This window comes from Aeromicrobium duanguangcaii, from assembly GCF_024508295.1.
Taxonomy (GTDB): Bacteria; Actinomycetota; Actinomycetes; order Propionibacteriales; family Nocardioidaceae; genus Aeromicrobium; species Aeromicrobium duanguangcaii.
Genome location: NZ_CP101990.1, coordinates 453,302 through 678,554, shown reverse-complemented (window position 1 = coordinate 678,554; position 225,253 = coordinate 453,302). Strand labels below are relative to the sequence as shown.

Annotated in this window: 228 protein-coding genes, 3 tRNA genes and 1 pseudogene (2 of these 232 cut by a window edge); 52 read left to right on the top strand and 180 right to left on the bottom strand. The window is 70.3% G+C overall.

Annotation, left to right across the window (positions count from 1 at the left end; genetic code table 11):
* The 4 genes in view from NP095_RS03415 to NP095_RS03400 are tightly spaced (at most 38 nt apart) and all read right to left on the bottom strand, a layout consistent with a single transcriptional unit that may run on beyond the window.
* Nucleotides 1-593, bottom strand: partial view of a hypothetical protein gene (locus tag NP095_RS03415; protein WP_232417367.1) — the 5' portion only. 892 nt of this gene lie to the left of the window's left edge; the window shows 593 of its 1,485 coding nt (coding positions 1-593); its start codon is at nt 591-593; its stop codon lies beyond the left edge, outside the window.
* A gap of 38 nt (nt 594-631) precedes the next feature.
* Nucleotides 632-1,189: a GNAT family N-acetyltransferase gene (locus NP095_RS03410; RefSeq protein WP_232417368.1), complete on the bottom strand. Its 558-nt coding sequence runs from the start codon at nt 1,187-1,189 to the stop codon at nt 632-634.
* 7 nt (nt 1,190-1,196) lie between these two features.
* The gene (locus NP095_RS03405) at nt 1,197-1,412 is read right to left on the bottom strand and encodes a hypothetical protein (protein WP_232417369.1); all 216 of its coding nucleotides are present in this window, start codon (nt 1,410-1,412) and stop codon (nt 1,197-1,199) included.
* 9 nt (nt 1,413-1,421) lie between these two features.
* A complete protein-coding gene (locus NP095_RS03400) occupies nt 1,422-1,544 on the bottom strand; it encodes a hypothetical protein (RefSeq protein ID WP_255668758.1) in 123 nt (40 codons plus the stop codon).
* A 114-nt stretch (nt 1,545-1,658) separates the two neighbouring features.
* Between NP095_RS03400 and NP095_RS03395 the strand changes: the two genes are divergently transcribed.
* Both NP095_RS03395 and NP095_RS03390 read left to right on the top strand, forming a co-directional pair.
* Nucleotides 1,659-2,105, top strand: coding sequence for an SRPBCC family protein (locus NP095_RS03395; RefSeq protein ID WP_232417370.1), 447 nt, complete (start codon nt 1,659-1,661; stop codon nt 2,103-2,105).
* A complete protein-coding gene (locus tag NP095_RS03390) occupies nt 2,102-3,739 on the top strand; it encodes a phytoene desaturase family protein (protein WP_232417371.1) in 1,638 nt (545 codons plus the stop codon). The genes NP095_RS03395 and NP095_RS03390 overlap by 4 nt, the downstream gene beginning before the upstream one ends.
* Before the next feature lie 12 nt (nt 3,740-3,751).
* On the opposite strand, the gene mca is transcribed toward NP095_RS03390, so the two are convergent.
* Complete coding sequence (gene mca / locus NP095_RS03385) at nt 3,752-4,603, bottom strand: mycothiol conjugate amidase Mca (protein ID WP_232417372.1); 852 nt, start codon at nt 4,601-4,603, stop codon at nt 3,752-3,754.
* 74 nt (nt 4,604-4,677) lie between these two features.
* Between mca and NP095_RS03380 the strand changes: the two genes are divergently transcribed.
* Nucleotides 4,678-5,061, top strand: a complete 384-nt coding sequence (locus NP095_RS03380) for a DUF4307 domain-containing protein (RefSeq protein ID WP_232417373.1) — start codon at nt 4,678-4,680, stop codon at nt 5,059-5,061.
* A gap of 65 nt (nt 5,062-5,126) precedes the next feature.
* Nucleotides 5,127-5,624, top strand: coding sequence for a transcription elongation factor GreA (greA, locus tag NP095_RS03375; RefSeq protein ID WP_232417374.1), 498 nt, complete (start codon nt 5,127-5,129; stop codon nt 5,622-5,624).
* 111 nt (nt 5,625-5,735) lie between these two features.
* Here the strand turns inward: greA and ilvA are convergent, their stop codons facing one another.
* Together ilvA and NP095_RS03365 are read right to left on the bottom strand one after the other, a co-directional pair.
* Nucleotides 5,736-6,926, bottom strand: coding sequence for a threonine ammonia-lyase (ilvA, locus tag NP095_RS03370; protein WP_232417375.1), 1,191 nt, complete (start codon nt 6,924-6,926; stop codon nt 5,736-5,738).
* 9 nt (nt 6,927-6,935) lie between these two features.
* Nucleotides 6,936-8,069, bottom strand: a complete 1,134-nt coding sequence (locus NP095_RS03365; protein ID WP_232417376.1) for an AI-2E family transporter — start codon at nt 8,067-8,069, stop codon at nt 6,936-6,938.
* Between the two features lie 49 nt (nt 8,070-8,118).
* Between NP095_RS03365 and msrA the strand changes: the two genes are divergently transcribed.
* The 4 genes from msrA to NP095_RS03345 all read left to right on the top strand — a co-directional run bounded on the left by msrA (nt 8,119) and on the right by NP095_RS03345 (nt 10,371).
* Nucleotides 8,119-8,754 carry a peptide-methionine (S)-S-oxide reductase MsrA gene (msrA, locus tag NP095_RS03360; RefSeq protein WP_232417377.1) on the top strand — a complete coding sequence of 212 codons (636 nt, stop codon included), beginning with the start codon at nt 8,119-8,121 and terminating at the stop codon, nt 8,752-8,754.
* A gap of 20 nt (nt 8,755-8,774) precedes the next feature.
* The gene (locus tag NP095_RS03355; RefSeq protein ID WP_232417378.1) at nt 8,775-9,320 is read left to right on the top strand and encodes a hypothetical protein; all 546 of its coding nucleotides are present in this window, start codon (nt 8,775-8,777) and stop codon (nt 9,318-9,320) included.
* 132 nt (nt 9,321-9,452) lie between these two features.
* The gene (locus NP095_RS03350) at nt 9,453-10,007 is read left to right on the top strand and encodes a mismatch-specific DNA-glycosylase (protein ID WP_232417379.1); all 555 of its coding nucleotides are present in this window, start codon (nt 9,453-9,455) and stop codon (nt 10,005-10,007) included.
* A gap of 97 nt (nt 10,008-10,104) precedes the next feature.
* Nucleotides 10,105-10,371 (top strand): hypothetical protein, encoded by a 267-nt coding sequence (locus NP095_RS03345; protein ID WP_256766115.1) that lies wholly within the window; start codon nt 10,105-10,107, stop codon nt 10,369-10,371.
* Between the two features lie 46 nt (nt 10,372-10,417).
* Here the strand turns inward: NP095_RS03345 and NP095_RS03340 are convergent, their stop codons facing one another.
* The 4 genes from NP095_RS03340 to NP095_RS03325 all read right to left on the bottom strand — a co-directional run bounded on the left by NP095_RS03340 (nt 10,418) and on the right by NP095_RS03325 (nt 14,388).
* Nucleotides 10,418-11,914: a cytochrome P450 gene (locus tag NP095_RS03340; RefSeq protein WP_232417381.1), complete on the bottom strand. Its 1,497-nt coding sequence runs from the start codon at nt 11,912-11,914 to the stop codon at nt 10,418-10,420.
* Complete coding sequence (locus NP095_RS03335) at nt 11,911-12,729, bottom strand: SDR family NAD(P)-dependent oxidoreductase (RefSeq protein WP_232417382.1); 819 nt, start codon at nt 12,727-12,729, stop codon at nt 11,911-11,913. Before NP095_RS03335 ends, NP095_RS03340 begins: the two co-directional genes overlap by 4 nt.
* Nucleotides 12,730-12,820: 91 nt before the next feature.
* Complete coding sequence (locus tag NP095_RS03330; RefSeq protein ID WP_232417383.1) at nt 12,821-13,708, bottom strand: pirin family protein; 888 nt, start codon at nt 13,706-13,708, stop codon at nt 12,821-12,823.
* Nucleotides 13,708-14,388 carry a tyrosine-protein phosphatase gene (locus NP095_RS03325; protein ID WP_232417384.1) on the bottom strand — a complete coding sequence of 227 codons (681 nt, stop codon included), beginning with the start codon at nt 14,386-14,388 and terminating at the stop codon, nt 13,708-13,710. Before NP095_RS03325 ends, NP095_RS03330 begins: the two co-directional genes overlap by 1 nt.
* Before the next feature lie 56 nt (nt 14,389-14,444).
* Between NP095_RS03325 and NP095_RS03320 the strand changes: the two genes are divergently transcribed.
* Nucleotides 14,445-15,359 carry an SGNH/GDSL hydrolase family protein gene (locus tag NP095_RS03320; RefSeq protein ID WP_232417385.1) on the top strand — a complete coding sequence of 305 codons (915 nt, stop codon included), beginning with the start codon at nt 14,445-14,447 and terminating at the stop codon, nt 15,357-15,359.
* A 67-nt stretch (nt 15,360-15,426) separates the two neighbouring features.
* Here NP095_RS03320 and NP095_RS03315 read toward each other — a convergent pair whose 3' ends face one another.
* The 5 genes from NP095_RS03315 to NP095_RS03295 form a co-directional block, all read right to left on the bottom strand.
* The gene (locus NP095_RS03315) at nt 15,427-16,296 is read right to left on the bottom strand and encodes a Bax inhibitor-1/YccA family protein (protein WP_232417386.1); all 870 of its coding nucleotides are present in this window, start codon (nt 16,294-16,296) and stop codon (nt 15,427-15,429) included.
* Nucleotides 16,297-16,390: 94 nt separating this feature from the next.
* Nucleotides 16,391-17,452 carry a hypothetical protein gene (locus NP095_RS03310; RefSeq protein ID WP_232417387.1) on the bottom strand — a complete coding sequence of 354 codons (1,062 nt, stop codon included), beginning with the start codon at nt 17,450-17,452 and terminating at the stop codon, nt 16,391-16,393.
* Nucleotides 17,449-17,775, bottom strand: coding sequence for a PadR family transcriptional regulator (locus NP095_RS03305; protein ID WP_154595681.1), 327 nt, complete (start codon nt 17,773-17,775; stop codon nt 17,449-17,451). Before NP095_RS03305 ends, NP095_RS03310 begins: the two co-directional genes overlap by 4 nt.
* A 76-nt stretch (nt 17,776-17,851) precedes the next feature.
* Entirely contained in the window at nt 17,852-18,949 is a 1,098-nt protein-coding gene (locus NP095_RS03300; RefSeq protein ID WP_232417388.1) for an NAD(P)/FAD-dependent oxidoreductase, read from the bottom strand.
* A gap of 28 nt (nt 18,950-18,977) precedes the next feature.
* Nucleotides 18,978-19,490 carry a DinB family protein gene (locus NP095_RS03295; protein WP_232417389.1) on the bottom strand — a complete coding sequence of 171 codons (513 nt, stop codon included), beginning with the start codon at nt 19,488-19,490 and terminating at the stop codon, nt 18,978-18,980.
* Between the two features lie 35 nt (nt 19,491-19,525).
* On the opposite strand from NP095_RS03295, the gene trmB reads away from it, so the two are divergent.
* Both trmB and NP095_RS03285 read left to right on the top strand, forming a co-directional pair.
* Nucleotides 19,526-20,269 carry a tRNA (guanosine(46)-N7)-methyltransferase TrmB gene (gene trmB / locus NP095_RS03290; protein WP_232417390.1) on the top strand — a complete coding sequence of 248 codons (744 nt, stop codon included), beginning with the start codon at nt 19,526-19,528 and terminating at the stop codon, nt 20,267-20,269.
* Nucleotides 20,266-20,718 (top strand): hypothetical protein, encoded by a 453-nt coding sequence (locus NP095_RS03285; protein WP_232417391.1) that lies wholly within the window; start codon nt 20,266-20,268, stop codon nt 20,716-20,718. The genes trmB and NP095_RS03285 overlap by 4 nt, the downstream gene beginning before the upstream one ends.
* Nucleotides 20,719-20,728: 10 nt before the next feature.
* On the opposite strand, the gene NP095_RS03280 is transcribed toward NP095_RS03285, so the two are convergent.
* The 6 genes from NP095_RS03280 to eno all read right to left on the bottom strand — a co-directional run bounded on the left by NP095_RS03280 (nt 20,729) and on the right by eno (nt 25,017).
* A tRNA-Leu gene (locus NP095_RS03280) sits at nt 20,729-20,801 on the bottom strand.
* A 9-nt stretch (nt 20,802-20,810) separates the two neighbouring features.
* Entirely contained in the window at nt 20,811-21,725 is a 915-nt protein-coding gene (locus tag NP095_RS03275; protein WP_232417392.1) for an NAD(P)-dependent oxidoreductase, read from the bottom strand.
* Nucleotides 21,722-22,645, bottom strand: coding sequence for a Ppx/GppA phosphatase family protein (locus tag NP095_RS03270; protein ID WP_232417393.1), 924 nt, complete (start codon nt 22,643-22,645; stop codon nt 21,722-21,724). The genes NP095_RS03275 and NP095_RS03270 overlap by 4 nt, the downstream gene beginning before the upstream one ends.
* A 43-nt stretch (nt 22,646-22,688) precedes the next feature.
* Nucleotides 22,689-23,192 carry a DUF501 domain-containing protein gene (locus tag NP095_RS03265; protein ID WP_232417394.1) on the bottom strand — a complete coding sequence of 168 codons (504 nt, stop codon included), beginning with the start codon at nt 23,190-23,192 and terminating at the stop codon, nt 22,689-22,691.
* The gene (locus NP095_RS03260) at nt 23,189-23,740 is read right to left on the bottom strand and encodes an FtsB family cell division protein (protein WP_232417395.1); all 552 of its coding nucleotides are present in this window, start codon (nt 23,738-23,740) and stop codon (nt 23,189-23,191) included. The genes NP095_RS03265 and NP095_RS03260 overlap by 4 nt, the downstream gene beginning before the upstream one ends.
* Nucleotides 23,741-23,742: 2 nt before the next feature.
* Nucleotides 23,743-25,017, bottom strand: coding sequence for a phosphopyruvate hydratase (gene eno / locus NP095_RS03255; protein WP_232417396.1), 1,275 nt, complete (start codon nt 25,015-25,017; stop codon nt 23,743-23,745).
* 189 nt (nt 25,018-25,206) lie between these two features.
* Between eno and NP095_RS03250 the strand changes: the two genes are divergently transcribed.
* Both NP095_RS03250 and NP095_RS03245 read left to right on the top strand, forming a co-directional pair.
* Nucleotides 25,207-26,703 carry a purine-cytosine permease family protein gene (locus tag NP095_RS03250; RefSeq protein ID WP_232417397.1) on the top strand — a complete coding sequence of 499 codons (1,497 nt, stop codon included), beginning with the start codon at nt 25,207-25,209 and terminating at the stop codon, nt 26,701-26,703.
* Nucleotides 26,700-27,218: a cysteine hydrolase family protein gene (locus NP095_RS03245; RefSeq protein WP_232417398.1), complete on the top strand. Its 519-nt coding sequence runs from the start codon at nt 26,700-26,702 to the stop codon at nt 27,216-27,218. The genes NP095_RS03250 and NP095_RS03245 overlap by 4 nt, the downstream gene beginning before the upstream one ends.
* A gap of 27 nt (nt 27,219-27,245) precedes the next feature.
* On the opposite strand, the gene NP095_RS03240 is transcribed toward NP095_RS03245, so the two are convergent.
* From NP095_RS03240 to NP095_RS03220, 5 genes are all read right to left on the bottom strand, one after another.
* Nucleotides 27,246-27,827 (bottom strand): MazG family protein, encoded by a 582-nt coding sequence (locus NP095_RS03240; RefSeq protein ID WP_232417399.1) that lies wholly within the window; start codon nt 27,825-27,827, stop codon nt 27,246-27,248.
* Nucleotide 27,828: 1 nt separating this feature from the next.
* Nucleotides 27,829-28,464: a hypothetical protein gene (locus NP095_RS03235; RefSeq protein WP_232417400.1), complete on the bottom strand. Its 636-nt coding sequence runs from the start codon at nt 28,462-28,464 to the stop codon at nt 27,829-27,831.
* A 22-nt stretch (nt 28,465-28,486) separates the two neighbouring features.
* Nucleotides 28,487-29,509 (bottom strand): LCP family protein, encoded by a 1,023-nt coding sequence (locus tag NP095_RS03230; RefSeq protein ID WP_232417401.1) that lies wholly within the window; start codon nt 29,507-29,509, stop codon nt 28,487-28,489.
* 75 nt (nt 29,510-29,584) lie between these two features.
* Nucleotides 29,585-33,064 (bottom strand): transcription-repair coupling factor, encoded by a 3,480-nt coding sequence (mfd, locus tag NP095_RS03225; RefSeq protein ID WP_232417402.1) that lies wholly within the window; start codon nt 33,062-33,064, stop codon nt 29,585-29,587.
* Between the two features lie 74 nt (nt 33,065-33,138).
* Nucleotides 33,139-34,176, bottom strand: coding sequence for a right-handed parallel beta-helix repeat-containing protein (locus NP095_RS03220; RefSeq protein ID WP_232417403.1), 1,038 nt, complete (start codon nt 34,174-34,176; stop codon nt 33,139-33,141).
* 164 nt (nt 34,177-34,340) lie between these two features.
* On the opposite strand from NP095_RS03220, the gene NP095_RS03215 reads away from it, so the two are divergent.
* Both NP095_RS03215 and NP095_RS03210 read left to right on the top strand, forming a co-directional pair.
* Nucleotides 34,341-35,081, top strand: coding sequence for a CDP-alcohol phosphatidyltransferase family protein (locus tag NP095_RS03215; RefSeq protein ID WP_232417404.1), 741 nt, complete (start codon nt 34,341-34,343; stop codon nt 35,079-35,081).
* 67 nt (nt 35,082-35,148) lie between these two features.
* The gene (locus NP095_RS03210) at nt 35,149-36,453 is read left to right on the top strand and encodes a lipopolysaccharide biosynthesis protein (RefSeq protein ID WP_232417405.1); all 1,305 of its coding nucleotides are present in this window, start codon (nt 35,149-35,151) and stop codon (nt 36,451-36,453) included.
* 9 nt (nt 36,454-36,462) lie between these two features.
* Here NP095_RS03210 and NP095_RS03205 read toward each other — a convergent pair whose 3' ends face one another.
* Together NP095_RS03205 and NP095_RS03200 are read right to left on the bottom strand one after the other, a co-directional pair.
* Nucleotides 36,463-37,152: an arsenate reductase/protein-tyrosine-phosphatase family protein gene (locus tag NP095_RS03205; protein WP_232417406.1), complete on the bottom strand. Its 690-nt coding sequence runs from the start codon at nt 37,150-37,152 to the stop codon at nt 36,463-36,465.
* A 67-nt stretch (nt 37,153-37,219) separates the two neighbouring features.
* Nucleotides 37,220-38,569, bottom strand: coding sequence for a polysaccharide biosynthesis tyrosine autokinase (locus NP095_RS03200; protein WP_232417407.1), 1,350 nt, complete (start codon nt 38,567-38,569; stop codon nt 37,220-37,222).
* A gap of 124 nt (nt 38,570-38,693) precedes the next feature.
* Between NP095_RS03200 and NP095_RS03195 the strand changes: the two genes are divergently transcribed.
* Both NP095_RS03195 and NP095_RS03190 read left to right on the top strand, forming a co-directional pair.
* Nucleotides 38,694-39,707, top strand: coding sequence for a DUF6492 family protein (locus NP095_RS03195; protein ID WP_232417408.1), 1,014 nt, complete (start codon nt 38,694-38,696; stop codon nt 39,705-39,707).
* Nucleotides 39,704-40,606 (top strand): glycosyltransferase family 2 protein, encoded by a 903-nt coding sequence (locus NP095_RS03190; protein WP_232417409.1) that lies wholly within the window; start codon nt 39,704-39,706, stop codon nt 40,604-40,606. The genes NP095_RS03195 and NP095_RS03190 overlap by 4 nt, the downstream gene beginning before the upstream one ends.
* An 18-nt stretch (nt 40,607-40,624) precedes the next feature.
* Here NP095_RS03190 and NP095_RS03185 read toward each other — a convergent pair whose 3' ends face one another.
* From NP095_RS03185 to NP095_RS03160, 6 genes are all read right to left on the bottom strand, one after another.
* Nucleotides 40,625-42,892, bottom strand: coding sequence for a right-handed parallel beta-helix repeat-containing protein (locus NP095_RS03185; protein WP_256766114.1), 2,268 nt, complete (start codon nt 42,890-42,892; stop codon nt 40,625-40,627).
* Nucleotides 42,893-43,114: 222 nt separating this feature from the next.
* Complete coding sequence (locus tag NP095_RS03180; RefSeq protein WP_232419599.1) at nt 43,115-45,589, bottom strand: right-handed parallel beta-helix repeat-containing protein; 2,475 nt, start codon at nt 45,587-45,589, stop codon at nt 43,115-43,117.
* Between the two features lie 309 nt (nt 45,590-45,898).
* On the bottom strand, nt 45,899-46,963 hold the full coding sequence (locus NP095_RS03175; protein ID WP_232419600.1) for a glycosyltransferase family 4 protein: 1,065 nt from the start codon (nt 46,961-46,963) through the stop codon (nt 45,899-45,901).
* Entirely contained in the window at nt 46,947-47,843 is an 897-nt protein-coding gene (locus NP095_RS03170) for a hypothetical protein (RefSeq protein WP_232419601.1), read from the bottom strand. The genes NP095_RS03175 and NP095_RS03170 overlap by 17 nt, the downstream gene beginning before the upstream one ends.
* Nucleotides 47,840-48,943, bottom strand: coding sequence for a Gfo/Idh/MocA family protein (locus NP095_RS03165; protein WP_232419602.1), 1,104 nt, complete (start codon nt 48,941-48,943; stop codon nt 47,840-47,842). Before NP095_RS03165 ends, NP095_RS03170 begins: the two co-directional genes overlap by 4 nt.
* Complete coding sequence (locus NP095_RS03160; protein WP_232419603.1) at nt 48,940-50,079, bottom strand: DUF1972 domain-containing protein; 1,140 nt, start codon at nt 50,077-50,079, stop codon at nt 48,940-48,942. The genes NP095_RS03165 and NP095_RS03160 overlap by 4 nt, the downstream gene beginning before the upstream one ends.
* A 215-nt stretch (nt 50,080-50,294) precedes the next feature.
* On the opposite strand from NP095_RS03160, the gene NP095_RS03155 reads away from it, so the two are divergent.
* Nucleotides 50,295-50,870, top strand: coding sequence for a DUF4352 domain-containing protein (locus NP095_RS03155; RefSeq protein ID WP_232419604.1), 576 nt, complete (start codon nt 50,295-50,297; stop codon nt 50,868-50,870).
* 18 nt (nt 50,871-50,888) lie between these two features.
* Here NP095_RS03155 and NP095_RS03150 read toward each other — a convergent pair whose 3' ends face one another.
* The 3 genes from NP095_RS03150 to NP095_RS03140 all read right to left on the bottom strand — a co-directional run bounded on the left by NP095_RS03150 (nt 50,889) and on the right by NP095_RS03140 (nt 58,071).
* Nucleotides 50,889-52,169, bottom strand: a complete 1,281-nt coding sequence (locus NP095_RS03150) for a hypothetical protein (RefSeq protein ID WP_232419605.1) — start codon at nt 52,167-52,169, stop codon at nt 50,889-50,891.
* 45 nt (nt 52,170-52,214) lie between these two features.
* Nucleotides 52,215-56,855 (bottom strand): PKD domain-containing protein, encoded by a 4,641-nt coding sequence (locus NP095_RS03145; protein ID WP_256766113.1) that lies wholly within the window; start codon nt 56,853-56,855, stop codon nt 52,215-52,217.
* A gap of 196 nt (nt 56,856-57,051) precedes the next feature.
* Entirely contained in the window at nt 57,052-58,071 is a 1,020-nt protein-coding gene (locus NP095_RS03140) for a glycosyltransferase (protein ID WP_232417445.1), read from the bottom strand.
* 85 nt (nt 58,072-58,156) lie between these two features.
* Between NP095_RS03140 and NP095_RS03135 the strand changes: the two genes are divergently transcribed.
* Entirely contained in the window at nt 58,157-59,356 is a 1,200-nt protein-coding gene (locus NP095_RS03135; RefSeq protein WP_232417446.1) for a glycosyltransferase, read from the top strand.
* 3 nt (nt 59,357-59,359) lie between these two features.
* Here the strand turns inward: NP095_RS03135 and pth are convergent, their stop codons facing one another.
* The 6 genes from pth to NP095_RS03105 all read right to left on the bottom strand — a co-directional run bounded on the left by pth (nt 59,360) and on the right by NP095_RS03105 (nt 63,650).
* Nucleotides 59,360-59,926: an aminoacyl-tRNA hydrolase gene (pth, locus tag NP095_RS03130; RefSeq protein ID WP_232417447.1), complete on the bottom strand. Its 567-nt coding sequence runs from the start codon at nt 59,924-59,926 to the stop codon at nt 59,360-59,362.
* Nucleotides 59,926-60,561: a 50S ribosomal protein L25/general stress protein Ctc gene (locus NP095_RS03125; protein WP_232417448.1), complete on the bottom strand. Its 636-nt coding sequence runs from the start codon at nt 60,559-60,561 to the stop codon at nt 59,926-59,928. Before NP095_RS03125 ends, pth begins: the two co-directional genes overlap by 1 nt.
* A 161-nt stretch (nt 60,562-60,722) precedes the next feature.
* Nucleotides 60,723-61,091 (bottom strand): hypothetical protein, encoded by a 369-nt coding sequence (locus NP095_RS03120; protein WP_232417449.1) that lies wholly within the window; start codon nt 61,089-61,091, stop codon nt 60,723-60,725.
* Between the two features lie 10 nt (nt 61,092-61,101).
* Nucleotides 61,102-62,040 (bottom strand): ribose-phosphate diphosphokinase, encoded by a 939-nt coding sequence (locus NP095_RS03115; protein WP_255668979.1) that lies wholly within the window; start codon nt 62,038-62,040, stop codon nt 61,102-61,104.
* A gap of 22 nt (nt 62,041-62,062) precedes the next feature.
* Nucleotides 62,063-63,514 carry a bifunctional UDP-N-acetylglucosamine diphosphorylase/glucosamine-1-phosphate N-acetyltransferase GlmU gene (glmU, locus tag NP095_RS03110; protein WP_232417452.1) on the bottom strand — a complete coding sequence of 484 codons (1,452 nt, stop codon included), beginning with the start codon at nt 63,512-63,514 and terminating at the stop codon, nt 62,063-62,065.
* Nucleotides 63,515-63,571: 57 nt separating this feature from the next.
* Nucleotides 63,572-63,650 (bottom strand) — tRNA-Gln (locus NP095_RS03105).
* Nucleotides 63,651-63,751: 101 nt separating this feature from the next.
* On the opposite strand from NP095_RS03105, the gene NP095_RS03100 reads away from it, so the two are divergent.
* A complete protein-coding gene (locus tag NP095_RS03100; RefSeq protein WP_232417454.1) occupies nt 63,752-64,237 on the top strand; it encodes a MarR family winged helix-turn-helix transcriptional regulator in 486 nt (161 codons plus the stop codon).
* 12 nt (nt 64,238-64,249) lie between these two features.
* On the opposite strand, the gene NP095_RS03095 is transcribed toward NP095_RS03100, so the two are convergent.
* The 8 genes from NP095_RS03095 to rsmI form a co-directional block, all read right to left on the bottom strand.
* A complete protein-coding gene (locus NP095_RS03095) occupies nt 64,250-66,028 on the bottom strand; it encodes an ABC-F family ATP-binding cassette domain-containing protein (RefSeq protein WP_232417456.1) in 1,779 nt (592 codons plus the stop codon).
* Nucleotides 66,028-66,945, bottom strand: a complete 918-nt coding sequence (locus tag NP095_RS03090) for a 4-(cytidine 5'-diphospho)-2-C-methyl-D-erythritol kinase (RefSeq protein WP_306173279.1) — start codon at nt 66,943-66,945, stop codon at nt 66,028-66,030. The genes NP095_RS03095 and NP095_RS03090 overlap by 1 nt, the downstream gene beginning before the upstream one ends.
* Before the next feature lie 48 nt (nt 66,946-66,993).
* Nucleotides 66,994-67,884 (bottom strand): 16S rRNA (adenine(1518)-N(6)/adenine(1519)-N(6))-dimethyltransferase RsmA, encoded by an 891-nt coding sequence (rsmA, locus tag NP095_RS03085; protein WP_232418543.1) that lies wholly within the window; start codon nt 67,882-67,884, stop codon nt 66,994-66,996.
* A complete protein-coding gene (locus NP095_RS03075) occupies nt 67,857-68,939 on the bottom strand; it encodes a resuscitation-promoting factor (protein ID WP_283251689.1) in 1,083 nt (360 codons plus the stop codon). Before NP095_RS03075 ends, rsmA begins: the two co-directional genes overlap by 28 nt.
* A 119-nt stretch (nt 68,940-69,058) precedes the next feature.
* Nucleotides 69,059-69,916 (bottom strand): TatD family hydrolase, encoded by an 858-nt coding sequence (locus tag NP095_RS03070; RefSeq protein WP_232417458.1) that lies wholly within the window; start codon nt 69,914-69,916, stop codon nt 69,059-69,061.
* A 3-nt stretch (nt 69,917-69,919) separates the two neighbouring features.
* Entirely contained in the window at nt 69,920-71,500 is a 1,581-nt protein-coding gene (metG, locus tag NP095_RS03065) for a methionine--tRNA ligase (protein WP_232417460.1), read from the bottom strand.
* Nucleotides 71,501-71,545: 45 nt separating this feature from the next.
* On the bottom strand, nt 71,546-72,568 hold the full coding sequence (gene fgd, locus NP095_RS03060; protein ID WP_232417464.1) for a glucose-6-phosphate dehydrogenase (coenzyme-F420): 1,023 nt from the start codon (nt 72,566-72,568) through the stop codon (nt 71,546-71,548).
* Entirely contained in the window at nt 72,565-73,407 is an 843-nt protein-coding gene (gene rsmI, locus NP095_RS03055; RefSeq protein WP_232417466.1) for a 16S rRNA (cytidine(1402)-2'-O)-methyltransferase, read from the bottom strand. Before rsmI ends, fgd begins: the two co-directional genes overlap by 4 nt.
* Before the next feature lie 103 nt (nt 73,408-73,510).
* On the opposite strand from rsmI, the gene NP095_RS03050 reads away from it, so the two are divergent.
* The 4 genes from NP095_RS03050 to NP095_RS03035 all read left to right on the top strand — a co-directional run bounded on the left by NP095_RS03050 (nt 73,511) and on the right by NP095_RS03035 (nt 78,784).
* Complete coding sequence (locus NP095_RS03050) at nt 73,511-75,031, top strand: dolichyl-phosphate-mannose--protein mannosyltransferase (protein WP_232417470.1); 1,521 nt, start codon at nt 73,511-73,513, stop codon at nt 75,029-75,031.
* A gap of 110 nt (nt 75,032-75,141) precedes the next feature.
* A complete protein-coding gene (locus tag NP095_RS03045; protein WP_232417472.1) occupies nt 75,142-76,182 on the top strand; it encodes an LLM class F420-dependent oxidoreductase in 1,041 nt (346 codons plus the stop codon).
* 92 nt (nt 76,183-76,274) lie between these two features.
* Nucleotides 76,275-76,889 carry an ATP-binding cassette domain-containing protein gene (locus NP095_RS03040; RefSeq protein WP_232417474.1) on the top strand — a complete coding sequence of 205 codons (615 nt, stop codon included), beginning with the start codon at nt 76,275-76,277 and terminating at the stop codon, nt 76,887-76,889.
* The gene (locus NP095_RS03035) at nt 76,889-78,784 is read left to right on the top strand and encodes a YhgE/Pip family protein (protein ID WP_232417476.1); all 1,896 of its coding nucleotides are present in this window, start codon (nt 76,889-76,891) and stop codon (nt 78,782-78,784) included. Before NP095_RS03040 ends, NP095_RS03035 begins: the two co-directional genes overlap by 1 nt.
* Nucleotides 78,785-78,796: 12 nt before the next feature.
* Here the strand turns inward: NP095_RS03035 and NP095_RS03030 are convergent, their stop codons facing one another.
* From NP095_RS03030 to NP095_RS02995, 8 genes are all read right to left on the bottom strand, one after another.
* The gene (locus tag NP095_RS03030) at nt 78,797-79,168 is read right to left on the bottom strand and encodes a fluoride efflux transporter FluC (RefSeq protein WP_232417478.1); all 372 of its coding nucleotides are present in this window, start codon (nt 79,166-79,168) and stop codon (nt 78,797-78,799) included.
* Nucleotides 79,165-79,617, bottom strand: coding sequence for a fluoride efflux transporter FluC (locus NP095_RS03025; RefSeq protein ID WP_232417480.1), 453 nt, complete (start codon nt 79,615-79,617; stop codon nt 79,165-79,167). Before NP095_RS03025 ends, NP095_RS03030 begins: the two co-directional genes overlap by 4 nt.
* A gap of 77 nt (nt 79,618-79,694) precedes the next feature.
* A complete protein-coding gene (locus NP095_RS03020) occupies nt 79,695-80,840 on the bottom strand; it encodes a hypothetical protein (protein WP_232417482.1) in 1,146 nt (381 codons plus the stop codon).
* 167 nt (nt 80,841-81,007) lie between these two features.
* Nucleotides 81,008-81,080: transfer RNA gene (locus NP095_RS03015), tRNA-Ala, on the bottom strand.
* Between the two features lie 69 nt (nt 81,081-81,149).
* Nucleotides 81,150-82,133, bottom strand: a complete 984-nt coding sequence (gene sepX / locus NP095_RS03010) for a divisome protein SepX/GlpR (RefSeq protein WP_232417484.1) — start codon at nt 82,131-82,133, stop codon at nt 81,150-81,152.
* 83 nt (nt 82,134-82,216) lie between these two features.
* On the bottom strand, nt 82,217-82,819 hold the full coding sequence (locus tag NP095_RS03005; protein WP_232417486.1) for a GNAT family N-acetyltransferase: 603 nt from the start codon (nt 82,817-82,819) through the stop codon (nt 82,217-82,219).
* A complete protein-coding gene (gene glp / locus NP095_RS03000) occupies nt 82,819-84,093 on the bottom strand; it encodes a molybdotransferase-like divisome protein Glp (protein ID WP_232417488.1) in 1,275 nt (424 codons plus the stop codon). Before glp ends, NP095_RS03005 begins: the two co-directional genes overlap by 1 nt.
* 27 nt (nt 84,094-84,120) lie before the next feature.
* Nucleotides 84,121-85,467, bottom strand: a complete 1,347-nt coding sequence (locus NP095_RS02995) for a UTP--glucose-1-phosphate uridylyltransferase (protein WP_232418544.1) — start codon at nt 85,465-85,467, stop codon at nt 84,121-84,123.
* Between the two features lie 48 nt (nt 85,468-85,515).
* Between NP095_RS02995 and NP095_RS02990 the strand changes: the two genes are divergently transcribed.
* Nucleotides 85,516-86,097 (top strand): 5-formyltetrahydrofolate cyclo-ligase, encoded by a 582-nt coding sequence (locus tag NP095_RS02990; protein ID WP_232417490.1) that lies wholly within the window; start codon nt 85,516-85,518, stop codon nt 86,095-86,097.
* 1 nt (nt 86,098) lies between these two features.
* On the opposite strand, the gene NP095_RS02985 is transcribed toward NP095_RS02990, so the two are convergent.
* The 8 genes from NP095_RS02985 to NP095_RS02950 are packed head-to-tail and all read right to left on the bottom strand — an operon-like array spanning nt 86,099 to nt 95,970.
* A complete protein-coding gene (locus NP095_RS02985; protein ID WP_232417492.1) occupies nt 86,099-87,799 on the bottom strand; it encodes a GMC family oxidoreductase in 1,701 nt (566 codons plus the stop codon).
* Between the two features lie 5 nt (nt 87,800-87,804).
* On the bottom strand, nt 87,805-89,364 hold the full coding sequence (locus NP095_RS02980; protein ID WP_232417494.1) for a succinic semialdehyde dehydrogenase: 1,560 nt from the start codon (nt 89,362-89,364) through the stop codon (nt 87,805-87,807).
* Between the two features lie 45 nt (nt 89,365-89,409).
* Nucleotides 89,410-89,898, bottom strand: a complete 489-nt coding sequence (locus tag NP095_RS02975) for a GNAT family N-acetyltransferase (protein ID WP_232417496.1) — start codon at nt 89,896-89,898, stop codon at nt 89,410-89,412.
* Nucleotides 89,895-90,668 carry a carbon-nitrogen hydrolase family protein gene (locus NP095_RS02970; protein ID WP_232417498.1) on the bottom strand — a complete coding sequence of 258 codons (774 nt, stop codon included), beginning with the start codon at nt 90,666-90,668 and terminating at the stop codon, nt 89,895-89,897. Before NP095_RS02970 ends, NP095_RS02975 begins: the two co-directional genes overlap by 4 nt.
* Entirely contained in the window at nt 90,665-91,762 is a 1,098-nt protein-coding gene (locus NP095_RS02965; protein WP_232418545.1) for a GuaB3 family IMP dehydrogenase-related protein, read from the bottom strand. The genes NP095_RS02970 and NP095_RS02965 overlap by 4 nt, the downstream gene beginning before the upstream one ends.
* 35 nt (nt 91,763-91,797) lie before the next feature.
* Nucleotides 91,798-93,303, bottom strand: a complete 1,506-nt coding sequence (gene guaB, locus NP095_RS02960; RefSeq protein ID WP_232417501.1) for an IMP dehydrogenase — start codon at nt 93,301-93,303, stop codon at nt 91,798-91,800.
* A 58-nt stretch (nt 93,304-93,361) separates the two neighbouring features.
* A complete protein-coding gene (locus tag NP095_RS02955) occupies nt 93,362-94,996 on the bottom strand; it encodes an FAD-dependent oxidoreductase (RefSeq protein ID WP_232417507.1) in 1,635 nt (544 codons plus the stop codon).
* A gap of 53 nt (nt 94,997-95,049) precedes the next feature.
* Nucleotides 95,050-95,970, bottom strand: a complete 921-nt coding sequence (locus NP095_RS02950; protein WP_232417509.1) for an AurF N-oxygenase family protein — start codon at nt 95,968-95,970, stop codon at nt 95,050-95,052.
* A 151-nt stretch (nt 95,971-96,121) separates the two neighbouring features.
* On the opposite strand from NP095_RS02950, the gene NP095_RS02945 reads away from it, so the two are divergent.
* Complete coding sequence (locus NP095_RS02945) at nt 96,122-96,415, top strand: helix-turn-helix transcriptional regulator (protein ID WP_232417511.1); 294 nt, start codon at nt 96,122-96,124, stop codon at nt 96,413-96,415.
* On the opposite strand, the gene NP095_RS02940 is transcribed toward NP095_RS02945, so the two are convergent.
* The 3 genes from NP095_RS02940 to groES all read right to left on the bottom strand — a co-directional run bounded on the left by NP095_RS02940 (nt 96,393) and on the right by groES (nt 98,781).
* Nucleotides 96,393-96,710 (bottom strand): hypothetical protein, encoded by a 318-nt coding sequence (locus NP095_RS02940; protein ID WP_232417513.1) that lies wholly within the window; start codon nt 96,708-96,710, stop codon nt 96,393-96,395. The two genes, NP095_RS02945 and NP095_RS02940, sit on opposite strands and share 23 nt — an antisense overlap.
* 144 nt (nt 96,711-96,854) lie before the next feature.
* A complete protein-coding gene (gene groL, locus NP095_RS02935) occupies nt 96,855-98,456 on the bottom strand; it encodes a chaperonin GroEL (RefSeq protein WP_232417516.1) in 1,602 nt (533 codons plus the stop codon).
* A gap of 31 nt (nt 98,457-98,487) precedes the next feature.
* Nucleotides 98,488-98,781 carry a co-chaperone GroES gene (gene groES, locus NP095_RS02930; protein WP_078698994.1) on the bottom strand — a complete coding sequence of 98 codons (294 nt, stop codon included), beginning with the start codon at nt 98,779-98,781 and terminating at the stop codon, nt 98,488-98,490.
* A 279-nt stretch (nt 98,782-99,060) separates the two neighbouring features.
* Here groES and NP095_RS02925 point away from each other — a divergent pair, with 279 nt between their 5' ends.
* From NP095_RS02925 to NP095_RS02905, 5 genes are read left to right on the top strand one after another with little or no spacing between them, the layout of a single operon-like run.
* Entirely contained in the window at nt 99,061-100,461 is a 1,401-nt protein-coding gene (locus NP095_RS02925) for an NAD(P)-binding domain-containing protein (protein ID WP_232417518.1), read from the top strand.
* A 27-nt stretch (nt 100,462-100,488) separates the two neighbouring features.
* Nucleotides 100,489-101,649 (top strand): class I SAM-dependent methyltransferase, encoded by a 1,161-nt coding sequence (locus NP095_RS02920; RefSeq protein WP_232417520.1) that lies wholly within the window; start codon nt 100,489-100,491, stop codon nt 101,647-101,649.
* Between the two features lie 16 nt (nt 101,650-101,665).
* The gene (locus tag NP095_RS02915; RefSeq protein WP_232417522.1) at nt 101,666-102,385 is read left to right on the top strand and encodes a 5-oxoprolinase subunit PxpA; all 720 of its coding nucleotides are present in this window, start codon (nt 101,666-101,668) and stop codon (nt 102,383-102,385) included.
* 1 nt (nt 102,386) lies between these two features.
* Nucleotides 102,387-102,968 carry a 5-oxoprolinase subunit B family protein gene (locus tag NP095_RS02910; protein ID WP_232417524.1) on the top strand — a complete coding sequence of 194 codons (582 nt, stop codon included), beginning with the start codon at nt 102,387-102,389 and terminating at the stop codon, nt 102,966-102,968.
* Nucleotides 102,965-103,813, top strand: a complete 849-nt coding sequence (locus NP095_RS02905) for a 5-oxoprolinase subunit C family protein (protein ID WP_232417526.1) — start codon at nt 102,965-102,967, stop codon at nt 103,811-103,813. Before NP095_RS02910 ends, NP095_RS02905 begins: the two co-directional genes overlap by 4 nt.
* A gap of 96 nt (nt 103,814-103,909) precedes the next feature.
* Here the strand turns inward: NP095_RS02905 and tsaD are convergent, their stop codons facing one another.
* The 11 genes from tsaD to glmS form a co-directional block, all read right to left on the bottom strand.
* Complete coding sequence (tsaD, locus tag NP095_RS02900; RefSeq protein ID WP_232417529.1) at nt 103,910-104,953, bottom strand: tRNA (adenosine(37)-N6)-threonylcarbamoyltransferase complex transferase subunit TsaD; 1,044 nt, start codon at nt 104,951-104,953, stop codon at nt 103,910-103,912.
* Nucleotides 104,954-104,981: 28 nt separating this feature from the next.
* Complete coding sequence (locus NP095_RS02895) at nt 104,982-105,737, bottom strand: lysophospholipid acyltransferase family protein (protein WP_232417531.1); 756 nt, start codon at nt 105,735-105,737, stop codon at nt 104,982-104,984.
* 43 nt (nt 105,738-105,780) lie between these two features.
* The gene (locus NP095_RS02890; RefSeq protein WP_232417533.1) at nt 105,781-106,194 is read right to left on the bottom strand and encodes a DUF5709 domain-containing protein; all 414 of its coding nucleotides are present in this window, start codon (nt 106,192-106,194) and stop codon (nt 105,781-105,783) included.
* Nucleotides 106,195-106,240: 46 nt separating this feature from the next.
* Nucleotides 106,241-106,723, bottom strand: coding sequence for a VTT domain-containing protein (locus tag NP095_RS02885; RefSeq protein WP_232417537.1), 483 nt, complete (start codon nt 106,721-106,723; stop codon nt 106,241-106,243).
* The gene (locus NP095_RS02880) at nt 106,720-107,151 is read right to left on the bottom strand and encodes a GNAT family N-acetyltransferase (RefSeq protein WP_232417543.1); all 432 of its coding nucleotides are present in this window, start codon (nt 107,149-107,151) and stop codon (nt 106,720-106,722) included. Before NP095_RS02880 ends, NP095_RS02885 begins: the two co-directional genes overlap by 4 nt.
* A complete protein-coding gene (gene tsaB / locus NP095_RS02875) occupies nt 107,148-107,786 on the bottom strand; it encodes a tRNA (adenosine(37)-N6)-threonylcarbamoyltransferase complex dimerization subunit type 1 TsaB (protein WP_232417547.1) in 639 nt (212 codons plus the stop codon). The genes NP095_RS02880 and tsaB overlap by 4 nt, the downstream gene beginning before the upstream one ends.
* 117 nt (nt 107,787-107,903) lie before the next feature.
* On the bottom strand, nt 107,904-108,866 hold the full coding sequence (gene tsaE, locus NP095_RS02870) for a tRNA (adenosine(37)-N6)-threonylcarbamoyltransferase complex ATPase subunit type 1 TsaE (RefSeq protein WP_306173278.1): 963 nt from the start codon (nt 108,864-108,866) through the stop codon (nt 107,904-107,906).
* A 25-nt stretch (nt 108,867-108,891) separates the two neighbouring features.
* A complete protein-coding gene (locus tag NP095_RS02865; RefSeq protein ID WP_232417549.1) occupies nt 108,892-109,875 on the bottom strand; it encodes an alpha/beta fold hydrolase in 984 nt (327 codons plus the stop codon).
* A complete protein-coding gene (alr, locus tag NP095_RS02860) occupies nt 109,872-110,975 on the bottom strand; it encodes an alanine racemase (RefSeq protein ID WP_232417550.1) in 1,104 nt (367 codons plus the stop codon). The genes NP095_RS02865 and alr overlap by 4 nt, the downstream gene beginning before the upstream one ends.
* Nucleotides 110,972-112,387: an NAD(P)H-hydrate epimerase gene (locus NP095_RS02855; protein WP_232417552.1), complete on the bottom strand. Its 1,416-nt coding sequence runs from the start codon at nt 112,385-112,387 to the stop codon at nt 110,972-110,974. The genes alr and NP095_RS02855 overlap by 4 nt, the downstream gene beginning before the upstream one ends.
* 4 nt (nt 112,388-112,391) lie before the next feature.
* Nucleotides 112,392-114,236 carry a glutamine--fructose-6-phosphate transaminase (isomerizing) gene (gene glmS, locus NP095_RS02850; RefSeq protein ID WP_232417554.1) on the bottom strand — a complete coding sequence of 615 codons (1,845 nt, stop codon included), beginning with the start codon at nt 114,234-114,236 and terminating at the stop codon, nt 112,392-112,394.
* Between the two features lie 45 nt (nt 114,237-114,281).
* On the opposite strand from glmS, the gene coaA reads away from it, so the two are divergent.
* Complete coding sequence (coaA, locus tag NP095_RS02845) at nt 114,282-115,232, top strand: type I pantothenate kinase (protein WP_232418546.1); 951 nt, start codon at nt 114,282-114,284, stop codon at nt 115,230-115,232.
* Between the two features lie 108 nt (nt 115,233-115,340).
* On the opposite strand, the gene NP095_RS02840 is transcribed toward coaA, so the two are convergent.
* The 5 genes from NP095_RS02840 to rplM are packed head-to-tail and all read right to left on the bottom strand — an operon-like array spanning nt 115,341 to nt 119,135.
* On the bottom strand, nt 115,341-116,312 hold the full coding sequence (locus NP095_RS02840; RefSeq protein ID WP_232417556.1) for a GNAT family N-acetyltransferase: 972 nt from the start codon (nt 116,310-116,312) through the stop codon (nt 115,341-115,343).
* 38 nt (nt 116,313-116,350) lie between these two features.
* A complete protein-coding gene (locus NP095_RS02835) occupies nt 116,351-116,812 on the bottom strand; it encodes a GNAT family N-acetyltransferase (protein WP_232417558.1) in 462 nt (153 codons plus the stop codon).
* Between the two features lies 1 nt (nt 116,813).
* Nucleotides 116,814-118,160, bottom strand: a complete 1,347-nt coding sequence (glmM, locus tag NP095_RS02830; protein ID WP_232417560.1) for a phosphoglucosamine mutase — start codon at nt 118,158-118,160, stop codon at nt 116,814-116,816.
* A gap of 13 nt (nt 118,161-118,173) precedes the next feature.
* Nucleotides 118,174-118,671, bottom strand: a complete 498-nt coding sequence (gene rpsI, locus NP095_RS02825; RefSeq protein ID WP_232417561.1) for a 30S ribosomal protein S9 — start codon at nt 118,669-118,671, stop codon at nt 118,174-118,176.
* A 20-nt stretch (nt 118,672-118,691) separates the two neighbouring features.
* The gene (rplM, locus tag NP095_RS02820; RefSeq protein ID WP_187411737.1) at nt 118,692-119,135 is read right to left on the bottom strand and encodes a 50S ribosomal protein L13; all 444 of its coding nucleotides are present in this window, start codon (nt 119,133-119,135) and stop codon (nt 118,692-118,694) included.
* Between the two features lie 239 nt (nt 119,136-119,374).
* Between rplM and NP095_RS02815 the strand changes: the two genes are divergently transcribed.
* Entirely contained in the window at nt 119,375-120,670 is a 1,296-nt protein-coding gene (locus NP095_RS02815; RefSeq protein ID WP_232417562.1) for a citrate synthase, read from the top strand.
* 189 nt (nt 120,671-120,859) lie between these two features.
* Here NP095_RS02815 and NP095_RS02810 read toward each other — a convergent pair whose 3' ends face one another.
* The 4 genes from NP095_RS02810 to NP095_RS02795 are packed head-to-tail and all read right to left on the bottom strand — an operon-like array spanning nt 120,860 to nt 124,297.
* Entirely contained in the window at nt 120,860-121,705 is an 846-nt protein-coding gene (locus NP095_RS02810; protein WP_232417563.1) for a thioesterase family protein, read from the bottom strand.
* Nucleotides 121,695-122,543 (bottom strand): acyl-CoA thioesterase, encoded by an 849-nt coding sequence (locus tag NP095_RS02805; RefSeq protein WP_232418547.1) that lies wholly within the window; start codon nt 122,541-122,543, stop codon nt 121,695-121,697. Before NP095_RS02805 ends, NP095_RS02810 begins: the two co-directional genes overlap by 11 nt.
* A 2-nt stretch (nt 122,544-122,545) precedes the next feature.
* The gene (locus NP095_RS02800; RefSeq protein ID WP_232417564.1) at nt 122,546-123,376 is read right to left on the bottom strand and encodes a DUF1295 domain-containing protein; all 831 of its coding nucleotides are present in this window, start codon (nt 123,374-123,376) and stop codon (nt 122,546-122,548) included.
* A 12-nt stretch (nt 123,377-123,388) separates the two neighbouring features.
* Nucleotides 123,389-124,297, bottom strand: a complete 909-nt coding sequence (locus NP095_RS02795) for an SDR family NAD(P)-dependent oxidoreductase (protein ID WP_232417565.1) — start codon at nt 124,295-124,297, stop codon at nt 123,389-123,391.
* A gap of 105 nt (nt 124,298-124,402) precedes the next feature.
* On the opposite strand from NP095_RS02795, the gene NP095_RS02790 reads away from it, so the two are divergent.
* The 3 genes from NP095_RS02790 to NP095_RS02780 are packed head-to-tail and all read left to right on the top strand — an operon-like array spanning nt 124,403 to nt 127,643.
* Entirely contained in the window at nt 124,403-125,368 is a 966-nt protein-coding gene (locus NP095_RS02790; RefSeq protein WP_232417566.1) for a winged helix-turn-helix transcriptional regulator, read from the top strand.
* Nucleotides 125,365-126,924, top strand: coding sequence for a long-chain-fatty-acid--CoA ligase (locus tag NP095_RS02785; protein ID WP_232417567.1), 1,560 nt, complete (start codon nt 125,365-125,367; stop codon nt 126,922-126,924). Before NP095_RS02790 ends, NP095_RS02785 begins: the two co-directional genes overlap by 4 nt.
* A complete protein-coding gene (locus NP095_RS02780) occupies nt 126,921-127,643 on the top strand; it encodes a VOC family protein (RefSeq protein WP_232417568.1) in 723 nt (240 codons plus the stop codon). The genes NP095_RS02785 and NP095_RS02780 overlap by 4 nt, the downstream gene beginning before the upstream one ends.
* A gap of 83 nt (nt 127,644-127,726) precedes the next feature.
* Here NP095_RS02780 and NP095_RS02775 read toward each other — a convergent pair whose 3' ends face one another.
* Nucleotides 127,727-129,319: an AMP-binding protein gene (locus NP095_RS02775; RefSeq protein ID WP_232417569.1), complete on the bottom strand. Its 1,593-nt coding sequence runs from the start codon at nt 129,317-129,319 to the stop codon at nt 127,727-127,729.
* Nucleotides 129,316-130,086: an SDR family oxidoreductase gene (locus NP095_RS02770; protein ID WP_232417570.1), complete on the bottom strand. Its 771-nt coding sequence runs from the start codon at nt 130,084-130,086 to the stop codon at nt 129,316-129,318. The genes NP095_RS02775 and NP095_RS02770 overlap by 4 nt, the downstream gene beginning before the upstream one ends.
* 87 nt (nt 130,087-130,173) lie before the next feature.
* Between NP095_RS02770 and NP095_RS02765 the strand changes: the two genes are divergently transcribed.
* Both NP095_RS02765 and NP095_RS02760 read left to right on the top strand, forming a co-directional pair.
* The gene (locus tag NP095_RS02765; RefSeq protein WP_232417571.1) at nt 130,174-131,895 is read left to right on the top strand and encodes a class I adenylate-forming enzyme family protein; all 1,722 of its coding nucleotides are present in this window, start codon (nt 130,174-130,176) and stop codon (nt 131,893-131,895) included.
* 8 nt (nt 131,896-131,903) lie between these two features.
* Complete coding sequence (locus tag NP095_RS02760; protein WP_232417572.1) at nt 131,904-132,290, top strand: nuclear transport factor 2 family protein; 387 nt, start codon at nt 131,904-131,906, stop codon at nt 132,288-132,290.
* Nucleotides 132,291-132,355: 65 nt separating this feature from the next.
* On the opposite strand, the gene NP095_RS02755 is transcribed toward NP095_RS02760, so the two are convergent.
* From NP095_RS02755 to NP095_RS02730, 6 genes are all read right to left on the bottom strand, one after another.
* Nucleotides 132,356-133,321, bottom strand: a complete 966-nt coding sequence (locus NP095_RS02755; RefSeq protein ID WP_232417573.1) for an SDR family NAD(P)-dependent oxidoreductase — start codon at nt 133,319-133,321, stop codon at nt 132,356-132,358.
* Nucleotides 133,322-133,467: 146 nt separating this feature from the next.
* Nucleotides 133,468-134,748: an ABC transporter substrate-binding protein gene (locus NP095_RS02750; RefSeq protein WP_232417574.1), complete on the bottom strand. Its 1,281-nt coding sequence runs from the start codon at nt 134,746-134,748 to the stop codon at nt 133,468-133,470.
* The gene (locus NP095_RS02745; RefSeq protein WP_232417575.1) at nt 134,745-135,857 is read right to left on the bottom strand and encodes a branched-chain amino acid ABC transporter permease; all 1,113 of its coding nucleotides are present in this window, start codon (nt 135,855-135,857) and stop codon (nt 134,745-134,747) included. The genes NP095_RS02750 and NP095_RS02745 overlap by 4 nt, the downstream gene beginning before the upstream one ends.
* Nucleotides 135,854-136,753, bottom strand: a complete 900-nt coding sequence (locus tag NP095_RS02740; RefSeq protein ID WP_232417576.1) for a branched-chain amino acid ABC transporter permease — start codon at nt 136,751-136,753, stop codon at nt 135,854-135,856. Before NP095_RS02740 ends, NP095_RS02745 begins: the two co-directional genes overlap by 4 nt.
* Before the next feature lie 9 nt (nt 136,754-136,762).
* Nucleotides 136,763-137,476: an ABC transporter ATP-binding protein gene (locus NP095_RS02735; protein ID WP_232417577.1), complete on the bottom strand. Its 714-nt coding sequence runs from the start codon at nt 137,474-137,476 to the stop codon at nt 136,763-136,765.
* Nucleotides 137,473-138,231 carry an ABC transporter ATP-binding protein gene (locus NP095_RS02730; protein ID WP_232417578.1) on the bottom strand — a complete coding sequence of 253 codons (759 nt, stop codon included), beginning with the start codon at nt 138,229-138,231 and terminating at the stop codon, nt 137,473-137,475. Before NP095_RS02730 ends, NP095_RS02735 begins: the two co-directional genes overlap by 4 nt.
* A gap of 390 nt (nt 138,232-138,621) precedes the next feature.
* Between NP095_RS02730 and NP095_RS02725 the strand changes: the two genes are divergently transcribed.
* Nucleotides 138,622-139,542, top strand: a complete 921-nt coding sequence (locus tag NP095_RS02725; protein ID WP_232417579.1) for a winged helix-turn-helix transcriptional regulator — start codon at nt 138,622-138,624, stop codon at nt 139,540-139,542.
* A gap of 30 nt (nt 139,543-139,572) precedes the next feature.
* Here NP095_RS02725 and NP095_RS02720 read toward each other — a convergent pair whose 3' ends face one another.
* From NP095_RS02720 to NP095_RS02710, 3 genes are read right to left on the bottom strand one after another with little or no spacing between them, the layout of a single operon-like run.
* On the bottom strand, nt 139,573-140,358 hold the full coding sequence (locus tag NP095_RS02720; protein ID WP_232417580.1) for an enoyl-CoA hydratase/isomerase family protein: 786 nt from the start codon (nt 140,356-140,358) through the stop codon (nt 139,573-139,575).
* Entirely contained in the window at nt 140,355-141,077 is a 723-nt protein-coding gene (locus NP095_RS02715) for a VOC family protein (RefSeq protein ID WP_232417581.1), read from the bottom strand. Before NP095_RS02715 ends, NP095_RS02720 begins: the two co-directional genes overlap by 4 nt.
* On the bottom strand, nt 141,077-142,774 hold the full coding sequence (locus NP095_RS02710; protein WP_232417582.1) for a class I adenylate-forming enzyme family protein: 1,698 nt from the start codon (nt 142,772-142,774) through the stop codon (nt 141,077-141,079). The genes NP095_RS02715 and NP095_RS02710 overlap by 1 nt, the downstream gene beginning before the upstream one ends.
* Nucleotides 142,775-143,055: 281 nt before the next feature.
* Here NP095_RS02710 and NP095_RS02705 point away from each other — a divergent pair, with 281 nt between their 5' ends.
* A complete protein-coding gene (locus NP095_RS02705; protein ID WP_232417583.1) occupies nt 143,056-144,003 on the top strand; it encodes an NAD(P)H-dependent flavin oxidoreductase in 948 nt (315 codons plus the stop codon).
* 160 nt (nt 144,004-144,163) lie between these two features.
* On the opposite strand, the gene NP095_RS02700 is transcribed toward NP095_RS02705, so the two are convergent.
* The 4 genes from NP095_RS02700 to NP095_RS02685 form a co-directional block, all read right to left on the bottom strand.
* A complete protein-coding gene (locus NP095_RS02700; protein WP_232417584.1) occupies nt 144,164-145,681 on the bottom strand; it encodes a carotenoid oxygenase family protein in 1,518 nt (505 codons plus the stop codon).
* 27 nt (nt 145,682-145,708) lie between these two features.
* On the bottom strand, nt 145,709-146,929 hold the full coding sequence (locus NP095_RS02695) for an acetyl-CoA acetyltransferase (RefSeq protein ID WP_232417585.1): 1,221 nt from the start codon (nt 146,927-146,929) through the stop codon (nt 145,709-145,711).
* 97 nt (nt 146,930-147,026) lie between these two features.
* On the bottom strand, nt 147,027-148,094 hold the full coding sequence (locus NP095_RS02690) for an NAD(P)H-dependent amine dehydrogenase family protein (RefSeq protein WP_232417586.1): 1,068 nt from the start codon (nt 148,092-148,094) through the stop codon (nt 147,027-147,029).
* Nucleotides 148,091-149,275 (bottom strand): thiolase family protein, encoded by a 1,185-nt coding sequence (locus tag NP095_RS02685; protein WP_232417587.1) that lies wholly within the window; start codon nt 149,273-149,275, stop codon nt 148,091-148,093. The genes NP095_RS02690 and NP095_RS02685 overlap by 4 nt, the downstream gene beginning before the upstream one ends.
* A gap of 121 nt (nt 149,276-149,396) precedes the next feature.
* Between NP095_RS02685 and NP095_RS02680 the strand changes: the two genes are divergently transcribed.
* Nucleotides 149,397-150,359: a winged helix-turn-helix transcriptional regulator gene (locus tag NP095_RS02680; protein ID WP_232417588.1), complete on the top strand. Its 963-nt coding sequence runs from the start codon at nt 149,397-149,399 to the stop codon at nt 150,357-150,359.
* A gap of 6 nt (nt 150,360-150,365) precedes the next feature.
* Here NP095_RS02680 and NP095_RS02675 read toward each other — a convergent pair whose 3' ends face one another.
* The gene (locus NP095_RS02675) at nt 150,366-151,583 is read right to left on the bottom strand and encodes a purple acid phosphatase family protein (protein WP_232417589.1); all 1,218 of its coding nucleotides are present in this window, start codon (nt 151,581-151,583) and stop codon (nt 150,366-150,368) included.
* 72 nt (nt 151,584-151,655) lie between these two features.
* Between NP095_RS02675 and truA the strand changes: the two genes are divergently transcribed.
* From truA to NP095_RS02650, 5 genes are all read left to right on the top strand, one after another.
* A complete protein-coding gene (truA, locus tag NP095_RS02670) occupies nt 151,656-152,438 on the top strand; it encodes a tRNA pseudouridine(38-40) synthase TruA (protein ID WP_255668999.1) in 783 nt (260 codons plus the stop codon).
* A complete protein-coding gene (locus NP095_RS02665; protein WP_232417591.1) occupies nt 152,438-152,899 on the top strand; it encodes an NUDIX domain-containing protein in 462 nt (153 codons plus the stop codon). The genes truA and NP095_RS02665 overlap by 1 nt, the downstream gene beginning before the upstream one ends.
* Before the next feature lie 4 nt (nt 152,900-152,903).
* Nucleotides 152,904-153,281 carry an MmcQ/YjbR family DNA-binding protein gene (locus tag NP095_RS02660; protein ID WP_232417592.1) on the top strand — a complete coding sequence of 126 codons (378 nt, stop codon included), beginning with the start codon at nt 152,904-152,906 and terminating at the stop codon, nt 153,279-153,281.
* On the top strand, nt 153,278-153,856 hold the full coding sequence (locus NP095_RS02655; protein WP_232417593.1) for a class I SAM-dependent methyltransferase: 579 nt from the start codon (nt 153,278-153,280) through the stop codon (nt 153,854-153,856). The genes NP095_RS02660 and NP095_RS02655 overlap by 4 nt, the downstream gene beginning before the upstream one ends.
* A gap of 86 nt (nt 153,857-153,942) precedes the next feature.
* On the top strand, nt 153,943-157,131 hold the full coding sequence (locus NP095_RS02650) for an acetyl-CoA carboxylase family protein (RefSeq protein WP_232417594.1): 3,189 nt from the start codon (nt 153,943-153,945) through the stop codon (nt 157,129-157,131).
* A 4-nt stretch (nt 157,132-157,135) separates the two neighbouring features.
* Here NP095_RS02650 and NP095_RS02645 read toward each other — a convergent pair whose 3' ends face one another.
* Nucleotides 157,136-157,753: a hypothetical protein gene (locus tag NP095_RS02645; RefSeq protein WP_232417595.1), complete on the bottom strand. Its 618-nt coding sequence runs from the start codon at nt 157,751-157,753 to the stop codon at nt 157,136-157,138.
* Between the two features lie 60 nt (nt 157,754-157,813).
* On the opposite strand from NP095_RS02645, the gene NP095_RS02640 reads away from it, so the two are divergent.
* Nucleotides 157,814-159,331 carry an ATP-dependent DNA ligase gene (locus tag NP095_RS02640; RefSeq protein WP_232417596.1) on the top strand — a complete coding sequence of 506 codons (1,518 nt, stop codon included), beginning with the start codon at nt 157,814-157,816 and terminating at the stop codon, nt 159,329-159,331.
* A gap of 57 nt (nt 159,332-159,388) precedes the next feature.
* Here the strand turns inward: NP095_RS02640 and NP095_RS02635 are convergent, their stop codons facing one another.
* From NP095_RS02635 to NP095_RS02595, 9 genes are all read right to left on the bottom strand, one after another.
* Complete coding sequence (locus tag NP095_RS02635) at nt 159,389-160,945, bottom strand: ABC transporter substrate-binding protein (RefSeq protein WP_232417597.1); 1,557 nt, start codon at nt 160,943-160,945, stop codon at nt 159,389-159,391.
* Nucleotides 160,946-161,094: 149 nt separating this feature from the next.
* The gene (locus tag NP095_RS02630; RefSeq protein ID WP_232417598.1) at nt 161,095-161,865 is read right to left on the bottom strand and encodes an SDR family oxidoreductase; all 771 of its coding nucleotides are present in this window, start codon (nt 161,863-161,865) and stop codon (nt 161,095-161,097) included.
* Nucleotides 161,866-161,906: 41 nt separating this feature from the next.
* Entirely contained in the window at nt 161,907-162,968 is a 1,062-nt protein-coding gene (locus tag NP095_RS02625; protein WP_232417599.1) for an acyl-CoA dehydrogenase family protein, read from the bottom strand.
* Entirely contained in the window at nt 162,965-164,134 is a 1,170-nt protein-coding gene (locus NP095_RS02620; protein ID WP_232417600.1) for an acyl-CoA dehydrogenase family protein, read from the bottom strand. Before NP095_RS02620 ends, NP095_RS02625 begins: the two co-directional genes overlap by 4 nt.
* On the bottom strand, nt 164,127-165,344 hold the full coding sequence (locus NP095_RS02615; RefSeq protein ID WP_232417601.1) for an acyl-CoA dehydrogenase family protein: 1,218 nt from the start codon (nt 165,342-165,344) through the stop codon (nt 164,127-164,129). The genes NP095_RS02620 and NP095_RS02615 overlap by 8 nt, the downstream gene beginning before the upstream one ends.
* Nucleotides 165,345-165,428: 84 nt before the next feature.
* Entirely contained in the window at nt 165,429-166,118 is a 690-nt protein-coding gene (locus NP095_RS02610; RefSeq protein WP_232417602.1) for a TetR/AcrR family transcriptional regulator, read from the bottom strand.
* Nucleotides 166,102-166,401 (bottom strand): putative quinol monooxygenase, encoded by a 300-nt coding sequence (locus NP095_RS02605; protein WP_232417603.1) that lies wholly within the window; start codon nt 166,399-166,401, stop codon nt 166,102-166,104. The genes NP095_RS02610 and NP095_RS02605 overlap by 17 nt, the downstream gene beginning before the upstream one ends.
* Nucleotides 166,402-166,423: 22 nt before the next feature.
* Complete coding sequence (locus NP095_RS02600) at nt 166,424-167,260, bottom strand: enoyl-CoA hydratase-related protein (RefSeq protein WP_232417604.1); 837 nt, start codon at nt 167,258-167,260, stop codon at nt 166,424-166,426.
* Nucleotides 167,260-168,459: an acetyl-CoA C-acyltransferase gene (locus NP095_RS02595; RefSeq protein ID WP_232417605.1), complete on the bottom strand. Its 1,200-nt coding sequence runs from the start codon at nt 168,457-168,459 to the stop codon at nt 167,260-167,262. The genes NP095_RS02600 and NP095_RS02595 overlap by 1 nt, the downstream gene beginning before the upstream one ends.
* Nucleotides 168,460-168,610: 151 nt before the next feature.
* On the opposite strand from NP095_RS02595, the gene NP095_RS02590 reads away from it, so the two are divergent.
* A complete protein-coding gene (locus NP095_RS02590) occupies nt 168,611-170,068 on the top strand; it encodes an MFS transporter (RefSeq protein WP_232417606.1) in 1,458 nt (485 codons plus the stop codon).
* A gap of 54 nt (nt 170,069-170,122) precedes the next feature.
* On the opposite strand, the gene NP095_RS02585 is transcribed toward NP095_RS02590, so the two are convergent.
* From NP095_RS02585 to NP095_RS02515, 15 genes are all read right to left on the bottom strand, one after another.
* Nucleotides 170,123-170,800: a TetR/AcrR family transcriptional regulator gene (locus NP095_RS02585; protein WP_232417607.1), complete on the bottom strand. Its 678-nt coding sequence runs from the start codon at nt 170,798-170,800 to the stop codon at nt 170,123-170,125.
* A gap of 40 nt (nt 170,801-170,840) precedes the next feature.
* Nucleotides 170,841-171,320, bottom strand: coding sequence for a MaoC family dehydratase (locus NP095_RS02580; protein WP_232417608.1), 480 nt, complete (start codon nt 171,318-171,320; stop codon nt 170,841-170,843).
* Between the two features lie 39 nt (nt 171,321-171,359).
* Entirely contained in the window at nt 171,360-172,127 is a 768-nt protein-coding gene (locus tag NP095_RS02575) for a crotonase/enoyl-CoA hydratase family protein (RefSeq protein WP_232417609.1), read from the bottom strand.
* An 81-nt stretch (nt 172,128-172,208) separates the two neighbouring features.
* Nucleotides 172,209-173,786 carry an ABC transporter substrate-binding protein gene (locus NP095_RS02570; protein WP_232417610.1) on the bottom strand — a complete coding sequence of 526 codons (1,578 nt, stop codon included), beginning with the start codon at nt 173,784-173,786 and terminating at the stop codon, nt 172,209-172,211.
* A gap of 167 nt (nt 173,787-173,953) precedes the next feature.
* Nucleotides 173,954-175,549, bottom strand: a complete 1,596-nt coding sequence (locus NP095_RS02565) for an ABC transporter substrate-binding protein (RefSeq protein WP_232417611.1) — start codon at nt 175,547-175,549, stop codon at nt 173,954-173,956.
* A 59-nt stretch (nt 175,550-175,608) separates the two neighbouring features.
* Entirely contained in the window at nt 175,609-176,631 is a 1,023-nt protein-coding gene (locus NP095_RS02560; protein WP_232417612.1) for a phosphotransferase family protein, read from the bottom strand.
* Nucleotides 176,628-178,154 carry an AMP-binding protein gene (locus NP095_RS02555; protein ID WP_232417613.1) on the bottom strand — a complete coding sequence of 509 codons (1,527 nt, stop codon included), beginning with the start codon at nt 178,152-178,154 and terminating at the stop codon, nt 176,628-176,630. Before NP095_RS02555 ends, NP095_RS02560 begins: the two co-directional genes overlap by 4 nt.
* A 45-nt stretch (nt 178,155-178,199) precedes the next feature.
* Nucleotides 178,200-179,000, bottom strand: coding sequence for an ABC transporter ATP-binding protein (locus NP095_RS02550; protein ID WP_232417614.1), 801 nt, complete (start codon nt 178,998-179,000; stop codon nt 178,200-178,202).
* Nucleotides 178,993-179,874 (bottom strand): ABC transporter ATP-binding protein, encoded by an 882-nt coding sequence (locus tag NP095_RS02545; protein ID WP_232417615.1) that lies wholly within the window; start codon nt 179,872-179,874, stop codon nt 178,993-178,995. Before NP095_RS02545 ends, NP095_RS02550 begins: the two co-directional genes overlap by 8 nt.
* Nucleotides 179,871-180,842, bottom strand: a complete 972-nt coding sequence (locus tag NP095_RS02540; RefSeq protein ID WP_232417616.1) for an ABC transporter permease — start codon at nt 180,840-180,842, stop codon at nt 179,871-179,873. The genes NP095_RS02545 and NP095_RS02540 overlap by 4 nt, the downstream gene beginning before the upstream one ends.
* A complete protein-coding gene (locus tag NP095_RS02535) occupies nt 180,839-181,780 on the bottom strand; it encodes an ABC transporter permease (RefSeq protein ID WP_232417617.1) in 942 nt (313 codons plus the stop codon). The genes NP095_RS02540 and NP095_RS02535 overlap by 4 nt, the downstream gene beginning before the upstream one ends.
* 121 nt (nt 181,781-181,901) lie before the next feature.
* Nucleotides 181,902-183,134, bottom strand: a complete 1,233-nt coding sequence (locus tag NP095_RS02530) for an acyl-CoA dehydrogenase family protein (protein WP_232417618.1) — start codon at nt 183,132-183,134, stop codon at nt 181,902-181,904.
* 46 nt (nt 183,135-183,180) lie between these two features.
* Nucleotides 183,181-183,990 carry an SDR family oxidoreductase gene (locus NP095_RS02525; protein WP_232417619.1) on the bottom strand — a complete coding sequence of 270 codons (810 nt, stop codon included), beginning with the start codon at nt 183,988-183,990 and terminating at the stop codon, nt 183,181-183,183.
* A 71-nt stretch (nt 183,991-184,061) separates the two neighbouring features.
* Nucleotides 184,062-184,757 (bottom strand): HAD family hydrolase, encoded by a 696-nt coding sequence (locus tag NP095_RS02520; RefSeq protein WP_232417620.1) that lies wholly within the window; start codon nt 184,755-184,757, stop codon nt 184,062-184,064.
* Nucleotides 184,754-186,265 (bottom strand): long-chain-fatty-acid--CoA ligase, encoded by a 1,512-nt coding sequence (locus NP095_RS02515; RefSeq protein ID WP_232417621.1) that lies wholly within the window; start codon nt 186,263-186,265, stop codon nt 184,754-184,756. Before NP095_RS02515 ends, NP095_RS02520 begins: the two co-directional genes overlap by 4 nt.
* Nucleotides 186,266-186,426: 161 nt before the next feature.
* Here NP095_RS02515 and NP095_RS02510 point away from each other — a divergent pair, with 161 nt between their 5' ends.
* Both NP095_RS02510 and NP095_RS15285 read left to right on the top strand, forming a co-directional pair.
* On the top strand, nt 186,427-186,930 hold the full coding sequence (locus tag NP095_RS02510) for a thioesterase family protein (RefSeq protein WP_232417622.1): 504 nt from the start codon (nt 186,427-186,429) through the stop codon (nt 186,928-186,930).
* 141 nt (nt 186,931-187,071) lie between these two features.
* Nucleotides 187,072-187,119 (top strand): annotated as a pseudogene (locus NP095_RS15285) (hypothetical protein); the annotation flags it as partial.
* A gap of 35 nt (nt 187,120-187,154) precedes the next feature.
* Here the strand turns inward: NP095_RS15285 and NP095_RS02505 are convergent.
* From NP095_RS02505 to NP095_RS02440, 14 genes are all read right to left on the bottom strand, one after another.
* Nucleotides 187,155-187,415, bottom strand: a complete 261-nt coding sequence (locus NP095_RS02505; RefSeq protein ID WP_232417623.1) for a hypothetical protein — start codon at nt 187,413-187,415, stop codon at nt 187,155-187,157.
* A gap of 98 nt (nt 187,416-187,513) precedes the next feature.
* Complete coding sequence (locus tag NP095_RS02500; RefSeq protein WP_232417624.1) at nt 187,514-189,688, bottom strand: S8 family serine peptidase; 2,175 nt, start codon at nt 189,686-189,688, stop codon at nt 187,514-187,516.
* A 119-nt stretch (nt 189,689-189,807) separates the two neighbouring features.
* Nucleotides 189,808-191,832, bottom strand: coding sequence for a S8 family serine peptidase (locus NP095_RS02495; protein ID WP_232417625.1), 2,025 nt, complete (start codon nt 191,830-191,832; stop codon nt 189,808-189,810).
* A gap of 148 nt (nt 191,833-191,980) precedes the next feature.
* Complete coding sequence (gene rplQ / locus NP095_RS02490; RefSeq protein WP_232417626.1) at nt 191,981-192,517, bottom strand: 50S ribosomal protein L17; 537 nt, start codon at nt 192,515-192,517, stop codon at nt 191,981-191,983.
* Nucleotides 192,518-192,551: 34 nt separating this feature from the next.
* Nucleotides 192,552-193,562: a DNA-directed RNA polymerase subunit alpha gene (locus NP095_RS02485; protein WP_232417627.1), complete on the bottom strand. Its 1,011-nt coding sequence runs from the start codon at nt 193,560-193,562 to the stop codon at nt 192,552-192,554.
* Between the two features lie 64 nt (nt 193,563-193,626).
* Nucleotides 193,627-194,235 carry a 30S ribosomal protein S4 gene (gene rpsD, locus NP095_RS02480; RefSeq protein ID WP_232417628.1) on the bottom strand — a complete coding sequence of 203 codons (609 nt, stop codon included), beginning with the start codon at nt 194,233-194,235 and terminating at the stop codon, nt 193,627-193,629.
* Nucleotides 194,236-194,270: 35 nt separating this feature from the next.
* Complete coding sequence (gene rpsK / locus NP095_RS02475; RefSeq protein WP_078699099.1) at nt 194,271-194,669, bottom strand: 30S ribosomal protein S11; 399 nt, start codon at nt 194,667-194,669, stop codon at nt 194,271-194,273.
* An 8-nt stretch (nt 194,670-194,677) separates the two neighbouring features.
* The gene (gene rpsM, locus NP095_RS02470; RefSeq protein WP_187769923.1) at nt 194,678-195,046 is read right to left on the bottom strand and encodes a 30S ribosomal protein S13; all 369 of its coding nucleotides are present in this window, start codon (nt 195,044-195,046) and stop codon (nt 194,678-194,680) included.
* Between the two features lie 172 nt (nt 195,047-195,218).
* Nucleotides 195,219-195,332 (bottom strand): 50S ribosomal protein L36, encoded by a 114-nt coding sequence (gene rpmJ, locus NP095_RS02465; RefSeq protein WP_008361054.1) that lies wholly within the window; start codon nt 195,330-195,332, stop codon nt 195,219-195,221.
* A 49-nt stretch (nt 195,333-195,381) separates the two neighbouring features.
* Nucleotides 195,382-195,603 carry a translation initiation factor IF-1 gene (gene infA, locus NP095_RS02460; RefSeq protein WP_007078610.1) on the bottom strand — a complete coding sequence of 74 codons (222 nt, stop codon included), beginning with the start codon at nt 195,601-195,603 and terminating at the stop codon, nt 195,382-195,384.
* A 161-nt stretch (nt 195,604-195,764) separates the two neighbouring features.
* Nucleotides 195,765-196,130, bottom strand: coding sequence for a DUF1330 domain-containing protein (locus NP095_RS02455; protein ID WP_232417629.1), 366 nt, complete (start codon nt 196,128-196,130; stop codon nt 195,765-195,767).
* Nucleotides 196,131-196,139: 9 nt separating this feature from the next.
* Nucleotides 196,140-197,456 (bottom strand): M20/M25/M40 family metallo-hydrolase, encoded by a 1,317-nt coding sequence (locus tag NP095_RS02450; RefSeq protein WP_232417630.1) that lies wholly within the window; start codon nt 197,454-197,456, stop codon nt 196,140-196,142.
* Entirely contained in the window at nt 197,453-198,892 is a 1,440-nt protein-coding gene (locus NP095_RS02445; RefSeq protein WP_232417631.1) for an MFS transporter, read from the bottom strand. Before NP095_RS02445 ends, NP095_RS02450 begins: the two co-directional genes overlap by 4 nt.
* A gap of 51 nt (nt 198,893-198,943) precedes the next feature.
* Nucleotides 198,944-199,399, bottom strand: coding sequence for an Lrp/AsnC family transcriptional regulator (locus NP095_RS02440; protein WP_232417632.1), 456 nt, complete (start codon nt 199,397-199,399; stop codon nt 198,944-198,946).
* Between the two features lie 123 nt (nt 199,400-199,522).
* Between NP095_RS02440 and ddaH the strand changes: the two genes are divergently transcribed.
* Nucleotides 199,523-200,380, top strand: coding sequence for a dimethylargininase (ddaH, locus tag NP095_RS02435; RefSeq protein ID WP_232417633.1), 858 nt, complete (start codon nt 199,523-199,525; stop codon nt 200,378-200,380).
* Nucleotides 200,381-200,386: 6 nt separating this feature from the next.
* On the opposite strand, the gene NP095_RS02430 is transcribed toward ddaH, so the two are convergent.
* The 34 genes from NP095_RS02430 to NP095_RS02265 all read right to left on the bottom strand — a co-directional run bounded on the left by NP095_RS02430 (nt 200,387) and on the right by NP095_RS02265 (nt 224,398).
* A complete protein-coding gene (locus NP095_RS02430; RefSeq protein WP_232417634.1) occupies nt 200,387-200,800 on the bottom strand; it encodes a hypothetical protein in 414 nt (137 codons plus the stop codon).
* Between the two features lie 32 nt (nt 200,801-200,832).
* Nucleotides 200,833-201,648 (bottom strand): type I methionyl aminopeptidase, encoded by an 816-nt coding sequence (gene map, locus NP095_RS02425; RefSeq protein WP_256766111.1) that lies wholly within the window; start codon nt 201,646-201,648, stop codon nt 200,833-200,835.
* Between the two features lie 19 nt (nt 201,649-201,667).
* On the bottom strand, nt 201,668-202,234 hold the full coding sequence (locus tag NP095_RS02420; protein ID WP_256766110.1) for an adenylate kinase: 567 nt from the start codon (nt 202,232-202,234) through the stop codon (nt 201,668-201,670).
* Nucleotides 202,231-203,535 (bottom strand): preprotein translocase subunit SecY, encoded by a 1,305-nt coding sequence (gene secY / locus NP095_RS02415; RefSeq protein WP_232417635.1) that lies wholly within the window; start codon nt 203,533-203,535, stop codon nt 202,231-202,233. The genes NP095_RS02420 and secY overlap by 4 nt, the downstream gene beginning before the upstream one ends.
* Nucleotides 203,536-203,653: 118 nt before the next feature.
* Nucleotides 203,654-204,094, bottom strand: coding sequence for a 50S ribosomal protein L15 (gene rplO, locus NP095_RS02410; protein ID WP_232417636.1), 441 nt, complete (start codon nt 204,092-204,094; stop codon nt 203,654-203,656).
* A gap of 2 nt (nt 204,095-204,096) precedes the next feature.
* Nucleotides 204,097-204,279, bottom strand: a complete 183-nt coding sequence (gene rpmD, locus NP095_RS02405) for a 50S ribosomal protein L30 (RefSeq protein ID WP_232417637.1) — start codon at nt 204,277-204,279, stop codon at nt 204,097-204,099.
* Entirely contained in the window at nt 204,279-204,872 is a 594-nt protein-coding gene (gene rpsE, locus NP095_RS02400; protein WP_232417638.1) for a 30S ribosomal protein S5, read from the bottom strand. The genes rpmD and rpsE overlap by 1 nt, the downstream gene beginning before the upstream one ends.
* Before the next feature lie 31 nt (nt 204,873-204,903).
* Nucleotides 204,904-205,287, bottom strand: coding sequence for a 50S ribosomal protein L18 (gene rplR, locus NP095_RS02395; protein WP_146825766.1), 384 nt, complete (start codon nt 205,285-205,287; stop codon nt 204,904-204,906).
* A 3-nt stretch (nt 205,288-205,290) separates the two neighbouring features.
* On the bottom strand, nt 205,291-205,833 hold the full coding sequence (gene rplF / locus NP095_RS02390; RefSeq protein WP_232417639.1) for a 50S ribosomal protein L6: 543 nt from the start codon (nt 205,831-205,833) through the stop codon (nt 205,291-205,293).
* Between the two features lie 16 nt (nt 205,834-205,849).
* Entirely contained in the window at nt 205,850-206,257 is a 408-nt protein-coding gene (gene rpsH / locus NP095_RS02385) for a 30S ribosomal protein S8 (protein WP_154595840.1), read from the bottom strand.
* Nucleotides 206,258-206,354: 97 nt separating this feature from the next.
* The gene (locus NP095_RS02380; protein WP_154595841.1) at nt 206,355-206,540 is read right to left on the bottom strand and encodes a type Z 30S ribosomal protein S14; all 186 of its coding nucleotides are present in this window, start codon (nt 206,538-206,540) and stop codon (nt 206,355-206,357) included.
* A gap of 1 nt (nt 206,541) precedes the next feature.
* A complete protein-coding gene (rplE, locus tag NP095_RS02375) occupies nt 206,542-207,105 on the bottom strand; it encodes a 50S ribosomal protein L5 (protein WP_232417640.1) in 564 nt (187 codons plus the stop codon).
* A gap of 2 nt (nt 207,106-207,107) precedes the next feature.
* Nucleotides 207,108-207,419 (bottom strand): 50S ribosomal protein L24, encoded by a 312-nt coding sequence (gene rplX, locus NP095_RS02370; protein ID WP_232417641.1) that lies wholly within the window; start codon nt 207,417-207,419, stop codon nt 207,108-207,110.
* 1 nt (nt 207,420) lies between these two features.
* Complete coding sequence (rplN, locus tag NP095_RS02365) at nt 207,421-207,789, bottom strand: 50S ribosomal protein L14 (protein WP_098484338.1); 369 nt, start codon at nt 207,787-207,789, stop codon at nt 207,421-207,423.
* 7 nt (nt 207,790-207,796) lie between these two features.
* Complete coding sequence (rpsQ, locus tag NP095_RS02360) at nt 207,797-208,078, bottom strand: 30S ribosomal protein S17 (RefSeq protein WP_232417642.1); 282 nt, start codon at nt 208,076-208,078, stop codon at nt 207,797-207,799.
* Nucleotides 208,075-208,308: a 50S ribosomal protein L29 gene (rpmC, locus tag NP095_RS02355; protein ID WP_154595845.1), complete on the bottom strand. Its 234-nt coding sequence runs from the start codon at nt 208,306-208,308 to the stop codon at nt 208,075-208,077. The genes rpsQ and rpmC overlap by 4 nt, the downstream gene beginning before the upstream one ends.
* Entirely contained in the window at nt 208,308-208,727 is a 420-nt protein-coding gene (gene rplP / locus NP095_RS02350; protein WP_154595846.1) for a 50S ribosomal protein L16, read from the bottom strand. The genes rpmC and rplP overlap by 1 nt, the downstream gene beginning before the upstream one ends.
* The gene (gene rpsC, locus NP095_RS02345; RefSeq protein WP_154595847.1) at nt 208,727-209,533 is read right to left on the bottom strand and encodes a 30S ribosomal protein S3; all 807 of its coding nucleotides are present in this window, start codon (nt 209,531-209,533) and stop codon (nt 208,727-208,729) included. The genes rplP and rpsC overlap by 1 nt, the downstream gene beginning before the upstream one ends.
* Nucleotide 209,534: 1 nt before the next feature.
* On the bottom strand, nt 209,535-209,951 hold the full coding sequence (rplV, locus tag NP095_RS02340) for a 50S ribosomal protein L22 (protein WP_232417643.1): 417 nt from the start codon (nt 209,949-209,951) through the stop codon (nt 209,535-209,537).
* The gene (gene rpsS / locus NP095_RS02335) at nt 209,948-210,229 is read right to left on the bottom strand and encodes a 30S ribosomal protein S19 (RefSeq protein ID WP_078699126.1); all 282 of its coding nucleotides are present in this window, start codon (nt 210,227-210,229) and stop codon (nt 209,948-209,950) included. The genes rplV and rpsS overlap by 4 nt, the downstream gene beginning before the upstream one ends.
* A gap of 20 nt (nt 210,230-210,249) precedes the next feature.
* Nucleotides 210,250-211,077 carry a 50S ribosomal protein L2 gene (gene rplB, locus NP095_RS02330; protein WP_232417644.1) on the bottom strand — a complete coding sequence of 276 codons (828 nt, stop codon included), beginning with the start codon at nt 211,075-211,077 and terminating at the stop codon, nt 210,250-210,252.
* A gap of 15 nt (nt 211,078-211,092) precedes the next feature.
* The gene (gene rplW / locus NP095_RS02325) at nt 211,093-211,395 is read right to left on the bottom strand and encodes a 50S ribosomal protein L23 (protein ID WP_154595850.1); all 303 of its coding nucleotides are present in this window, start codon (nt 211,393-211,395) and stop codon (nt 211,093-211,095) included.
* Nucleotides 211,395-212,369: a 50S ribosomal protein L4, sunset domain variant gene (gene rplD, locus NP095_RS02320; RefSeq protein WP_232417645.1), complete on the bottom strand. Its 975-nt coding sequence runs from the start codon at nt 212,367-212,369 to the stop codon at nt 211,395-211,397. The genes rplW and rplD overlap by 1 nt, the downstream gene beginning before the upstream one ends.
* Nucleotides 212,370-212,374: 5 nt before the next feature.
* Nucleotides 212,375-213,028, bottom strand: coding sequence for a 50S ribosomal protein L3 (rplC, locus tag NP095_RS02315; RefSeq protein WP_232417646.1), 654 nt, complete (start codon nt 213,026-213,028; stop codon nt 212,375-212,377).
* Between the two features lie 16 nt (nt 213,029-213,044).
* Nucleotides 213,045-213,353, bottom strand: coding sequence for a 30S ribosomal protein S10 (gene rpsJ / locus NP095_RS02310; RefSeq protein WP_078699131.1), 309 nt, complete (start codon nt 213,351-213,353; stop codon nt 213,045-213,047).
* A 352-nt stretch (nt 213,354-213,705) separates the two neighbouring features.
* Nucleotides 213,706-214,614: a cation diffusion facilitator family transporter gene (locus NP095_RS02305; RefSeq protein WP_232417647.1), complete on the bottom strand. Its 909-nt coding sequence runs from the start codon at nt 214,612-214,614 to the stop codon at nt 213,706-213,708.
* Between the two features lie 97 nt (nt 214,615-214,711).
* Nucleotides 214,712-215,905 carry an elongation factor Tu gene (gene tuf / locus NP095_RS02300; RefSeq protein ID WP_187411723.1) on the bottom strand — a complete coding sequence of 398 codons (1,194 nt, stop codon included), beginning with the start codon at nt 215,903-215,905 and terminating at the stop codon, nt 214,712-214,714.
* 103 nt (nt 215,906-216,008) lie between these two features.
* On the bottom strand, nt 216,009-218,120 hold the full coding sequence (gene fusA, locus NP095_RS02295) for an elongation factor G (protein WP_306173277.1): 2,112 nt from the start codon (nt 218,118-218,120) through the stop codon (nt 216,009-216,011).
* Between the two features lie 61 nt (nt 218,121-218,181).
* On the bottom strand, nt 218,182-218,652 hold the full coding sequence (gene rpsG, locus NP095_RS02290) for a 30S ribosomal protein S7 (RefSeq protein ID WP_232417648.1): 471 nt from the start codon (nt 218,650-218,652) through the stop codon (nt 218,182-218,184).
* Entirely contained in the window at nt 218,652-219,026 is a 375-nt protein-coding gene (gene rpsL, locus NP095_RS02285; RefSeq protein WP_019143662.1) for a 30S ribosomal protein S12, read from the bottom strand. Before rpsL ends, rpsG begins: the two co-directional genes overlap by 1 nt.
* 268 nt (nt 219,027-219,294) lie before the next feature.
* Nucleotides 219,295-219,474 (bottom strand): hypothetical protein, encoded by a 180-nt coding sequence (locus NP095_RS02280; protein ID WP_232417649.1) that lies wholly within the window; start codon nt 219,472-219,474, stop codon nt 219,295-219,297.
* 31 nt (nt 219,475-219,505) lie between these two features.
* Nucleotides 219,506-222,343, bottom strand: coding sequence for an FAD-binding and (Fe-S)-binding domain-containing protein (locus NP095_RS02275; protein WP_232417650.1), 2,838 nt, complete (start codon nt 222,341-222,343; stop codon nt 219,506-219,508).
* Complete coding sequence (locus tag NP095_RS02270; RefSeq protein ID WP_232417651.1) at nt 222,340-223,089, bottom strand: GntR family transcriptional regulator; 750 nt, start codon at nt 223,087-223,089, stop codon at nt 222,340-222,342. The genes NP095_RS02275 and NP095_RS02270 overlap by 4 nt, the downstream gene beginning before the upstream one ends.
* A gap of 10 nt (nt 223,090-223,099) precedes the next feature.
* Entirely contained in the window at nt 223,100-224,398 is a 1,299-nt protein-coding gene (locus tag NP095_RS02265; RefSeq protein WP_232417652.1) for a hydroxyacid-oxoacid transhydrogenase, read from the bottom strand.
* Nucleotides 224,399-224,460: 62 nt separating this feature from the next.
* Here NP095_RS02265 and NP095_RS02260 point away from each other — a divergent pair, with 62 nt between their 5' ends.
* A protein-coding gene (locus NP095_RS02260) for a hypothetical protein (protein WP_232417653.1) crosses the window boundary here: on the top strand, nt 224,461-225,253 show its 5' portion. Its footprint extends 308 nt past the window's final position; 793 of the gene's 1,101 nt are visible here — the first part of the coding sequence; the start codon lies at nt 224,461-224,463; its stop codon lies off the right edge, out of view.

Below are 225,253 nucleotides of genomic sequence, written 5' to 3'. Positions count from 1 at the left end.
GCGATCATGACGAGCGCCACGACCACGAAGACCGCCGCGTCCACGGTGGACTGCTTGACCAGGACCGCGAGGGTGGCCGCGGATCCGGCGACGACGGCCGCCTTCCAGCCCCCGCCACGGCGGACGATGAGGACGGTCGCGAGCAGCGCTGCAGCGGAGAACGGGGCGGCGAGGATCTCGCCGTTGACGCGCGCGGTCCCCAGCCACGGCTGCGAGGCGAGGAGTGCGGCCGCGGCGGCGGCCCAGACACCCGCTCGAGGGCCGGCTGCGACGCGGGCGGTCACGCCCACCAGCACCACGACTGCCGCGGCGGCGGCACAGCCGATCAACCGCAGCGTCGTCAGGTCGCCGGCGGCCTCGAAGATCCACACCAGCAAGGGCGGTCGGTCGACCCAGTACCTGCCGTAGAGATCGTCGCCGTGGCCCCAGCCCGCGCCGACCATGAGGTAGCCCGCCTCGTCGCGTCCGGGAGGCGCCCCGATGAAGGGCAACTGCAACAACACCGCGAGGACGGCGAAGCCGACGATCGCGACGCGCGATCGGTCAGGCAGGGGACGCCGATCCCGACCACCGGAGGCGAGGTCGGAAGGCACCCGAAGACCATAGTCGAGCCACCCGAGCGGCCCGGCCCTCAGGACGGCTCTCCCCCGCGCGAGAGGCGATAGAGGACGTGTGGGCGCAGCGGACTGTCCGGCGCCAGGGCGGGGTGGTCGAAGTCGTCGGCGGGATCGCGCGTCATCCCCAGTCGCTCCATCACGGCGCGGGAACGCAGGTTGGTCGCCGCGGTGAAGGAGACGATCTCGTCCAGGTCGAGGACGCCGAACCCGTGACGCAGCGCGGCAGTCGCGGCCTCGGTGGCGTAGCCGTGGCCCCAGGCCCATGGGGCCAGTCGCCAGCCGACCTCCATCGTCGGCTCACCGCGCACCAGCTCGGCGATCGCCGGTGGCACGGGGTTCAGACCGGTGAAGCCGGCGAACCGGCCGTCCGGGGTCTCGACGGCCCACAGACCCCAGCCGTGCTCATCGAGACGGGCGGAGATCCGGTCGGCGAGAGCATCGCTCTGGACCGCGTCGAGCGGTGCCGGGAAGTACTCCATGACCGCCGGATCCGCGTTCAACGCGGCAAACGGCTCGCGATCGGTTCGGCTCCAGTGCCGCAGCGTCAGCCGCGGGGTGCGCAAAACCGTCACGGCGGGGTCAGGAAGTGGAGTCGTCCTCGGGCTTGCGGGGAGTCTCGTCCTCGCCCTCCCACGGCTGGCGGGCCTTCTTGGCCATCTTGGTGAACGACCACAGCAACAGGCCGACGATGATGCACAGGCCGAGCACGTACAGGCCGGGGAGCCAGCCGATCGACTGGTTGCCCTTGGGGTCGATCTCCTGGGTGGCGAGCACCGCGAGATCCAGCATGTTCACAGGCACAGCCTAGTCCTGCTCGTGTCCGCACCACTGGTCGGCCGGGACAGCGGCCTTGACCTGGTCGATGTGCTCACCGCACCCGCGCCACGTCGTCTTGCCGCACTGCTTGCACGTCACCGGAGAGCACATGCGCCTCATCCTTCACTGTCGTTCGGCTGCCTACCCATCGAGACTAGGCGATCGGCTGAAACTCCAGACGTCGCGGGCGGTGTGACGGCCGGGTCGATGGGTACCCTCGCGGACATGAGCACCAACACCCGCCTCATCGAGACCACGCCCGAGCGAGTCTGGGACGTCCTGGCCGACGGCTGGCTGTACCCGCTGTGGGTCGTCGGTGCCTCGCGGATGCGCGACGTCGACGCCACGTGGCCCGAGGTCGGCGCCAGGCTGCACCACTCGGTGGGCGTGTGGCCGGCTCTGATCGACGACGACACCTCGGTCCTGGAGGTCGAGCCCGGGCGGCTGCTGAAGCTGCACGCCCGCGCGTGGCCGGCCGGGGCGGCCGAGGTCACCCTCACGCTGTCCCCGCAGGGCGCGGGGACCAACGTGACGATCGAGGAGGAGCCGGTGAGCGGCCCCGCCGTTCTGATGCCGGGCCCGCTGCGGGAGCCGTCGCTGCACTGGCGCAACACCGAGACGCTGCGCCGGCTCGCGTTCATCGCCGAACGCCGCGAGGCGCCCACCCCGTGAGCGCACCGGCCGGTCGCACGTTCGACGCCATCGTGATCGGTGCCGGACCGAACGGACTCGTGGCGGCGAACCACCTCGTCGACGCCGGCTGGTCGGTCCTCCTCCTGGAGGAGCAGCCCACCGTGGGCGGAGCGGTGCACAGCGACACCGACGTGCACCCCGGGTTCGTCCACGACACGTTCAGCACGTTCTATCCCTTGGCGGCCGCTTCCCGCACCATCCAGGACCTCCGCCTCGAGGAGTACGGACTGGTGTGGCGCCATGCGCCGGCCGTCCTGGGCCACCCGTTCGCCGACGGCCAGTGGGCCCTGCAGCACCGCGACCGTGAGATCACCGCTGCGCTGATGGATCGCCAGCACGCGGGCGACGGCGAGGCTTGGCTCGAACTGTGCCGCACCTGGGACGAGATCGGCGATGCCCTTATCACCGGCTTGCTGACCCCGTTCCCGCCGGTGCGCGGCGGCCTCTCCCTGCTGCGCCACCTGCCGAAGGCGGGCGGGCTCGACTTCGTCAAGATGCTGCTGAGTCCCGTCGTCCAGATGGCCGACACGAGGTTCGGCGGCCAGGCGCCGGGGATCCTGCTGGCCGGCAACGCCGGGCATGCCGACATCCCGCTGGACTCCCCCGGCTCCGGGCTGATGGGCCTGATGATGACGATGATGGGCCAGACCGTGGGCTTCCCCGTGCCCGAGGGCGGCGCCGGCAAGTTCGCCGAGGCTCTCGCCGCGCGGTTCGAGGCGCGCGGCGGACGAATCGAGACCTCCAGCCGAGTCGCGCACATCGACGTGTCGGGCGGGCGCGCGAGCGGCGTCCGCACCGCCGACGGCACGCCCTACGAGGCACGCCGCGCGGTCGTGGCCGACGTGGTGGCGTCGGCCCTCTACGGGGACCTGCTGGACCCCACCGACGTCCCGGCCAAGGTGCACCAGCGGATGCAGCACTTCCGCCTCGACCCCGGCACCGTCAAGGTCGACTGGGCGCTCGACGGACCGATCCCCTGGGCCTCACCGCCTCCGTACGCCCCCGGCACGTTCCACGTCGCCGACTCCCGCCACGAGATGAACCAGGCCCTGCAGCAGGTGCACGACGGCTACGTGCCGGCCTCGCCGTTCCTGCTGGCCGGGCAGATGACCACGACCGACCCCACCCGGTCGCCGGCGGGCACCGAGTCGGTGTGGGCCTACACCCACGTCCCGCAGCAGACGGTCGCCGACGCCGGCGACGGGACGATCCGCGGCACGTGGGACCGCGACGACGCCGAGCGCTTCGCCGACCGCATGCAGGATCGGATCGAGCGCCTCGCGCCGGGCTTCGGCTCGAGGATCATGACGCGCCGGGTGATGGGCCCGCGCGAGCTGCAGGCCCGGAATGCCAACCTGATCGGCGGCGCCATCAACGGCGGCACCGCCGCGATCGACCAGCAGCTGTTCTTCCGCCCGATCCCGGGCCTGGGTCGCGCCGAGACGCCGATCCCCGGCCTCTTCCTCGGGTCGGCCTCGGCCCATCCGGGCGGAGGCGTGCACGGAGCGCCCGGCATGAACGCCGCGCGCGCCGCCCTGGCCCACGGCCGGGTCGACCACGTGGTCTCGCCGGTCCGCGGCTGGGCGCGCTCGGTGCGAGCCCGGCTGGGCTGAGCCCCGAAGGACTCAGCGCAGGCCGGCGAAGAGGTCGTCCTCGGGCAGCTCGGTGTCGACGAAGGACTTCACCAGCTCCCAGTCCTCGGTGGGCCACGCCTCTTCCTGGACCTGGTGCGGCACCGCGAACCAGAACCCGTTGGGGTCGATCTGGGTCGCGTGCGCGATCAGGGCACGGTCGCGCACCTCGAAGTACTCGGCGCAGGGCACGCGGGTGGTCATGCGCTTCTCGTGCTCGGGGTCGATCTCGCGGCTCTCGAGCCAGTCCTTGTAGGGCGACTCCAGACCGTGCCGCTCCATCGCCGCGTTGATCGCCTCGATGCGCGCCCGCGACCAGCCGTGGTGGTAGTAGAGCTTCTTGACCTGCCACGGCTCGCCCAGCTCGGGGTAGCGCTCGGGATCGGCCGCGGCCTCGAAGGCGTACACGCTGACCTCGTGGCACTTGACGTGATCGGGGTGCGGGTAGCCGCCGTTCTCGTCGTACGTCGTCAGGACGTGCGGACGGAAGGAGCGGATCAGGCGGACCAGCGGCGCGGCGGCCTCCTCGATCGGCACGAGGGCGAAGCAGCCCTCGGGCAGCGGCGGCTTGGGGTTGCCCTCGGGCCAGCCCGAGTCGACGAACCCGAGCCAGTCCTGGCTGACGCCGAGGATCTCGCGGGCCTTGTCCATCTCCTCGCGGCGGATCTCGGCGATGAGCTCGGGGTTCTCGAGGATCCCCGGGTGCTCGAACGCGGGGTTCAGGATCGACCCCCGCTCGCCGCCGGTGCAGGTGACGACGTGCACGTCGACCCCCTCGGCCACGTACTTGGCGGTGGACGCCGCACCCTTGCTCGACTCGTCGTCAGGATGGGCGTGCACATGCATCAGGCGCAGTTTGGTGTCTGCCTCGTTCTCGACCACGTGCCCCAGTGTTTCACGCCCCTGAGACACTGGGAGGCGTGACCGATCTCGACGCGCGCTACGGACGCCATCGCCGCACCACCCCGCGGTGGTTGTGGCCCCTCGTCGCCGCCCTCGGCATCACGGCGGGCATCGCCTGGGCCGCGTGGGCGTCGTGGACCAACGTGCCGCCGTTCCAAGCACGGGTGCACTCCTTCGAGGTCATCGACGACCAGCGCACGAAGGTCGACCTGGAGATCTTCCGCGACGAGCCCGTCGCGCTCACCTGCCGCGTGTTCGCGCAGGCCCACGACAAGCACGTCGTCGGCGAGAGGAACATCGAGGTCCCCGCCTCGTCCCAGAGCCCCGTGCGCATCGTCTCGGAGATCCGCACCGAGCGTCGTGCGGTGACTGCGGTTTTGGACTCCTGCGAAGAGGGCTGATGCTGTAGACTCAACGTTTCACCCCGGGAGGTCCCGGGGTGTCGTACGTAGTGAGGAGAACAGCCATGTCGACCGAGACCGAGACCATCTGGGTGACCCAGGAGGCCTACGACCGACTCGTCGCCGAGCTCAACCGCCTCAAGAACGAGGTTCTTCCCGACATCACGCAGAAGATCGCCAATGCCCGCGAGGAGGGCGACCTGCGCGAGAACGGCGGGTACCACGCCGCTCGCGAGGAGCAGGGCAAGACCGACGCGCAGATCCGTCAGCTCGAGGACCGACTGCGTCGTGCCGAGGTCGGCGATGCGCCGGCCGACGACGGCAAGGTCGAGGCGGGCATGAAGGTCACGATCCGCTTCCAGGGCGACAGTGACACCGAGACGTTCCTGCTGGGATCGCGCGAGCTGCTGAGCATGGACTCCAGCGTCGATCTGGACATCTACTCCCCCACCTCGCCGCTCGGCGCCGCCATCATGGGCAAGTTCGCCGGGGCGACGGTCTCCTACGAGGCCCCCAACGGCAAGTCCATCACCGTCGAGATCGTCGAGGCCACGCCCTTCTGATCCGTCGGGGCCGTCGGTTTACCACGGTCCCATGGTGTTCCGTCGCCTCCCCGGGGAAGTTTCCCCGGGGAGGCGCTGGTTTACCACGGTCCCGTGGTAAACCGTCAGGGCTCAGCTTGGGTCGTAGCCCAGCTCGGTCAGGCGACGCCAGACCTCCTCGCGATGGTCGTTGCCGCGGGTCGCGACCTGCAGCGCCACCTCGACCTCGCGCACGCCCAGGGCCTCCGAGCCGCGATCGTGGTTGACGTTGAGGATGTTCACGTCCATCTGGGCCAGCTCGGTCAGCAGCCGCATGAGCTCGCCGGGGCGGTCCGAGATCCGCACGCGGAACATCAGGAACCGGCCGCCGGACGCCAGGCCGTGCCGGATCACCTCGAGCAGGAGCAACGCGTCGATGTTGCCACCCGACAGCACCGGCACCACGGGGCCCTCGAAGCGATCGGGGTACTCCAGCAGCGCCGCCACCCCGACCGCGCCCGCCGGCTCGACCAGCAGCTTGGCGCGCTCCAGCAGCCCGATCAGCGCCTGGCTCATCGACTCCTCGGAGACGGTGACGACCTCGTCCAGGTGCTGGCGGATCAGATCGAACGGCACCGCGCCCGGACGCGACACCGCGATGCCGTCGGCCATCGTCGAGCCCAGATCGGCCTCGACAGGGATCCCCTCGGCGAGCGATCCCGGGTAGGCCGCCGCAGCCTCGGCCTGCACGCCCACGACGGTGATGTCGGGGCGCTCGGACTTGAGCAGGGCGATGCCCGCCGCCAGGCCCCCGCCGCCCAGGGGGACGAGGATCGTCGAGACCTCCGGGAGCTGCTCGATGATCTCGAGCCCCACGGTCGCCTGACCCGCGACGATGTCGGGGTGGTCGAAGGGGTGGATGAGCGTCGCGCCGGTCTCGTCGGCGAACTCGGCGGCGGCCACGAGCGCCTCGGTCACGCCGAGCCCGTGGAACCGGACCTCGGCGCCGTAGCCGAGCGTGGCCTGGACCTTCGGCAGGGCGGCGCCGTGCGGCATGAAGATCGTGGCGCGGGCGCCCAGCTTGGCGGCCGCCAGCGCGACCCCCTGCGCGTGGTTGCCGGCGCTGGCCGCGACGACGCCGCGGGCACGCTCCTCGTCGGACAGCCGCGCGATGCGCGTGTAGGCGCCGCGGATCTTGAACGACCCGGCACGCTGCAGGTTCTCGCACTTGAGCCGGACGTCGCGACCGGTCAGCTCGTGCAGCCACCGCGAGTGCGGCAGGGGCGTGACTTCACTGACGCCCTGCAGGATCTCACGCGCCGCGCGCGCATCGTTCAGGTCCACCCGCCCAGCCTAGGCCGGGGCCGGAGGTGGGTCCCCGAGGTCCCTCGACTCCTCACCCAGGAGCCCGTCGGTGTCCGGTGAATCACCGGACGCCAGGTGCCGCACGATCGTGTTGACGCAGGCCGCGAGCGGCACTGCGAGCAGGGCGCCGACGATGCCGCCGGCGACCAGCCCCGTCGCGATCACGAGCAGGATGGCGAGCGGATGGAGAGCGACGATGTGGCCCATCAGGAAGGGCTGCAGGACGTGTGCCTCGATTTGTTGCACCGCGATGACGCCCGCCAGCATCACCAACGCCGCGACCGGACCCTGGGCGACGAGGGCCACCAGAACCGCCACCAGGCCCGAGAGGGTGGCACCGATGATCGGGATGAAGGCACCCAGGAACACCAGGACGCCGATCGCCGCCGCGAGGGGAACCTGCAGGATCAGGGCGACGCCCGCGATGCCGACGGCGTCCGCCAGGGCGACGAGGACGGTGGCGCGCACGAACGCGGTGAGCGACCCCCACGCCGCGTGGCCCGAGGAGTCCACGCGCTCACGGGCGACCCGTGGGAACAACCGCACGATCCAGCCCCAGATGCGAGCTCCCTCATAGAGGAAGAAGAACAGGGTGAAGAACGTGACGAGGAAGCCAGCCACGAAGTGGCCGATCTGGACGCCGACTTCGGTGGCTTGCGAGAAGATGGCGGAGTCACTGCTGGAGATCGCCTTCTCGAGTCGGTCGATCCAGTTGTCGAGCTGACGGTCGGAGAGATCGAGCGGCCCGGTGCGCGCCCAGTTCTGCACCTGGTCGATCCCCTGAATGACGCTGTCGCGCAGGTCGTCGAACTGCGTCGACAACTGCTGTCCCACCACGCCGATCAGGCCGATCACCGTGAGCAGCAGCCCCAGGACGACCGTCAGGGCCGCAGCGAGCCGGGGCACCCCGTGACGGGCGAGCCAGTCGACCGCTCCGACCGTGAGAGCCGCGAGCAGTGCGGCGATGGCGATCGGGACGGTGACCTCGGAGAAGTAGCCGAGCACCCGGATGAGCAGGTAGCCGGCGGCTCCGAGGAGCACGAGGCGCCAGGCCCACGCTGCAGCGATCTCCACGCCGATGGGGATCTCGTACCGGCCGGCCCCCCGGGATTCGCTGCTCACTCTCTAAGGCTATGGGAACATGCCGACACCGCTCGGCGTTGACGTTGGCATGCGATTCGGATTCGACAAGACGACGCTTCCCACGCCCGAGACTGCGCTCCCGGGCCGCGACACCCGCCCCTTCTCGGTCGGGGATCGACACCTGGTCACCGGCAACCCGATCGAGACCGACGGCCCCGAGGGCTTCGGGATCGCCATCTTCGGCCTCGGTTGCTTCTGGGGCGAGGAGAAGACGTTCTGGGAGCAGCCCGGTGTCTGGTCCACCTCCGTCGGCTACGCCGGCGGCGTCACGCCGAACCCGACGTACGAGGAGGTGTGCACCGGTCGCACCGGTCACGCCGAGGTCGTGCGCGTCATCTTCGATCCCTCGGTCATCAGCTACGCCGACCTGCTGAGGGTGTTCTGGGAGAACCACGACCCCACGCAGGGCATGCGCCAGGGCAACGACCGCGGCTCGAACTACCGGTCGATCATCCTGACGACGACGCCCGAGCAGCAGGCCGAGGCCGAGGCGTCCCGCGAGGCCTACCAGCAGCAGATGACCGCCCACGGCTACGGCCAGATCACGACGCAGATCCGCCCCCTCGACGCGTACTACTACGCCGAGGAGGCGCACCAGCAGTACCTCGTCAAGAACCCGTTCGGGTACTGCCCGCTGCACGCGACCGGCGTCTCCTACGCCTGAGCTTGTGCAACCATGACCCCGTGACAGTTCCCGCCCCGCGTCGCGTCGTCTTCGCGCGTGGCCAGTGGTGGGGCGGTGTTCCGTTCATCGTCGAACTCTGCATGGTCGGGACGATCATCGCGCTCGTCCTCATGGCTTCTCTCGGCGAGTTCGGCTGGTTCGTCCTCTTCCTCATCGGCCTGTGCGGGCCCATTGCCGCGGGAACGATCATCGCCGCCGACTGGGCGCTGCGAGCCGGCCGCGTCAGTTACGACGTGGAAGGACAACGCGTGTTCGCCCGACGGGGTCGACGGGTGCTGGCATCGTTCGACATCTCCGACTTCGACGAGGTAGCGATCCGGGAACGGCTCACGTGGGCGAACACCTTATGGAAGGGCTCGTCCTTCTCACCCTTCTTCTTCAATCTTCAGGGCTTGCCATATCTCGAAGCGACGAAGACCATCAATCGGTGGGAGCAGGAGCGCATTGTCTTCCCGCCCATCTTGATCTGGGGCAAGAAGTCGTGCGACGCCGCCGAGGCAACGCTTCGAGGCGAACTCAGCCGCAGCGGCGCCGAGCAGAACTAGCCAAGGCAGCATCTTCGACATTGCGTCATGCTTCAGGTATGCGTGAACGCCATTGTGGCCGGCAGTACCTCGTCAAGAACCCGTTCGGGTACTGCCCGCTGCACGCGACCGGCGTCTCCTACGCCTGATCGCATGGGCTGGAGTCGAGCCGAGCTGGAGTCCTTCGCCGGACGGACGATCCCGGACCTGATGCCCGACGACCTGCGGTTGCTGTTCGTCGGGATCAACCCCGGCCTCGTCAGCGCCGCGACGGGCCTGCACTTCGCCCGGCGCGGCAACCGCTTCTATCCGGCGCTCGTTCGAGCCGGCCTGGTCGACACCGACGACCCGGCCCTGGCGGCCGAGCAGCTGCGTGACCGCGGCGTCGGAATCACCAATCTCGTCGCCCGAGCATCCGCCCGGGCCGACGAGCTGGACCCGTCCGAGCTGGTGGAGGGTCGCGCCCGCTTGGTCGAGCTCGTCACCGAGCACCGGCCGCGCGTCGTCGCGGTCGCGGGCATCACGTCCTTTCGCACCGCGTTCGGCCACCGCGCCGCCCGCCCGGGACGCCAGCCCGAGGACCTCGCCGGAGCCGAGGTGTGGGTCGTGCCGAACCCGAGCGGACTCAACGCGCACGAGACGGTTGCGTCACTCGCCGAGGCCTACGCCGAAGTCGCCCGTGCGGCCGGCGTCCTGTCCTCGCTCTGAGCCCGCGCCCGGAGCCTTCTCGGGTTCGGCGAAAGCCGCCCGACGCCGTCATCGTCGGACCTATCCTCCAACTGTGAGGATGCTTCGGCGGTGCGCGATGGCACTGGTCACAGTCACCGTGCTCGCGGGCTTCGGCACGGGGATCATCGACGGCAGCACGTTCGACCCCCACGACGTCGACGAGCCGCCGTCGCTGACGGAGCCCGAGAGCTCAGAACCGGACGGTGTCGCCGAGCCCCGTGACGCGACGACGTGCGTCGACGTCACGTCGCAGGATCACAACTGGGACAACGACATGCTGTGCACCCGCCCGGACGGCTCGACCTTCCACACGTCGTACGAGGGCGCCGAGCAGTTCGGGTGAGTCCTCTCCCGACGCCATGCCGAGCCTGCTGACACACGGCGCTGACTCAGTGGGCGACCGGGCATCCGGAGGGCGCCTGCTCCGGCCCCTCGTCGACCGTCGGCGCCTCCGCGCTGCGTGCTGCGGGCGTGCGCGGCGTCAGAGTCAGCCGGAAGCCCTGCGGCACGATGGTCAGTCGCTCCTCGATCGCCAGCTCGTAGTCCGGCTCGCCGGTGATGTCGTAGCGGTGCAGCAGCCGAGCCAGCACGAGGAGCGCCTCGTGGATCGCGAACTGGCGGCCGATGCAGGCCCGCTCCCCCGTGCCGAACGGCTTGTAGATGTTCTTCATCCGCCCGCGCGAGTTCTCGGGCAGGAACCGGTCCGGATCGAACTCCTCGGCCGTCGGACCCCAGGCCTTCGGATCGCGGTGCGTCATCGGCAGGATGATCATCGCCCAGTCATCGGGCGTCATCACGACCTCATGCCCGGTTCCCGCTCCGACGGTCGTCGTCTCGCGCGGAGACCGTGCGAACGCCGGGGCGGTGGGCCACAGCCGCAGGGTCTCGTCGAGGCAGCGCCGCAGGTAGCGCAGTCGCGGGACCTGCTCGAAGGTCGGCTCGGTGTCGGGGTCCGGCCCCAGCAGGTCGTCGACCTCGGCGTGGGCCTTCGCGAGGATCTCAGGGTTCCGCGACAGGTAGTACAGCGCGAAGCTCAAGGCACCCGACGTCGTCTCGTGACCCGCCACCAGGAACGTGAGGATCTGCTCGCGGATGTTGCGGTCGTCGAGCTTCACACCGGTCTCGGGATGGGCCTCGTAGAGCATCCGGTCGAGCAGGTCGTCGTGCCGCTCACCGTTGTCGCGGCGCTCGCCCACCATCGTGTCGACGAGATCGTCGAGATACGCGCGCTGATCGGCGTTCCGCTCGTCGATGCGCCGCGCGATCCTGCCGCCCCCGGGCACCGCGTCGAGCGCACCCTTCTGCATCCCCGTCATGAGCGCCATCACCATCGCGTCGACGAACGGGTGACGCTCGCTGGAGGTGAACGATCCGAAGTCGCGGCTGAAGGCGCAGCGGCTGATCGTCTCGAGCGTCAGCCGGGTCATGTCGGCGGTCACGTCGATAGGCCCGCCCTGGCTGTCCCACACCCCGAACATCTCGGCTGCCGTCTCGAGCATCGTGTCGTGGTAGCCGCGCATCGCAGCCTTCGAGAAGGCCGGCATGAGCACGCCGTGGGCCGTGTGCCAGTTCTGCTCGCCCTCGAGCGCCGTGAACAAGCCGTCGCCGACGAAGTCGCGCAACTGCGCCACCGCGGGCGCCAGGACCTTGAAGAAGCGCGACTCGTCGCACAACTCGGCGGCCAGCGCGGCGTCGGAGACGAACACGTACTTCTGGTTGAAGACGCGCACCTCGAAGATCGGACCGAGGGACCCCCCGACCGTCATGACGTTCTTGACCGGAGTGTCGGTGTTCAACCGCATCGCGTCGTAGGCGATGGGGCGACGCCCGGGCGGATGGGGGAACTTGTGCCCGCTCCAGCTGTTCCGCACGGTCAACAGGCTCACAGTCCGGCCTTTCCTGCAAGGCGCCCCACCAGGCGCTGGTAGTGCGGCCCGGCCACCCGGGCGACCAGGTCGATCACCCGCGCGTCCGCGCCGATGAGCACCCTCGTTCTGCCCTTCTGGACGCCGTCGAGGATCACCTCGGCGGCCCGCGCGGGGCTGGTGCGGGCGATCCGGTCGAAGGTCGTCGCCAGTCCGTCGTGGTCGAGCCCGTCGACCTGGCCGGCGTTGCGCGCGACGTTGGTCTTGATCCCGCCCGGGTGCACGCACGTCACCTTCACGGGCCGACCGCGCGCGGCCATCTCCAGGCTCAGCGCCTCGGTGAACCCCCGGACAGCGAACTTCGCGGCGTTGTACGCCCCCTGCGTGGGCACCGAGATGATGCCGAAGACGCTCGAGATGTTGACGACATGGCCGTCCCCCGAGGCGATCAGGTGGGGCAGGAACGCCTTGGTGCCGTTGACGACGCCCCAGTAGTCGACGTCCATGACGCGCTCGAGGTGCTTGAAGTCCGTCGCCTCGATGTCGCCGGTGAAGGCGATGCCGGCATTGTTGTAGATCTGGTGCACCACACCGAAGTGCTCGGCGACCTCGGCGGCGTAGGCCAGCAGGCGCTCACGCTCGGTGACGTCGAGATGGTCCGCCCGCACCTCGCCGCCGGCCGCCCGGACCAGGCCCTCGGTCTCGGCCAGGCCGGCCGAGTCCACGTCGCAGATGGCGACCCGTGCCCCTCGGGCCACCAGCTCCAGCGCGAGTGCGCGACCGATGCCCGAACCTGCCCCCGTGACGACGGCGACCTTCTCTGTGAAGTACGTCATACCCACCTCCGGATACCGACAGTATCTGGAATCTTTCGCCGGTCAACTGTAACTCGCAGTTTCGTTGACAGTGTCGGTGTCACATTCGAGGTCAGGCCCGGCGAATCCGCGGCGTCAATCGCACCTGGGGCATCGGCGGCGCCGGGATGGTCTGGCCGTCGTGGCCCTCGACGTGGCCGTATCGGGCCTCCTGAGCCTCCCACTCCTCGCGGGCCCGGACGATCTCGTCATGGGAGCGGCCGATGAAGTTCCACCACATGACGATCTCCTCCTCGAACGGCTCTCCGCCGAGGAGCATGACGATCGTGGGCCGGTCGACCTCGAGGACCAGCGCGTCGCGGCCCGGTGCGAGGTACCTCATGGCGCGGTGCAGAACCGGCTCGCCCGCCACGGTCACGTCACCGTCGACGGCCAGCACGCCGTACTCGAAGGCGGGGTCCAGGTCGAACTCGTGGCGGCCCGGCTCCAGCCGCAGCTCGACGCCCACGAGCGGCGTGTGCACCGCGGCACGGGACTCCTGGCCGGCGAAGCGGCCGACGAGGACCACGCCCTCCCAGCCGTCGCCGCTCACCCGCGGGAGGGCGGGATGGTGCTCGAAGTCGGCCGCACCGTGGCGCCGGTGCTCGGGCAGCGCGACCCACAGCTGGATGCCGTGCATCGGACCCGGGTCGCTGAACTCCGAGTGGGACACGCCCGCCCCCGAGGTCATCAGGTTCAGCTCGCGGGGACGCAGCACGACGTCGCTGCCCAGACTGTCGCGATGACGGATCGATCCCTCGATCGGCCACGTGACGGTCTGCAGCCCGGTGTGCGGATGCGGCAGGACCTCCATCGGAGCCTCGGTCGGACCGAAGTGGTCGACGAAGCACCAGGCGCCGATGGTCGGCAGCGGCCGGCTCGGCAGCGTGCGGTGCACCCGCAGTCCGCGCAGCCCGCCGAGCGGGACGTCCCGCGGCTCGAGCGTGCGGTCGGCGATCATCAGCCGATCAGCGTCGACCGGAGGCGGTCGACCGTCTCGGGGCGGCCACCCCACTGCTGGAACCAGCCGAAGGCGCCGCCGGGGTGCTCGTCCCACGTGTCCAGGACGCCCGTGATGGCCTCGACCGGGGTCGCGAGGTACTGGTTGGGCAGCGCGGCGCGGCGCGGGCCGAAGAGGCGGCGGAACCGCGCCTCGATCTGCTCCTCGTGCTGCGCCGTGACGAGGTAGTCGTCGACGATGTCCTCGCGCTTGGCGCCCAGCAGCGCCAGGACCATGGCGATGGACACGCCCGTGCGGTCCTTGCCCGCCGCGCAGTGCACGAGCGTGGTGCCCGGTGCCGTCGCCACGGCACCGACGACGTCGACGAGATGATCGGCAGTGGTGCGCAGCATCAGCTGGTACAGCTCGGCCAGGCTCTCGGGCGGGGCGACGCCGGGTCGCAGCGCGCTCAGCAGCGGGAAGTTCAGCACGGTCGCCCCCGACCCCGACAGCGGGTGCTCGGGCTCGATCTCGGCCGCCGATCGCAGGTCGATGACGACCGACGGCGGCCAGACGATCTCCGGCGGCGCGGCGTCGTCCGCGAGAGGCAGGGCGCTGCGCAGCAGTCGCCCGGGCTGGACGGAGCCGCCCTCGACGGGCATCCCGCCGAGGTCGCGAAGGTTCGGGACGGTCTCGTTCACACCCCCATCCTAGGAACCCCGGCGCCACGGCTGGCGCACCTTCTTACACTGGAGGGGTGACCAGCCCCGGGAGAACGACGGCCAAGGCCGCCGTGCGGACCGCGGGGGTCAGCTTCGGCACCTACGTCGTGCTCATCGCGCAGGCGCTCCTGGCGCGCCGCCGGATCGGCACGACCACGGACCGTCCGCCCTCGGGCAACGGCGTCTACGGGCACGAGCTCGACGGCGATCCCATCCGCTGCCTGCTGCTCGGCGACTCGACGATGGTCGGCTACGGGATGAAGACCGTCGACCACACGCCCTCGGCGCTCGTGGGCATCGGGCTCTCGCACGTCCTGGGTGTCCCGGTCCAGATCCACAACGAGTCGCTCGTCGGCGCCCGGTCCAGCGACCTCCAGAGCCAGATCGATGCGGCGGTGGGCCTGAAGCCGCAGCTGACGATCATCCTGGTCGGCGCCAACGACATCACCCACCAGGTGCCCGCCAAGCGCTCCGCCCGCCGACTCGGCGCCGCGGTCCGGCGACTACGCGCCATGGGCTCGGAGGTGATCGTCGGGTCCGTCCCGGACTTCGGCACGATCAAGCCGCTGCCCGTCCCGCTGCGCACGGTGTGCCGGTACTGGAGCCGCCATCTGGCACGACGCCAGACGGTCGCCGCCGTCGAGGCGGGCGCGCGCGTCGTGTCTCTCTCGGACGTGCTGGAGCCGCTGCTGCTGCTCAAGGGCGACGCCCTGTTCGGCGACGACCGCTTCCACCCGAGCGCCCACGGCTACGCGACGGTGGCCAACTTCCTCGTCGACGCGGCCGTGACCCAGTGGCGCTCCAGCGCCGTCCGCCCGCTCGAGGCGGAGCCCATCGAGCAGATGACGCTCGAGGACGCCGCCGAGTGGGCCGTCGAGCACGGCGGCACCCAGGTCGCGCCCGCACCGCGCGGCCGCCGCTGGGCGGCCGTCCTGCGCTGGCGCCGCTGACCGGCTCAGGTCCCGGACACGCCGAAGGCCCGCCACCGTGAGGTGACGGGCCTTCGTACGGACTGGATCAGTTGTCTCCGCGCAAGATGGCGAGGACACGCAGGATCTCGAGGTACAGCCACACGAGGGTGACGGTCAGGCCGAAGGCCGCGCGCCAGGACTCGCGCTCGGGCAGACCGGCCGCGACGCCGCGCTCGACGAAGTCGAAGTCCATGATCAGGCACAGGACCGCCAGGCCGATCGCGAACAGCGAGACCAGGAGGCCCAGGAGGCCGAAGCTGCGCAGACCGCCCTGGTCGAGAACGCCGAAGATGCTCAGCAGGAAGTTCACGAGCATGACGCCCGCGAACGCGACCAGCGAGATCGTGACGACCTTGCGGAACTTGTCGGTGACGCGGATGTTGAAGAACTTGTACGCCGCCAGGGTCGCACCGGCCGCGACGAACGTGCCGAGCACGGCCTGGAAGACGATGGTCGAGTCGCCGACCCACGTCGAGACGATCTTGGAGAAGGCGCCGACGAAGACGCCCTCGGCTGCGGCGTAGGCCAGGACCAGCGCCGGGCTGATGACCTTCTTGAAGGAGTTGACCATCGCCAGCACGAAGCCGACGATCATGCCGCCCATGGCGAACATCCACGCGGTGTTGACCGCGGACTGGTCGACCGTGCCGAGCTGGTCGTCGAAGACGTTGCCGATGGTGAACCAGGCGATCGCCGCGAACAGCACGACCGTGCCGACCGTGATCGCGGTCTTCTCGACGACGGTGTCCAGGGTCATCCGCCCCGGCGAGGAGGGAGCCTGCAGCCCGGGTCCGGATGCGCCGCGTCCGTCACCGCCGGACAGGTCGATCTTCCACTGCGACGGGTCTGCGTACTGCGTGGTGCCGCGGCCGTTGAACTCCGCGTTCTTCGCAAAGACGGGGTTGCTGCTCCTCATGATCTCCTCCGGAGAATGTGGCCCCGCGCGCCGGTGGTGGCGGGGTCGGTGTGTTCACCTTATACAACGCCGCCACCACCGGGTTTTCTTCCGCTCAGCGGGGCTTCTTCGCGTCCTTGGCGTCCTTGGCTGCCTCGGCGTCCTGCTGCACGGCCGAGAACAGGCCGGGCACCTTGAGGAACGGCGCGGGGCGATCCTGCGGGACGGCGCCCTCGATCGGCTTGGTCGGCTCCTCGAAGGTGGACTCGGCCATCTGCATCGGGAACACGTTCCAAGCCTGCGCACCGGTCTCGAGCACGCTCGGCACCCAGGCGCCCGGCTTCGCGCACTCCTGCGTCTCGGGAATGAGCTGAAGGCACCCGTTGCCACCCGGCACCGAGGTCGTCAGCGGCTTGCCTTCCTGGTCGAACAGCTGCACGCCGGCCAGAGCCCGGCCCCGCGCGTCGTAGGCGAAGATGTTCGTCACCTCGTTGCCGTTGAGGTACACCCCGGTGCCGTCGCCCGACTCCATCTCGTTGTACATCCCGGAGTCGTACGCCGAGTCCGCGTTGTCCCAGGCGTAGCCGAGGTCCGCATGGGTGGGAACTTCGGGCAGCGCGAAGAGCAGGGTGACGACCGCGATGACGTTGCCGACCCCGATGAGGAATCGGGCCCACGTGGGCCACGTGCGCTGGCCGAGGAACACGCTGCCCGCGATCAGCACGAGCAGCAGCGCCCACTGGACGAGGTCCGCCGGGAGCAGATCGCCCTCGAACCCGAAGAACGCCCCGAAGCACTGGAAGGCGGCCCAGGCGCGCGCGATCCACCACGCGGGCCGCAGCGTGGCCAGGAAGTCCAGGGCCGCCGCCGTCGCCGGGTTGGCGCGCAGACTGCGGCGTAGGTCGGCACCGAGGCCGGCGACCTGGGCGCCGATCGAGGCGATGCGTCCGCGCCGGGGCTCCGGCGTCGGAAGGCCGGCCGCTCCCCGCAACTCGGCTGCGTAGGAAACCGGATCGGGCAGCTCGCGGGCCAGGTCCTCGGCGTATGCCTCGGCCAGGTCGGCCTCCAGGCCCTCGGTCAGCTCGTCGACCTCGTCGGCGGGCAGGTCGGCGAGGGCCGCTCGGACCTCGGCGGCGAACGCCGTGATCTGGGCGGGCAGGACGTGGGTGTCGTTCATGCGGCGTTCCCTTCGAGCAGGCGGTTCATCGTGTGGGCGAACTCCGCCCAGGTCTTGCGCTGGGTGGTGAGCATCGCCCGTCCCTGCGGGGTGATGCCGTAGTACTTGCGGTGCGGCCCCTCCTCGCTGGGGACGACGTACGAGGTCAGGGCGCCGGCCGAGTAGAGCCGGCGCAGCGTGCCGTACACCGAGGCGTCCCCGACCTCCTCGAGTCCGGCCGTGCGCAACCGGCGCACGACGTCGTAGCCGTAGCCGTCCTCGCCCTCGACAACGGCCAGCACGGCCACGTCGAGCACTCCCTTGAGCAATTGGGTCGCATCCATGGACCAGACAGTACCACGCAGTCCGCATTAGTGCGGACGAAACAGCACCGCTCGGGGCGTGTCGTGGCCTGCCGGCCTAGCCGCGGCCGAGGCGCGAGGAGGCCAGCAGCGACTCGGGCAGCGCTCCCCCGGTGGCCGCCGTGGCGAGAGCCTCACCCAGGGCAGGCGCCTGCTTGAACAGGTTGTTGCCGGCGACCAGCGAGACTCCGTCGTGCTGCCACACACCGACACCGTCCTCGCCCCACGGCAGTGAGGTGACCCAGCAGTGGATGTGCGCGACCGGCGTCGGATCGAGGCCGGGCAGGGCGCGGCGCACGTACGCGACCGCGCGGTCGGCCAGGGCGTCGAGCACCTCGGGATCGACCGACGAGCCGTCGTCGTTCACCGGGACCTCCTCGGCGATGCCCACGCCGTAGCGGGTCCGGTCGGCGCTGGCGGCGGCATAGACGCGCGGCTCGCCGAAGGCATTGCTCATGTCCTGCAGGGTGGCCAGGGTGGCCGGCGGCTCACCGGCGACCCTGAACGTCACGCGGACCTGCGCAGAGTTGTGCACCGGCAGCGAGAGACCGAGGCCGTGGGCGATGGCTGCTGTGCCTCGGCCGGCGGCGACGACCACGTGGTCGTGCTCGGTGCGCCCGGTGCCCGTGCGGACCTCGACCGTGCCGCTGGCGGTCGGCCGGACCGTGAGGACGTGGTCCTGGACGATCGCGTCGCCGAGTCGAGCCGAGATCCGCTCGACGGCGCCCGCGGCGTTGATCGAGCCACCGCCTGCGTCCAGGAGCGCCGGACCGTCGTAGTGCGCCAGCAACGGAAGACGCTCGGCCAACTCGGCCGCGTCGATGCGCCGGGCGTCGAGACCATCGACCTCCGCGAGTCCGCTCAGCTTCTGGTCGACATCAGGGCCCAGCGCCACGGCTCCCCCGGTCGAGACGAGCTCGAGACCGAGCTCATCGCCCCACTCGCGGTACAGGCGACGCGACCGCGTCGTGAACGCGGTCAGCCGCGGATCGAGGTGGGCGTGGCGGAAGATGCGCGAGTCGCCCGCCGACTGGGCGCCACCGGGGCGGCCGACCTCGTAGACCGTGACCGCGGCTCCCGCCTTCTGCAACGAGTAGGCCGTGGCCAACCCGACGATTCCTGCTCCGACCACCGCGACGTTCGCACCCACTGCCATGGGCCCACTCTAGGCGTCGCCGACCGGCTCAGGCGTCGACGTCCACCATGTGGTGCACGAGGTCGTGCAGGCCGTAGCGCGTGAGCGAGTCGGCGGTGAAGGCCGAGCCGTTGGAGCGCAACCCCGGACGCTCCCAGTCCTGCACTGCCGCGACCTCGGCGGCGAAGGCCTCGGCGGCGGGACCCAGCTCGACGGCGACGTCCGACGGGCGCTGCTGCGCGTACCCGGTCTGGACCGCCGTCGCGTCCTGGTCCCAGTTCGCGAACTCGGGCGCGTCCTGCTCACGGATGAGCCGTAGTCGTTCCGTGAACAGCAGGAACACGTCCCGCACGTGGCACGCGTACTCCAGCACCGACCACGTCGACGGGTCGGGACGCGCGGCGGCATCGGGCCGAGCCAGCGCCGCGCGCCACCGCGGCACCATCTCGAGCGCCTGCTGCCCGGCGCGTGTCACGTCGACATCGGAGGCGTCGAAGCCGCACTCCGGGCAGGATTCGGCCAGGACCCAGGTCCAGTCCTTCGAGTCGGGGATGATCGTCATGACCGACACGATGACAGGCTCGATAGATTCGAACCATGCCCCAGACCGCCGAAGACCGTCGAGATCGTGCCGAGGAGCCGTCCCGGCGCGAGATCGTCTCCTTCACCCGCCGCGGCGGCCGCCTCACGGAGCGGCTGCAGGGCGCGTGGGACGATCTCGCCGAGCGCTTCGTCGTCGACATCCCCCGCGGCCGCACCAGCACCTCGGTCGCCGAGGGATTCACCCTCGACCCGGCGACGCTGTTCGGACGCGAGGCCCCGCTGGTCCTGGAGATCGGCAGCGGCCGCGGCGAGTCGCTCGTGCACGCGGCCCGCGAGAACCCGGACACCGACTTCCTCGGCCTCGAGGTCTACGTGCCCGGCGTCGCCCAGACGCTGCTGTCGATGCGGCACCACGGCGTCGAGAACATCCGGCTCATCATCGTGGACGCGGTGCCCGCGCTGAGCCGCATGCTGCCGGCGGAGTGCCTCGACGAGCTGCGGATCTGGTTCCCCGATCCGTGGCACAAGACCCGGCACCACAAGCGCCGCCTGGTCTCGGACGAGTTCGTCCCGGTGGCCCGCCGGGCACTCAAGCCCGGGGGCGTCTGGCGCATGGCCACCGACTGGCAGGACTATGCCGACCAGATGCTCGACGTCGTCAATCGCGCGGAGGGTTTCACGACCTCGGGCGACTGGGCCGAGCGCTTCCCGGACCGGCCGGTCACGCGATTCGAGGCCAAGGGACTGGCGGTCGGTCGCACCATTCGGGACGTGAAGGCCATTAAGATGTCGGCATGACCCACGACCTCACCACGGCAGAGCTGCTGGGCATCACCCCGGGTTCGCTGGTGTGGATCGTGGGCGACTCGGTCGAGGAGACCGCCCTGCTCGACCCGCTCCCCGAGGGCGTCGAGACGTACGAGGACGAGGTCGTCGAGCAGCCGGACGACCGCTGGTTCGACGACACGTGGACGGGGGCCGAGAACCAGCTCGAGCCCACCGAGCCGGTCAAGCCCTCGGGCATCGACACCGCGGTGATCGCGGTGTCGAACAGCCAGGAGTTCCACATGCGGCTCGACGACGTCCTGCCTCGACTGGGCTCCGTCGGAAGCGTCTGGGTCCTCTTCCCGACGGGCTCGCTGCCGCTGCCGATCCTGCGCACCGGCGTCAACGAGTACGGCTGGGGCACCGCCGAGCCCACGTTCCTCGACGACACGTGGTCCGCGGTCCGGCTGTGGCAGTCCTGACCATCTGAGGTGCTCCCGGCGGGATTCGAACCCGCACTGGGACGGGTTTAAGCCGTCTGCCTCTGCCGTTGGGCTACGGGAGCGAGCACAGCCTACGAGCCGGCGCGGTGGTCGACGACGACGTGGGCCGGTTTCTCGCCCGCGGCGAGCCGCTCGATCTGGCCCCGCACCACGGCGTGGATCCGCGGTGCCATCGCCGAGGTCATGCCGCCCACGTGCGGCGTGATGATGACGCCCGGCGCCGACCACAGCGGGTGGTCCGGCGGAAGCGGCTCGGGATCGAAGACGTCGGCGGCGTACCGCAGCCGTCCCGCCTCGGCGAGCACCGCCTCGGTGTCGGCCGTGCGTCCTCGGGCCACGTTCACGACGATGGCGCCGTCGGGCAGCCGCGCCAAGAAGTCGGCGTCGATCATCCGCTCGGTCGCCGGGGTCAACGGCACGGCGACCACGACCGCGTCGACGGTCGGCAGCAGCTCGTCGAGCTCGTCGGTGCCGTGGACGTGGCCGGACTCATCGTCACGAGCACGCGAGCCGACCCGCACGAGCTCGCAGCCGAAGCCGTCGAGGCGGGTGGCGACGCGCGCCCCGATGCCGCCGACCCCGAGCAGCATGACCCGGCGGTCGAGCAGGCTCGAGGACCACTTCTTGCGCCAGAGGCCCTGGGTCTGGCGGGAGGCGAACACGTCGAGGTTGCGGGCGGCGGCGAGCAGCAGGGTGACCGCGAGCTCGGCGGTCGAGTCCTCGTGCACCCCAACGGCGTTCGCATACCGGCCACCGGCGGGGAGGAGATCGGCGACCCCGTCGTACCCGAGGGCCTGACCCTGGACCAACCCGATGCGCGAGGCGTCGATCGCGGCGAGGTCGGTGGGAGCCAGCGTGTACGGCCACACGACGAGGTCGAGCCGGCCCTCGGGTTGCTCGGAGGCCCCGTCCCAGACCACCACGTCGACGTCGAGGTCGGAAAGCGCGGCGAGCCAGGACTCGTCCGGCACGGAGATGCGCATCATGCTCCTTCCCGGGCCGCGGCCCATGCGATGCCGTCGAGAATGTCCTGCTCGCTGACCACGATCTCGTCGGTGGCACGGGGCAGGTGCTCGAGCACACGGTCCAGGATCAACGCTCCCCCGGCGATCACGTCGGCGCGACCCGGGTGCATGTACGGCAGGGCGCGACGGTCGACGACGGGCATCTGCATGAGCGAGCTGCACGCGGCGCGCAGGTCGTCGACGTGGATGCGGGCCAGGTGGATGAGCTCCCGGTCGTAGGACGGCAGCCCCAGGGCGTGGGCGGCGATCGTGGTGATCGTCCCCGCGACCCCGACGATCTCCTCGGTCGGCGGCAGGTCGGCCAGCTTCGGGGCGATCACCGCGTCCAGGTGCGCCATGCAGGCGGTGACCTCGGCGACGGACGGCGGGTCGGTCTGCAGGAAGCGCTCGGTCATCCGCACCGAGCCCAGGTCGAAGGAGTGCGCGAAGGTCGGGGCGCCGACGCCCTGCACGACCTCGGTGGACCCGCCGCCGAGGTCGATCACGGTGGTGAGGACGTCCGCGACGTCGCCCGTCGCCCCCTCGAAGGAGGCGCGCGCCTCCTCGTCACCGGTCAGGATCCGAGGCCGGACGCCGAGGACCGCCTCGACGGCGTCGGAGAACTCCTGCGCGTTGTCGGCGTCGCGGACGGCGGACGTCGCGGCGAAGGACACCACGTCGACGCCCATCGCCTCGATCGCCAGCGCGTACTCGCGGCAGGCGGCGATCGTGCGCTCGACGGCCTCGGGAGCCAGCGACCCGCTCTGGTCGACGCCCTGGCCGAGCCGGACGACGCGCATCTCGCGGGTCAGGTCGGTCTTCTCCGTGCCGTCGATCTGGGCGATCAGCAGTCGGATGGAGTTCGTCCCGCAGTCGATCGCAGCCACCGTCGTCCGAGCCATGCGTTCAGGCTATCGGGGGCGACTCCCCCGGCGACCGGCCCCGTCAGGCGGGGTCGGCCGGGGCGGCCGGGGCGCAGCTGGAGTGCCCCCAGTAGTCACCCAGCAGGCGGACGGCCTCGTCGCCGAGCGGGTTCACGCCCGGGCCCTTGGCCAGTGAGTGGGCGACGAGCACGTGGAGGCACTTCACCCGGTCGGGCATGCCACCGGCGCTGATCCCGTCGATCTCGTCGACGTGACCGATCGCCTCGCGCTCGACGAGGTAGGACTCGTGTGCGGCCCGGTAGGCGGCCGCCAGCTCGGGCTCGTGCTTGAGCCGCTCGGTCATCTCGGCCATCAGACCGGACGCCTCGAGGGTGCCGATCGCGCCGGTCAGCCGGGGACACGTCAGGTAGTACAGCGTCGGGAACGGCGTGCCGTCGGGCAGCCGCGGCTCGGTCTTGACGCCGTTCGGGTGACCCGAGGGGCAGCGCGAGGAGACCTCGATCATGCCTCGCGGGGGTCGTCCGAGCTGCTCGGTGATGGCCTCGATGTCGGCCGGGTCGATCATTCGTCGGGCTCCAGTGAAGGGTCGGTGGGTGTCTCGGGCGCTGCGTCCTGCGGCTGGCCGGCGGCCTCGACCGAGCCCCACAACCGCTCGACCCACGGCCGACGCGGTGCCGCCTCGGGGGCGTCGAGGGTCGAGGACTGGCCCTTCAGCTCGCCGTCGACGCCGATGACGCGGTAGCCGACCTCGCCGGGCATGACCCAGCCGAACCGCTCACGCGCCTGCTGGCGGATGTAGGCCGGGTCGTTCCAGCGCTTCTGCTGGTCCTTCAGGTCGTCGATCTCGGCCTCGGTGCGCCGGTTCTGCGACTCCAGCGCCACGATCTCGGAGCGCTGCTGCCACCAGGCGTGGACCGAGGCCGTGTAGGAGGCGATCAGCATGACCGCGACTCCCAGCAGGATCAGCGCCCGCGCCGTGAAGCGCGTGCCGGAGCCCGAGGGGCCGGCGGCCACCGGGGCGACCGAGGGACGCGAGGTCGTCCGCGGGGTCGACCGGCCGTCGCGCCGACCCGTGGGTCGACGCGACGACGGTGACGATCCGCGTCCAGCCATGCTCAGGCGAACCGGGGGAAGGCCCGCGCGCCGGCGTACGTGGCGGCCGAGCCGAGCAGCTCCTCGATGCGCAGGAGCTGGTTGTACTTGGCGACACGGTCGGAGCGAGCGGGCGCACCCGTCTTGATCTGGCCGCAGTTCGTCGCGACGGCCAGGTCGGCGATCGTGACGTCCTCGGTCTCGCCCGAGCGGTGGCTCATCATGTTGTGGAACCCCGCGCGGTGGGCCATGTCGACGGCGTCCAGGGTCTCGGACAGCGAGCCGATCTGGTTGACCTTCACCAGCATGGCGTTGCCGGCCTTCTCGGCGATGCCGCGGCTGAGGCGCTCGACGTTCGTGACGAACAGGTCGTCGCCCACCAGCTGCACCTTGTCGCCGAGGGCGGCGGTCATGGCGCTCCAGCCGGCCCAGTCCTCCTCGTCCAGCGGGTCCTCGATGGACACGATCGGGTAGGAGGCGACCAGCTCGGTGTAGTAGGTGATCATCTCGTCAGACGTCCGGGCGACACCCTCGAAGGTGTAGCCCTTGTCGTCGTGGAACTCGCTGGACGCGACGTCCATCGCCAGCGCGATGTCGGAGCCGACCTTGAGGCCGGCCTTCTCGATCGCGGTCGCGATGAGGTCGAGCGCGGCACGGTTGCTCTCGAGGTTGGGCGCGAAGCCGCCCTCGTCGCCCAGACCGGTCGACAGACCCTTCTCCTTCAGGACGGACTTGAGGGCGTGGTAGACCTCAGCGCCCCAGCGCAGCGACTCGGCGAAGGACTCGGCGCCGATCGGGGCGATCATGAACTCCTGGACGTCGACGTTGGAGTCGGCGTGCGCGCCACCGTTGAGGATGTTCATCATCGGGACGGGCAGGACGTGCGCGTTGGGGCCACCGACGTAGCGGAACAGCGGCAGGCCGGCGGACTCGGCGGCGGCGTGGGCGACCGCGAGCGAGATGCCGAGGATCGCGTTGGCGCCGTACTGGCCCTTGTTGGGCGTGCCGTCGAGGTCGATCATCATCTCGTCGATGGCGCGCTGGTCGTCGGCCTCGAGCCCGACGAGCGACTCCGCCAGCGGGCCGTTGACGGCCTCGACGGCCTTGAGCACGCCCTTGCCGAGGTAGCGGTCGCCACCGTCGCGCAGCTCGACGGCCTCGAACTGGCCGGTCGAGGCGCCGGAGGGAACCGCGGCGCGGCCGAAGGAGCCGTCGTCGAGGACGACCTCGACCTCGACCGTCGGGTTGCCACGGGAGTCCAGGATTTCGCGTGCGGCGACGTCGTCGATGATGGCCATGACAGGCTCCTCGGTCTGGGAACGGGGTGTGAGGTCGATCAACCTCAGCCTAGCGCCGTCAGCGCCCGAGACGTGGTGGGCCCGCGGGCGCCGGACGGGCCGTCGTCACCGCGGCGGGCACGCGCCGGGTCCGTCACCGACCACCTCGTACGTGGGAAGGTGGGACGACACTTCATCAGGAGGACGGACATGACGGTTCAGAACGACGGTTCCAGCGGCCTGGAGGCCGTGCGCCGCGCGGGCATCGAGACCACCGGAATCGAGATCATCGACGAGTCCGAGCGCACCGCGAAGCCCTCCGACCTGTTCTGGCCGTGGTTCGCCGCGAACGTGTCGGTCTTCGGCATCTCCTACGGCAGCTACCTGCTGTGGGCGGGCATCTCCTGGTGGCAGGCCTCCCTCGTGGCCGTCGTCGGCATCACCGTCTCCTTCGTCGCGTGCGGACTGATCGCGATCGCCGGCAAGCGCGGCTCGGCGCCGACGATGATCCTGTCGCGCGCCCCGTTCGGCGTCGTCGGCCAGAAGCTGCCGGGCGTCTTCAGCTGGATCATCTCGATCGGCTGGGAGACGTTCCTGGCGATCATGGCCACCCTGGCGACCGCCACCGTCTTCCGCGAGCTCGGCTGGAGCAGCGGCACGACCACCAAGATCCTGGCGATGACCGTGATCGCCGCGCTCATCGTCGCCGCCTCGGTGGCGGGCTATCACATCATCATCCGGTTCCAGTCGATCCTGACGTGGCTCACCGGCCTGGCGACGATCGTCTACATCGCACTGACGCTCGACCAGATCGACATCGACGCCCTGACCGCCGTGCCGAACGGCTCGATGCAGGCCGTCGTGGGCGCCTTCGTGATGGTGATGACCGCGTTCGGCTTCGGCTGGATCAACATCGCCGCCGACTGGTCGCGCTACCAGCGTCGCGGGACCTCGGGTGGGCGCATCGTCCTGTGGAACACCCTCGGCGGCGCGCTGGCGCCGGTCGTGCTCGTCCTCTACGGCATCATGCTCGCGGGCTCGCGGCCCGACCTGCAGGACGGCATCGCGAACGACCCGATCGGCACCCTCGCGACGATCCTGCCGACCTGGTTCCTCGTGCCGTTCCTGATCGCCTCGGTCCTGGCGCTGGTCAGCGGAGCGGTGCTCGGCATCTACTCCTCGGGGCTCACCCTGCTGAGCCTCGGCGTCAAGATCCCGCGCCCGGCCGCCGCGTTCGTCGACGGCGTCATCCTGACGCTCGGCACGATCTACGTCGTCTTCATCGCCGAGACGTTCCTGGCGCCCTTCCAGAGCTTCCTCATCACGCTCGGTGTCCCCATCGCGGCGTGGGCGGGCATCATGATCGCCGACATCGCCCTGCGCCGGCGCGACTACGACGAGGCCGCGCTCTTCGATCCGAACGGCCGGTACGGCGCCGTCAACTGGCCCGCCATCGCCACGCTCATCGGGGCCTCGGTCGTGGGCTGGGGGCTGGTCGTGAACGCCTTCCCCGCGGACGTCACCTGGAACAACTGGCAGGGCTACCTGCTGGAGCCGTTGAACCTCGCTGAATGGAACGCCACCAAGCTCGAGTGGATCGGTGCGTGGGCCTTCGCCAACCTCGGCGTGCTGTTCGCCTTCGCGATCGGCTTCGTGGTCACGCTGATCGCCCAGCGCGGGCGGGTCCGTCGCCAGGAGTCGGTGTGAGCGAGCCCTGGCTCGTCGTCGTCGACCCGCAGCGCGTGTTCGCCGCGGCGGACTCGCCGTGGGGGTCGCCGATGTTCGGTGCCATCGTCGATCCGATCCGCGAGCTCGCCGCCGCCCATCGCACGATCGTGACGCGCTGGGTGCCCTCCCCCGCCGCCGAGCGCACGGGCTCCTGGCGCGCCTACTTCGAGGCGTGGCCGTTCGCGGACCGCCCGGCGACGGACCCGCTCTTCGACCTCGTGCCCGAGGTGGCCGACCTGGCCGTCGGCGGAACGGTCGACGCGACGACCTTCGGCAAGTGGCCTGCCCTCGAGGCGGTCACCGGTCCGGCGCCCGAGCTGATCCTGACGGGAGTCGCGACCGACTGCTGCGTCATCTCGACGGCACTCGCCGCCGCCGACGCCGGCGCCACCGTGCGCGTCGTCGCGCAGGCATGCGGCGGCTCGACCCCCGAGAACCACGCCAAGGCACTCGACGTCATGGCGCTCTACGGGCCGCAGATCACCGTCGTCTGACGCAGACACGGCGTCGCGGACGGGCGCTCAGGAACTCGGCGCGTCGTCGGCGTGACGACGGATGGCCGCGCGGAGTTCCACCTCGGGATCGACTCCCGCGGAACGCGCCTCGGCGACGAGACGTAACAACCGAGCGCCGAGATCGTCACCCTCGACGGGCGCGTCGACCCGGCCCAGCACCTTGTCCGCCGCCATCAGCGCCGGCAGGTCGGCGGGGATGCCCTCGAGCGGGTGGGTGCGCTGCTTGCGCTCGGCCTTGAGCCGCTGCCAGATGGCGTCGACCTCGGCCGCCGACGAGACGGTGACGTCCCCGAAGACGTGAGGGCTGCGGTGGATCAGCTTGTCGGCGATCCCCCGCACGACGTCGTCGGTCGTCCAGCCCTCGTCGTCGGACTCGGCGATGGCGGCGTGGATCACGACCTGCATCAACAGGTCGCCCAGCTCCTCACGCAGATGGTCCGAGTCACGCAGGTCGATCGCCTCGGCCGTCTCGTAGGCCTCCTCGATCACGTAGCGACGCAAGGACTCGTGGGTCTGCTCGCGGGTCCACGGGCACTCGGCCCGCAACCGCCGCATGACCTCGACGAGGCGATCGAACTCCTGGCTCACGTCAGGCGCACTGCAGGGCCACGGGCCGGTCCTCGACCGCCGTGGCGTCCAGCTCGCCGCCCGGGACCGACAACGAGCCGGACTCCGCGACCTGCTGGACCGTCTCGTCGAGCCCGAAGCGAGGATCGACCGAGACGTCGAACTCGGGGATCTCCTGGGCGAGCAGCTGCTGGCCCGCCTGGACCAGCTGCTCGTCGTCGGTGCCCTCGGGGGCCTCCTCGCGGGCCAGCTCGATGGCGATCGCGCTGGTCCGCTGATTGCGCTCGACCAGCTTCATGGCCTCGTCGGCCTGGTCGCCGAACAGCTGCTCCAGCTGCGCCTTGTCCTGGGCCGTGAGCGCCGGGACCTTGATCGAGTAGCCACGCTCCTGCGCGATCTGGTCGGCGACCTCGCCGACGAGAAGATCCGCCAGCGCCTGGCGCCGCAGGGCCACGCTGTCCACGCCGCCGCCACCTTGCTGCTGGGCCTGCTCGGCCTGCTGCTGCGAGGCCGTGCAGTAGACGCTCGCGACGTCATCGACGTCGGTCATGGGAATCCGGGCGTCGCCGACGACGGCGGCAGCACCGGGATGGACGGGACCGCAGGCAGCCAACAGCAGCGCGGCGAGCCCGAGAACGGCCAAGCGGGTCTTCGACATGGCGCCACAGTACCGGCCCCGGTCAGTCGACCACATCAGCCAGACCCGTGCCGGTCTCGCCGATCCAACCGGCGAGCCGATCCTCGCGCACTGCCTGCCACAGCTCCTCGCCCTCAGGGCGGTCGAGATAGACCACGCTCTGGGCGCCCTCCATCCCCAGCGCCTTGAGCGGCACCACCGTGAACGAGATGTCCTTCGACCTGACCGATCGCAGCGACCAGGCGAGATTGCGCATGTCGGCGGTGCTCCACCCCTCGTCGATGCCGAGGTTGGCCGTCACGGCGTCGAGCACTCGATACAGGCGCCGAGGGTCGCTGAAGGTCGGACGCGACAGGGTCTTGCCCGCCAACGAGCGCAGGAACGCCTGCTGTCGCTTGATCCGATCCAGGTCTCCACCGGCCAGCCCGGCGCGCTGACGCACGTAGGACAGCGCCGTCTCGCCGTCCATCTCGTACGTGCCCGCTTCCCACGTCCGTCCGGAGTAGCCGTCCTTGACCGTCTTCGGGATGGTCACGCTGACGCCGCCGAGCAGGTCCGTCACCTGCTTGAAGCCCTCCCAGTCGATCACCGCCACGTGGTCCATGTGGACGTCGGTGAGCTTCTCGATCGTCTCCACCGCCAGGGCGGGACCGCCCCACGAGAACGCGGCGTTGATCTTCGCCGGGCCGTGCCCGGGCACCTGCACCCACGAGTCGCGCGGGATGCTGACCAGGCTGATCGACTTCCGGTCGGCCGGGACGTGAATGACCATCATCGTGTCGCTGCGCTGGCCCGCGACCGAGCCGTCCACCCTCTTGTCACTGCCGAGCAGCAGGATGTTCATCGACTCGTCCGGGGTGCTCGCAGGGCGCTCCCCCACCGGCATGGCCGCGGGCAGCTGGTGCACCTGGCCGCCGAGGTGACGCCGCAGCCAGAAGTCGGCTCCCAGCGCCGCGACCACGGCCAGCACCACCACGATCACCGTGACGGTCAGCAGACTCCGGACGGTACGCCGCCAGCGCGGCCGGTCCTCGGCCGGGGACGGCACCTCCTCGATGACACTCACCGGTCGACGGTAAACCAGAATCAGCCAGAGTTCGTGGGCTTTTCCGCATCGGTCGCCGCAGCCACGCGGCGGCGGTCAGCCGGTGATCGCGTCGACGACACGCCCGGCCCACTCGAGCAGCTCGCGCCCACGCAGGGGTGCGCCGCCGATGCCCTCCTTGCGAGGCGCCGGGACGAGCAGGACCTTGACGGCCTCCTTGTAGAGGCTCTTCGGGTAGATCCGGTTGATCCGCAGCTTCGCGGACTCCGACAGGGTGACCGGCGTGAACCGGATGTTGGACCCGGCGGACGTCACCTCGGTCAGGCCCGCCGCGCGGACCTTGACTCGCAGCGCCGCCACCTGCAGCAGCGTCTCGACCGGCTCGGGCGGCGGGCCGTAGCGGTCCGCCAGCTCGGTGCGCAGCTCCTCGATGTCGGCGGTCGCGCGCACGTCGGCCAGTCGCTTGTACATCTCGAGCCGCAGCCGCTCGCTGGGCACGTAGTCGTGCGGCAGGTGCGCCTCGATCGGCAGTTCGAGCTTGACCTCCTTCTCGGGGGCCGCGTCGCCGCGGAACTCCGCGACGGCCTCGCCCACGAGTCGGATGTACAGGTCGAAGCCGACGTCGGCGATGTGGCCGGACTGCTCACCGCCGAGCAGGTTGCCCGCACCGCGGATCTCGAGGTCCTTCATGGCCACGGCCATGCCGCCACCGAGCTCGGAGTGCTGCGCGATGGTGACCAGCCGGTCGTGCGCCGTCTCGGTGAGCGGCTTGTCCGGCGGGTAGAGGAAGTAGGCGTAGGCGCGATCGCGGCCTCGGCCGACGCGGCCACGCAGCTGGTGCAGCTGCGACAGGCCGAGGGTGTCCGCCCGCTCGATGATCATGGTGTTCGCGTTCGAGACGTCCAGGCCCGACTCGACGATCGTGGTGCACACCAGGACGTCGAACCGCTTCTCCCAGAAGTCGACCATGACCTCCTCGAGCTGGTGCTCGCCCATCTTGCCGTGGGCCACGGCCACGCGGGCCTCGGGCACGAGCTCGCGGATGCGCGCCGCGGTCTTCTCCATGCTCTGCACCCGGTTGTGCAGGTAGAAGACCTGGCCCTCGCGCAGCAGCTCGCGCCGAATCGCAGCGATGACCTGCTGGTCCTCGTACGGTCCGACGAAGGACAGGACGGGGTGGCGCTCCTCCGGCGGTGTCGCGATCGTGCTCATCTCGCGGATGCCCGTGACGGCCATCTCGAGCGTGCGCGGGATCGGCGTGGCGGACATGCTCAGGACGTCGACGGCGGCGCGCAGGTGCTTCAGCGCCTCCTTGTGCTCGACTCCGAACCGCTGCTCCTCGTCGATGATGACCAGCCCGAGGTCCTTGATCCTGACGCCCGGCTGCAGCAGCCGGTGCGTGCCGATGACCATGTCGATCGAGCCGTCGGCCAGTCCCTCGAGCGTGGCCTTGGACTCCTTCTCGGTCTGGAACCGCGACAGGGGGCGGATCGTGACGGGGAACTGTCCGAAGCGCTCCGCGAACGTCGCGTAGTGCTGCTGCACCAGCAGCGTCGTCGGGACCAACAGGATGACCTGCTTGCCGTCCTGGATCGCCTTGAACGCCGCGCGCACCGCGATCTCGGTCTTGCCATAACCGACGTCACCGCACACCAGGCGATCCATCGGGACGACGCGCTCCATGTCGCGCTTGACCTCGTCGATGGTGGACAGCTGGTCGGGAGTCTCGACGTGCGCGAACGCGTCCTCGAGCTCGGCCTGCCAGGGCGTGTCCGGGCCGAAGGCGTGGCCCTTGGTGGACTGCCGGGCCGCGTAGAGCTTGATCAGCTCGTCGGCGATCTGGCGCACGGCCTTGCGGGCGCGGCTCTTGCGGTTCTGCCAGTCGCCGCCGCCGAGGCGGTCGAGCGAGGGAGCCTCGCCGCCGACGTACCGACTGACCTGGTCGAGCTGGTCCATCGGCACGAACAGCCGGTCCGGCGGCTGCCCCCGCTTGCTGGGCGCATATTCCAGCACGAGGTACTCGCGGGCGGCGCCGTGCACGACGCGGTTCACCAGCTCGACGTAGCGCGCGACACCGTGCTGCTCGTGCACGACGGCGTCGCCGGGCTTGAGCTCGAGCGGGTCGATCTGGCGGCGGCGACGGGCGGGCATCGACCGCTGCGTGCGCTCGGGCGCGCGCTGGCCGACGAGGTCCTCGAGAGTCAGCAGCACGAGCCCGAGGGACTCGGACACGAAGCCGTGGCCCAGCTCGGCGCAGATGACCTGGACGACCTGCTGCTCGGCGCCGCCCGGACCGTCGGCGTGATCGACGATCGTGGCGGGGACGTCGTGCTCGGCGAGCCACTCCACGGCGCGCTGCGCCTGACCGTGAGCGGGCGCGACGATCACGATGTGCCGCTTCTGGCCGCGCCAGGCCAGCACGTCGGACAGGGCGGCGTCGATCTCGCCCCGGTACTGCGGCGCCGGCTCGGCGGCGACCGTGTGCGACTCGTCCAAAGCGAACGGCGAGACCTCGCCCCAACCGAGACCCAGCTTCGCCACGTGCTGACGGACGTCGTCGAGCTCGTGGAACGCGGCGGCGCCGACATCGATCGGGCTCTCGCCACCGTCCGCGGCCGTGGCCCACGAGGCGGCCAGGAACTCCTCGCTCGTCGCGAAGAGGTCAGCCGCCCGGGCGCGGATCCGCTCGGGGTCGTTCGTCACGACCGTCGAGCCAGGGGGCAGCAGGTCGACGAACAGCTCCATCTCGCCCGCCAGCACGGGCGCCAGGGACTCCATGCCCTCGACCGCGTGACCCTCGGCCAGCTTGGTGAAGAGCTCGGCCATCGAGGGGTGGGTCTGGGCGTAGCGCGCGGCCGTGGCGCGGACCTCGTCGGTCAGCAGCATCTCGCGGCACGGCGGCGCCCACAGCCGATCGACCGGCTCCAGGGTGCGCTGGTCGGCCACGGCGAATCGGCGGACCTCGTCGACGGTGTCGCCCCAGAACTCGACCCGCAGCGGGTGGTCCTCGGTGGGCGGGAAGACGTCGACGATGCCTCCGCGCACGGCGAACTCGCCGCGACGCTCGACCAGGTCGACGCGCGTGTAGGCCGCGGCGGCGAGCCGGCGGACAACGTCGTCGAGCTCGACGTCCTGGCCCGCGACGAGCTCGACGGGCTCGAGGTCGGCCAGCCCTTTCATCTGCGGCTGCAGGATCGAGCGGACGGGAGCGACGACGACCTTCGGACGATCCTCGCCGCCATGGACGACCCGGCGCAGCACGGCCAGACGGCGTCCGACGGTGTCCGACCGCGGCGACAGGCGCTCGTGCGGCAGGGTCTCCCAGGCCGGGAACGTCGCGACGGCTTCGGGCCCGATGAGGGCGGCGACGGCACGGGTGAGCTCGTCCGCCTCGCGCTCGGTGGCCGTGACGGCGACGGTCACGCCAGGGCCGTCGGCCAGCGCGGCGGCGACGAACGGATGCAGCGCGGGAGGCGCGGTCAGCTGCGATCCACCATCGCCGTCACGAAGGTCGGAGACGAAGGCGGCGAGGTGGGGTTCGGCAGCGACCGCAGCGGTCAGTTCAGGTTGGGCCATGACCTGTCAAGCCTACGGCGCGCGGTGTGATCGTCCCATCGGAGCCTGAACGCATCGGTCGCGACCGGCCCCGCTCAGCGGACGATGGAGTCGACGATCACCGGACGCGGGTGACGTCCGAGGTGATAGATGCCCGGGAAGCCCCGGCTGTGCGCCGGATCGGGGTTGTTCACCAGCGTCGACCGGCGCACCGCGAGGGAGCCGACGCGGTTGTTGCTCACGAAGAAGACCGCGCCCGAGGACGAGCGGCCCGAGTTCCTGCGCATGAGCGTCCCCGCGACCCGCAGCCGCTGGTCGAAGACGTCGGCGTAGATCGCACCCCCGCTGCCGCCGCCGGGCGTGCCCTTGCGGGCGGGATTGAGGCCGTGGCCGATGGCCTTGTTGTTCTCGAATCGGCTGTTGTACACGCGCAGCGACGCGTTCCACAGGCTGATCCCGCCACCGTTGCTGCAGCGACCACCGGTGAAGGTGCTGTTGACCACGTAGTTCGGACGATGTGCGTAGCCCGACCCGATTCGCAGGCCGGCGCCGCCGACGTCCGGGCCGACCTTGGCGCAGCGGTTGTTGCGGAAGGTGACGTTGACCGCCTTGAAGTGCCCGCCGCGCGCGAGGATCGCACCGCCGCCGTCCTGGTCGGTGCGGCCGGCCGCGTAGCCATTGCGCAGCGTGATGTTCTGGACCACGAGGCGCGGGAACGACTGGCGCTGGCAGTGCTCGGTCGCCCAGCGCTGGCGCTTGTCGCACGTGTGCATGTAGATGATGCGGCGCTTGCCTCGGCCGTCGAGCGTGACCTTGTTGCCGCCGTCGATGACAACCTTCTTACGGGTGTTCCACACCTTGGCGGTCTTGTTCATCTTGATGACCACCGGCTTGCGGCCGCAGTCGAAGGTGATGACGCCGCCCTTGTGCACGGCCTTGACGACCTTCGCGGAGGTGCAGCTGCGAGGCATGCCGCTGCCGATCACCGTCGTGGGTCGCTTCACGATCGCGGCGCGGGCAGCCTTCGGGACCGCGACCTCGCGCACCCCGTCCTGGGTCGCGCGAGCGGCCGAGGGGGTCATGGCGCCGGAACCGACCGCGAGGACGACCGCCGCTGCCGCGAGAGGTCTCATGCAAGAACCGTAAGTCCAGAGGCACATGTGTCTCAAGGGTTCTTTGGGACCCGAAGGCAGCGGTCACGCGCCACGATCTCCCAGGAACCCGAGCGGAAAGCAGCACGTGGCCCGGCCCGGGTCCACTACGCTGCTCCGTATCCCGGGGAGCAGACGGAGGCACCGTGACGTCCGAACGACAGAGTTTTCGCTTCGGTCTGGCCGACCTACGCGCCGCCCAGAAGCCCGCGCGCGGCACTCCCGCGTACTCGCGGCACGTCAACCGACCGCTGGGCCGCATCGTCGCCGCGTGGTGCAACTCCCACGGGATGCGCCCCAACCAGGCCACCGCCATCAGCGCCACCCTGTCGGCCAGCGCGATCACGCTGCTGGCCACGGTGCGGCCCACGTGGTGGCTGGGACTGCTGATCGCGTTCCTGCTGGCGGCGGGGTACGTCATGGACTCCGTCGACGGCCAGCTTGCTCGCCTGCGCGGCGGCGGATCGCTCGCGGGCGAGTGGCTCGACCACACCGTGGACTGCTTCAAGACCTTGACGCTGCACCTCGCCGTCGCGGTGTCCTGGTTCCGGTTCGCCGACCTGCCCCACGACGCGTGGCTGCTCGTCCCGCTCGGCTTCACCGTCGTCGCGGCCGCGATGTTCTTCGGGCTCATGCTCATCCCGACGCTGCGCCCCGCCGCCATCAGCGCCCCGACGGAGCCGGCGCCGCCTGAGGGGCCGTTGCGCCGGTTCCTGATCCTGCCGACCGACTACGGATTCCAGTGCTGGGCGTTCGCCCTCCTGGGGTGGACCGTCGGGTTCCGGGTCCTGTGGACGGTCACGTTCGTCGGCTGCGCCGCTCTCCTGGCCCTCGCACTGCGCAAGTGGTGGCGCGAGCTGCGCGCCCTGGACGCCGGGGTGGCCTGATGCGCCACGAGACGCTCCCGGCGAGTCCGCTGGCGGGGCGGCGGCGAGCGACGGCCTCCGCCCGCGGATGAACTCCCTGCTCGCACTGCTGGCCAAGGGCGCCACGACATTCACCTCGATGGTCTTCGGCATCTTGACCGCCCGACTCATCTTGGGCACGGTCGGGGTCGAGCACTACTCGCTGTATGCACTCCTCGTCGCGATCCCGGCCCTGCTGACGTTCTCGGATCTGGGCGCGGGCGCCGTGCTGGTCAACGGCGTCGCCACCAGCGATGACCCGCGGACCGATCCGCAGGTCCGTGCGCAGCTGACCTCCGTGGGACGCATCGTCGTGTGCTTCGCGGCCGCCATCCAGTGCCTGAACACGGTCCTGCTGCTGACGGGCGGTTGGGCCGCGCTGCTGGGTGACGCTGGGCAGATCCCGGGCGCGCCCTCGGCCGCCTTCGCGTGCCTGAGCGTCTTCGCCTGTGGCATCCCCCTCGGACTCTGGGTCCGCATCATGCTCGGGCTGCGCCGGAACCACCTCACGATCCTGCTCCAAGGACTCATCTCGCCGTTGAACTTCCTCCTGGTCCGGCTGCTCCTGGGCGGTGGCGAGGACCTGTCCTCGTATCTGGCGATGTCGTCCTACGTCGCGTCGTTCATCGTGGGCCTGATCGGCCTCATCGTGACCGCCCGGATGACCGCTCCCCTCGTGACGCGTGCACTGCGTGACATCCCCCGCCTGCGCGCGGTCGCGGGTGCCCGCGTGATGGACGTGGGCTGGCCGATGCTGGCGCACATGATCGCCGCGCCCATCGCCCTTTCGTCGCAGCGGTACGTCGTCGCCCAGTTCGGCACCACCGATGATGTTGCGCAGTACAGCGTGGCGGGGCAGGTCTTCTTCGCACTGATGGGCCTTGTGGTGGCCGCGGGCGCGGCGCTGTGGCCCCGCTACGCCCGCCAACGGGCCCACGGCGACCTCCGCCACGGACCCTGGAGTCTCTCCGCGGCCTTCGCCGCCGGAATGATCCTGGCGAGCGCGATGATCTGGCTGGTCCGCGACGACCTCTTCGGCTTCATCACGAGCGGGGAGGTGTCGGTGCCGAGCTCGACCATCGTCGCGTTCGGCGCGATGATCACCTGCTCGGCCGTCCTGTACCCGATGGGGATGTTCATCATGGACACGCCCGGGATCCGGTTCCAGGTCGTGCCTGCTCTGAGCATGGCCGCGCTCAGCTTCGGGCTCAGCATCGCGTTGACCCGCGCCATGGGGGTGGAGGGCCCGCCGCTGGCCTACGTCATCGCCACGGTCGTGTGCCAGATCATCCCCGTCGCGATCTACATCCGCCGCCACCGCGACCGGCTCTACCCGCTCGCGCCCGTGGCCTGACCAGCGCGGTCAGCGCACGGCGCGCGCCAACTCGAGCAGGGTGTCCCAGCCCGTGCGGGAGCTCGACGTGCCCGCCGTCAGGTCATGCGCGCGGGCATCGACCACCGCGAGGATCGACTCGGCCGCGGCAACGATCGTCCTGACGGCCTTGCGGTGCACACGGCGCGAGCCGGCGATCGGATCGGCCACGTCGTCGTCGTGGGGCCGCGACGGCAGGTCGAACCCGCGCATCTCTTGGACCTGCGACAGGACGCTGCGCAGCCGATCGGGAGCCGCGACGCCCTCGATCGAGTCGCTGGACAGCAACTCGCAGTAGCGCGCGAACTCTCGGATCGTGAACGTCCGGTCCCGTGCCTGCGGCATCATCCGCACGATCGTCGCCCGGTGTCGGCGCGATGCCGTCAGGATGAGGTCGGCGGAGGCCACCTGGTCGCGTTCCAACTGCGTGGCGACGGTCTCGGGCAACGCGAAGCCCGCCTGGGACAGCGCCTCGGCCGTCCGCGCGTCGATGGGAGCGCCCGTGGCGGCGGTGACTCCGGCACTCGTGACGTAGACCCCGGACCCGGCGAGACCTGCGTACGGCTCCATGGCGTGCGACAGGACGGTGGCCATGACCGGCGACCGGCACACGTTCGCCGTGCACACGGCCACCAGCGTGAACACGTCTGAAGACGCCGAGTCGCCCGAGATCAACTCCATGCGGTGAACTGTAGTTCGCCCTGCCGTTAACGGCCTCTCGTTCGGCGAACTGAGCGCAGCCGGCGTCTCAGTGCTCGGTCGCGTACCAGTACGTCGCGTGCTTCGCGCGACGGCGCGAGGCGCCCGGCGCTGCGTTGATCACGACGCCGAGCAGCCGTGCATCGACCTGGCGCAGGGTCTCCACGGCCGTCGCGAGCTGGGCGCGGGTGACCTTGCCGTACCGCGCCACCAGCAGCGTGCCGTCGACCTGGGTGGCCAGGACGGAGGCGTCGGTGACGGGAAGCACGGGAGGCGCGTCGATGACGATGTACTCGTACCGCATGCGCAGGCTGGCCAGCAAGGATCCCATCGCCTGACTGGCGAGCAGTTCGGCCGGGTTGGGAACGGCGCTGCCGCTGGTGAGCACCGACAACCCCGGCGTCAGGGCGCTCTGCGCGGCCTGCTCGACCGAGACCGAGCCGGCCAGCACGTCCGAGAGGCCGATGCCGCTGTCGACGCCGAGGCGCGACGCGATGCGAGGGCGCCGAAGGTCTGCCTCGATGAGCAGCACCGCGCCCGAGCCCTCCGAGAGGACGCGCGCGAACTGGATCGCGAGGCTGGTCTTGCCCTCGCCCGAGATGCTCGAACTCAGCGCGATGACACGGGCGGGCCGCTCGACGTCGATGAAGCGCAGGCTGGTCTTCACACGGCGCAGCGCCTCGTCGAGGATGAACTGGGCGTGGTTCTTGTGCGACTGATCGCCGCTGCCGGGCCGGATGACCCGTCCGCGCTCGACCTCCGCCAGAACCGGCAGGCCCTCGGGCAGGTCCTCGGCGGACCGGACACGGGTGTCCAGCAGCTCGCGGGCGAGCGCCAGCAGGACGCCCAGGAACAGGCCCACGAGGGCACCGGCGAGGATGTTCCGCTTGGTGTTGGGCGACGACGGCCCCTCCGGCGGCGTCGCTTTGGCGACCGTGGTGGCCGAGATGGCGGGCTTGCCGTTGCCCAGGCGGGGAGCCAGGGCGGCGGTGGCGGTGGCCAGTTCCTTCGTCACGCGGTTCGCGATCGCCGCGGCACGGTCGGGGTCCTCGTCCTCGACGGCGACCGTGATGAGGACCGAGTCGGGCACGACCGAGACCGTCATCCGGTTCTTGAGCATCCGCGGTGTGGTGTCGAGACCGAGGTCCTCGATCACGGGGTCCAAAATGAGCGGCGTCGAGGCCAGTTGCGCGTAAGAGCCGAGCTGCTGCTGGGTGTAGTTGGCTCCTTGGAACAGATCGGTGCCCGACTGACCGACCGGCAGCGTGAAGTAGCTGCTGGCCGAGGCCGTGTAGAGCGGCGTCGCCTGCTTGGAGAAGACGAACGTGCCCAGGACGCACAGCAGGAACGGGATCACGACCAGCGCCCAGTGCTTGACCAGGACGCGGAGGAACTGCATGAGACCCACGGTCCACTCCCTCTCCGGCCCGGCGGCGCGACTGTCACAGGGTACTTGAGATGGGCGCTGTCGTCGGCGTAAAAAACGAGTCCCCCGACCGGTCGCCGGACGCTACGCTTCGTCCATGGCGGCGGCGGGAGCGACCCTGAGCATGGTCACCGTCTTCTTCGAGGCCGAGATCGGCTTGCTCAAGCTGCAGGCTCGCTCACTGGTCAGGTACCACGCTCCGGGCGAGTTCGAGCGCATCGTCGTCATCGACAACACGCACCGCGGGGTCTCACGTCGCACGCAAGAACGATTGCTGCGCCAGTTCGGCCCGTGGCGCGATCGGGTCCGCTTCGTCCGCCCGCAGGACCTCACCGACCTGCCGACGCTGCCGGGCTGGGTTGGTCAGCAGGTCCTCAAGCTCATCGTCCATCGCGAGATCGACACGAGCCACTTCCTCGTCCTCGACGCCAAGAACCACTGGATCCAGCCGACGGACCGGAGCACGTTCCTCGCCGAGGACGGCCGCGCCCGCGGCGCCAGCCACACCTACCGGGGCCACGCGCTGGAACAGCGGGTGGCCGACGTCCTGCGGTACGTGGGCGTCGACCCGCAGGAGTGGCTCGATCACTTCATGGTCACCCACACGCCGGTCGTGGTGTCGCGGGACGTGTGCGCCGACCTCGTCTCCGACGTTGAACGGCGCAGCGGGCTTCCCTTCGCGCAGGAGTTCGCCCGGGCCGGCCTGCTCGAGTTCCCGCTCTACGCCGGCTGGATCATCGCCCGCGATGGCAGCCTGGACGCCGAGATCGACGGGTCCACCGTCCGCTCCACCACCATCTGGCCCAGCCGGACGCCGCGGGGGATCGCCGAGGACCTCGCGGCACTCGACCATCTCGACTCGCCGTTCCTGGGCATCCACCGCAAGGCGCTCGCCAAGGCGACGTTGACCTCGTCGCGGTCGTTCGCCCGCCTCTGGGCGGTACGCGGACTCTGGTCGTCCACCACCGCGGGACTGTGGTTCATCGTCCGGTTCAAGGGGGCATACCTGCGGACGATGACTGTCCGCAGGGTCCGCACCCGTCTGGCCGCGCGGCGGCGCACCGCCGTCACCGCGCCGACCGGCCGCGCCCGCTCGGGGGACCCGTCGTGAGCCTGGCCGTCGTCGTCGTCAACTACGGCTCCCACGAGCTGCTCGGCACCAACACGGCCGCGCTCGGGGAGGTGCCGGTCGTCGTGGTGGACAACCTCAAGTCCGCCGCCGACCGTGAGGCCGCGCGCGAGCTCGCGGCGACCCACGACTGGGCCTTCGTCGAGGCGCCGAGCAACCTCGGCTTCGGCGGTGGCGTGAACCTCGGCGTCCACACGGCCGCGGAGCTCGGCCACGAGGCCGTGATCCTGCTCAACCCGGACGCGCGACTGGGCGCCGAGGCGATCGAGGCGATCCGACGAGGCCTGGCCGACGACCCGCTCGCGCTGGTGTCCCCCGTCGTGGCGACGTCCACGGGCGACATCTACTTCTGGGGCTCGGCGGTGCGCCTCGACACCGGCCGGATGCTGCGCATCGACGACGTCACCAGCCCGCCGCCGCGCACGTGGCCGTGGATCAGCGGCGCCTGCATGGCGTTCACGGTTCGCCTGTTCGAGGCGGTGGGCGGCTTCGACGAGGACTACTTTCTCTATTGGGAGGACGTCGACTTCAGCGTCCGAGCCGCGCGCCACGGTGCCCACCTGGACGTGCTCAAGGACGTCCAGGCGATTCACGACGAGAACGGCACGCAGGAGAAGCTCACCTCGCGGGCGAAGTCGGACCTCTACTACCAGTACTGCGCGCGGAACCGGCTGCTGTTCGCCGCCCGTCACCTCGGGACACGCGACCTCCTCGTGTGGATCCTCAAGACACCACGCCAGAGCTGGCTCATCCTCATGCAGGGCGGGCGCCGTCAGCTCCTGCAGTCCCGCAGCGGGCTCCGAGCGGTCAGCCGTGGCACCACCGAGGGCCTCGCGCTGGCAGTGCGCGAGGTCGCTCGTCGGATGTTCCGGCGCGGGTGACCCGCGACGGGTGCGGGGTCAGTCGATCCGACCGACCCGGAGCGTGCCGCCAGCAACGCCGATCACCGACGCCACCGCGGACGGGATCGGCACCCCGGCATTCGGCAGCGACGCGGGCAGCCCACCAAGAAGCTCGGTGCCCGAGGTCTCCTGGCCGCCGACGGCGGTGCGGAACGCGGTGAGTGAGCCGTAGTTGGTCCTGACGCCCTTGCCGCCCGACCAGCGGATGAGCTCCTTGGGAGCCGTGGCGCTGGTGCGCTGGTAGATGTTGCCGTCGACCTTGGCCATCTGCGCCCCGGTGCGCGAGTCGGAGTCGTTCAGCAGGCAGAACACACCACACCAGCCACCCTTCTGCCCACCGATGACGTTGTTCTTCATCTCGATGTTGAAGACCTCCCACGTGACCGTCGGGTCCGGCTTCGGCTGACGCGGGTCATAGCCGTAGGGCGCCGAGTTCAGATCCTTCGCGTTGCGGGGGGTGTCGTGGATCCGGACCGGGTCGGTGCCGCCGATGATCGTGTTGTTCCAGATCTGCGCGTCGCCGGAGTCGAGCAGGAACAGACCCTGAACGCCGTTGCCGACGATGCGGTTGTTGATCACCTGCAGCTTCTGCGACAGCTCGAGGATCACTCCGTCGTCGGAGTTGCCCGAGACGTCGTTGTTCCAGATCTTGATGTCGTGGTTCGACACGTCGAACCAGATGCCGTTGGCGTGGTTGTTGCTGAACACGCTGTCCTTGATCACGCCGCCACGGGTGGTGTGAGCCTTGATGCCCGCGGCCACCGGCGCCGGATTGAACCGCTCACGGTTGTTGCGCTCCACCCGCACCCGATCGATCATCAGGTTGTTCGTCTTGGACGTCTCGATGCCGTTCAGGCCGTTGTCCGAGCTGGTCACCTTGCGCAGCGTGATGTTCGAGCCCAGCAGCGCAATGCCCTGCGTGGCGCTGTCACTGACGATCACGTTCTCCGCCGTCTGGTCCGAAGCCCACAAGCGCAGCACGCCCTTGTCCGACACCGAGTTCGCGAACCGGAACAAGCCGATCCCCTTGACCGACGAGCCCGGCGCGGTCGCCGTCAGGCCGAGGACCAGGTCACTGGCGCGGACGGTCCTGCCCGCAGGATCGGAACCGATGACCAGCTCGTCGCGGGCATAGTCGGCATAGAACGTGCCGGCCTTGACCAGATCACGTGACTTGACCTGCTGCAGCGGCTTGCCGTCGACGAACACCTGGTCCGGATGCGCGGCCATCGGATAGGCCGGGTTCACGAACTGCCACCCCGGCTCCGTGCCATCAGCCTTGCCACGGGTATAGGTGGGGCTCCTGTCGAACTCGGCGGTCCACCCCGAGCGCACCCACGTGCTGCCGGACTTCGCCCAGCCGGTCACGACCTGCGACCCGTCCAGCCACGCTGCCTCACCCGGGTAGTTCTGGATGTGCAGCGCCTTGTGCCCCGGCATCATCACCGACTCGCGGTACTCGCCACCACGCAGCACGATCGTGCCACCGGCCGGAGTCACCGAGGTGGCCCGCGTGATCGTCCTCAACGGAGCCGCCTGCGTGCCCTTGCCCGCATCCGAACCCGACGGCGACACGAACACCGCACCAGCCGGCACCGGATAGCTCGCCTCGCCCAACGCGACAGATCCCGCGTCACTCGACCCACCACTCGGCACAGGAACCGACGGCGACGGAGTCGGAGACGGGACGGCGGTCGGCTCGGGACCCGGCGCGGCCGACGGCTCAGGACCCGGAACAGCCGACGGCTCAGGACCCGGCGCCGGGGCTTCGGTGGGACGCGGTGCCGGCTGGGCGGGCTTGCGGGTCACGATGCCGCGCACTGAGACGACGCGGGAGCGAACGGCTCTGATCCGCGTGACCTTCGTGGCCGGACGGATCTTCGTCGTCGGTGCCACGGCGCGGTAGCGCCACGTGCCCTTCGGGACCCTGAGGGTGACCCGCGTGGTCCGCTTCACGGTACGGGTGGCGACCGTGCGCCAGACCCGCTTGCGCGGATCCCAGCGTTGGATGCGCACGGGCCGCTTGACGTTGGTGCCGTTGGTGACGCGGAAGGGGACGCGGGAGCCGGGCGAGACCTTCGAACGCGACACGGCGAGACGGAGCTTCGGAGCCTGGGCTTGCTTCACCGCAGCGGCGGGGGTCACCCCCGAGGCGATCTGGCCGCGGGCAGGGGCAGCCTGGGCCGACGGCGCTGCGAACGCGAGGAGGCACGCCACGAGGATGCTGACGCTGAAGAGACAGCCCGTGGTCCGGGGGGGACGCATGCGACGAGTGTGACATGTGTTAATGAGGGGATACAAGTGGTTTGCAGGACGCGTGCGGCGTCGAGATTGCTTCCGATTGCGGGCGAAATCCGATCGGGGCTCGGTGGTGGTGGTCGGCCGAACGACTGGCGGGCAGGCGGAACAGCGAGCGGCCTCGCGCTGGCAGTGCGCGAGGCCGCTCGTCGGAGGTTCCGGCGCGGGTGACCCGCGACGGGTGTGGGGTCAGTCGATCTGACCGACTCGTACGGTGCCGTGAGGGACACCGATCACCGAAGCGACCGATGCCGGGATCGGAACCCCCGCCTTGGGCAGCACCGACGTCAACATCGACGTCAGCGCCGACACCGTGGTGGCGACCTCGGTGCCCGAGGTCTCCTGGCCGCCGACGGCGGTGCGGAACGCGGTGAGTGAGCCGTAGTTGGTCCTGACGCCCTTGCCGCCCGACCAGCGGATGAGCTCCTTGGGAGCCGTGGCGCTGGTGCGCTGGTAGATGTTGCCGTCGACCTTGGCCATCTGCGCCCCGGTGCGCGAGTCGGAGTCGTTCAGCAGGCAGAACACACCACACCAGCCACCCTTCTGCCCACCGATGACGTTGTTCTTCATCTCGATGTTGAAGACCTCCCACGTGACCGTCGGGTCCGGCTTCGGCTGACGCGGGTCATAGCCGTAGGGCGCCGAGTTCAGATCCTTCGCGTTGCGGGGGGTGTCGTGGATCCGGACCGGGTCGGTGCCGCCGATGATCGTGTTGTTCCAGATCTGCGCGTCGCCGGAGTCGAGCAGGAACAGACCCTGAACGCCGTTGCCGACGATGCGGTTGTTGATCACCTGCAGCTTCTGCGACAGCTCGAGGATCACTCCGTCGTCGGAGTTGCCCGAGACGTCGTTGTTCCAGATCTTGATGTCGTGGTTCGACACGTCGAACCAGATGCCGTTGGCGTGGTTGTTGCTGAACACGCTGTCCTTGATCACGCCGCCACGGGTGGTGTGAGCCTTGATGCCCGCGGCCACCGGCGCCGGATTGAACCGCTCACGGTTGTTGCGCTCCACCCGCACCCGATCGATCATCAGGTTGTTCGTCTTGGACGTCTCGATGCCGTTCAGGCCGTTGTCCGAGCTGGTCACCTTGCGCAGCGTGATGTTCGAGCCCAGCAGCGCAATGCCCTGCGTGGCGCTGTCACTGACGATCACGTTCTCCACCGTCTGGTTCGCGGCGTAGAGACGCAGCACGCCCTTGTCCGGGACGGAGTTGGCATACCGGAAAACACCGATGCCACGCACGGTCGACCCCGGAGCAGTCGCCGTCAGGCCGAGGACCAGGTCACTGGCGCGGACGGTCCTGCCCGCAGGATCGGAACCGATGACCAGCTCGTCGCGGGCATAGTCGGCATAGAACGTGCCGGCCTTGACCAGATCACGTGACTTGACCTGCTGCAGCGGCTTGCCGTCGACGAACACCTGGTCCGGATGCGCGGCCATCGGATAGGCCGGGTTCACGAACTGCCACCCCGGCTCCGTGCCATCAGCCTTGCCACGGGTATAGGTGGGGCTCCTGTCGAACTCGGCGGTCCACCCCGAGCGCACCCACGTGCTGCCGGACTTCGCCCAGCCGGTCACGACCTGCGACCCGTCCAGCCACGCTGCCTCACCCGGGTAGTTCTGGATGTGCAGCGCCTTGTGCCCCGGCATCATCACCGACTCGCGGTACTCGCCACCACGCAGCACGATCGTGCCACCGGCCGGAGTCACCGAGGTGGCCCGCGTGATCGTCCTCAACGGAGCCGCCTGCGTGCCCTTGTTCGAGTCCGAACCCGACGGCGACACGAACACCGCACCAGCCGGCACCGGGTATCGGGCCTGGCCCAGCGGCACCGATCCGGCGTCCGACGCGCTCGAGCCGCTCTCCGTTGCCGGGACCGTCGGCGCGGGAGCCGGGGTCGGCGTGGGGGCGGGCGTCGACGCGGGAGCCGCAGTTGGCGTGGGTACGGGCGTCGGCCTGGGAGCCGCCGTCGGCGTGGGCGCCGGGCTGGGCGCAGGCGCGGTGGCGGCCTTGGCCGTCCAATCGTCCACCAGGAGCTTCGTCCGCGGCGAACCCGACGAGAGGTAGGTCTCGAGCCGGACCGGTCCGGCCGACTCGATGCGCGAGGCGCTGGCGTCCTGCTGCTTCAGCTGGACGGTCTGGCCGCCGGGAGCCGTGACCCGGCCCTCCAGCGTGACCGGGTCGGTGCCGGTCACCGTCAAGGTCGAGGTGACGCGCTCCCCGGCCGCCACGGTCCACGACGAGGACTGGGTGGCGAGCATGGAGACGGCGCGACCCGCCGTCATCCGGTCCAGCGACACCGCCACGCGACCGTTCGCGGCGAACCGCGTGACGAGCCGGTAGGCGCCGGACGAGCCGACGCGCGTGTGCAGAGTCGGGCCGATGCCGTTGCCCTTGGCCGGCATCGCTTCGACCGCGAACCTCGCCGACGTCGTGACGTCACGGAAGTCGACGCCCGCCTCGACGAGCGACCCGGTGCCGCTGGCGAGATCGACGACGCCCTGGCTGCCGTTGGTGCTCAGCACCCCGCGCGGGGTGCCCCACGGGTACTTGTAGTCCAAGCCCGAGGTCGATCGTCCCCAGCCGTTCGCGACGGTACGGGTGAAGTCGTCCTCCAACTCGGCCGTGGCGCTGGACGCCGAGACGACGACCGTGCTCACCAGCAAGGCCGTACCCGCCAGGACCACCCGCCTCACGACCCTGGTGCGGGGGCCTTCCCGCATTGGCTCCGGGGTCCGTCGGCGGTGACCGACTGAGCTGGCGGACGCGACCGCGTCCTGGGTGGGTCGGCGTGCAGGGATCGAGAAGCGCACTGAGTGCCTCCAGTGGTGTGAACCACGTTGTCGTGCGGCAACATCGGGGGACGCTACCGGGCAGCAACCGCCAGCCCCCGAATGGCAGGAGGATCACAAAACCTTCGCAAGAATATAGAACCGCGACGGGAACCCCAAACTACGGCGTGATGAAGATCATGTTTCGAGATTCTGTCGGGCTTTCCAGATCGATTCGCGCAGGTTGCGCGCACAGTTGTGCCACGTCGGGAACAAGCCGCGCACGTCGAGGCGGTCACGCGGCGCGGACCGCACCGCCTCGGCCACGGCCTCCACGTCGTGAGGGTCGACGTAGATCGCGTGGTCGCCCAGGTTCTCGCGGAACACCGCGATGTCGCTGACCACGACCGGGGTACCGAAATGGGCGGCCTCGACCGGGGGCAGCCCGAAGCCCTCGTCGAGCGCCAGGCAGACGAACAGGTCCGCGTTCGTGTAGAGCCAGGCCAGTTCGGCATCGGAGACTCGCGGCACGAAGCGGATGAGTCCCTGCTCGACCGCCCACGCGGTCCCGGCCGGCAGGTCGGCGGACCGGCCGTCCTCACCACCGACCACGACGAGGGGGCGCTGCGGGGTCAGTCGCCCGGACGCGAGAGCGCCCGACAGCGCGATTCCCAGGTTCTTGCGCACGTTGAGCCGGCCCACCGTGAGAACGAACCCGTCGAGACCGCGTGCGACCTCGGGCATCACCGGGTCAGCGTCGGTCAGGGCGCTGGCCACCGCGAGGCCGACGGGCTCCACCCGGCGCAGGCGCGGGTTGTGGTCGCGGATACGGCGCGCCTCGTTCTGCGAGGACGTCACGACCAGGTCGGCACCGCGGGCGAAGAACGGGATCAGCCAGAAGTACGCGCGCTCCGGTCGGGTGAACCACTCGGGGTTCGTCTGGTACATCACGTCGTGAACGAAGATCGCCGACCACACGCCCGGGGGCGCGAAGTTCTGCGTGTATGCGAGGTCCACGCCGTGCCGGCGGGCGTGGAAGGCGTACTGCGTCAGAGTCGCGATGCCGTGCGGCCGCCCGAAGATCCGCACCTGCCGGCACCCGGGGAACTCCGCCGCCACGGCCGCGCGATCGCGCGGCCGCACCGCCAGGACGAACTCGTCCTGGGGGAACTCGTCGCGCCAAGCCCGCAGGATCTCGCGGACGACCACCCGCCCTGAAATCGGCCCGGACGTCCACCAGTAGGTGTCATACAGGACGCGCATCGACCCGAGCGTCCCCCCAGAACGTGTCCACCAGCTCGCGGGTGGCACGGATGTTGGCCCGGCTCGAGGCGCCGAAGACGATCGACTCCACGCCCGGCTGGGTGCACACCCATTCGATGGCCTCGCGCGGCGCGATGGCTCCCGAGGCCAGGACCGACATCGCGACGAAGCGCACATCCCCGCTCTCGAGCATCGCTCGGTAGGCGTCCTGGCCCCCCGACATCCGAAAGCCGATCTTGTTGTAGTTGGCGCAGATGAGCGGCCGCTCGAGACCGAGTCCGGCCAGACGCGACGCCAGCAGGGGCGCGTTCATCGTGATGAACCCCGGCTCGGCCCCGTACTTCGACCGGACGTGATCGTGGAAGATGCGGAACGCCTCGTCGAAGTGCAGCCCGAGCAGCAGGTCGACCACCACGTTCTGCAGCCAGATGACCGGAGTGGACAACCCGGCGAACATCTTCATCTCCGCGTCCACCAGCAGCGTGATGATGCCCTCGATGTCCTTGCGTGCGAACGACTTCCCGCCCCGGAAGGCCGCGTCGAGGAACCCGTCATCGGGCAGAAAGCGCTTGATCGCGCCGATCATGCCGTCCTCGGTGACGGCGTTGGCGTACTTGTGCGCGTACGGCATGCAGGGGAAGAACCTGAAGTCGCCGTAGCGGTCGGGGTGCGCGCGCACATGGTCGGCGATCTGGGCCACCCGGTCGTGCGTGGTGCACATGAAGGTGTGGATGCCTTCGTCGTACGCCGCGTCGAGCACGGACTGCACCGCGCCGATGTCCTGGAAGCGCATCTGCTGTGCACGCGCCTTCTCCTCGGACATGTGGTTGACGCCGAAGAACTGGTTGTCCCCGAACAGGAGCCTGTCGATCGTGGTCATCGGATCGCCTTCCGTCGCCGCCACCGCGCCCACCATCGGGGTGCCGCGGCTCCGTTCACGGGTGCGAGGGCGGCGGCGTCGTCTCCGGCGCCCTCGGGTCGCAGCAGGGCCTGGATCGCCACGTCCGTCGCGGCAGCCGAGGCGAAGTCGTTCTCCCCCGCCACGGCTCCCTCTCCGATGCGCCGGACCCAGGCGTCGAGCTGGGCCGAGTACTCCTCGCCGCGCAGGTAGAACTCGACCGGCTCGCTGAGCTCGGTCGTGTACCTGACATTCCAGCCCTCCTGGTAGCCGCTGCCCGTAGGCGCCCCGGCCCGCAGGTACAGCTGGACCTCCTGGCGGTCGGCGTTGAGTCGTCCGCCGGTCCCCCAGATCGTGAACTTCGTGGTCATCTTGCGCTGCGACTCGTCGCTCCAGTTGACCGAGAGGTGCGCGGTGGTGCCGTCGCCGAACCACAGGTTGCTGTAGACCTCATCGTCGGTCTGGCGCGAGAAGACCTGGCCCAGCACCGAGCCCGCAGAGCGGGTCACATCGCCGAAGTACCAGTTGAGCAGGTTGAGCGGGTGCGCCGCGTAGTCGTAGAGGGCGCCACCGCCCTCGGACTTCTGCGTGCGCCACGTGGAGCCCTGCGGCTTGAGCACCACGGGCCCGTAGGACTCGGCCAGCACGTGCGTGACCCTGCCCAGCAGCCCCGCGTCCAAGATCGACTTGACCTCCTGGAACGCCGCCACGAAGCGGTTGTGGTACCCGACCTGGCCGACGAGTCCGCGCTCGCGGAAGAGCTCCGCCAACGCCAGCGACTCACTCGCCTCGGTCGTGAACGGCTTCTCGCAGAAGACGTGGAGCCCGGCCTCCGCGCACTGGCGCACGAGAGGCGCGTGCGAGCGGGTGGGCGTGGCCAACACGACCGCGTCCAGCTGCGCCGACTCGATCATCTCGTCCACGGTCGAATACGTCGGGAACCCCGAGTACTTGCCCAGGACCGAGAGCACGTAGCCCGACTGGTCGCACACGCCGGCGATCTCCACGTCGGGGTGCGCGCCGAGGATGGACAGATGGGAGATCCCCATCTTCCCCGCGCCGACGACTCCGATCCTTGTCATACTCCACTCCTCCCGAGCCGGCGTCGTCCCCCGACGCGCGGCAAGAACTGCTCCAGCAACGACTCGTACTGCCCGGCCACGTGCGCCCAGGTGAACTCCTGCCGGTGGCGGTCGCGGGCGTTCCTGGCGAGCTCGCCAGCCCGTTCCGGCGAGTCGAGTAGCGTCCCCAATGCTGCGTCGACGTCGTCGCCGGTGCGGAAGTACAGCGCGGCGTCCTGCGCCACCCAGCGGTTGTAGACGTTGTCGTGGGCCACGATCGGGTTGCCGCAGCCCATCGCCTCGACCAGCGAGGGATTGGTGCCGCCGACCGTGTGGCCGTGCAGGTAGCCGCGGCTGTGGAAGCGCAGCGCCTGCACCTGCTCAGGCGCATAGATCGGGCCCAGGAAGCGCACGCGCGGGCCGGCCGCGTCGAGCACCTGCGCATGATAGGGATCACTCCGGTCGTAGGCGCCCAGGATGGCCAGGTCCACACCGCGGTCGCGGCGCGAGAAGCCCTCGACCAGCTCGAGGATCGAGTTCTCCGGGATGGGCCGGGCGATGAGCGTGAGGTACGTGCCCGGCGTCAGGCCGTGCTCGGCCGGGATCGCCGGGTCGGCCTCGGTGACCGTGGCCGCGCCGTACGTGATGGTCGTGATCTTGCGGTCCTTGGCGCGCGTGCGCAGGTAGGTCGCGATCTCGGGGTGGTCCGCGATCAGGTGGTTCCCCACGTAGCAGGCGATCCGCTCGTTGATCCACAAGATGGCCTGCTTGGCCTTGCCCCAGCGCGAGCGCGACCACTCGATGCCGTCCATGTTGATGACGTTCGGGATGCCCTTGAGTCGCTGCCACGTGTTGAAGATGGCCGTGTTGTAGCCGAACGTGAGGCACAGGTCGTCGAAGCGGGCTGCGTGCCGGATCGAGATCAGGTCGAAGCGCGACGTGCCCTTCCAGCTGCGGTCCGGCAACGGGATCTTCACCCGCGTCATGCCGCGCCACGTGTCCTCGGTGATGCCGTCGCCCTCGTCGACCTGGCAGTAGACGATGACGTCCCAGCCTTGGTCGACGAGATGGAGGGCGACGTTCTCGGCCGCGGTCTCGAATCCGCCATAGTTGCCGGGTACTCCGTGGGTCCCCAAGATCCTGACGCTGCGGCGCATGAGTGGTGGAACCCCCTTGGGTACGGAGCCACGATCGTAGCGATCTGGTAGCCCCGCCCGGGGCCAAACGGCAAACCTGTGAAGCATGGGACCAATGGGGCTCGTTGGATCTGCTCAACTCCTCACGGATGCCCGCCACGCCTGACAGAATCGAGGCCGACGGATCCCGGCTGAGTACTCGCCCGGCGGTCCGGAACGGGTGAGGAGTCGAGCCGATGACACGTAAGCGCACCCTTCTGGTCACCGCCGTGGTGGCCGTGGTCGCCGTGGTGGCCGTGGTCGCCGCGATCCTGCTGGTCAGTCGCGGCGACGGCGACGCCGGCGGCACGCCCACCGATCGCGAGACGGTCGCCGCCCCCGGCGGGGGCCGGATCGACGAGACCGTGGAGCCCGCTCCCACGGCGTCGACCCGCACGGCCGCGCCGGACGAGTCGGTCACCCTGCCCGGCGGGCTCGAGGTCGAGATCGCGCGCACCAGCACGAAGAAGGTCAAGCCCGGCGGCCCCGGTGAGGTCGGCGGCAACGCGGTCATCGCCCGCGTCCGGATCACCAACGGAACCGACGAGGCCGTGAGCCTCGACGGCGTCACCGTGACCCTGATCTACGGCGCCAACCAAGTAGCCCAGCCCTTGACGTCGGACCCGTACTCCCCCTTCAGCCGCACCGTCGAGCCCGGCAAGAAGGCCGACGGGCTGTACGTGTTCCGGGTGCCGAAGAATCGCAGCTCCGACGTGACGATCACGGTGCAGCCGGAGCCGGGCGGCGACGTCGCCCGATTCGGCGACCGGTGACGCGCGCCGGCGCCCGACTCACGACCGTAGGACGGGCACCGGCTCCGCCACGCTCTCGTGACGGCGGAGCTGCTCCGCCGCACACGCCAGCCCGAACACGAACCAGACGAAGACCGCGTACTGCGTGATCAACGCGACCGTCAGGAGCGCGGGCACCTGCGCCACGAGAGCCGCGGTCGGCACGCTTCCGCGACCGGAGACCAGAGCGACAGCGCCCAGCGCGAACAGGCAGGTCACGAGGCCTACCGTCAGCCATCCGTAGCTGAGCCCGAACACCAGGAACTGGTTGTCGATCGACTGGAACCCGCCGACGCTGGCGGTACCGGTCGCGGACTCCTGGATGGCCGAGGACCGGCCCACCAGCTCGATCGAGCTGACCAAGCGCACGAGGTCTCCGCGGTACTCCGCGCTGGTGCTGGCCTCGTCGCCGGCCTCGGAGAAGACACCGAGGACGAACGGCGCCCCGGCCACGACGGCGACGACGAGGGCGGCCGCGAGGCCCGCGCGCAGCTGTTTGACCCGCGGCCGGCTGAGCATGACCACCGCCAGGATGAGGCCGACGAACAGGCTCACCAGCGCACCTCGGCTGAGCGTGACGGCGATGCCGGCCACCATGAGGGCGATGAGTCCCAGTCTCAGACGCCGGGACAGGTCGGCGTCCAACGTGAGCACCGCGGCCATCGCGAGCGAGTTGCCCAGTGCGATCGAGTGGCCGAAGGCACCCTCGGCGCGACTCAGCCCCGATCGCTCCTGGATGGGCGCCCAGGTCGCCCACGCCCCGTTCTGCGGACCCCAGGACGCCAACGCATGCCATCCGGTCTGGAACTCGACCACGGCCAGCAGCGCCACGACGCCGAAGATCACTGCGATCGCCGCATAGAGCCACCCAGGGTCGACGGCCAGCAGGGCGAGGCGCCCGGCAACGAAGGCGGTACACCAGATGACGAAGACGCCCAGGAAAGAGTTCAGCGTCAGGAAGCCGAAGAGCATGGGGCCGGCCGCCGCGACGACGAGGAAGCCGGCGAGCAGGTCGGGCAGTCCCCACTCCATGCGCGGGCGGCGGGCGGCCAAGCCGATCACGGTCAGACCCGCCACGGCGCTGGCCAGCGTCGGGCGGATGAAGCCCAGGGGTAACTCGATCCAGGTGGGCACGAACGCGATCACCAGCAAGAACGCCACGATCGCGGCGCGCGGCGCCTTCTGCACCAACAGCACCAAGCCGAGCCCGACGATGGCGGCCGCGCCGAGCGTGGCGAGGGTCGCAACGGGCAACGCGGGCACCCCCATCGACTCGTCCACGGGGTGCAGGCGTCGCCTGCACCCCGTCAGACTAGTCGCCGCAGGTCACTCAACGGCCAGATTGTCGACAGCCCACGTGAGCGGGCCGTTCGACACGGCGCCGTTGGCGTAGAAGGAGTAGCCGACCTGACCGGGAGCCTGCAACGCGGCGGTCGCGTCGTTGGTGGAGGCCCGCCACGCGGTCGGCTCGGCCGCACCAGCCGGCCACACCTTGGTCCGCAGCGTCGTCGAGCCGCCGCTGGTGACCGTCTCGACCCTCACCTTCAGCTCCGCACCCGCGGCTTGGGTGAAGCCAGCGAGGGTGCCACCATCGGCCAGCAGCGTCTCGGTCGTGCCGATGTTCTTCGTCAGCCACACCGTGACCGTGCCGTCCGCCAGGTAGCGCAGCTTCACCCGGTACTCACCGGTCGAGTTGCGGTGCACCCAGTAGTTGAACTGCGCCACGCCGCCGGCCACCGGCTTGTCCACCGCCACCGAGAAGGTCGACGCCGCATCGCCGACCCCGACGGGCAGCAGGGTCGATCGGGTCACCGTCGCCGGCACCGACACCTTGCCGACGCCGTCCGAAACCGAGAACCCGGCCGTCCCCGACCATGCTCCGCCCACGTCAGCCGCACCCCAGCCCGTGCCGACCGACCGGCCGAACGCGTCGGTCGCCTTCAGGCTGGTCGGCTTGACGAGGACCTGCCGGGTCGCCGTCGCCGTGCCGCCCAGGCTGTCGTTCACCGTCAGCGTCACCGTGTAGGTGCTGGCCGCCTCGTACGTGTGGTTCGCCGTGACGCCCGTGCTCGGTGCCGAACCGTCGCCCCAGTCCCAGGAATACGTCAGGGTCGCATCGTCGGTGGCGCTCGACGCCGTGGCATCCGCTGCCACGTTCATCTCCGCAGCCGTGACGTCGAATGCGGCTGTCGGGTTCGCATGGGCCACCGTGACCGACTTCGTGACCGGTTCAGACTGTGCACCCTCACTGTCAGTGACGACCAGCCGCACCTGATACGTGCCCGGCTCGTCGTAGCGATGCGTGGGCGTGCGTTCCGTCGACGTCGACCCGTCGCCGAAGTTCCAGGCGTAACTCGCGACCGTGGCGCCCTGCGACGTGTTCACCGACGGGTCCACCGCGAGGGTGAGCCCAGTCGACTCGTGCGTGAAGTTCGCGACCGGCGCCTCATGCACCGGCTTCTCGCCCCGCACGGCCAGATTGTCGACAGCCCACGTGAGCGGGCCGTTCGACACGGCGCCGTTGGCGTAGAAGGAGTAGCCGACCTGACCGGGAGCCTGCAACGCGGCGGTCGCGTCGTTGGTGGAGGCCCGCCACGCGGTCGGCTCGGCCGCACCAGCCGGCCACACCTTGGTCCGCAGCGTCGTCGAGCCGCCGCTGGTGACCGTCTCGACCCTCACCTTCAGCTCCGCACCCGCGGCTTGGGTGAAGCCAGCGAGGGTGCCACCATCGGCCAGCAGCGTCTCGGTCGTGCCGATGTTCTTCGTCAGCCACACCGTGACCGTGCCGTCCGCCAGGTAGCGCAGCTTCACCCGGTACTCACCGGTCGAGTTGCGGTGCACCCAGTAGTTGAACTGCGCCACGCCGCCCGCCACCGGCTTGTCCACCGCCACCGAGAAGGTCGACGCCGCATCGCCGACCCCGACGGGCAGCAGGGTCGATCGGGTCACCGTCGCCGGCACCGACACCTTGCCGACGCCGTCCGAAACCGAGAACCCGGCCGTCCCCGACCATGCTCCGCCCACGTCAGCCGCACCCCAGCCCGTGCCGACCGACCGGCCGAACGCGTCCGCGGCGAACGTTGCCGAGCCCTTGACGGTCACGTCGTGCTTCACCGGGGCCGAGACCGCACCGAGGCTGTCCGTCACCCGCAGGGTCACCTCGTACGTGCCGTCCTCGTCGTACTCGTGGACCGGCGTCGCCTGCGTCGACGTGGCGCCGTCACCGAAGTCCCACGCGTGGCCGACGATCGTGGCGCCGCTGCTCGTGGTCGTCGGCGACGGGTCGAAGCCGACCTCGAGGCCCGTGGCCGTGGCCGTGAAGTCGGCGACCGGCGCGCGGTGGACATTCACGTTCTGCGTGACCTGCGACGTCGAGTTGCCACTGTCGGTCACCGTCAGCGTCACGGCGTACGTACCGGCCTCGTCGTACGTGTGGGACGGGGTCGCCCCGGTGCCGGTGGTGCCGTCACCGAAGTCCCACGCGTAGCCGGTGATCGTCCGGTTGCCCGAGGCCGTGGAGCCCGAGGCGTCGAATGCGACCTGCGCGCCGTCGACCGACGAGGCGAATGCGGCGACCGGAGGCGTGGCTCCGACGCCGCGGTCGCGGTGGTCGGTCACCTGGGCCGGCGTGAGCGCGTACGGGTACAGCGCGAACTCATCGATCGAGCCGGTGAACCACTGGTTCGAGGGACGGTTCGGGAACCCGCTCGTGTTGTCGCCGCCGAGGCGGACGCGCGCGTTGAACGCGCGACGGCCGTACCGGTTGTTCTGGTCGGACGCGACCGTCCGGCCGTCGACGTAGATCCGCGTGCCGTCCAGACTCTGAGTCACCGCGACGTGGTGCCACTCGTTGTCGTTGAACGACTCCTCGGTGGAGGTCGTGCGCCACACGCCGAAGTAGCTGGCGAAGTTCAGCCGGCCGTTGTTACTCATGTAGAGCGACCGGTCGTAGGTGCTCGAACTGCCGCTGGCGCTGTTGCCGAGGCTCGCCAGGACACCGCCGTTGGTCGCGTTCGTGCGGAACCACATCTCGTAGCTCAGCTCGTTCGGCACCGGGATCGTCGAGCTGGAGGACGCCCGCGACAGCGAGGTGCCCGTGAAGCGCGTGCCGTTGTCGCCGTCGCCGGCCAGCGCGCCGGCCACGTTCGACATCGACCCGCCCGAGCCGTTGACCGTACCCATCACGTCGGTCAGCGAAGTACCGGTGCCCATCCGGTAGTAGACGAGTGGACGGGTGTCGGCGGTCGCGGCCGCGTAGCCCTCCAGGGTCGGCGAAGAGCGGGTCGTCACCGAGGCCTGGGCACTGTCGGCGACGTTGCCGTCGCTGTCGATCGTCCTGACCTGGTACGAGACGGACTGGCCCGGGGTGGCTTCGGGGTCCGTCGCCGAGACGACCGAGGGGCTCCAGAAGATCGCCTTCTGCTTGACCGTCGCGAACGGGCGGGACTGCCCGACGCGGCGGAACTCGTAGGTCAGCGACGAGTTGTCGCGGTCGTTGTTCGTCGGGATCGTGACGATGTTCGCGCCGCGGCGCACCGACTTGACGGTGGGCGTCCACGAGGAGCCGCTGAGCAGCGGACGGGTCTGGGACCCGCCGGCCGGCGCCTTCGCGAAGCGCACGAGGCCGTGGTTGGCGCGGTTGTTCACGCCGGTGAACTCGCCGCCGACCGCGATGAAGTCCTCGTTGCCGACGATCGACCAGCCGGCCTGGCCGCTGCCGGACGCTTTGCCGACCAGCCATTCCGGGAACCAGTCGTACTCTGCAGGGGCGGGCTTGCCCGACCAGTCGAGGTAGATGTCACTGACGGTCTCAGGCCGGATCACCTTGCCGACGGCCTCAGTGGTGTACGCCGAGGCGTGCCGTGTGTGGTCACCGTTGGACGGCCCGTTGCGAATGCCGCCGATCGAGTCGCACGAGTGCTCGTGGCTGGTGGTGTATACGGAGTCGCCGTCGCTGTGGATCGCGTAGTGGTCACCGTGGCAGTCGGCGATCCAGCGCACCGCGCCCGATCCGGCCTCGGCGGCGAACGTGCCCTCGAGGTTGCCCGTGGCGGTGTTGGCCGACACCCAGCCGGTGCCGTAGACGCCGTTCTCGTCGGCGCTCAGGCCCCAGATGCCCGCGTTGCCGGCGTTGGAGCCGGTGGCGAGACCGTTCTTGACGACGTCCGCCACGGCGAACGGCAGCTTGGCGCCCGTCTGGAGGTCGAGGGCCGCCAGGCCACGCTGGGCGGTGGTGTTCACATTCGCGAACCGGCCGCCGATGATGAGCTGGCCGGTGGGGTCGAGCGCCATCGCGTCGACCTGCAGATCGGTGGTGGGCGCCCAGCCCAGCAGCGAGCCGGACGGGGAGAACGCGGCGAGGTTCCGGCGGCTCACGCCGTTGCCCGCGCTGAACAGGCCGCCGACGTAGACGGCCTCGTTCGTGGCCACGATCGCGTTCACGTACGCGCCACCGACCGCGGCGGTGAATCCCGGGATCAGATCCCCGGTCTGGGCGTCGAACGCCGCGAAGTTGAAGCGGTCGGATCCATTGGCGACCGTGAAGGTGCCGCCGACGTAGACTCGGGCGCCGTCGGGCGAGGCCGCCACGGCCTTGACCACGCCGTTGACCGAGGGGTTCCACGACGTCATGACGCCCGTGCGGATGTCGAACGCAACGAGGTTGCCGCGCTCGGTGAGGTTCGTGTTCTCGGCCGTTCCCGCGGGATGGACGTGGGAGAACTTGCCGCCGGCGTAGACGGTGTTCCCGATCATCGCCTGGGCCCACACCATCGACGAGCTGCCGTTGACCTGCACCGTGCCCAGCGGGTCGGCAGTCACGACAGGCTTGCCCGCGCGCTCTCGCAGCATGGGCGCCTGGTCCCGGTCGTCGGCGGCCTGCGCCGGAGCCAGGAACGCCGGCAGGACCGCGAATGAGAGGGACAGCACAGCGACCGCGGCGACAACACGCGACAGGGGGACACGCATGACAGGACTCCGAGCTCCGAGTGATCCGATGACGTTCCAGCAGGGCTGGGACGCTCATTCGATAGTTCCATCGAGACGCATGTCGTACGGAAAAATACTGAAATTACAGGCTAAAGCGCGGTCCCACAAGGAACATGCGACCCTGTGATCACGTCAGTCACACAGTTCACGAGATCGCCCGACTCGGCGACCCCGCTCAGCCCTCCAACGCGAGCCGATAGGCCGCGACGTGACGCGGTCCGGCCTGCGACCAGTCCCGCCGGTCGAGGTCGGGACGGCCTCCGCCCTGCTGGGCCTTGAGCACCGCGGCCTCGACGTCGGCGGCGGTGAGGTCGCCCTCGTACCGCAGCACCCAGCCGGGCCCCACCTCGGCGTCGAGCGCCCGGTTGAACGCGTTGTCCGGCACCAGGACCGGACGGTCGAACGACAGCGCGGCCAGCACGCTGCCGGAGTTGTGCATCTCGGGGTACGGCAGCACCACCACGGTCGCCTCCCCCGCCTCGCGGGCCAGGTCGGGGTCCTCGACGAACCCCAGCTCCAAGCCGATCCGCGGGTCGGCCTGGGCCAGCTCGCGCAGCCGGCCGGCGAGCTCGTCCGAGCTGGGGCTGCCCACGACCCGCAGGGTCCAGTCGGGGCGGTCCTCGATCGCGGTGAACGCCTCGATCAGCCCCTCGACGTTCTTGTAACGGCGGATCTTGCCGAAGAACACCACGCGACCCGCGACCGGGTCGGGCACGTCGTACTTGGCGAACCACCGCCGGTAGTCGCCGTGCTCGATGAGCACGGACGGCTGGTCCGCCGGGACGGGCGTGAACTCGTTGAGCACGATGCGGACCCGCGTGAGCCGCTCGGTCCAGCGCAGCAGCGACCGGTCGACCCGACTGATGCCTTGCGGCAGGTCGACGTTGTGGACCGTGCGCACCACCGGGACGCCGGTCAGCTGCAGTCGCAGCAGGAAGAGCGCGTAGAGCACACGTCGTCCGAGCGTGGACACGGCTCCGCGCTGCTCGATGAGCGACTCCGGCCAGTGTGCGTGGAAGACGTCGACGGGTCCGGTCAGCGCACCCTTCCACGTCCACGGGCTCGGCGTGACGCCCTCGGTCTCGGCGAGGCTGTCACGCAGTTGGGTGATGTAGGGGTTGGTGCGGGGCGTGGGCTCCTTGAAGGACATCATGACCCGCAGGTGCGTGGGCCGACTCCGGCGCTGAAGTCTCACTCAGGACCGCTCCTTCGTTCGTATACTTGCCTGCCACCGGACATCGCGGCGCCCGCTCGCCGCACACTGCCAGGACTGAGGGGTCATGAGGATACTCGTCTGCACGCCCCATGTGCCGTTTCCTCCGCGAGGAGGCGGACGCGCCGACATCTGGCGCCGGATCGAGGCGTTCACCGCCCTCGGCCACGACGTGATGCTGCTGCACCAGCACGAGCCCTCCGGACCCCTCGCCCCGACCGCGGACCAGTTCGCGCAGATGGACGAGGTCCTGTCGGCACGCTCCTCCTATCCCCTGCGGCGCCACCCGCTGCGCACCCTGGCCCAGCTGGCCGGAATGGCCCGGCTGCCGTGGCGCGTCGCGAAGGCCGAACCGGCACCGCAGGACCGCGAGCGGGTCGACCGAGAGGTCCGGGCGTTCGCGCCGGACCTGGTCTGGCTCGACGGCCCGTGGCTCGGCCGGCTGGCGCGGCAGGTCAGCGCCGAGACCGGCGCCCGGATCGCCTACCGCTCGCACAACGTCGAGCACGTCTACCTCCTGCGCCAGGCGCGCGCCGCGAAGCGTCTTCGGCACCGCATCGCCTGGCGCGTGGCCACGATCGGCCTGCGCCACTACGAGCAGAACCTCATGCGCGAGTCCGCGTTCGTGCTCGACATCTCCCTCGACGACCTCGCGTTCTGGCAGTCGCAGGGCGTGGAGCGGATCGGCTGGTTGCCACCGCTGCCCGAGCTTGCCCTCACCGAGCCGCCGGAGCACCACGTCCCGTCCGATCTGCTCTTCGTCGGCGGCCTGCGCTACCCCAACAACGTCCACGGCGTGCGCTGGCTCGTCGACGAGGTCATGCCCCTCGTCCTGGCCGAGCGTCCCGAGCTGACACTGTCGGTGGTCGGGTCGAGCCCATTGGAGGACCTGCGCCGCGACCTCGCCGCCCACCCGAACGTTTCGACCCACTTCGACGTCGACTCGGTCAATCCCCACCTGTTCGGCGCGCGGGTGCTGGTCAACCCTGTCTCGATCGGCAGCGGGGTGCAGTTGAAGATGCTCGACATGCTGATGACGGACGCGCCGATCGTCACGCGCAGCCTCGGCGTGCGCGGGCTCCCGCCGGAGTGCGTCGCGGAGTTCACGGTGGCGGACGGGGCGCCGGCGTTCGCGCGGGCGATCCTCGATCACCTCGAGACATCCCACGTGGACCCCGCGACACGCGCGGCGGCGCGGGAGTTCTTCACGGTCTCGGCCGTGGGCCGGGCGCTCGAGGCGGTCGCCGACGGCCAACGGTCGGCGTGACGCTCAGGAGTTGAAGGCGCTCTGCGTCTGCTGCAGGCCGACCGAGATCAGGCTCTCGACCGCGTCGGCGGCCTCCTGCGTGACGATGTCGGCCTCGGTGCGCTCGGTCTTGGCGAACGGCTTGAGCACGAAGTCGTGCACGGTCTGCTGGCCCGGTGGTCGGCCGATGCCGAAGCGCACGCGCAGGAAGTCGCCGGTGCCGATGGACTGGCGGATCGACTTCAGTCCGTTGTGGCCGTTGTCGCCGCCGCCCAGCTTGCAGCGCAACGAGCCCAGCGGCAGGTCCAGCTCGTCGTGGATGACGATCAGGTGGTCGGGGGTGACGTCGTAGTACTTGAGCAGGGCCGAGACGGCTCCGCCGCTCTCGTTCATGTAGGAGCGCGACCGTCCGAGGACGGCCCGCTGCCCCGAGAGCAGACCCGACACGACGTCGGCGCGGGCCGCCTTCAGAGACGAGAACCGGCCGCCCATACGGGCGGCCAGCTCATCGGTCACGTGATACCCGACGTTGTGCCGGGTGGCGGCATAGGACGAACCGGGGTTCCCCAGTCCGACAACCAACCAGGTCATCAGCCCTCGACGGACTCCGGCTCGGGCGTCTCGGACTCGTCGCGCTCGATGCCGGCCTCGGCCTCGGCACCCTCGAGCTCGGCGTCGACCTGCTCGGCCGTCGGCGCGTGCGTCAGGTTGAGGATCATGTAGTCGTCCTCGACCGCGAGCGAAGCGCCCTCGGGCAGGTCGAGGTCGGACGCCAGCACCTGTCCGCCAACCGCCAGACCGGCGACCGAGACCTCGATCTCGGTGGGGATGTGGGTGGCCTCGACCTCGAGGGAGACGCTGGCGTTCTCGGTGACGACCAGGACGCCCGGCTCGGGATCGCCGACGACGTTGATCGCGATGTCGACGGTGACCTTCTCGCCACGGCGGACGATGAGCAGGTCGACGTGCTCGATGAAGCCCTTGAGCGGATCGCGCTGGACGTCCTTCGGGATCGCGAGGTGCGTCTCGGAGTCCAGGTCGACGGCCAGCAGGGCGTTGGCGGTCTTGAGCGCCAGCATCGTCTCGTGGCCCGGCAGGGTCACGTGCACGGGATCGGTGCCGTGCCCGTAGAGGACGGCGGGAACCTTGTTCTCGCGGCGGATGCGGCGGGCGGCACCCTTGCCGAACTCGGTGCGCTGCTCGGCGGAAAGCTTGATCTCGGCCACGGGGAATTCTCCTTGGAAGGTCTGGGTCTGGTCTCGGCGCTCGACACAGCACTCCTGTGGAGCACCCTGTCGATCACGGTCCGCAAGGACCCTCGCCGAGGCAACCCCACGATTCTAGCCCACCGTCGCGGAAGACCTGAAATCGACTGCGGCTCCTGCGGTCAGGCCCACGCGCGGGTCAGCACGCTGTGCGTGGCCAGCGCCAGCACGGCCGAGACCAGGAGCCCGAAGAGTCCCAGCGACGACACGGTCAGCGCGCCACTGAGCAGGACGAGACCGGAGGCGAACATGATCGCGAGGGTGACGGGGTCGCCCACGCGCCCGTCCAGCCAGGAGATCGTCAGCCGGGCCAGGAAGACGATGACGACCGCCGCGAATGCCAGGGCCACGGCGAGCATGACCAGAGGCAGCACCGTGTTGGCGTCCAGTCCGCCCGAGAGCAGAGCCAGCACCAGCGCGCCGACGACCCCCACCACGGCGTAGGCGGCGGCGAGCCGGGCCATGGCCCGCAGCACGGAGCCGAGGGTCACGGCGCGACCGTCATTCGCTGAAGAGGCTCGTGACCGATCCGTCCTCGAACACGGCCGAGACCGCCTGCGCCAGCAGCGGCGCGATCGACAGGACGGTGAGCTTGTCGAAGCGCTGCGCCTCGTTCAGGGGCAGCGTGTTCGTGACGATGACCTCGGTCGCGACGGAGTTCTTGAGCAGCTCGACCGCCTTGCCGGAGAACACCGCGTGGGTGGCGGCGATGACGACCTCGGCAGCGCCGCCGGCCTTCAGGGCCTCGGCGGCCTGGCAGATCGTGCCGCCGGTGTCGATCAGGTCGTCGACCAGGATGCAGGTGCGGCCGGCCACGTCGCCGACGACACGGTTCGCCTTGGTGACGTTCGCCTGCGTGACGTCGCGCGTCTTGTGGATGAACGCCAGCGGCGCGTTGTCGAACTGACGCGCCCAGTGCTCGGCGACCTTGATACGGCCGGCGTCGGGCGAGACGACCGCGAGCGGCTTGTTGCCGTAGCGCTTGCGGACCTGGCGGGTCAGGATCGGCATGGCCAGCAGGTGGTCGACGGGTCCGTCGAAGAAGCCCTGGATCTGGGCGGTGTGCAGGTCGACCGTCATCAGGCGGTCGGCGCCGGCGGCGAGGAACAGGTCCGCCATGAGGCGGGCGCTGATCGGCTCGCGGCCGAGGTGCTTCTTGTCCTGGCGGGCGTAACCGTAGAACGGCAGCACGACGGTGATGCGCTTGGCCGAGGCGCGCTTGAGCGCGTCGATCATGATGAGCTGCTCCATGATCGCCTCGTTGATCGGGGCGCTGTGGCTCTGGATCACGAAGGCGTCGCAGCCACGGACCGACTCGTCGAAGCGGACGTAGATCTCGCCGTTGGCGAAGTCGTAGGCCGTCGTCGGGACGAGATTGACCTCGAGCAACTCGGCCACCTCGCGGGCCAACGTCGGGTGGGCGCGCCCCGAGAACAACATGAGGTTGCTCGTGGGCGTGCGCTTACTGAGGCTCTTGTTCGTCGCCACGGGTGCTCTCCTGCGTGTCTTGGTCCGCTGCGAGAGCGGACGGCGTGCCCGGCCGCCGACTCGCGACCCACCCCTCGATTGTCCTCTGTCCGGCCGCCGGCACGGCCAGCGCCCCCGGCGGCACGTCCTCGCGGACGACTGCTCCGGCGCCGGTGTGGGCCCCGTCACCGAGCTCGACGGGTGCGACGAAGACGTTGTGACAGCCCGTCTTGACGTGTCGGCCGATCGTCGTCCGGTGCTTCTGGACCCCGTCGTAGTTCGCCGTGATCGCGCCCGCGCCGAGGTTGGTTCCCTCGCCCACCTCGGCGTCGCCGATGTAGGACAGGTGGGGCACCTTGGCGCCGGGACCGATGTGGCTGTTCTTGATCTCGACGAACGTGCCGACCTTGGCGCCGTCGTCGATGACCGCTCCCGGCCGCAGGTACGCGAACGGACCGATCCTGGCGCCCGCGCCGATGGCCGAGTCCGAGCCGTGCGTGCGCTCGACGGTCGCGTCGTCACCGACCTCGATGTTGCGCAGCGTCGTGTCGGGACCGATCGTGACGCCCTCGCCGATGGTCGTGGCCCCCAGCAGCTGGGTGCCGGGCAGCAGCGTCGTGTCCCGGCCGATCGTCACGGCCGTGTCGATCCAGGTCGTCTCGGGATCGACGATCGTGACACCCTCGACCAGCCACCGGTCGACGATCCGCGCGTTGAGCTCACGGCCCAGCCGGACCAGCTGGCGGCGGTCGTTGACGCCCTCGGTCTGCCACACGTCCTCGAGCACGTGCGCGCCCACGGGAAGCCCTTCGGCGACGGCCTGGCCGACGATGTCGGTGAGGTACAGCTCGCCCTGGGCGTTCTCGGTGCTGAGCATCCGGACCGCGCGGTCGAGGAACGGGCCGTCGACGACGAGGATCCCGCTGTTCACCTCGCGCGTGGCGCGCTCGGCGTCCGTGGCGTCCTTGTGCTCGCGGATCGCGACGACCGAGCCGGCCTCGTCGCGCAGGATCCGCCCGTAGCCCGTCGGGTCCTGCGGCTCGGAGGTCAGGATCGTGACGGCGCGGCTCTCGGCCCGGTGCTCGTCCACGAGGCCGCGCAGGGTCTCGGCGGTCAGCAGCGGCACGTCCGCGTAGGTGACCAGATAGATGTCGGCGCTCGTGTCGAGCGCGTCGAGGGCGACGCGCACGGCGTGGCCGGTGCCCAGCTGCTCGGCCTGCACGGCGATCGTCGCGGACGGCTCCAGCTCCGCGACGGCGGCCTCGACCTGCTCGCGGTCGTGTCCGACCACGGTGACGATCCGGTCGACCCCGGCGCCGCGCACGGCGTCGAGGGCGTGGCCCAGCATCGGGCGGCCGGCGATCTCGTGGAGCACCTTGGCCCGGCGTGACTTCATGCGGGTCCCGGCGCCTGCGGCCAGGACGATCGCGATGACCTGCTCGCTCACATCACTCCTCGTGGCCGGCGGGGCCGGCTGGTTGCGATTCGCGGGGGACGCCGTCGGCTCCCCGGGTAGGAGTCGAACCTACGTCGCTAATCCTGATTCAAAGTCAGGCGGGCCCTGCCGACAGACCAACCGGGGACGGTCGTCTCAGGCTACCGGAGCCACTGCCGGCAGAGGCTGAGACCGGCGGTGACGCAACTATCTCTACATCAAGATTCTTGATGGACTACCGTGAGAAGCATGGACGAGGTCGACCAGATCGTCGCGGCGTGGCGGGTGGAGCGGCCCGACGCCGAAGTCACTCCCCTGGAGGTCTTCAGCCGGCTCACGCGCCTGGCCAAGCACCTCGAGCGACTGCGCAAGCAGGCCTTCGCGACCCACGAGCTCGAGGTCTGGGAGTGGGACGTGCTCTCCGCCCTGCGTCGCTCCGGCGAGCCCTACGAGCTCTCCCCCGGCCAGCTCGTGGCCGCCACCATGGTCACCAGCGGAACGATGACCAACCGGGTCGACCGACTCGTCTCCCGCGGCCTCGTGCAGCGTCACCCGGCGCCGTCGGACCGGCGAGGCGTCCTCGTCCGGCTGACCGCCGACGGCCGCGCCCGTGTCGACGGTGCGCTCGACACCCTGCTGGCGCTCGAGAGCGCGATCCTCGAGGACCTGCCCGAGGCCGAGCGTGAGCACGTCGCCCAGGCGCTGCGCACGCTGACCGCGCACTTCAACGGCTGAGCCTTCGCGGGATCAGCCCTCGAGAGCGGCCGAGACCTCGAGCCACGCCTCCTCGGTGCGCTCCAGCTCCTCGACCAGGGGACGCCGCTCGGCGTCGAGGGTCATGAGCCGGTCGGGCTCGGTGGACGCCTCGACCATCGCCCGCTCCAGATCGGCGATCTGGGCGGTCAGCTTCTCGATCTGACGCTCGAGCCGGACCACGTCCTTCTTCGCCTGACGCTCGGCCTGGCCGCCACGCTGGGTGGCCGCCTGGGGCTGCGGCGCGGTCGGCACCGACGCGGGGGCGTGCGCCTGGATCGGACCCGCGGCGCGCAGCCGCAGGTACTCCTCGACGCCGCCGGGCAGGTGGCGCAGGTGGGAGTCCAGGACGGCGAACTGGTGGTCCGTGACGCGCTCGAGCAGGTACCGGTCGTGCGAGACGACCAGCAGCGTCCCGGGCCACGTGTCGAGCAGGTCCTCGATCGCCGCGAGCATGTCGGTGTCCATGTCGTTCGTCGGCTCGTCGAGGATCAGCACGTTCGGCTCGTCGAGCAGGATCAGCAGCAGCTGGAGCCGGCGGCGCTGGCCACCGGACAGGTCCTTCACGGGAGTCGTCAGCTGGGCCGACGTGAAGCCCAGCCGCTCGAGCAGCTGGCTCGGCGTCATCTCCTTGCCCTCGGCCACGTAGGCCGTCCGGCGGCGTGCCACGACCTCGCTGACGCGGTCGTCGGCGATGGAGTCGAGATCGGCCAGGTCCTGTGTCAGCGCGGCGATCTTGACCGTCTTGCCGTGCTTGACGCGACCGGTCGTCGGAGTGACCGTGCCGGTCACCAGACCGAGCAGGGTGCTCTTGCCCGCGCCGTTGGCGCCCAGGATCCCGGTGCGCTCCCCCGGCGCGATCCGCCACTCGACGTCACGCAGGACGGGGCGCCCGTCGTACTCGACCGAGACGTCGAGCAGGTCGACGACGTCCTTGCCCAGGCGCGCGGTGGCGAGCTTGGCCAGTGACACCGAGTCGCGGATCGGCGGCTCGCGCTCGATCAGCTCGTTGGCCGCGTCGATGCGGAACTTGGGCTTCGACGTGCGGGCCGGGGCGCCGCGGCGCAGCCAGGCCAGCTCCTTGCGCATGAGGTTCTGTCGGCGCTCCTCCGAGGCCGCCGCCTGCCGGTCGCGCTCGACACGCTGCAGCACGTACGCGGCGTAGCCGCCCTCGTACGCATCCACGCGGGCGTCGTGGACCTCCCACGTCAGCGTGCAGACCTCGTCGAGGAACCACCGGTCGTGGGTCACCACGAGCAGCGCCTCGGTGCGCCGCTTCACGTGCTCGGCCAGCCAGGTGACGCCCTCGAGGTCGAGGTGGTTGGTGGGCTCGTCGAGCACCAGCACGTCCCAGCGGCGCACGAGCGTGCGCGCCAGGGCCACGCGGCGGCGCTGGCCGCCGCTCAGCGTGCTGACGATCGCCTCGTGGTCGATGTCGCCCATCAGTCCGGACAGCACGTCCCGGATCGCGGGGTCGGACGCCCACTCGTGCTCGACCCGGTCGCCGACGACCGAGCGGATGGCCGTCTCGTCCGCGTCAAGGACGTCGGACTGCTCGACGACGCCCACCTGCAGGTCGCGGCGCCACGTCACGCGGCCGGAGTCCGGCTCGAAGCGCTTCGACAGGATCCGCAGCAGCGTGGACTTGCCGTCGCCGTTGCGGCCGACGACACCGATCCGGTCGCCCTCGGCGACGCCGACCGTGACGTCCTCGAGCACGGTGCCGGAGGGGAAGGACTGGCCGATGCGCTCGGCGACGATGAGGGGAGGCATCAGACGACCCGCGCTCCGAGGACGGGACCGTGGGACTGGATGACGTCGGCGGCGCTCGCGGCGCTGGTCAGCACCATCGCCAGGTCGAGGGCGTGCTGCTCCGAGGCGGCCAGGAACACCGTCGTGGGGCCCGATCCGGAGATGATCGCGCCCAGCGCACCGGCCCGCAGCCCGACGTCGAGGGTGTCGGCCAGCTCGGGACGCAGCGACAGTGCGGCCTCGGTCAGGTCGTTGCTCAGGGCCTTGCCGAGCGCGTGGGCATCGCCGGCCCGCAGGGCGTTCAGCAGCTCGTCCGGCACCTCGGGCTCGACGGGGGCGTCGGGCGTGATCCGGTCGTACTCGGCGTAGACGGCGGCCGTCGAGAGGCCTTCGGCCGCCGTGACGAACACCCAGTGGTAGCTGCCGCGGGCGAGGACGGGACTGACGGTCTCGCCACGGCCACCGCCGATGGCGATGCCGCCGTGCAGCAGGAACGGGACGTCGCTGCCCAGCTCGGCCGCGAGGGGCTCGAAGTCGTGGCGGGACAGGCCGCCGCCCCAGAGGTCGTTGCACCCGACCAGAGCGGCCGCCGCGTCGGCCGAGCCACCGGCCATGCCGCCGGCGACCGGGATGACCTTGCGGATCACGATGTCGGCGCCCAGCGACTCATCACCGAGCCGTCGGCGCAGCAGGCGGGCCGCGCGCACGGCGAGGTTGTCGTCGCTCTCGGGTACGACCGAACCCTCGGGCAGAGCGACCTCGGTGTTCACCGCGACGGTGATCTCACCGTCCTCGCGGGCGGTGATCCGCAGCTCGTCGTGCAGGTCGACGGCCTGGTACACCGTGGCCAGCGGATGGAAGCCGTCCGGGCGCGGACGACCCACCCCCAGACACAGGTTGATCTTGGCCGGAACGCGCACGGTCACCTTGGACACCACGGTCCCCAACCTAACGGCCTCGCTCACTGGTCCAACGCCCGGCGGAGGTCAGCGGGCCGGCAGCGCGGCCGCGATCGCGGCGAACTGCTCGACGGTCAGCTGCTCGCCGCGCGTACGGGGGTCGATGCCGGCCGCCACCAAGGCCGCCTCGGCTGCCTCGCCGCCGCCCGCGTAGCCCGACAGCGCGGCGCGCAGCGTCTTGCGACGCTGGGCGAAGGCGGCGTCGATCACCGCGAAGACGGTCTTGCGGTCGCCGGGCAGCGGCTCGTGGCGGGTCATCGCGACCAGCGCCGAGTCGACGTTCGGCGCCGGCCAGAAGACGTTGCGCCCGATGTTGCCGGCCAGCCGCACATCGGCGTACCAGGCGGCCTTGACGCTGGGGATGCCGTACGTGCGCGATCCCGGTCCCGCCGCGAGCCGGTGTGCGACCTCGGCCTGCACCATCACCAGGACGGTGCGCAGCGAGGGGAACCGCTCGAGGAAGTGCAGCAGGACCGGCACCGACACGTTGTACGGCAGGTTCGCCACCAGCGCGGTCGGCGCCGGCCCCGGCAGCTCGGTGACGCGCATGGCGTCGGCGTGCACCAGGTCGAAGCGATCGAGCGCGCCCGGCGCGAACTGCTCGATCGTCGACGGGAGCCGGGAGGCCAGCGCGTCGTCGATCTCGACCGCCGTGACGTGGCGGGCCCGGTCCAGCAGGGCCAGGGTCAACGACCCGAGGCCGGGTCCGATCTCGACGACGACGTCGTCCGGGCCCACGCCCGAGACATCGACGATGCGCCGGACCGTATTGCCGTCGATGACGAAGTTCTGGCCACGCTGCTTGGTGGGACGCACTCCTGCCTCCTCGGCCAGCCGACGGATGTCGGCAGCGCCGAGCAGGCGGACGGTGTCGTCCGGGCGGGAGTCGTTCAGTGGATGCCGACCTTGGACGCGCAGGACCACTGGCCCCAGCCCGAACGCGCCTGCAGGATCTTGGCGAACTTGATCTGCGTCGCCTTGCTCTGCTCGTGCGGGTACCCCGGGCCGCCGACACTGCGCCACGTGGCGAGCGAGAACTGCAGACCGCCGTAGTAGCCGTTGCCGGTGTTGATGCTCCAGTTGCCGCCGGACTCGCACTTGGCGATCCGGTCCCAGACGCCGCCGTCGATCGACGAGTCGGGCGTCTTCGGTGCGGGCTTGGCCTTGGTGCCGCGCTTCACGACGCCGGTGACCGGCGGCCGGACCGAGCTGCGGGAGATGACACGGCGCTCACGCAGCTTGCCGTCAGCCAGGATCAGCTCGACCTTCGCGCGGTCGAGTCCGTCGCGGCCCTCCTTGACGACCTCGGTATCGCCCTTGAACAGCGACGGGTCGGACGAGTAGGTGACCTTGTGGTCGACCTCGATCTTCTCGGTGCGCGTGACCTTCTTGATCCGGACGACGCGCAGCGCCTGACGCGGCTTGAGGTACGAGCCCAGGCCCGGCTTGATCTCGTCGAGCTTGCCGACCTCGACCCCGTGCTGCTCGAGCAGCGACTGGACGGTGGGAGCCGCGGTGGTGAGCGTCTTCTTCTCGCCGTCGACCTTCAGGGTGACGGGCTTCGGGTTGCTGACGACGACACTGTTGCCGTCGCGGCTCAGCCGCTCGTCGGGCGCCATCGTGAAGACGGCCCCCTCCTTCGGCTGCACGTTGAGCGACTCGAGGGCACCGGCCACGTCGACGTCGTGGACGGTCTTCTGGCTGATCTTGCCGTCGACGACGAGCGTGACGGCCTTCGCTCGGCGGACCTTGACGACGTCACCGTCGTCCAGATCGCTGACGGGGGCAGGGCTGACCCGGTCGGTTGCGGCCACGTCCACGTTCTTCTCGGCGAGGAGCTCGCCGACCGAATCGCTCTCCGTGCGGACCTGCGTGACGACGCCGTCGACATCGACGCTCACCAGCTGGTCGTAGGTGGAGGCCTGAACGACGCCGCCTACGGCGACGACCAGACCGGTTGCCAGAGCACCCATGACGAGCGCGTTCTTGGCAGTGATTTCAGGTAACAGACGGGGCACAAACAACCTCAGGGTTTAGGAAGTACAACCAATCCACCATGCGTGACTGGGCCTGGGATATCAAGTCCTGTGAGTCAGACCACGATATCGCCGCGCTCGGGCCAGTGTCCGCCGAACGCCCGATCGGTGTTCTCGTCGATGGCCTCGCACAGGTCCGCGAGGTCGGTGTCGAGCACCTCGGCCATGAACCGGACGGTGTGCGGAATGAGGAAGGACGCGTTCGGCTCGCCCCGGTGCGGCATGGGGGTCAGGAACGGCGCGTCGGTCTCGACGAGGATGCGATCGCGCGGCGCGATCCGCAGCGCGTCGCGCAGGTACTCGGCGTTCTTGAACGTGACGGTGCCGGCGAAGGACAGGTAGGCGCCGCGGTCCAGGCAGCGCCGCGCGAAGTCGGCGTCCCCGCTGAAGCAGTGCATGACGACGCGGTCAGGCACACCCTCGTCGTCGAGGACCGCGAGCACGTCGTCATGGGCGTCGCGGTCGTGGATCACCAGCGTCCGGTCATGGCGCTTGGCGATCCGGATGTGGCGGCGGAACGCGTACTGCTGCGCCGGCCGGCCCTCGGCGCCGGTGCGGAAGTAGTCCAGTCCGGTCTCACCGACCGCGCGCACCACCGGGTCGGCCGCCAGGCGGTCGATCTCGGCGAGGTCGTCCTCGAGAGTGTCGCTGCGGGCGGCATCGTTCGGGTGCATCGCCACGGCGGCCACGATGCTGGGCTGCTGCCGGGCGATCTCGACCGCCCACCGCGAGCTCTCGAGGTCGCAGCCCACCTGGACGGTGCGCGTCACGCCGACGGCGGCGGCGCGGTCCAGCGCCTCGTCGACGGGGATCAACGCTCCCCCGCGGATCCGCGTGTCGAGGTGGCAGTGGTTGTCGACGACCGGGCGCGGCAGCGGCTCGGGGGCCTGCGGCCAGCCGTCGGTGAGGCTCACGGCTCAGTCCTTGGCGAGGTCGATGCGCGGGAACAGCGACGGCACCTTGGTGATGGTGGCGCCCGGTCGCAGCCGGCCCCACGTCGCCACCTCGTCGAGGCGCTGGTCGGCGACCGGCCCGAGGTCGGGCTCGGCGCCGAGGGACTCCCACAGCGAGGTGGTGGCCTTCGGCATGACGGGGTGCAGCGTCACGGCCAGGACGCGCAGGCCCTCGGCCGCGGTGTTGAGGATCGTGCCGAGGCGCTCGCGCTGGGACTCGTCCTTGGCGACGGCCCACGGCTCGGACTCGGTGATGTAGAGGTTGAGCGCGTCGACGATGCGCCAGATCGCCGTGAGGGCGTCCTGCGGGGCGATGCGCTCCATGGCCTCGTCGGCCTCGGCCACGGCCGTCGCGACGGTGTCGACGATGTGCTGCTCGGCGTCGCCCAGCGGACCGGCCGCCGGCAGCTCGCCGTCGAAGTACTTGCCGATCATCGCGGCCACGCGCGAGGCCAGGTTGCCGAAGCCGTTGGCCAGCTCGGCGTGGTACCGCGCGCCGATGTCCTCCCACGAGATCGAGCCGTCGCTGCCGAACGTCAACGCCCGGGTGAAGTAGTAGCGGTACGCGTCGGAGCCGAACGTCGCCACGATCTCGTTGGGATGGATGCCGTTGGCCTTGCTCTTGCTCATCTTCTGGCCGCCGACGAGCAGCCAGCCGTGGGCGAAGACCCGGTGCGGCACGGGCAGGCCCGCCGCCATCAGCAGGGCCGGCCAGATGACGGCGTGGAACCGGACGATGTCCTTGCCGACGAGGTGGACGTTCGCGGGCCACAGGTCCTCGAATCGCTCCTCGTCGACGCCGTAGCCGGCCGCCGTGACGTAGTTCAGCAGCGCCTCGATCCACACGTACATGACGTGCGAGTCGTCCCACGGCAGCGGGATGCCCCAGTCGAAGGTCGAGCGCGAGATCGACAGGTCCTTGAGGCCGCCGCGCACGAACGCCAGCACCTCGTTGCGCGCCGACTCCGGCTGCACGAAGTCGGGCCGCTCCTCGTACAGCTCGAGCAGCTTGTCGGCGTACTTGCTCAGCGGGAAGAAGTAGTTCTCCTCGGTCACGTGCTCGAGGCGGCTGCCGTCGAGGGTCGAGATCTTGAAGCCCTCGTCCTCGCCCTCGCCGTCGGCCACGTACTCATCGGCGACGAACTCCTCCGAGCCGACGCTGTACCAGCCCGAGAACTCGCCGCGGTACACCTCGCCGCGGTCGTGCAGCGCCTGCCAGAACGCCTGGGCGCCCTTCTCGTGGCGCTGCTCGGTCGTGCGGATGAAGTCGTCGTTGGCCGCGTCGATCGTGCGCAGCATCGGGAGCCACTCGTTCTCGACGAGGCGGTCGACCCAGTCCTGCGGGGAAACGCCGTTGGCCTCGGCCTTGCGCAGGACCTTCTGGCCGTGCTCGTCGACGCCGGTCAGGAACCAGACGCGCTCGCCGCGCTGGCGGTGCCAGCGGGTCAGGACGTCGCCGATCGTGGTGGTGTAGCCGTGCCCGATGTGGGGCGCGTCGTTCACGTAGTAGATCGGCGTCGTGGCGTAGAAACGAGGTTCGGGCACGCTCCCGAGTCTAGTGAGCCCTCCGGCGGCGGCTCGTCCCGGCGGTCAGCGGTCGCGCAGGCGCGGGGCCAGGTCACGCTCGAACAGCTCGAGGAAGCGGTTCTGGTCGTTCCCCGGCGCGTGGAACACGAGGTGGTTGAAGCCCCAGTCGACGTACTGACCGATCATCTCGACGACCTCGTCGGGGTCCGACCCGACGATCCAGCGCTTGGCGATCTGCTCGATCGGCAGCGCGTCGGCGGCCTTCTCCATCTCGACCGGGTCGGTGATGGAGTGCTTCTGCTCGGGCGTGAGCGACAGCGGCGACCAGAAGCGGGTGTTCTCCAGCGCCAGCTCGGGATCGGTGTCGTAGGAGAGCTTGATCTCGATCATCCGGTCGGCGGCCCGGGGGTCGCGCCCGGCGGCCTCGGCGCCCTCGCGCATCGCCGGCAGCAGCTTCTCGGTGTAGAGCTCGGGGCCCTTGCCCGAGGTGCAGATCGAGCCGTCGCCCATGCGTCCGGCGTACTTCGCCACGACCGGGCCGCCGGCCGCGATGTAGACCGGGATCGGCTCGTCGGGACGGTCGTAGATCGAGGCGTCGTGCGTCGAGTAGTACTCGCCCTCGAACGACACCCGCTCGTCGGACCACAGGGCCCGCATGAGGCGCACCGACTCGCGCAGCCGCGCGAACCGCTCCTTGAACTCGGGCCAGTCCTGCTCGCCTGCGCCGCGGAAGCCGGTGGCGATCTCGTTGAGCGCCTCGCCGGTGCCGACGCCCAGCACGATCCGCCCCGGGTACAGGCAGCCCATCGTCGCGAACGCCTGGGCGATCACGGCGGGGTTGTAGCGGAACGTCGGGGTCATGACGGACGTACCGATGACCACGGAGTGGGTCCGCTCGCCCACCGCGGTCATCCACGCGAGCGAGAACGGGGCGTGCCCGCCGACGTGGCGCCAGGGCTGGAAGTGGTCGCTGGTCCAGACCGACTCCATGCCGTGCGCCTCGGCGGCGACGGCGTACTCGACCAGGTCGCGCGGCCCGAACTGCTCGGCCGAGGCCTTGTACCCGAGCTTCAGCGGCTGACTCATGTGGACTCCTTGGGGGCGTGGGCGGCGGCGTAGACCACCTTGCGGGAGATTCCGGTGCGCCGCGCGACGTCGGCGATCGCGTCCTTGGTGCTGAGCCCCTCGGCGCGGGTCTGCTCGACCAGGGCCGCGAGATCGGACTCGGCGAGGTCCTCGGGGGCGGCGGGCTCGGCGCCCGAGACCACGATCGTGATCTCGCCGCGCACGCGGTCCCCGTCACCGGCCCACTGCGCGAGCTCGGACAGCGGCCCGCGCATGACCTCCTCGTACGTCTTCGTCAGCTCGCGGCAGACGGCAGCGCGACGGTCGGGCCCGAAGGCGTCCGCCATCGCGGACAGGGTCGCCGCGGTGCGGTGCGGGGACTCGAAGAAGACCATCGTGCGCGGGTCGGTCGCGAGGGTGCCGAACACCCGAGCGCGCTCCCCCGCCTTGCGGGGCGGAAAGCCCTCGAAGCAGAAGCGGTCCACCGGAAGTCCGGAGACCGCCAGCGCGGTCAGCACGGCCGAGGGACCCGGGATCGCGGTGACCGGCAGGTCCTCGGCCACGGCGGCGGCGACGATCCGGTAGCCGGGGTCCGAGACGCTCGGCATCCCGGCGTCGGTCACCAGCACGACGGTCCGGCCGGCCCGGAGATCCTCCATCAGCTCGGCGGTGCGCTGCTCCTCGTTGCCCTCGAAGTACGAGACGACGCGAGCCGTGACCTCGACGCCCAGGTCGGCGGCCAGCCGCCGGAACCGGCGGGTGTCCTCCGCCGCGACGACGTCGGCCTCGGCCAGCGCGGGGGCGAGCCGCCCGGAGGCGTCCGCCACGGTTCCGATGGGGGTCCCGGCGAGGATCAGCACCCCTCGATCCTGCCACGGCGCCCCGCGGAGCGAGCGGCCCCGATGTAACTGCGAGTTCACAACCCTCTCCCGCTCGAGCCCCACTCTGGCTAGGGTGTGCCGGGTGACTCTGCTCGACAACATCAGCCTGCGCGCCTGGGGGTGGATCGGGCCGATCGCCGTGGCGTTGCTGGCCTTCGTCCTGCGAGTCTGGAAGGTCTCCAGCCCGAACTCGCTGACCTTCGACGAGACCTACTACGCCAAGGACGCCTGGGGGCTCCTGCACGGCGGCTACGCGCGCGACGCGGTCGACGGCGCCAACGAGCGGATCATCAAGGGCGAGACGGACGTCTTCACCCAGGACCCGACGTGGGTCGTGCACCCCGACGGTGGCAAGTGGCTGATCGCGTTCGGCGAGAAGCTGTTCGGCCTGACCCCGCTGGGCTGGCGCTTCGGCGCCGTCGTCGTGGGCTCGCTCACCGTCCTGGTGCTGGCCCGCCTCGTGCTGCGGCTGACGGGATCGATCGCGCTGGCCTGCCTGGCCGGCCTGCTGCTGACCCTGGACGGGCTGCACTTCACGATGTCGCGCATCGCGCTGCTCGACGTCTTCCTCGCGTTCTGGCTGGTGTGCGCCACCGCGTGCCTGGCCGCCGATCGCGACTGGCTCACCACGAAGCTGCGCGAGGTCGGTCCCGACACGTGGATCTGGCTGCGCCCGTGGCAGCTGGCCGCCGGCGCCTGCTTCGGCATGGCCATCGCCACCAAGTGGAGCGGCCTGTACGTCCTGGCCGCGTTCGGCATCACGGTCGTCGTGTGGGACATGTGGGCGCGCGGCCGGGTCGCCAGGTGGCAGGACGCCGTGATGCGAGTGCTGCGGGTCGGCATCCCCGCGTTCGTCTCCCTCGTCGGCGTGGCGCTGGTGGTCTACATCCTCACGTGGACCGGCTGGCTGCTGAACCACGACGTCTTCGAGGCGCGGTTCGGGCACGGCTACGGCGACGAGCCGGTCTGGGGCAGCGTCAGCAACCCCACCCGCGGGCCGCTGGGCGGACTGATCGACGCGTTCCGCTCGCTGTGGAGCTTCCACGTCATGACGTGGAACTTCCACACCGGCGACTACCTCGCCACCAAGACCCACCCGTACCAGTCCAACGCCTTCGGCTGGCTCATCCAGTGGCGCCCGACCAACGTCTCCTCGAACTTCGACATCGCCGCCTCCGCGTGTGGTGCGGCGGCCGAGTCCAAGTGCGTCCGCCAGGTGCTGACGGTGGGCAACCCCGCCGTCTGGTGGGTCGGCACCCTGGGGCTGATCACCGCGCTCGTGGCGTGGATCCGCAACCCCACGTGGCGCTGGAGCCTGCCGCTGGTCGCGGTCGTCGCGACGTGGGCCCCGTGGTGGATCACCTCGGGCCGCCCGATCTTCACCTTCTACGCCGTCGCGATCGCGCCCTTCATGATCGTGGCGCTGTGCCTGGTGTTCGCCGCGATCCGCCGCCGCGTCCCGGACCGGCTCTGGTGGGGCGCGATCCTGGGCTACGTGGGCGTGGTCATCGCGATGTTCTGGTACTTCTACCCGATCCTGGCCAACCGGATCATCACGTACGACCAGTGGCGCGAGCGCATGTGGTGGGACCGCTGGATCTGAGCCGATCCGCCCCTAGTCGGCTTCGAGCCCCTCGCCCCACGGACGGGGCGCATGTGGCAACGTGACCCACGACACGGGCGAGGCGCGCCCGGTGACGGAGGTGCACACGGATGAAGCTCGGACTCAGCCTCGGCTACTGGGGCAAGGGACAGCCGCCGGGTCAGGCAGCGCAGGTCGCCCTGGCCGAGGAGCTGGGATACGACTCGGTCTGGACCGCGGAGGCCTACGGCTCCGACGCCCTCACCCCGCTGGCCTGGCTGGGCGCCTCGACCGAGCGGATCAAGCTCGGCACGGGCATCGTCCAGATGTCCGCCCGCACTCCCACCGCCACCGCGATGGCCGCGATGACGCTGGATCACCTGTCGAACGGCCGGATGATGCTCGGGCTGGGCGTCTCGGGCCCACAGGTCGTGGAAGGTTGGTACGGCCAGCCCTACCCGCGCCCGCTGGCGCGCACCCGCGAGTACTTCGACGTGCTGCGTCAGGCGATCGCCCGCGAGAAGGTCGCCCACGACGGCGCCCAGATCCAGATCCCCTACGTCGACAAGTACGGCCTGAAGTCCACCGGCCTGGGCAAGTCGCTGCGCTCGACGCTGCACCCGGTCCGTGAGCAGATCCCGCTCCTGCTGGCCGCCGAGGGGCCGAAGAACATCGCCCTGTCGGCCGAGATCGCCGACGGCTGGATCCCGTTCTTCTACTCGCCCCACGACGCGACCTTCGCCCACGACGCCCTCGAGGCGGGCTTCGCACTGCGCTCCCCCGAGCGGCTGCCGCGTGAGCAGTTCGAGGTCGCCTGCCCGGTCCAGGTCATCGTGTCCGACGACCTCGAGGCCGCGGCCGACTGGATCCGTCCCTTCATCGCGCTGTACGTCGGCGGGATGGGCGCGAAGGGCGCCAACTTCCACTTCGACGCCGTCGCCCGGCTCGGATACGAGGAGGTCTGCACGAAGATCCAGGACCTGTACCTGGAGGGTCGCAAGGACGAGGCGACCGCCGCGGTCCCCCTCGACCTCGTCGAGAAGATCGCCCTGATCGGACCGAAGGAGAAGATCCGCGACGATCTCGCCGCCTGGCGCGAGTCCGTCGTCACGACGCTCATGGTCGGGGGCGACGAGGCCACCTTGCGCCTCATGGCCGAGCTCGTGCTCTGACCCGGCCGGGGTCCGGCGGGCGTCGCTCTCCGGTTTCGGTTCCCGCCACGCTGGGCCACAGTGGAGGGAACCGACTGCCGTAGCGAGGTCCCATGCGCATCGAATCCCTGGCTGTCGCGGTGGACGGCCCTCACTCGCCCCTGCTGCGCCCCACCTCAGCGACGATCGAGTCCGGAGCCGTCACGATCATCGACGGGCCGCCGGGGACGGGCCACACGGCCTTCAGCCTCGTCGTGGCCGGCCGGATGGTCCCGTCCTCGGGGCAGGTCCTGGTCGACGGCGAGGCGGACGGGCAACGGCTGCGCCGCGAGGTGGCCGTCGTCGACGTGCCGGCGGTCTCCGAGCCCGACGAGGTCGTGTCGCTGTCGACCGCGATCGGCGAGGAGCTGGCGATGGCGCGCCTGCCCGCCCGGCCGAGGCACGTGCGGGAGACGCTGAGCCAGTACGGCGCCGATGACTGGCGTCGCACGCGCGTCGAGGACGTGCCGGCCGCGTTGCGGTTCCAGCTGCTCGCGTATCTCGCCGCCCAGCGCCCCGGCGTCCGTGCCCTCGTCCTGTGTTGTCCCGACCGTTACGGCGTCCAGGCCGACGAGGCCCTCGGGGTGGCCCGCGAGCTGGCCGACTCCGGCTACGCCGTGTGCCTGCAACTGACCACGACCACCCTGCAGGGTGTCGACCACTCGCACGCCACCCTCGGGAGGTCCTGATGACATCGCTGCGGCTCGCCCTCACCGAGCTCCTGAGACTCAGTGCCGGACTGCTCCCCCGGCTGGCCATCGCGGCGGTGATCCTGATCCCGACCCTCTACGCCTCGCTCTACCTGTGGGCCAATCACGACCCGTACGGCCGGCTCACCACCGTCGAGGCCGCGCTGGTCGTCGAGGACCGGCCCGCCGAGAGCAAGCAGAGCGGGCGCATCGACGCCGGCCGCGAGGTGGCTCGCGACCTGGTGAAGGACGGCTCGTTCGACTGGCGCGAGGTGTCCGCCGCCGACGCGGACCGTGGTGTCGAGAACGGCGAGTACCTGTTCGCCCTGACGATCCCCCGGGGGTTCTCCGAGGCGCTCGCCTCGACGGCGGACTTCGACCCCAAGAAGGGGACGCTGATCCTGACCACGAACGAGGCGAACAACTACCTCTCGGCCACGATCGCCGACCAGGTCCTGTCGAGGGTCAGCGCATCGATCGACCAGAACGTCGGCGAGAAGGCCGCTGCCGCGTTCCTGCTGGGCTTCTCGACCCTGCACGACAAGCTGCAGGAGGCCGGAGCCGGCGCCGAGAAGCTGACCCAGGGCATCGCCGAGGCGGAGAAGGGCAGCGAGCGGCTCGCCACCGGCGCCACGAAGCTGGCCGACGGGCAGGCGACCCTGCTCGAGGGCCAGCGCACGCTCGGCCGGGGCATCAGCAGTGCCGCCTCGGGCACGGCCGAGCTCGAGAGCGGCGCGCGCCAGGTGGCGGCCGGCAACGAGAAGATCGCGACGGTGGCCGACGACATCGCGGCCGCCTCCAAGACGGCCAATGAGGCGCTCCCGCAGGCGCGGGCCGACATCGCCGAGCTCCTCGACGACGTCGGACTCACCCCGGCCCAGCAGCGCCGGATCCTGGCGCAGGTCGACCAGCTCGGAGCACCGCTGAACCAGCTCAACGACAAGGTCCAGGCCACGGACGCCCAGATCGACGAGCTGGCCGCCGGCGCCGAGAAGGTCGCGAACGGGACCGCCACGCTGCGCAACGGCCTCGTCACCGCCGAGGCCGGCAACAGTCGTCTCGTCAGCGGACAGGTCGAGGCCGAGGACGGGGCGAGGAAGCTGGCATCGGGCGCGGACGAGCTGACCACCGGGCTGGGCACCGCCCGCGCGGGGTCCCAGCGCCTGGCGACCGGGCTGGAGGACGGCATCAACTCGGTCCCGGACCTCGGCCGTGAGCGCCGCGACGAGGCCGCAGAGGCCATCGCCTCGCCGATCCAGACCCGGGACGTCGCCCAGGCGTCCGCCGACAGCTACGGCGCCGGACTGGCGCCGTTCTTCCTGTGCATCGGCACCTGGGTCGGCAGCTACGTCATGTTCCTGCTGGTGCGGCCGCTGTCGAACCGCGCGATCGCGGCGCGGCAGTCCCCGTTGCGCACCGCGCTGGGAGGCTGGCTCACCCCCGCGCTCCTCGCGGCCGTGCAGGTGCTCGTCATGCTCGGCGTCGTGGTGGCGGTGGTGGGCATCGACGTGCTCCGTGCCGCGCAGGTCGCGCTGTTCCTCATGCTGGTGGCCGCGGCCTTCGTGGCCATCGTGCACTGCCTCAACGCGTGGCTGGGGCCGGTCGGTCAGTTCCTCGGGCTGGTCCTGCTGGTCCTGCAATTGGCCAGCGCCGGTGGCACGTTCCCGTGGCAGACCTTGCCCGGTGCGCTCCAGGCCGCCCACCACGTCCTGCCGATGTCGTACGCCATCGACGGCATCCGTCACCTGATGTACGACGCGGCGCTCGACAGCCTGCCGCGCGACATCGCGGTGCTCGCGGCGTACGTGGTGGGATCGGTGGCCCTGACGGCCCTCGCGGCCTATCGACGAAGGATCTGGAAGGTGTCGCAGATCAAGCCGGAGATCGCCCTGTAGATCGCCCTGGTGTCAGCGTCCCCCGAACCAGAGGCCGAGCCCGGCCGCGAGGAGGCTGCAGACGAGCATCGCGGCCGCGTGCACAGTCGCCGTCACGAGGGCACGGGAGCCGCGCTGCCGGGCCAGGCTCACTGCTTCGACGCTCGCTGCCGAGAAGGTCGTGTACCCGCCCAGCAGACCCGTCCCGACCACCGAGCGGAGGTCCGCGCCGACGCCATGGTCGCCACTGAGCGCCACGACGAGTCCGAGCAGGAACGAGCCGGTGACATTGACGAGGAGGGTTCCGAGGGGCACCCGCGAACGGACCACACGCGTCACCCATGCATCCACGACGAACCGCAGCGCCGCGCCAAGCCCTCCGGCCAGCACCACGAGGCCGATCATCGGCCGGCCTCGTCCGGATCGACCGACGTCGTCCGCGCGCCCCCGAGCAGCACACCCAGCCCCGCCGCCAGGACACCGGTGACGACGCTGCCCAGCGCGTAGGCGGTGCCCAGACCGAGCGCGCCGTCGCGCAGCAGCTCGTCGACCTCGACGATGAACGTGCTGTACGTCGTGAAGCCGCCGAGGACGCCGGTGCCCCCGGCAAGCCGCACTCGGCGACGCCCACCGCTGTCGTCACCGCGTGCCGCGAGCGCCGACACGAGCGCGCCCAGCAGGAACGATCCGGACACGTTGATGGCGAAGGTGGTCCAGGGCCACTCCCCCGGGCCTGCCGCGAACGTGTCCTCGAGCACGGCCCGCACGAGCGTGCCCACCGCGCCGCCGGTCAGGACGAGGAGCACAGGCCCCAGTGCCGACACAGGCGGGGAGGGGATGTCGGGACCGCGCACGGCCCGAGCCTACGCGGCAGGAGACGACGCTGCGGCGGGCCGCAGGCTGATCGCCCGCGACCCGCCGCAGCGGTGACCTACTTGCGGGACTTCTTCTTCAGCTTCAGCACGTAGGTCTTCGTGACCGTGCGCGCCTTGCCGCCCTTCGGCGTGTAGGTGACCTTCACCTTGACCTTGGTCGAGGCGACCTTCTTCTTCTTGAGCTGCGCGCGGAGCTTCTTGAGCGTCTTCTTCGAGGGCTTGAGCTGGACCGAGCTCTTGCCGCTCGGGCCGACGGCCTTCGCGCCGGACTTCAGGACGCCCTTGCGAGCCGAGGCGACCTGGATCTTGCCGGCGCCGGGCAGCGACAGCTTCAGCGTCAACGAGCCGTTCTTGACGTTGGCCTTGCCCTTCGCGGGAAGGCGGAACACATTGCTCGGCGCCTTGACGACCGGCGCAGCGGCCTTCTTCAGGCCCGTGCGCACGGAGATGTCCAGGACCTCGTTCCAGCCACCGTCCTGGGCGTCGTCGCCCGTGACGACCGGGGCGGCGCCCCACCAGTCCCAGCCCAAGGACACGACCGTGCCCTTGCCCGCGGGCACGGTGAAGACCGAGGCGTCACGGCCGTCCTCGCCGGTCGCGGTCGCGTACTGGACGACAGCGCCGGCCGGCAGCGACGCCACGGGGTGGGTGATGGTCATGTCGTTGTCCGGCAGACGGGCCGGCCCGGCCCGGAAGGAGCTGCCCACAGGAGCCGTGTTCGTCGAGGCGCCGGACTCGCGCCACTCCATCCTGAAGCCGAACAGGTCGTTCAGCGTCTGATCGGTGTCGGCCGCCACCACGAGGGTGCCGCCGGCCCGGGCCCAGTTCACGAGGGCGGCGCGGGCGGAGTCGCTCAGCTCCTGCGCCCAGTAGCCGTTCTCCAGCTCGGGGATGACGAACGTGTCCTTGCCCTTCAGCGCGGCGGCCAGGGCCGCGCCGTCGGTGCCGCGGAACGACGTCACGGCGTGGCCGTAGGACGTGAGGACCGCGATCATGTTGGGCCCTTCGTAGTTACCCTCGGCGACGCTCTCCGCGTCGTCGGTGGTGTCGACGAACTCGGGGTCGTTGAGGATGAGCACCTTCGCGCCGGGCTTCGCGGGGACCGCATGAGCCGCCGGCGCGGAGAAGGCGAGAGCGCTCGTGACGAGCGCCCCCGCGAGGAGGCCGGACAGCATCCGGCTGGAGTTCTTCAGGGGGATCATGCGCGTGATCCTAGGGACTGACGTGACCCCTGGTGACTCTGTTTGTCGAAGCCCATCCGAAAGAACTACATAGGTCGAAATAAAAAGACTACATAGCGCGGTACAAAAATGGGGTCCGGGGAAACGACGACGGCGCCCCCGGAAGAATCCGGAGGCGCCGTCTCGGGTGGAGCATAGGAGATTCGAACTCCTGACCTCTTCGATGCGAACGAAGCGCGCTACCAACTGCGCCAATGCCCCAAGGCCGTGGTCCAGCCTAGCAAAACCGTTTCGCCGATCACATCGGCGGGTCGGTCGGCGTGGCGTCGGTCAGTGACCGACGGCGCGCTGCTCGGTGCCGGTGTCGCCCTCGTCGCCTGGGATGCCGGGCAACTCGGTCTGCTCACCCTCGACGTGGCCGGAGGTCCAGGCGCCGGGCTGACCGAACTCGATCGTGCGCACGGTGCGGCCGGCGCGCGGCTTGCTGACGTACGTCGGGACGGTGATCGGCAGCGGGTCCCACACCGGCTCGCCGGTGGTGGCCGAGACGCTCGGGACCGCGATCTGCAGCTGCTCGTCCAGCGCGTCGGCGCCCAGCGGCGCGTCCATCTCCATGACGTTGCGGCGGTTCGGGTCGTAGTCCTCGACCTGGTCGGAGACGACCACGGTCATCTCCTCGTCGGCGGCGGTGCCACCCACGGCACTCTTCGAGCTGCCGTCCGTGACGCGGCCCGAGGCCCAGCTGAACACACGGCCGACGGCGGCCGGGACGGCGCGCAGGCGACCGGCGGCGGCGCCCAGGCCGGCCGACGAGCCACTGGTGCGCTGGCGACCGATGCCACGCTCCTGACGGACCATGACGCGGCACAGCACGAGCCAGGCGACGATCAGCCCGACGCCGATGGCCGGCGTCCAGACCACGGTGACGCGGGCGATCGCGAGACCGGAGAGGACCGCCAGCACGGCGACCAGCGTCAGCAGCACGTTGCGGCGTCGGCGGGCGGCGATGCGAGCGGCTTCGCGCGTGACGCGCGGACGCTGCGTGTCGACCGCCGGAGAAGTCCGGTCGACACGAGGGGAAGTCTTCTTCGTGACGGGGGCCGGTGCGGCCGGCGCCGGGCGCTTCAGCACGACGGGGCGCTCCTCGTCGGCGACGGTGGCCCGGCGCGGCTCGACCACGCGTCGGGTCGGTCCGTCCTGGTCCAGGGACGAGTTCTTGCCCGCCTCGTCGTAGCGACGCAGGACGAGCGGGACGAAGTACGCCGCCCACAGTGCGACGACGAATGCGACGATCAGTCCGCTGGAACCCTCCACGCTTGAAACCGTAGGTCGTGACGGACGTGATCCGTGGGAGTGACGGTGGCGTGTCGCAACGGAGTTCGTCGGGCGTTCGTCACTCAGCGCTCGGGACGGCCCTGACGGAGGCGGTGCAGGACCCCGTGGGGGACGTCTTCTCGCAGCAATTGGAAGAGCCGGTGGTCGCGCCAGTCCCCCGCGATGTGCAGGTAGCGTGGCGCCAGGCCGAACTCGTCGAATCCGAGCTTCTCGACGACCCGCAGGCTCGCGGCGTTCTCGGGGCGGATCGAGATCTCGATGCGATGGAGGCCGACCTGCGTGAACAGGTGGTCGCACACGAGGGCGACGGCGGTGGGCGTGACGCCCCGGCCCGCGTGGCTGTGCGCCACCCAGTAGCCGATGCTGGCCCACAACGCGGACCCGCGCGTGATCCCGCTGACCGTGACCTGGCCGACCATCTGGCCGGCCCAGGTGACCGCGAACGGCATGGCGGTGCCCTCACGGGCCCGTCGGCGCAGGGCGCCGATCGTGGCGCCGTACGACTCGGGCGCGACGCCCTCGCCGCGCGGCAGCGTGGCCTCCCACGGACCGAGCCACTCGAGGTTCTCGGTGCGCAGCCGCGCCCACGTCGAGGCGTCGCGACGCACCAGCGGCCGAACCCCGATGAGTCCGTCCGACAGCGTCGCCGGCCAGCCGCGAGCCATCAGAAGTTGCGGTCCAGCACCAGCGTGCGGACGGTGTCGCCGAGATTGAGCGCGCTCTCGTCCTCACCCACGACGATCAGCGCATTGGCCTTGGCCAGCGCACCGACCAGGTGCGGGCCGGTGTGCGGCAGCGGCGTGACCTTGGCGCCGCGGTGCGTGACCTCGAAGAACGCCGGCCGGTACTCGCGCACCCCGGTGTCGGACCTCAGGTCCTCGGCCAGGACCGCGTGTACCTGCGGACGGCGGTAGGGCGTGCGACCGAGCATCCGCCGAATCGCGGGCACCACGAAGACCTCGAACCCGACGTAGGCCGAGACGGGGTCGCCGGGCAGCGTGATGACGGGAGTCTGCTCCTCGAAGACGCGGCCGAACCCGTGGGTGCGGCCCGGGGTCATCGCGACCTCGGCGAAGGTGACCTCGCCGACCTCGGTCAGCGTGCGCTTGACCAGCGCGCGATCGTCGCCGGTGATGCCCCCGGTCGTGATGACCAGGTCGGCGCGCACCAGCTGGTCGGACAGCACCCGCTTGAAGACGGCCGGATCGTCGTCGACGACACCGACGCGGTACGCGATGGCGCCGAGGTCGCGGACGGCCGCGGCGAGCATCGAGGAGTTCGCGTCGAAGACCGAGTCCACCTCGAGGTGGGCTCCGGGCTCGCGCAGCTCGCGTCCGGTCGACATGACCACGACGCGGGGACGGGGACGCGCACGGACGCGGTCGCGGCCGATCGCGGCGAGCAGCCCGATCTCGCGGGGGCCCAGCACGGCTCCCTCGGGCAGGGCGACGGCGCCGCGGGAGAGGTCGCCGGCGGCGTGTCGCACGCCCGCTCCGGCCAGCACGGCACGGCCGATCGCGACGTTGGTGCGTCCGCCGTCGGTCGAGTCGGCCGGGACGACGGCGTCGGCGCCGCGAGGCAACGGCGCGCCGGCCATGATCCGCACGCACGATCCGGCGCTGATGGCGAAGGGCTTGCCCAGGCCGGCGACGATCTCGGCCACGACCGGCAGCTCGACCGGCTCGCCGGGGCGGGCCCCGACGACGTCGGTGGCGTTGACGGCGTACCCGTCGACGGCCGCCGCGGAGAACCGCGGCAGGTCCTCGTTGGCCAGGACGTCCTCGTGCAGGGTCAGGCCGAGCGACTCGACGACCGGCTGGTCGTAGGCGGCGAGCGGACCGACGCCGCGCAGGATGGTCTCGAGATGGTCTTCGACCGTCAGGCGCCCGGGGGCCACGCTGACGGGACGCGTCCGCGGGGGCAGTTGTCCTGACGACATGCGTGCCAGCCTAACCGTCGTACCGGCTCAGATCCCGGACAGCACCGTTCCGGACGCCACGTGGCGCGGTCGGCCCTCGTCCTCGAGCACGACGTCACCGCGCACGACGACGCCCTCGCCGAAGCTCCAGTCGCCCCGCACGGTCAGCGACGTGGCGTACAGCAGGGACACCGAGAACGGCAGCCGCTTGTCGAACTCGGCGATCGGGCCGAAGAAGCGCTTGTCCAGATCGACCGCCGGGACGTCGTCGACCCGGGCGCGCAGCTGGTAGTCCGGGCCCACGTCGTAGACGTCGGAGCGCAGCAGCAGCAGGTCGTCGGTCGTCTTGACCGGCAGGAACCGCGCCCGGTCGACCTCGATCGCGGTCGCGCCCTCGAACACCGAGATCGCCGAGCCCATCGCGGACTCGATCTGGATGACCTCGGGGCTGGAGGGGTCGGTCGGGTCGACCCGCTTCTGGTTGCGGATCAGCGGCAGATCGAGCACGCCCTCGGCCTGGTCGAGCTCGGCGCGCAGCGCATGCAGGTCGAACCAGAGGTTGTTGGTGTGGAAGTACTTGTGCACCTTGAGGTCGGCGGCCGCCTGGCGGTCCTCGGGCGCGATCTGCGCCGTCTCGCGCAGGATCAGGCGGCCGTCGGACTTGCGGACGACGAGGTGTCCGCCCTTGACGTCCGCGGGCGTGCGGCGGCACACCTCGGCGGCGTAGGGCGCGCCCGTCTCGGCGAACCACGCCATCATCGCGGGGTCCGGCACGGCGCCGAGGTTGTCGGCGTTCGAGATCGAGGCGTAGCGGTATCCCGCCTCGATCAGCTGGTCGAGCACACCGGAGGCGTCCAGCGCGGTGTAGAGGTCGGCGTGACCGGGCGGGCACCACTCCAGGGAGGGGTCGGCCGGCCACTCGACGGGCTCGAGGGTCTCGGCGTCCAGCCGCGGCTCGCGGTTCTGGACGAAGTCCAGCGGCAGGTCGCCCACCTTGAGCTCGGGGTAGCGCGCCAGCGCGGCCAGGGTGTCGTCGCGGGTGCGGAAGCTGTTCATGAACAGCAGCGGCAGGTCGACGCCGAGGGTGGATCGCACGTGCCACACCTGGTCGACGATGAGGTCCAGGAAGCTCAGCCGGTGCTTGATCGGCAGCAGCGACTTGGCCCGCTGCATGCCCATCGTCGTGCCGAGCCCGCCGTTGAGCTTGATGACGACGGTCTCGGCCGCCGCGCGGCGCAGGGTCTCGGTGTCGAAGTCCAGGCGCGCGATGCTGGCGACGTCGGTGAGCGGTTCGACGTCGGCCTCGGCGATCAGGCCAGACGCGCCGCCCTCCAGCTGGTGGTAGAACGCCGTGAACACGTCGATCGCCTGCTCGGGAAGTCCGTCCGAGCGCATCTTCTGCTGTGCGTCTGCCAGTGCTTTCACCGGCCCTAGGCTAGCGGCATGACGGCCGACGTGACGTGTGAGAAGGTCCAGCTGCGCACGTCACTGCTCTCGCAGCGGCGCGCGAGATCGCCGCGGGACCGCACCGCCGCGGCGGAGGCGATCGCCCTGCACGCCACCGCGTTGCCGGCGCTGGCGCGGGCGACCCGGGTGGCGGCCTACCTCTCGATGCCCACTGAGCCGGGCACCGGCCCCCTCCTGCAAGGGCTGCTGGACCGGCACGTGTCCGTCCTGCTGCCCGTGAGCCATCCGGACCGCTCACTCACGTGGGTCGAGCATGCGCCCGACGCGGTGCGGGCCGGCCCGCTGGGCGTCCCCGAGCCCGTCGGGCAGGACCTCGGGCCCGACGCCCTCGCAGGCTGCGGCATCGCGCTCGTGCCCGCGCTGGCCGTCGACCACGCCGGCAACCGACTCGGCCGCGGCGCCGGCTACTACGACCGCGCGCTGGCCCGGTTCGACGGCGTCGTGTGCGCCGTGGTGTTCGAGGACGAGCTGCTCCCCCGGGTCCCCCACGAGCCGCACGACCGGCCCGTCGACCTGGTCCTGACCCCCGCAGGGGTCTTCCGGCCCCTGCGCGACTGAGTCAGGACACCCCGACGATGGGCAGCCGGTAGGCGGCGGGCGCGTCGACGGGGACGACCGGGTTCTTCGGCAGGACGGGATCGAGCCGGCGGTACAACTGGCCCAGGGCGGGACGCTGGTCGGGCTCGCCGCGGTTCGGCCACAGCGACACGGCCCGCTCGGCCTGCGCCGTGATCGTCAGCGAGGGGTTCACCCCGAGGTTGGCCGTGATGGCCGCCCCGTCGATGACGTGCAGCCCCTCGTGGCCGTAGAGCCGCTGGTACGGGTCGATGACTCCGGTCTGCGGCGAGTCGCCGATGGCGCACCCGCCCAGGAAGTGCGCGGTCATGGGGATGCCGATCGGCTCGGTGACGATGCCGCCGGGCACGCCGTCCATGTAGTCGGCCATCTCGGTCACGGCGCGGTGGGCCGAGGCGATGTAGGTCGGGTTCGGCTCGCCCGTGCCCTGCTTGGTGGTCATCTTGCGACCACCGAACAGCCGGCGCTTCGTGTAGGTCGTGATCGAGTTGTCGCGCGCCTGCATCACCAGGGCGATGACCGTGCGCTCGGACCAGTGGAACGCGTCGTACAGCTTGGGCAGGCGCGGCCCGAGCTTGAGGATGTTCTTCGCGACGGTCTTCAGGCTCGGCTCGTCGGTCCCGCTGCCATCGGTCGAGAGCACCATCTGGACGAACATCATCACGTTCGAGCCCTTGCCGTAGCGGACCGGCTCGATGTGGGTCGTGGCGTCGGGGTGGATCGACGAGGTGATCGCGACGCCGCGGGTGTAGTCGACCTCGCGGTGCATCGCGACCGAGCCCATCAGCGCCTCGGAGTTCGTGCGCGTCAGCAGACCCAGTCGGTCCGAGATGTTCGGCAGGCTGCCGGAGTCGCGCAGGCGGTGCAGCAGTCGCTGTGTGCCCAGCGAGGCGGCCGAGAACACGACCTGCTCCGCCCTGATCACGGGCTGCTTGCCGCGCCACGGCTTCGTGGACTTCGAGTGCACCTCGTAGCCGCCGCCGGCGATCGGCCGCACGTCGAACACCGTCGTCAGCTCGCGGACTTCCGCGCCCGCCTGCTCGGCCAGGTACAGGTAGTTCTTGACCAGGGTGTTCTTGGCGTTGTGGCGGCAGCCCGACATGCACTCACCGCAGTTGATGCACGTGCGCCGGGACGGCCCGACGCCGCCGAAGTAGGGGTCGCCGACGTCCTGACCCTCATCCTCGCCGAACAGCACGCCCACGGGCGCGAAGTGGAACGAGTCGCCGTAGCCCAGCCGGTCGGCGGCCTCCTTGACGACCGTGTCGGCCGGGGTCATCTGCGCGACCGGGTTGACGCCGAGCATCCGCTTGGCCTGGTCGTAGTACGGCGCCAGCTCGCTCTTCCAGTCGGTGATGTGGCTCCAGGCGGGGTCCTCGTAGAACGGGTCGAGCGGCTCGTAGAGGGTGTTGGCGTAGACGAGCGAGCCACCGCCGACCCCGGCGCCGGCGAGCACGAGCGAGTTGCGCAACAGGTTGATCCGCTGGATGCCGTAGCAGCCCAGCTTCGGCGCCCACAGGTACTCGCGCAGGTGCCAGGAGTTCTTGGCGAACTGGTCGTCGGCGAACCGGCGGCCGGACTCCAGGACGAGGACCTTGTAGCCCTTCTCGGTGAGCCGCAGCGCCGAGACGCTGCCGCCGAACCCCGATCCGACGATGACGACGTCGTAGTCGAACTCGCTCATGGTGATCAGGCCTTCCGGGTGAGGCGACGCATCAGCACGAGGCCGACCGTCAGCACGGCGGTGAAGGTGCGCTTGGACAGCTGCGGCGGACCGCCGACCGGCACGAGGCGCTGGACGCCGATGGACTGGCTCTCGGTGAAGCGCAGCAGGCCCTCGGCGCCCTGACGGCGTCCGGTGCCGGACTGCTTCATCCCGCCCATGGGCGCGCCGATGCTGCCGAACGTGGCGGCGAAGCCCTCGTTGACGTTGACGGTGCCGGCCTGGATCTTCGGAGCCACCTTGCGGGCGCGGCGCACCGGTCCCCAGACGCTGGCGTTGAGGCCGTAGATCGTGCTGTTGGCCAGCGCGATCGCCTCACCGACGCCGCGGTACGGGTACAGGGACACGAGCGGGCCGAAGGTCTCCTCGGCGGAGCACAGTGCGGACTCGGGCACGTTCTCGAGCACGGTGGGCTCGTGGAACCACGGTGCGATGTCGGGGCGGGCCCGGCCGCCCGAGACGACGGTGGCTCCGTGGTCGATCGCGTCGGCGACGTGCTTCTCGATGGTGGCCAGCTGGGCGGGCGAGACGAGCGTTCCCATCTCGGCCTCCCAGTCGGCGTTCGCGCCGTAGCTCAACCGTTCGAGCCGCTCGGCGAGCGCGTCGCGGTACTGGTCGTAGATCGACTCGTGGACGTAGATCCGCTCGATCGACACGCACAGCTGTCCGGCCGAGCTGAACGCGGCGTTGATCGTGCCCTCGACCGTCTTCTCGACGTCGGCGCCGGGCAGGACGATCATCGGGTTCTTGCCACCGAGCTCGAGCGAGCAGCCGATGAGCCGCTCCGAGCACTGCGCGGCGATGCGCTTGCCGGTGGCGGTCGATCCGGTGAAGCAGATGTAGTCGGCGTTCGCGATGATCGTCGAGCCGATGACCGAGCCCGCGCCGCTGACGACCTGCCACAGGTCCTTCGGGAAGCCCGCGCGGTGCATCAGCTGGATGATCGCGAGCGCCGTGAGCGGCGCCTGGCTGTCGGGCTTGTGGACGACGGCATTGCCCGCGGCCACGGCGGCGAGCCCATCGACGAGGGCCATCGACAGCGGGTAGTTCCACGGCGTGATGAGCCCGACGACGCCCTTGGGCTGGTGGTACTGGCGGATGCCGGTGAGCACCGGGTAGGCGCCCGCGATCCGGTGCGGGCCGAGGATCCGCGACAGCCGACGGCCGTAGTAGCGGCCGGTCAGCGCGGTGTGCAGGACCTCGTCGAAGGCGTGCGAACGGGCCTTGCCGGACTCCAGCTGCACGAGGTCGAGCAGCTCCTCACGGTTCTTCAGGATCAGGTCGTGCAGCTTCAGCAGGGCGCGCTTGCGCCGGCGCAGCGACGTGCGTGCCCAGGCCCGCTGCGCGACCCGCGCGGCCGCGAAGGCATCGAGCACGTCCTGCTCGGTCGAGACCGGGACGGTCGCGACGTCGGCACCCGTGAGCGGGGTGACGGTGGTGCGCGTCTCGGGGCCCGTCGCCCGGATCAGGGCCGTGAGTTCGGCGATCCGCGCGGGGCTGACTGTGATCTGGGCGACATCGGGCATGAGAGGGACAATACCGCGAAGTAACCGGATGTGACACACGCCGTGTCACATAGGGGGAACGGGCTCCCCCTCGGGCCGCCGCACCGCGAGCGTCTTGGCGAAGCACAGCGATTCGGGCACCTCGTCGTAGGGCGGGAAGACCTCGATCGGCGCGTATCCCGAGCGCTCGTACAGCGCGATCGCGGCGCGCTGCCGCTCACCCGTGTGCAGCACGACGCGGTCGGTGACCTGGGCGGCTCGCGCTTCGATCTCGGCCAGCAGCCGGGGCGCCAGTCCCGTGCCCCGGGTGCTGGGCAGCAGGAACATCCGCTTGATCTCGACCAGGTCGCGCAGCCGGCGCAGGCTGACCGTGCCGACCGGCTCACCGTCGTCCAGCACGAGGAGGCAGGCGATCACCGAGTCCGGATCGATGTCCTCGGCGCCGGCCGTGTGGCGAGGCCGTCCGTAGAGGTCGCTCATCTCTTGGGACATCCGGGCCCGCAGCGCGACCGCACGCGGGTCGAGGAAGTCGACCTCGACGATCTCGGTGCTCACCGCCGCACCACCGGTCCGGGCTCGCGCAGGTCGGCCAGCATCGGGTGCTGCGCCCGGGTGGCCTTGAGCAGCGGACGGTCGAGCGTCGCGACGGCGACCCCCTCCCCCGGCCCTACCTCGGCGATGAGGCGTCCCTCGGGGTCGTACACGGCACTGCCGCCGTCGAAGTCGGCGCCGGCCACCGAGCCGGTGAGACCGCTGACGACCGCGTACATGCCGTTCTCGAGCGCCCGGGAGCGGTAGTACAGCTCGCGCCGGTGGGCGCTGCCGGTGACGTAGGCGATCGATGCGGCGTAGACCTCGGCGCCGGCGAGGGCGAGTGCGCGGGCGTGCTCGGGGAAGCAGCCGTCGTAACAGATCGACAGGCCCACGGCCCAGCCCCGGACGTCGATGATCACGCTGTGGGCGCCGGGCACGACGTGGTCGTTCTCGGCGTCGCACGGGTTCTGCTTGTCGTAGACACGTCGCCCGGCGGGATCGTCGCCCAGGCCGAACGCCAGCGTCGAGATCGTGAAGCCGTCGGGCCCGTCGAGGCACGCGCCGACCAAGACGACCATGCCGGTCTCGGCCGCCGCCAGCTCGATCGGCCGCAGCCGAGGATCGGTCTCGCCCACGACGATCGGCGGCATCCGGTAGCCGCCCAGGAACAGCTCGGGCATGACCAGCAGGTCGGCTCCCCGCGCCTGCTCGACGGCCCGGACCACCGTGGCGATGTCGGCCTCGACGTCGCCCGCCGAGGCGAACTGCCCCGTGGCGACCGCCAGGGTCACCCGAGCACGACCTCGATGCGCTGGAACTCCTTGAGGTCGGTGTAACCGGTGGTGGCCATCGCGCGGCGCAGCGCGCCGACCAGGTTCATCGTGCCGTCGGGGACGTGCGACGGACCGAACAGCACCTGCTCCAGCGAGCCCACGGTGCCGATCTCGACGCGCTCGCCGCGGGGCAGGTCGCCGTGCCAAGCCTCGGCGCCCCAGTGGAACCCCGCACCGGGCGCATCCGTGGCGCGGGCGAACGGCGAGCCGATCATGACGGCGTCGGCGCCGCAGGCGAAGGCCTTGGTCAGATCGCCGCTGCGGCCGATCGAGCCGTCAGCGATGACGTGCACGTACCGACCACCGGACTCGTCGAGGTAGTCGCGTCGCGCGGCGGCGACGTCGGAGACGGCCGAGGCCATCGGCACCGCCACACCCAGGACGCTGCGCGTCGTGTGGGTGGCGCCGCCGCCGAAGCCGACCAGCACGCCGGCCGCACCGGTGCGCATGAGGTGCAGCGCGGCCTGGTGCGTCGCGCACCCGCCGACGATGACGGGGACGTCGAGCTCGTAGATGAACTCCTTGAGGTTCAGCGGCTCGGCGTTGCTCGACACGTGCTCGGCCGAGACCGTGGTGCCGCGAATGACGAAGAGGTCGACGCCGGCCTGGACGACCGCGTCGGCGAACTGCTTGGTGTGGCCCGGGCTCAGGGCGCCCGCGACGGTGACGCCGGCCGCGCGGATCTCGTGCAGGCGCGCGGTGATGAGCTCGGCCTTGATCGGCTCGCTGTAGATCTGCTGCAGACGCGGGGTGACCTGCGCCGGCTCGATGCGGGCGATCTCCTCCAGCAGCGGCAGCGGATCCTCGTACCGGGTCCACAGGCCCTCGAGGTTCAGGACGCCCAGGCCGCCGAACTTGCCCAGGGCGATCGCGGTCTCGGGGCTCATCACCGAGTCCATCGGGGCCGCGATGATCGGCAGGTCGAACCGGTAGGCGTCGATCTGCCAGTCGGTGGAGACCTCCTGCGGATCGCGCGTCCGACGGCTCGGGACGATCGCGATGTCGTCGAAGTGGTAACCCTGGCGACCGCGCTTGGCCAATCCGATGTCGATGCTCACGGCTGACAGCCTATCGGGCGCTCACGACGTCACAGGATCGTGTAGTTGGGCGCCTCGACGGTCATCTGGATGTCGTGCGGGTGGCTCTCCTTGAGTCCGGCCGTCGTGATGCGGACGAACCGGCCGCGCTCACGCAGCTCGGGGATGGTGCGCGAGCCGACGTAGAACATCGACTGGTGCAGTCCACCGATCAGCTGGTGGGCCACCGACGAGAGCGGGCCGCGGTAGGCGACGCGCCCCTCGATGCCCTCGGGCACGATCTTGTCGTCGTTGGTGACGTCGGCCTGGAAGTAGCGGTCCTTGGAGTAGGACTTCTTGCCGCGCGAGGCCATCGCGCCGACCGAGCCCATCCCGCGGTAGGTCTTGTACTGCTTGCCCGCGACGAAGATCAGCTCGCCGGGACTCTCCTCGCACCCGGCCAGCAGCGAGCCGACCATGACGCTCTCGGCGCCGGCCACGAGGGCCTTGGCGATGTCGCCGGAGTACTGCAGGCCGCCGTCGGCGATGACCGGGACGCCCGCGGGCTCGGCAGCCAGCGAGGCCTCGTAGACGGCGGAGATCTGGGGCACGCCCACACCGGCCACGACGCGGGTGGTGCAGATCGAGCCCGGGCCGACGCCGACCTTGACCGCGTCGACGCCCGCGTCGACCAGCGCCTGGGCGCCGTCGCGCGTGGCGACGTTGCCGCCGATGATCTGGACGTTCGCGAAGGCGGGATCGGCCTTGAGCTTGCGGACCATGTCGAGCAGGGCGCGCGCGTGGCCGTGGGCGGTGTCGACCACGAGCACGTCGACGCCGGCCTCCATGAGGCGTCCGGCGCGCTCGTAGGAGTCGCCGAAGAAGCCGACGGCCGCACCGACCAGCAGGCGCCCCTCGGCGTCCTTGCTGGCCATCGGGAACTGCTCGGACTTCACGAAGTCCTTGACCGTGATCAGGCCGGCCAGCTTGCCGTCGTCGTCGATGATCGGCAGGCGCTCGCGCTTGTGCTGACGCAGCAGCGAGGAGGCATCCTCGCGGCTGATGCCGACGGGGCCGGTGATCAGCGGCATGTGGGTCATGACGTCGTTGACGAGGGTCGTGGACCACTCGGCGACGGGCGTGAAGCGCAGGTCGCGGTTCGTGACGATGCCCAGCAGCGTGTTGTCCTCGTCGACGACCGGCAGGCCGGAGACGCGGTACTCGCCGCAGCGCTCGTCGAGCTCCTCGAGGGTCGCCTTGGGGCCGATCGTGACGGGGTTGGGGATCATGCCCGTCTGGGTGCGCTTGACCAGATCGACCTGGTACGCCTGGTCGTCGATCGAGAGGTTGCGGTGCAGGATGCCGATGCCGCCCTCACGGGCCATCGCGATCGCCATGCGGGACTCCGTGACGGTGTCCATCGCGCTCGACAGCAGCGGGATCCGCAGGGAGATCTCCCGCGTGAGCCGGGTCGTCGTGTCGACCTCGCTGGGGATGACGTCCGTCTCTCCGGGAAGGAGCAGGACGTCGTCGTAGGTCAGACCAAGGGACGCGAACTTGTCGGGGATGCCCACCATGAGCCAAGTCTACTCGCGGCCGAACGGCTCCCCGACCGGCCCGGAGGTGATCGCGGCCTCAGTGCACGGGCGTGACGGGGCTGACCTTGAGCATCTCGTCGACGGACTCGAACTTCACCCGCGGACGGCCCTCGCGGGCGCCTCGCTTCTCCTCGGCCTTCTCGATCGCGAGCATGCGACGGCGGCCCACGACGTGGTCGACGCGCATCCGCACGAACGCCCCGAAGGCACGGCGCTGACGCGGTGGCGGAGCGATCCGCCCGGTGTTCGCGTCGGCGATGATCGTGGCGATCGTCTCGTGGGCGCACGCGCGGTTGGTGCCGATGCCGCCGGTGGCACCGCGCTTGATCCAGCCCACGACGTAGGTGCCGGGCACCGGCTGTCCGGTGGCGGGGTCCACGACCCGGCCCGACTCGTTCGGGACCGTGGCGGTCTCCTCGTCGAAGGGCAGCCCCGGCACGGGCGTGCCGCGATGGCCGGTGGCGCGGATCAACGTGCCGCACGGGACCGTGACGGCCTGCTCGGGGATCCCGGACGGCGCGACCTGCACGGCCTCGACCCGCTGCTCACCCTCGACGGAGACGACCTGTCGACCGAAGGCGAACACGAGCCGGCGGCGCTCGCTCGGCGGCGCCGTGAGGTCGACGTCGACCAGCGGCAGGGCCGCCAGTGCGGCTGCGTTGGAGTCCGGCTCGGCCTCGGCCAGCTCGCCCTCGGTGAACTCGTCCCGCGCCACGACGACGTCGATCCCCGGGGGCATCATCAACAGCTCGGGCCGGGTGAACGCGGCAGCCGACGGGCCACGCCGGCCGAGCAGGACGACCTCGCGCACGTCGAGGTCGCGGAAGGCCCGCACGGCGTGATCGGGCATGTCGGTGCGGGCCAGCACGGCCGGGTCGTGCAGCAGCAGTCGCGCCAGGTCGAGGGCGACGTTGCCGTTGCCCACGACGACCACGCGATCGCCCGCCAGGACGACGCCGGCCGTGTCGATGTCGAGGGCGCCGTTGTACCAGCCGACGACGTCCGGCCCGGCGTAGACGCCCGCCATGTCCTCACCCGGGACGCCGAGCTCGCGGTCTCGGCGTGCGCCCACGCCGTAGATGACGGCGTCGTGGTGCTGCAGCACGTCCTCGTGGGAGATGTCGCGACCCACCTCGACGTTCATCACCATCTTCGTGCGGGGGTGCTTGTACGCCCAGTGGAAGAGCTCGGCGAACTTCTTGGTGTCGGTGTGGTCGGGGGCCACTCCCCCGCGCACCAGTCCGCCGGGCACCGGGAGCCGGTCGATCATCGTGATCTTCGCGTCGGTCGACAGCAACAGCTCACGCGCCGCGTAGGCCGCCGCCGGCCCGGTGCCCACGATCGCGATGGACAACGGGCGCACCAGGTCGCCGCCCATCTCGTCCCAGGTGTGCGTCTGCGGGCTCTCGCGCTCGGGGCGCTGCTCGAAGTACGCCGCGTTCAACTGGGCGAACTGCGCCTCGGAGCCGCGCAGCAGGTCGATGGCCTTGGGCGCCGCGACCGGGCACGCATCGGCACAGGCGCCGCAGTCGATGCACACCTGCGGATCGACGTAGAGGATCTCGGCCGTGCCGAAGTCGGGCTCGTCCGGGGTGGGATGGATGCAGTCCACGGGGCAGACCGAGACGCACGAGGCGTCCTTGCAGCAGGACTGGGTGATCGCGTAGGCCACGGTGGTCTCTCGGGGGGGGTCGGTGCGTCGGCGGGCGCTCAGAGCATCTGCGCTCAGAGCATGTGGACCGTGCGGTAGATCCGCATCGCCGACGGCGTGAGCAGGCCGACCTCGGACAGGAAGTCCATGAGGTGGACGCAGCTCATCCGCATCAGGTTCTGGTGGTGGGTGTTGCCATTCACCGCCGCCTTGGCCTCCTCGGGGTCGAGGCCGACGTTGGCGTAGACGGCGTCGTTGACCAGCGAGTCCACGATGATCGCCGCGACGATCGAGATGGCCAGCGCGGCCACGTGACGGCGCGGCTTGGAGATGCCGGCGAGATGCTCGCGGATCTCCATGCGCGCGAACTTCATGTGGCGCGCCTCCTCGACCACGTGGATCTTGCTGGAGGTGCGCACCTCCTCGAGCACGTTCTCGCCGCGCATCCAGTCGCGCTGCATGACGTCGAGGACCTCCTCGGCGACCAGGATCGCGGCGTAGGACATCTCGCCGTTCGCCGTGGTGCGGAAGACCCGGGCCAGCTCGTGGAAGAGCCGGCGCGGACGGTAGTGCGGGACGCCCATCTTGCTGCAGGTCTTGCTGAACATCAGCGAGTGGCGGCACTCGTCGGCGATCTCGGTGAGGGCGAAGCGGAACTCCGGGTCGCCGTAGTCGGCCGAGTACTGCGAGCGCAGCACCATCGACTGCAGCATCGTCTCGAACCAGATGCCGGTGCTCATGATGGAGCCGACCTCGTGACGGGTCAGGTCGATCCGCTGCTGCTCGCTCATGCGGTCCCACAGCGCCGTGCCGTAGAGCGTCGACCACTCGGGGTTGAGCCCGTACTTGGTCGGGTCGAGCGGCTTGTCCCAGTCGATCTCCTGGTCGGGGTCGTACGACAGGACGGCAGCCGACTCGAGCAGACGCTCGAGCTCGGTGTCCATGTCGATGGACTGGCGGAACTCGACGGCGGCGCGATCGTCGGTGACGGTCATGGCGGTCTCCTCGCGAAATCGGATGTGACATTGCGAATGTAACATAGGATGTGAGGCGCGTCACGACCTTTCCCGGCCGTTGGACGACGACGTCTGCGCGACCCACCGTATTGGGCTGCCCCGGCGTACCATCGGGCCCATGCTGTTGTGCATGCCCAAGCGCACCCCTTCCGACCGGACCACCGAGGTCGCCGGCGCGTTCGCCACGTGGCTGCGTCGGCGACGCGAGGAGCTCTCGATGACACAGGAGGAGCTGGCCCACCAGTCCGGCCTGAGCCGCAACCAGATCCAGAACCTCGAGAACAACCGCAACAACAACGCCGTCGGCCGGTCCTCGGCCAACCCGAGCCTGGACACGGTGCTGGCCCTCGAGGCGGCGCTCGGACTGGAGCTGGGCGACCTCATGGTGCAGGTGCGCGAGTTCATGGAGTCCGGCGAGCGCTGACCTCCTCGCCGGGGGCCGGCCCACGGCCCCGGCGCCGCTCGGCGAGGACCTGCTCGAACAGGTCGGCCGCGTCCCGCAGCGCCGTGGCGAGCGCCCGCCCCTCATCGGGCGACCTCGCGTACGACTCGGCCGCGTAGGCGAGCTCGGGCTCGTCGGCCGGCAGGGCGCCCAGCAGGATCGCGACCCACGCCCCGCCGGGCGCCGGGAAGGACCGGGCGTGCTGTTCGTCCTCGGCCGTCGCTCCGGTCCGGTGATCGGTGCACCACCACGGGCAGAGGGTCGCTGGCGTTGTCATGGAAGACGTCCTATCAACGGGAGCGGACACCGGGCCGTGACCTAGGTTATTGGGCTTCACGCGCCCTGTCTGCCCCTGTCTCACCCCGGGAACGACGAAGGCCCCGGGCAAGCGCCCGGGGCCTTCGTCGTGCAGAGCAGTCGATCAGTGGTTGTGACCGGCGTGCTCGTCGCCCTCATCGGCCGGCTTGTCCACCACGAGGGTCTCGGTGGTGAGCAGCATGGCCGCGATCGAGGCGGCGTTGGCCAGAGCCGAACGCGTGACCTTGACCGGGTCGAGGATGCCCTGCGCGAGCAGGTCACCGTACTCGTCGGTCGCGGCGTTGTAGCCCTCGCCCGACTCGCGCACCTTCGACACCACGACCTCGCCGGAGACGCCGCCGTTGCGGGCGATCCACTCCAGCGGGGCGTCGGCACCCTTGCGGACGATGCGAACGCCCAAGGCCTCGTCGCCGGTCAGGTCCAGGTCCTTGTCCAGCACGGCGACCGCGTGGACCAGCGCCGAGCCACCGCCGGGGACGATGCCCTCCTCGATGGCCGCGCGGGTCGCCGAGACGGCGTCCTCGATGCGGTGCTTCTTCTCCTTGAGCTCGACCTCGGTGGCCGCGCCGACGCGGATGACGCAGACGCCACCGGCCAGCTTGGCGAGGCGCTCCTGGAGCTTCTCGCGATCCCACTCGGAGTCGGTCTGCTCGAACTCGGCCTTGATCTGCGCCACGCGGCCCTCGACCTCGGCCTGGTCGCCGCCGCCGTCGATGATCGTCGTGTCGTCCTTGGTGACGACGACGCGACGGGCGGTGCCCAGCACCTCGAGGCCGACCTGGTCGAGCTTGAGGCCGACATCGGTGGTGACGACGGTCGCGCCGGTCAGGGTCGCGATGTCCTGCAGCATCGCCTTGCGGCGATCACCGAAGGCCGGAGCCTTGACCGCGACGGACGTGAACGTGCCGCGGATCTTGTTCACCACGATCGTGGACAGGGCCTCGCCCTCGATGTCCTCGGCGATGATGAACAGGCTCTTGCCCGACTGGACGACCTTCTCCAGCAGCGGCAGGAGGTCGGCCACGGCCGAGATCTTGCCCTGGTTGACGAGGATGTAGGGGTCGTCGAGGACGGCCTCCATACGCTCGGTGTCGGTCACCATGTAGGGAGACAGGTAGCCCTTGTCGAACTGCATGCCCTCGGTGAACTCGAGGTCGGTGCCCATGGTGTTGGACTCCTCGACGGTGATGACGCCGTCCTTGCCGACCTTGTCGAACGCCTCGGCGATGAGCTCGCCGATCACCGAGTCACGGCTCGAGACCGTGGCGACGGCGGCCATGTCGGACACCGAGTCGATCACGCGAGCGCGCTCGTGCAGCTCGGCCGTGACGGCCTCGACGGCCTTCTCGATGCCCTTCTTCAGGCCGACCGGGTTGGCGCCGGCCGCGACGTGACGCAGGCCCTCGTGGACCATGGCCTGGGCCAGGACCGTGGCGGTCGTGGTGCCGTCACCGGCGACGTCGTTCGTCTTGGTGGCGACTTCCTTGGCCAACTGCGCGCCGAGGTTCTCGAACGGGTCGTCCAGTTCGATCTCACGGGCGACGGACACGCCGTCGTTCGTGATCGTGGGGGCGCCCCACTTCTTGTCGAGGACCACGTAACGGCCCTTGGGGCCGAGGGTCACCTTGACGGTGTCGGCGAGCTTGTCGACACCGCGTTCGAGGGCGCGGCGTGCGCCCTCGTCGAATTCCAGAATCTTGGGCATGAGTGCTCCCTAAACGGTTGGGCGGGTGGACTCAGGCGATGACGGCGAGGACGTCGCGGGCGTTGAGGATGAGGAACTCCTCGCCGCCGTGCTTGACCTCGGTGCCGCCGTACTTGCTGAAGAGCACCTTGTCGCCGACGGCAACGTCGACGGGGATGCGCTCGCCGCTGTCGCTGACGCGACCGGGGCCCACGGCCACGACCTCGCCCTCCTGCGGCTTCTCCTTGGCGGTGTCGGGGATGACGAGACCCGACGCGGTGGTCTGCTCGGCCTCTCCGGCCTTGATGACGATGCGATCTTCGAGCGGCTTGATGGTGACCGACACTGGTCGACCTCCCCTTTCGGATGAGTGACGTTCGAGTTGGCACTCGCCCGAGGGGAGTGCCAGACCTCAGCGTATCACCGCGCTGGCACTCGCCCCAAGGGAGTGCTAAACCCCATGGGGGTACCCGCCGACGGCCCTGCGGACCCCGGCCCTCGCGCGCGAGGGCCCACTACGATGGGGGGTTCCTGGCGCCCGTCGCATCGACGCGGCGCCGCGAGATTTCGGCGCGGGTTCCGGCTCGCGCCCAGACACCGGGCCACGCCGGCCGGAGAGGAAGACTTGACCCCACGCGTCGCGATCATCGGAGCAGGACCCAGCGGAATGGCCCAGTTGAGGGCCTTCGAGTCGGCGGCGAGAGCCGGCCACGAGATACCGGACATCGTGTGCTTCGAGAAGCAGGCGGACTGGGGCGGGCAATGGAATCTGACGTGGCGCACGGGCCTGGACGAGCACGGCGAGCCGGTCCACTCGAGCATGTACCGCAACCTGTGGTCGAACGGCCCCAAGGAGGCGCTCGAGTTCGCTGAATACACGTTCGACGATCACTTCGGACGGCCGATCTCCTCGTACCCTCCGCGCGCCGTGCTGTGGGACTACATCAACGGGCGCGCCGAGAACAGCGGGGTCAAGAAGTACGTGCGGTTCTCGACCGTCGTGCGCTGGGTCGAGTTCGACGAGCAGACCCGGCAGTTCACCGTGACCGTCGAGGACCTGGAGTCGCGCGAGACGACCTCCGAGACCTTCGATCACGTGATCGTCGGGTCCGGGCACTTCAGCACGCCCCACGTCCCCTACTTCACCGGCATCGAGACGTTCCCGGGCCGCCTGAGCCACGCGCACGACTTCCGTGGAGCCGAGGGGCTCGCCGACCAGGACGTGCTGCTCATCGGCGCCAGCTACTCCGCCGAGGACATCGGCGTGCAAGCGTTCAAGATGGGCGCCCGCTCGGTGACGTTCAGCTACCGCACCGCGCCGATGGGCTTCCCCTGGCCCGAGGGCATGGAGGAGCTGCCGCTCGTCGAGCGCTTCGAGGGCTCGATCGCCCACTTCGCCAACGGCGAGTCGCGTCGGTTCGACGCCGTGGTGCTGTGCACGGGCTACCTGCACCACTACCCGTTCCTGCCGTCCGACCTCGCGTTGGACTCCCCGAACTGCCTGTATCCGGACCACCTGTACCGCGGCGTGGTCTCCGAGGCGAACGACCGGCTGTTCTACCTCGGCGCCCAGGACCAGTGGTTCACGTTCAACATGTTCGACGCGCAGGCCTGGTACGTCCGCGACGTCATCATGGGCCGGATCGCCCTGCCGGATGCTGCCGAGCAGCGGCGCGACATCGACGCGTGGCGCGAGCGCTTCGCGTCCCTGCAGACCGCCGGCGACGAGATCCGGTTCCAGGCCGACTACATCCGCGACCTGATCGACCTGACGGACTACCCGTCCTTCGACCTCGACCGCGTCGTCGAGATCTTCCTGGCCTGGAAGGCGGACAAGCAGGACGACGTCCTCACCTACCGGGACAAGGTCTACCCCTCCGTCCTCACCGGCACGATGGCCTCGGTCCACCACACTCCGTGGCTGCAGGAGCTGGACGACAGCCTCGAGCGCTACCTGTCCGATCCCGTCGACGACGAGGTTGCCACGTTGGTCACCGAGGAGGAGGACCGGGCCGCGACGACCTGAGGGCCGGGCGCGGGGACAATGTGACCCATGGACCTGGCGACCTTCGAGTCACTGCTCGACGACGAGGGCCAGGTCCTGTTGGGGCACATCGCCGAGCGCTCGGGCTCCGAGTCCGATCTGGCGCTCGGCACCCGGCTGCGTCGTGACCACCCTGCGGAGCTGGTCGCCGCCGCCATGTCGCAGCACGCACTGCGGCGGCGGGCGACGGCGAAGTTCGGCGAGGATGCCGCGCGGATGTACTTCACGCCGGACGCCCTCGAGCAGTCCACCCGCGCTCCCGTCGCCGCCCATCGGGCTGCGCGGCTCGTCGAGCTCGGTGGCACCCGCGTCGTCGATCTCGGCTGCGGCATCGGCGGCGACCTCATCGCCCTGGCGCGCGCCGGACTCGAGGTCCGCGGCGTCGAGCAGGACCCCGTCCGCGCCGCGATCGCGCGGGCCAATCTGGCGGCGCTCGGCCTGGCCGGAACCGTCGACGTCGGCGACGCCACGACGACGGCGCTCGAGCCCGACGAGGTCGCGTTCGTCGATCCGGCACGCCGCGACGGCGCGGGCCGCACGTTCCGACTGGACGCGCTGGTCCCGTCGTGGGACTTCGTGACGGGTCTGCTCGCCGGGCGAGCGGTGGCCAAGGTGATGCCGGGCATCGCGCACGACGCGGTCCCGCCCGGCGTGCAGGCCGAGTGGGTGTCCGACGGCGGCGACCTGGTCGAGGCGTGCCTGTGGGGCGCGGGCTTCGGACCCGGTCCCGCGCGCCGGGCCACGATCCTGCCGGCGGGAGCGACGCTGATCGATCGGGGCGCCGTCGCGGCGACGGGTCCCATGCTCTCCCATCTGGTCGAGCCCGACGACGCGGTCATCCGCGCGGGGCTCGTCGCCGAGCTGGCCGACGACCTGGGCGGGCACCTACTCGACCCGCACATCGCGTGGATCACGACGGACTCCCCCGCCGCCGAGCCGTACGGGCGAGCGTTCCGCGTCGAGGCGGAGCTGCCCTTCCGCGAGAAGCAGCTGCGTGCCGCGCTGCGCGAGCGCGACATCGGCACGCTGACCATCAAGAAGCGCGGCGTGGACATCGTCCCCGAGCGGCTCATCGCCCGACTCAAGCTCACGGGGCCGCACCCCGCCACCGTCGTGATGACCCGTGTCGACGGCGAGGGTCGCGCCTTCCTGGTCGAGCGGCGCCGCTGAACGGTAGCGTCGGGCCATGCCCGCCCGCGTCGACCTCAACGTGGACCTGGGCGAGTCGGCCGAGCGCTGGGCCTCCGGCGAGGACCGCCGCCTGCTCGCCCTCGTCACGAGCGCCAACGTCTGCTGCGGCGCGTATGCCGGTGACGACGTCCTGATCGCCGCCACCTGCCGGGCGGCCGTCGAGCACGGCGTCGCCATCGGCGCCCAGGTGGGATACCCGGACCGCGACGGCTTCGGGCGTCGCGCCATGGAGCTCGCGCCGCGCGACCTGGCCGACGAGGTGCGCCGCCAGGTCGAGCACCTGCGCGCCCTGGCCGACGCCGCCGGTGGCGTCGTCAGCTACGTGAAGCCCCACGGCGCCCTCTATCACCGGATCAGTCACGATCCCACCCAGGCCGCGGCGGTCGTGGAGGCGCTCCTGGCCGATCCCCTGCCACTGCCCCTCGTCGGGATGCCCGGCTCGCTGGCCCTGCGCCTGGCGCGGGATGCCGGCGTGGGCACCGTGCACGAGGGGTTCGCCGACCGGGCCTACGCCGGCGACGGCTCGCTCGTCCCCCGCGGCGAGGCCGGTGCGGTCCTCACCGACCCCGACGTCGCCGCGCAGCAGGCGCTGTCCCTCGTGGACGCCGTCGACTCGGTGTGCGTCCACAGCGACAGTCCCGGCGCCGAGCTGCTGCTCGGGCGCGTCCGCGACCTCATGGACCGGCACGCCGTCCACGTCCGGGCGTTCGGCTGACGTGCGCGTCCTGCCCTGCGGCGACGCGGCCGTCCTGCTCGACTGTGAGGACGCCCTGGAGGCCCGCCGCTGGCACGCCGCCCTGCGGGACCACGCCCCGACGCTGGGGGCCAACACGGTCCTGCTGCGGGGGCGGCCCGATCAGCTTCGCGCCCTGATCTCATCGACGGAGGTCACCGACGTCGACGACGTCCGGGGACGCGAGGTGGCGGTCGAGGTCGTCTACGACGGGCCCGATCTGGCGGACGTCGCCCGGCACTGCGGCCTCGACGTCGACGAGGTGGTCCGCCGGCACACCGCCTCCCCGTGGACCGTCGGCTTCGCCGGCTTCGCCCCGGGCTTCGCCTATCTGACCGGCGGCGATCCCGGCCTCGAGGTACCGCGCCTCGACCGACCGCGACCCCGGGTCGAGGCCGGCTCGGTGGGCCTGGCCGGCGCCTTCAGCGGGATCTACCCCCGCTCCTCCCCCGGCGGCTGGCAGCTCATCGGCCGGACGGACGCGCCGCTGTGGGACCTCGGCCGCGAGGATCCGGCCCTGCTGCGCCTCGGTGATGTCGTGCGCTTCGTGGCGGTCGACCGATGAGCCTGCGCGTCTTGGAGCCCGGCCCTCTGACGCTCGTGCAGGACCAGGGGCGTCCCGGGTGGGCCGACCTCGGCGTCGGGCCGTCGGGCGCCTTCGACCTACAAGCCCTGCGCGCCGCCAACCACCTCGTGGGCAACCCGGAGGACTGTGCCGCGCTGGAGGCCCTCGGCGGCGGGCTGGCTCTGGTCGCCACCGCTCCCCACGTCGTCGCGGTGGCCGGTGCCGCGGGGCAGGTGTCCGTCGACGGTCGTCCCGTCGGGTCCGGCCGCGTGCTCTCGCTGCGCCGCGGCGACGTCCTGCGCCTGGGCGCGCCCGCCGTCGGCATGCGCTGGACCGTCGCCGTCGCGGGCGGGTTCCGACCCGAGCCCGTGCTGGGCAGCCGCTCCTTCGACACGATGGCGGCACTGGGACCGGCTCCCCTGTCCCGGGGCGACGAGCTGGTGGTCGGGCGGCCGCACGGTCCCGTGTCGCTGGAGACCGTCCCCGCGTACATCGCGGCGGGCGAGGTCGGCGTCGGTGTCGTCCTCGGCCCCCGCGACGACTGGTTCACCGCACAGGCGATCAGCACCCTGCTGTCCTGCCCGTGGCGGGTCGACCCGGTCTCGGACCGCATCGGGGTCCGGCTCGAGGGTCCGTCTCTCGACCGCGCCCGCACCGGCGAACTCGAGAGCGAGCCCGTCGTGCGGGGCAGCATCCAGGTGACCAGCTCGGGGCGACCCGTGGTGCTGGGCCCGGACCACCCGGTGACGGGCGGCTACCCGGTCATCGGGGTCGTCGTCGACACCGACGCGCTGGCCCAGGCCCGGCCCGGCGACGTCGTGCGGTTCCGGCGCCACCGCGCCTGAAGCCCTCCGCCCAGCCCCGAGATTTGCTCCCCTTCCGACGTTTGAGGGGCTCTGAAAGGTGAGAATCAGAGCAAATCTCGGGAGCCGGGGGACGCGTCAGGCGACGATGCGGGTGACCGGCAGGCTCGAGTCGACCGGCAGGTCCAGCGGCGAGGGCGCGATGCCGCGGCGGACGACCTCGGCCCCGAGTGCCGCGACCATCGCGCCGTTGTCGGTGCACAGCGACGGCGGCGGGATGCGGACCTCGACACCGGCCTTCGCGGCCCGCTCCAGCACGAAGTGGCGCAGCCGGCCGTTGGCCGCGACGCCGCCGCCCATGATCAGGCGGGGCACGTCGTGGTCGACGCACGCCTTGATCGCCTTGCGGCTGAGCACGTCGCACACCGCGTCCTGGAACGAGGCGGCCACGTCGGCGACCGCGACCGGGCGGCCCATCCGCTGCTCGTGCTGCACGTGGCGGGCCACGGCGCTCTTGAGCCCGGAGAACGAGAAGTCCCAGCGGTAGCGGTCGAGATCGCGACCGGTGGTGAGGCCGCGCGGGAAGGCGATCGCGGTCGGGTCGCCGTCGCGGGCGACGCGGTCGATCTCGGGCCCGCCGGGGTACGGCAGTCCCAGCAGTCGCGCGACCTTGTCGAAGGCCTCGCCGGCGGCGTCGTCGATCGTGCCGCCCAGCAGCGTGATGTCGGTGGCGATGTCGTTGACCAGGAGCAGCTCGGTGTGGCCGCCGCTGACCAGCAGCGCGATGGCCGGCTCGGTGTACCGCCCGTGCTCGAGCTGGTCGACCGCGACGTGCGCGGCGAGGTGGTTGACGCCGTACAGCGGCTTGTCGTGGGCCAGCGCGAGGGCCTTGGCCGCGGCGACGCCGACCAGCAGCGCGCCGGTCAGCCCCGGACCACTCGTGACGGCGATGGCATCGACGTCACGCACGTCGAGCCCGGCCTGCTCGTAGGCCTGCTCCAGCGTGGGGACCATCGCCTCGAGGTGCGCACGACTGGCGACCTCGGGCACGACGCCGCCGAAGCGGACGTGCTCCTCGACGCTCGAGGCGACCGCGTGGGCCAGCAGGGTGGTGCCCCGCACGATGCCCACGCCGGTCTCGTCACAGGAGGACTCGATGCCCAGCACCAGCGGCTCACTCACCCGCCCATTCTCTCAGGCGGGCGAAGACTCAACTGCGCTGGGCGCGCTTGGCCTCGCGGGCGGCCTTCTCCTCGAGATCGAGGCGGTGCGCCTCCTCGGGCGTCGGGGCGGTTCCGCCGTACCGGGCCGGGGCCCACCACTGACCCTCCGGAGAGATCGGGTACTCGCGGATCGCCTTGTCGAGCAGCGCGGCCAGCGCGGCGTGCAGCTGCTCGGTCTCGGCGACGGGGTCCTCGCCGGTGACGGGGATCGGCGCGCCGACGTGCAGGCCGATCGTCTTGCCGCGGCCCCACAGGTCAGCCTCGTGGTCCTTGGTCTTGAGCAGCTGGGTGCCCCACACGACCATCGGGATGAGCGGGACGCCCGCCTCGGCGGCCGCGCGGACGGCGCCGGTCTTGATCTCCTTGACCTCCATGGAGCGACTGATGGTCGCCTCGGGGAAGATCCCGACGATCTCTCCGGCGCGGGCGTAGTCGGCCGCTGCGTGCAACGAGCCCTCACCCTGGGCACGGTCGACCGGGATGTGGTGCATCGAGCGCATCAGCGGACCCGAGACCTTGTGGTCGAAGGCCTCCTTCTTCGCCATGAAGCGCACGAGACGCCCCGACGGCTGGGCCGCCAGCCCGTTGAAGATGAAGTCGACGTAGCTGACGTGGTTGGAGGCCAGGATGGCGCCGCCTTCACGCGGGATGTGCTCGGTGCCGGAGGTCTGGAACTTCATCCCCAGCAGTCTGAACAGCGTCTTGGCCGTGCCGATGACCGGCGGGTACGTCAGGTCGCGCATGCCTGAACCCTAGTGCACGCGCGTTCACCCGAGGCGAGCGTCGTCACTCGTCCTCGACGACGTGAACGGCGGCCTCCTCGGCGCTGGCGCCGGCGCCGTCGATGCCCACGTCGTCACCGACGAGCTCGGCCACGCGGTCCTCGCCGATACCGCCGTCGGGATCGACCAGACGGCCCGAACGGGTCTGACCGACCTCGCCGTCGTCGAGGTTGTCCTCGTTCCACTCGGCGTCCGGATCGATGTCCGGCTCCTCCTGGGAGAGACGCTGGTCGAAGGACTCGCCCTCGAGCTGCTCCTCGACGGTCGTGCCGAAGCCCTCGCCCGCCGACCAGCGCTCGGGCGGGCTGATGCCCTCGTCCAGCGGGTCGAACGGCTCACGGCCCAGGAGTGTGTCGTCGTTCTGCTCCTGGGTCGGGTACTGAGCAGGTGCCGGGGCAGGATTACGCGGATCACTCATACCTCCACCATGCCACGGCACGGAAGGCCTCGCAGGGGCGCGGAGGTCAGTCGCGGAGGTGCTCCGTGGCAGGCGCCGAGTGGCGAATGGACCGCCTCAGGAGCACCAGCAGGACCACGACCACGACCAGCACGAGGATCCACGAGGCACGCTCCGCGCCGCCGGTGAAGACCGCGAAGAAAGCGCTCATGCCGATCGTCGACCAGATCGTCGCCCAGATCACCGCGCCGGGCACGAGGCCCGTCAGATAGCGCGGGAAGGTCATCCGGGCGAGCCCCGCGCCGAGGTTGACGGCGGTCTGCGCGCCCACCGTGAAGAAGCTCACGGTGACCGCCGGCGGACCCCAACGCTCGACCTGGGCCATCGCCAGCCGCACGCGCCGCCCCGGCCGGCGATCGCGCAGCAGGCCGGCCGCCACCGCGCGGCCGATCCCGTAGGTGCCGGCGGCCCGCAGCAGGACGATCACGAAGAAGGCGAGCCACGCCCAGGCCCACGGCCAGGACCGGATGGAGTCCATCACGTCGCTCATGACAGGCGCAGCTCCATCAGCACGGCGTCCGCCCCGGACCGGTAGTAGGCGCGACGCCGGCCGATCTCGCCGTAGCCGGCCCCGCGGTACATCGCGAGCGCCGCCTCATTGTCGTCCGCGACCTCGAGCAGCAGCCGTTCGGCGCCTCGTGCCCGAGCCGTGTCCTGGACCGCCCCGAGGAGTCGCGAGCCCACGCCCTCACGGCGCGAGCCCAGGCCCACGGCGATCCGCATCAGCTCGGCATCGGGCAGGAAGAGCCGCAGGGAGGCGTAGCCACGGACACCGAACTCGTCGACCAGGGCCAGCACGATCCGGTCCCCGACGAGCTCGTCGCGGACCTGTCCGGCCGTCCAGGCGTCGGGACCGAAGCTGGCCTTCTCGATCGACTCGAGCGTGTCCAGGTCGCGCAGGCCGGCCGCGCGGATCATACGGGCTTGGGTGCGACCTGGGGCATCGCGTCAGGTCGGCGCAGGTAGAGCGGCTCCAGCGGCAGCTCGACCGCTCCCCCGCCCGCGACGAGGGTGGCCAGGGCGGCAGCGGAGGGGTCCAGCGGCGCCTCGGCGAACCAGTCGAGACGGTCGGCGTAGAGCTGCCCGCCGCGCCCGACGACCGGCAGTCCCAGGGCGGCGACGGTCTCGGGGAAGTCGACCTCGGGCCCGGTCACGCGGACGCCCTCGGCGGTGAAGCGACCCCAGTAGACCTCCTTGCGCCGGGCGTCGGTGGCCACGACGAAGTCGGTCTCGAACCGCGAGGCGGCCTGCGAGGCGAGGATGTCGAGCGAGCACACGCCGTGGGTCGTCAGGCCGAGCGTCTGGCCGAGGGTGAGGGCGGTGACGACGCCGACGCGCAGCCCGGTGAACGGGCCAGGACCCACGCCGACGGCGACGTCGGTCAGGTCGGCCGCGGTCGCACCGGCTCGCTGGAGCGCCTCGCTGATCGCAGGCGCCAGCAGCTCGCCGTGGGCCATGGTTCCCTCGCCCGTCGCCTCGGCGACGACGGAGGAGCCGTCATGGACGGCGACGGAGATCGCCGGGGTGGCGGTGTCGAACGCAAGGAGGAGCACCTGCCCAGCCTAGTTGCGGCCCCTCTCCACTTTTGGAACCGGATCCACGTCCCACGATCCGATCGACGTGGATCCATTTCCAAAAGTGGAGTCGGGGTGGGTGGCGCGGAGCAGGCGTCAGCCCAGCAGCGTGCTGCGCAGCGGGACGCCGAGCCAGCGCCGCCCGCGCGGACGGATCGTCACGACGCGCATCTCGTCGGACTCCACTCCGGAGGCCGTGCCCAGGGGGTCCCCCGGGCTGGCGGCGCGCGTCTCGATGGCGATCGACAGCCAGCTGTCGGAGAGCTGCTCGGCCATGCCGGCGCCCCACTCGACGACCGTGACCGAGTCCTCGGTCGTGGCGTCCAGGTCGATGTCGTCGATCTCGGCGGCGCTGCCCAGCCGGTAGGCGTCCACGTGCACCAGCGCGGGTCCGCCGACCTCGCTGGGATGCGTCCTGGCGATGACGAAGGTCGGCGACGTGACCGGGCCGCGCACCCCCAGCGCCTCGCCGAGGCCCTGGGTGAACGTCGTCTTGCCCGCGCCGAGATCGCCGGTCAGGACGAGCAGGTCGCCGGCGCGCAGCAGCGTCGCCACCCGCGCGGCGAGATCACGCATCGCGTCGGCGTCGGGCACCTCACGGGCCAGCCACAGCGTCTTGCCCATCTCGATCGTGGTGCCGTCCTGGCGCACCGGAAGGTAGTGCCGGTGGCTCCAGAAGCGGATGTTGTCGGGCAGCTCCTCGCGGACGTGCAGCCAGATGCCGTCCATCCCACGCTCCTCGGCGACGTCCTCGGCGACGCCGACCATCACCGAGGCCACGCCCCGGTCGCGGCCGAGCGGGTCGACGCTGACGCGCTTGAGTCCGAGCATCGCCGGTCGCGTCCGGTCGAACAGGATCGCGCCCATCGGCAGGCCGCGACGCGTGGCCAGCAGTCCCCCGTCGCGGTCGAGCGCCGCGGCCACCGTCTCGAGCGTCTCGTCGCCGGCCGTGGCGGGCGGGTCGAGCGTGGGTCGCGTCGCGAAGGCGCGGTGGATGACCTGGAGCACCTCCGCCGCGCGTTCCGACCCGACCAGCTCGACGTCCAGCTCGGTGCTCACCGGCGCTCCTTCTCCACTGCGCTGCTCATGCGATGTCCTTGAGGACGCGCTCGATCGCCTCCGTCACCTGCTCATGCTCCTCGAGCATCACCATGTGACCGGCGTCGTTGACGGGCACCAGCTCGGCGCCGGCGATGTGCCGGGCCAGCCAGCTGCTGTGGCTCAGCGGCGTCATCACGTCCTTGGTGCCACACACGACCGACGCGCGGCACCGCGAGATCACCTCGAGTCCGGCCCCGAGGTCGAGCTCGACGAAGTTGTCGTAGAAGTTCAGGATCACGGTGGTGGGGGCGCGCAGGATCATCTCGTCGGCCATGTCGACCCGCGCCGGCTGCGCGTGCGGACCGAAGGCCCACCGCCGGATGATGGCGTAGCTGTTGAACTCGCGGCCCCAGTCCAGCAGCGGCGTGGCCGCCTTGACCAGGGGCACGACGAAGCGCAGCGCCGGGCTGCGGCGCATCAGCTTGCCCGCGCTGGTGCTGACCAGCGCCACACCGGCGATCCGGTCCTCGAACAACTCGGGAGCCAGCTGGGCCAGCTGCATGATCGCCATGCCGCCCATCGAGTGGCCGACCAGCACGACCGGGCCCTCGGGAGCATGGGCGTCGATCACCCGGTGCAGGTCGTCGGCCATGGCGTGCAGCGACGAGTTCCGGGGTCCGCTGCGGCCGGAGCGGCCGTGCGAGCGCAGCTCCATGAAGACCAGCCGGGCGTGGCCGCGCAGGGCCAGCCGCTGGAAGTGCCACGTGTCGAGGTCGCACAGCCAGCCGTGCACGAAGACGATCGTCGGCCCGGGGCCCTCGTCGATCTCGACGTGGATCGGGACGTCGTCGGAGGCCGACACGTAATAGGAGTCGCCGCGGACCGAGCCGAACGGGACCTCATCGCCCCGCGACAAGCGGCGCTCGCGGGTCTTGCGGTTCTTCAGGACCGTCGCGGCGGCACCCGCGACACCCGCCGCTGCGAAGGCGCCCGCGGTGGCGGCGACCCGTCCTGCGACCGATGTCATCGTTCTCCTCGGTAGGTGCGGGACCAACGTCCGGCCAGACGGGTCACGATCTCGTACGCGATCGTCCCCGCGGCGTCCGCCCAGTCCTGAGCGGTCGGCTCGCCGTCGTCGCCGGGCCCGAACACCGTGACCGGATCACCGATCCGAGCGGGCTGGTCGCCCAGGTCGACGACCAACTGGTCCATGCAGATCGTCCCACGAACGGGCACGCGGTTCCCGTCGAACCCCACCTCGGCCCGGTTCGAGGCCGTGCGGTGGATGCCCTCCCCGTACCCCACCGGGACGAGTCCCAAGGTGGTCTCGCGGTCGGCGGTCCAGCGCCATCCGTACGAGACGGAGGCGCCCGCCGGGACGCGCTTGACGTTCGCCAGGACCGTGCGCGCCGTCAGCACGGGACGGACCTCGGGCACGTGGACCGCCGGGTCCGGATCGATCCCGTACGCGGCGATCCCCATCCGCACCAGGTCGAAGTGCGACGACGGGCGCGTGACCGCCGCGGCCGAGTTGGCCAGGTGCCGCAGGCCAGGATCGACGCCGGCCGCGGCCAGCTGGTCGACTGCGGCGCGGAAGACGGACTCCTGGTGGTCGTTGGACGGGTTCTCCGGCTCGTCGGCACTGGCGAAGTGGGACCAGATCCCCGTCACCTCGATGCTGCCGGCCTCCTGCAGGCGGGCGGCCGCGGCGACGAGGTCGTCCCACTGGGGTCCGAACGCGCCGTTGCGCGACAGGCCCGTGTCGACCTTCAGCTGGACGCGGGGCCGGTCGCCGGCCGCCGCGATCGCCTGGAGCTGGTCGACCCCGGACGCGGTGACCTCGACGTCCGCGTCGATCAGCTCGGCGAACGGCGCACCGGGCACCGCCAGCCAGCACAGCAGGGGGCCACGGTCGCCGGCCGCGCGCAATTCCAGCGCCTCGGCGGGAGTGGCGACGCCCAGCCAGTCGGCTCCGCCCTGACGCGCCGCGCGTGCCATCGGCACCATGCCGTGGCCGTAGGCGTTGGCCTTGACGACCGCCATCTGCAGCGCGCTCGGGGCATACGTCCGCAGTGCCGCGAGGTTGGCGCGGTACTGGTCGAGGTCGACGAGGAGGTCGGCGTTCATGTCAGGTCTCCGGTTCGGTGGTCCTGGCCGGGTCCGGCGCAGAACTGCTGCAACAGCCGCGGCATCGCGCGGGCGACGTCCGAGGCGACGAACGGGCCGCCCAGGCGCTCGGCCGCGAGCCCGTGCACGAGCGCGGCGATCGATCCCGCGTCGAAGGCGTCGAGTCCGCGCGCCAGCAGCGACCCGGCGAAGCCCGCCAGGACGTCACCGGCTCCGGCGGTGCCCAGCCAGGGCGTGCCCGAGGTGTTGACCCTCAGCCTGCCGTCGGCGGACACGATGAGCGTGCGCGGCCCCTTGAGCAGGACCGTCGCGGACCAGCGCTCGGCGGCGCGGCGGGCGTGCGTGAGCGGGTCGGCCTCGACCTCGTCACGCTCGGCGCCCAGCATCGCCGCGAGCTCACCGGCATGGGGCGTCAGCAGCGCGTCGGTGGTGAAGGACATGGGCAGGTGACCCAGCGCGGTCGCGTCGACGACGACGGGGACCTCGTCCGCCAAGGCAGCCGCCAAGGGCTCGGGCGAGTCCTCGCCGCCCGGTCCGACGACCCACGCCTGGACACGGCCGGCGGCGCCCACGACCTCGGGCGCGCGGTCCACGACGCGCCGCGACAGCTCGGGCTCGCCGACGAAGCGGATCATCCCGGCCGGTCCGGCCTGGGCGCCGGCGACGCACAGGTGGGCGGCGCCGGCGTACTGCGGCGAGCCGGCGCGAATGCCCAGCACGCCGCGGCTGTACTTGTGATCGGCGACCCCCGGGACGATCCGGTCGCGGAAGCGCTGGCCGTCGGCCAACTCGAGGGACTCCAGCGCGGGCTCGCGCGACAGGTCCATCCCGATGTCGACGACCGTGATCCGCCCGGACAGCGCGGCGGCGGGGCCGAGCAGCAGTCCGTACTTGGCCGTGCCGAAGGTGACGGTGTGGTCGGCGCGGACGGCCGGCCCGTCGAGGCGCCCGTCGTCGACGCCGATCCCCGAGGGCACGTCCACGGCGACGACCACCGGCCGCTCACGCTCGATCCAGTCCGCCCAGTGCGCCGCCGCTCCCTCGAGACCCGGGCGCGCGCCGATGCCGAACAGGGCGTCGACCACGAAGCGATGACCGTCCGGCCGGTCGACGACCCGGGCTCCGGCGGCGGAGGCCGCGGCGAGCCCGCCGCGGTGGACCTTCGACGGGTCGAGCAGGCACAGGTTCACCCGGCGGCCACGCTCCAGGAGGCGGGCGGCCGCGAAGAGGGCATCGCCACCGTTGTTGCCCGGACCCACGAGCACCACCGCCGTCTCGTCGGCGGGCATGAGCGCGAGGAGACGCTCGGCCAGCTCCCGGGCGGCGCGCTGCATGAGACCGTCCCAGCCCTGCTGGTCGGCTGCGACCTCCTCCGCTGCGCGGATCTGCGCGACGGTGTGGGCGGTCAGCATCGGGTCACTCGACCGTGACGGACTTCGCCAGGTTGCGGGGCTGGTCGACGTCGTGGCCCAGCAGCTCGGCCAGCTCGCAGGCGAAGATCTGCAGCGGAACCGTGGCCACGAGCGGCTGCAGCAGCGTGGGCACCTTCGGCATCCGGATCACCACGTCGGCGAACGGCACGACCGAGTCGTCCCCGTCCTCGACCAGGACGATCGTGTAGGCCCCGCGGGCCCGCACCTCCTGGATGTTGCTGACGATCTTCTCCTGCAGCTGGTCGCGCGCGCGGGGCGGCACGACCACGAACATCGGCAGGCCGTCCTCGACCAGCGCGATGGGTCCGTGCTTGAGCTCGCCGGCCGCGAAGCCCTCGGCGTGGACGTACGCGAGCTCCTTGAGCTTCAGCGCACCCTCGAGCGCCACCGGGTAGCCGACGTGGCGGCCCAGGAACAGGAACGAGCGGCGATCGATCAGCTCGGCGGCGAGCTTGCGCACCTGGTCGCTGTCGTCGATCATCCGCTGGACCTTGGCCGGGATCTGGTGCAGCTCGTCGATGATCGCCCGGATCTCGTCGCCGTACTTCACGCCCTTGACCTGGGCCAGGTAGAGGCCCAGCAGGTAGCACGCGACGACCTGCGACAGGAAGCCCTTCGTGGACGCCACGGCGACCTCGGGGCCGGCGTGCGTGTAGATCACGGCGTCGGACTCGCGCGGAATCGTCGAGCCGTTGGTGTTGCAGATCGAGAGCACCCGGGCGCGCTGCTGGCGCGCGTACCGGATCGCCATCAGGGTGTCCATCGTCTCGCCGGACTGGCTGATCGCCACCACGAGCGTCGAGCGGTCGATGATCGGGTCGCGGTAGCGGAACTCCGAGGCCAGCTCGACCTCGCACGGGATCCGGGTCCAGTGCTCGATCGCGTACTTCGCGACGAGTCCGGCGTACGACGCGGTGCCGCAGGCGATGATGATGATCTTGTCGATGTTGCGCAGCTCATCGTCGGACAGGCGCATCTCATCGAGATGGAGCGCCCCGTCGGGGTCCATCCGGCCCAGCAGGGTGTCGGCGACCGCCTTGGGCTGCTCCTCGATCTCCTTGACCATGAACCACTCGTAGCCGCCCTTCTCGGCGGCGGTGACGTCCCAGTCGACCGTGTACTCGGTGGTGGGGGCGGGGTTGCCGTCGAAGTCGGTGACCTCGATCGAGTCGGCGGTGATCGTGACGACCTGGTCCTGGCCCAGCTCGATCGCCTCGGCGGTGTAGTCGATGAACGCGGCGACGTCCGAGCCCAGGAAGTTCTCGCCGTCGCCCCGGCCGACGACCAGCGGCGAGTTGCGCCGCGCCCCGACGACGACGCCGGGGTTCTGCGCATCGGCGAAGACGAGGGTGAAGGCGCCCTTCAGCCGCCGGCACACCGCGCGCACAGCCTCGGGCAGGTCGTCGGTCTGCTGCAGCTCGCGGTGCAGCAGGTGCGCCACGACCTCGGTGTCGGTCTCGGAGGCGAACTCGTAGCCGTCGTCCTCCAGCTCGTCGCGCAGGACCATGAAGTTCTCGATGATGCCGTTGTGCACGACCGCGACGCGCTCGCTGCTGTCCAGGTGAGGGTGCGCGTTGGCGTCGGTCGGGCCGCCGTGGGTGGCCCAGCGGGTGTGCCCGATCCCGGTCGTCGAGGGCGGCAGCGGACGGGCCTCCAGCGCGGCGTCGAGGTTGGCCAGCTTGCCGGCCTTCTTGTCCCAGGCGATGTGGTCACCATCGACGACGCCCACGCCCGTGGAGTCATAGCCCCGGTATTCGAGGCGTCGCAGCCCACCCATCACGACGTCCAGCGCCTGACGATGGCCCACGTATCCGACGATTCCACACATGCGTTCAGGGTACCGACTGCGCGGTGGGGACAGGTGCTGGTGACAATGGGGGGTATGTCACGGGACCCCTCCCCCTACGTGGAGCTGGAGCGCTCGGCGTGGGCGAAGCTGGCACACGACGCCGTCCAGCCCATGTCCCCCGAGGAGGTGGAGCGCGTCCGCGGCCTGGGCGAGGAGCTCGACCTCGACGAGGTGCAGCAGGTCTACGTCCCGCTGACCCAGCTGATCAGCCTGCGCGTGCGCCTGGCCGAGGCCCTCTACCGGGCGACCGAGCGGTTCCTGGGCGACCCGCAGCCCGACCGCGTGCCGTTCATCATCGGCCTGGCCGGATCGGTCGCGGTGGGCAAGTCCACGACCGCCCGCCTGCTGCGTGACCTGCTGGCCCAGCACGACGACCACCCGAACGTCGCCCTCATCACCACCGACGGCTTCCTGCTGCCCAACGCCGAGCTCGAGCGCCGCGGCATCATGCACCGCAAGGGATTCCCCGAGTCCTACGACCGCAAGGCGCTGCTGCGGTTCGTCATGCAGGCCAAGAGCGGAGCCGAGGTCATCGAGGCGCCGGTCTACGACCACCTGACGTACGACCGCACCGACGAGACGATCTCGATGAAGCGGCCCGACATCCTCATCGTCGAGGGCCTCAACGTGCTGGCACCGCCGCGGTCGCGCGGCGACGGGTCACCCGGTCTGGCGATCAGCGACTTCTTCGACTTCTCGATCTACGTCGACGCGAACAGCCGCGACATCCGGCGCTGGTACATCAGCCGCTTCCTGCGCCTGCGCGAGACCGCGTTCGCCGATCCGGCCTCGTACTTCCACCGCTACAGCACGTTCACCGACGCCGAGGCCCAGAGCCGCGCCGAGGAGCTGTGGGACACGATCAACTGGCCCAACCTGCGCGAGAACGTCGCCACGACGCGCGGTCGCGCCGACCTCGTGCTGCGCAAGTCGTCGGACCACAGCGTCCAGTGGGTCCGCCTGCGCAAGCTCTGACCCCTCCCCCGCTCCCGAGATTTGCTCCGAAACTCACCTTTCAGTGGGTCTCAAAGGTGAGTTTGGGGGCAAATCTCGGAGCTGGGGCGAGGGCGGATCCGCTCGGACTCAGCCGAGGTTCTTGACCCACTGGTCGGCCCACGCCGTGGCGCGGTACCCGAGGGCCTCGTTGACGGCGATCATGTGGTCGTTCTGGGCGTCGTTCCACGTCACGACGCGCGTGCGGCCCTCGAGCAGGTCGGCGGCCTCGCGCATCGCGTGGCGCTTGAGCGCGAGGCCCAGTCCGTGGCCGCGGTGCTCGGGCAGCACGAGCGTGTCCCACTGGTAGACCTCGGTCGACTTCGCCGGGAACACCAGTTGGGTGTGCCCCGCCAGGTGGCCGTCGGGGGCGACGGCAACGACGGTCTGGGGGGTGCGCCCCTGGCGCTTCCACTGGTCGACCTCGTGCACCAGCCGATCGGGGTCCCAGTACTCGTTCTCGAGCTGGGTCTCGCCCGCCGGCGCCTCCTGGTTCAGCAGGGCCCGCAGCCGGGCGTACTCCTCCAGCCACTGCGGCGGAGGCGCCGCCCGCCAGGCGGCCAGCGTGTACCCGTCGCGGAGGTCGGCCGGCGGCATGTCCGCAGGCAGCGCCAGCTCGCGCTGGATCAGGGTCGTGTCGGGGCTGTACCCGTGCGCCAGCATGAACTCCCGCGCCGGGGAGGTTTCGTCATCGATCGGCCGCAGGGTCTCGGTGAGGACGCGCTCGCGGCCGTCCTCGGCCGCCCGCAGCTCGAGCCGCTCGAGCAGGGCGCTGCCGTATCCGCGCCGGCGCAGCTCGGGCGGCACCCAGACCTCCGCGTAGACCGTGGTGACGTTGTCGCGCTCGGGCAGCTCGGCGATCGCGACGCCGACGGCGGTGTCACCCTGGCGTGCCAACAGCGAGTCGTTGCGCAGGTACTCGTCGCCCACCATGAGCACCTTCAGCTCGTCGGGCAGCCACGGCTGGTCGATGGCGCGCTCGTTGGACCGGCGGTACACGTCGTAGAACTCGACGAAGGCTCCGTGGTCGGTCGGGTCCAGCACTTCGATCGTCACGGCCATGCGGTCAGTCTGGCACCCCCAGCCGGTGGCGGCGAGGGTCAGATCGCGCGCGTGAGGAAGACGCTGTGCGGATCGAGAACGTAGTCGCCGAAGGGCTCGCACGGCTCGAACCCGTGACGCACGTACAGCCGGCGCGCCGCCGCGAAGTACGGCTCGGTGCCCGTCTCGAGGCTGAGCCGGGTGAATCCGCGCGATCGCGCCGTGGCCACCAGATGGGTGAGCAGCGCCGTGGCGACACCGCGCCCGCGCGCCTCGGCGGTCGTGCGCATCGACTTCAACTCGCCGTGCCCGTCACCCAGGTCCTTCAGCGCACCGCAGCCGAGCAGCCGGCCGTCCTCGCTCGCCGTCCAGAACGAGATGGCACCGTCACGCAGCGCGTCGAGGTCGAGCGCGTGGACGCTCTCGGCGGGGCTGGTCGCGAACATGTCGCTGAGGTGCTCGGCCAGCAGGGCCTGCACATCGTCGCGGTCGAGCCCGCCGGGCTCGAGGTCGAGCGCCACGTCAGAGCGCGAGGGTCGTGCGCACGACGCCAGCGAGGTGCTCGGCGATCTCGTGGGCCTGGTCGGCGGTGGGCGCCTCGACCATCACGCGGACCAGCTGCTCGGTGCCCGAGGGGCGCAACAGCACGCGGCCGCTGTCGCCCAGGGTGGCCTCGGCCGCCGCGACCTCGGCCAGGACGATCTCGTGGTGCTTGGCCCCCTCGCGATCGACGCCGCCGACGTTGACCAGCACCTGCGGGAGACGCTCCATCACCGAGCCGAGCTCGGACATCGTCCGGCCGGTTGATGCCATCTCGGCCGCCAGCTGCAGGGCGGTCAGGGTTCCGTCGCCGGTGGTGGCGTGGCGGCTCATGATCACGTGACCGGACTGCTCGCCGCCGAGGCTGTACCCGCCCTCGCGCATCGCCTCGAGCACGTAGCGGTCGCCGACGGCGGTGCGGCGGACGGTGATGCCCGCGGCCTCCATCGCCTGGGTGAAGCCGAGGTTGCTCATGACCGTGGCGACGACCGTGTCGTCGACCAAGCGGCCCTCGCGCTTGGCGCGCAGGGCCAGGATCGCCAGGATCTGGTCGCCGTCGACGATCTCGCCGTTCTGGTCCACCGCCAGGCACCGGTCGGCGTCGCCGTCGAAGGCGAAGCCCACGTCGGCGCCGCGCTCGACCACGACGCGGCGCACGTCGTCCAGGTGCGTCGATCCGCACGCCTCGTTGATGTTGAGACCGTCGGGATCGGCGTGGATCGCGATGACCTCGGCCCCAGCCCGCTCGAAGGCGTCCGGCGCGGCCTCGTAGGTGGCGCCGTTGGCGCAGTCCAGGACGACGCGCAGCCCGTCGAGACGGATCGGCAGCGTGTCGAGGAGGTGACGGACGTAGGCGCCCAGTCCGGCGTGGCTGTCGCCCACGCGGCCGACGCCGGCGCCGGTGGGTCGGTCCCACGCCTCATGGAGACGCTGCTCGATGGCCGCCTCGATCTCGTCGTCGAGCTTGACCCCGCCGCGCGCCAGGAACTTGATGCCGTTGTCGGGCATCGGGTTGTGGCTGGCCGAGATCATGACGCCCATGTCGGCCTCGAGGAGTGCCGTCAGGTACGCCGCACCCGGCGTGGGGACCACGCCGAGGCGATGGACGTCGACGCCCGCAGACGCCAAACCCGCGACCACCGCGGCCTCGAGGAATTCCCCCGAGGCGCGGGTGTCGCGGGCGACGACTGCTGTCGGACGCTGGTCGGCGAACGCACCGGCCTCGCCGAGGACGTGCGCGGCAGCGACCGAGAGGTCGACCGCGAGCTCCGCGGTCAGGTCTCGGTTCGCCAGACCACGAACGCCGTCGGTACCGAAGATCCGGCCCATGCGCGCCGGCGGATCAGCGCTTGCTGTACTGAGGCGCCTTGCGGGCCTTCTTGAGACCAGCCTTCTTGCGCTCCTTGATGCGCGAGTCGCGCGTCAGCAGTCCGGCCTTCTTCAGGGTCGGACGGTTGACCTCGACGTCGATCGCGTTCAGCGCACGAGCCACACCCAGACGCAGCGCGCCGGCCTGGCCGGTCATGCCGCCGCCGTGGACGCGAGCGATCACGTCGAAGGAGTCGACCAGACCGGTGACGGCGAAGGCCTCCTTGGCGATCTGCTGGTGCAGCTTGTTCGGCAGGTGCTCCTCGAGCGGCTTGCCGTTGACGGTCCAGACGCCGGTGCCCGGAACGATCCGGACGCGGGCGACAGCCTCCTTGCGGCGGCCCGTCGCGTTGCCGGGAGCGATGATCGACTTGATCTCGCCCTGGGCCGCTGCGCCGGAGGACTCCGACGTGTAGGCGACGCCCTCGGAGTTGGTGGTGAACTCGGTCTCTTCGGTGGTGGTCTCAGCCACGATGAACCTGCGCTTTTCGCTTACTGGGAGATCTGCGTGATCTCGAACGGCTGGGGCTTCTGGGCGGCGTGCGGATGATCCGGGCCGGCGTAGACCTTCAACTTCGTGATGAGCTGACGGCCGAGACGGTTCTTGGGCAGCATGCCCCGAACCGACTTCTCGATCGCCTTGCGCGCGTCCTTCTCGAGCAGGTCCCCGTAGGAGATCTGCTTGAGTCCGCCCGGGTAACCACTGTGGCGGTAGACGTTCTTGTCGGAGCGCTTGTTGCCGGACAGCGCGACCTTGTCCGCGTTGACGATGATGACGAAGTCGCCACCGTCCACGTGGGGCGCGTATGTCGGCTTGTGCTTGCCGCGCAGGAGAGTCGCCGCGGCGACGGAGAGACGGCCCAGGACGACGTCCTGGGCATCGATGACGTGCCACTGACGGGTGATGTCAGCAGGCTTGGGGCTGTACGTACGCACGGCGTAACCTTCTCGCTGCTAATCGAAAGCTGTGTGATCGGGAATCTGCGCGTCGTGATGGCGCGGTTGAACGCGTCGCAACACAACGACTACCCAGAATACCCGGCCGCCCCCGTCCGGGTCAAAACGGGTCTCGCGAACGTGACCCTGCTCTCGCGCCCGCGCGGCGGGGACACTAAGTTGGAGTGGGCCGCTCACCCCCGCGGCACTACTACTCTGACGTCACAGGAGACCCGATCGTGACCGACAAGCAGACGCTGACCATCCGCGACAACCGCTCCGGCGAGGAGTACGAGGTCGAGATTACCGACGGCAGCATCCGCGCTGCGGACCTGGGCAAGATCGGCAAGTCCGACGACGACCCGGGCCTGGCCGTCTACGACCCGGGCTTCACCAACACCGCCTCCACCCGCTCCGCCGTCACCTTCATCGACGGCGAGAAGGGCATCTTGGAGTACCGCGGCTACCCCATCGAGCAGCTCGCGGAGTCCTCCACCTACCTGGAGGTCGCCTACCTGCTCATCCACGGCGAGCTGCCCACCAAGGAGCAGCACGACCAGTGGGTGCACGAGATCACGTTCCACACGTTCGTGCACGAGAACCTCAAGAGCCAGCTGCAGGGCTTCCGCTACGACGCGCACCCCATGGGCATGCTGCTGTCGAGCGTGGGCGCGCTGTCGACGTTCTACCCCGAGGCCCGCAACATCAAGGACCCGCAGATCCGCCATGAGCAGATCGTGCGCATGATCGCCAAGATGCCGACCCTCGGCGCCTGGTCCTTCCGCCACGCGCAGGGCAAGCCGTACGTCTACCCCGACAACGAGCTGTCGTACACCGAGAACTTCCTCTCGATGCTGTTCCGCATGAGCGAGCCGAAGTACGACCCGGACCCGCGTCTGGCCAAGGCGCTCGAGGTGCTGTTCATCCTGCACGCCGACCACGAGCAGAACGCGTCGACGAACGCGGTGCGCTCGGTCGGCTCCAGCCAGGTCGATCCGTACTCGGCGGTCAGCGCCGGCATCGCCGCGCTCTACGGCCCGCTGCACGGTGGCGCCAACGAGGCCGTCCTGAAGATGCTCAAGCGCATCAAGACCAAGGAGAACGTCCCGGCGTTCATCGAGGGCGTCAAGAACGGCGAAGAGCGCCTCATGGGCTTCGGCCACCGGGTCTACAAGAACTACGACCCGCGCGCCACGATCATCAAGAAGGCCTGCGACGACGTCTTCGAGGTCACGGGCGTCAACCCGCTGCTCGAGGTCGCGCAGGAGCTCGAGAAGATCGCGCTCGAGGACGAGTACTTCGTCAAGCGCAAGCTCTACCCGAACGTCGACTTCTACTCGGGCCTGATCTACGAGGCGCTGCAGTTCCCGCCGGAGATGTTCACGGTCCTGTTCGCCATCCCGCGCACGTCGGGCTGGCTGGCGCAGTGGCTCGAGCTGGTCGACGACCCGGAGCAGAAGATCGCCCGCCCGAAGCAGATCTACACCGGTGCTCGCACGCTGGACTTCGTGCCGGCCAGCGAACGCTGGAAGTGAGCTGACCCAGCAACGGCGAAGGCCGCGAGCCCCTCGGGGTTCGCGGCCTTCGCCGTTCGTGCTGTGATTCGGGCCGGCTCGTGCCCTCCGGGCCACTTTTGGAACAGGATCCACGGTGTTCGGGCACGAGAACGTGGTGCGCGTTCCAAAAGTGGCCGCGGGGCGGGAGGCGGCGCCGGGGCCGAAGCGTCAGAGCCGTTCGAGCAGCAGGCTCTGGGCGACGCGCCCGACCGGACCGGTGAGGTCCGACAAGACGGCCGAGCTCATGCCGACGGCGTCGCCGCCGATCCACGACTCGGCCACCATCCCGGTCCACTCCCCCACCGGAGGCTGGGCCAGGTGGACCGTGAGCTCGGTGTTCATGAACACCCAGTCCCTCGGGTTCAGCCGCGAGCCGACCCCGTTGGCGGCGTCGGCGATCGCGACGCAGCGCTCGAGGTCGTCGCCGATCTCACCCTCGACGAGCGGGTAGGGCATCGACGCCCACGCGATCGCGGGGCCGTCGATCCGGCCGATCGGCGTGCGCACGGCCCAGCGCAGCGATCCGACGAATCCCCGGCGCCAGCTGGCCGGGACGCCGAGCTCGCCGCGCTCCAGCTCCTCGTCCGTGGGCGGCGCCAACGCCGGCTCCGGCGAGTGCATGACCTCGACGGACTCGTCGCTGCGCAGCCACCACGCGGTCGCCTGGGCGACCGGCCGGGTCCCGGACTCGCTGACCTGGTGGGCCACGGCCGAGAGCAGCTCGATCTTGCGGCCGGGCCGCACGACGCGCGCCGTGACCTCGATGGGCGCCATGGCGATGGGCCCGAGGATCTCGACCGTCGTCCGGGCGATCCGGCCCGGTGCTCCGTGCGGCAGCTGTCGCATCGAGCGGGTCAGCAGGGCCCCGACGGGACCCCCGTGCTGCAGCTCGTCGCTCCACGGCCCGATGGCGGCCGCCGACGGGACGAACACCTCCGAGACGTGGTCCTGAGCGTCCTGCTGGCGATCGATCCGGCGGTAGCAGCCCTCGAATCCCTGCATGTCAGTTCTCACGGACCAGAGCCTCCTGCACGACGTGGCACACCTGGGACTCGGGCTCCCCGAACACGGCCGCCTCGACCAGCGACCGACCCGCATGGGCCGTGGGCGTCGCGTGCTCGAAGAGCAGCCACTCGTCGGCCCGGGCGGGCTGGTGGAACCACAGTCCGTGGTCGAGCGAGACGGCAGTCCACCGTTCGCCGAGGGACCGCTCCTGGCCGGCGCGGTGCCCGTGGGGCGCGACGGCCATCGACATCAGCATCAGGTCGCTGACGTAGCCGATCGCCGCCTGGTGGACCAGCGGGTCGTCCCCCAGGTCCTCCGCGACCCGCATCCAGATGTTCTGGACGGGGGCGGCCGAGTGCAGGGGCGTCTCGTCGGACTCCGGCGAGATCCGCACCTCGACGGCGCTGAATCCCTCCCAGTACTCCCCCAGCCCGCCGTCGGCCCCGGCCAGCTCGCGCAGCTCGATGCTGTCCTCGACCGAGGCGCTCACCGGCCGGCGCCGCGAGTGCGCCACGCCCTCGCGGGGCTCCATGAGCGAGATCGTCGAGCGGCACACCAGCCGGTCGTCCTGCAGGGCGTCGACCACGCGGGTCGAGAACTGCCGACCGTCGCGCAGGTGCTCGACCTGGAACCTGACCGGGAGGTCGGACCGTCCGGGGCGCAGGAACGTCGTGTGCAGCGAGTCGACCAGCCGGCCGGCCGCGCTGTGCCCCGCCGCCATGATGGACTGCGCGACGAGCTGGCCGCCGTACAGCTGCGGCAGGGCGATCCCGTCGGCGTGCCCGATCCAGGCGCCGTCGCCGGCCGCGCTCAGGTCGAGGATCGACCCGAGCGAGGCGACCGACATGGTCACGCGTTCGGCTCCGCCGTCGCCTTGCGCGGCGGCCGCGGGAAGAAGCCGCTCGTGCGGGCGACGTACGCCTCGAACTCGGGACCGCGCTTGCGGCGCATGCCCTTCTCGGTGAGCTTGGCGCCGCTGAACGTCGTCAACAGCCACGTCATGAGGATGGGCGAGAAGACCGTCAGGACACCCCACGGCGAGCCGAGCGCGAGCACGAACAGGCCGGCCCACACGCAGGCGTCGCCGAAGTAGTTGGGGTGACGGGTCCAGGCCCACAGGCCGCGGTCCATGATCTTGCCGGCGTTGGCCGGGTCGGCCTTGAAGCGCGCGAGCTGCCAGTCGCCGACGGCCTCGAACAGGAAGCCGATCGTCCAGATCGCGATGGCGACGATCACGAGGGCGTCGACCCCGCGCGACACGTAGACCGCGAACTGCACGGGGATCGAGACGATCCAGGCCAGCACGGCCTGCATGCCGTAGATCTTCTTGACCAGGAACGGGATGAGCGGGCGACCCTTGCGCGAGCGCAGCAGCGCCGTGTAGCGCGGGTCCTCGCCCTTGCCCAGGTTCCGCCTGCCGATGTAGATGCCCAGTCGCAGGCCCCAGATCGCGGTCAGCGCCAGCACGATGAGGCGGCGGGTGTCGTCGCCGTCGGAGCCCGCCGACATCAGGTACGACACCGCGGCGACCACGACGAACGCCGGGCCCCAGGTGATGTCGATGATCGAGTGGTCGTTCATGAGGTGGGCGATGGCCATGACGATCGCGAAGAACACCACGAGCGCGCCGGCGGTGACGAGCAGGTTGAGGGCGAAGTCGCCCCAGGGGTAGTCGAACATGCGTCCTCTTCTTTACGGGTGGGCGCTCGCGGCGAGGTCCGCGGCGAGGCTCTGGAAGGCGTTCTGGGCGTGGGTGAAGGTGTGCGGGTCGCCCGCGCGCGACTGCGTCAGCAGCTGCTCGAGGGCGGCCGGCTCGAGGGGCTGGTCGGCGTCGTAGCCGACCGTGGCCCACTCGACGGCGTCGGCGGCACGCAGGGCGGAGCCGGCGGCCACGATGACCTGGCCGTTGATGGTGCTGTCCGGCGAGGCCAGCGCGGTCACGAGTGGGGCGACGAGGTCCGAGCGCATGCGGTCGGCGTGGCGCGGGTCCATGCCGGCCTCGGTCATCTGCGTCGTGGCGTAGGGCAGCACGACGTTCGTGAGCACGTTCTTGCCTGCGCCCTCGACGGCGGCGGTGCGACCGAAGGCGATCACGGCGCCCTTGCTGGCGGCGTACGCCGAGACCGTCGTCTCGCCGTGCAGGCCGGCCGTGGAGGCGATCAGCACGACGCGCCCGGACCCGGCCTGGCGCATGTGGGCCATCGCGGCGGCCGCCGGCAGGACGGTGCCGGTGACGTTGATGTCCATGACCTGCCGGAAGCTCTCGGCACTGGTCTTGTGGGCCATCTGTGGCGCGCTGACGGCGGCACTGGTGACGAGGATGTCGAGCCGGCCGAAGTGCTCGAGGGCGTCGGCGACGAGCCGCTCCCCGATCGCGGGGTCGGCGACGTCGTCGTGGTTGGCGACCGCGCGCCCGCCGCGGGCCACGATCTCCGCGACGACGTGGTCGGCCGGGCCGAGCCCGTTCTCGTCGACCTGCCGGTTGCGGTTGTTCACCACGACCGCCGCGCCGGACTCGGCCAGGTGGAGGGCGAACGCGCGTCCCAGACCCTTGCCACCGCCGGTGACGACGGCGACCCGGCCGTCCAGAGCTCGACTCATGGAATCCTCACTTCGATTGATAGAGATACTCCGTTAGTTGTAGTACGGTGTGACGCAGATGACAAGTCCCCACGCTGGGAGCCGCACGACTTCGAGGAATGGCCGATGACCGACGGGGGACCCACGCTGCTCGAACCGGGCGGGACGAACGCCGTCGGACAGATGCTGGGCCTGCTCGGGGACGAGTGGTCGCTGCTGATCCTGGGTCACTCGTCGCGGGGCCTGACCCGCTACGGGGAGTTCCGCGAGGTCATGCCCATCTCGAACTCGGTGCTGACCCACCGGCTCACCCGACTGACCGAGCACGGCCTGCTCGAGCGGCGCATCTACCGGACCAACCCGCTGCGCGCCGAGTACCTGCCGACCGCGCGCAGCCGCACCCTGTGGCCGATGATGCTGGCCATCTGGGAGTGGGAGCGCAGCTGGACCGGCCCCGCCGGCGAGGCCCTCCCGCTGCGCCGCCACGAGACCTGCGGCGCCGAGTTCGCGCCCCTGCTGACGTGCCGGGCGTGCGGCGTTCCGGTCGAGGCCCGCGACATCCGGGCCGTCTGGGGGCCCAGCGGCAGCTGGGAGCGCTCCGTCCCCGCGTCCTCCACGCGCCGGCGCCCCGACTCGGTCCCGGAGTCGCTGCAGTACCCCCAGACCCTGGAGATCTTCGGGAACCGGTGGTCCTCGGCCCTGATCGGCGCGGCGTTCCGCGGCATGGTGCGGTTCAGTCAGTTCGAGGTCGCACTCGGCGCTCCGCCCACCCTCATCGCCGAGCGCCTGCGCACGTTCTGCAACCTCGGCGTCCTCGAGACCCGTCAGCACGCGCAGCACCCCGGCCGGCCCGAGTACCACCTGACCGACAAGGGGCGCGCGTTCTTCCCCGTCACCGCCCTGTCCCTGCACTGGGCCGAGAAGTGGTTCGTCTCCCCGGAGGGACCCGCGCTCGTCCAGACCCACACGGCGTGCGGCCACGACTTCGTGGCCCACCTCGCCTGCGACCAGTGCCGACAGCCGCTGGTCACCGGCACCATCACCATCGTCCCGGTCAACGAGGACCGGACTGCACCCGAAGGAACACCATGACCGGAGCACACACCGTCGCGGATCTCCTCCGCACCAGCAGCCAGGCCCACTCCGCCTCCCCCGCGATCGTGGGCGAGGGCCGGACCGTCACCTACGGCGAGCTCGACACCCGCACGAACCAGGTCGCCTCGGGCCTGCTGGCCCAGGGCCTCGACCGCGGCGACCGGGTCGCCTACCTCGCTCGCAACGGCACCGAGTTCTGGGAGCTGTTCTTCGGCACCGCCAAGTCCGGCGCCGCCGTCGTGCCGTTGAACTTCCGGCTGTCCGCCCCCGAGATCGCCTGGATCCTCTCCGACGCCGAGCCGTCGGTCCTCGTGGTCGAGGACCACCTGACCGGCCTCGTGCCCGCCGACTACACCGGCCTGCGCGTGGTCTTCAGCCAGGAGGGCGAGCCCACCGTCCCGGACGGCTGGGTCGGCTACGAACCGTGGCTCGCGCAGCAGTCCGCGACCGATCCGCGCCAGGACGTGACCGGCGACGAGCTGTTGTCGCTGATGTACTCCTCCGGCACGACCGGCACCCCCAAGGGCGTCACCACCACCGGCGACGCGATGCTCGCCGCGGTCGCCGCCTTCTCGGCGCAGTTCGAGGTCGGGCCCGACACGGTCAGCCTCGTGCCGACGCCGTACTACCACATCGCCGCGGGCGGCTGGTCGCTCATCTCGCTGGCCCACGGCGGCCAGATCATCCAGTTCATCGAGGTCACGCCGCAGAGCATGATCGGCCTGCTCGTCGCGCACCGCGCGACCCACGTGATCATGGTCCCGACCGTCATGGCGATGGTCATCGCGAACCCGCAGGCGGCCGCGGCCGACTACTCCAGCGTCCAGCACCTCGTCTACGGCGGCTCCCCGATCTCCGAGACGGTCATGCTCGGCACGCAGAAGATCTTCGACGCGAAGCTCTCGCAGAGCTACGGCCTGACCGAGACCATCGGCGTGCTGACGATCCTGCGTCCCGAGGACCACGTCGTCGGCGCCGACAGCAAGCTGCAGTCCGCGGGCCGCGCCGTGCCCGGGGTCGAGCTGCGCGTCGTCGACGGCGAGGGCAAGGACGTGCCCGCCGGCGAGGTCGGCGAGATCGTGACCCGCGGCGCCAACGTGACGCGGTCCTACTGGCGTCGTCCCGACGCGACCGAGGCGTCCTTCTTCGACGGCGGCTGGTTCCGCACCGGCGACGCCGGCTACCTGGACGAGGACGGCTACCTGTTCCTCAAGGACCGACTCAAGGACATGATCGTGACCGGCGGCGAGAACGTGTACCCGGCCGAGGTCGAGAACGTGCTCATGGCGCACCCGGCCGTGCAGGAGGTCGCCGTCATCGGCATCCCCTCCGAGCGCTGGGGCGAGACGCCGCACGCCGTCGTGGTGACCCGTCAGGGCGAGTCGGTGACCAGCGAGGAGATCATCGCGTTCTGCCGTGAGCGCCTGGCCCACTACAAGTGCCCCACCTCGGTCGAGGTGATCGAGATGCTCCCCCGGAACCCCTCGGGGAAGATCCTCAAGCGAGAGCTGCGCGCCCCCCACTGGGCCGCCGCCGAAAGGACCATCGGATGACCACGTCCCCCTTCCCCATCCTGCGCCAGGTCGCGCTCGGCACGGCTGACTTCGCCGGCGACGGCGACCGCCTGCGTGAGCTCTTCGGCCTGGCCCCCGGGTACACCGATCCGATGCTGGAGGACGTCGGCATGGCCGACGAGACCCTCCCGGTCGGCGACGTGGCGTACCTGGAGCTGGTCGCGCCGCTGAACGAGAAGGCGCCCATCAACGGCTGGCTCGCGAAGGTCGGCGGCACGGCCGGCTACTGCGCCTCGATCCAGGTGAGCGACCTGACGCCGCACCTGGCGGCGGCCGAGGCGGCCGGCGTGCGGATCGCCGTCGACCTGGACGTCCACGGCAAGCGCATCATCCAGTTCCACCCCGGCGACATGGGCCTGCTCCTCGAGCTCGACGAGATCCCCGACCCGCAGGCGTGGCACTGGGACGACGTCGACTTCGAGACCCCGGCCGAGCCGCTGATCGGCGACGTCGTGGGCATCGACGTGGCCACGGCCGATCCCGTGGCCCGCGCCGAGCTCTGGGCGGCCGTCCTCGGTGTCGAGCTCGACGAGTGGGACGACGTGCCCCTCGTCCGGCTGGGCGAGCGCACCGTGCGCTTCGTGAAGGACGACGTCGCGCGCCTCAGTGCCATCGACGTCGTTGCGACGCCGGCAGGGCAGGGTCTTCCCGACGAGATCGACTTCGGGCAGGTCACCTTCCGCGTGCAGCACGCCTGAGCACACGACGAGCAGGGGCGGGTCCGGTGACGGGCCCGCCCCTGTCGCGTCGTCGGGAGGGGAACACCCGACGTCTGGTCGCCTCAGGAGCCGGCGAACTCCTCGCGCAGCCGCACCTTCAGCAGCTTGCCGCTGGCATTGAGGGGCAACGCGTCGACGAACGCCACGTCGACCGGGCACTTGTAGTGCGCGAGCCGCTCGCGGGCCCAGCCGATCACCGCCGCCGCGTCGAGCGCGGCGCCCTCGGGTCCGCTCGACCGGACGACGATCGCCATGGGCGACTCGCCCCACCGGTCGGAGGGCACGCCGATGACGGCGACCTGGGCGACGCCCGGATGTGCCGTGAGCACGCTCTCGACCTCGGCGGGGTACACGTTCTCGCCACCCGAGACGATCATGTCCTTGAGCCGGTCCCCCAGGAACAGGTAGCCGTCCTCGTCGAGGTGGCCTCCGTCCCCGGTGTGCAGCCAGCCGTCGGCGTCGACCGCGTCGGCCGTGTCCTGCGCGCGCCGCCAGTAGCCCTTCATGACGTTCCCGCCGCGGACGAGGACCTCGCCGCGCACGCCGGGCGGCTGGTCGGCCCCGGTCATCGGGTCGATCACACGGAGCTCGTTGCCGCCGCGCACGCGGCCCACCGACCGCAGCCGGTGGACCGTCTCGGGGGTGGTGCGGTGGTCCTCCGGCGCCAGGAAGGCGACGCCGCCGGTCGACTCGGTGAGGCCGTAGCCCTGGATGAAGTCACAGCCGAACACCTCGGTCGCGTCGCGCAGGACCGACTCGGGCATGGGCGCGCCGCCGTACATGAGACAGCGCAGCGCGGACCAGTCGCCGGTGCGGGACTCGGGCAGGTCCAGCATGAATTGGATGACGGTGGGGACCAGCACGCCGTGGCTGACCCGGTACTCCTGGAACACGCCCAGCAGGTCGGCCGGACCCTGCGGGTTGATCATCAGCAGGGCCGAGCCCTTGAGGTTCGCCATGAGGGCCAGTCCGAAGCCCGTGACGTGGAAGAACGGCACCGGCGCCAGCGCGACCGAGTCCCGGTCGAACCGCACGAGCGAGAGCGGGCAGGCCAGCGACGAGCTGACGTTCACGCCCGTGAGCTCGATGCCCTTGGGCCGGCCCGTCGTGCCCGACGTGTAGAACATCACGGCCGTGTCCTCGGGGTCGCGGGCGATGCCCGGGTCCGTGGCCGGCTGCTCCGAGGCCCAGGTGGACAGGTCCGTCAGCCCGTCGGCGGGCTCGACGGTGACGACGCGGGCGACACCCGGCACGGCCGCGATCGCGGCGCCGTGGTGCTCCATGCCGGCGCCGAGGACGACCACGCGGGGCTCGACGTCCTCCACGATCTGCAGCACCTCGGGCGGCGCGAGCCGGAAGTTCATCGGCACGGGGATCGCGCCGGCCTTGCCCGCGCCGTAGAGCACGTCGAAGAAGGCGACGCTGTTCTCGCCGATGTGGCAGACCCGGTCCCCCGGCTGCACGCCGTCGGCGAGCAGAGCCCGGGCGAACCGGTTGCTCGACGCGTCGAGCTCGGCGAACGTCACGCGCCGGCCGGGCTCGATCAGGGCGGTGCCCTCGGGGTCGTGCGCCGCGCTCCGGCGCACGACGTCCTCGAGCCGCACGAACGGCGAGCCGTCCCCGTGCGTCTCCAGGCCGGCCGCGAGCGAGCTCACGGCTTGGTGACCAGCTGGTCGACGAACAGCAGCTTGCCCAGGCCGCGCTCGTAGCGGATGGGGTCGCGCGCCATGCGAGCGCGCGAGTCGATGGCCATGCGATCGGTGTCGCAGGTCCAGTCGCCGCGAGACATCGCCTTGAGGCCGATCCGGGCGACGTCGCGCGGATCCTCCTTCTGGCCGTCGACGTGCGCGGCCATCCGGGTCTCGACGGAGCCGACGATCAGCGACGTCACACCGACGTCCATCGGCTCGAGCTCGGCCCGCGCGATGCCGCCGAGGTACAGCGCGGCGGCCTTCGAGGTCGAGTAGCCGCCCATGAACGCGGTCGGCGCGATGGCCGCGACCGACAGCACGTTGACGATCGCGCCGCCGCCGTTGGCCGAGATCACCGGCGCGAACGCGCGCGTGGTCTCGAGCGGGCCGAAGTAGTTGACCTCCATCTCGCGGCGGGCGGCGTCGGGGTCGTCGGCCTGGACGAGGCGGTTGCCCGTGAAGAGTCCCGCGTTGTTGATCAGCACGGTGGCGTCGGAGCAGGTGCGGGCCGCGGCCTGCACCTGGGCGCGGTCGACCACGTCGAGCGCGACGATCTCGGCGCCCGTGGCGGCCAGCTCGTCCGTGACGTCGCCGACGTCCCTCACCCCGGCGTAGACCTTCGCCGCTCCGGCGGCGAGAGCCTCTTGGACGAACGCCAATCCGATCCCGCGATTGGCTCCCGTCACGACGACGGTGCTGCCGGTGACCGGCGTACGACGTCCGGCGCTCATGGACCCCACCTCTTCCCTTGTCGACTGACTACGTTTATTGTAGTAATCTGTATCACACTGTCAATTGAAGTGTCACGAGGAGAGGCCATGTCGATCGCACGGGGCTTGCATCCGCAGGCGAAGGTCCGGGAGTTCCAGTCGAAGGGGTGGTGGACCGACGAGACGCTCGACGACTTCTACCTCCAGCAGGTGCGCGAGCGGCCCGACCGACTCGCGATCGTCGACCCCGCGAACCGCTCCGACCTGCTCGGATCGGCTCCGCGACGGCTCACGTGGGCCGAGCTGGACGCCGAGGTCCAGACGGTCGCGGCACGCCTGGACGAGCTGGGCCTCCAGCGCGGCGACGTGGTCGGCGTGCAGTTGCCCAACACGATCGAGCTGGCCGAGGTCTACCTCGGCGCGTGGCTGCTGGGCATCATCGTCTCGCCACTTCCCATGCAGTACCGAGAGCACGAGATCGTGGGCATGGCGAACCAGGCCGGCTTCCGTGCGTTCATCGGCTCGCCCGCCTTCGCGGGCCGCCGGCCGGCCGAGGAGGCCGCCGCCCTGAGCGACCGCGTCCCGACCTTGGAGACCGTCATCGCGTACAGCGACGCGACCGAGCTCGAGGGCCTCCCCGACCAGGTCACGGGCTGGTCGCCCGCCGTCGCGACCGACGAGCAGCGGGCCCGCGTCGCCGAGCGCCGCGCCGCCGACCCGAACGACGCGAACGACTGCGCGACGATCTGCTGGACGTCGGGCACCGAGAGCGAGCCGAAGGGCGTGCCCCGCGCACACCTGGAGTGGATCGCGATCAGCACGGCGACCCTCGACGCCCCGAAGGTCACGGCCGACGACGTCCTGCTCAACCCCTTCCCGATGGTCAACATGGCCGGCATCAACGGCATGTTCCTGCCGTGGCTGCGCACGGGCGGCGTGCTGGTGCAGCACCACCCGTTCGACCTCAAGACCTTCCTGGGCCAGATCGCCGGCGAGCGGGCGACCTACACCGTCGCGCCGCCGGCACTGCTGTGGATGCTGCTGCACAACGACGCCCTGCTGAGCCAGATCGACCTGTCGAGCCTGACCCGCATCGGCTCGGGCTCGGCGCCGCTGCAGCCCGTCATGGTGCGCGGCTGGCAGGAGAAGCTCGGCATCGGCGTCATCAACTTCTTCGGCTCCAACGAGGGCATCGCACTGCTGTCGAGCCTCGAGGACTTCCCCGAGGCGGACGACCGCGCGCAGTTCTTCCCGCGCTACGGCGCACCGGGCGTCACGTGGTCCTCGGCCGTCTCGGAGTGGGTCCAGCTGCGCCTGGTCGACCCGATCACGGGCGAGGAGGTCACCGAGCCCGGCGTGCCCGGCGAGCTGCGCATCGGCGGCCCGACGGTCTTCGCCGGCTACCTCAACCCCGAGACGCGCGCGAACCCGTTCGACGAGCAGGGGATGCTGAAGACCGGCGACATCTTCGAGATCGCCGGTGACCGGAACCAGTTCCTGCGCTACCTCGATCGCGGGAAGGACCTCGTCATCCGCGGCGGCATGAACATCGCGCCGGCCGAGATGGAGGCGCTCATCGGCGAGCACCCTGCCGTGGCGGACGTCGCGGTCGTCGGCGATCCGGACGAGCAGATGGGCGAGCGCGTCGCCGCGGTCGTCACGCTCAACCCGGGTGCGTCCCTGACCCTCGAGGAGCTCATCGAGTTCCTGCGTGAGTCGAAGATCGCCTCCTACAAGCTGCCCGAGCGGCTCGAGATCCGCGACGAGCTGCCCCGCAACCCCGTCGGCAAGGTGCTCAAGCGCGAGCTGCGCCGCACCGCCCATATCTGAGGAGAACCATGAACGACCGCCACCCCTACGTCCAACTGCTCGACCGCATCATCGCGGCCGCCCAGGCCGGCGACCCGGCCGACCTGTTCAACGTCTACGCGCCCGACGCCGTCATCTGGCACAACAACGACGGCGTCGAGCAGACGGTCGAGCAGAACGCGAAGGTGCTGCGCCGGATCTCCGAACGCGTCACCGACCGCGAGTACACCGATCGCCGGATCCAGGTGTTCGAGGGCGGCGTCGTTCAGCAACACGTCCTGCGCGGCATCAACGTGCGCAGCGGCGAGCCGGTCCAGCTGCACGCCTGCGTCGTCGTCACGATCGGCGAGGACGGGCTGATCGAGCGTCTCGACGAGTACATCGACTCGGCCGAGGCTCTTCGCTTCAGCAGCTGAGCCGCCCCCCGGAAACGCCACCGCCCCGACCCAGCCTGGGTCGGGGCGGTGGTGCGTTCAGCAGATCAGACCGGCAGGCCGCAGGCGCGGCGCAGCAGCTCGATGAGCTCGCGACGGTCCTCCTCGGTCTCGCGGGTCGCCTCGGTGCGGTGCGTGTCGCGCGGCCGGCGGTCGTGCCAGAACAGGCCGGTGGTGGTGCCGGGCTCGCGGGCGCTGGTCAGCCAGACGGCCGTGTCGGCACCCTGCTCGGGCGTGCGGAAGTCCGACTCGAACCGACGGATGAAGCCCTGCATCGCGCCGGACTCACGCAGTCCGGGCGAGTCGGTCCAGCCCGGGTGCGTCACGTGGGCGACGATCCCGCGGTCGGCCAGCTCGGCGGCACGCAGCTCGGTCAGGACGATCTGGGCGCGCTTCGTGCGCGAATAGGTGGCCTTCGGGTCGAAGGCGTCCTCCTCGCCGCGCAGCTCCCCGAGCGTGAGCCGCTGGCTGTAAGCGCCGCCGGACGTCATCTCGACGATGCGTGCGGGGGCCGACTCGGCCAGCCGGTCCAGCAGCAGCTCGGTCAGCAGGTACGGGCCGACCACGTTGGTCGCCCAGCTCATCTCGATGCCGTCGGCCGAGGTCTGCCACGTGTCCCACATGCCGCCGGCGTTGTTGATCAGCGCATGGATCCGCGGGAACCGCTCGAGCAGCATCTCGGCGGTGTCGCGCACGGAGCGCAGCGACGCCAGGTCCAACGGCATCCACTCGACGTTCGCGTTGCCCGTCGCCGCCGTGATCTCCTCGACGGCCGCGGTGCCGCGGTCGGGGTTTCGACCGAGCATCACGACGTGAGCGCCGAGCGCCGCCAGACTGGTCGAGGCACCCAGGCCGACTCCGGCCGTGCCACCGGAGACGATCACGGTGCGTCCGGCGACGTCCGCCATGTCCGTGTCGTCCCACGTCGGGCGGCGCCGTTCGTACCCGTGCCGGCTGAAACTGATGGTGTCGTCCGCCGCAACCTCGGCGTCGATCACGTCTGCGTCGTTCATACTTTCATTTTAACAGTGACTCGTCCTCCCAGAGAAGGCTACGACGGAGCCACTTCAGGGACATCGTTGAACGCATGGATACCGAATGACAAGTGACATGACGAAGGGCCCGGTCAGCGGACCGGGCCCTTCGTGTGGTGCGTGGATCAGTCGACGTCGAGGACGTCGCCGGCCGACACGAACCGCTTGTCGGCGTGAGACCAGGCGAACGGACCGAAGCCGCTGACGCCGCCCGAGCGCTCCGACGTGCTCTTCCAGGTGACGCCGTCGAGCAGGACCGGGGACGCGTAGTTCTGGTCGCGCGCGGCCTTCATGATGCTCTCGCGCGTGAGACCGTCCTCGGACTCCGCGGCCTGCTTGAGAGTGTTGACGAGCAGGTCGGCGGCGAGCCAGCCGCTGACGGTGATCGTGTTGTTCGGGTCGGCGACGTCACCGACCTGCGACAGGTACTGCTTGACGCCCTCGTCGTCGGCCATCTCGGGGTCGGCCGGCTCCTTGAGGTACTTCGGCACGACCGCGCCGTCGGCGGCCTTGCCGGCGGTGATGTACTCGGCGGCGTTGGCGCAGTTGCTGGCCTTCACCACGAGCTCGGGCTTGAAGTCGACGCGCGCCATGGCGGTGTCCAGGACGCCGCAGGTGCCCGTGACGCCACCGTGGTAGAGCACGTTGACGTCGGCGGCCTTGAGCTTCGTCGCGGCGGCCGAGGGATCGGTGTCCTCGGTCTCGGCCTCGATCTTCAGGTCCGCGGCCTCGGCCGACTTCTTGAACGACTCGGCCATGGCCGCGCCGCTGGCGGTCGCGTTCTCGGCCATGCCGAGCTTGATGTCATCGACCTTCGTCTTCATGAAGTCGATGATGAACTTCGTCTCGACGTCGGCCGACGGCAGGAACTGCAACGTCCACGGGTACGCCTCGATGTCGTTGAACCGCACGTCGCTCGAGCTCGGGTAGAGCATCGGGACACAGGCGGCGTTCTGGTCGTCGGCGATGGCGGCGACCTGGCCGGCGCCGAACGTCGTGAGCAGGTCGACCTTGTCCTTCTGCAGGAACTCGGTCGCGTTGGCCTTGGCCTTGTCGGGGGCGAACGCGTCGTCCTTGTACGCCACCTCGATCTTCATGCCGTCGATGCCGCCCTCGGCGTTGGCCGCCTCGATGCGCGCGTTGTAGCCCGCGGTGGCGAGCTCGGCCGCACCGGCGATCGGACCCGACAGCGGAGCGCTGTAGCCGACGGTGATCGTGTCCGTGATCTTCTTCGAGACCGCGTCGGGATCCTCGCAGTCGTCCAGGTTGAGCTGGAAGCCGCCGGAGGAGCCGGACTCGGAGTCGTCGCTGCTCGAGCCACAGGCGACGAGCGTGAAGCTCGCCAGCACGGCGGCCGGGATCACCGCGGCGCGGCGGAACCGGCGCATGGTGGTGGATGCGGTCATGAACGGGACCTTTCGATGGTGGTGGTGGTGCTGTCGAGCGGATGCTCGGGGTGCGGGGCCGTTGTGGGCACCGCGGACGCCTCCCCGGCGGCGAGTTCCGGGCGCGGGTCCCGGAAGACGACCCGGCGTCGAAGCAGTTTGGCCAGCGAGCCGACGACTCCGGCCGGCGCGACGAAGATGACGAACAACAGGACGACCGCGAACAGGACCGCGGACGACTGGCCGCTGCCGATGTCGGCCGTGTAGTACGGCACGTAGACGACGGCCAGGGCGCCGGCGATCGGGCCGAGCACGGTCCGCTCGCCGCCGATGACCAGGCCGATCAGCAGCGTGATGCCGGCCATCAGGGTGAACGACCCCTCGGCGTAGAGACTGCCCATGTAGAGGGCGAACAGCGAGCCGGCGGCACCGGTGATCGCGCCCGAGAGCCCGAAGCTCGCGGTCTTGACCACGGCGATGTTGACGCCCGAGGCCGACGCGGCGATCTCGTTCTGGCGGATGGCCGCCATCGCCATGCCGTAGCGGCTGCGGGACAGACACCAGCAGACGTAGAACGTCAGGGCCATGACGATGACCGAGAGCCAGAACAGCCAGACGTACTTCTCGCCCAGGCCCAGTCCCGTCCACTCCGGCGGACGCATGGCCGAGCGCGGGATGGTCATGCCGCTCGCGCCACCGGTCAGGTCGTCGAACCGGGCGACCAGCTCGGGGAAGGCCACGGCGAAGGCCAGCGTGACCATCGCCAGGTACAGACCGCGGATCCGCAGGGCCGGCAGGCCGACCAGCAGTCCGACGACCAGGCTGATGGCGAACGCGACCGGGATGGTCGCCCAGCCCTGCCAGCCGTGCTCGAGCATGAGGATGCCCGTCGTGTAGGCGCCGATGCCGAAGAAGGCCGAGTGTCCGACCGACAGCAGGCCGACGTAGCCCGTCGCCAGGTTCAGGCCGGCGATGGCGACCGCGAAGATCATGACCCGGGTGACCTGGCCGATCTCGAAGGGCGCCAGGCCGCCCAGCCACAACGCCGCGGCGACGGTCAGCACCAGCCCGGCACCCACCAGGGCGCGGTGGACGGGGGTGCCGCGTTCGATGACTCGGGGGGTGTTCACACGCGCTCCAGACGTCGGGCCCCGAACAGACCGGTGGGGCGGACCAGCAAGATGACCACGATCACGACCAGGGCGACGGTGAGCGACATCGAGCCGCCCAGGAAGGTCGCGTAGCCGTTGACCAGCGCCAGGCCGATGCCCAGCCCGAGACCGCCCACGACCGCGCCCTTCACGCTGTCCAGCCCGCCCAGCAGGGCGGCGGCCGTCGCGAAGATGAGGACGTGGAACATGCCGTTCAGACCGAGCTGGCCCGGCGGGACCAGCGGGATGAGCAGGGCTCCGGCGAACGCGCCGATCGCGCTCGACAGGCCCCACGAGAGGGTGAGCACCCGGCCGACCTTGACGCCCGAGAGGGCGGCGGACTGCCGGTTCGTCGCGACGGCCCGCATCTGCAGGCCCATGGTCGTGTACTTGAAGAACAGGTACAGGCCGAAGACGATCGCCGCGGTGATAGCCCAGATCGCGATCGAGTCGTAGTAGAGCCGCGCTCCGGCGATCATGACGAAGTCGTTCTCGCCGCTGGGCAGCATGCGCGGGAAGGGCTTGTCGTCCGAGCCCCAGATCCAGCCGTCGAGGCCGTTGAGCCCGGTGAAGAGGGCCAGCGCCACGATGAGCACGGCTGTCTCGTCACGTTTGGCGACCGGCCGGATGAGCCAGCGCTCGGCGGCGGCGCCCATGAGGAAGCCGATGATGATCGCCGGGACGATGGCGACCCACGGGTTCAGGCCCCGCTCGGTCAGCCACCACGTGATGTAGGCGGTGAAGAGGGCGAACTCGCCCTGGGCGAAGTTGATCGTCGACGAACTGCGGAAGACGATGACCAGGCACAGCGCGATCAGGATGTAGACCGAGCCGTTGGTGGCGCCGGCGAAGACGCGGGAAAGCAGGATGTCCATGAATGCTCCTCAGTAGCCCAGGTAGGCAGCACGGATGCTGTCGTCGGCGCGGAACGCCTCGGCCGTTCCGCTGGCGCTCACCTCGCCGACCTCGAGCAGGTAGACGCGTGCGGCGATGTCCAGGGCGAGCTCGGCGTTCTGCTCGACCATCAGCAGGGCCGTGCCCGACTCGCGGTTGATGTCGCGCAGCGTGTCGAACAGGTTCTGCACGATCACCGGCGCCAGGCCGAGGCTGACCTCGTCGCACATCAGCAGCCGCGGACGGCTCATCAGGGCGCGGGCGATGGCGAGCATCTGCTGCTCACCGCCGGAGAGGGTGCCGGCGATCTGGTCGCTGCGCTCGGCCAGTCGAGGGAAGACCGAGAACCAGCGCTCGACGTCCTCCTCGATCCCGGCCTTGTCGCGACGGGTGACCGCGCCGACGCGCAGGTTGTCCAGCACGGACATGGCGGTCAGGGTGCCGCGGCCCTGCGGGACGAGGCTGACGCCCGCGGCCAGGACGGTGTCGGGCCGGATCTTGCCGAGCTCCCGGCCGTCGATCTTGAGCGAGCCCTCGAAGGGCAGCTGCCCCGAGAGCACGCTGAGCAGGGTCGACTTGCCGGCGCCGTTGGCGCCGAGCACGACGACGGCCTCATGGGCGTCGACGTGGACGGACACGTCGCGCAGCACGGTGGCTCCGCCGTATCCGGCGGTGAGGCCGGTGGCCTCCAGCAGCGCGGTCATGCGGACCTCCCCAGGTAGGCGGCGATGACTTCGGGGTGACGCTGGACCTCCGCGGGGAGGCCGTCGGCGATCGTGCGCCCGAAGTCCATGGCGACGACGTGGTCGCACACGCCCATGACCAGTCCCATGTGGTGTTCGACGAGCAGGACGCTGAAGCCCATCTCGTCGCGCAGGGAGCGGATCAGGTCGCCGAGGTCGGCCACCTCGGAGTGCGTGAGACCACCGGCGGGCTCGTCCAGCAGCAACAGGGACGGGCGGCTGATCAGGGCGCGGGCCAGCTCGACGCGCTTGAGCGTGCCGAAGGGCAGGCCGGCGGCCGGCTGGTGGGCGAACTCGACCAGGTCGAGGCGCTCGAGCAGGGCCCAGGCGTCGCGCTCGATCTCGCGCGTGACGCGACGCGAGCCGGGCCAGCCGACGAGCGAGGGCAGCAGGTGCGGCGTCCGGGTGCCGTGGGCGCCCAGGACCGTGTTCTGCAGGACGGTCATCTCGGGCCAGAGGGCGAGGTTCTGGAAGGTGCGCGCGACACCGGCACGGATCACCTGGTGGCGACGCAGACCCAGCAGGTCGACGTCGCCGTAGCGGATCGTGCCCTCGTCGGGCTGGTAGACGCGGGTGACGCAGTTGAACAGGGAGGTCTTGCCGGCCCCGTTCGGCCCGATGAGTCCGCAGATCTCACCTTCAGCCACCTCGAACCCCACCCGGTCGAGCGCGGTCACCCCACCGAAGCGGAGAACAACGTCCGAAACGTGAAGCATCAGGAGCCTTTCGATAACGAAGTACGTGGGAGCAACACTGAGCGTAATCCTGTGACCGGAGTCACTCCGTCAATGTGCATGGTCTTTCTAACAGGCCGAAAGAGGGCTGGTCAAGACAAACTCTGTGTTTTGAAGTGCCTTTTCTCATTGATGCTTCGAGAACGTCATACGCCGCAGGGAAAGTGCGGTGAGAAACTCGATGAGCGCGCTCCCGTCGGGGAGTTCGGAGCGGCCCGCAGGCCCGCCCAGCCCCGTGCCACGGCATCACTACATTTGACGTAGTTACTGGTTCGGAGGCCGGCGCGCGCTTCCCGGGCGGCTTGACTAACGAGTAGCCAGCGCTCACTGTTGCTACCGACCGGGAACTACCACGTCGAAAGGGGGACGACGATGACCGAGGCGATCACCGACGAGAACGGCGCCTCTCCGCTCGGCCGCGCTCTGATCCTGCTCGGCGACATGTGGACCCTGCGGATCGTGATGTGGGTCTTCAACGGCAAGCGCCGCTTCCAGGACCTGCGCAACGCGCTGGAGATCTCCGACCCCGTGCTGTCGCGCCGGCTCAACTCGCTCGTCGACGAGGGCATCCTCGAGGCCCACGAGTACCAGCGGAACCCGCCGCGACGCGAGTACCGGCTCACCGAGTCCGGCCTGGACCTGTGGCAGGTCCTGGTCGCGATGTGGGCGTGGGACCGGCGTTGGGCCGGACACCACCACCGCGACGCCCAGACCCGGCTGCGCCACCTCGACTGCGGCCACCACAACCGGCCCGTGTTCGGCTGCGGCGCCTGCGGCGCCATCGGCGTCGGCGCTCGCGACGTGCGCGGCACGGTCGACGACCGCCTCCTGCTCGACAGCGTCCAGCGCCGCTCCCGGCGCTCCCCCACCATGCCGACCCCGATCGACGCCTCCGGCGTCCTGGGCGACCGGTGGTCGACCTTCCTGCTCTCGGACGCCTTCACCGGCACGCGCCGGTTCAACGACTTCCAGGAGAACCTGGGCATCTCCCCCGTGACCCTCACGCAGCGCCTGCACCTCTTCGTCGAGGCGGGCATGATGTCGCGCGAGGACATCGCCGGCGGCAAGCGTCAGGAGTACCGGCTCACCTCGAAGGCGCTGGACTTCTTCGACGTCACCACGACGATCAACGGCTGGGCCCAGCGCTGGCTGACCGAGGACGGCCGCTCGGGGCTGAACCTCGTGCACATCCCCTGCGAGAACGAGTTCGTGCCGCAGTTCACGTGCAACGCGTGCAACGGCGTGCTGAGCCGCACGAACATCCGGTTCGAGGGCCCGGTCGCCGAGCTGTGACCCGGCGACCGGCCCTCACCTCCCGGCCGCTCAGCGGCCGGTGAAGACGGCGGGACGCCGCTCGAGGAACGCGGCCACGCCCTCCTTGTGGTCGTCGGACAGCTGGCACTGCGTCAACGCCGCGATGTGCTGCTCCAGGTGCTCGTCGCGCGTGCGCGACGATGACCAGTTCAGCAGCGACTTCGCGCGCGAGATCGCGAACGGCGAGCCGGTCGAGATCTTGGCCGCCAGCTCGCGGGCGGCCGCCAGCAGGTTCTCCGGCTCGACGACGTCCATGACGAAGCCGATGCGCTGCGCCTCCTCGGCGTCGATGAACTCGCCCGAGAACACCAGCCGCTTCGCCTGCTGCGGGCCGACGAGGTCCGGCAGCAGCCAGGTGCCCGCGCCCGTGTCGGGGATCAGGCCGCGCTGGACGAAGATCCACGAGAACTTCGCGCGGGTGGACGCGATCCGGAAGTCCGCTTGGGTCGAGAGCTCGACACCGAGGCCGGCCGCTGGACCGTCGACGGCCACGATGACCGGCGTCGACGATTCCCAGAAGTACCAGTGGCGGCCGTCCGTGTGCCCCTCGCGATCCTCGGGCTTCGTCCCGGGCTCGACGTCACGCAGCTCGGTCAGGTCGGTGCCGGCACAGAACTGCCCCGGCACGCCGGTCAGGATGATCGCCCGCACGTCGGGGTCCGCGTCGGCCTCGGCCGTGTGGTCACGGATCGCGTCGTACATCGCGTAGTTCAGCGCGTTGCGCTTCTCGGGGCGGTCGATCGTGATCGTCGCGATGCCGTCCGCGACCTCGTAGTGGACGTGAGGGCTGGTCATGACTGCTCCTGGGACTCGGGGGAGACGAAACGGAAGGGAACGCCGCACAGCTCGACGACCCGGCCCACCTGCTGCGGGTCGGCCGCGACGACGTCGACGGCGACCAGACCGCGCGGGCCGTCGCCGGACGGCACCAGTGACAGTGACTCCGGGCCCATCCTGACGGTGTGGTCCTGCTCGACGGGAGCACCGGTGAGGGCGGCCCACGTCGAGGCCACGGCGGCCGGGTCGGGGACGGCCAGGGTGGCGCCCGCGATGTCGACGGCCACGTCCGTGGCCGACTGGGCGAACACCTGTGGGGCGAAGTGCCAGCTCTCGAACGGGTCGACCTGGTCGATCTCGGTGAGCGTGCCCAGTGCCTTGGGGTGCCACTGCGAGATCATGTGGCCGTCGTACTCCTGGTGCATCAGCGGCGCGAGCCCCTGCTCGGCGGCCCGCTCGACGACCAGGTCGAGATCGAGGACCTGCGTCGCGATCATGAAGCCGCTCGGGCCGTTCGCGGCGACCTGGCGCCCGTGCGGCGAGTCCGGCGAGATCGGCGCCACGATCTCGATGAACGTGTCGGCGAAGCTGAACACGTCGTGGATGAAGCCCAGCGAGGCCATCCCCTCCTCGTCGCGGACGCTGCCGGGGAATCCGAAGGCGGCGATCGCCTCCTTCCGGGCGGTGTCGAGGTCGTCCGTGATGAGGACGACCTGACGCAGACGCAGTGGTTCCATCAGTTGTCTCCTGTCGTGGTTGCGCTCAGCCGGTCACGCAGCTGACGCTTGAGCACCTTGCCCACCGGATTGCGCGGCAGCGCGCTGACGACCTCGAGTCGCTCCGGCCATTTGAACTTCGCGACGTCCGCGGCGCGGACGATCGCGACAACCTCGTCGAGGCCGATCGGCTCGTCCCCGGACGGGACGACGAACAGGCACAGCCGCTCGCCCAGGTCCGGATCCGGAAGGGCGACGGCGGCGGCCTCGCTGATGCGCGGATCGGCCGTGACGATGGACTCGATCTCGGCGGCGGAGATCTTGTAGCCGCCGCGGATGATCAGGTCCTTCGCGCGGTCGACGTGGACCAGGAGATCCTCGTTCTCGGCGCTGATCTCGAAGACGTCACCGGTGCAGAACCAGCCGTCCTCGTCGAAGCCCTCGCGACCGCGGCCGAGGTAGCCCGAGAAGATCGCCGGCCCCTTGAGTCGCAGCTCGCCCGGGTGACCCGGCGTGTCGATCTCCGAGCCGTCGGCCAGGTCGACCAGGCGCGCGGACATCGCCGGGGCCAGGTCGGTGCGATAGGCCAGACCGGGCCGGCCGTACCGCGGGAACAGCCGGCCGCGCTGTGCCGGGTCGGGCACCGTCTCGGGCTCGGCGAAGAGCATGCCGCCCTCGTTCGACCCGAACAGGTTGAGCACCTCGACCCCGCGGCCGTTCTCCCAGGCGTCGATCATCCAGCCGGCCAGCGGCGCCGAGCCGGACGACACCACGCGCAGCGACGACAGGTCGCGGTCGGGGCCGGTGCCCGAGACGACCGCGTTGAGCACCGGCGGCGGAGCACAGGTGTAGGTGACGTGGTGGCGCTCGATCTGCTCACAGAACAGGTCGAGGTCGAACGGGTGGTGCTGCACGAGCGTGCACCCCGTGAGCAGCCACGGCACGAACATGCCGGCGAGGCCGCCGCCGTTGACCATCGGGAACGGGTTCAGCAGCACGTCGTCGGCGGTCAGCCGGGGCGACTGCACACATGCCGTGCCCAGAACCTCCCAGTCGCCGTAGGCCCGGGGCACTCCCTTGGGGAAGCCCTCGGTGCCGGACGTCCAGACGATGGTGACGGCGTCCGCGGAGCCCAGCTGCAGCCCGGCCGCGTACGCGTCGGCCTCGGCGCGCGCGTCGTCGTCGGCCCGCGTCAGCGACGCCAGCCGCGGGTCCCGCTCGGGCTGTCCGTACGCGGCGACCGCCCGCAGGCCGGGGACGTCGGCGCGGAAGTCCGCGACGTCGGCCGCGAGGTCGCGCCCGAGCGCGGACGTCGTCGAGATGAAGACCCCGACCCCGGCCAGCTCGCACATGCGGACCAGCTCGTGACTGCGGTACTGGATCGGGAAGGGGCACGTGACGGCCCCGAGGCGCGCCGCGGCCAGGAGGGTCAGCGGCAGCTCGACGACGTTGGGCAGCTGCACGCCCACCACGTCGCCCCGGCGCACACCGAGTCCGTACAGGGCGGCGGCGATCCGTCGGACCTCGACGTCGACCTCGGCCCAGGTGAGGCTCCGGGGCTCCCCCGCCATGACCGTCGCCCGGTTGATCGGGTCGACGAGCGCCAACGCGTCGGGAGTGGCCCGAACGGCCTGCGACACCAGCGCGGACCAGGTGCGGCCAGTCCACCAGCCCTGCTCCTCGAACGCCCGTCGCTGCTGCTGATCGAACAGTTCCATGTCCGGAATTCTACTTCAGCGGCGACTTAACTACTAGATAGGAAGTGACATTTGTCGACCAAATGACTGGACGGGATGCCGGGTGAGCGATGTAAGGTCACATTAGAACAGCGACACGAGTCGAGGAGGGGCGATGCGTGACGACCAGGACGTGATCGTGCTGTCCCGTGATCGACCCGGGACCGCCGCGTCGGCCCGCCCGCCCGCCTCGATCGCCGTCCCCCACCGTTCCCCCACTGTCCCGGGACCAGCTCCCCTTCCCCCGCAAGAGAAGTGACTCGATGACCGACACCCTGCTCGACCGACTCCGCCTGCCCGTCGTGGCGGCGCCCATGTTCCTGATCTCGGGCCCCGATCTCGTCGTCGCGGCCTGCGAGGCCGGCGTCGTGGGCTCCTTCCCCAGCCCCAACTGCCGCACGGCGGAGGAGCTCGACACCTGGATGGGCACGATCCGCGACCGCCTGGCCGGCTCCCCCGACGCCGCGCCGTGGGCGCTGAACCTCGTGACCCACCGCAGCAACGCGCGCCTGCCCGAGGACCTCGCCCTCGTGGCCGAGCACCAGCCCGACATCGTGATCACGGCGCTGGGCTCCCCGCTGCCGGTCATGGAGGTCGTGAAGTCCTACGGCGGCACCGTCATCGCCGACGTCGTGAACCTCAAGCTCGCACGCAAGGCGATCGACGCGGGCGTCGACGGGCTGGCCTGCGTCTCGGCCGGCGCCGGCGGCCACACCGGCCACCTGTCGCCCTTCGCGTTCATCTCCGCCGTGCGCGAGATGTTCGACGGCATCGTCACCGTCGGCGGCGGCGTGACCGACGGAGCCGGCATCGCCGGCGCGATCGCCGCGGGCGCCGACCTGGTCTACATGGGCACGCGGTTCCTCGTCACCGAGGAGAGCATGGCCCAGGACGAGTACAAGCAGATGGTCGTCGACCACGGCCCGGACGACCTGATCGTCAGCTCGGGCGTCACCGGCACCCCCGCGTCGTGGCTGCGACCGAGCCTCATCGCGAACGGGTACGACCTTGACGCGATGGTCGGCCCCGCCCAGCGCGACTACGACTCCACGGCCGGCGCGGGCGCGCGCTGGAAGGACCTGTGGGCCGCCGGCCAGGGCCTGCAGACCATCCGCGCCGTCGAGCCCGTCGCCACGGTCGTCGACCGCCTGGAGTCCGAGTACCGCACCGCCGGCGAGCGCTTCGCCGCGCTGACGCTGCAGCCGCGCTGACTCCCTCCCCCCGTCCCGAGATTTGCTCCTTTTCTGACCTTTCACACCCTCTGAAAGGTCGGAAGGGGAGCACATCTCGTTCACGTCGGGCGGGCGTGCCCGGGAAAGACGAAGCCCGCCATCCTCTCGCAGGTATGGCGGGCTTCGCTCTTCGATGATCTCAGAGGCCGACGGCGGTCGCCGCCGAATCCTCCGTCTGCCAGCGGCGCAGCTCCTCGCCGGCACACCACGTCGAGTGCGTCCCGCTGGAGATGCGCTCGGGCAGCTTGAGCTTGCAGACGGGCCCGTCCGAGAGCCGCGCGGCGTCGAACACCACGGCGTAGGACGCATCGGCGTTCATGTCCGAGATCAAGGTGACCAGGTAGCCGTCGTCCTCGGACGTCGAGCCCACGCGCGGCGCCATCGCGGTCTCACTGCCGTAGACGCCGTCCTCGAAGGCGAACGTCTCCTCCGCACCGGTCAACGAGTCGTGCTTGACCAGTCCGTTGAACAGGAACCAGCCGGGCTTGTTCGTGGCCGAGTAGGAGTAGCGGTGCTTCACGCCACCGAACGAGCCGTTGATCATGCCGAACTCGGACACCGTGTCGGTGAGGCGCTCCTCCTTCGTCAGGCCGGTCTTGAGGTTGAAGCGCCACCGGTGCAGGCGGGTCTCCATCCGGTCCTGCGCCAGGAAGCGGAACGCCCGCTCCCACTTCGTGCCGGTGCCGTTGTCGGCCGGCTCCGGGTCGGTCTGGAAGTAGCCCTCCAGCACGACCTCGTCACCCTCCTCGTAGGCGTTGGTGAAGTGCAGGACGTAGGTCGACTCGGCCTCGAACCACATGATGTCCTTGGTCTGACCACGGCGCGGGATGACCGCGAACCTGGCCGGCATGTCGCGGTGCCAGCGGGCCACGTGGGCGTTCTGTTTGAGCGCCTCCGGGTCCCAGAACAGCGGCATGTCGTTGAGGATCGCGTAGTTCTCCGTGAACGCCATGTCGTGCGGCAGACGCGGGCCCGGCAGCGGGATGTCGACGTAGTGGACGAGGTCGTTCTTGTCGTCGACGACGCCGTACTTCATGTACGGCGCCTCCTTGCTGTAGTTGAAGAACATCATCTCGCCGGTCCGGTCGTCGACCTTCGGGTGCGCCGAGACGCCCCAGTCGAACGGGAAGTGCCCGTTCCAGCTCTCCTTGCCCAGCGTCTGGGCCGAAAACGGGTCGATCCGGTACATGTCGCCGCACTGGTAGAACGTGCTCAGCGCGACGCCGCGGTGCACGACGACATCGGTGCTGGACGCGTCCTTCATCTGGCGACGCGCGCCCCACCCGTCCTCGCGCAATGCGATCTGGGGTCGCTCGGCCAGGCCGGCCCACAGGGACTGGCCGGCCTCCTGCTCGGCGAGGTAGCCGTCGGTGCGGATCATCCGGTTGCGGTAGAACGCCTTGCCGTCGCGGAAGCCGACGACGTGGATCATGCCGTCACCGTCGAACGGGTGGTAGTTCTTCAGCGACGGGTGCACCGGGTTCTCGGTGTTGCGCAGGTAGACGCCGTCGAGGTCGGCGGGGATCTGCCCCTCGACGACTTCCAGGTCGTCGGCGACCCACTCGTTGGTCTGCGGCCGCCACGGCCCGGTGCGGTAGGGGTGGTCGTCGTCCTCGGGCAGCGTCGACAGCAGCTTGCCCACCAGTTCCAGATCCATGAAAGTTCCTCTCGTACGTCAGTTCAGTCAGTTGGCCGTCACGACGAAGCTGACGGTCGTGGCGGTGCTTCCGCCGAAGTTGAGCGTTCCGACAGTGTCGGCGCCGTCGACCTGGTAGTCGCCGGCAGTGTCCGTGACCTGCTTGGTCGCGTCGAGCACCATGCGGATGCCGGACGCGCCGACGGGGTGTCCGCCGCCGATCAGGCCGCCGCTGGGGTTGATGGGCAGGCGACCGCCGATCTCGATGTCGCCGTTCTCGATCGCCTTCCACGACTCACCGGGCTCGGTGAGGCCGATGTGGTCGATCGCGATGTACTCGCTGGGCGTGAAGCAGTCGTGCGTCTCGAGCGCGTCGAGGTCGTCGAGCCCGATCTGGGCGCGGTCGAACGCGTCGAGCACGGCGCGGCGCAGGTGCGGCATGACGTAGGGCTGGTCCGCCGAGTGGTCCAGCTTCTGCTGCAGGCCCAGGCCGACGGTCTGGTGGCCCCAGCCCGCGATGCGCGCCATCGGGCGCAGGTCGGGGTGGCGAACCAGGAACGCATCGGACACCAGCACGATGCCGGAGCCGCCGTCAGTGACCTGGCTGCAGTCGAAGCGACGCACGCGGCCGTCGATCTGCGGGTTCAGGGCGGGGTCGCCGGCCGGACCGAGGTCGGGCACGTCCCAGCCGCGGGTCTGCGCGTTGGGGTTGAGCTTCGCGTTGGCGAAGTTGATCTCGGCGATCCGGCTCAGGTGCGCCTGGTCGATGCCGTAGCGGCGGTCGTACTCGTCGGCGACCTGGCTGAACATGTACGGCCACATGAACGTGGCGTCCTCGCCCTCGTGGCCGGCCCAGGCCGCGGCACCGAGGTGGTGGGCCGCCTGGTCGCCGCTGACGGTCTTCTCCAGCTCGATGCCGACGACGAGCGCGGTGTCGTAGTTGCCGGCGCGCAGGTCGGCCATCGCGGCCAGGACCGCGATGCTGCCCGAGGCGCACGCGGCCTCGTGGCGGGAGGAGGGGGTGCCCCACAGGCCGGGGTTGACGGTCGCGGGCATCGCGCCGAGCTGGCCCTGGCCGGCGAAGAGCTGGCCGAAGGCGTTGCCGACGTGGATGACGCCGATCTCCTCGGCGTCGAGCCCGGAGGCGGCCAGCGTGCCGTCGACGACCTCGGTCGCGAGATCGGCGAAGTCCTTGCCCTCGCGATGGAAGTTGCGAGCGAAATCGGTCTGGTACCCACCGAGCACCCAGACGTTCGGCGACTTGGTCATGATCCACCTCTCTGACGCGCACTCACGCGTCGTTCATCACACTACACTTATCAGAGTTGCTACGGAAGGGTCGAGAAAACAGCTCCTCCGACGGCTTTCAGCGCGGTCGGAACGTGGCGTAGTCGGCTCGCGCCGGCGTCGCGACGGGCCGGATCATCAGACCCGGCTCGGCGGCCACCACGTGGGGCACCGCATTGATGACCTGACCCGCCACGGCGTACTGCTCGGCGCCCATGCGGCTGCGATCGGCCGGGTGCTTCTCGAGCTCCATGGCGATCTTCACGCCGGGGTGCCCCGTGATGTTCACCCGCCACAGCGGCGGCTCGGGCTCGGGCAGGTGCGCGGTCTCGACGAACCAGTGGATCGACATCGTCAGCCGAGGGCTGCCGTCGACCATCGCGTGCCAGCGCCAGTTGGTGTGCCCCACGGTGCCCTGCGGGATCACGCCGGCGGCGACCGTCAGGTCGGACCCGGCCGGGTGGCACACGTGGTCGCTGACGACCTCGTCGATCGCCAGGCCGAGGTGGTGCGCCATCGCGCCGAGGACCTCCTCGTACATGCCGTTGAGCGCGCCGACCGGCCCCCACGAGGGGTCGTTGGGGTCGTGCTCGTCGAGCGCCGCGCCGAACCCCAGGGAGCCGAACAGGTACTCGGGGTCCTGCACGAGGCGCGCGTCGGCCATCTCGACCACCTCGATGTGGTCGACCGAGGCGCACACGCCGGTCGCGAGCACCGCGACCTGCTCGCCGATGAAGCCGGGATTGAGGCCGACTCCCATGAGGGTGACCCCGCCGCGCTCGGCCGCGGCCCGGAGCCGGTCCAGCCGCGGGCCGGGGTGGACGAACGGATCGGTGTAGCCGTTGATGCTGAGCACGTTCTTGCCCGACTCGAGCAGCGCGACGATCTCGTCGTCATGGGCGCCGTACGGGCCGATGCGGCCGGCGTGGACGACCACGTCGGCGTCCAGCGCCTGGATCTCGTCGACGTCGGAGGTCGCCAGCACGCCGGTCGCGTCCCGGCGAGCCAGGTCACCGACGTCGCGGCCGGCCTTGGCCTCGCCGTAGACGTACGTGCCGACCACGTCGACGCCCGGATGATCCAGCATCGTGCGCAGGATCGCCGTGCCCATCGCCCCGGTCGCCCACTGGACGACGCGGTAGGTCATGCCGCCAGGCCTTCCACGACGACGGCCATCGAGACGCCGAGCGCGGCGGGGATGACCAGCAGGGCGTAGCCGCCACCGCGCCGGCCTAGCAGGTCGAGCGCGTTGGCGAGCAGGATGCCGCCACTGGCGGCCAGCGGGTGGCCGACCGACACGGCGCCGCCCTGGATGTTGACCCGCTCGGGATCGATGCCCAGCTCGCGGGTCAGCAGCAGCGGCGTGACCGAGAACGACTCGTTGAACTCCGCCACGGCGACGTCCGCGACGTCGATGCCGGCCCGCTCCATCGCCAGCCGCGCCGCGGCGATCGTGCCGTCGAGACCCGGGGAGCGGACGGCGGTGTGCGCCCAGCCCGCGATGCGGCCGCGCGGGGCACGGCCGAGGACGCGCTCGGCGGCGGCCGAGCCGATGACGGAGGCCGAGGCGCCGTCGCACAGCTGCGGGGCGGTGGCGACGGTGTGCAGTCCCTGCGCCGGTCGCTCGAAGCCGGGGAACCGCTCCTCGACGCGCGACCAGAGCGGATCGTCGCCGAACAGCGGAGCGAGGCCCGCAAGGGACTCGGGGGTCGTGTCGGCGCGGGCGCCCTCGTCCTGCGCGAGGACGGTCTCGCCGCCCTGGGTCACGGGCACGACGGAGTCCCACGTGGCGGCGGCGGAGCGCCGGTGCGAGCGGACGGCCCAGCCGTCCAGCTCCTCGCGGGAGAAGCCGTGCTTCGCGGCGGTCAGGTCGGCGGAGACGCCGATCGTCACGAAGCCGGTCGTGTCTCCGAGCCCCGGATCGAAGGCGAAGGCCGGCTGGTCGCTCATCATCGGCACGCGCGACATCGACTCGGCGCCGCCGGCCACGACCACGTCGAGCATCCCGGAGCGGACCTGGGCCGATGCCGTGGCGATGGCGTCCAGGCCCGAGCAGCACATGCGCGAGACGACGCCCGCGGGGACCAGGTCGGGCCAGTCGGCGGCCATGACGGCGACGCGCGCGAGGTCGGCGGCCTGTTCGCCGTGGGCCGTGCTGACGCCGATGACGACGTCCTCGACGGCGTCCAACGGCAGGTCGCGCCGCTCGAGCTCGCGCAGCAGCTGGGCGAGCAGCTCGTGGGCGGGCAGCCCGGCCAGGGTGCCGCCGTCGCGCCGCACGCGACCGCGCGGCGTCCTCACCGCCTCGTAGACGAAGGCCTCGGTCATCGATCCCACCTGTCGCTGAACTCGCCGCACCGTGCGGACACGTCGGAAGGTTACTGCATTAAACAGAGTGACTCAACCATCAACTCGCGCTCCGGGGTGCGGACGCGCCTAGGATGCCCGGGTGAGCATTCGTGGCTACTCCTCCGACGAGCCCACGGGCCCGAGCACGCCGAACGCCCTTTCACGCGGCTTCGGCGTTCTCGGGGACGAGTGGACCCTGTTCCTGCTGCGGTTCGCCCTCCAGGGCTGCCGCCGGTACACCGAGTTCTCGACCCGGATGCCGATCTCGCACGCGGTCCTGTCCGGCCGCCTCGAGGCCCTCGTCCGGTCCGGCCTCATGGTGCGGCACGAGTACCAGCAGCGACCGCCGCGCAACGAGTACGTCCTGACCGACTCCGGCCGCGCGACGTGGCCGATCCTGGCCGCGATCTGGGGCTGGGAGCGCACCTGGGTGCACGAGCACTCCTACGAGACGCCGCCGATGCGCCACATCACCTGCGGGCAGGAGACGACCCCGGTCCTGACCTGTCGCGAGTGCCACCGCCCCGTCACCGTCCGGGACCTCGACACGTCGTGGGGACCGGCCGGAGGATGGCGCAGCTCCGTCCCCGAGACCGCGACGCGGCGCCGTTCCTCGACGCGCGGAACCGCGGTCGGGCACACCTTCTATCCGGACACGATGGCCATCTTCGGCAACCGCTGGTCCTGGTCGCTGATGGGCGCCGCGCTGCTCGGCGTGCGCCGGTTCAGCGAGTTCGAGGCCGCGCTCGGTCTGCCGCCGTCGTTGCTCTCGGGCCGGCTCAGCACCCTGCGCGAGCACGGCATCATCGAGCAGGTCACGGCCGACTCCTCGACCGAGCGGTCCGAGTACCGGCTCACCGACAAGGGTCTGGCGTTCTTCCCCGTCATCGCCATGACGATCGGCTGGGCCGAGCGGTGGTTCGCGGTCGACGAGGGTCCCGCCCTGGTCCAGAAGCACCGTGCTTGCGGGGCCGACTTCGTCGGCGAGCTGACCTGCGACCGCTGCGGCGAGCCGCTCCGCGGCACCAGCCTCGACATGAGCGAGCTCGACCCGCCCAGCTGAGTCCGCTCAGCGGGTCAGGGTGAAGGAGTCCAGGGTCGACCCGACCTTCGACGAGGGCTTCGCGCCCTTGCCCCGGTGCCCGACGACCGCGCGCACCGCCAGCTTCGTCGGCGTGACGGTCACGACCTGGTAGGTCGACGTCCGGTACGCGGACTTGACGCGGGTCGCGCCGCCGCGCTTCCAGTCCTTGCTCGACGAGTCGTAGTACTTCGGCCCGCTGACCGAGGTGAGGTAGGTGACGCCGGCCTTGCGGCCCCGGGCGTACGAGTGGTCGTGCCCCGACAGGACCAGGTCCGCGTCGTACCGCTCCATCACCGGCAGGAACCAGCGGCGCATCTCGGTGTTCTTGCGATCACCCCGCGAGGCGAACGGCCCGGAGTGCATCAGCACGATCGACCAGGCGCGGCGATTCGTGCGCAGGGCGTTCGCCAGGAAGGCGGACTGACGTTTGAGATCCTTGCCGAACGTGTCCAGCACGATGATCCGGGCGGGGCCGCGGTCGACGAAGAACCAGGTCCGGCGCTGCTCGGGATACCCGTTCGACGGGAACTGGAAGTAGGAGCGGAAGCCCCGACCCGTCCCCGAGCGGCAGGGCGACGTGAGCCGGCACTGCTCGTGGTTGCCGATCGACGAGATCCAGTTGCTCCGCTGCCCCGACGGCGTCAGCGCGCGGGCCAGCTCGCTCCACTCGCGACCCACCCACGGCTTGTTCACGACGTCGCCGGCCTGCAGCAGGAGCCTGGCCTCGGGGTGCTGACGGGTGGCCCGGTCGATGATCCGCTCCGGGACCGCGTCGTTGTCGATCTGGGTGTCGCCGAACTGCAGCAGCCGGAAGGTCTGGGAGGCGCCGCCGGCGGTCGTGAACTCGCGCCACGCCGACGCGAAGCCCTTGCCGACGATGCGATAGCGGTAGCGCGTCGACGGCGCGAGCCCGCTCAGCCGCGCGTAGTACCGGTACTGCCGGCTGCCGGCCGTGCGGGTGCTCGTGCCGAGCTTGCGCCGCGCGGGCACGGTCAACGTCGTGCCGTCGCGGGCGACGGCCACGACCCGCTGGCCCGAGGTCGCCGAGCGACGGCTCCACGAGACGTACTGCGACGTCGACGGATCAGAGGTCGGTGTCAGCAGCATGCGGCTCACGCCGGAGCTCGCGGCACCGGCAGGGGCGAGCGGCGACAGCACCGAGAGCCCCAGTACCGCCGCGACCAGCGAGATCACGGTCCGCACCCGTCCACGGTAAACCCGTTCCGGCGCGCCGTCACCGGCAAAATCGGTCCCCAGTACCGTGGAGTCGTGCGCATGCGGATCGATCTGGCCTATGACGGAACCGAGTTCAGGGGCTGGGCGACCCAGCCGGGACTGCGAACGGTCCAGGGCGAGATCGAGTCCGCCCTCGCCACCGTGCTGCGCCTGCCCGAGCCCCCGCGCCTGACCTGCGCGGGCCGGACCGACGCGGGCGTCCACGCCCGCGGCCAGGTCGCCCACGTCGACGTCGACACCCACCCGGGCGTGCTGGAGCGGCGCCTGCGGCGCATCGTCCCCGACGACATCCGGATCGTGCGCGTGACCGAGGCGCCCGAGCACTTCGACGCCCGCTTCGCGGCGATCGAGCGGCGCTACGTCTACCGGATGACCGACCACCCGGCCGGGCCCGACCCGCTGCAGCGGCGCATGGTCGCCGCGATGCCGAAGCCGCTGGACGTCGAGCTCATGAACGAGGCGGCCCAGCACCTGCTCGGCGAGCACGACTTCGCCTCGTTCTGCAAGCAGCGCGAGGGCGCCACGACGATCCGCAACCTGCTGACCCTGCGCACGATGCGCGGCGGCGAGACGATCGCCACCACCGTGCGCGCCGACGCGTTCTGCCACTCGATGGTCCGCTCGCTGATGGGCTGCCTCGTGGCCGTCGGCGAGCGCCGCTTCCCGCCGGAGTTCGCCGCCGAGATCCTGGCCGGCGAGGTCCGCGACCCCCGGGTCAAGGTCATGCCCGCGCACGGCCTGGTGCTGGAGGAGGTCGTCTATCCCGCCGACGACCAGCTGGCCGCGCGGGTCGACCAGGCACGGCGACGCCGGGACGAGTGATGGCCCGCCTGCTCAGCGCGGGGATCCTGCTGCACCGGGTCCGCGACGGCCGCCGCGAGGTGCTGCTGGGGCACCTCGGCGGACCCTTCTGGGCCCGGCGCCACGAGCGGGCCTGGTCCATCCCCAAGGGCGTGCTCGAGGACGGCGAGGAGCCGCAGGACGCCGCCGCGCGTGAGTTCCTCGAGGAGCTCGGCGTGCCCGTTCCCGACGGTCCGTGGGTCGATCTGGGCACCGTGCGCCAGTCCAAGAAGGACGTCCGGGTGTGGGCCGTCGAGGCCGATCTCGACCCCGCGTCCGTCGTGCCCGGCACGTTCGACCTCGAGTGGCCGCCGGGATCGGGCACGACCCAGGCCTTCCCCGAGCTCGACCGGGTCGAGTGGTTCGGCCTCGACGAGGCCGCCGAGGCCATCGTCGCGGCACAATCGACGTTCCTCGAACGTCTGCCCGTCGTGCCAGACTGACGTCATGGACGCGGCGACGACGTGGACCGACATCGAGGCCTTCCTGCTGGGGTTCCCCGACACCGAGGCCAGTACGTCATGGGGCATGCCCGGGGTCAAGACCGGCGGGCGACTCGTGGCCTGGTGGCGCGATCGTGACGACTCCCCCGGCTGCGTCGCGGTCAAGGTCGACCACGACGAGGCCGAGGCCCTGATCCAGGACGCCGCCACGCCGTTCCACACCAACGACCACCTGCGCGACCGCTCGCCCAACGTCGTCCTGTTCCGCCCGGGCGAGATCGATCCGGTCGAGTTGCGCGAGCTGCTGACCGACGCCTGGCGCGTCACGGCCACGCCCTCCGTGCTGGCCGCCTGGACCGCCGAGAACGAGCCCGACGCGTGAGCCACTACTTCGACCCCACGCCCCGCACCGACGACGAGCGCCGCACCGTCACGGTCGAGGTCTGGGGCAACCGCCGCGAGTACGCGACCTCCACCGGGGTGTTCTCCGGGGGCTCGCTGGACAAGGCCACCGCGATCCTGCTGGCCGAGAGCACTCCACCCCCGGCCGGCTCGGTCGTGCTCGACCTCGGCTGCGGCTGGGGTCCGATCGCCTGCTCGCTGGCCGAGGCCGGCAGCACGGTGTGGGCCGTGGACGTGAACGAGCGGGCCCTCGAGCTGACCGCCCTCAACGCCGCCGGCCTCGACGTCCACCAGGCCCTGCCGCAGGACGTCCCCGACGATCTGCAGTTCGACGCGATCTGGTCCAACCCGCCGATCCGCATCGGCAAGGCCGCCCTGCACGAGCTGCTGCTGACCTGGCTGCCGCGGCTCGCGCCCGGCGGCGAGGCGCGCCTCGTCGTGGGCAGGAACCTCGGCGCCGACACGCTGCAGCGCTGGCTCATCGACCAGGGCTACCCCACCGAGCGCGTGGCCAGCAGCAAAGGCTTCCGGGTGCTGTCGGCCCGACGTCCCTGACCGTCACGGTCGTTGTCCCGCGCCGCGGCGGGCGGTAGCGTGAGCCACCGCTGTCCAACCTGAATTCAGATTCAGAGGTGCCCGTGATGCAGGTCCTGATCGCCAACCGCGGCGAGATCGCCGTCCGGATCGAGCGCGCGGTGCGGGCGTTGGGCTGGACCGCCCAGCGCGTCCACACCGACGACGAGGCGGCGAGCGCCGACGCCGAGAGCTGGCTGCTCCCCCGCTCGGGCGTCGCGGGCCACCTCGACGTGGAAGGTGTCGTGGGAGCCGCCGTCCTGAGCGGCTCCGACCTCGTTCACCCCGGCTACGGCTTCCTCAGCGAGAGCGCGGAGCTGGCCCGGGCCTGCGCCGCCGCCGGGGTGGGCTTCGTCGGTCCCGACCCGCGGATCCTGGAGCTGTTCGGCGACAAGGGTCTGGCGCGCGAGCACGCCGTCGCCCGCGGCGTGCCCGTGCTGGATGCCACCGATCGCGACGCGTCCCTCGCCGAGGTCGCCGCCCTGCTGGACCGCCACCCCTCCGGCATCATGATCAAGGCCGTCTCCGGCGGCGGCGGGCGCGGCATGCGGCCGGTGACCGACCCCGCCGACCTCGCCGACGCATACGAGCGCTGCCGCTCCGAGGCCGAGCGCGCCTTCGGCAACGCCGCCGTCTACGCCGAGCGGCTGCTCGGCAGTGCCAAGCACATCGAGGTCCAGGTGCTCGGCGACGGCTCGGGCGTCGTCACGCTGGGTGAGCGCGAGTGCTCGGTCCAGCGGCGACACCAGAAGGTGATCGAGGTGGCCCCCAGTCCGTCGCTGACCGACACGCACCGGCAGCAGCTGACCACGTGGGCCAAGGAACTCATCGCTCCGCTGGGCTACCGCGGCCTGGCCACGGTCGAGTTCCTCGTCAACGCCGATCTGCTGCGCCGCGGCGGTCCACTCGACGCGGTGTTCATCGAGGTCAACCCCCGGCTCCAGGTCGAGCACACCGTCACCGAGGAGGTCACCGGCACCGACCTCGTGCGTGCCCAGCTGCTGGTCGCGGCCGGCCACGGGCTCGACGAGGCGGGCGTGCCGACCGACGTGCAGCCCCGTCCCGGCGTCGTCGCGATCCAGTCGCGCGTCAACGCCGAGGAGGTCGTCGGGGGCACGGTCGTCTCCACCACCGGCACCGTCACCGACTTCTCGGCCCCCGAGGGCGTCCGGGTCGACACCGGCATCGCCGCGGGCACCGTCGTCGACGGCACCTTCGACTCCCTCCTCGCGAAGGTCGTCACCGTCACCGAGGGCGACCACGCGGCCGCCTGCGCCGACGCCGACGCGGCGGTCGCCGCCCTGCGGATCGACGGCGTGCGGACCAACGTCCCGCTCCTGCGCGAGTTGCTGGCGCACGACGCCGTCCGCAGCGGCGAGGTCACCACGGCGTGGCTCGACCGACTGCTCGCCGATCGGGCCGACGCCGAGCGCACCACCGACGAGTCGGGCACCGTGTCCTCGGTCATGAACGGCACCGTGCTGGCCGTGGCGGTGAAGCCCGGCGACACGGTCGGGCCCCGGACGCCGCTCGCCACCCTCGAGTCGATGAAGATGGAGCACCCCGTCACCGCCGGGTTCGCCGGCACCGTCACCGAGGTCCTGGTCGCGGCCGGTGAGCAGGTGGCCGCCGGTCAGCCGATCGCCGTGGTCGCACCCGACGACTCCGTCGACCACCAGCACGCCGAGGACGCAGAGATCGACCTCGACCACATCCGTCCGGACCTCGCGGAGCTCCGCGACCGGATCGCCCGCACCCGCGACGCCGCCCGCACCGAGGCCGTCGCGAAGCGGCACGCCCGCGGCCACCTCACGGCGCGCGAGTGGGTCGGCCTGCTCGTCGACGAGGGCACCTTCACCGAGTACGGCTCGCTGACGGTCGCCGCCCAGCGGCAGCGCCGCAGCCTCGACGACCTCATGGACAACACGCCCGCCGACGGCATCATCACCGGGCTCGGCACGATCAACGGCGACGACTCCGGCGACGCGCGGCGCTGCGCCGTCCTGGCGTACGACTACACCGTGCTCGCCGGCACGCAGGGCTACTTCAACCACAAGAAGACCGACCGTCTGCTCGAGCTGGCCCGCGACCGGAAGCTGCCGGTGGTCCTGTTCGCCGAGGGCGGCGGCGGCCGCCCCGGTGACACCGACACGGCCGACCTGATGGCCGCCGGCCTGAACGTGCGGACCTTCGCCACGATGGGCTCGCTGAGCGGCGTCGTGCCGACGGTCGGCATCCTCACGGGCCGCTGCTTCGCCGGGAACGCGGCCCTCCTCGGCTGCTGCGACGTCATCATCGGCACGGAGGACTCCAACCTCGGCATGGCCGGTCCCGCGATGATCGAGGGCGGCGGACTCGGCGTCTTCACCCCCGAGCAGATCGGCCCGATGTCGGTCCAGGCCCCGAACGGGGTGGTCGACATCGTCGTCGGCGATGACGCCGAGGCGATCAGCGTGGCCCAGCGCTACCTCTCCTACTTCCAGGGTGGCCGTACCGCGTGGGACGCCGCCGATCAGCGGCGCCTGCGCCACGTCATCGGCGAGAACCGCAAGCAGGTCTACGACATCCGCACCGTCATCGACGCCCTCGTCGACACCGACAGCGTGCTCGAGCTGCGCCGCGAGTTCGGCACCGGCGCGATCACCGCCCTGGTGCGGATCGAGGGCCGTCCCTACGGCCTGGTCGCGAACAATCCCGCCCACCTCGGCGGCGCGATCGACGCCGACGCCGCCGACAAGATGGCCCGCTTCCTGCAGCTGTGCGACGCGCACGGCCTGCCGGTCGTCTCGCTGTGTGACACCCCCGGCTTCATGGTCGGGCCCGAGAGCGAGCAGACCGCGACCGTCCGCCACTTCAGCCGGCTGTTCGTGATCGCCTCGCACCTGACGGTGCCGATCACGACGATCGTCCTGCGCAAGGCCTACGGGCTGGGCGCGCAGGCGATGGCCGCTGGCGGCTTCGCACAGACCACCGCCACGGTCTCGTGGCCGACGGGTGAGATCGGGGGCATGGGGCTCGAGGGTGCGGTCCGGCTCGGCTTCTCCAAGGAGCTGGCCGCCATCGAGGACGAGCAGGCCCGGGCCGAGCGCTACGAGGAGCTCGTCGCCCAGCACTACGAGGCCGGCAAGGCGATCAACGGCGCGATGAAGCTCGAGCTGGACGAGGTCATCGACCCGGCCGACACGCGTCGCTGGATCGTGGCGACCCTCGGCGACTGGTCCGGCGAGGGATCGCACCGCTACGTCGACACCTGGTGACGGGCTAGGCCAACCGCTCGATCGTCGTCACGACCCTCGTCACCGACGGCGTCGCGGGGGTGCTCGAGAAGCCGAAGCGGCAGGGCGGGTCGACCGGGGCGAGAGCCCCGAGGTCGGTCCCCCGCCAGCTGCCGTCGATCGAGTCGACGGAGACGACCGACGTCGCGCCGTACCACTCGCGGCGGTCGTTGCCGGCGGTTCCGCGCGTGCGCACGCCCTTCATCACGACCCGCGCGACCGGGTCGATGGCCGAGCACCATGCGGGCGCGGTCGCGACGCGCGGCGGCACGAGTCCGAGCAGCGCACCCAGCGGCGTCCGACCTCCGAAGACCAGGCGCAGCGTCAGTGACGGCGTCGAGACCTCCCATCCGTCGGCAGTGTCCGTCACCGCCACGGGCTCGATGACGTGCTCGTCGAACGCGTAGGTCGCCGCGACGAAGTCCTGCACCCGGTCGGACGGCGCCAGCAGGACGCGATGACCGGTCGCGTCCTCGAGCATCACGTCCGCGAACGCGCCCCACGGTGAGGAGTCCCAACGGCCGACGACGACCCGGATGCCGCTCGTGCTGCCGACCCCGGCGATCCGGCCGGCGAAGCGCTCCCTGATCCGACCGGTCTTCACGTTCCCCATCCTGCCCGTTCGGGGCCAGCGACTGTCCGTGACGAGCGGCAGGATGGGGGCATGCTGCTCGCCGAGCTCGTCGCCACCTCCTCCGAGGTCGCCGCCACCCGATCGCGGAAGGCGAAGGTCGCGCTGCTCGCCGACCTGCTCCGCCGCGTCGAGCCTGACGAGCTCGCGACCGTCGTGTCCTACCTCGGCGGTGCGCTGCGCCAGCGACGCACCGGCTTGGGCTGGCGGGGCGTGAGCGCGACGGTGCCACCGGCCGACGAGCCCTCGCTCAGCGTCCTCGAGGTCGATGAGGCGTTCGAGGTGATGTCGCGGCTGTCCGGACCCGGGTCGCAGGACGCGCGCCGGCAGGCCGTCGCCGACCTGTTCGGACGAGCCACCGCCGCCGAGCAGGAGTGGCTGCGGGCCATCGTCACGGGCAACCTGCGCCAGGGCGCGCTCGACGCCGTCACGCAGGAGGCGGTCGCGCAGGTCGCCGAGGTCCCGGTGGCCACCGTCCGCCGCGCGGCGATGCTCGCCGGCAGCACGGTCGCCGCCGCCGCAGCCGCCTTCGAGGGCGAGGGGGCACTGGCCGCGATCGGCCTCGAGGTCGGCCGGCCGGTCATGCCGATGCTGGCCTCCAGCGCGCCCGACGTGGCGGCAGCCATGGCCAGCCTCTCCCCCGACGGCCGCACCGAGGTCGCCGTCGACGCCAAGCTCGACGGGATCCGCATCCAGGTCCACCGTGACGGCGACGCCGTGCTCGTGGTCACCCGCAGCCTCGACGACATCACCGCCCGGCTGCCCGAGGTGGTCGAGATCGCCCGATCGCTGCCCGCCGACCGGTTCGTGCTCGACGGCGAGGCGCTGGCCCTGAACGCCGACGGCCGCCCGCTGGCCTTCCAGGACACCGCCAGCCGCACGGCCCAGGGCGCCGGCGTCGCGATCGCGCCGCACTTCTTCGATCTCCTCCACCTCGACGGCCGTGACCTGCTCGACGCACCCGGTCACGAGCGCCTCGCCGCCCTCGATGCGCTGGTGCCCGAGCCGCACCGTGTCCGTCGCCTCGTCACCTCGGACCCTGAGGCGGCCGACGCGTTCGCCGTCGAGACCGTCGCGGCCGGTCACGAGGGCGTCGTCCTCAAGGACCTCTCCGCGCCCTACGCGGCGGGCCGGCGCGGCGCGGCCTGGGTCAAGGTCAAGCCGGTGCACACCCTCGACCTGGTCGTCCTGGCGGTCGAGTGGGGCTCCGGACGGCGCCGGGGCTGGCTGTCCAACATCCATCTCGGCGCCCGCGACGAGTCCTCCCCCACCGGGTTCGTGATGCTCGGCAAGACGTTCAAGGGCATGACCGACGAGATGCTCGCCTGGCAGACCGAGCGCTTCCTCGAACTGGAGACGCATCGCGAGGGGCACGTCGTCCACGTGCGTCCCGAGCAGGTCGTCGAGACCGCCTTCGACGGACTCCAGCGCTCCACGCGCTACCCCGGCGGCCTCGCCCTGCGGTTCGCGCGCGTGGTCCGCTATCGCGACGACAAGTCGCCGGCCGAGGCCGACACGATCGAGACGGTCCGCGCGCTCGCAGGCACCTAGGACGACAACAGCCCCACCGGAAGGGGGGGGTCCGGTGGGGCTGCTGGCTCGTGCGCGTCAGCCCGCGTTGCGGATGCTCCGCAGGTTCACGACACGGTAGCCGGCCTCGAACGTCAGGCCGTCGGTGAAATAGTTCGCCACCGGGACCATCAGGGGAACGAAGTCGACCCGCTCGAGCAGGGCGGCCTCCGCCTGACCCCACAGGGCGCAGCGCTCGTCACCCTCGACGCTCGAGAGCTTGTCCTTGACCAGTGCCTCGAACTTCGCGTTCTTGACGCGGCCCCAGTTCAGCGCGCCGCCCTCGCCGTAGACCGAGCTCATCTTCGTGGCCATCGGGAAGGGCGTGCGGACCGCGGTCTGGTACGGGTAGACGATGAGGTCCCAGTCATCGTTGTCGGCGTAGATCGTCCCGGCCGCCTGGGCCTGGGTGCCGCTGGTGATGTCGACCTTCACGCCCAGCTGACGGATCGCGTCGGCCAAGTACTCCGGTCCGGAGTTCTGCACGTCGTAGCCGAGCATCTTGATGGTCAGCTCCTTGCCGCCGGGGCCGTAGCCGGCCGCCTTGAGCTCGGCCTTCGCCCGGTCGAGGTCGAACTGCGGCGTGACCTCACCGTTCTCGGGGGTGTGGCAGTTCATGTTCTCGGTGATGAACGTGCGGGTGGGCTCGCCCAGGCCGAACGACGCCGCCTTGGTGAACCCCTCCGGATCGACGGCATGGGCTACGGCGCGACGCAGGCGCTCGTCGGCGAACGGCCGTCCCGGGCGTTCGTTGAAGGAGATGGCGTCGGCGCCGAAGGCCTTGCCCTGGATCGGGTCGTGCTTGCGGACGAGGCGCTCGTTGTCCCGACCGAGGATGGCGGCGATGTCGGTCGCTCCGGTCTCGAACAGGTTGGCTCGCGTCGAGTCGGACGTGACCACGCGCATCGTGATCTTCGGTGGCACGGCGTCCTCGTCGGTGATCGCCGGGGAGTCCCAGGCCTCGAGCACGTACTCGTCACCACGCTTCATCGAGGCAATCTTGTACGGGCCCGATCCCTGCGGCGCAGTACCCAGACCCTCGAGGTCGGCCAGCCCTCGGGGGCACACCACGAAGGCGTTGGTCATCGACTCGAGCATGTCTGCGTGCGGCTGGTTGACCTCGATCGTGAGGGTGTCCGCGTCGTCGTCGCCGACGATCGACTTGGCTCCCCCGGGACCGAAGAGGCGACCGGTGAACGGCGACCCGGACTCCGGGTCGGCGAGCCGCTGCATGTTCTTGGCGACGTCCGACGGCAGCAGGTCGGAGCCGTCGCTGCACTTCAGGTCGGGGCGCAGGGTGAAGACGATCTTCGTGGGCGTGACATCCCACGTCGTCGCCATGGCCGGGGAGACCCCTCCGGTCTCGTGGTCCTGTCGGACGGGCGTGTCGTAGAGCGCCTCGAACAGCTGCATCGAGCCCTGGTCGGACGACGAGATCGCCGGGTCGAAGGTGTCGATGTCGTTGCGCAGGTCCATGACGATGCTCTCCGGGACCTCGCCGGCCGCGCCGTTCGAGCCCTTCGCCTCGCCTCCGCAGGCGCTCAGGGCCATCACTGCGACGGTCCCGAGCACCACCGCTGCACTGGTTCTTGCCATCGTCGTTCTCCTCCAAGGGGCTGTGATCGTGCTCACACGTTCGCCCCATCTTGAAGGACGACGGGGCCGGAGTCAATATTGAGTTCAACTTTAGAAAAGCCCTCCCGATCTCCTTCGTGGGGAGACCGGGAGGGCTGGGTACAGCGGCGTCAGCGGGCGTGGGTGACGCCTCCGTCGACCGTGATCGTCGAACCGACCACGTAATCGCCCGACCGTGCGGCCAGGTAGATCGCGGCAGCCGCCATGTCCTCGGGATCGCCGATCCGACCGGCGGGGATGGAGTCCTTGATCTCGTCGCCGCGGTCGCGCGCGTCCTTGTTCATGTTCGAGGCGAAGGCGCCCGGCGCGATGCCGCTGACGGCGATCCGGTCCTCGATCAGGCGGATGGCCATCCGGCGGGTCAGCTGGATCACGCCCGCCTTGCTCGCGTGGTACGAGTACGTCTCCTGCGGGTTCAGGCTGATCCCGTCGATCGACGCGATGTTGATGACCTTCGCCAGGTGGTCGCCAGACGCGGCGACGAGGTCGGACTTGAGGGCCTGCGTGAGGAAGAAGAGCGACTTCACGTTGAGGTCCATGACCTTGTCCCAGCCGGACTCGGGGAACTCGTCGAACGGGGCTCCCCACGCGGCGCCGGCGTTGTTGACGAGGATGTCCAGGCTCGACTCGTGCTCGCGGTAGCGGGCGACGAGGTCGTTGATGCCGTCGAGCGTCGAGACGTCGGCCGGCAGCGAGATGCACTGGCCGTACTGCGAGAGCTCCTCGGCCGCCGCGTCGCACGCCTCGGCCTTGCGCGCCGAGATGTACACGCGAGCGCCCTGGCTCAGGAAGCCCTCCGCGATCATCTTGCCGATGCCGCGCGAGCCGCCGGTGATGAGGGCCGAGCGGCCTTCGAGACTGAACAGTGCTGCGGTGTCCATGGTGGTCCCTTCTGTGGTGATGAGTCTGTCGTGGTGTGAGATCAGTGCTGCGGGAGGTCGACGAGTCCGGCCAGGTCGGCCCGGTGCGCCGCGGGCGTGCCGAGCGCGAGCTGGTCGGACTTGGCGCGCTTGAGGTACAGGTGCACCCCGTGCTCCCACGTCATGCCGATGCCGCCGTGCAGCTGCAGGGCCTCCTCGGCGGCGTGCACCGCGACGTCGGAGCAGTAGGACTGGGCGACCGCCTGCGCGACGGGCGCGTCGGGATCTTGCGCGGCCAGCGTGTCCGCGGCGTACCGGGCGGCGGCCTGTGCCTGCGTGACCTCGAGGTAGAGATCGGCGAGCCGGTGCTTGATCGCCTGGAACGAGCCGATCGGCCGGGCGAACTGGATGCGCGTCTTGGCGTACTCCACCGTCGTCTCCAGGCACCACTGCGCGACACCCAGCTGCTCGGAGGCGAGCAGCGCGGCGCCAGCGGCCAGCGCGGCATCGACGGCCGCGACCGCGGCCTCGCCCTCGGCCAGCACGCGTCCCTCGTCCGTCGGCGCGACCGACGCCAGCGGCCGGCTCATGTCGAGGGACGTGAGCGGCGTGACGTCGGCGGTCTCGTGCAGCACCAGCCGCACGGTCCCGTCGACCGAGGTCGGCACGAGGAACAGATCGGCGCCGAGGGCGCCGGCGACCGGAGCCGTGACGGCCTCCCCCGCCGACCAAGCCCCCGCGCGGGCCGACCACGGCAGGACGAGGACGGCGCGACGGTCGCCCGAGGCGACCTGCGGCAGGACGTCTCGGGCGTCGACGGCCAGCAGCGCGGTGGTCGCGATGACGGCGCTCTCCAGGAACGGCACCGGCGCCACGGCGCGGCCCAGCTCCTCGAGCACGACGGAGGCCTCGCGCGCACTCGCGCCCGCGCCGCCCCGCTCCTCGGGGACCAGCAGTCCTGCCAGGCCGAGGTCGCCCGCGAGGGCGGACCAAGCCGGCGAGACGTCGGTGTCCGGAGCGTCGTAGAGCGCCGCGACGGTCGAAGGATCGACGGTGCGCTTCAGGGCACCGCGCACGCTCGAGCGCAGCGACTCCTCGACATCCGAATAGAGCAGGTCTGTCATCGGGCCACCTCGTTGAAGGGAACGCCCTTGTCGGGGCGGTGGTCGGCGGGCAGGCCCAGGACACGCTCGGACACGACGTTGCGCATGATCTCGGACGTCCCGCCCTCGATCGAGTTGCCCTTGGCGCGCAGGTAGCGGAATCCCGGACCGCGGCCCAGGAAGCTGGCCGAGCCGGTCCGGACCATCGTCCAGTCGTCGTACTGCAGGCCCGCGTCGGGATCGAGCTCCAGGGCGAAGCCCGAGACCTGTTGGGCCTGCTTCGCGAACGCCAGCTTCATCGCCGAGCTCTCGGGTCCCGGCTGGCCCATCGCCAGCTGCTGGCGCAGCCGCTCGCCGGCCAGACGGGTCACCTCGGTCTCGACCCACCAGGACATCAGCCGGTCGTGCTCGGCCGCCGAGCGCACGGACGGATCGCGCCGCCAGCGCTCGGTGACGATGCCGATCTGCCCGGCCTCGCGATCCGCGCCGCTGCCGATGGCCACGCGCTCGTTGTTGAGGGTGGTCGTGGCGACGCGCCACCCGGCTCCCACCGCTCCCACGCGGTCGGCGTCCGGGACGCGCACGTCGTTGAGGAAGACCTCGTTGAACTCGGCCTCGCCGGTGATCTGGCGCAGTGGACGCACGTCCACCCCCGGGTCGCTCATGTCGACGACGAAGTACGACAGGCCGGCGTGCTTGACGACCGTCGGATCGGTCCGCGCCACGAGGATCGCCCGCTGGGCGTTCTGGGCGCCGGAGGTCCAGACCTTCTGGCCGTTCACGACCCAGGTGTCGCCGTCGAGGACGGCGCGGGTCGCCACGCCGGCCAGGTCGGACCCGGCTCCGGGCTCACTGAACAACTGGCACCAGATCTCCTCGCATGTGAACAGCGGCCGCAGGTAGCGGTCCTGCTGCTCGGGGGTGCCGAAGGCGATCAGGGTCGGGGCTGCCATGCCCAGGCCGATGCTGTTGAGGCCGAGATCGGGCGCCGGTGCGCCGGCCTCGGCCAACAGCTGCTCGACGACCTGCTGCTCGTCGCGGGGACGCCCCAGACCGCCACGCCCGACGGGGAAGTGCACCCACGCCAGGCCGGCATCGAATCTGGCGCCGAGGAACTCGACGGGGTCGACGGTCTGGAGGTCGAAGCGGGCCAGGAGCGCCGCCACCTCCGCGCGCACGTCAGTCACGCGAGGCCACCTTCCGCAGCTCGTGACGCGCCAGCGCGTTCTTGTGGACCTCGTCGGGTCCGTCGGCGAACCGCAGCGTCCGCACCTGGGCGAACCACTCGGCGATCGGGAAGTCCTGGCTCAGGCCGCCACCGCCGTGGACCTGGATGGCCTTGTCGACGATCCACTCCACCGTGCGGGGAGCGGCGATCTTGATCGCCTGGATCTCGGTGTGCGCGCCCTTGTTGCCCACCGTGTCCATGAGCCATGCGGCCTTGAGGGTCAGCAGCCGGATCTGCTCGATCTTGACGCGCGACTCGGCGATCCAGTCGCGGATCACGCCCTGCTCGCTCAGGGGCTTGCCGAAGGCGACGCGGTCGTTGGCGCGCGCGACCATCAGCTCGAGGCTGCGCTCGGCGATGCCGATCAAGCGCATGCAGTGGTGGATGCGGCCGGGCCCGAGGCGGGCCTGGGCGATCGCGAAGCCCTCGCCCTCCCCCGCGATGAGGTTCGAGACCGGCACGCGCACGTCGGTGAAGACGACCTCGGCGTGGCCGCCGTGATCGCGGTCGTCGTAGCCGAAGACGCGCATCCCGCGCCGGATGTCGACGCCCGGGGTGTCCCGGGGCACGAGGATCTGGGACTGCTGGCGGTGACGCGACGCGTTCGGGTCGGTCTTGCCCATGACGATCATGATCTTGGCGTTCGGGTTCATCGCGCCGGAGATGAACCACTTGCGGCCGTTGATGACGTACTCGTCGCCGTCGCGCACGATCGAGGTCTCGATGTTGGTCGCGTCCGAGCTGGCGACGGCCGGCTCGGTCATCGCGAAGGCCGAGCGGATCTCACCGGCCAGCAGCGGCTCGAGCCACTGCTGCTTCTGCTCCTCGGTGCCGAACATGCTCAGCACCTCCATGTTGCCGGTGTCCGGCGCGGCGCAGTTCGTGGCCGTGGGGGCGATGTGGAGGCTGCGGCCCATGATCTCGCACAGAGGTGCGTACTGCAGGTTCGTCAGGCCGGCGCCCTCGGCGCCCGGGTGGAACAGGTTCCACAGGCCGCGCTGCTTCGCCTCGGACTTGAGGCCCTCGATCACCGGCGGGGGCGACCACACGTCGGGAGCGGCCTCGAGCTGCTCCCAGAACGTCGCCTCGGCGGGATAGACGAACTCGTCCATGAACGAGGTCAGCCGCTCGATCAGGTCGTTGGTGGTGGCGTCGTAGGCAAATTCCACGGCAGTCTCCCAAAGATGAATTCAGATTCAACTCAGGCTAGCGCGTGGATGCCGCGGTGGCAATGCCCCGCTCGCCCGGCGCGATCAGTCGGCCGTGGGGCCGGGCAGCGTCATCCCGAGAGCGTTGAACCACAGCTTCGTGGAGGTCTCGACCATGGCCTCGACGTCCCACTCCTCGCCCAGTGCGAAGGAGTAGTACGCCAGCCGGCTCACCATGCTGGTCAGCGCGCGCGACGTCATGAGCGGATCGAGGCTCCGGTCGGCCACGCCGGACTCCTGCATCGACTCGACCCAGCGCATGACCCGCGTCGTGAAGACCTTGGCGCGCTGGATCCGCAGGTCGCGGAAGTCGGGGTTGATCGTGGCCACCTGCTCGAGCAGGACCATGAGCTGGGCGTTGCGTCGGTACGCCTCGAAGTAGGCGCGGTTGGACGCCTCGAGGACCGCGGCGATGTTCTGCGGGTCCTCCTCCACCCGCGGCAGGCCCGGGTGGAGCATGTCGTCCTGCGCGACCTGCAGGACGGCGGTGAAGATCTCGTCCTTGCTGTCGAAGTACGTGTAGAACGTCCCGATCGACGTGCGGGCCTCGCGGGCGATGTCCGTGAGGCGCGAGTTGATGAAGCCGTCGCGCTCGAACACCTGCCGCGCCGCCGCGACCAGGGACTCGCGGGTTCGCTGGCCGCGCGCGGTCACGGGCAGCGCCCGGACCTGTCGCTCGTCGACCAGCGAACCCGCCCCGTGGACCTCGGGCCGTCCGCTAGCGGGACTGCTCACCGACCGGCTTCAACACCGAGAGGACGGGCGGGCCCGCGATCATGTCCTTGAGGACCTCGCCAAAGGCGACGAACTCGGCCGACTGTCCGTGGCGGCGCAGGGCGTCACCGTCGACGTACTCCTCCAGCAGCACGTAGTCCACCTCGGACCGGCTGACCCGCTGCAGGTCCCAGCGCGTGCAGCCGGGATCGGCGAGCATGCCCGGACGGGCGTCGGCGACGGCCGCCTCGAAGTCGGCGGCGCGGCCCTCGCGGACCGTCACGGCCGCGGTCACGTTGATCATGCGGTTCCTCTCGGGTTGATGGTCAGCGCCGACCGAAGGTCGGCGTGCGCTTCTCGACGAAGGCGCGGACCGCGCCGATGTGGTCCTCGGTCAGGCCGGTCGCCTTGTGCAGCGGCACCTCGGCGTCCATGCTCTCCTCGAGGCTCACGCGGGGCGCACGGTCGAGGTTGTCCAGCATGTACTCATAGGCCTGCGCAGGCCCGCTCGCCAGCTGCTCGGCCAGAGCGCGCACCCGGCCGTCGAACTCGTCCTCGGGCACGACCTCGTTGAGCAGGCCGAGCGCGCGAGCCTCCTCGGCGCGGACCCGCGGGTTCAGCAGCATCAGCTCACGTGCCTTGACCGGACCCACGATGTCGTTGAGCAGCCACGCCACGCCGAAGTCGCCTGACAGGCCGACCGCGCCGAACGCGGTCGCGAAGACGGCCCGCTCGCTGCCGATGCGGAAGTCGGCGGCCAGAGCCAGGCCCAGGCCGGCGCCGGCCGCGGCACCCGGGATCGCAGCGATCACGGGCTTGCGACTGCGGTAGATCTTGGCGACCGTCGCGCGCTGCGCCTGCCGCTGGGCCTCGACGGCCGCAGCGTCCACCTCGTTGCCGCCGCCGCCCTCGCCACCCTTGGCGTCAAAATCCTGGACGTCGCCGCCGGAGCAGAACGCCCTGCCGGCGCCCGTGATGACGATGACGCCGACCTCCGGCGACTCCTGCATCGCGTCGAGGAGCGACTCCAGGCCCGCGATCATCGCGTCGGACAGGGCGTTGCGACGGTCGGGACGGTTCAGCGTGATCGTGCCGATGCCGTCGCCGACCTCGCCGTAGACGTCGTCGTCGGTGCTGGTGCCACCGATGAGCTGCGCCGGCATCAGGCGACCTCGAACAGGCCCGCGGCGCCCATGCCGCCGCCGATGCACATCGAGATGACGACGTACCGCACGCCGCGGCGCTTGCCCTCGATGAGCGAGTGGCCCACAAGGCGTGCGCCGGTCATGCCGTACGGGTGGCCGACCGAGATCGCGCCGCCGTTGACGTTGTAGCGCTCGGGGTCGATCTCGAGTGCCTCGCGGCAGTACAGCGCCTGCGACGCGAACGCCTCGTTGAGCTCCCACAGACCGATGTCGTCGACCGTGAGCCCGTGGTGCTTGAGCAGCTTCGGGATCGCGAAGACCGGGCCGATGCCCATCTCGTCGGGATCGCAGCCCGCGACGGCCATACCGCGGTAGACGCCGAGCACCTCCGCGCCGCGCTGCTCGGCGACCTTGGCCTCCATCAGCACCGAGGCGGACGCGCCGTCGGAGAGCTGCGAGGCGTTGCCGGCGGTCACGCTCGACACCTGCGTCACCTGGCCGTCGGGCAGCACCGCGGACAGCCCCGCGAGCGACTCGCGGGTCGTCGACGGACGGTTGCCCTCGTCCTTCGCCAGCGTGACGCGCTGCTCGCTGATCTGCTTGGTCTCGCGATCCTGGACCAGCTGGACCGACTCGAACGGCACGATCTCGGCGTCGAACCGGCCGGCCGCCTGGGCGGCGGCCGTGCGCTGCTGCGACAGCAGTGCGAACTCGTCCTGGGCGTCGCGGCTGACGCCGTAGCGCTCGGCCACGATCTCGGCGGTCTGCAGCATCGGCATGTACAGATCGGGCCGGCGCTCCTCCAGCCAGGGGTCGTTCGCGCGGTGGCCGTTCATGTGCTCGTTCTGCACGAGCGAGATCGACTCCACGCCGCCGCCGACGGTGATGTCCATGCCGTCGTGGACGATCTGCTTGGCGGCGGTCGCGATCGCCATGAGGCCCGAGGCGCACTGGCGGTCGACCGTCATGCCGGCCACGGAGGTCGGCAGCCCGGCGCGCAGCGCGCCCTGCCGGGCGATGTTGAAGCCGGAGCTGCCCTGCTGCATCGCCGCGCCCAGGACGACGTCCTCGACCTCGGAGCCGTCGATGCCGGCGCGCTTCACGGCCTCCGCGATGGCGTGGCCGGCCAGCTGCTGGGCCTGGGTGTTGTTGAACGCCCCGCGATAGGCCTTGCCGATCGGGGTGCGGGCGGTCGAGACGACAACAGCCTCTCTCATGGACGTGTCCTCTGCTCGAAGTCGATGGAAATAGTGCTCGCGCCCCGGACGTGATGGGGCTAACATGAATCTTACTTCAGTTTCAACTTTGGCGGGGTACCGCCCGATTGTCAACCACGCGCCGCGGCGCAGGAAGCGAGCGGGGACGCCGATGTCACCGAACACCACGCGTCGCCGGGCCGACCGCCCGGCGCGGACATCCGGCGCGGCGCTGGTCTGCGTCCTGGCCCTGCTATCCACCGTCACCGCACTGCTGCAGACGATGGCGGTCCCCGTACTGGGCAAGATGAGCCGCGACCTCGAGGTCTCGACCGCCGCGATCGGCTGGGTCGTCACGATCAACCTGCTGGCCGCTGCGGTGCTGACCCCCGTCCTGAGCAAGTCCGGCGATCTCCACGGTCGCCGTCGTCTCGTGCTCGTGGTCGTCGTCGCGGTCGCCGCCGGGTCCCTGCTGGCCGCCGCGACCTCCTCCTACTGGCTGCTGCTGGTCGCCCGTGCGGTGCAGGGCGCCTCGTTCTGCCTCTTCCCACTGTCGGTGGGGATCCTGCGCGACCACCTCGACGCCCGGCGGCTGCCGCTGGGGCTGTCCTTCCTGACCGGCGCGATCAGCGTCGGGGCCGGAGCCGGACTCGTCCTGACCGGCATCCTCACGCACGGCGACCGCGACTATCGCAACATCTTCTGGTTCACGCTGACCGTGGCACTGGTGTTGCTGGTCCTGGCCGTCGCGGTCATCCCCCGCGACCGCCCGCACCGCACCGGCCGGGTCGACTGGATCGGCGGGTTCCTGCTGGGCGTCGCCCTGATCCTGCTGCTGCTGGCCATGACCCAGGGCAACGACTGGGGTTGGACGAGCGTCGCGACCGCCGGCTGCCTCGGCGGGTCGGTCGTGACCTTCGCCGCCTGGCTCACGGTCGAGAACCGGGTGCGTGAGCCGCTGGTCCCGATCGCGATGCTGCGTGACCGGACCCTGGCGTCGGCCAACGCGATCGGCTTCTTCATCGGGTTCGGGATGTTCCTGATCTTCCTGGCGATCACCGCGCTCGTCCAGGTGCCCGAGAGCCACGGCCACGGCTTCTCGGCGTCGGTGCTCGAGACGAGCCTGGTCTACCTGCTCCCCGCCGCGAGCATCGGCATCATCGCCTCGCCGTTGGGCGGGATGTGGGTCAGCCGGTTCGGAGGCCGCGCCACGCTGCTCGCCTCTTCGGTCGTGGGCCTGCTCGGCTACCTGCAGCTCCTGGCGTTCCACGACCGGGCCTGGCAGGTGATCTTGGGCGGCGTCATCACGAACGCGGCCTTCAGCATGGGCTTCGCCGCCGTGCCCGCCGTCGTCACCGCCGTGGTCCGCCCCCACGAGACGGCACTGGCGAACGCGATGGCCTCGATCACCCGGTCCGCAGGCAGCGCCCTCGGCAGCGCCTTGGTGGTCGCGCTGATCGCGGGTCACCTGATGCCCGACGACCACCCGCACGAATCGGTGTTCGTCATCGTCTTCTCGATCGGGGCGGCGACCATGGCTCTCAGCGTCCTCATCACGGCCGTGGGCATCCCCCGCCGCCAAACGTTGGCCGCCCAGACAACCGGCCCCGACCCACAGCGCACCGTTTGACTCGGCGAACGACGAAGCCCCTGACCGTCTGCGGTCAGGGGCTTCGTCGGGCGATCAGCTCGCGGGTCTCGAGATCTTGAGCGCGTTCACCCACAGCTCGGTCAGCGAGTCGACCATGTCCTCGATCGTCCAGTTCTCGCCCAGCACGAACCGCGAGTAGGCGGCGCGAGCCACCATGCCGGACAGGAACGAGGCCGCCATCATCGGATCGATGTCGGCGCCGGCCACGCCGTCCTGCTGCATCTGGCGAATGCTCTTGGCATTGCGGCGGACGAACGACTCGCCGCGCTTGCGCCGCAACTCGCGGAAGTCCTCGTCGATGCTGGCGACCTGCTCCAGCAGCCGCATGAAGTTCGCGAACCGCTCGTACGACTCCAGGTAGGCGCGGTTCGCCTGCCGGATCATCTCCACCGGGTCGTCCCCGCCGGTGACGGCGCGGACGTCGGGATGGAGCATCTCCTGCTCGACCTCGGTCAGCACGGCGGAGAAGATCTCCTCCTTGCTGTCGAAGTACGTGTAGAAGGATCCGGCCGAGATGCCCGCCTCGGAGGTGATGTCCACCAGCCGCGCATCCAGGAACCCGTCGCGCTCGAACACGACGCGTGCGGCGTCGATGAGCTTGGCCCGGGTGCGCAGGCCACGCGGGGTGGTGGGCAGGTCGCGAGGCGTCGCTGAACCGGAGAATCCGGCCGAGCGACGGTGACGCGCCGCACTCTCTGGCGAGCTACTCATGAGTCACATCCTAGAGGAATTCGACGTCAACTTCGGATCATCACGCTTCCTCGACCAGTCGTCCCAAGGATTCGGCGACCGCGACGGGCTTGTCGGAGCCCTCGCGCTCGAACACCTGACGGGCGCGCACCTGGACGCCGCCGGGCACGTGGTCGACGGCGATGACCTCGGTCGTCATGCGCACGCGCGAGCCGATCGGCAGCGGCGCCGGGAACCGCACCTTCTCGTATCCGTAGTTCAGGCTGTGCGTGAACGCCTCGAACGAGATCAGCGAGTACGAGAAGGCCGGTCCGAGCGACAGGCTGTAGAGCCCGTGCGCGATCGTCGTGCCCAACGGGCTCTGGGCGGCCCGCTCGGGATCGACGTGGATCCACTGGTGATCGCCGGTCACGTCGGCGAAGGCGTCGACGCTCTCCTGCGTCACCTCGTGCCAGTCGGTGGGGCCGATCGTCTGGCCGATGAGCGCCTCGAGCTCGGCGACGTTCTGCGGGCGGACGGGGAGCTGGGTGGTGTAGGTCATGTCTGTCCTTCGTTGCGTGGTGGTGGGAATCGGGTGGGGTCAGCGTCCGCGCCAGACGGGCGCCCGGCGCTCGGCGAACGCGGTGGCGCCCTCGCGGGCGTCCTCGGAGTGGCTCACCCGATCCCTGACGGGTTCCTGGTGCCTCCAGCCCTCGGCCAGGCCCCAGTCGGCGGCGTTCTCCAGGACGTGCTTCGAGCCCTCGAGGGCCAGCGGCGCGTTGTCGACGATCCGAGAGGCCAGTGCCAGCGCCTCGTCGAGCGCCTGGCCGGGCTCGGCGATCCGGTTGATCAGGCCGACCTGGTACAGCCGCTCGACCGGGACGTGGTCTCCGGTCAGGGCGATCTCCGCAGCCACGTGGTACGGGATGCGCTGGGCCAGCCGCAGCAGTCCGCCGCCGGCCGCGATGAGCGATCGCTTCACCTCGGGCAGGCCCAGCTTGGCGTCGGACGCCGCCACGATGAGGTCGCAGGCCAGCGCCATCTCCAGGCCGCCGGCGACGGCGAAGCCCTCGATCGCGGCGATGAGCGGGGTCTTCGGCCCGCGCTGGGCGAAGCCGCCGAAGCCGCGGTCCTCGAACTCCGGGAAGTCGCCCTCGAGAAACGCCTTGAGGTCCATGCCGGCGCTGAACCCGCGGCCCTCGCCGCGGATGATGCCCACCACCAGGGCGTGGTCGGCGTCCAGATCGTCCAGGATCGCGGCCATCTCGCGGGCGACCTGGCCGTTCACGGCGTTGCGGGCGTCGGGCCGGTTCAGGGTGATGAGCAGGGCTCGACCGTCCAGGACCTTCTCGGCGAGTACGACTGACATGGTGCTCCTTGCGCTTCGTGCTGCGGGTGTGGGTGTGGGGAAGGGGGTGGGCACCCCGGCTGCTCGGGGTGCCCACCGGTCTCACTCGACCGCGCGGATGGTCCGCAGGTCGATCGCGCGGTACGTGGCCTCGAAGGTGAGTCCGTCGGCGAAGTAGTTCGCGATCGGCCACAGCAGCGGCACCAGGTTCGTCTGCTCGAGCAGCGCCCCCTCCGCCTTGGCCCAGTGCTCGCAGCGCTCGTCGCCCAGCGAGCTGGTGGCCAGCGCCGCGTACCGGTCGAAGTCGGCGTTACGCGTGCGGCCGAAGTTGTAGGAGCCGCCCTCGCCGAGATTGGAGCTCATCTTGGTGACGAGCGGGTACGGGTGCGGCGCCGCGCTCAGGAACGGGAACACGATGATGTCCCAGTCCCCCTCGTCGCCGTAGACGATCGCGCCGGCCTGGGCCTGCGTGCCGTTCGTGACCTTGACCTCGATGCCGATCTTGCGCAGGGCGTCCGCGACGTAGTCGGGGCCGGAGTTCTGCACGTCGTAGCCCAGCAGTCGCAGGGTCAGCTTCTTGCCACCGGGGCCGTAGCCCGCGGCCGCGAGGTCCGCCTTCGCGCGATCCTCGTCGAACTTCAGTCCCAGCTTGCCGTTGGACTCGGTGTAACAGTCCATGTTGGGCGTGACGACCGTGGCGGCCGGCTCGCCGACGCCGAAGGACGCGGCCTTGGTGTACGCGCCCGCGTCGATGGCCTGGGCGACCACACGGCGCAGCCGCTCGTCCGACATGGGGGCCTCGGGCCGCTGGTTGAACGTCAGCGAGTCGGCCTCGAAGGCCTTGCCGCGGATCGGCTCGTGCTTGCCCTCCAACCGCTGCGAGTCCCGACCCAGGATGCCGGCGATGTCCGTATCGCCGGTCTCGAAGAGGTTGGCTCGCGTCGCGTCATTGGTGATCACCCGGAAGGTGATCTTGCCGGGCACGCTGTCCGGATCCTCCAGGGCCGGGGAGTCCCACGCCTCCAGCACATAGGTGTCGCCGCGCTTGAGCGACGTGACCTTGTAGGGGCCCGAGCCCTGGGGCTGGGTCGCCAGCGCCTCGGTGTCGGCCAGGCCCTTCGGGCAGATGACGAACGCCGTCGACATCGAGTCGAGCAGGTCCGAGTGAGGCTCGTTGACCTCGATCGACACGGTGTTGGCCGCATCGTCGGCCACGACCTGCTTCACGCCGCCCGCACCGAAGAGGCGGCCGGTGTAGATCGAGCCGGTCTTCGGGTCGGCCAGGCGCTTCATCGAGTTCGCAATGTCCGTGGCCGTCAGGTCCGACCCGTCGCTGCACTTCAGGCCATCGCGGAACGTCATGGAGATCTTCGTGGTGGTCACGTCCCAGTCGGTCGCCATCGCCGGGACGTACTCCCCCGTCTTCAGATCGCGCCGGACCGGGGTGTCGTACAGCGCCTCGTACATCTGGACGGCTCCCTGGTCGGCGGCCGTCAGGAACGGGTCGAACGTGTCGACGTCGTTGCGCAGGTCCATGACCAGGCTTTCCGGGGCCTTGCCCGCGACGCGGTCGCCGCCCTCGGAGGAGCCGCCACACGCCGCGAGGACGGAGGTCGACAGCAACAGGACGCCGACGGCGCCCACACCTCGGCGCAGGGATCGAATTCGGGGAGCAGTCATGGTCAACCTTTCGGACGTGAGTCTGAAGACGACTTCAGTTCTTGACCCGAGTGTGACCCAAGTCACCACGAATATCAATACTGAATTCAGTTTCATTTCAAGGCCATGAGAAGGCCGGTCCACCCGGGCGCAGTGCCCGGGCGAACCGGCCAGTTCTCGTCGCGGACTCAGCCCTTGACGCGGATGGTGCGCAGATCGGTCGTGCGATAGCCCGTCTCGAAGGTCAGGTCCTTCGAGAAGTAGTTGGCGATCGGCCACATCATCGGCACCACGTCCGTGCGCTCGAGCAGGGCCGCCTCGGCCTTGCTCCAGTTCTCGCACCGCTCGTCCCCGGTCGAGGCCGGCGCCAGCTTCGCGTAGCGGTCGAACTCCTCGTTGCGGACCCGGCCGAAGTTGTACGACCCGCCCTCACCGAGGTTCGAGCTCATCTTCGTGACGGCCGGGTACAGGTGCGGTGCGGGGGCGTTCATCGGGAAGACCATGACGTCCCACTCCCCCGCGTCGCCGTAGACGACACCGGCGGCCTGGGCCAGCGTGCCGTTCGTGATGTCGACCTTGATGCCCAGCTCGCGCAACGCGTCGGCGACGTACTCCGGCCCGGAGTTCTGCAGGTCGTAGCCCAGCAGACGCACCGACAGCTCCTTGCCACCGGGACCGTATCCCGCGGCCTCGAGGTCGGCCTTCGCCTGGTCCTTGTCGAGCTTCAGGCCGATCTCGCCGTTGCTCTCGACGTAGCAGTCCATGTTGGGCGTGGCGAGCGTGTCGACCGCCTCGCCGACGTCGAAGGACGCCGCCTTCGTGTAGCTCGTGGCGTCGATGGCCTGGGCCGCGACGCGACGCAGCCGCTCGTCCGCGAACGGCGCGCCGGGACGCTGGTTGAAGACGATCGAGTCGGCCTGGAACGCCTTGCCCTGGATCGGCTCGACACTGGCCTCGAGGCGCTTGGAGTCTCGCCCGATGACGCTGACGATGTCCGCGTCGCCGGTGTCGACGAGGTTGGCGCGGGTCGAGTCGGACGTGACCACGCGGTACGTCAGCTGGGCCGGCACGCTCTCGGGGTCCTCGAGGGCCGGGGAGCCCCAGGCCTCGAGTTCGTAGGTGTCACCGCGCTTCATCGACGTCAGCTTGTAGGGGCCGGACCCCTGGGGCGTCGTCGCCAGCGCCTCGGTGTCGGCCAGGCCCTTCGGGCAGACGATGAACGCCGTGGCCATGGAGTCGATCAGGTCGGTATGCGGTTCGTTGACCTCGACCGAGACGGTGTTCGCCTCGTCGTCGGCCACGATCTGCTTCACGCCGCCCGCGCCGAAGAACCGGCCGGTGTAGATCGACCCGGTCTTCGGGTCGGCCAGCCGCTCCAGCGACTTCTGGACGTCACTGGGCAGCAGGTCGCTGCCGTCGCTGCACTTCAGCCCGTCCTTGAGCGCGAAGTCGATCTTCGTCGGCGTGATCTCCCAGGAGGTGGCCATCGCGGGCTCGTAGTCGCCCGTCTTCCAGTTGCGACGCACGAGCGTGTCGTACAGCGCCTCGTACATCTGGACGGCGCCGTTCTCCGCGGCCGTCAGCATCGGATCGAAGGTGTCCACGTCGTTGCGCAGCACCATCGTGACCTGCTCGGGCGTCTCGCCCGACGCTCCGCTGCCGGAGCTGTCCCCGCCGCCACAGGCGGCCAGGAGGGATGCGGCCACTGCCGCGACGGCGGCCGTGGCCAGGCCACGGCGCCGGGTGGAGCGGCGCACCGCGCCGACTCGCTTGCTGAACTTCATTTCAACCTCTCACGTACTCGGTTTTCGACACATCAACAGGTGGGGGGTGCCCGCGATGCTCAGAGGCCGACGGCGCGCGCCTCGAGATCGGCACGGGCCAGCAGGGCATCGATCAGGTCGCTGGAGATCTGGCCGGTGACGGCGGTGTTCCGCGGGTCGTCGATCGACCGGCGCAACACGCCCTCGGCAATGATCGCGATCTTCCACAGGCCGAGGACGTACCAGAAGCCGATGGCCGACACGTCGCGTCCGGTGGTCTCGGCGTACCGGGCCACGAGCTCGTCGCGCGACGGGAATCCCGGCAGCGTCGGGCCGTGGAAGCCGGTGATGATCTCGTCGTCGGACTGGGGCCAGTACGCCAGCAGTCCGCCGAGGTCGGCCAGCGGATCGCCCAGGGTGGACAGCTCCCAGTCCAGGACCGCCGTGACACGACCCGCATTGGGGTCTGTGATCACGTTGAGCAGGTGGAAGTCGCCGTGCACCAGCGACACCTCGCGCTGCTCCGGCACCCGGGCCGTGAGCCGCTGCGCGAGATCGTCGACGATCGGCAGGTCCCGCGTGCGCGACTGCTCCCACTGGCGGTGCCAGCGGCGCAGCTGACGCTCGGCATAGGGCGCATGGCTGGCCAGGTCGGCCAGACCGGCCGCGGCGAGATCGACCTCGTGGACGGACCCGAGCGTCGAGGCCAGCGACAGACCGATGGCGCGGCGGGTGTCCTGGGGAACCGTCTCGATGGCCTCGATGCTGTCCAGCACCCGCCCGTCGACGAAGTCCATGAGCATGATCGGCGCGTCCGTCACCGCCGGGTCCTTCGTGAACCCGTGGATCGCCGGCACCGGGACCCCGGTGCCCTGCAGGCCGGACATGATGCGGTGCTCGCGCTCGACGTCGTGGGCCGACGCCAGCAGCTTGCCCAGTGGCGGGCGGCGCAGGATCCACCGGTGCCCGACGGAGTCGGTCACCAGGAACGTGAGGTTCGACTGCCCCGCGCCGACGCGCCGGAACTCGATCGGGCCCTCGGCGCCGATCCCCAACGAGGCGATCCACCGGGCGACGGGCTCCGTCGCGATCAGTTGCGTCACGACGCGCTCCGGTCGCGCGAGACGCGCGTGCCCTGGGCCAGCACCGCACCGCGGTCGAGCTGGCGCTTGAGAATCTTGCCGGTCGATCCCTTCGGCAGCTCCTCGACCTGCTGGTAGACCCGCGGCACCTTGTAGGGAGCCAGGCGCTCCTCCATCCACTCGCGCAGGCGCGCGGCGTCCACCTCGCGCCCGGGGTGCGGGGCGAAGACGACGGCGATCTCCTCGCCCAGCCGGTCGTCGGGAACGCCGATGACGGCGACCTCGCGCAGGTCCGGATGAGTGTAGAGCACCTCCTCGATCTCGCGCGGGTACACGTTGTAGCCGCCCCGGATCACGAGATCCTTCTTGCGGTCGACGATCCACACGTCGCCGTCCTCGTCCTGCTTGCCGATGTCGCCGGTCAGGAACCAGTCGCCGCGCATGACTTCCGCAGTGGCCTCGGGACGACGCCAGTAGCCCTTCATGATGACGGGCCCCGCGACGGCGACCTCGCCGTGGACGCCCGGCTCGACCGGGCGGCCCTCTGCGTCCATGATGCAGGCCTTCAACCGCGGCAGGGCCGGGCCGACCGAGCCCTCCTTGCGCCGGACGCTGAGCTTGGCGGAGGTGGCGGCGCCGGTCGTCTCGCTGAGGCCGTAGCCGTCCAGGACGCGGCAGCCGAAGCGCTCACGGAACGCGTCGGCGACGGCGAGCGGCAGCGCGGCGCCACCGGACAGGGCGTGCGTCAGGCTCGCCAGGTCCTCGCGGGAGACGTCCACGTCGGCGTGCAGCATGGCGTTCCACATCGTCGGGACGCCGGCCAGGATCGTCAGGCGGTGTGCGGCGGCCATCTGCAACAGGCCCGGTCCGCTGAACGGGCGCAGCAGCAACAGGCTCGCGCCGACCGCGAAGGTGCTGGCCATGACACAGACCTGGCCGAACACGTGGAAGAGCGGCAACGCCGTCCCCACGCGGTCCGAGCCGTCGCTCTCCAGCGTGCCGGCGATGATCTCGGCACAGGCCACGATGTTGCCGTGGGTCAGCTCGGCGCCCTTGGGCTTGCCGGTGGTCCCGGACGTGTAGAGCAGCACCGCCGTGTCGTCCTCGACCATCGGCCGCGGCAGCTCCAGGTCGGGCGCGATGTCGACCTCGACGTCCCCCGCCTCGAGCACCCACAGGTCGATCCCGGTCGCCTCGGCGGCCTGGCGCGCGACGTCCTGCGTCTCGTGCCACGCGATGGCCAGAGCGCACTCCGCGTCGGTGAGGAAGTACTCGAGCTCGGCCGCGGTCGACGTCGAGTTGACCGTCACGCCGATGGCGCCGATCACCGCGACGGCGTGGTGCACGACGACGAACTCCTGCGACGTCGGCGCCACCAGCAGCACGCGGTCCCCCGCCGAGATGCCGGCCCGGTCCAACCGCGCCGCCCAGGTGGCGATGAGGTCGCGCAACTGCGCGTACGTCCACGAGTCGTCACCGACCCGCACGGCGATCGCGTCCGGGGTGCTCTCGGCGTGACTCCACAACCGGTCAACGGTGTTCATGCATGGCTCCTTGTGCTCCACCTCGGAGCGTTCGTTGGGGTTCGGTCAGCTGACGACGAGGTCGTGGCGCGAGCGCCAGCGACTGCCGCCCAGCGTGGGAACGGCGGACAACAGGGCCTTGGTGTACTCCTGCTGCGGGGACTCGAAGACCTGGTCGGCCGTGCCGGCCTCGACCATCTCGCCGTGGCGCATGACGTACACGTGGTCGGCCAGGTAGCGGATGACCGAGAGGTCGTGCGAGATGTAGAGCATCGAGACGTCGAGCTCGCGCTGCAGCTGACGCAGCAGATTGAGGATGCGCGCCTGGACCGAGACGTCCAGCGACGCGGTGACCTCGTCGAGGATCATGAGCGACGGCTCGAGCGCAAGCGCCCGGGCGATCGACACGCGCTGCAGCTGCCCGCCGGACAGCTGGTGCGGGTACCGGCGGACGGCGGCCTTCGGCACGCCCACCTTGTCGAGCAGGTCCAGGGCCGCGTCGGCGCATTCGCGTGAGGTGATGCGCTTGCCCGTGGCGACGCTGACCGCCTCCTGCACGGCCATCGCGATCTCCATGCGGGGGTTGAGCGATGCGTGCGGGTCCTGGAAGACCAGCTGGGCGCGGCCGCGCAGGTGGCGCAGCGCCTTTCCCTTCGGGTTCGTGACGTCCTCGCCGTCGAGCAGGATCTTGCCGTGCGTGACCGGCGTCAGGCCGATGGCAGCGCGGGCTATCGAGGACTTCCCCGAGCCGGACTCGCCCACGAGGCCCACTGTCGAGCCGGTCGGCACGGTCAGGTCGATGCCCTTGACGGCCGTGAACGGCGGCGGTCCGGGGTAGGTCACCTCGACGTTCTGGATCTCAAGCATGGTTCAGCTCCCGTTCGACGTCGAACTGCCCGTCCTCGATGGTCACGAGGTCCTCGCTGCGGTCGGTGTTCAGATCGGGGACCGCGCGGATCAAGCCCTGCGTGTAGGGGTGGTCGGGACCGGATAGCAGCTTCACCGTGGTCAGGTCCTCGACGATCTCGCCGCGGAACATCACGATGATCCGGTCGCACACCTCGGACAGCAGCGAGATGTTGTGCGAGATCAGCAGCACGGCGCTGCCCTTGCGGTCGTTGAGGTCGCACAGCAGCTGCATGACCTGCGCCTGCACCGTCACGTCCAGCGCCGTGGTGGGCTCGTCGGCCAGGATCAGGCTCGGTTCGCCCATGAGGCCCATCGCGATCATCGTGCGCTGGCGCATGCCGCCGGACAGCTCGTGCGGGTACTGCTTGAGCCGTTTGGCCGGCTCGGTGATGTGCACGTCCTCGAGGCTGCGGATGGCCAGGGCACGCGCCTCCTTCTTGGACAGGCCCCGGTGCTCGCGCACCGTCTCGATCATCTGGGCGCCGATCTTGCGCGCGGGGTTGAGCGAGGACATCGGGTCCTGGAACACCATCGCGAGGTTGGTGCCCAGGACGGTCCGCAGCTCGCGATCCGAGCCGTTCAGCAGGTCGTGGCCGTCGAAGTCGACCCGGTCCGCGGTCATCTTCAGGCCCTGGGGCAGCAGCCGCGACACCGCGAGCGACGTCAGGGTCTTGCCGCTGCCGGACTCGCCGACGATGCCGACGATCTCGCCGCGATCGAGGTGGAACGAGACGTCCCGGACCAGCGGCGGCGCCTCGTCGTCGTTCTCGATGCTGATCGAGAGGTTGCGCACGTCCAACAGGCGGTCGTCGTTCGCGGAGGCGTCGTTCATGGGCGTCCCTTCCTGAGTTCGGTCTCCATGGCGGGGTCGATCGTGATCTCCGGCGTCGCGGCCAGCGTCTTGGCGCGGTCACGGCGGAAGCGCGAGCGGAACAGGCTCGGCCGCTCGCTCCACAGCACCGGGTTGACGGCGCGGGCCAGGGCGTCACCGAAGAGGTTGACCGCCAGGCCCGTGATGAGGATCAACGTCGCCGGCACGAGGGCGGCGTACGGGTTGAGGTAGAAGTTCTTGACCCCGTCGGTGAGCATCTGGCCCCAGTCGAACTGCGGTGACTGGATGCCCAGGCCCAGGAAGCTCAGCGAGGACATCGCCATGATTCCCTCGGCGACGGTCGTGAACGTCACGATGACGAGGCTGTCGGCCACGTTGCGGCCGACGTACCGGCGTCCGATGCCCGATTTGCTGACCCCGACGACCCGGGCCGCCGACATGTAGTCCCGCACCATCACCGAGTCGACGAGGCTGTACGTGAAGCGCGCGAAGTGCGGTGTGAACGCCACGCCGATCGCGAGCACGGCACCCTTGGCGCCGACGCCCACGATGGCCACCACGACGACGGCCAGCAGGATGTCGCCGAAGCCCATCATCGTGTCGATGACGGTGGCGCCGACCTTGCGGACGCGCGGGCCTCCGGCGGCGATGAGGCCGCCGATCAGGCCGCCCACGATCATCGCGAAGAAGACCGCGGCGGAGGCGTAGAGGATGGACAGCCGGGTCGCGGCCAGGGTGCGGGTGAAGATGTCACGGCCCAGCGCGTCGGTGCCCCAGCGGTGGTCCGCGGACGGCCCTTCGCTCGAGCGCGCCATGTTGCTGACGACGGCCTGGTCGCCGAACCCGTTCGGGCCCATGATGACCAGCACGGTCAGGCCCAGCAGGATCAGGCCCGAGATGATGCCGGTCGGGGTGGACAGGAACGCGCGGAGCATCTGGCGCGTCGTGCCGTGGCGGTTCGTGCTCATCGGCCGGCCTCCATGGTGCGGGGATCGACGATCCCGAGGATGACGTCGACCAGGGAGTTGACCAGGACCACGGAGAGCCCGAGGAGCAGGACGATGCCCTGGACGACCGGGTAGTCGCCGACCAGGACGCTATGGACCAGCGTCGTGCCCAGCCCGAGGCGGGCGAAGACCTGTTCGACGATGACCGCGCCGCCGATGAGGCTGGCGAAGGTGACGCCGCCCATGGCGAGCATGGTCGTGATCGAGTTGGGGAAGACGTGGGACAGGTAGAGCTTGCGCGTCGGCAGGCGCTTGCTGCGTGCCGTGCGGACGTATGGGGACTCGAGGACCTCGAGGGTCCGCACCCGCACGAGGCGGGCGATCGACGCTGCCGGGCGGACCGCGATGGCCACGGCCGGCAGGATCGCGGCCTCGATCGACCCCGATCCCGCGACCGGCAGCAGCTGCCAGGTCACGGCGAACAGGAACGCCAGGAAGGTCGCGATGAGGTACTGCGGGATCGAGGCCATGGCGCCGGTCGATCCGCTGAACACGATCTCGAACCAGCGGTGACCGTTGCGGGTCAGGACCGCGCCGATGATGCCCAGGGGCAGGCCCACGAGCAGGATGAGCGCCATGCCGATCACCGCGAGCTGCGCGGTGGGACCGATCTTCTGCGCGATCTCCGCCGTCACGGGCTGGTTGGTCGCGAAGGACGTGCCCATGTCGCCGCGGAACAGTCCACCGACGTAGTCGAGGAACTGGCGGTACATCGGCTGGTCGAGACCGAGCCGCTCGCGGGCGACCTCGACCGCCTGCTCGTCCGCGTCCATCCCGGCCACGAGGCGCGCGGGATCACCCGGGGCCAGGTGCATCATGAGGAACGTGAGGGTGGTGATCGCCACCAGCACGAAGGCGAGCCGGACGAGCCGGGACACCAGGAACCGACGCCACTTCATGTCACTTCGTCTCCATCAACATTGATCGTTCTCTCATGAGATCGCGGGGGGGATGGGTGGCCGCGCCGAGCGCAGCCGATGGCGTGCGGGCGTCCGAAGACCGCCCGCACGCCGGTGGCGCTCAGGCGCGGGACAGCTCCGCTTCCATGCGGCGCAGCTCGACGCGGGCGATGGTGCGCTTGTGCACCTCGTCCGGCCCGTCCGCGATCCGCAGGGTGCGCTGGTGCGCGTAGAAGCTGGCCAGCGGGAAGTCGTCGGTGACGCCACCGCCGCCGTGCACCTGGATCGCGCGGTCGATGATCTTCAGCGCGATCTCGGGGGCGGCCACCTTGATGGCGGCGATCTCGGTGCGAGCCTTCTGATTGCCCACGGTGTCCATCAGGTACGCCGTCTTGAACACCAGCAGGCGGATCATCTCGATCTGGATGCGCGCCTCGGCGATCCAGTCCTGGATGTTCGAGCGCATCGCCACGGGCTGACCGAACGTCGTGCGGCTCTGGGCGCGGCTGATCATCAGGTCGAGCGCGCGCTCGGCCATGCCGATCGAGCGCATGCAGTGGTGGATGCGACCCGGCCCGAGGCGGGCCTGGCTGATCATGAAGCCGTCACCCTCGCCGGCCAGCAGCGCGGTCTTGGGGACGCGCACGTCCTCGAAGAGGATCTCGGCGTGGCCCTCGCGGTCCATGTAGCCGAAGACCGGCAGGCCGCGGACGATCGTGACGCCGGGGGCGTCGATCGGCACGACCATCATCGACTGCTGACGGTGGGTCTCGGCCTCGAGGTTGGTCTTGCCCATGACGATGAGGACCTTGCAGTTCGCGTGCAGCGCGTTCGAGGCGAACCACTTGCGGCCGTTCAGGACGTACTCGTCGCCGTCCGCCACCATGCGCAGCTCGACGTTGGTCGCGTCCGAGCTGGCCACGGCGGGCTCGGTCATGCAGAACGCCGAGGCGATCTCGCCGGCGAGCAGCGGCTTGAGGTACTTCTCCTTGTGCTCCTCCGTGCCGAAGAGCTGCAGGACCTCCATGTTGCCGGTGTCGGGCGCGTTGCAGTTCATGGCCTCGGGGGCGATGTACGGGCTGCGGCCCATGATCTCGGCGAGCGGTGCGTAGTCGAGGTTGCTCAGGCCGGGTGAGCCCCAGGCCTCGTCCTTGTGCGGGTGGAACAGGTTCCACAGGCCGCGCTTCTTGGCCTCGGCCTTGAGGTCCTCGAGGACCGGCGGGTGGAAGTTCGGATCGCCCGCCTCGGCCATCTGCCGGTGGTAGACGGCCTCGGCCGGGTAGATGTGCTCGTCCATGAAGGCGAGCAACTTCTCCTGGTACTCCTTGGCGGTCTCCGAGAGTTCGAAATGCATGTCAGCTCCTTGGCTGGTGGTGGGTCGCGTGTTCTGGCGCGATGGATCAGGCGAGGGAGGCTTGGTAACGGCGCATCCCGGCGAGCCAGCGATCGATGTCGCCGGTCTTGCGGGACGCGAAGACCTTCACCTCGGGGTGGGGCAGGATGAGGAACTCCTCGGCGGCCATGGCCCGCAGCACGATCGCCGCGACCTCGTCGGCCTCGAGCACTCCGCCGGCGTCGGTGACGGCCTGCGCGGCGCGGCGCTGCGTCTCGTTGGTGACGGGCCCGCCGCCGGTGAGCATGTCGGTGTTGACGCCCATGGGGCACAGGCAGCTGACGGCCACGCCCTGGTCGCCGTACGTGATCGAGAGCCACTCGGCGAACGCGACGGCGCCGTGCTTGGAGACCGAGTAGGTCGCGGAGCCGATCTGCGTCAGCAGGCCGGCCGCCGAGGCGGTCGAGACGAAGTATCCCGATCCGCGCTCGACCCAGCCGGGCACGAGCAGGCGGGCCGCGCGCACGTGCGCCATGACGTTGACCTGGTGTGCGAGGTCCCACTCCTCCTCGGAGGCGTCGAGGGACACTCCCCCGCCGACACCGGCGTTCGCGAAGTAGACGTCGACGGGGCCGAAGGACTCCTCGGCGGCGGCGATGAGCTTCTCGATCTGCTCGGTGCGGGACACGTCGCCGGCGACCGCGACGGCAGATCCGGGGGTCTGCTCGTTGAGGCGGGCGGCCACGGAGTCGACACCATCGGCCTTGAGGTCCGCCAGGACGACCTGTGCGCCGGCCGTGACCAGGGCCTCGGCCAGAGCGGCTCCGATGCCGCCACCGGCTCCGGTGACGACGGCGACCTTGCCGGTGATGTCCATGCTGCTCCTCGCGTCGGAAGGGGTGGTCGGGGTGACGTGGTTCACACCCTAACCTGAATTCGGGCTCAAGTTCAAGAACGGGTTTCGGGGCCGAGCGCGCCGGCCGGCAGACCGAGCAGATCGGCCAGCTGCCCGACCGTCCGCGCGGCACTCCGGTGCACGACGCCACCCAGCCCCAGGGCGTGCGCGGCGCGCACGTTGATCGCCAGGTCGTCGACCATGAGCGCCTCGCCGGGCGAGACGCCCAGCCGCTCGCACGCGATGCGGTACAGCGCCCGCGAGGGCTTGCGGACCCCCTCGCGCCCCGAGATCACCTGGACGTCGAACAGCGCGTCGAGGTCGTGACCCGTGTAGCAGTCGCGGCCGAGGGAGTTCGAGACCAGTGCGACCGCGATGCCGCGCTCGCGCAGGCTCTCGACGGCGGTGCGCATCGCGACATCGCGCTCGAGGCCGCGTTGCATCCGCACGATGAGGCCGTGCGGCTCGACCTGGACTCCGCGCGCCGCGAGTCCGCGGGCGACGGCCGCCTCGAACTCCTCGTCCTCGATGCGGCCGCACTCGTGCTCGACGAGCGCCGCGCTCGCGGCCTCGTCCTGTGCCACGACCTGCAGCAGCAGATCGGGATCGCCGCTGATCTCACGACTGCACGAGGCGAACGACTCGAAGACGCTGGTCGTCAGCACTCCCCCGAAGTCGAACAGGACCGCGCGCGGCGGCGCCGCGGACGCGAAGACGTCCTGGTCCTGCGGCGCCGTCGCGGAGGTCATCGCGCGCGAGCCGCGTCGCGGGCGAGCTCGAGCAGGGCGTCCTTGTCGATGGCCCGCTTCTGGATCTTGCCCGTGGCGCCCTTGGGCAGCGTGTCGACGAAGGAGTAGACCCTCGGGACCTTGTAGGCCGAGAGCCGCTCCTTGGCCCAGGTGCGCAGCTCCTCGCCGGTCACCTCGTGGCCCGGCGCGAGCGCTATCACCGCGGCGATCTCCTCGCCGTAGTGCTCGTCGGGGATGCCGACCACGGCCACCTCGACGATCGCGGGGTGCTCGTAGAGCACCTCCTCGACCTCACGGGGGTACACGTTGTAGCCGCCACGGATCACGAGGTCCTTCACCCGGTCGACGATCGTCAGGTAGCCGTCGGCGTCGAGTGAGCCCAGGTCGCCGGTCTTCAGCCAGCCGTCGACGAGCTCGCTCGCGGTGGCCTCGGGCCGGTTCCAGTACCCCTTCATGACGGTCGGCCCCTTGATGAAGACCTCACCGACCTCACCGACGGGCATCACCGCGCCGGTGGAGTCCCGCACCTCGATCCGGGTGCCGGGCAGCGCGGGCCCGGTCGTGCCGGTGCGCTGCTCGCGGTTCAGGTCGTTGAAGGTCGCCGCGCCGGTCGTCTCGGTGAGCCCGTAGCCCTCCAGGATCGAGCAGCCGAAGCGCTCGGTGAACGCCCGGATGACCTCGACCGGCAGCGACGCGCCGCCCGAGGTGGCCATCCGCAGCGAGGCGAAGTCCTCGGGCGTGAAGTCGCCCTCGGCGTGGAGCATGGCGTTCCACATGGTCGGCACACCCGACATCGTCGTGAGCCGGTCGGTCCGGACCATCTCGAGCATCTTGGCGGGGTCGAACGGGCTCAGCAGCGAGAACGAGGCCCCGACCGCGAGCGCCGTGTTCATGCACACGGCCTGGCCGAAGACGTGGAACAGCGGCAGCGCCGTGCCGAAGCGGTCGGCGTCGCCGAGCTCCAGCACGGGCAGGAAGGAGTCGACCGTGTCGACCAGGTTGGACGCCGTCAGCTCGGCGCCCTTGGGCCGCCCGGTCGTGCCGGACGTGTACAGGATGATCGCGGTGTCGTCGGCCTCGTGCTCGTGGGCCTGCACCAGCGGCTCGGCGTCGAAGCCGGCACCCGGGTCGACCTGCCAGAAGGGGACGCCCCGCCGCTCGGCCGCCGTGCGCGCGGCGTCGGCGCACTCGTGCCAGGCGATGACCAGCGACGCGTCGCAGTCGTCGAGGACGTAGTCGATCTCGGGGATCGTCGACATGACGTTCATCGTCGTGACGGTCACGCCCGCCGCGTGCAGGCCGTAGTAGACCTCGGGGAACTCCGGGATCGTCGGCGCGACGAACAGCACCCGATCCAGGGGCTGCAGACCGGCGGCACGGACCGCGCCGGCGACGCGCCGGTTCGTCTCGCGCAGCTGCTCGAACGTGATCGTCCGGGGAGACCGGATGGCCACCCGGTCCGGCTCGGAGTCGGCGTGGGCCCAGACGCGGGAAACGATGTTGACCATGTCGTCCTTCGATCGCAGGTGACGTGACCACACGTGGCGTGCGTCACAAGATGAACTTGGTTTCAGTTTTAGCACCTTAGTGGCGCCGCGTCACCTTGGGAACCCCCGCGCGGACGGCCAGGAACATGAAACTCGATTCAACTGTGGTTAGAGTGACGGCCATGACCACCGCCACCGCGCCCACGATCGACGACGTCTCCGACCTCGGGACCGCCCTGGCCCTGGTCGCGCCGGCCGAGTTCGAGGACGGCAACGGCCATGTGAACGTCGGCCACTACTACCGGCTGCACATGCAGGCCGCCGACGCGGCCTTCACCACGCTGGGCTTCGACGACGGCTACCGCGCCCGCACCGGCCACAGCATCTTCAGCGTGGAGCACCACATCCGCTTCCACGACGAGTCCCTGGTCGGCGACGAGCTGTCGGTCCATTTGCGGATCCTCGGCGTCGCCCCGAAGGCGATCCACGGGCTGACGATCATCGTCAACCGCTCCCGCGGGACGATCGCCAACACCCTGGAGTTCCTCGAGCTCCACGTCGACCTCACCTCGCGGCGCACCACGTCGATGCCCGAGGACCTCACGACGGCGTTGCGTGACCGGCTCCGCGAGCACGAGGCCCTGCCGTGGTCGCTGCCCCTGGCCGCGACCATGGGCGTCCGCTGAGCCCATCTCACGACCGGGCGCGTCCCCCGGCCCGGCGGTAGCGTCGTCGCAGAGCAGGAGGATGACCCTGCGCGACCGCGCGGAGGCCGCCATCGCGCGTTGCTGCGCAAGCGCGACGGATCGACCATCTGCCCCAGTGACGTGGCGCGCGTGGTCGGCGGAACGGACTGGCGGCGGTGGATGCCCGTGGTGCGGTCGCTGACCGACGCCATGGCCGAGGCCGGTCAGGTCGTGGTGACGGTGGAGGCGACCGTGGCGCCCGCGGGAAGCTCGCGCCGGACGGTGCGGGCGATCGAGGCACGGCGTGACGCTGCGTCCGAGTTGGCCTTCACGATCAGGCCGCGGGCCAGGCGCGGCGCCGGCGCCGGCGCCGGGTCGACGACGTCCGGTGGAGCGGCGACCGGCTCGGCGGACGCGCTGACGCCGACCACGGCGCTGGCCGTGACGACGGCGGAGACGATGAGCAGAAGGAGGTTGCGGCGCATGGCGGTGTCCCGACGGGAGGCAGCATCTCGTCGAACGAGACCCACCACTTCAGGCTACGTCCGTCGCATGCGTCCCGCCGCTCGTCCGCGGGCCCCCGTCAACGGGCCCGGACGACCTTGCTCGCCGCCGCCGAGCGGACCGTCGCGCTGCCCGAGTAGACCACGCGGAGACGGTGCTTGCCCTTCTTCAGCTTCGGCAGGGTGACGCGCAGCGTGCCGCCGTGCTTGGCCTGCAGCTTCCGCGTCGTGATCCGCTTGCGACCGTCGTAGATCCGCACGGTGCCCGTGGGACGCACGCCGGGTGCCGCGATCCTCACCGTCAGCGGCGCCCGCTTCGTGCGCCGGAACTTCGAGGGCACCGACATCCGCAGCGTCGCCTTCACCTTGGCCACCGGCTTCGGCGTGGGCTTCGGGGTCGGGGCAGCCGGCACGACCACCGACGTCGCCAACGAAGCGCCTGCGAAGGGGCCCGAGGCCACCGTGTCCCGCACGGTCAGCGTCCGACCCGCGTCCGCGGCGGTGATCCGGTACGCGGCGCCCGTGCCGACCTTCGTCGCTGCGCGCCACCACGTGAGGGTGGAGGCTCCGGCCGTCGTCAGGCCGGCCGACCGGGCCTGCAGCTGCTCGCCGAGCGCGGCGGTCCCGGTGACCCGCGGCGCCGCCAGGGGCGCCGTCACCCGCGACAGGTCCAGGATGCCCGCGCCGCACGACGTCCGGCCCGTCGTGGTGCAGTCCAGCTCGTCGGTCGTGAGCGACGTGGCTGCTCCGCCGATCGTCCGGCGCCCGTAGCGCACCGTCGAGAACGGCTGGACCGCCGACTTCAGGCCCGCCTCGACGGCGTCGGGGCTGGTGATGCCCAGGGAGTACAGCAGCGCCGCACCCGCGGCCACGGCCGGCGTGGCCATGCTCGTGCCCTGGTAGAAGGCGTAACCGGCCGCCCCCGGAGCGGTCGTGCCGAGGTTGACCGTCGAGAGGATGCCGCGCTCGGCCGACGACGTGGGCACCTGCATCTCACCGCCGGGTGCGGCGATGTCGACGCCCTCGCCCGCGGTCGAGTACCAGGAGCGATGCCCGGTGTCGCTCGTCGACGCGACGCTCACGAACCCGGCGCAGGAGGCGGGGACGCTGTGGCTCAGCGGCGCGATCTCCCGCGCGGAGTCGTTGCCCGCCGCAGCCACGAGCGTCGCCCCGCGCGCCCGGGCCATGGACGCGATCTCGCCGTACAGCTCGCAGTCCTGAGCGGCGTCCTCTGCCGACTCGTACGCGCCGCCGAGCGAGAGGTTGACGACCTTCGCGGGCGTCGGGTTCAGCGGGACGTCGTACTCGCGCAGGTCCACACCGGCCGCCCACAAGATCCCGAACACGATGTCCGTGTCCCAGCCGCCGCAGTGGCCCAGGACGCGGACCGGCTGGACCTTGACTCCGGGGGCGACCCCGGCCACGCCGAACCCGTTGCCCGCCTTGGCGGCGACGGTGCCCGCGACGTGCGTGCCGTGCCAGGAGCTCTCCGCCGTGTACTCGGACGGATCGTCGACAGGACCGAAGCAGCGCGTCACCAGTCCCTCGTCGCGCCAGTCCCCCGGATCGGAGGGGTCGGCGTCCCAGCCGTCGCCGTCACCGGCGTTGACGTACGTGCGGTCGTAGTAACAGGCGTCGCCGAGGGGCGTGCACTCGTCGTCGACGAAGTCGTATCCCGCGACGGTCTGGCCCTCCAGGTCGGGATGCTGGGTGATGCCCGTGTCCACGACCGCCACGACGACGGAGGGATCGCCCTGGGTGGACCGCCACAGTGCCGGCGCCCTCGTGGTGAAGCCGCCGTCCGTCGGCTGGCCGTCGATGGTGTCACGGGTGTCCCACAGGTTCCCCTGGATCAGGAAGCCCGGGTCGTCGACCTCGACCGGTGGCGCGCTGGTGGTCGTTCGCAGCGTGTCCGCGATGACCCACTCGACGTCGGCCCGCGACTCGACCTGCTCGATCGCCGCATCGAGCTCGGCGACGGGCACCGGCTCCTCCAGCCGCAGGACCGACAGGCCCGCCGGCGCGCTGGCGGTCGACGCCACGCCGTTGCCGGTGGGCAGCTCGGTGCGTGCGCTCCGAGCGATCGACGAACGCCGCGCGGGCGTGTCCGAGCGGGCCTTGACGATGAGGCCGCGAGCCAGTCGCGGCGCGGGTGAACCGGCGGGCTCGACCCGGGCGGACGGCTCGGTGACCGGCTCGGCCGAGGCACCGACGTCGACCATCACGGTGGCCGCGACGAGGACGGGAAGGATCAACAGGGGCAGGCTACGGCGCACGACGATTCCTGACGGGAGGGGACGTCTCGTCGAACGAGATGAACGTCAGCAGGCTACTGCTGTCACATCCGTCCCGTCTCGCGTTTTTCCCGACGCGGTCAGCGGACCCGCACGACCTTGCTCTTCTTGGCCCCGCTCACCTTTCCGCTGCCGGAGTAGACGACCCGGATGCGGTGCTTGCCCTTCTTCTTCAGCTTGGGCAGCTTGATGACGATCTTGCCCTTGTTCTTGGCCTTCATCTTCTTGACGGCGATGCGCTTCTTGCCGTCGTAGACCTTGATCGTGCCGGTCGGGCGCACGGAGGGCGCCTTGACCTTGACCGCCAGCTTCGCGCGCGTCGACTTCTTGAGCTTCGACGGCATGCCGAAGGCCAGCCGAGGCTTGACCTTCACCGCGACCGAGCTCTGGTGGAAGATTCCCGGCGTGCCGTTCGTGGCGCTGGACCGGACCGTGACGACCTTGCCGATGTCGGCCTTGCCGACCCGGTACGTCGGGCCGGTGGTGACCACGCGGCCGGCGCGCAACCAGGTGAGCTTGACGGTGGCGCCGTTCCGCCACGATCCCGGGGTCGCCCGCAGCGTGCCGCCGGGGCGGGGCGTTCCGCTCAGCCGGGGGGCGCTGATCGGGGTCTTGGCGGTCAGGACGCGGTGGGCGCTCACGACACCCGCGCCGCACTGGGCCGCCGAGCACCCGGCCGCGCGCCGCGCGGTGGCCTTGAGGACGCGCTCGAGGACGTCGGGGTGCGTGATCCCGGCGGTGTACGCCAGCGCGGCGGTGGCCGAGACGGCGGGCGCGGCCATGCTCGTGCCCTGGAGCCGGCCATAGGTGCCGGCCGCGGGGAACGCGGCCGGCGCCTTCGTGCCGCTGTTGTAGGTCGAGGCGATGGCGACGCCAGGGCCGGCCACGTCGACGCCCGCGCCGTAGTTCGAGAAGGGCGCGCGCGCTCCCTGCTGGTCCGTGGCGGCCACGGCGATGTAGCCGGGGCACGACGAGGGCACGTTCTGCGCGTGGTTGCGTCCGTTGTTGCCCGCTGCCGCGACGATCGTCGAGCCGCGCTTGCGGGCGACCGCCGAGATCTGGCCGTAGAACTTGCACATCTCCCGGACGTCCGCGGGCCGCGCCATCCATCCGCCCAGCGAGAGGTTGATGATCTTGGCCGGCGTCCGGTTCACCGGCACCTTGCCGTGACGTCCACCGTCGTGGCCGGTGACGTTCGCGCCCGAGGCCCACAGCACGCCCATCGCGATGTCCCAGTCGGTGCCGCCGCAGCGGCCCAGGACGCGCACCGGCTGCACCTTGACCGTGGGGGCGATGCCCGCCACGCCGATGCCGTTGTTGCGCTTGCCCGCGATGGTGCCCGCGACGTGGGTGCCGTGCCAGCTGCTGGTGCCCGCGGCCATGCCCCGGCACTGATTGTCGTAGTCGCGCCAGTCACCCGGGTCCGCGGGGTTGGCGTCCCAGCTGTTGCCGTCGTTGGCGCTGGTGAACGAGTTGCGATACCGGATCCGCGAACAGGCACTGTTCGCGCAGTCGTACTCGTCGTCGACGAAGTCACGGCCCGCCACGTACTGCCCGGCCAGATCGGGATGGTTCGTGAGGAGGCCGGTGTCGACGACCGCAACGCGCACGTTCCCACTGCCGGTGGTGATGTCCCATGCCTGCGGCGCCTCGACACCCCACGCACCGGTCAGGTTCCACAGGCTCCCGTCGCGGAAGCTCGGATCGTTCGCGGTGGCCGACGGCAGGCGGACCCCGTTGGGAACGACCCACTCGACCCGCGGGTCAGCCTCCAGCACCTCGATGGCGCCGTCGAGATCGTCGGACTCGACCTGCTCGGACAGCTCCAGCAGGCCCAGGTCGGCCGGCCCCGAGGCTGTCTGGGCCACGCCGACGTCGTCGGGCAGCTCGGCCGCAACGTCATCGACGAGGTCGGTCACGGCTCCGTCCGCACCGTCGGCGAGCTTGACGATGATGCCCCGCGCGGGCTCGGGCGCCTCGGTCGTGTTCAACGGCGCCGGGGCGTCGTCGGTGGACGCGATGGCCGGCAGCGTCCCCGCCGCGAGGGCGCAGGTCAGCGCCGCAGGCACGAGCAGAGTGAGTGGACGGCGCAACCGCAGCCTCATGATGGTGAACCTTCCCCGAAAACGTCGCCACCTCGGTCACGAGTGGCCCCTGATGGTAACCCGCCGCTGCGGCGCCCCCGCCCAGGTCGGCGCGGGAAAACGACGAGGCGCCCACCCCCGGGGGGATGGGCGCCTCGTACGAGAGGTGTTACTTGGCCTCGTCCTGCGTGGACTCGGTCGCCTCGTCGGCCGGAGCCTCGGTGACCTCAGCGGTCTCCTCGGCGGGCGTCTCGACGGTCTCGTCGGTCACGGTCTCCTCGACCGGGGCCTCCTCGACAGCCGGAGCAGCCTCGGCACGGGGGGCCTTCGGCGCGGCGGCGTCGAAGTCCTTGGCCTCCACGATCTCGATGACGGCCATGGGGGCGTTGTCGCCCTTGCGCGGACCGATCTTCGTGATACGCGTGTAGCCGCCCGGACGGGTGGCCATGGCCGGGCCGATCTCCGTGAAGAGCGTGTGGAGCACGCCCTTGTCGCGGATGACCTTGACGACGTGGCGGCGGTTGGCCACCGTGTCGGTCTTGGCCTTGGTGATGAGGTGCTCGGCGTACGGGCGCAGGCGCTTGGCCTTCGCCTCGGTCGTCGTGATGCGGCCGTGCTCGAACAGGCTCTGGGCCAGGTTCGCCAGGATCAGCCGCTGGTGCGAGGGGCTGCCGCCGAGGCGAGGACCCTTGGTGGGGGTGGGCATGTCGTTACTCCTGAATCAGTGGTGTCAGAGCAGTTCAGTACTGCTCGTCCTCGGCGAATCCGGCGTCCTCGTCGAACGTGTCGATGACGGCGGACGGATCGAAGCCCTGCGGGCTGTCCTTGAGCGACAGACCGAGCTCGGCGAGCTTGGCCTTGACCTCGTCGATCGACTTCGACCCGAAGTTGCGGATGTCCAGCAGGTCCTGCTCGCTGCGCGTGATGAGCTCACCCACGGTGTGGATGCCCTCGCGCTTGAGGCAGTTGTAGGAACGGACCGTGAAGTCCAGATCCTCGATCGCCAACGCGAGGTCGGCGGCCAGCTGCTCGTCCACCGGCGACGGGCCGATGTCGATGCCCTCGGCCTCGACGTTGAGCTCACGGGCCAGGCCGAACAGCTCGACCAGCGTCGAACCGGCCGACGCGATCGCGTCGCGCGGCAGGATCGAGGACTTGGTCTCGACGTCGATGATCAGCTTGTCGAAGTCGGTGCGCTGCTCGACGCGGGTGGCCTCGACCTTGTACGTGACCTTCAGGACGGGGCTGTAGATCGAGTCGACCGGCATGCGGCCGATCTCTTCGTCGCCCGTCTTGTTCTGGACGGCCGAGACGTAGCCGCGGCCACGCTCGACGACCAGCTCGATCTCGAGACGGCCCTTGTCGTTGAGCGTCGCGACGTGCAGGTCCGGGTTGTGGACCTCCACACCGGCCGGCGGCGTGATCGCCGCGGCGGTGACGTCACCGGCGGTGTCGGCCCGCAGGTACATGACCACGGGCTCGTCGATCGTCGACGACACGACGAGGTTCTTGAGGTTGAGGATGATCTCGGTGACGTCCTCGGTGACGCCCTCGATGGTCGAGAACTCGTGGAGGACACCGTCGATCTTGATCGAGGTGACGGCCGCACCCGGGATCGACGACAGCAGCGTACGACGCAGCGAGTTGCCGAGGGTGTAGCCGAATCCGGGCTCGAGGGGCTCGATGACGAACCGCGAACGGGACTCGTCGACGACCTCTTCGGACAGAACGGGGCGCTGTGCGATCAGCATGGTGAATCTTCCTTTCCGGTCCCACCGCTATATGAGGGCCGGGTTGGTGGATGAAGGTGAAGGATCAGATCTTCGAGTAGAACTCGACGATGAGCTGTTCCTGGATCGGGACCACGATCTGCTCGCGCACGGGCTTGTTGTGCACGAGGATGCGGCCACGATCGGGCGAGACGTCGAGCCAACCGGGCACGACATCGGCGTCATGGGTCTCACGGGCGACGATGAACGGCGTCGTCTCCAGGCTCTTGGCGCGCACGTCGATGATGTCGTGCTTGCTGACCTGGAAGGACGGGATGTTCGTCTTCACGCCGTTGACCACGAAGTGACCGTGGGTCACCAGCTGGCGGGCGTGACGGCGCGTGCGGGCCAGGCCTGCACGGTAGACGACGTTGTCGAGCCGGCTCTCGAGCAGGATCAACAGGTTGTCGCCGGTCTTGCCGGGACGGCGCGACGCGAGCTCGTAGTACTTGCGGAACTGCTTCTCGAGGACGCCGTAGGTGTAACGCGCCTTCTGCTTCTCCTGCAGCTGGGTGCGGTACTCCGACTCCTTGACGCGGGTGCGGCCGTGCTGGCCGGGCGCGTACGGACGGCGCTCGAAGGCCTTGTCCCCACCAACGAGGTCGACGCCGTAACGGCGCGACTTCTTGGTGAGAGGTCCGGTGTAACGGGCCATGGTTGATTACTCCTTGAAGAAAAGTCGACGACGCGTCAGAGACGACGGTGCTTGGGCGGACGGCAGCCGTTGTGGGGGCTGGGGGTCACATCAGAGATGGTGCCGACCTCGAGGCCGACGCCGCTGAGCGACCGGATCGCCGTCTCGCGTCCGGAGCCGGGGCCCTTGACGAAGACGTCAACCTTCTTCATGCCGTGGTCCATCGCCTGACGTCCGGCGGCCTCGGCGGCCATGCCGGCGGCGTACGGAGTCGACTTGCGCGAGCCCTTGAAGCCGACGGTTCCGCCGGAGGCCCACGCGATCACCGCACCGCTGGGGTCGGTGATCGTCACGTGCGTGTTGTTGAACGTGCTCTTGATGTGGGCTTCGCCCTGAACGACGTTCTTCTTCTCCTTGCGGCGCACCTTCTTGGCGCCGGAGTTCTTCGGGGGCATCGGCTACCTCACTTCTTCTTTCCGGCGACGGTGCGCTTGGGGCCCTTGCGGGTGCGCGCGTTGGTCTTGGTGCGCTGGCCGCGAACGGGCAGGTGCGCACGGTGACGGCGGCCCTGGTACGAGCCGATCTCCATCTTGCGGCGGATGTCCGCGGTGACCTCGCGGCGCAGGTCACCCTCGACCTGGAAGTTCGCCTCGATGTAGTCACGGAGCGCGACGAGCTGGTCGTCGGTCAACTCGTGAACACGGGTGTTGGGGTCGATGCCGGTGGCGGCGAGGGCCTCGACCGCACGAGTGCGGCCGATCCCGAAAATGTACGTGAGTCCGATCACCACGCGCTTTTCGCGCGGCAGATCCACTCCGACGAGGCGTGCCATGTGCTGGCAGTTCCTTTCGGTTCGGCAGAGGTGTCGTCACCTGGGGCATCCCGATCGCCTCGATCGGGCTCCGGCCTCTGCGCCGGAGGTGGCAACCGGACTCCGTCGTGGACGGGGCCCGGATGAGCCGTCAGATGTTCAGGGTGCTGCGTTGAAGAAGAGGGTTTTCTGATCAGCCCTGGCGCTGCTTGTGGCGCGGGTTCTCACAGATCACCATGACGCGGCCGTGGCGACGGATCACCTTGCACTTGTCACAGATCTTCTTCACGCTCGGGTTGACCTTCATCGAGAAGCTCTCTCTTCGGTACGAACTGAACGTGGGGGATGTGTAGTTGTCACTTGTAGCGGTAGACGATGCGACCGCGGCTGAGGTCATACGGCGAGAGTTCCACCACGACACGGTCCTCGGGGAGGATCCGGATGTAGTGCTGGCGCATCTTGCCGCTGATGTGTGCCAGGACCTTGTGGCCATTGGCCAGCTCGACCCGGAACATCGCGTTGGGCAGGGCCTCGACGACCGCACCCTCCATCTCGATGACGCCTTCTTTTTTCGCCATACACCTCAACTTCTTCGTATCGACTGTTCGACCCGGCACGCGCACGTGTCCCCACCCGTTTCCCGGGGCGCCACTGGGCATGGGGATACGGCCCGACTAGGCCGACACACAAGTCTACGTCGAAGGGGGCCCCGGACTCAAATCGGGCCTCGGGAGCCGGGTCAGGCGCCCCACGTGGTGGCGGCCTGCAGGACCGCCGCGTCGAGCGCCTGCGACCTCAGTCCGGTGATCTGCTGGTACTCCGGATCGGCCACCATCTGGCTGAACGCCTCGCGCGAGGGGTAGCGCACCAGCAGCACGGCGTCCCACGGCCAGTCCTGCGGCGCGACCAGCGCGGTGGACAGGTTGCCCGCGTGGACGACCTCGGCGCCGACCTTCGCCAGGAACGGTCCGACCCGCTCGCTGTACTCGCGGTAGGACCCGATGCCGTCCTCGCGGAACTGCAGCAGGTTCAGCATCACGACCGGACCTCCCGGGTCCTCGGCCAGGTAGCGCTTGAGGTCCGCACCGGTGGGATCGACTGCCATGGGCCGACTCTAGGGCCTCTCGCCCAGTCCCATGATGAGAGCACGGTGGAAGGCGCCGCCGCGTTCGAGCGTCTCGACAGCGACCTTCTCGTTCGGCGCGTGGATCGAGTCGCGCTGCGCGCGGGTCATGTGCAGCGGGGCGAAGCGGTAGACCGAGTCGCTGATGCGGGTGAAGTGCCGCGAGTCGGTGCCGCCGGTCTGCACGTACGGCACCACGTGGATGTCCGGTCCCAGCACCGCGATGGCGTCGCCCAGGGCACGCCACGCATCGTTGTCGGTCCGCGACACCGGCGGCGGGTCGTCGCCGTCGACGCGCTCGACCTCGACGTCGAGACCACGGAGCAGCCGCTCGAGTCGCGCCACCAGGTGCTGCTTCGTGTCGCCGATCGCGAGCCGCACGTTGACGTTGGCGCGCGCCTCGGTGGCCAGGACGTTGCGGGCGGGGCTGCCGCTCAGCTGGGTCACGGCCATCGTCGTGCGCACGATCGCGGCGGTCTCCTTGCCCAGCCGGGCGAGCAGCTCGGCCACCGGGCGGTTCGCCCGTCGGGCGCGGCGCAGCAGGGCGCCGGCAGGGCGCGGCACGAGCTCGGCGAGGGCGTCCAGCATCTGCAGCACGGGATCGGACAGGTGCGGGGTCGCGGGGTGTCGCTCGATCCGCACGACGGCGCGAGCGAGCCGCGCGGTGGCGCCGTGGCGCGACGGCGTGGACGCGTGCCCTCCCCCGCCGCGCGCCAGCAGGCCCACGTCGACGCTGCCCTTCTCGACGATCGCGACCATCGCGGTCATCGCCGAGACCCCGGGCAGGGCATCGTCGACGATCGCGCCGCCCTCGTCGGAGACGAGCCACGGCCGGACGCCGGCGGACCCGAGATGATCGACGACGTCGGACGCACCCCGGCCGAAGACCTCCTCGTCGGCCCCGAACGACAGGTACACGTCGCGGGCGGGCTCGAAGCCCTCGGCCAGCAGGGACTCGACGGCCTCGGCGATGCAGACCAGCGGCCCCTTGTCGTCGAGGGCGCCGCGGCCGTGGACGAACCCGCCCTCGATGGTCCCGGAGAAGGGGTCGCGATCCCACTGCTCGGCCGGTGCCGGGACGACGTCGTAGTGCGCCATGAGCACCAGCGGGTCGGCCGACGTCCGACCCGGCCAGCGGAACAGCAGCGTGCCGCCGTCGAACTCGGTCAGCTCCAGCGCTTCGTGCAGGCGGGGATAGAGACCTGCGAAGGTCTCGCGGAAGGCGACGAACTGCGCCTCGTCCCGTTCCCCGGGGGCGGAGACGGTGCGGCAGGCGATCAGCTCGGCCAGTCGCTCGGCTGCGGTCATCGTCCCAGCTCCTCTTCTCGTGCCACCGGGTCGGCGAAGGCCAGCCGGGGGACGAACGTCAGGCCGATCGCCGCCACGAACGCCGTGGCCGAGCAGACGATCCACACCGTGTAGTAGCCCGAGAGCGAGGCGGCGGTCGCATGGGTCGCACCGGCAGCCAGGGCGACGCCGAAGACGCACGAGGCGAACGATCCACCGATGGTCTTGGTCGTGTTGGTCAGTCCCGTCGCGACGCCCGTCCGCCCCTCGGGCGCTGCCGCCGCGGCCGCAGCGGGCAGGGCCGCGACGAGGGCGCCCGAGCCCAGCCCGGCGACGACCATGCAGGCGGCCATCTGGATCACGGACCCGTGCAGCGCCAGCAGGGACGCGTACCCGACGCCGACCAGCGCGGCCGCGCCGATGAGGCAGGCCCGAGGGCTCGACCGCTGGCTGATCCGGGCGAACAGCAGGGCGCCGACGAGCATCGAGAACACGTAGCCGCCGATGATCGGCGCCACGGACGTCGAATCCAGCCCGAGACCGTAGCCGTGGACGTCGGGATCGGTCTGGGCGAAGGTGGACAACGGGATCTGCGCCCCGAGGACACTGACGCCGAACAGCAGCGCGGTGAACTGGACCGGCCACATCGCGGGCTGGCGCATGACCCGCAGGTCGATGATGGGATCGGCCGTCCGCAGCTCGTGCCGGCAGAACGGCACCAGCACGAGCGCGCCGAGGACGATCGCCGCCCACGGCCACGGCGAGCCTGCGCCCCACACCCGCACGAGCGAGAGGCCGCCGGTCACCAGCAGCAGGCTCGCGCTGATCAGGGCCAGCCCGGGGCCGTCGAGGCTGCCGTGCTGGGCCTCGTGTCCGCCCGGAATGAAGCCGACGATGATCACCACCACGGCGACGGTCAGCACGGCCGGCACGGCCAGCACCATCCACAACGAGCCGAACACGGCGGACGTCGCGCCGGCCGAGAGCGCACCCGCGATCGCGCCGGCCTGCAACGCCGCGACGATGACGCCGGTCGCCCGTCGCGTCGCGGCGGCGCGCATCGGCCGGCCGATGCTGCGCCGGTAGATCAGGGCGACCTCGAGGGGCAGCCACACGGTGAACACGCCCTGCAGGGCCCAGAAGACCAGGTACCCCTCGAAGCTCGACGACAGCGCGATCCCCCACGTCGCCACCGCGGTCAGCCCGGCCGACCACACGAGGACCCGCTGGTGCCCGATCAGGTCGCCGAGCTTCGACAGCGGCGGCACGCACAGCGCCGAGAACAGCAGTTGAGCCGCCTCGAACCAGTTCACGTCCGCGTCGTTGATGTCGAGGTGCCGGGCGATGTCGGTGGCCAGCGGCGTGTAGTACCCCTGCAGGAAGCCGCTGACGAACTCGACGAAGACCAGGGCGCCGACCAGTCCGGCGCCGACGGAGGCGGTCCGCGATCGAGTCATGCGGTCACGCTAGTGCCACCGCGGGCCACGTCGTCGCGCATCGCCGAGGTCTCACCCGGCGACGCTGCGCCGGTCGTGGATCAACCGCGACAGGACGATGGACGTCTCCGTCTGGCTGACGCTGGCCGCGCCGGCCCGGATCTTCTCCAGGGCCTCCTCCAGGTCCCGGACGTCCTCCGCCACGAGGTGCAGGATCGCGTCGGCCGCTCCCGAGACGGTGGCGGCGGCGTGCACCTGCGGGACCTGCAGGAACGCCTCCCGCAGGACGGCCGGCGAGATCGTGCCCTGGCAGTGGACCTCGACGTACGCCTCGGTCGTCCAGCCGCGGTGGTGCGGGTCCACGACCACGGTGAACCCGCTGATCACGCCGCTCTCGACCAGCCGGTCGACGCGGCGCTTCACGGCCGGCGCCGAGAGCCCGACCCGCGACCCCAGCGCGGCGAAGCTCGCGCGGCCGTCCTCGGTGAGGGCCTCCAGCAGGTCACGGTCGATCTGGTCCAGGCTCATGTTCGCAACGTACCAAAGGTGGACGCCGTGAATGCGCAACGAATCGTCGGTCAGAGGCAGGAAAGAGCGATGGTTCAGTCGCCGGGCGGTCCCTAGGATCGAGAGATCGACCGAGGGAGCCTCATGACCCAGATCCTGACGACGCCGCGTTCCGTGGCGCCCCGCGCGGTGCGTACCCGGCACTACGTGATGTGCCCGCCCACGCAGTTCGACGTCGTCTACTCGATCAATCCGTGGATGGACCCGACGGTCGCGGTCGATTCGGCGGCCGCCCGGCGCCAGTGGCAGGAGCTTCACGACACCTACGTGCGACTGGGCCACCGCGTCGACCTGCTCGAGCCGGTCCCGGGTCTGCCGGACATGGTGTTCGCCGCCAACGGCGCGGTCTCGGTCGGGGCCCGCAGCTACGGCGCGGCGTTCGCGTTCCCGCAGCGTCAGGCCGAGGCGCACGCCCACGTCGACTTCCTGCGCGGCGCCGGCCGCGAGGTCAGCCGGCCGGCCCACGTCAACGAGGGTGAGGGCGACTTCCTCGTCCTGGCGGACTTCGTGCTGGCGGGCACGGGATTCCGGACGAGCCGCGACGCCCACACCGAGGCAGCGGCGGCGCTGGGTCGACCGGTCGTGTCCCTCGACCTCGTCGACCCGCGCTTCTACCACCTCGACGTCGCCCTGGCCGTCCTCGACGACGGTGGCGGTGAGGCACCGGCGGACATCGCGTGGTTCCCCGGCGCGTTCAGCCCGCGGAGCCGGCGCACGCTGCGCCGCCTGTTCCCCGGGTCGCTGGAGTGCTCGGAGGCCGACGCCCTGGCCTTCGGGCTGAACCTGGTCAGCGACGGGCTCAACGTGGTGCTCCCCTGCGAGGCGACCGACCTCGCGGCGGCCCTGGTCCCCCGCGGCTACCGCCCGGCGCCGGTCGCGCTGACGGAGTTCGTCAAGGGCGGCGGCAGCGTCAAGTGCTGCACCGCCGAGCTGCACCGCTGAGCGCGCTCAGACCCCGTCGCCGGCATCGGCGTTGACGACCCGCCACGACCCGTCGACGTGCTCCAGGCTCCACACGTCCTCGGGATCCTTCGGCCAGTCGACCGTCACGGTCGCGCTGGTCTCGACGACCTCGGCCTCCATGGGCACCGTCTCGAGGTCGACGTCGCCGCCGGACCAGCGACCCTTCTGGTCACGCACGTCCGCGCACTCGACCTGCTCGGGCAGGAGCACGGTCTCCTTGACCTCGTCGCAGTCGCCGGCATCGGCGGCCAGCAGGTAGTCGCGCAGCGTCCGCTCGGCGGCTGACGCCGACGGGCTGGCGGTCGTGGTCGCCGGACGGTCGGGATCGTCGCCGCGGTCGGCGCAGCCGCCGAGCAGCACGGCGCCGAGCAGCACGGGGACCAGCCACGAGATGCGCATGGGTGCAGTCTCTCCCACACCCGCCGGATCGGTCAGGCAGGCTCGGCGCAGGGCACGCCCAGCTCGGCGAGGCGCGAGGCTCCGCCGTCGAGCGCCGTCAGGACCCAGACACCCTCGGTGGTGACGGTGATCGAGTGCTCGTGGTGCGCGGCCCACGTGCCGTCCGTGGTGACGGCGGTCCAGTCGTCCTCGAGGATCTCGGCGCGCGACGTGCCCAGCGTGATCATCGGCTCGATGGCCAAGGCCATGCCCAGCGTGATCTTGGGACCCCGGCCGCGACGACCGGCGTTCGGGACGTCCGGCGCCTGGTGCATCTGCGAGCCGATGCCGTGGCCCGTGAAGCCCTCGGTGATGCCGTAGCGGCCCTGGCTGCGGACGTAGGACTCGATGGCGTGCGAGATGTCGCCGACGCGGCCGCCGATCCGGGCCGCGGCGATGCCGCGCCACAGGGACTCCTCGGTGACGCGGTTCAGCTCGGCCACCTCGGGGGCGACCTCGCCGACCGGGACCGTGATCGCGGCGTCGCCGTGCCAGCCGTCGACGACCGCGCCGAAGTCGATCGAGATGAGATCGCCCTCGGCCAGCACCCGGTCCCCCGGGATGCCGTGGACGATCTCGTCATTGACCGAGGCGCAGATGACCCCGGTGAACCCGTGATAGCCGAGGAAGTTCGAGGTCGCCCCCTCGGCGGCCAGGCGCTCACGCGCGAGCGCGTCGAGGTCTCGCGTCGAGACACCCGGGGCCACGGCGGCCCGCAGCACCTCGAGGGTGCGACCGACCACCAGACCCGCCTGACGCATGGTGGCGAGCTGCTCGGGGGTCTTCAGCTCGATGGACTCGCCGAACACGGGGGCTCCTCGGACAGGATCAGGACGGGAGGGCGTCGGCGATGCGGCGGCCGACCTCTTCGGGCGTGCCCATGCCGTCGACCTCGATCAGCAGGCCGCGGTCGCGGTAGACCGCGAGCAGCGGCTCGGTCTCGGCACGGTAGACGTCCTGGCGGTGCCGGATGACGTCCTCGGTGTCGTCGGAGCGACCGCTGCTCTTGGCTCGCTCGAGCAGACGCGTGATCAGCTCGTCCTCGACCACCGTCAGCGCGATGACGCCGTCGAGCTTGGAGCCCAGGGCTCCGAGGATCTCGTCGAGCTTCGACACCTGGTCCAGCGTGCGCGGGTATCCGTCCAGCAGGAAGGACTCGCGGGCGTCGTCCTGCGCGAGACGATCGGCGACCATCGCGTTGGTCACCTCGTCCGGCACGTACTCGCCGGCGTCCATGTACCGCTGGGCGGTGCGACCGAGCTCGGTCTGCTGCGCGACGTTGGCGCGGAAGATGTCGCCGGTCGAGATGTGAGCCCCGCCGATGCGCTCGGCGAGCGCCACGGCCTGCGTGCCCTTGCCCGCACCGGGCGGGCCCATGATGAGGAGTCGCGTCACTTCAGGAACCCTTCGTAGTTGCGCTGCTGCAACTGGCTTTCGATCTGCTTCACCGTGTCGAGGCCGACGCCGACGATGATCAGGATCGTCGTGCCGCCGAACGGGAAGTTCTGGTTGGCGCCGACCAGCGAGATCGCCAGCATCGGGATGAGCGCGATCAGGCCCAGGTACAGGGCACCGGGAGCCGTGATGCGCGAGAGGACGTACGCCAGGTAGTCCTGGGTGGGCTTGCCGGCGCGGATGCCCGGGATGAAGCCGCCGTACTTCTTCATGTTGTCGGCGACCTCCTCGGGGTTGAAGGTGATCGACACGTAGAAGTACGTGAAGAACACGATCAGCAGGAAGAACATCGCCATGTAGAGCGGGTGCTCGCCGGTGACGAGGTGATCCTGGATCCACGTGGAGGCCGGGGAGCCCTGGTTGAAGTTGACCCACAGCACCGGCAGGTACATCAGGCTGGAGGCGAAGATGACCGGGATGATGCCGGCCTGGTTCACCTTGAGCGGGATGTAGGTCGAGGAGCCGCCGAACATCCGGCGTCCGACCATGCGCTTGGCGTACTGCACCGGGATCCGACGCTGGGCCTGCTCGATGAAGATGACCAGCGCGACGACCGCCAGGCCGACGGCGATGACGATGCCGAAGGTGGTCCAGCCCTGACCCTGGCGGATGTTCCACATCGCGCCGGGGAAGGTCGCGACGACCTGCGTGAAGATCAGGACGGACATGCCGTTGCCGACGCCGCGGTCGGTGATGAGCTCGCCGAACCACATGATCACGGTCGTGCCGGCGACCATCGTCAGGACGATGAGCAGGTAGGACGCGAGGCTGTCGGGGCGGTAGAGCAGCGGCAGGTTGCAGGCGCCCTGGAACAGGTCGCCGCTGCGCGCCAGCGCCACGATGCCGGCCGCCTGCAGGATCGCGAGGCCGACCGTCAGGTAGCGGGTGTACTGCGTGATCTTGGCCTGGCCGGACTGGCCCTCCTTCTTGAGGGCCTCCAGACGAGGAATCACGACGACGAGCAGCTGCAGGATGATGCTCGCGGTGATGTAGGGCATGATGCCCAGCGCGAACACCGTCAACTGCAGCAGGGCGCCGCCGGAGAAGACGTTGATGAGGGCGAACAGGCCGGCGTTCTCGCCGCCCGCGGCCTGGTCGACACACTGGCGCACGTTGGCAACGTTCACGCCAGGAGCGGGCAGCATGGAGCCGAGCCGGAACAGCACGACGATCCCCAGCACGAAGAGGATCTTGCGACGCAGTTCAGGCGTTCTGAACGCGTTCACGAAGACTTTGAGCACGGACTTCCTCCCGCTTCACGGCTTGACGCCGTCTGACTGTAACAGTGAGCGAAACGGGCGGGTCCTCCCGATGGGGAGAACCCGCCCGACGTTCGCTTCCGACTACCGAACTACCGCGTCAGGACGCGGTGACCGAGCCGCCGGCGGCCTCGATCTTGGACTTGGCAGAGGCGGACACCTTGTCGACGGCCACCTGGACCGCGACGTCGATGTCTCCACCGCCGAGCACCTTGACGGGCTTGCCCTTGCGGACAGCGCCCTTCTCGATGAGGGAGGCGACGTCGACCGTGCCGCCCTCGGCGAAGAGCTCGCCGATCCGGCCCACGTTCACGACCTGGTACTCGACCCGGAACGGGTTCGTGAAGCCCTTGAGCTTCGGCAGGCGCATGTGGAGCGGGACCTGGCCGCCCTCGAAGCCGGCGGACACCTGGTAACGGGCCTTGGTGCCCTTGGTGCCACGACCGGCGGTCTTGCCCTTGGAGCCCTCACCACGACCCACGCGGGTCTTGGCAGTCTTGGCGCCCGGGGCCGGACGCAGGTGATGCAACTTGATCGCCATGATCAGTCCACCTCCTTCACGGAGACGAGGTGCGGAATGGTGTTGACCATGCCGCGGATTTCGGGACGGTCCTCGACGACCTTGACGTCGCCGATCCGCTTGAGCCCGAGCGAACGCAGCGTGTTGCGCTGGTTCTGCTCACGGCCGATGCCTGAGCGGACCTGGGTCACTTCGATCTTGCCCATCAGACGGTCACCTCAGCCTCTCCGTACTTGACCTTGCCGGCCTTGATGAGAGCCGCCGGGGCGACCTCTTCGACGGTCAGGCCGCGGCGCTGAGCCACGTCCTCGGGGGACTCCAGCAGACGCAGAGCCTCGACCGTCGCGTGGACGATGTTGATCGCGTTCGAGGAACCGAGCGACTTGCTCAGGACGTCGTGGATGCCAGCGGCCTCCAGCACGGCGCGGACCGGACCACCGGCGATGACGCCGGTACCGGGGGACGCGGGGCGCAGGAAGACGACGCCAGCGGCCTTCTCACCCTGCACGGGGTGCGGGATGGTGCCCTGGATGCGGGGGACGCGGAAGAAGGACTTCTTCGCCTCCTCGACACCCTTGGCGATGGCCGTGGGAACTTCCTTGGCCTTGCCGTAGCCGATACCGACCTGGCCGTCGCCGTCACCGACGATGACCAGCGCGGTGAAGCTGAAGCGCCGGCCGCCCTTGACGACCTTGGCCACACGGTTGATCGTGACGACCTTCTCGATGTAGTTGGACTTGTCGGCGTTGCGGTCGCCGCGGCCTCCGCGACGCTCGCCACCCTGTCGGCGCGTGCTCATGCGGCACTCCCCTTGTTCGTCGTGATGGTCATCAGAACTCCAGCCCGTTCTCGCGGGCGCCGTCGGCCAGCGCAGCGACGCGACCGGCGTACTTGTTGCCGGCGCGGTCGAAGACCACCGCGTCGATGCCGGCGGCCTTGGCGCGATCGGCGAGGAGCTCGCCGACCTTCTTGGCCTTGGCCGTCTTGTCACCGTCGAACGAGCGCAGGTCGGACTCCATGGTGGAAGCCGAGGCCAGCGTGTGGCCCTCGAGGTCGTTGACGACCTGAGCGACGATGTGCTTGCTCGAGCGGGTGACGACCAGGCGAGGACGCTCGGCCGAACCCTGGATCTTCTTGCGACCGCGGATCTGGCGACGCTGACGCGACGCGATCCGACCTGCGGTGTGCTTGGCGTGCTTGATCGAGATTGCCATGGCTTACTTACCAGCCTTTCCGGCCTTGCGCAGGATGCGCTCTCCCGCGTACCGAACGCCCTTGCCCTTGTAGGGCTCCGGCTTGCGGATCTTGCGGATGTTGGCGGCGACCTCGCCCACGGCCTGCTTGTCGATGCCCGAGACGGTCAGCTTGGTCGGACCCTCGACGGTGAACGTGATGCCCTCGGGCGCCGTGAACGGCACCGGGTGGCTGAAGCCGAGGTTGAGCTCGATCTCCGACGGGCCCTTGGGGAGCACGCGGTAGCCGACGCCCACGATCTCGAGCTTCTTCTCGTAGCCCTCGGTGACACCGATGACCATGTTGTTGACCAGCGTGCGCGACAGGCCGTGAAGGGCCTTGCTGCGACGCTCGTCGTTCGGACGCTCGACCGCCAGCGCGCCGTCATCGTCCTTGCGAACGGTGATCGGCTCCGCGACAGTGTGCGAGAGCTGGCCCTTGGGGCCCTTGACGGTGACGGTCTGTCCGTCGATGTTGACCTCGACGCCGGAAGGTACGGCGACGGGGAGCTTGCCGATGCGCGACATGTTCAGTCTCCTCTCGTCACCAGACGTAGGCGAGGACTTCCCCACCCACTCCGTTGTTGTTGGCCTGACGGTCGGTCTGCAGACCCTGGCTCGTGGAGATGATCGCCACGCCCAGGCCGCCGAGGACCTTCGGAAGGTTGTTGGACTTGGCGTAGACACGCAGGCCCGGCTTGCTGATGCGGCGGATGCCGGCGATCGAGCGCTCGCGGTGCGGTCCGTACTTGAGCGTGATGGTCAGCGTCTTGCCGACCTCACCCTCGGGGGCGTCGGCCACGGCGTAGTCGGTGATGTAGCCCTCCTGCTTCAGGATGGCGGCGACGCCCTCCTTCAGCTTGGAGTGCGGCATCGTCACGGCGTCGTGGTACGCCTGGTTGCCGTTGCGGACGCGCGTCAGCATGTCCGCGATCGGATCGGTCATCGTCATAACAGTGGTGTTCCGTTTCTCGCTGCGGTTTCCGTCTCGTGCTCGCCGGCCGGGGCCTGCGGGTGGGAGGGGACCTGCTGCGGTTGGGTGGTGGTGATTACCAGGAGCTCTTGGTCACGCCGGGCAGCTCGCCGCGGTGCGCCATCTCCCGCAGGCAGATACGGCACAGGCCGAACTTGCGGTAGACGGAGCGGGGACGGCCGCAGCGCTGGCAGCGCGTGTAGCCGCGAACGCCGAACTTCGGCGTACGAGCCTGCTTGACCTTCAGACCGGTCTTCGCCATGTCAGTTCTCCTTGTACGGGAAGCCGAGCAGCTTGAGCAGCGCGCGGCCTTCGTCGTCGTTGGTGGCCGTCGTGACGACCGTGATGTCCATGCCCCGGCTGCGATCGATCTTGTCCTGATCGATCTCGTGGAACATGACCTGCTCGGTCAGACCGAACGTGTAGTTGCCACGGCCGTCGAACTGCTTGGGCGAGAGCCCACGGAAGTCGCGGATGCGCGGCAGCGCGAGCGTCAGCAGACGGTCGAGGAACTCCCACATGCGGTCGCCGCGCAGCGTGACGTGCGTGCCGATCGGCATGCCCTCACGCAGCTTGAACTGCGCGATGGACTTGCGAGCCTTGGTGACCTGCGGCTTCTGGCCGGTGATCGCGGTGAGGTCCTTGATGGCGCCCTCGATGAGCTTGCCATCGCGAGCGGCCTCGCCGACGCCCATGTTGACGACGATCTTGGTCAGGCCGGGAACCTGCATCACGTTGTCGTACTCGAACTGCTCACGCAGCGCGGGCAGGATCTCCTCGCGGTAACGCGTCTTCAGGCGGGGTGCCGCCGTGGTTTCGGTAGCCATGCTCAGATCTCCTTTCCGGTCTTGCGGCTGATACGGGTCTTCTTGCCGTCGATGACGCCAGAGCCGACCTTGGTGGTGGTCTTCTCACCGTCGGCGTCGACGACGAGCATGATGTTCGAGACGTGGATCGCAGCCTCGGCGGTGATGATGCCGCCCTCGGCTCCGGTCTGTCCGGCGCGCGTGTGCTTCTGCACGCGGTTCACGCCTTCGACGATCACGCGGTCGTTCTCCAGGACGGCGATGATCTTGCCCTCGACGCCCTTGTCCTTGCCGGCGATGACCTTGACCTGGTCACCCTTGCGAATTCGAGCCATCTCAGAGCACCTCCGGAGCGAGCGAGATGATGCGCATGAACTTCTTGTCGCGCAGCTCGCGGCCCACGGGGCCGAAGATGCGGGTTCCACGCGGGTCGCCGTCGGCCTTGAGGATCACGGCGGCGTTCTCATCGAACTTGATGTAGGAACCGTCAGGACGGCGGCGCTCCTTGGTGGTGCGCACGATGACCGCCTTGACGACATCGCCCTTCTTGACGTTGCCTCCGGGGATCGCATCCTTGACGGTGGCGACGATCGTGTCGCCGATACCGGCGTAGCGACGACCGGAGCCACCGAGAACGCGGATGCAGAGGATCTCCTTGGCACCCGTGTTGTCGGCGACCTTGAGTCGCGACTCCTGCTGAATCATCTGTCTCTCACTTCGCCTTCTCGAGGATCTCGACGACGCGCCAACGCTTGGTGGCGGACAGCGGACGCGTCTCCGACAGGAGCACGCGGTCGCCGACGCCGGCCTCGTTGGCCTCGTCGTGAGCCTTCAGCTTGATGTTGCGGCGCAGGACCTTGCCGTACAGCGGGTGCTTGAAGCGCTCCTCGATGTTGACGACGACGGTCTTGTCCATCTTGTCGCTGACGACCAGACCCTCGCGGATCTTACGTGCGGCGCGCTCGTTGCTCACTTCGTTGTCCTTCGTGCTCATGCCTTCGCCCCCTCGTTCGGCAGCGGCTCGATGATGCCGAGCTCGCGCTCACGGATGACCGTGTAGATACGCGCGATGTCCTTGCGCACCGTGCGCAGACGCGCGGTGTTGTCGAGCTGACCGGTGGCGTTCTGGAAGCGCAGGTTGAACAGCTCCTCCTTGGCCTCCTTCAGCTTCGCGGCCAGGTCATCGGCGGTGAGGTCGCGGAGTTCTGCGGCGTTGCTTGCCATCACAGGTCTCCTGTCTCGCGGGTGATGAAGCGGGCCTTCATCGGCAGTTTGTGAATCGCGCGGCGCATCGCCTCACGGGCGACCTCCTCGGTGACGCCCGAGAGCTCGAACATCACGCGACCGGGCTTGACGTTGGCGACCCACCACTCGGGCGAGCCCTTACCCGAGCCCATGCGGGTCTCGGCGGGCTTCTTGGTCAGCGGGCGGTCCGGGTAGATGTTGATCCAGACCTTGCCGCCACGCTTGATGTGACGGGTCATGGCGATACGAGCGGACTCGATCTGACGGTTGGTCACGTAGTGACCCTCGACCGCCTGGATGCCGAAGTCGCCGAAAGCGAGCTCCGTGCCTCCCTTGGCCATGCCACGCCGCTTGGGGTGGTGCTGCTTGCGGTACTTGACGCGACGGGGCATCAACATCAGGACTCAACTCCTTCGGTGGCCGCAGGAGCGGCCGCGGGAGCCGCCTCGGCGGCAGCCGGCGCGGCAGCGGGAGCGGCGTCACGAGCGGGGCGGCGTCCGCCACGCTCTCCACGACCGGGACGGCGGCTGCCGGGAGCAGCAGCGCGACGGGCCGCTTCGGCCTCGCGCTCGGCCCGGGTACCGGCGACCTCGCCCTTGTAGATCCAGACCTTCACGCCGATGCGGCCGAAGGTCGTCTTGGCCTCGTAGAAGCCGTAGTCGACGTCGGCACGCAGCGTGTGCAGCGGGACGCGACCCTCGCGGTAGAACTCCGAGCGGCTCATCTCGGCGCCGCCGAGACGACCCGAGCACTGGATCCGGATGCCCTTGGCACCGGAGCGCATCGTCGTCTGCATCGCCTTGCGCATGGCACGACGGAACTGCACACGACCGGAGAGCTGCTCGGCCACGCCCTGCGCGACGAGCTGCGCGTCCATCTCGGGCTGCTTGACCTCGAGGATGTTCAGCTGGACCTGCTTGCCGGTCAGCTTCTCGAGGTCGCCGCGGATGCGGTCGGCCTCGGCGCCACGGCGACCGATCACGATGCCCGGACGAGCCGTGTGGATGTCCACACGGACCCGGTCACGGGTGCGCTCGATCTCGACGCGGCTGATGCCGGCGCGGTCCATGCCCTTGGTCAGCAGGCGACGGATCTTGACGTCCTCACCGACGTAGCTGGAGTACAGCTTGTCGGCGTACCAACGGCTCTTGTGATCCGTGGAGATGCCCAGGCGGAAACCGTGCGGGTTGATCTTCTGACCCATGTCAGTTGCCACCCTTCTTCGAATCGGTTGCGGGTTCGACGACCACCGTCAGGTGGCTCGTGCGCTTGAGGATGCGGTTGGCCGCACCCTTGGCGCGGGGGCGCCAGCGCTTCATCGTCGGACCCTCGTCGACCATCACCGTGGTGATGACCAGGGTCGAACGATCCAGGCCCTCGGTGGTCTCGGCGTTCGAGGCAGCCGAATCGACCAGCTTGTAGAAGTTCTCGGCCACAGCCTGCGGCTGGAACTTCAGCATGGTCAGGGCGTCCTCGACGCGCGAGCCGCGGATCAGGTCAGCGACACGGCGGGACTTCTGCGCGGTGACACGCACGTAGCGCGCCACGGCGAAAGCTCCGGGACGGTCGCCGAGCAGGCGCGCGCGGCGCTCGCTCACGTTGTCGCGGGTAGTGGCACTCATCGGCGCTTCGCCTTCCGGTCGTCCTTCTCGTGGCCCTTGAACGTGCGGGTGGGAGCGAACTCCCCCAGCTTGTGGCCGACCATCGAGTCGGTGATGAACACGGGAACGTGCTTGCGGCCGTCGTGCACGGCGATCGTGTGTCCGATGAAGGACGGCAGGATCATCGAGCGGCGCGACCACGTCTTGATCACGTTGTGGGTCTCGGCTGCGTTCTGGGCGTCCACCTTCTTCTCAAGGTGGCCGTCAACGAAGGGACCCTTCTTCAAACTACGAGGCATCTTTTTCTCCAGGTCCTCTCTCAGCGGCCGCTCTTGCGACGGCGGACGATCATCTGGTCGCTGGCCTTGCGCTTACGCGTACGGCCCTCGGGCTTGCCCCACGGGCTGACCGGGTGACGGCCACCGGAGGTCTTGCCCTCACCGCCACCGTGCGGGTGGTCGATCGGGTTCATGGCGACACCACGGACGGTCGGGCGCTTGCCCTTCCAGCGGTTACGGCCGGCCTTGCCCCAGTTGATGTTCGACTGCTCGGAGTTGCCCACCTCACCGATGGAGGCGCGGCAACGAACGTCGACGTAGCGCATCTCGCCGGAGGGCAGACGCAACTGCGCCTTCGAGCCCTCCTTGGCGACGAGCTGCACCTTGGCGCCGGCCGAGCGGCCCATCTTGGCGCCGCCGCCCGGACGCAGCTCGATCGCGTGGATCGTGGTGCCGACCGGGATGTTGCGCAGCGGCAGGTTGTTGCCGGGCTTGATGTCAGCACCGGCACCGGCCTCGACGGCCATGCCCTGCTTCAGGCCCTCGGGCGCGATGATGTAGCGCTTCTCGCCGTCGGCGTAGTGCAGCAGCGCGATGCGGGCGGTGCGGTTGGGGTCGTACTCGATGTGAGCGACCTTGGCCGGCACGCCGTCCTTGTCGTAACGCTTGAAGTCGATCACGCGGTAGGCGCGCTTGTGGCCGCCACCCTGGTGACGGGTGGTGATCCGGCCCTGGTTGTTGCGGCCGCCCTTCTTGGGCAGCGGCTCGACCAGCGACTTCTCGGGCGTGGTGCGGGTGATCTCGGCGAAGTCCGCCACGCTCGAGCCGCGACGGCCCGGGGTGGTGGGCTTGTACTTGCGAATAGCCATGTGTCAGTCAGTCCTTCAGCTCGGGCTCGAGAAGATGTCGATGCTCTGGCCGGCGACCACGCTGACGACGGCGCGCTTGGTGTCCTTGCGCTTGCCGACACCGTTACGAGTGCGACGGGCCTTGCCCTTGCGGTTGATCGTGTTCACACCGGTGACCTTGACCCCGAAGATCTCCTCGACGGCGATCTTGATCTGGGTCTTGTTGGCGTCCGGGTGGACCAGGAACGTGTACTTGTTGTCGTCGAGGAGGCCGTAGCTCTTCTCGCTGACGACCGGGGCGATCAGGACGTCCCGGGCGAAGGTTCCGTGGTTGGTCATCAGTTCTCCTCCTGGGCCTCGGCGCCACCGGCGGGAGCGAAGCCAGCGGCCTCGGCGCTCTCGACGGAGTCGAACCAGACCTCGGCGACCGTCTGGTCGTACCACTGGCTGTCAGGCGTGTGGTACTTCTTCGAGTTCTCGTTGCCCTTGATCTCGTGACCCTTGGGCGCGTTGCCGCTGGCGAGCGGCGCCTTCGAACCCGGGCCGTACGGCTGGGTCTTCGTGGCGCCGGCCTTGGCCTCGTCCGCCGGAGCGGTCTCAGCCGGGGCGGTCTCGGCCTGGGCCGCGACCTTCTTGGCCGTCTTCTTGGCCGGCTTGGGCGCGGGGGCGTCGGACTCGACGACCGCCTGGCTCAGCTTGACCGTGTCGACACCCTCAGCCGAGCGCGCCGCCACGAAGGCGTCGAACGCGGCCTTGGTGAACACCACGTCGTCGGCCAGCAGCACGTCGTACGTGTTGAGCTGGTCGAACGTGATCGTGGCGATCAGCTCGGCGTTGCGCAGGCTCTTGGCCGTCACGGCGTCGTCGCGGTCCAGGACCACGAGCACGCGGGGACGGATCGTGAGGTCGCGCACCGCGGCGAGCGCTGCCTTGGTCGACGGCGCGTCACCGGTCACGAAGGACTCGATGACGTGCAGACGGCCGCTGCGGGCCCGGTCGGTGAGGGCACCGCGCAGGGCGGCGGCCTTCATCTTCTTGGGCGTGCGCTGGTCGTACGAGCGCGGCGTGGGGCCGTGGACGATGCCGCCACCGGCGTACTGGGGCGCGCGGATCGAGCCCTGACGGGCGCGGCCGGTGCCCTTCTGGCGGTACGGCTTCTTGCCGCCGCCGCGGACCTCGGCGCGCGTCTTGACACTGTGCGTGCCCTGACGAGCGGCGGCCAGCTGTGCGGTGACGACCTGGTGCATCAGCGGAATGCTGACGCGGGCGTCGAAGATGTCGACCGGCAGGTCGACGTCAATGGTCTTGGCCATCTCGGTCAGGCTCCCTTCGCAGCGGAGCGGATGACGACGAGAGCGCCCTTGGCCCCGGGCACAGCGCCCTTGACCAGGATGAGGCCCCGCTCGGTGTCGACCGCGTGGACGGTGAGGTTCTGGGTGGTCACGGTGTCCGTGCCCATGTGGCCCGCCATGCGCAGGCCCTTGAAGACGCGGCCGGGGGTGGCGCAGCCTCCGATGGAGCCGGGCTTGCGGTGGTTGCGGTGCGCGCCGTGCGAGGCGCCGACACCGGCGAAGCCGTGACGCTTCATGACGCCGGCGAAGCCCTTGCCCTTGCTGGTGGCGGTCACGTCGACCTTGTCACCGTTGGCGAAGATCTCGGGCGAGATCTCCTGGCCGAGGGTGTAGTCGGCGACGGCCTCGGTGCGGATCTCCACGATGTGGCGGCGCGGCGTGACGCCGGCCTTCGCGAAGTGGCCCGCCTGGGGCTTGTTCAGCTTGCGTCCGTCGACCTCTCCGTAGCCGAGCTGGATGGCGCTGTAGCCATCGGTCTCGCGCGTCCGGATCTGGGTGACGATGTTCGTGGAGGCCTCGAGGACGGTCACCGGGACGACCCGGTTGTTCTCGTCCCAGACCTGCGTCATCCCGAGCTTGCGGCCGAGGAGGCCGCGCGCGGTGAGTGTGCTGCTGCTCATGGTGTGCGTCCCTCCCTCAGAGCTTGATCTCGATGTCGACGCCGGCAGGCAGGTCGAGTCGCATGAGCGAGTCGACGGTCTTGGGCGTCGGGTCGATGATGTCGATGAGCCGCTTGTGGGTGCGCATCTCGAAGTGCTCGCGGCTGTCCTTGTACTTGTGCGGCGAACGGATGACGCAGTACACGTTCTTCTCCGTCGGAAGCGGCACGGGGCCGGCGACCTTGGCGCCGGTCCGGGTCACGGTGTCGACGATCTTCTTCGCCGAGGAGTCAATGACCTCGTGGTCGTAGGCCTTGAGCCGGATACGGATCTTTTGTCCCGCCATGCTCTCGCTCGTCCTTTACGTTCGTCTTCGCCAGCCCCCGGGTTCGGGGTAGGCATGCCCCCGTCTCCGTTCCCCGAGGTCGGGCGTGTCGCGGCGCCTGCGGCGCACAGAGGAACACACACTTCTCGAGTTAGGTGGTTGGACCGGCTCCGCCCCGCGATGCGGTGCGGCTGGCCGGACAACATGGTCTCGGGTTCGGCTCGTGCGTTGAGCTGGGCGTGAGTTCCCAACCGCAGGAGCCACCGCGAACATGCCGGGGCAACCTGACCATTCTGACAGACATCTCCCGGAGTTTCCAAATCGGGGCCCGTGGAACGTCGTCGACCTCGTCACACCGCCCTCGGACCGTGACCTACCGGTGGCGGTGGCTCTCGTTCTCGAGGTGGCCCGCCGGCTCCAGCTGGAAGGTCGAGTGGGCGACGTCGAAATGACCGCTGAGGCACTCGCCGAGCTGGTCGAGCACCGCGTGGGCGTCGCCCATGGAGACCACGCTCTCGTCGACGACGACGTGGGCGCTCATCACCGGCATCCCGCTGGTGATGGTCCAGACGTGGAGGTCGTGGACGTCCACGACACCGCGGACGCCGAGGATGTGGTTCCGCACGGCGTCGAGGTCGACATCGCGCGGGCTGGCCTCGAGCAGAACCTCGGCCACGTCACGCAGCAGCGAGACGGCACGGGGCACGATGAGTGCGGCGATCAGCAGCGACGCGATCGGGTCGGCGGGGTACCAGCCCGTCGCGAGGATGACAGCGGCCGACGCGATGACCGCCACGGAGCCCAGGGCGTCCCCCATGACCTCCAGATAGGCGCCCCGCACGTTCAGGCTCTCCTGGGCGCCGGAGCGCAGCACGAGCAGCCCGACCACGTTGACGACCAGGCCGACCAGACCGGCGGCGAGGACCCAGCCGCCCTCGATGGCAGGCGGGTCCTCGAGCCGTCGCACGGCGCCGATCACGATGGCGACACACAGACCGATCAGGATCAGGGCGTTGAGTCCGGCGGCCAGCACCTCCGTGCGATGGAAGCCGTAGGTGCTGCGCGCTCCCGCGGGACGCTGGGCCACCACGATGGCCGCCAGAGCGAGGACCAGGCCGAACGAGTCGCTGAGCAGATGGCCGGCGTCGGCGAGCAACGCCAGCGAGCCGGTCACGAGGCCCACGACCACCTGGAGGACGAGGACCGCGAGGGTGAGCGCCAGGACGAGTCCGAGGCGTCCCCGGTGCTTCACCCCGGCGCCGTGCGCGTGATCGTGACCCACACCGCGAGGCTACCGGCCGCCGCGTCGTCGCCGGAAAAGAAAGAACCCCCGAGGCCGAAGCCTCGGGGGTTCCTCACGCAGTGCGTGTCAGATCAGATCACTTGTGGATCTTGGTGACACGGCCGGCGCCGACGGTACGGCCGCCCTCGCGGATGGCGAAGCGCAGGCCCTCCTCCATGGCGATCGGCTGGATCAGCACGACCGACATCTCGGTGTTGTCGCCGGGCATGACCATCTCGGTGCCCTCGGGCAGCGTGACGACGCCGGTGACGTCCGTGGTGCGGAAGTAGAACTGCGGACGGTAGTTGTTGAAGAACGGCGTGTGACGGCCGCCCTCCTCCTTCGACAGGATGTAGACCTGGCCGTCGAACTCCGTGTGGGGAGTCGTCGAACCGGGAGCGATCACGACCATGCCGCGCTCGACATCCTCGCGCTTCGTGCCACGAAGCAGCAGGCCCACGTTCTCGCCGGCCTGGCCCTCGTCGAGCAGCTTGCGGAACATCTCGATGCCCGTGACGGTCGTCGTCTGCTTGTCCTCGCGGATGCCCACGATGTCGACCGTGTCGTTCACCTTGACGATGCCACGCTCGATACGACCCGTGATGACGGTGCCACGACCGGTGATCGTGAAGACGTCCTCGACCGGCATGAGGAACGGCTTGTCCGTCTCACGCGGGGGCAGCGGGATGTACTCGTCGACCGCGTTCATGAGCTCGAGGATCGACTCGGCCCACTTCTCGTCGCCGGTCAGGGCCGGGTGGGCCGCAACCTTGACGACGGGAACGTTGTCACCGTCGAAGTCCTGCTCGTTGAGCAGCTCGCGAACCTCGAGCTCGACGAGCTCCAGGATCTCCTCGTCGTCGACCATGTCGCACTTGTTGAGCGCGACAACCATCGCCGGCACGCCGACCTGGCGAGCGAGCAGCACGTGCTCACGCGTCTGGGGCATGGGGCCGTCGGTGGCGGCGACCACGAGGATCGCGCCGTCCATCTGAGCCGCGCCGGTGATCATGTTCTTGACGTAGTCGGCGTGACCCGGGCAGTCGACGTGCGCGTAGTGGCGGTTCTCGGTCTGGTACTCGACGTGCGAGATCGAGATCGTGATGCCGCGCTGACGCTCCTCGGGAGCCTTGTCGATCTGATCGAAGGCCGAGGCCTCGTTCAGATCGGGGTACTTGTCGTGCAGCACCTTGGTGATCGCCGCGGTCAGCGTCGTCTTGCCATGGTCGATGTGACCGATGGTGCCGATGTTCATGTGCGGCTTGGTCCGCTCGAACTTCGCCTTAGCCACTGGGGCCCTCCTGGTTTTGGTGTATCTAGATCTTGTTGACTGAAACGCCGTGTGGAACGCGTCGGAGCGAACCTCTGGCAACCCTACGCGATGGGTCCGAAGCTCATTCGCCGCGGGCCTTCTTGATGATCTCTTCGGCCACGGCCTTGGGGACCTCGGCGTAGGAGTCGAACTGCATCGAGTACGACGCGCGGCCTGAGGTCTTCGACCGCAGATCGCCCACGTAACCGAACATCTCGGACAACGGCACGAGCGCCTTGATCATCTTGGCGCCGCCGTAGCCCTCCTCCATGGACTGAACCTGTCCACGTCGGGAGTTGAGGTCGCCGATCACGTCGCCCATGTAGTCCTCGGGCGTCGTGACCTCGACGGCGAACATCGGCTCGAGAAGAACCGGCTTCGCCTTGCGAGCGGCCTCCTTGAAGGCCTGGTTGCCGGCCAGCTTGAACGCGAGCTCGCTGGAGTCGACGTCGTGGTAGGCGCCGTCCTCGAGGGTGAACTTGACGTCCACCATCGGGTAGCCGGCGAGCACGCCGAACTCCATGGCGGCCTGGCCACCGGCGTCGACCGAGGGGATGTACTCGCGCGGGACGCGACCACCCGTGACCTCGTTGACGAACTCGTAGCCACCCTCGCCACCGGCGTCGGGGCCATTGGGCGCGAGCCCGATGACGACCTTCGCGAACTGGCCCGAGCCACCGGTCTGCTTCTTGTGCGTGTAGCTGTGACCGGTGACCGTGCCGCGGATGGTCTCGCGGTAGGCGACCTGCGGCTTGCCGACGTTCGCCTCGACCTTGAACTCGCGCTTCATGCGGTCGACGAGGATGTCGAGGTGAAGCTCGCCCATGCCGGCGATGATCGTCTGACCCGTCTCCTCGTCCGTGTGGACCTGGAACGTCGGGTCCTCCTCGGCGAGCTTCTGGATGGCGACGCCCAGCTTCTCCTGGTCGCTCTTGGTCTTCGGCTCGATCGCGACCTGGATCACCGGGTCCGGGAAGGTCATCGACTCGAGCACGATCGGGTGGGCCGCATCGGCCAGCGTCTCGCCCGTGGTGGTGTCCTTCAGGCCCATGACGGCCACGATCTGGCCGGCGCCGACCGACGCGATCTCCTCACGCTTGTTGGCGTGCATCTGGTAGACCTTGCCGATCCGCTCCTTGCGGCCCTTCGTGACGTTGAGCACCTGCGTGCCCGCCTCGAGGCGACCGGAGTAGACACGCACGAAGGTCAGCTTGCCCAGGTGCGGGTCCGTGGCGATCTTGAACGCCAGGCCCGAGAACGGAGCGTCGTCGGACGGCGCACGCGTGTCGGTCTTCGTCTCGTCCTTCGGGTCGAGGCCGACGATGTCGCCGACGTCGATCGGGCTGGGCAGGAAGTCGACGACCGCGTCGAGCAGGGGCTGGATGCCCTTGTTCTTGAACGCGGTACCGCAGAGCACCGGGTTGAGCTTGGCAGCCAGAGTCGCGCGCCGGATGGCGGCCTTGAGCACGTCGACGGAGATGTCGGCACCCTCGAGGAACAGCTCGGCGAAATCGTCGTCGACGTCCGCCAGCGTCTCGAGCATGGCCTCGCGGGCCTCCGCGGCGGCGTCGGCCAGGTCGGCCGGGATCTCCTCGACGGCGTAGTCCTCGCCGATCGTCGTCTCGCCGCGCCACGTCAGGGCACGCATGCCGATGAGGTCGACGACACCCAGGAAGTCCGACTCGGCGCCGATCGGCATCTGCAGGACGAGGGCCGTGGCGCCGAGGCGCTCACGGATCGTCTTGACGCAGAAGTCGAACGAGGCGCCCGTGCGGTCGAGCTTGTTGACGAAGCACATGCGCGGGACGCCGTACTTGTCGGCCTGACGCCAGACGGTCTCGGACTGCGGCTCGACACCGGCGACACCGTCGAACACGGCGACGGCGCCGTCGAGGACGCGCAGCGAGCGCTCGACCTCGACGGTGAAGTCGACGTGACCGGGGGTGTCGATGATGTTGATCTGGTGCTTCTTCCACCAGCAGGTCGTCGCGGCGGACGTGATCGTGATGCCGCGCTCCTGCTCCTGCTCCATCCAGTCCATCGTGGCGCCGCCCTCGTGGACCTCACCGATCTTGTAGGTGATGCCGGTGTAGAACAGGATGCGCTCGGTGGTGGTGGTCTTACCGGCATCGATGTGCGCCATGATGCCGATGTTGCGGACCTTGGTCAGGTCGGTGGTGATGTCGGTTGCCACGTGTGGATCAGCCTTTACAGAAGTGGTTCGGTGGGAGAGCGCAACGACGTTGCGCCCAGGATCACCAGCGGTAGTGGGCGAACGCCTTGTTGGCTTCGGCCATCTTGTGGGTGTCCTCGCGCTTCTTCACGCTGGCACCGAGACCGTTGCTGGCGTCGAGCAGCTCGTTCATGAGGCGCTCGGCCATGGTCTTCTCGCGACGCTCGGCGCTGTACTTGACGAGCCAGCGCAGGGCGAGGGTGGTCTGACGGTTCGGACGGACGTCGACCGGCACCTGGTAGGTGGCGCCACCGACACGGCGGCTCTTGACCTCCAGGGCGGGCTTGACGTTGTCGAGCGCGCGCTTGAGCGTGATGACCGGATCGGTGCCGGACTTCTCACGCGTGCCCTCGAGGGCGGTGTAGACGATGCGCTGCGCGACCTGCTTCTTGCCGTCGAACAGAACCTTGTTGATCAGCTGGGTGACCAGCTGGCTGCCGTAGACGGGATCAGTCTCGATCGGACGCTTCGGAGCGGGACCCTTACGAGGCATCAGCTCTTCTCCTTCTTCGCGCCGTAACGGCTGCGAGCCTGCTTGCGACCCTTGACACCCTGGGTGTCGAGCGAGCCGCGAATGATCTTGTAGCGAACACCGGGGAGGTCCTTCACACGACCACCGCGAACGAGCACGATCGAGTGCTCCTGCAGGTTGTGGCCCTCGCCGGGGATGTAGGCGGTCACCTCGGTGCCACTGGAGAGCCGGACGCGGGCGACCTTGCGCAGCGCGGAGTTCGGCTTCTTCGGGGTCGTGGTGTACACGCGGGTGCACACGCCGCGCCGCTGGGGCGAACCCTTGAGGGCCGGCGTGTTGGTCTTGACGACCTTGCTCTGGCGGCCCTTGCGGACAAGCTGGTTGATGGTGGGCACTATGCCTCTTCCTGGGAGAATTCTCCCGTTACATCGCGGGCGCGCATGCCGCCTCGCAGGTCTTCCTCGATCTCCACCGCGGCGGTATCCGACCGCCGTGGTCACGGATCATCGGGCCAGGGGCCCTTGTCCGTTCGAACGTCGCGCCGACTCACGTCGGGCACGGCTCCCCATCTTACCTGAGCCCGCCTCGTCGGGACAAATCGCGTCCTCGTGAGGACGCGGTCCGGGTCAGGGGACGCGCGGCCCGGCCAGGTAGGCCGCGGCGCTACCGGTGGGGCGCGCGGACGTCGGGGCGCTGCCCGCGGGCCGTCATCCGGTGCCCGTACACCCGGACGACCTCCGAGATCCCGTCGCCGGCGACCTCGGGCTCGTCGCCCTCGGTCTCGCCGACCAGCACGGCGAAGCCGGCCATCTCGCGGCCGAGCAGGATCAGCGGATCTTCCATGGGCTCATCCTTCCGGTCGCCCGGCCCTCGGTCAGCGCTCCCCCAGCAGCAGCTGGGCCAGGTGCACGGCGCGGACGTCGGCGAGGTCGTCGAGCTGCATCCGGCAGCTGAAGCCGTCGGCGACGACGATCGCGTCGGGTCCGGCCTCGCGCACGGCCGGCAGCAACTGCGTCTCCGCCACGGCGACCGAGACCTCGTAGTGGCCCTTCTCGACGCCGAAGTTGCCTGCCAGTCCGCAGCAGCCGCCGACTCGCACCACATGGGCGCCCGTGCGCGACAGCAGCCGCAGGTCGGCATCGAAGCCCAGGACCGACGCCTGGTGGCAGTGCGGCTGGACCACGACGGTCTGGCCGGACAGGTCGGGCACCTCGAGCTCCTCGCGGTCGGCGAGCAGCTCGGCGAGCGTGAACACGCCCTTCGCCACCTCGGCGGCGCGAGCGTCGTCCACGAGCTCGACCGCGTCGGTGCGCAGCACCGCGAGGCACGAGGGCTCCAGACCCACGACGGGGATGCCCGCCTCGACGTAGGGATGCAGCTGGTCGACCGCGGCGGCGGCCAGCTCGGCGGCGTGGTCCAGCTGTCCGGTCGAGATCCAGGTCAGGCCACAGCACTGCTGGCGCTCGAGCAGCCGGATCTCGTACCCCGCGGCCTCCAGCAGGCGGACCGCGGCGCGCCCCGCGTCCGTGGAGAAGTACTCGGTGAAGGAGTCGGCCCACAGCAGCACGGGGTCGCCCCCGGTGCTGGTGCGCTCATCGGCGGCGACCTTCGAGAACGTGCGCGTGGCGAACTGCGGCAGGCTGCGCCGCTGGTCGACGCCCGCGATCCAGCGGCCCACGTGCGCCAGGCCCGGCATCCGCAGGGCGAGGTTCGCCAGTTGGGCGATCGGGGCCGTGAGCCGCGCCCAGAACGGCAGCCGGCCCAGGATGTAGTGGCTGCGCGGACGCAGTCGGCCGCGATAGGTCTGGTGCAGGACCTCGGACTTGTAGGTCGCCATGTCGACGCCGGTGGGGCAGTCGCCCACGCAGCCCTTGCACGACAGGCACAGGTCGAGCGCCTCGTGGACCTCCGGGCTGGACCAGCCGCCGTCCACGAGCCGGCCATCGACCATCTCCTGCAGCACGCGGGCCCGGCCGCGGGTGGAGTCCTTCTCGTTGCGGGTCGCCTGGAAGGAGGGGCACATGACGCCCGAGGCCGGCGCGGCGAGGCACTTGCCCACGCCGGTGCACCGGTGCACCGCAGCGCCGAAGTCGCCGTCGTCGTGCAACAGCCGCAGGCCCTTGCGGCCCGCCGGCAGGCCCGGGGGCCACCCGGCGCCCAGGCCGCGCAGGTCGGATTCCACCGGCCGGGGCCGGACCAGCACGCCCGGGTTCAGCAGGTCCTCGGGATCGAAGACGTGCTTGACCTGCTCGAACAGGCCGATGGCCTCGGGCGAGTACATCAGCGGCAGCAGCTCGGAGCGGGCGCGGCCGTCGCCGTGCTCGCCGGAGAACGATCCGCCGTGGCTCGCCGCGAGGGTGGCCGCGTCGGTGAGGAAGGAGCGGAAGCCCCGATGCCCGTCCGGCGCGTCGAGGGGGAAGTCGATGCGCACGTGGACGCAGCCGTCGCCGAAGTGACCGAACAGCGTGCCGTGCAGGTCGTGCTGGACGAGCAGGTCCTCGAACTCCCGCAGGTACCGGCCGAGGTGCTCCGGCGGGACCGCGGCGTCCTCCCAGCCGGCCAGCGCCGGACGATCCCAGGCCCGCGACGCCAGGCCGGCGCCCTCCTCGCGGATCCGCCACAGCACCGACTGCTCGATCGGCGACGTGACGTGGCGGTGCCCCAGGGCTCCCGAGGCGCGGACGACTCGGTCGGCCTGGGCCTGCAGCTCGGCGGCGTCGTCACCCGCGAGCTCGACGTAGAGGAACCCGTCGCCGCTCGGCAGGTCCGGGACCGAGGAGGCGCCGTGGGCCGCGCGGTAGACCTCGACGATGCGCCCGCCCAGTCCCTCGCAGGCGATCGGCTCGAAGGGCAGGATCGCCGGGACGTGGTCGGCGGCCTCGGCCATGGACGGGAAGGACAGCACCACCAGGTGGCGCACCGGCGCGTCCCGCACGAGGTCGACGGTGGCGCCCAGGGTCACGGCGAGCGTGCCCTCGGTGCCGGCCATGAACGAGGCGACGTCAAAGCCACGCTCGGGCAGCAGGTGCTCGAGGCTGTAGCCCGACACCTGGCGACCGAACCGGCCGAACTCGGTGCGGACGGTCGAGAGGTTGGCGCCGACCAGCGAGCGCAGGCCCTCCAGCCGGTCGGACGTCACCGCGACGTCCCGGCCGACCTGGAACCGCTCCCCCGCCAGCGTCAGCAGGTCGAGCGCCGCGACGTTGTCGGCGCTGCGGCCGTAGCCCAGCGCGCGGTTGCCGCACGCGTTGTTGCCGATCATGCCGCCGACCGTGCAGCGAGTGTGGGTCGAGGGGTCGGGGCCGTAGCGCAACCCCAGCGGGGCCGCCACGCGCTGCAGGGCGGCATGCACGACGCCGGGCTGCACCTCGGCGGTGCGGGTGGCCTCGTCGATCGCGATGATCCGGTTCATGTGCCGCGAGAAGTCGAGCACCACGCCGGTCCCGATCGCGTTGCCGGCGATCGAGGTGCCCGCGCCGCGCGACGTCAGCGGCGTCCCCGTCGTCCGGCACGCCTCCACCACGGCATGGATCTCGTCGAGGTCGTGCGGCCGCACGACGACCGTGGGCTCGACGCGGTAGAGCGAGGCGTCCGAGCTGTAGAGCGCGCGCGCCAGGGAGGACGAGTCCACGTCGCGCACGCCGGCTCGCTCGAGTGCCGCCACGACGTCACCGGTGGTGTCGAGGCGGTCGTCCAGGCGGGGCGTGGTCATCGCGGTCCTTCGTCGGGTTCGTCCGTCAGTAGCATGCTACTGCCTGCCGCCGAGACGGCCGCACGCACGGGCGCGGCCCACCGGGGGTCGACGACCTCGCCGGGACCCGACACCTGGCCCATCAGCAGCGTCCCGGTGTGTTCGAGATGGTCGGCCATCGCGACGGCGGCCTGCTCGGGCTCGCCGCGCCCGATGGCATCGGCCACCGGCGCGTGCTCGGCGACGACCTCGGCCAGCGGGCGCGAGCGGCCGAACGTCGAGACGCCGCGGGCCTGGATCGAGTCCCGCAATCGCGCCACCTCGGCCTCGAGCCGGGTGTTCTGCGACGCGGAGGCGACCAGGGCGTGGAAGTCCCGGTCCACCTGCGTGAAGTCGGCCTCGCGACCCGCCCGCGCATGCTCGCGGGTGACGTCGATGTTGGCGGCCAGCGCGGACCGGAGTCCCTGATCGGCCCGACTGGCTGCGGCCGCGGCGGCAGGCACCTCCAGCAGGAGCCGCAGCTCGAACACCTCCCGCACGTCGGAGACCGTCACGCCGCGGATGCGGATGCCGCGATTGCGCTCGACCTCGACCAGACCCAGGTCCGCCAGTCGCAGCACCGCCTCGCGCACCGGCGTGCGCGACACGTCCAGCTGCTCGGAGAGCCGGTAGATCGAGTGCTGCGACCCCGCAGCCAGCTCGCCGCCGACGATGCGCTCGCGCAGGAGCGCGAACACCCGGTCGGTGGCGGTGGGACGTGCCGTCACGCGCGCGCCGTCACCACAGCTCGACCGAGCCGGACAGGATCGTCACGACGTCGTCCTCGGTGACCTCGCGCGGGGCGGTCGCCAGCAGTCGCTGCTGCTTCAGGGTGCCCTCGGCCAGCGAGGGCAGGTCGGACTGGCCGAACCCGAGCTCGGCGAGCCCGGAGGGGATGCCCACGTCGCGCATCACCTGCGTTAGCACGGTGGGCAGCAGCTCGGCCGGGTCGTCGGTCATCACGGCGTCCGGATCCAGCAGCCGGGCTGCGCGCACGTGCCGGTCCGGCGCGGCCTCGAACGTGAACCGGAACGCCGCCGGAGCGGTGATGGAGACGGCCATGCCGTGGGGCACCAGGCCGTGGCCGGTCGTGCCGTCCGGCTTCGGGTAGTCGTCCGGGTGGAAGTCACCGACCTGCCCGGCGATCGGGTACGCGTTGGCGTGCGGGATGTGCACGCCGGCGTTGCCGAACCCCAGGCCGGCGAAGGTCGCCGCCATCGCCATCTGCTCGCGCGCGGCCACGTCGTCGCCGTGGCGGACGGCCTCGCGGAACGCCGTGCTCATGAGGGTCAGCGCCTTCTCGGCCCACAGGTCGGCGATGGGGTTGGAGCCGCAGTACGGCACGCGCTCCTGGGGCGCCTTGGCCTCGTAGGAGGTGAAGGGGCGCGCCGTGTAGCTCTCCAGCGCGTGGCACAGGATGTCCAGTCCCGACGCGGCCGTGACGCCCGCGGGCTGCGTGATCGTCAGCTCGGGGTCGACCACCGCGTAGGTCGGACGCAGCGCGGCGTGCGAGATGCCCGTCTTCACGTGCTGCGCCACGACGTCGAGGACGCAGATCGTCGTGCTCTCGCTGCCGGTGCCCGTGGTGGTCGGGACGGCGATGAGCGGCAGCAGCGGCTTGGCCGGCGCCTGACCGCGGCCGACCGGGACGTTGACGTAGTCCATCAGCTCGCCCTCGTTGGTCAGCAGCAGGTTGACCGCCTTGGCGGTGTCGATGCTGCTGCCACCGCCGAACGCGATCACCACGTCGAACGGGCCGTGGGAGCGGGCGAAGTCGATCGCCGTGATGAGGCTGGCGTCCGTCGGTTCGACGCGCGTCCCGTCGAACACGACGGCCTCGACGCCCGTGGCCTCGATCCGGTCGGCGAGCTCCTGCGGCGCGCCCGTGGCCGCGACCCCGGCGTCCGTCACCAGCAGGACCCGGCGCGCCGAGAACCGGCCCAAGTCGTGCGCGATCTCGTGCCGCGCCCCCGGTCCGAACTTCAGCGCGGGCGCGCCATAGGTGAAGATGGTCTCGGGCTGGCTCGGCGCGAACATGGAAAGAACCATACGACGCCACCCGGTAGCCTTGGGAGGTCCAACATCTACCGAGGGATTCGATGCGTCGTCTGACTGCCGCCATCGCCGCGACAGCGGCGCTGCTGACCTTGACCGGTTGCACCTCCAACGGGGCGATCCCCAGCGCCGACCGCACGACCACTCCCCCGGAGATCGACTCGCACGAGTCAGGTCCCGCGAGCCCGATCGGCTACGGCCTCAGCGTGCCCGCCGGGGCGACCCAGCTCGGCCCGCTGGTCCGCTACCGCAGCGAGCGGCTCATCGACACGTACAAGCCCGAACTGGACGCCGCGCGTGCCGAGCAGGCGCTCGAGGAGGCCGAGGAGAACGAGGGCACCGAGCCCACGTCCGAGCCGACCCCCACGCCGACGCTCAACACCCGGCCCGAGGGCGACCTCTTCGAGGACCTCGACGACCCGCCGCGTCCGGACACCTTCGTCTCCCTGATGCGGGTCGACGGCAACCCCACGCTGGTCGTGCGCCGGTTGCTGGCCGACCTCTCCGTGCTGCTGCCCGAGGCCGAGATCGTCACGGACGACCTCGCCGCGTACTGCAAGGCCACCGATCGGCGGATCACGGGCTGCAAGCTCGACGTCACCGGGACCACGCCCGGCGGTCGCGACCTGCACGTCGTCCTGACGGTCGACCCGGGCCGCGTCCCGACCCGGACCGGCAACTATGCCTCGCTCGAGCGGCCTGTCATGACGCTGTCGCTGGCGTACGTCGGCGACCCGCGCACCGGCCAGGAGGAGCGCTCGACCGAGGATCTGGCGGACCCGCCCCAGGTCGATGACACGACCGAGAAGACCGGCTGGATCTGGCCGAAGATGGACG

Coding starts and splice junctions, on each gene's coding strand:
- NP095_RS03400 (WP_255668758.1), bottom strand. CDS start 1,544: ATGTGCTCTCCGGTGACGTGCAAGCAGTGCGGCAAGACGACGTGGCGC.
- NP095_RS03395 (WP_232417370.1), top strand. CDS start 1,659: ATGAGCACCAACACCCGCCTCATCGAGACCACGCCCGAGCGAGTCTGG.
- mca (WP_232417372.1), bottom strand. CDS start 4,603: ATGCATGTGCACGCCCATCCTGACGACGAGTCGAGCAAGGGTGCGGCG.
- greA (WP_232417374.1), top strand. CDS start 5,127: ATGTCGACCGAGACCGAGACCATCTGGGTGACCCAGGAGGCCTACGAC.
- msrA (WP_232417377.1), top strand. CDS start 8,119: ATGCGATTCGGATTCGACAAGACGACGCTTCCCACGCCCGAGACTGCG.
- NP095_RS03350 (WP_232417379.1), top strand. CDS start 9,453: ATGGGCTGGAGTCGAGCCGAGCTGGAGTCCTTCGCCGGACGGACGATC.
- NP095_RS03345 (WP_256766115.1), top strand. CDS start 10,105: ATGGCACTGGTCACAGTCACCGTGCTCGCGGGCTTCGGCACGGGGATC.
- NP095_RS03335 (WP_232417382.1), bottom strand. CDS start 12,729: ATGACGTACTTCACAGAGAAGGTCGCCGTCGTCACGGGGGCAGGTTCG.
- NP095_RS03330 (WP_232417383.1), bottom strand. CDS start 13,708: ATGATCGCCGACCGCACGCTCGAGCCGCGGGACGTCCCGCTCGGCGGG.
- NP095_RS03315 (WP_232417386.1), bottom strand. CDS start 16,296: ATGAGGAGCAGCAACCCCGTCTTTGCGAAGAACGCGGAGTTCAACGGC.
- NP095_RS03310 (WP_232417387.1), bottom strand. CDS start 17,452: ATGAACGACACCCACGTCCTGCCCGCCCAGATCACGGCGTTCGCCGCC.
- NP095_RS03305 (WP_154595681.1), bottom strand. CDS start 17,775: ATGGATGCGACCCAATTGCTCAAGGGAGTGCTCGACGTGGCCGTGCTG.
- NP095_RS03300 (WP_232417388.1), bottom strand. CDS start 18,949: ATGGCAGTGGGTGCGAACGTCGCGGTGGTCGGAGCAGGAATCGTCGGG.
- NP095_RS03295 (WP_232417389.1), bottom strand. CDS start 19,490: ATGACGATCATCCCCGACTCGAAGGACTGGACCTGGGTCCTGGCCGAA.
- trmB (WP_232417390.1), top strand. CDS start 19,526: ATGCCCCAGACCGCCGAAGACCGTCGAGATCGTGCCGAGGAGCCGTCC.
- NP095_RS03285 (WP_232417391.1), top strand. CDS start 20,266: ATGACCCACGACCTCACCACGGCAGAGCTGCTGGGCATCACCCCGGGT.
- NP095_RS03275 (WP_232417392.1), bottom strand. CDS start 21,725: ATGATGCGCATCTCCGTGCCGGACGAGTCCTGGCTCGCCGCGCTTTCC.
- NP095_RS03270 (WP_232417393.1), bottom strand. CDS start 22,645: ATGGCTCGGACGACGGTGGCTGCGATCGACTGCGGGACGAACTCCATC.
- NP095_RS03265 (WP_232417394.1), bottom strand. CDS start 23,192: ATGATCGACCCGGCCGACATCGAGGCCATCACCGAGCAGCTCGGACGA.
- NP095_RS03260 (WP_232417395.1), bottom strand. CDS start 23,740: ATGGCTGGACGCGGATCGTCACCGTCGTCGCGTCGACCCACGGGTCGG.
- eno (WP_232417396.1), bottom strand. CDS start 25,017: ATGGCCATCATCGACGACGTCGCCGCACGCGAAATCCTGGACTCCCGT.
- NP095_RS03250 (WP_232417397.1), top strand. CDS start 25,207: ATGACGGTTCAGAACGACGGTTCCAGCGGCCTGGAGGCCGTGCGCCGC.
- NP095_RS03235 (WP_232417400.1), bottom strand. CDS start 28,464: ATGTCGAAGACCCGCTTGGCCGTTCTCGGGCTCGCCGCGCTGCTGTTG.
- mfd (WP_232417402.1), bottom strand. CDS start 33,064: ATGGCCCAACCTGAACTGACCGCTGCGGTCGCTGCCGAACCCCACCTC.
- NP095_RS03220 (WP_232417403.1), bottom strand. CDS start 34,176: ATGAGACCTCTCGCGGCAGCGGCGGTCGTCCTCGCGGTCGGTTCCGGC.
- NP095_RS03210 (WP_232417405.1), top strand. CDS start 35,149: ATGAACTCCCTGCTCGCACTGCTGGCCAAGGGCGCCACGACATTCACC.
- NP095_RS03205 (WP_232417406.1), bottom strand. CDS start 37,152: ATGGAGTTGATCTCGGGCGACTCGGCGTCTTCAGACGTGTTCACGCTG.
- NP095_RS03200 (WP_232417407.1), bottom strand. CDS start 38,569: ATGCAGTTCCTCCGCGTCCTGGTCAAGCACTGGGCGCTGGTCGTGATC.
- NP095_RS03195 (WP_232417408.1), top strand. CDS start 38,694: ATGGCGGCGGCGGGAGCGACCCTGAGCATGGTCACCGTCTTCTTCGAG.
- NP095_RS03185 (WP_256766114.1), bottom strand. CDS start 42,892: ATGCGTCCCCCCCGGACCACGGGCTGTCTCTTCAGCGTCAGCATCCTC.
- NP095_RS03175 (WP_232419600.1), bottom strand. CDS start 46,963: ATGCGCGTCCTGTATGACACCTACTGGTGGACGTCCGGGCCGATTTCA.
- NP095_RS03170 (WP_232419601.1), bottom strand. CDS start 47,843: ATGACCACGATCGACAGGCTCCTGTTCGGGGACAACCAGTTCTTCGGC.
- NP095_RS03165 (WP_232419602.1), bottom strand. CDS start 48,943: ATGACAAGGATCGGAGTCGTCGGCGCGGGGAAGATGGGGATCTCCCAT.
- NP095_RS03160 (WP_232419603.1), bottom strand. CDS start 50,079: ATGCGCCGCAGCGTCAGGATCTTGGGGACCCACGGAGTACCCGGCAAC.
- NP095_RS03155 (WP_232419604.1), top strand. CDS start 50,295: ATGACACGTAAGCGCACCCTTCTGGTCACCGCCGTGGTGGCCGTGGTC.
- NP095_RS03145 (WP_256766113.1), bottom strand. CDS start 56,855: ATGCGTGTCCCCCTGTCGCGTGTTGTCGCCGCGGTCGCTGTGCTGTCC.
- NP095_RS03135 (WP_232417446.1), top strand. CDS start 58,157: ATGAGGATACTCGTCTGCACGCCCCATGTGCCGTTTCCTCCGCGAGGA.
- pth (WP_232417447.1), bottom strand. CDS start 59,926: ATGACCTGGTTGGTTGTCGGACTGGGGAACCCCGGTTCGTCCTATGCC.
- NP095_RS03115 (WP_255668979.1), bottom strand. CDS start 62,040: ATGTTGTTCTCGGGGCGCGCCCACCCGACGTTGGCCCGCGAGGTGGCC.
- NP095_RS03100 (WP_232417454.1), top strand. CDS start 63,752: ATGGACGAGGTCGACCAGATCGTCGCGGCGTGGCGGGTGGAGCGGCCC.
- NP095_RS03095 (WP_232417456.1), bottom strand. CDS start 66,028: ATGCCTCCCCTCATCGTCGCCGAGCGCATCGGCCAGTCCTTCCCCTCC.
- NP095_RS03075 (WP_283251689.1), bottom strand. CDS start 68,939: ATGGGTGCTCTGGCAACCGGTCTGGTCGTCGCCGTAGGCGGCGTCGTT.
- fgd (WP_232417464.1), bottom strand. CDS start 72,568: ATGAGTCAGCCGCTGAAGCTCGGGTACAAGGCCTCGGCCGAGCAGTTC.
- NP095_RS03045 (WP_232417472.1), top strand. CDS start 75,142: ATGAAGCTCGGACTCAGCCTCGGCTACTGGGGCAAGGGACAGCCGCCG.
- NP095_RS03040 (WP_232417474.1), top strand. CDS start 76,275: ATGCGCATCGAATCCCTGGCTGTCGCGGTGGACGGCCCTCACTCGCCC.
- NP095_RS03035 (WP_232417476.1), top strand. CDS start 76,889: ATGACATCGCTGCGGCTCGCCCTCACCGAGCTCCTGAGACTCAGTGCC.
- NP095_RS03030 (WP_232417478.1), bottom strand. CDS start 79,168: ATGATCGGCCTCGTGGTGCTGGCCGGAGGGCTTGGCGCGGCGCTGCGG.
- NP095_RS03020 (WP_232417482.1), bottom strand. CDS start 80,840: ATGATCCCCCTGAAGAACTCCAGCCGGATGCTGTCCGGCCTCCTCGCG.
- NP095_RS03005 (WP_232417486.1), bottom strand. CDS start 82,819: ATGGCTCGCGGCTGGCCGGCGACGCTGTCGGACGGACTCATCGGGGTT.
- glp (WP_232417488.1), bottom strand. CDS start 84,093: ATGTCGTCAGGACAACTGCCCCCGCGGACGCGTCCCGTCAGCGTGGCC.
- NP095_RS02995 (WP_232418544.1), bottom strand. CDS start 85,467: ATGCGCTCGGACGGACTTCCCGAGCAGGCGATCGACGTGTTCACGGCG.
- NP095_RS02990 (WP_232417490.1), top strand. CDS start 85,516: ATGACGGCCGACGTGACGTGTGAGAAGGTCCAGCTGCGCACGTCACTG.
- NP095_RS02985 (WP_232417492.1), bottom strand. CDS start 87,799: ATGAGCGAGTTCGACTACGACGTCGTCATCGTCGGATCGGGGTTCGGC.
- NP095_RS02980 (WP_232417494.1), bottom strand. CDS start 89,364: ATGCCCGATGTCGCCCAGATCACAGTCAGCCCCGCGCGGATCGCCGAA.
- guaB (WP_232417501.1), bottom strand. CDS start 93,303: ATGGTGGGCATCCCCGACAAGTTCGCGTCCCTTGGTCTGACCTACGAC.
- NP095_RS02950 (WP_232417509.1), bottom strand. CDS start 95,970: ATGACCGTCACCGACGATCGCGCCGCCGTCGAGTTCCGCCAGTCCATC.
- NP095_RS02945 (WP_232417511.1), top strand. CDS start 96,122: ATGCCCAAGCGCACCCCTTCCGACCGGACCACCGAGGTCGCCGGCGCG.
- NP095_RS02940 (WP_232417513.1), bottom strand. CDS start 96,710: ATGACAACGCCAGCGACCCTCTGCCCGTGGTGGTGCACCGATCACCGG.
- groL (WP_232417516.1), bottom strand. CDS start 98,456: ATGCCCAAGATTCTGGAATTCGACGAGGGCGCACGCCGCGCCCTCGAA.
- NP095_RS02920 (WP_232417520.1), top strand. CDS start 100,489: ATGGACCTGGCGACCTTCGAGTCACTGCTCGACGACGAGGGCCAGGTC.
- NP095_RS02915 (WP_232417522.1), top strand. CDS start 101,666: ATGCCCGCCCGCGTCGACCTCAACGTGGACCTGGGCGAGTCGGCCGAG.
- NP095_RS02905 (WP_232417526.1), top strand. CDS start 102,965: ATGAGCCTGCGCGTCTTGGAGCCCGGCCCTCTGACGCTCGTGCAGGAC.
- NP095_RS02895 (WP_232417531.1), bottom strand. CDS start 105,737: ATGCGCGACCTGACGTACCCGCCGGTCATCGGCACGGCCAAGACGCTG.
- NP095_RS02890 (WP_232417533.1), bottom strand. CDS start 106,194: ATGAGTGATCCGCGTAATCCTGCCCCGGCACCTGCTCAGTACCCGACC.
- NP095_RS02885 (WP_232417537.1), bottom strand. CDS start 106,723: ATGAGCGACGTGATGGACTCCATCCGGTCCTGGCCGTGGGCCTGGGCG.
- NP095_RS02880 (WP_232417543.1), bottom strand. CDS start 107,151: ATGATCCGCGCGGCCGGCCTGCGCGACCTGGACACGCTCGAGTCGATC.
- NP095_RS02865 (WP_232417549.1), bottom strand. CDS start 109,875: ATGACATCGGTCGCAGGACGGGTCGCCGCCACCGCGGGCGCCTTCGCA.
- alr (WP_232417550.1), bottom strand. CDS start 110,975: ATGAACGCCGACCTCCTCGTCGACCTCGACCAGTACCGCGCCAACCTC.
- NP095_RS02855 (WP_232417552.1), bottom strand. CDS start 112,387: ATGCTGACCGCCCACACCGTCGCGCAGATCCGCGCAGCGGAGGAGGTC.
- glmS (WP_232417554.1), bottom strand. CDS start 114,236: ATGTGTGGAATCGTCGGATACGTGGGCCATCGTCAGGCGCTGGACGTC.
- coaA (WP_232418546.1), top strand. CDS start 114,282: ATGGGGGGTATGTCACGGGACCCCTCCCCCTACGTGGAGCTGGAGCGC.
- NP095_RS02840 (WP_232417556.1), bottom strand. CDS start 116,312: ATGGCCGTGACGATCGAAGTGCTGGACCCGACCGACCACGGAGCCTTC.
- glmM (WP_232417560.1), bottom strand. CDS start 118,160: ATGGGCCGGATCTTCGGTACCGACGGCGTTCGTGGTCTGGCGAACCGA.
- NP095_RS02805 (WP_232418547.1), bottom strand. CDS start 122,543: ATGTCGGTCGCCTCGCTCGGGTCGATCCTCGACCTGAGCGCGGCCGGC.
- NP095_RS02800 (WP_232417564.1), bottom strand. CDS start 123,376: ATGTTCGACTACCCCTGGGGCGACTTCGCCCTCAACCTGCTCGTCACC.
- NP095_RS02795 (WP_232417565.1), bottom strand. CDS start 124,297: ATGAGTCGAGCTCTGGACGGCCGGGTCGCCGTCGTCACCGGCGGTGGC.
- NP095_RS02790 (WP_232417566.1), top strand. CDS start 124,403: ATGACCGACGGGGGACCCACGCTGCTCGAACCGGGCGGGACGAACGCC.
- NP095_RS02785 (WP_232417567.1), top strand. CDS start 125,365: ATGACCGGAGCACACACCGTCGCGGATCTCCTCCGCACCAGCAGCCAG.
- NP095_RS02780 (WP_232417568.1), top strand. CDS start 126,921: ATGACCACGTCCCCCTTCCCCATCCTGCGCCAGGTCGCGCTCGGCACG.
- NP095_RS02770 (WP_232417570.1), bottom strand. CDS start 130,086: ATGAGCGCCGGACGTCGTACGCCGGTCACCGGCAGCACCGTCGTCGTG.
- NP095_RS02765 (WP_232417571.1), top strand. CDS start 130,174: ATGTCGATCGCACGGGGCTTGCATCCGCAGGCGAAGGTCCGGGAGTTC.
- NP095_RS02760 (WP_232417572.1), top strand. CDS start 131,904: ATGAACGACCGCCACCCCTACGTCCAACTGCTCGACCGCATCATCGCG.
- NP095_RS02755 (WP_232417573.1), bottom strand. CDS start 133,321: ATGAACGACGCAGACGTGATCGACGCCGAGGTTGCGGCGGACGACACC.
- NP095_RS02750 (WP_232417574.1), bottom strand. CDS start 134,748: ATGACCGCATCCACCACCATGCGCCGGTTCCGCCGCGCCGCGGTGATC.
- NP095_RS02740 (WP_232417576.1), bottom strand. CDS start 136,753: ATGGACATCCTGCTTTCCCGCGTCTTCGCCGGCGCCACCAACGGCTCG.
- NP095_RS02735 (WP_232417577.1), bottom strand. CDS start 137,476: ATGACCGCGCTGCTGGAGGCCACCGGCCTCACCGCCGGATACGGCGGA.
- NP095_RS02730 (WP_232417578.1), bottom strand. CDS start 138,231: ATGCTTCACGTTTCGGACGTTGTTCTCCGCTTCGGTGGGGTGACCGCG.
- NP095_RS02725 (WP_232417579.1), top strand. CDS start 138,622: ATGACCGAGGCGATCACCGACGAGAACGGCGCCTCTCCGCTCGGCCGC.
- NP095_RS02720 (WP_232417580.1), bottom strand. CDS start 140,358: ATGACCAGCCCTCACGTCCACTACGAGGTCGCGGACGGCATCGCGACG.
- NP095_RS02715 (WP_232417581.1), bottom strand. CDS start 141,077: ATGGAACCACTGCGTCTGCGTCAGGTCGTCCTCATCACGGACGACCTC.
- NP095_RS02710 (WP_232417582.1), bottom strand. CDS start 142,774: ATGGAACTGTTCGATCAGCAGCAGCGACGGGCGTTCGAGGAGCAGGGC.
- NP095_RS02705 (WP_232417583.1), top strand. CDS start 143,056: ATGACCGACACCCTGCTCGACCGACTCCGCCTGCCCGTCGTGGCGGCG.
- NP095_RS02700 (WP_232417584.1), bottom strand. CDS start 145,681: ATGGATCTGGAACTGGTGGGCAAGCTGCTGTCGACGCTGCCCGAGGAC.
- NP095_RS02695 (WP_232417585.1), bottom strand. CDS start 146,929: ATGACCAAGTCGCCGAACGTCTGGGTGCTCGGTGGGTACCAGACCGAT.
- NP095_RS02690 (WP_232417586.1), bottom strand. CDS start 148,094: ATGACCTACCGCGTCGTCCAGTGGGCGACCGGGGCGATGGGCACGGCG.
- NP095_RS02685 (WP_232417587.1), bottom strand. CDS start 149,275: ATGACCGAGGCCTTCGTCTACGAGGCGGTGAGGACGCCGCGCGGTCGC.
- truA (WP_255668999.1), top strand. CDS start 151,656: ATGCGGATCGATCTGGCCTATGACGGAACCGAGTTCAGGGGCTGGGCG.
- NP095_RS02665 (WP_232417591.1), top strand. CDS start 152,438: ATGGCCCGCCTGCTCAGCGCGGGGATCCTGCTGCACCGGGTCCGCGAC.
- NP095_RS02660 (WP_232417592.1), top strand. CDS start 152,904: ATGGACGCGGCGACGACGTGGACCGACATCGAGGCCTTCCTGCTGGGG.
- NP095_RS02650 (WP_232417594.1), top strand. CDS start 153,943: ATGCAGGTCCTGATCGCCAACCGCGGCGAGATCGCCGTCCGGATCGAG.
- NP095_RS02640 (WP_232417596.1), top strand. CDS start 157,814: ATGCTGCTCGCCGAGCTCGTCGCCACCTCCTCCGAGGTCGCCGCCACC.
- NP095_RS02635 (WP_232417597.1), bottom strand. CDS start 160,945: ATGGCAAGAACCAGTGCAGCGGTGGTGCTCGGGACCGTCGCAGTGATG.
- NP095_RS02630 (WP_232417598.1), bottom strand. CDS start 161,865: ATGGACACCGCAGCACTGTTCAGTCTCGAAGGCCGCTCGGCCCTCATC.
- NP095_RS02625 (WP_232417599.1), bottom strand. CDS start 162,968: ATGACAGACCTGCTCTATTCGGATGTCGAGGAGTCGCTGCGCTCGAGC.
- NP095_RS02605 (WP_232417603.1), bottom strand. CDS start 166,401: ATGATCAACGTGACCGCGGCCGTGACGGTCCGCGAGGGCCGCGCCGCC.
- NP095_RS02600 (WP_232417604.1), bottom strand. CDS start 167,260: ATGCCGGCGCAGCTCATCGGTGGCACCAGCACCGACGACGACGTCTAC.
- NP095_RS02595 (WP_232417605.1), bottom strand. CDS start 168,459: ATGAGAGAGGCTGTTGTCGTCTCGACCGCCCGCACCCCGATCGGCAAG.
- NP095_RS02590 (WP_232417606.1), top strand. CDS start 168,611: ATGTCACCGAACACCACGCGTCGCCGGGCCGACCGCCCGGCGCGGACA.
- NP095_RS02585 (WP_232417607.1), bottom strand. CDS start 170,800: ATGAGTAGCTCGCCAGAGAGTGCGGCGCGTCACCGTCGCTCGGCCGGA.
- NP095_RS02580 (WP_232417608.1), bottom strand. CDS start 171,320: ATGACCTACACCACCCAGCTCCCCGTCCGCCCGCAGAACGTCGCCGAG.
- NP095_RS02575 (WP_232417609.1), bottom strand. CDS start 172,127: ATGTCAGTCGTACTCGCCGAGAAGGTCCTGGACGGTCGAGCCCTGCTC.
- NP095_RS02570 (WP_232417610.1), bottom strand. CDS start 173,786: ATGACTGCTCCCCGAATTCGATCCCTGCGCCGAGGTGTGGGCGCCGTC.
- NP095_RS02565 (WP_232417611.1), bottom strand. CDS start 175,549: ATGAAGTTCAGCAAGCGAGTCGGCGCGGTGCGCCGCTCCACCCGGCGC.
- NP095_RS02555 (WP_232417613.1), bottom strand. CDS start 178,154: ATGAACACCGTTGACCGGTTGTGGAGTCACGCCGAGAGCACCCCGGAC.
- NP095_RS02550 (WP_232417614.1), bottom strand. CDS start 179,000: ATGCTTGAGATCCAGAACGTCGAGGTGACCTACCCCGGACCGCCGCCG.
- NP095_RS02545 (WP_232417615.1), bottom strand. CDS start 179,874: ATGAACGACGCCTCCGCGAACGACGACCGCCTGTTGGACGTGCGCAAC.
- NP095_RS02540 (WP_232417616.1), bottom strand. CDS start 180,842: ATGAGCACGAACCGCCACGGCACGACGCGCCAGATGCTCCGCGCGTTC.
- NP095_RS02535 (WP_232417617.1), bottom strand. CDS start 181,780: ATGAAGTGGCGTCGGTTCCTGGTGTCCCGGCTCGTCCGGCTCGCCTTC.
- NP095_RS02530 (WP_232417618.1), bottom strand. CDS start 183,134: ATGCATTTCGAACTCTCGGAGACCGCCAAGGAGTACCAGGAGAAGTTG.
- NP095_RS02525 (WP_232417619.1), bottom strand. CDS start 183,990: ATGGACATCACCGGCAAGGTCGCCGTCGTCACCGGAGCCGGTGGCGGC.
- NP095_RS02520 (WP_232417620.1), bottom strand. CDS start 184,757: ATGACCTCCGCGACGGCGCCGCAGGACCAGGACGTCTTCGCGTCCGCG.
- NP095_RS02515 (WP_232417621.1), bottom strand. CDS start 186,265: ATGGTCAACATCGTTTCCCGCGTCTGGGCCCACGCCGACTCCGAGCCG.
- NP095_RS02510 (WP_232417622.1), top strand. CDS start 186,427: ATGACCACCGCCACCGCGCCCACGATCGACGACGTCTCCGACCTCGGG.
- NP095_RS02505 (WP_232417623.1), bottom strand. CDS start 187,415: ATGCGCCGCAACCTCCTTCTGCTCATCGTCTCCGCCGTCGTCACGGCC.
- NP095_RS02495 (WP_232417625.1), bottom strand. CDS start 191,832: ATGAGGCTGCGGTTGCGCCGTCCACTCACTCTGCTCGTGCCTGCGGCG.
- rplQ (WP_232417626.1), bottom strand. CDS start 192,517: ATGCCCACCCCCACCAAGGGTCCTCGCCTCGGCGGCAGCCCCTCGCAC.
- NP095_RS02485 (WP_232417627.1), bottom strand. CDS start 193,562: ATGCTGATCGCACAGCGCCCCGTTCTGTCCGAAGAGGTCGTCGACGAG.
- rpsD (WP_232417628.1), bottom strand. CDS start 194,235: ATGGCCCGTTACACCGGACCTCTCACCAAGAAGTCGCGCCGTTACGGC.
- rpsK (WP_078699099.1), bottom strand. CDS start 194,669: ATGCCCCCGAAGAACTCCGGCGCCAAGAAGGTGCGCCGCAAGGAGAAG.
- rpsM (WP_187769923.1), bottom strand. CDS start 195,046: ATGGCACGCCTCGTCGGAGTGGATCTGCCGCGCGAAAAGCGCGTGGTG.
- rpmJ (WP_008361054.1), bottom strand. CDS start 195,332: ATGAAGGTCAACCCGAGCGTGAAGAAGATCTGTGACAAGTGCAAGGTG.
- infA (WP_007078610.1), bottom strand. CDS start 195,603: ATGGCGAAAAAAGAAGGCGTCATCGAGATGGAGGGTGCGGTCGTCGAG.
- NP095_RS02455 (WP_232417629.1), bottom strand. CDS start 196,130: ATGGCAGTCGATCCCACCGGTGCGGACCTCAAGCGCTACCTGGCCGAG.
- NP095_RS02450 (WP_232417630.1), bottom strand. CDS start 197,456: ATGACCGCAGCCGAGCGACTGGCCGAGCTGATCGCCTGCCGCACCGTC.
- NP095_RS02445 (WP_232417631.1), bottom strand. CDS start 198,892: ATGACTCGATCGCGGACCGCCTCCGTCGGCGCCGGACTGGTCGGCGCC.
- NP095_RS02440 (WP_232417632.1), bottom strand. CDS start 199,399: ATGAGCCTGGACCAGATCGACCGTGACCTGCTGGAGGCCCTCACCGAG.
- ddaH (WP_232417633.1), top strand. CDS start 199,523: ATGACCCAGATCCTGACGACGCCGCGTTCCGTGGCGCCCCGCGCGGTG.
- NP095_RS02430 (WP_232417634.1), bottom strand. CDS start 200,800: ATGCGCATCTCGTGGCTGGTCCCCGTGCTGCTCGGCGCCGTGCTGCTC.
- rplO (WP_232417636.1), bottom strand. CDS start 204,094: ATGGCGATCAAGTTGCATCACCTGCGTCCGGCCCCGGGCGCCAAGACT.
- rpmD (WP_232417637.1), bottom strand. CDS start 204,279: ATGGGCAAGATCGAAGTGACCCAGGTCCGCTCAGGCATCGGCCGTGAG.
- rpsE (WP_232417638.1), bottom strand. CDS start 204,872: ATGAGCACGCGCCGACAGGGTGGCGAGCGTCGCGGAGGCCGCGGCGAC.
- rplR (WP_146825766.1), bottom strand. CDS start 205,287: ATGGCAATCTCGATCAAGCACGCCAAGCACACCGCAGGTCGGATCGCG.
- rplF (WP_232417639.1), bottom strand. CDS start 205,833: ATGTCGCGCATCGGCAAGCTCCCCGTCGCCGTACCTTCCGGCGTCGAG.
- rpsH (WP_154595840.1), bottom strand. CDS start 206,257: ATGACGATGACCGATCCGATCGCGGACATGCTGACGCGCGTCCGCAAC.
- NP095_RS02380 (WP_154595841.1), bottom strand. CDS start 206,540: ATGGCGAAGACCGGTCTGAAGGTCAAGCAGGCTCGTACGCCGAAGTTC.
- rplE (WP_232417640.1), bottom strand. CDS start 207,105: ATGGCTACCGAAACCACGGCGGCACCCCGCCTGAAGACGCGTTACCGC.
- rplX (WP_232417641.1), bottom strand. CDS start 207,419: ATGGCTCGAATTCGCAAGGGTGACCAGGTCAAGGTCATCGCCGGCAAG.
- rplN (WP_098484338.1), bottom strand. CDS start 207,789: ATGATTCAGCAGGAGTCGCGACTCAAGGTCGCCGACAACACGGGTGCC.
- rpsQ (WP_232417642.1), bottom strand. CDS start 208,078: ATGAGCACGAAGGACAACGAAGTGAGCAACGAGCGCGCCGCACGTAAG.
- rpmC (WP_154595845.1), bottom strand. CDS start 208,308: ATGGCAAGCAACGCCGCAGAACTCCGCGACCTCACCGCCGATGACCTG.
- rplP (WP_154595846.1), bottom strand. CDS start 208,727: ATGTTGATGCCCCGTCGCGTCAAGTACCGCAAGCAGCACCACCCCAAG.
- rpsC (WP_154595847.1), bottom strand. CDS start 209,533: ATGGGTCAGAAGATCAACCCGCACGGTTTCCGCCTGGGCATCTCCACG.
- rplV (WP_232417643.1), bottom strand. CDS start 209,951: ATGAGTGCCACTACCCGCGACAACGTGAGCGAGCGCCGCGCGCGCCTG.
- rpsS (WP_078699126.1), bottom strand. CDS start 210,229: ATGCCTCGTAGTTTGAAGAAGGGTCCCTTCGTTGACGGCCACCTTGAG.
- rplB (WP_232417644.1), bottom strand. CDS start 211,077: ATGGCTATTCGCAAGTACAAGCCCACCACCCCGGGCCGTCGCGGCTCG.
- rplW (WP_154595850.1), bottom strand. CDS start 211,395: ATGACCAACCACGGAACCTTCGCCCGGGACGTCCTGATCGCCCCGGTC.
- rplD (WP_232417645.1), bottom strand. CDS start 212,369: ATGGCCAAGACCATTGACGTCGACCTGCCGGTCGACATCTTCGACGCC.
- rplC (WP_232417646.1), bottom strand. CDS start 213,028: ATGAGCAGCAGCACACTCACCGCGCGCGGCCTCCTCGGCCGCAAGCTC.
- rpsJ (WP_078699131.1), bottom strand. CDS start 213,353: ATGGCGGGACAAAAGATCCGTATCCGGCTCAAGGCCTACGACCACGAG.
- rpsG (WP_232417648.1), bottom strand. CDS start 218,652: ATGCCTCGTAAGGGTCCCGCTCCGAAGCGTCCGATCGAGACTGATCCC.
- NP095_RS02280 (WP_232417649.1), bottom strand. CDS start 219,474: ATGGAAGATCCGCTGATCCTGCTCGGCCGCGAGATGGCCGGCTTCGCC.
- NP095_RS02275 (WP_232417650.1), bottom strand. CDS start 222,343: ATGACCACGCCCCGCCTGGACGACCGCCTCGACACCACCGGTGACGTC.
- NP095_RS02265 (WP_232417652.1), bottom strand. CDS start 224,398: ATGTTCGCGCCGAGCCAGCCCGAGACCATCTTCACCTATGGCGCGCCC.